Annotated in this window: 202 protein-coding genes, 5 tRNA genes and 3 rRNA genes (2 of these 210 only partly in view); 122 read left to right on the forward strand and 88 right to left on the reverse strand. The window is 55.6% G+C overall.

Annotated features, from left to right (window positions below; all coding sequences use genetic code 11):
• Positions 1-516, forward strand: the 3' portion of a protein-coding gene (locus AB2B48_RS19980; RefSeq protein WP_368299966.1) for an AraC family transcriptional regulator. Its footprint begins 333 nt before the window's first position; the window shows 516 of its 849 coding nt (coding positions 334-849); its start codon lies beyond the left edge, outside the window; it ends in the stop codon at positions 514-516.
• A 36-nt stretch (positions 517-552) separates the two neighbouring features.
• The gene (locus tag AB2B48_RS19985) at positions 553-1143 is read left to right on the forward strand and encodes a LysE family translocator (RefSeq protein WP_368299967.1); all 591 of its coding nucleotides are present in this window, start codon (positions 553-555) and stop codon (positions 1141-1143) included.
• Here AB2B48_RS19985 and AB2B48_RS19990 read toward each other — a convergent pair.
• From AB2B48_RS19990 to aspA, 5 genes are all read right to left on the reverse strand, one after another.
• Positions 1140-1715 (reverse strand): transcriptional regulator, encoded by a 576-nt coding sequence (locus tag AB2B48_RS19990; RefSeq protein ID WP_185669286.1) that lies wholly within the window; start codon positions 1713-1715, stop codon positions 1140-1142. The two genes, AB2B48_RS19985 and AB2B48_RS19990, sit on opposite strands and share 4 nt — an antisense overlap.
• Positions 1716-1761: 46 nt before the next feature.
• A complete protein-coding gene (locus AB2B48_RS19995; protein WP_368299969.1) occupies positions 1762-3456 on the reverse strand; it encodes a protein-disulfide reductase DsbD in 1695 nt (564 codons plus the stop codon).
• Positions 3432-3755: a divalent cation tolerance protein CutA gene (gene cutA / locus AB2B48_RS20000; protein WP_185669288.1), complete on the reverse strand. Its 324-nt coding sequence runs from the start codon at positions 3753-3755 to the stop codon at positions 3432-3434. Before cutA ends, AB2B48_RS19995 begins: the two co-directional genes overlap by 25 nt.
• 113 nt (positions 3756-3868) lie before the next feature.
• Complete coding sequence (locus AB2B48_RS20005) at positions 3869-5170, reverse strand: anaerobic C4-dicarboxylate transporter (protein WP_368299970.1); 1302 nt, start codon at positions 5168-5170, stop codon at positions 3869-3871.
• A gap of 111 nt (positions 5171-5281) precedes the next feature.
• Positions 5282-6718, reverse strand: a complete 1437-nt coding sequence (aspA, locus tag AB2B48_RS20010; RefSeq protein WP_185669290.1) for an aspartate ammonia-lyase — start codon at positions 6716-6718, stop codon at positions 5282-5284.
• A gap of 337 nt (positions 6719-7055) precedes the next feature.
• Here aspA and AB2B48_RS20015 point away from each other — a divergent pair, with 337 nt between their 5' ends.
• Positions 7056-7532: an FxsA family protein gene (locus AB2B48_RS20015; RefSeq protein WP_185669291.1), complete on the forward strand. Its 477-nt coding sequence runs from the start codon at positions 7056-7058 to the stop codon at positions 7530-7532.
• Positions 7533-7671: 139 nt separating this feature from the next.
• On the opposite strand, the gene yjeH is transcribed toward AB2B48_RS20015, so the two are convergent.
• Positions 7672-8907 carry an L-methionine/branched-chain amino acid transporter gene (yjeH, locus tag AB2B48_RS20020; RefSeq protein WP_220439657.1) on the reverse strand — a complete coding sequence of 412 codons (1236 nt, stop codon included), beginning with the start codon at positions 8905-8907 and terminating at the stop codon, positions 7672-7674.
• Between the two features lie 254 nt (positions 8908-9161).
• Here yjeH and AB2B48_RS20025 point away from each other — a divergent pair, with 254 nt between their 5' ends.
• Complete coding sequence (locus AB2B48_RS20025; RefSeq protein ID WP_003855929.1) at positions 9162-9455, forward strand: co-chaperone GroES; 294 nt, start codon at positions 9162-9164, stop codon at positions 9453-9455.
• Between the two features lie 33 nt (positions 9456-9488).
• Positions 9489-11135: a chaperonin GroEL gene (gene groL / locus AB2B48_RS20030; protein WP_185669293.1), complete on the forward strand. Its 1647-nt coding sequence runs from the start codon at positions 9489-9491 to the stop codon at positions 11133-11135.
• Between the two features lie 1033 nt (positions 11136-12168).
• Here groL and AB2B48_RS20035 read toward each other — a convergent pair.
• On the reverse strand, positions 12169-12414 hold the full coding sequence (locus AB2B48_RS20035; protein ID WP_368299972.1) for a hypothetical protein: 246 nt from the start codon (positions 12412-12414) through the stop codon (positions 12169-12171).
• A 388-nt stretch (positions 12415-12802) separates the two neighbouring features.
• Here AB2B48_RS20035 and AB2B48_RS20040 point away from each other — a divergent pair, with 388 nt between their 5' ends.
• Positions 12803-13156: a DUF4156 domain-containing protein gene (locus tag AB2B48_RS20040; RefSeq protein ID WP_368299974.1), complete on the forward strand. Its 354-nt coding sequence runs from the start codon at positions 12803-12805 to the stop codon at positions 13154-13156.
• Between the two features lie 43 nt (positions 13157-13199).
• Here the strand turns inward: AB2B48_RS20040 and yjeJ are convergent, their stop codons facing one another.
• The gene (yjeJ, locus tag AB2B48_RS20045; protein WP_368299975.1) at positions 13200-14063 is read right to left on the reverse strand and encodes a YjeJ family protein; all 864 of its coding nucleotides are present in this window, start codon (positions 14061-14063) and stop codon (positions 13200-13202) included.
• A 150-nt stretch (positions 14064-14213) separates the two neighbouring features.
• Positions 14214-15242, reverse strand: a complete 1029-nt coding sequence (gene epmB / locus AB2B48_RS20050) for an EF-P beta-lysylation protein EpmB (protein ID WP_368299977.1) — start codon at positions 15240-15242, stop codon at positions 14214-14216.
• Positions 15243-15282: 40 nt separating this feature from the next.
• On the opposite strand from epmB, the gene efp reads away from it, so the two are divergent.
• The 3 genes from efp (at position 15283) to sugE (ending at position 16636) form a co-directional block, all read left to right on the forward strand.
• Positions 15283-15849, forward strand: coding sequence for an elongation factor P (efp, locus tag AB2B48_RS20055; protein WP_185669299.1), 567 nt, complete (start codon positions 15283-15285; stop codon positions 15847-15849).
• Positions 15850-16031: 182 nt separating this feature from the next.
• Complete coding sequence (gene ecnB, locus AB2B48_RS20060; protein WP_185669300.1) at positions 16032-16178, forward strand: lipoprotein toxin entericidin B; 147 nt, start codon at positions 16032-16034, stop codon at positions 16176-16178.
• A 140-nt stretch (positions 16179-16318) separates the two neighbouring features.
• Positions 16319-16636, forward strand: a complete 318-nt coding sequence (sugE, locus tag AB2B48_RS20065; protein ID WP_185669301.1) for a quaternary ammonium compound efflux SMR transporter SugE — start codon at positions 16319-16321, stop codon at positions 16634-16636.
• A gap of 70 nt (positions 16637-16706) precedes the next feature.
• On the opposite strand, the gene frdD is transcribed toward sugE, so the two are convergent.
• Genes frdD through frdA form a run of 4 tightly spaced genes read right to left on the reverse strand, consistent with a single transcriptional unit; the run spans position 16707 to position 20000 of the window.
• A complete protein-coding gene (gene frdD, locus AB2B48_RS20070) occupies positions 16707-17066 on the reverse strand; it encodes a fumarate reductase subunit FrdD (RefSeq protein ID WP_035894225.1) in 360 nt (119 codons plus the stop codon).
• 10 nt (positions 17067-17076) lie between these two features.
• Positions 17077-17472 (reverse strand): fumarate reductase subunit FrdC, encoded by a 396-nt coding sequence (gene frdC, locus AB2B48_RS20075; RefSeq protein WP_185669325.1) that lies wholly within the window; start codon positions 17470-17472, stop codon positions 17077-17079.
• Between the two features lie 10 nt (positions 17473-17482).
• Positions 17483-18217 carry a succinate dehydrogenase/fumarate reductase iron-sulfur subunit gene (locus tag AB2B48_RS20080; RefSeq protein WP_115074771.1) on the reverse strand — a complete coding sequence of 245 codons (735 nt, stop codon included), beginning with the start codon at positions 18215-18217 and terminating at the stop codon, positions 17483-17485.
• Positions 18210-20000: a fumarate reductase (quinol) flavoprotein subunit gene (gene frdA / locus AB2B48_RS20085; protein ID WP_220439652.1), complete on the reverse strand. Its 1791-nt coding sequence runs from the start codon at positions 19998-20000 to the stop codon at positions 18210-18212. The genes AB2B48_RS20080 and frdA overlap by 8 nt, the downstream gene beginning before the upstream one ends.
• Positions 20001-20310: 310 nt before the next feature.
• Here frdA and epmA point away from each other — a divergent pair, with 310 nt between their 5' ends.
• Together epmA and yjeM are read left to right on the forward strand one after the other, a co-directional pair.
• Positions 20311-21288: an elongation factor P--(R)-beta-lysine ligase gene (epmA, locus tag AB2B48_RS20090; protein WP_185669303.1), complete on the forward strand. Its 978-nt coding sequence runs from the start codon at positions 20311-20313 to the stop codon at positions 21286-21288.
• A gap of 214 nt (positions 21289-21502) precedes the next feature.
• Positions 21503-23005 (forward strand): glutamate/gamma-aminobutyrate family transporter YjeM, encoded by a 1503-nt coding sequence (yjeM, locus tag AB2B48_RS20095; RefSeq protein WP_368299981.1) that lies wholly within the window; start codon positions 21503-21505, stop codon positions 23003-23005.
• An 84-nt stretch (positions 23006-23089) separates the two neighbouring features.
• Here the strand turns inward: yjeM and mscM are convergent, their stop codons facing one another.
• The 3 genes from mscM to rsgA form a co-directional block, all read right to left on the reverse strand.
• Positions 23090-26407, reverse strand: coding sequence for a miniconductance mechanosensitive channel MscM (mscM, locus tag AB2B48_RS20100; RefSeq protein ID WP_368299983.1), 3318 nt, complete (start codon positions 26405-26407; stop codon positions 23090-23092).
• Between the two features lie 20 nt (positions 26408-26427).
• Complete coding sequence (gene asd / locus AB2B48_RS20105) at positions 26428-27468, reverse strand: archaetidylserine decarboxylase (protein ID WP_368299984.1); 1041 nt, start codon at positions 27466-27468, stop codon at positions 26428-26430.
• 120 nt (positions 27469-27588) lie between these two features.
• Positions 27589-28644: a small ribosomal subunit biogenesis GTPase RsgA gene (gene rsgA / locus AB2B48_RS20110; protein WP_185669306.1), complete on the reverse strand. Its 1056-nt coding sequence runs from the start codon at positions 28642-28644 to the stop codon at positions 27589-27591.
• Between the two features lie 107 nt (positions 28645-28751).
• Between rsgA and orn the strand changes: the two genes are divergently transcribed.
• The 4 genes from orn to AB2B48_RS20130 all read left to right on the forward strand — a co-directional run bounded on the left by orn (position 28752) and on the right by AB2B48_RS20130 (position 29893).
• Positions 28752-29297 (forward strand): oligoribonuclease, encoded by a 546-nt coding sequence (gene orn, locus AB2B48_RS20115; RefSeq protein WP_185669307.1) that lies wholly within the window; start codon positions 28752-28754, stop codon positions 29295-29297.
• 180 nt (positions 29298-29477) lie between these two features.
• Positions 29478-29553 (forward strand) — tRNA-Gly (locus AB2B48_RS20120).
• A gap of 155 nt (positions 29554-29708) precedes the next feature.
• A tRNA-Gly gene (locus tag AB2B48_RS20125) sits at positions 29709-29784 on the forward strand.
• 33 nt (positions 29785-29817) lie between these two features.
• A tRNA-Gly gene (locus AB2B48_RS20130) sits at positions 29818-29893 on the forward strand.
• Between the two features lie 269 nt (positions 29894-30162).
• On the opposite strand, the gene queG is transcribed toward AB2B48_RS20130, so the two are convergent.
• On the reverse strand, positions 30163-31302 hold the full coding sequence (gene queG, locus AB2B48_RS20135; protein ID WP_368299985.1) for a tRNA epoxyqueuosine(34) reductase QueG: 1140 nt from the start codon (positions 31300-31302) through the stop codon (positions 30163-30165).
• On the opposite strand from queG, the gene nnr reads away from it, so the two are divergent.
• The 15 genes from nnr (at position 31301) to AB2B48_RS20210 (ending at position 49196) form a co-directional block, all read left to right on the forward strand.
• On the forward strand, positions 31301-32827 hold the full coding sequence (nnr, locus tag AB2B48_RS20140; RefSeq protein WP_368299986.1) for a bifunctional ADP-dependent NAD(P)H-hydrate dehydratase/NAD(P)H-hydrate epimerase: 1527 nt from the start codon (positions 31301-31303) through the stop codon (positions 32825-32827). The genes queG and nnr overlap by 2 nt on opposite strands.
• The gene (gene tsaE, locus AB2B48_RS20145) at positions 32820-33281 is read left to right on the forward strand and encodes a tRNA (adenosine(37)-N6)-threonylcarbamoyltransferase complex ATPase subunit type 1 TsaE (RefSeq protein ID WP_123651147.1); all 462 of its coding nucleotides are present in this window, start codon (positions 32820-32822) and stop codon (positions 33279-33281) included. The genes nnr and tsaE overlap by 8 nt, the downstream gene beginning before the upstream one ends.
• 16 nt (positions 33282-33297) lie before the next feature.
• On the forward strand, positions 33298-34683 hold the full coding sequence (gene amiB / locus AB2B48_RS20150) for an N-acetylmuramoyl-L-alanine amidase AmiB (RefSeq protein WP_368299988.1): 1386 nt from the start codon (positions 33298-33300) through the stop codon (positions 34681-34683).
• Positions 34684-34692: 9 nt separating this feature from the next.
• Positions 34693-36561, forward strand: coding sequence for a DNA mismatch repair endonuclease MutL (gene mutL, locus AB2B48_RS20155; RefSeq protein ID WP_368299989.1), 1869 nt, complete (start codon positions 34693-34695; stop codon positions 36559-36561).
• A complete protein-coding gene (gene miaA / locus AB2B48_RS20160) occupies positions 36554-37504 on the forward strand; it encodes a tRNA (adenosine(37)-N6)-dimethylallyltransferase MiaA (RefSeq protein ID WP_185669312.1) in 951 nt (316 codons plus the stop codon). Before mutL ends, miaA begins: the two co-directional genes overlap by 8 nt.
• A gap of 134 nt (positions 37505-37638) precedes the next feature.
• Positions 37639-37944 (forward strand): RNA chaperone Hfq, encoded by a 306-nt coding sequence (gene hfq / locus AB2B48_RS20165; RefSeq protein WP_185669313.1) that lies wholly within the window; start codon positions 37639-37641, stop codon positions 37942-37944.
• Between the two features lie 75 nt (positions 37945-38019).
• Positions 38020-39300, forward strand: coding sequence for a ribosome rescue GTPase HflX (gene hflX, locus AB2B48_RS20170; RefSeq protein WP_035893324.1), 1281 nt, complete (start codon positions 38020-38022; stop codon positions 39298-39300).
• A 155-nt stretch (positions 39301-39455) separates the two neighbouring features.
• Positions 39456-40718: an FtsH protease activity modulator HflK gene (gene hflK / locus AB2B48_RS20175; RefSeq protein WP_035893322.1), complete on the forward strand. Its 1263-nt coding sequence runs from the start codon at positions 39456-39458 to the stop codon at positions 40716-40718.
• A 2-nt stretch (positions 40719-40720) separates the two neighbouring features.
• Positions 40721-41725 carry a protease modulator HflC gene (gene hflC / locus AB2B48_RS20180; RefSeq protein ID WP_123651143.1) on the forward strand — a complete coding sequence of 335 codons (1005 nt, stop codon included), beginning with the start codon at positions 40721-40723 and terminating at the stop codon, positions 41723-41725.
• A gap of 70 nt (positions 41726-41795) precedes the next feature.
• A complete protein-coding gene (locus tag AB2B48_RS20185; RefSeq protein ID WP_185669315.1) occupies positions 41796-41993 on the forward strand; it encodes a DUF2065 domain-containing protein in 198 nt (65 codons plus the stop codon).
• Between the two features lie 102 nt (positions 41994-42095).
• Positions 42096-43394, forward strand: coding sequence for an adenylosuccinate synthase (gene purA / locus AB2B48_RS20190; RefSeq protein WP_185669316.1), 1299 nt, complete (start codon positions 42096-42098; stop codon positions 43392-43394).
• Positions 43395-43621: 227 nt separating this feature from the next.
• Positions 43622-44047 carry a nitric oxide-sensing transcriptional repressor NsrR gene (gene nsrR, locus AB2B48_RS20195; protein WP_035893314.1) on the forward strand — a complete coding sequence of 142 codons (426 nt, stop codon included), beginning with the start codon at positions 43622-43624 and terminating at the stop codon, positions 44045-44047.
• 38 nt (positions 44048-44085) lie between these two features.
• On the forward strand, positions 44086-46545 hold the full coding sequence (gene rnr / locus AB2B48_RS20200; RefSeq protein WP_185669317.1) for a ribonuclease R: 2460 nt from the start codon (positions 44086-44088) through the stop codon (positions 46543-46545).
• Positions 46546-46666: 121 nt separating this feature from the next.
• Positions 46667-47398: a 23S rRNA (guanosine(2251)-2'-O)-methyltransferase RlmB gene (gene rlmB, locus AB2B48_RS20205; protein ID WP_035893302.1), complete on the forward strand. Its 732-nt coding sequence runs from the start codon at positions 46667-46669 to the stop codon at positions 47396-47398.
• A gap of 175 nt (positions 47399-47573) precedes the next feature.
• On the forward strand, positions 47574-49196 hold the full coding sequence (locus AB2B48_RS20210; protein ID WP_368299991.1) for an isovaleryl-CoA dehydrogenase: 1623 nt from the start codon (positions 47574-47576) through the stop codon (positions 49194-49196).
• A 61-nt stretch (positions 49197-49257) separates the two neighbouring features.
• Here the strand turns inward: AB2B48_RS20210 and yjfN are convergent, their stop codons facing one another.
• The gene (gene yjfN, locus AB2B48_RS20215) at positions 49258-49545 is read right to left on the reverse strand and encodes a DUF1471 family protease activator YjfN (RefSeq protein ID WP_305067772.1); all 288 of its coding nucleotides are present in this window, start codon (positions 49543-49545) and stop codon (positions 49258-49260) included.
• A gap of 116 nt (positions 49546-49661) precedes the next feature.
• Complete coding sequence (gene bsmA / locus AB2B48_RS20220; protein WP_220439642.1) at positions 49662-49970, reverse strand: biofilm peroxide resistance protein BsmA; 309 nt, start codon at positions 49968-49970, stop codon at positions 49662-49664.
• 206 nt (positions 49971-50176) lie between these two features.
• Here bsmA and yjfP point away from each other — a divergent pair, with 206 nt between their 5' ends.
• A complete protein-coding gene (gene yjfP, locus AB2B48_RS20225; protein WP_368299992.1) occupies positions 50177-50914 on the forward strand; it encodes an esterase in 738 nt (245 codons plus the stop codon).
• Here the strand turns inward: yjfP and ulaR are convergent.
• The gene (gene ulaR / locus AB2B48_RS20230) at positions 50911-51666 is read right to left on the reverse strand and encodes an HTH-type transcriptional regulator UlaR (protein ID WP_185669322.1); all 756 of its coding nucleotides are present in this window, start codon (positions 51664-51666) and stop codon (positions 50911-50913) included. The genes yjfP and ulaR overlap by 4 nt on opposite strands.
• Positions 51667-51828: 162 nt before the next feature.
• Positions 51829-52893, reverse strand: a complete 1065-nt coding sequence (ulaG, locus tag AB2B48_RS20235) for an L-ascorbate 6-phosphate lactonase (protein WP_368299993.1) — start codon at positions 52891-52893, stop codon at positions 51829-51831.
• A gap of 362 nt (positions 52894-53255) precedes the next feature.
• On the opposite strand from ulaG, the gene ulaA reads away from it, so the two are divergent.
• Genes ulaA through AB2B48_RS20265 form a run of 6 tightly spaced genes read left to right on the forward strand, consistent with a single transcriptional unit; the run spans position 53256 to position 57666 of the window.
• Entirely contained in the window at positions 53256-54656 is a 1401-nt protein-coding gene (gene ulaA / locus AB2B48_RS20240; RefSeq protein ID WP_368299994.1) for a PTS ascorbate transporter subunit IIC, read from the forward strand.
• 12 nt (positions 54657-54668) lie between these two features.
• Complete coding sequence (gene ulaB / locus AB2B48_RS20245) at positions 54669-54974, forward strand: PTS ascorbate transporter subunit IIB (RefSeq protein ID WP_185669107.1); 306 nt, start codon at positions 54669-54671, stop codon at positions 54972-54974.
• A 9-nt stretch (positions 54975-54983) separates the two neighbouring features.
• On the forward strand, positions 54984-55454 hold the full coding sequence (gene ulaC, locus AB2B48_RS20250) for a PTS ascorbate transporter subunit IIA (protein WP_185669108.1): 471 nt from the start codon (positions 54984-54986) through the stop codon (positions 55452-55454).
• A 13-nt stretch (positions 55455-55467) separates the two neighbouring features.
• Positions 55468-56118 carry a 3-keto-L-gulonate-6-phosphate decarboxylase UlaD gene (gene ulaD / locus AB2B48_RS20255; RefSeq protein ID WP_333012827.1) on the forward strand — a complete coding sequence of 217 codons (651 nt, stop codon included), beginning with the start codon at positions 55468-55470 and terminating at the stop codon, positions 56116-56118.
• A 10-nt stretch (positions 56119-56128) separates the two neighbouring features.
• Positions 56129-56983 (forward strand): L-ribulose-5-phosphate 3-epimerase, encoded by an 855-nt coding sequence (locus tag AB2B48_RS20260; RefSeq protein ID WP_368299995.1) that lies wholly within the window; start codon positions 56129-56131, stop codon positions 56981-56983.
• Positions 56983-57666, forward strand: a complete 684-nt coding sequence (locus AB2B48_RS20265) for an L-ribulose-5-phosphate 4-epimerase (RefSeq protein WP_368299996.1) — start codon at positions 56983-56985, stop codon at positions 57664-57666. Before AB2B48_RS20260 ends, AB2B48_RS20265 begins: the two co-directional genes overlap by 1 nt.
• A gap of 125 nt (positions 57667-57791) precedes the next feature.
• Here AB2B48_RS20265 and AB2B48_RS20270 read toward each other — a convergent pair whose 3' ends face one another.
• Complete coding sequence (locus AB2B48_RS20270; RefSeq protein WP_185669112.1) at positions 57792-58067, reverse strand: DUF1471 domain-containing protein; 276 nt, start codon at positions 58065-58067, stop codon at positions 57792-57794.
• 340 nt (positions 58068-58407) lie between these two features.
• Here AB2B48_RS20270 and rpsF point away from each other — a divergent pair, with 340 nt between their 5' ends.
• The 5 genes from rpsF to AB2B48_RS20295 all read left to right on the forward strand — a co-directional run bounded on the left by rpsF (position 58408) and on the right by AB2B48_RS20295 (position 60919).
• Positions 58408-58803 carry a 30S ribosomal protein S6 gene (rpsF, locus tag AB2B48_RS20275; RefSeq protein WP_035893279.1) on the forward strand — a complete coding sequence of 132 codons (396 nt, stop codon included), beginning with the start codon at positions 58408-58410 and terminating at the stop codon, positions 58801-58803.
• 6 nt (positions 58804-58809) lie between these two features.
• Entirely contained in the window at positions 58810-59124 is a 315-nt protein-coding gene (gene priB, locus AB2B48_RS20280) for a primosomal replication protein N (protein WP_062776065.1), read from the forward strand.
• A 4-nt stretch (positions 59125-59128) separates the two neighbouring features.
• Entirely contained in the window at positions 59129-59356 is a 228-nt protein-coding gene (gene rpsR, locus AB2B48_RS20285; protein ID WP_002210155.1) for a 30S ribosomal protein S18, read from the forward strand.
• A 39-nt stretch (positions 59357-59395) separates the two neighbouring features.
• On the forward strand, positions 59396-59845 hold the full coding sequence (gene rplI, locus AB2B48_RS20290) for a 50S ribosomal protein L9 (protein ID WP_035893274.1): 450 nt from the start codon (positions 59396-59398) through the stop codon (positions 59843-59845).
• 147 nt (positions 59846-59992) lie between these two features.
• Positions 59993-60919 carry a DMT family transporter gene (locus AB2B48_RS20295; RefSeq protein WP_368299998.1) on the forward strand — a complete coding sequence of 309 codons (927 nt, stop codon included), beginning with the start codon at positions 59993-59995 and terminating at the stop codon, positions 60917-60919.
• 52 nt (positions 60920-60971) lie between these two features.
• On the opposite strand, the gene AB2B48_RS20300 is transcribed toward AB2B48_RS20295, so the two are convergent.
• Entirely contained in the window at positions 60972-61613 is a 642-nt protein-coding gene (locus AB2B48_RS20300) for a LysM-like peptidoglycan-binding domain-containing protein (RefSeq protein ID WP_185669114.1), read from the reverse strand.
• 210 nt (positions 61614-61823) lie between these two features.
• Between AB2B48_RS20300 and fklB the strand changes: the two genes are divergently transcribed.
• The 3 genes from fklB (at position 61824) to nudI (ending at position 64742) form a co-directional block, all read left to right on the forward strand.
• Positions 61824-62444, forward strand: a complete 621-nt coding sequence (gene fklB, locus AB2B48_RS20305) for an FKBP-type peptidyl-prolyl cis-trans isomerase (protein WP_220439636.1) — start codon at positions 61824-61826, stop codon at positions 62442-62444.
• A gap of 301 nt (positions 62445-62745) precedes the next feature.
• Complete coding sequence (cycA, locus tag AB2B48_RS20310; protein ID WP_185669115.1) at positions 62746-64152, forward strand: D-serine/D-alanine/glycine transporter; 1407 nt, start codon at positions 62746-62748, stop codon at positions 64150-64152.
• Positions 64153-64316: 164 nt separating this feature from the next.
• Entirely contained in the window at positions 64317-64742 is a 426-nt protein-coding gene (gene nudI / locus AB2B48_RS20315) for a nucleoside triphosphatase NudI (RefSeq protein ID WP_368300001.1), read from the forward strand.
• 38 nt (positions 64743-64780) lie between these two features.
• On the opposite strand, the gene ytfE is transcribed toward nudI, so the two are convergent.
• On the reverse strand, positions 64781-65443 hold the full coding sequence (gene ytfE, locus AB2B48_RS20320) for an iron-sulfur cluster repair protein YtfE (RefSeq protein WP_368300002.1): 663 nt from the start codon (positions 65441-65443) through the stop codon (positions 64781-64783).
• Positions 65444-65673: 230 nt separating this feature from the next.
• On the opposite strand from ytfE, the gene AB2B48_RS20325 reads away from it, so the two are divergent.
• Positions 65674-67323 carry a methyl-accepting chemotaxis protein gene (locus AB2B48_RS20325; protein ID WP_368300003.1) on the forward strand — a complete coding sequence of 550 codons (1650 nt, stop codon included), beginning with the start codon at positions 65674-65676 and terminating at the stop codon, positions 67321-67323.
• 3 nt (positions 67324-67326) lie between these two features.
• Here AB2B48_RS20325 and AB2B48_RS20330 read toward each other — a convergent pair whose 3' ends face one another.
• From AB2B48_RS20330 to AB2B48_RS20340, 3 genes are all read right to left on the reverse strand, one after another.
• Positions 67327-68292: a DMT family transporter gene (locus tag AB2B48_RS20330; protein WP_368301988.1), complete on the reverse strand. Its 966-nt coding sequence runs from the start codon at positions 68290-68292 to the stop codon at positions 67327-67329.
• Between the two features lie 76 nt (positions 68293-68368).
• On the reverse strand, positions 68369-69193 hold the full coding sequence (locus tag AB2B48_RS20335) for an AraC family transcriptional regulator (protein WP_368300004.1): 825 nt from the start codon (positions 69191-69193) through the stop codon (positions 68369-68371).
• Between the two features lie 81 nt (positions 69194-69274).
• Complete coding sequence (locus AB2B48_RS20340) at positions 69275-70123, reverse strand: SDR family oxidoreductase (protein WP_220439633.1); 849 nt, start codon at positions 70121-70123, stop codon at positions 69275-69277.
• Positions 70124-70207: 84 nt separating this feature from the next.
• On the opposite strand from AB2B48_RS20340, the gene AB2B48_RS20345 reads away from it, so the two are divergent.
• Entirely contained in the window at positions 70208-70594 is a 387-nt protein-coding gene (locus AB2B48_RS20345; RefSeq protein WP_220439632.1) for a winged helix-turn-helix transcriptional regulator, read from the forward strand.
• Positions 70595-70662: 68 nt separating this feature from the next.
• Here AB2B48_RS20345 and AB2B48_RS20350 read toward each other — a convergent pair whose 3' ends face one another.
• Complete coding sequence (locus AB2B48_RS20350; RefSeq protein WP_368300005.1) at positions 70663-72606, reverse strand: bifunctional 2',3'-cyclic-nucleotide 2'-phosphodiesterase/3'-nucleotidase; 1944 nt, start codon at positions 72604-72606, stop codon at positions 70663-70665.
• A 212-nt stretch (positions 72607-72818) separates the two neighbouring features.
• On the opposite strand from AB2B48_RS20350, the gene cysQ reads away from it, so the two are divergent.
• A complete protein-coding gene (gene cysQ / locus AB2B48_RS20355) occupies positions 72819-73565 on the forward strand; it encodes a 3'(2'),5'-bisphosphate nucleotidase CysQ (RefSeq protein WP_185669123.1) in 747 nt (248 codons plus the stop codon).
• Here cysQ and AB2B48_RS20360 read toward each other — a convergent pair.
• Positions 73562-74116 carry a YtfJ family protein gene (locus AB2B48_RS20360; protein WP_368300007.1) on the reverse strand — a complete coding sequence of 185 codons (555 nt, stop codon included), beginning with the start codon at positions 74114-74116 and terminating at the stop codon, positions 73562-73564. The genes cysQ and AB2B48_RS20360 overlap by 4 nt on opposite strands.
• A gap of 321 nt (positions 74117-74437) precedes the next feature.
• Here AB2B48_RS20360 and AB2B48_RS20365 point away from each other — a divergent pair, with 321 nt between their 5' ends.
• The gene (locus AB2B48_RS20365; RefSeq protein ID WP_368300008.1) at positions 74438-74644 is read left to right on the forward strand and encodes a DUF1107 domain-containing protein; all 207 of its coding nucleotides are present in this window, start codon (positions 74438-74440) and stop codon (positions 74642-74644) included.
• Between the two features lie 70 nt (positions 74645-74714).
• On the opposite strand, the gene AB2B48_RS20370 is transcribed toward AB2B48_RS20365, so the two are convergent.
• From AB2B48_RS20370 to AB2B48_RS20395, 6 genes are all read right to left on the reverse strand, one after another.
• On the reverse strand, positions 74715-76058 hold the full coding sequence (locus AB2B48_RS20370) for a hemolysin family protein (protein ID WP_185669125.1): 1344 nt from the start codon (positions 76056-76058) through the stop codon (positions 74715-74717).
• 275 nt (positions 76059-76333) lie between these two features.
• Positions 76334-77878 (reverse strand): MFS transporter, encoded by a 1545-nt coding sequence (locus AB2B48_RS20375; protein ID WP_220439629.1) that lies wholly within the window; start codon positions 77876-77878, stop codon positions 76334-76336.
• 91 nt (positions 77879-77969) lie between these two features.
• Complete coding sequence (locus AB2B48_RS20380) at positions 77970-78989, reverse strand: Gfo/Idh/MocA family protein (protein ID WP_368300010.1); 1020 nt, start codon at positions 78987-78989, stop codon at positions 77970-77972.
• Positions 78990-79001: 12 nt separating this feature from the next.
• On the reverse strand, positions 79002-80069 hold the full coding sequence (locus AB2B48_RS20385) for a Gfo/Idh/MocA family protein (protein WP_368300011.1): 1068 nt from the start codon (positions 80067-80069) through the stop codon (positions 79002-79004).
• 2 nt (positions 80070-80071) lie between these two features.
• Positions 80072-81250 carry a Gfo/Idh/MocA family protein gene (locus AB2B48_RS20390; protein ID WP_368300012.1) on the reverse strand — a complete coding sequence of 393 codons (1179 nt, stop codon included), beginning with the start codon at positions 81248-81250 and terminating at the stop codon, positions 80072-80074.
• Positions 81251-81269: 19 nt separating this feature from the next.
• A complete protein-coding gene (locus AB2B48_RS20395) occupies positions 81270-82424 on the reverse strand; it encodes a Gfo/Idh/MocA family protein (RefSeq protein ID WP_185669130.1) in 1155 nt (384 codons plus the stop codon).
• Positions 82425-82615: 191 nt separating this feature from the next.
• On the opposite strand from AB2B48_RS20395, the gene AB2B48_RS20400 reads away from it, so the two are divergent.
• On the forward strand, positions 82616-83674 hold the full coding sequence (locus AB2B48_RS20400; protein WP_368300013.1) for a LacI family DNA-binding transcriptional regulator: 1059 nt from the start codon (positions 82616-82618) through the stop codon (positions 83672-83674).
• Here AB2B48_RS20400 and msrA read toward each other — a convergent pair.
• Positions 83671-84315 (reverse strand): peptide-methionine (S)-S-oxide reductase MsrA, encoded by a 645-nt coding sequence (msrA, locus tag AB2B48_RS20405; RefSeq protein ID WP_368300015.1) that lies wholly within the window; start codon positions 84313-84315, stop codon positions 83671-83673. The genes AB2B48_RS20400 and msrA overlap by 4 nt on opposite strands.
• A gap of 269 nt (positions 84316-84584) precedes the next feature.
• Here msrA and tamA point away from each other — a divergent pair, with 269 nt between their 5' ends.
• The 3 genes from tamA to AB2B48_RS20420 are packed head-to-tail and all read left to right on the forward strand — an operon-like array spanning position 84585 to position 90438.
• A complete protein-coding gene (tamA, locus tag AB2B48_RS20410) occupies positions 84585-86318 on the forward strand; it encodes an autotransporter assembly complex protein TamA (RefSeq protein ID WP_368300016.1) in 1734 nt (577 codons plus the stop codon).
• On the forward strand, positions 86315-90091 hold the full coding sequence (tamB, locus tag AB2B48_RS20415; RefSeq protein WP_368300017.1) for an autotransporter assembly complex protein TamB: 3777 nt from the start codon (positions 86315-86317) through the stop codon (positions 90089-90091). Before tamA ends, tamB begins: the two co-directional genes overlap by 4 nt.
• 2 nt (positions 90092-90093) lie before the next feature.
• Positions 90094-90438: a gamma-glutamylcyclotransferase family protein gene (locus AB2B48_RS20420; RefSeq protein WP_035896263.1), complete on the forward strand. Its 345-nt coding sequence runs from the start codon at positions 90094-90096 to the stop codon at positions 90436-90438.
• A 111-nt stretch (positions 90439-90549) separates the two neighbouring features.
• On the opposite strand, the gene ppa is transcribed toward AB2B48_RS20420, so the two are convergent.
• Positions 90550-91077, reverse strand: a complete 528-nt coding sequence (ppa, locus tag AB2B48_RS20425) for an inorganic diphosphatase (RefSeq protein ID WP_005134479.1) — start codon at positions 91075-91077, stop codon at positions 90550-90552.
• Between the two features lie 402 nt (positions 91078-91479).
• Between ppa and ytfQ the strand changes: the two genes are divergently transcribed.
• The 5 genes from ytfQ (at position 91480) to AB2B48_RS20450 (ending at position 97718) form a co-directional block, all read left to right on the forward strand.
• A complete protein-coding gene (ytfQ, locus tag AB2B48_RS20430; RefSeq protein WP_123651118.1) occupies positions 91480-92436 on the forward strand; it encodes a galactofuranose ABC transporter, galactofuranose-binding protein YtfQ in 957 nt (318 codons plus the stop codon).
• 106 nt (positions 92437-92542) lie between these two features.
• Positions 92543-94045, forward strand: a complete 1503-nt coding sequence (gene ytfR / locus AB2B48_RS20435; protein WP_368300019.1) for a galactofuranose ABC transporter, ATP-binding protein YtfR — start codon at positions 92543-92545, stop codon at positions 94043-94045.
• Between the two features lie 10 nt (positions 94046-94055).
• On the forward strand, positions 94056-95081 hold the full coding sequence (ytfT, locus tag AB2B48_RS20440) for a galactofuranose ABC transporter, ATP-binding protein YtfT (RefSeq protein ID WP_220439619.1): 1026 nt from the start codon (positions 94056-94058) through the stop codon (positions 95079-95081).
• A complete protein-coding gene (yjfF, locus tag AB2B48_RS20445; protein ID WP_368300021.1) occupies positions 95068-96069 on the forward strand; it encodes a galactofuranose ABC transporter, permease protein YjfF in 1002 nt (333 codons plus the stop codon). Before ytfT ends, yjfF begins: the two co-directional genes overlap by 14 nt.
• Positions 96070-96155: 86 nt before the next feature.
• Entirely contained in the window at positions 96156-97718 is a 1563-nt protein-coding gene (locus tag AB2B48_RS20450; protein ID WP_368301989.1) for a methyl-accepting chemotaxis protein, read from the forward strand.
• A 112-nt stretch (positions 97719-97830) separates the two neighbouring features.
• Here the strand turns inward: AB2B48_RS20450 and fbp are convergent, their stop codons facing one another.
• The gene (gene fbp, locus AB2B48_RS20455) at positions 97831-98829 is read right to left on the reverse strand and encodes a class 1 fructose-bisphosphatase (RefSeq protein WP_185669138.1); all 999 of its coding nucleotides are present in this window, start codon (positions 98827-98829) and stop codon (positions 97831-97833) included.
• A gap of 176 nt (positions 98830-99005) precedes the next feature.
• Here fbp and mpl point away from each other — a divergent pair, with 176 nt between their 5' ends.
• The 4 genes from mpl to AB2B48_RS20475 all read left to right on the forward strand — a co-directional run bounded on the left by mpl (position 99006) and on the right by AB2B48_RS20475 (position 102026).
• Positions 99006-100376 (forward strand): UDP-N-acetylmuramate:L-alanyl-gamma-D-glutamyl-meso-diaminopimelate ligase, encoded by a 1371-nt coding sequence (mpl, locus tag AB2B48_RS20460; protein ID WP_368300023.1) that lies wholly within the window; start codon positions 99006-99008, stop codon positions 100374-100376.
• 190 nt (positions 100377-100566) lie between these two features.
• The gene (locus AB2B48_RS20465) at positions 100567-101088 is read left to right on the forward strand and encodes a GNAT family N-acetyltransferase (RefSeq protein WP_368300024.1); all 522 of its coding nucleotides are present in this window, start codon (positions 100567-100569) and stop codon (positions 101086-101088) included.
• Between the two features lie 194 nt (positions 101089-101282).
• On the forward strand, positions 101283-101618 hold the full coding sequence (locus AB2B48_RS20470; RefSeq protein WP_368300025.1) for a hypothetical protein: 336 nt from the start codon (positions 101283-101285) through the stop codon (positions 101616-101618).
• A gap of 72 nt (positions 101619-101690) precedes the next feature.
• Positions 101691-102026 carry a hypothetical protein gene (locus tag AB2B48_RS20475; RefSeq protein WP_368300026.1) on the forward strand — a complete coding sequence of 112 codons (336 nt, stop codon included), beginning with the start codon at positions 101691-101693 and terminating at the stop codon, positions 102024-102026.
• A gap of 54 nt (positions 102027-102080) precedes the next feature.
• On the opposite strand, the gene AB2B48_RS20480 is transcribed toward AB2B48_RS20475, so the two are convergent.
• Positions 102081-102503 (reverse strand): DUF2628 domain-containing protein, encoded by a 423-nt coding sequence (locus AB2B48_RS20480; protein WP_368300027.1) that lies wholly within the window; start codon positions 102501-102503, stop codon positions 102081-102083.
• Between the two features lie 179 nt (positions 102504-102682).
• Positions 102683-103234, reverse strand: coding sequence for a ribosome biogenesis factor YjgA (yjgA, locus tag AB2B48_RS20485; RefSeq protein ID WP_185669140.1), 552 nt, complete (start codon positions 103232-103234; stop codon positions 102683-102685).
• A gap of 106 nt (positions 103235-103340) precedes the next feature.
• Here yjgA and pmbA point away from each other — a divergent pair, with 106 nt between their 5' ends.
• The 13 genes from pmbA to AB2B48_RS20550 all read left to right on the forward strand — a co-directional run bounded on the left by pmbA (position 103341) and on the right by AB2B48_RS20550 (position 114860).
• The gene (gene pmbA / locus AB2B48_RS20490; protein WP_368300029.1) at positions 103341-104681 is read left to right on the forward strand and encodes a metalloprotease PmbA; all 1341 of its coding nucleotides are present in this window, start codon (positions 103341-103343) and stop codon (positions 104679-104681) included.
• A gap of 60 nt (positions 104682-104741) precedes the next feature.
• Positions 104742-105128, forward strand: coding sequence for a cytochrome b562 (cybC, locus tag AB2B48_RS20495; RefSeq protein ID WP_333499736.1), 387 nt, complete (start codon positions 104742-104744; stop codon positions 105126-105128).
• A gap of 105 nt (positions 105129-105233) precedes the next feature.
• On the forward strand, positions 105234-105752 hold the full coding sequence (locus AB2B48_RS20500; protein WP_368300031.1) for a DUF2726 domain-containing protein: 519 nt from the start codon (positions 105234-105236) through the stop codon (positions 105750-105752).
• 372 nt (positions 105753-106124) lie between these two features.
• Positions 106125-106463, forward strand: a complete 339-nt coding sequence (locus AB2B48_RS20505; RefSeq protein ID WP_368300033.1) for a glycine dehydrogenase — start codon at positions 106125-106127, stop codon at positions 106461-106463.
• A 10-nt stretch (positions 106464-106473) separates the two neighbouring features.
• Positions 106474-106836, forward strand: coding sequence for an SFCGS family glycine-rich protein (locus AB2B48_RS20510; RefSeq protein ID WP_004206501.1), 363 nt, complete (start codon positions 106474-106476; stop codon positions 106834-106836).
• Between the two features lie 2 nt (positions 106837-106838).
• Complete coding sequence (locus AB2B48_RS20515; RefSeq protein WP_035892752.1) at positions 106839-107138, forward strand: DUF4312 family protein; 300 nt, start codon at positions 106839-106841, stop codon at positions 107136-107138.
• 21 nt (positions 107139-107159) lie between these two features.
• A complete protein-coding gene (locus AB2B48_RS20520; RefSeq protein ID WP_185669144.1) occupies positions 107160-107936 on the forward strand; it encodes a DUF4311 domain-containing protein in 777 nt (258 codons plus the stop codon).
• 12 nt (positions 107937-107948) lie between these two features.
• Positions 107949-108593 carry a DUF4310 family protein gene (locus AB2B48_RS20525; protein WP_035892755.1) on the forward strand — a complete coding sequence of 215 codons (645 nt, stop codon included), beginning with the start codon at positions 107949-107951 and terminating at the stop codon, positions 108591-108593.
• Positions 108594-108635: 42 nt separating this feature from the next.
• Positions 108636-109769: an amidohydrolase/deacetylase family metallohydrolase gene (locus AB2B48_RS20530; protein WP_368300035.1), complete on the forward strand. Its 1134-nt coding sequence runs from the start codon at positions 108636-108638 to the stop codon at positions 109767-109769.
• Positions 109753-110871 (forward strand): DgaE family pyridoxal phosphate-dependent ammonia lyase, encoded by a 1119-nt coding sequence (locus AB2B48_RS20535; RefSeq protein WP_333012842.1) that lies wholly within the window; start codon positions 109753-109755, stop codon positions 110869-110871. The genes AB2B48_RS20530 and AB2B48_RS20535 overlap by 17 nt, the downstream gene beginning before the upstream one ends.
• Positions 110868-111608 (forward strand): 2-dehydro-3-deoxy-phosphogluconate aldolase, encoded by a 741-nt coding sequence (locus tag AB2B48_RS20540; protein ID WP_368300036.1) that lies wholly within the window; start codon positions 110868-110870, stop codon positions 111606-111608. The genes AB2B48_RS20535 and AB2B48_RS20540 overlap by 4 nt, the downstream gene beginning before the upstream one ends.
• Positions 111609-111775: 167 nt before the next feature.
• A complete protein-coding gene (locus AB2B48_RS20545) occupies positions 111776-112927 on the forward strand; it encodes a lactonase family protein (protein ID WP_220439613.1) in 1152 nt (383 codons plus the stop codon).
• A 22-nt stretch (positions 112928-112949) separates the two neighbouring features.
• Positions 112950-114860 carry a BglG family transcription antiterminator gene (locus AB2B48_RS20550; protein WP_368300039.1) on the forward strand — a complete coding sequence of 637 codons (1911 nt, stop codon included), beginning with the start codon at positions 112950-112952 and terminating at the stop codon, positions 114858-114860.
• A 17-nt stretch (positions 114861-114877) separates the two neighbouring features.
• Here the strand turns inward: AB2B48_RS20550 and nrdG are convergent, their stop codons facing one another.
• The 5 genes from nrdG to treR form a co-directional block, all read right to left on the reverse strand.
• Positions 114878-115342 carry an anaerobic ribonucleoside-triphosphate reductase-activating protein gene (nrdG, locus tag AB2B48_RS20555; protein WP_333499728.1) on the reverse strand — a complete coding sequence of 155 codons (465 nt, stop codon included), beginning with the start codon at positions 115340-115342 and terminating at the stop codon, positions 114878-114880.
• A gap of 108 nt (positions 115343-115450) precedes the next feature.
• Positions 115451-117589, reverse strand: coding sequence for an anaerobic ribonucleoside-triphosphate reductase (gene nrdD, locus AB2B48_RS20560; protein WP_333499727.1), 2139 nt, complete (start codon positions 117587-117589; stop codon positions 115451-115453).
• Between the two features lie 394 nt (positions 117590-117983).
• On the reverse strand, positions 117984-119627 hold the full coding sequence (treC, locus tag AB2B48_RS20565) for an alpha,alpha-phosphotrehalase (protein WP_368300041.1): 1644 nt from the start codon (positions 119625-119627) through the stop codon (positions 117984-117986).
• 54 nt (positions 119628-119681) lie between these two features.
• Positions 119682-121103, reverse strand: coding sequence for a PTS trehalose transporter subunit IIBC (gene treB / locus AB2B48_RS20570; RefSeq protein WP_185669153.1), 1422 nt, complete (start codon positions 121101-121103; stop codon positions 119682-119684).
• Positions 121104-121296: 193 nt separating this feature from the next.
• The gene (treR, locus tag AB2B48_RS20575) at positions 121297-122244 is read right to left on the reverse strand and encodes a trehalose operon repressor TreR (RefSeq protein ID WP_368300043.1); all 948 of its coding nucleotides are present in this window, start codon (positions 122242-122244) and stop codon (positions 121297-121299) included.
• A 355-nt stretch (positions 122245-122599) separates the two neighbouring features.
• Between treR and mgtA the strand changes: the two genes are divergently transcribed.
• Positions 122600-125308 carry a magnesium-translocating P-type ATPase gene (gene mgtA / locus AB2B48_RS20580; protein ID WP_220439610.1) on the forward strand — a complete coding sequence of 903 codons (2709 nt, stop codon included), beginning with the start codon at positions 122600-122602 and terminating at the stop codon, positions 125306-125308.
• Between the two features lie 73 nt (positions 125309-125381).
• Here mgtA and AB2B48_RS20585 read toward each other — a convergent pair whose 3' ends face one another.
• From AB2B48_RS20585 to AB2B48_RS20610, 6 genes are all read right to left on the reverse strand, one after another.
• On the reverse strand, positions 125382-125921 hold the full coding sequence (locus tag AB2B48_RS20585; RefSeq protein ID WP_185669156.1) for a DUF5384 family protein: 540 nt from the start codon (positions 125919-125921) through the stop codon (positions 125382-125384).
• Between the two features lie 15 nt (positions 125922-125936).
• The gene (locus AB2B48_RS20590) at positions 125937-126452 is read right to left on the reverse strand and encodes a glycine zipper 2TM domain-containing protein (RefSeq protein ID WP_368300044.1); all 516 of its coding nucleotides are present in this window, start codon (positions 126450-126452) and stop codon (positions 125937-125939) included.
• Positions 126453-126727: 275 nt separating this feature from the next.
• Positions 126728-127114: a 2-iminobutanoate/2-iminopropanoate deaminase gene (gene ridA / locus AB2B48_RS20595; RefSeq protein WP_000047541.1), complete on the reverse strand. Its 387-nt coding sequence runs from the start codon at positions 127112-127114 to the stop codon at positions 126728-126730.
• A gap of 73 nt (positions 127115-127187) precedes the next feature.
• Positions 127188-127649 carry an aspartate carbamoyltransferase regulatory subunit gene (pyrI, locus tag AB2B48_RS20600; RefSeq protein WP_123651198.1) on the reverse strand — a complete coding sequence of 154 codons (462 nt, stop codon included), beginning with the start codon at positions 127647-127649 and terminating at the stop codon, positions 127188-127190.
• 13 nt (positions 127650-127662) lie between these two features.
• A complete protein-coding gene (gene pyrB, locus AB2B48_RS20605) occupies positions 127663-128598 on the reverse strand; it encodes an aspartate carbamoyltransferase (protein WP_185669163.1) in 936 nt (311 codons plus the stop codon).
• 36 nt (positions 128599-128634) lie between these two features.
• Entirely contained in the window at positions 128635-128739 is a 105-nt protein-coding gene (locus AB2B48_RS20610) for a pyrBI operon leader peptide (RefSeq protein ID WP_072351778.1), read from the reverse strand.
• Positions 128740-129002: 263 nt separating this feature from the next.
• On the opposite strand from AB2B48_RS20610, the gene AB2B48_RS20615 reads away from it, so the two are divergent.
• Positions 129003-129455 carry a YhcH/YjgK/YiaL family protein gene (locus tag AB2B48_RS20615; RefSeq protein WP_185669164.1) on the forward strand — a complete coding sequence of 151 codons (453 nt, stop codon included), beginning with the start codon at positions 129003-129005 and terminating at the stop codon, positions 129453-129455.
• 85 nt (positions 129456-129540) lie between these two features.
• Here AB2B48_RS20615 and argF read toward each other — a convergent pair whose 3' ends face one another.
• Complete coding sequence (gene argF / locus AB2B48_RS20620) at positions 129541-130545, reverse strand: ornithine carbamoyltransferase (RefSeq protein WP_368300045.1); 1005 nt, start codon at positions 130543-130545, stop codon at positions 129541-129543.
• A 160-nt stretch (positions 130546-130705) separates the two neighbouring features.
• Between argF and rraB the strand changes: the two genes are divergently transcribed.
• Positions 130706-131128 (forward strand): ribonuclease E inhibitor RraB, encoded by a 423-nt coding sequence (rraB, locus tag AB2B48_RS20625; RefSeq protein WP_035892780.1) that lies wholly within the window; start codon positions 130706-130708, stop codon positions 131126-131128.
• Between the two features lie 52 nt (positions 131129-131180).
• Positions 131181-131939 (forward strand): tRNA isopentenyl-2-thiomethyl-A-37 hydroxylase MiaE, encoded by a 759-nt coding sequence (gene miaE, locus AB2B48_RS20630; protein WP_368300047.1) that lies wholly within the window; start codon positions 131181-131183, stop codon positions 131937-131939.
• Here the strand turns inward: miaE and AB2B48_RS20635 are convergent.
• The 6 genes from AB2B48_RS20635 to pepA all read right to left on the reverse strand — a co-directional run bounded on the left by AB2B48_RS20635 (position 131936) and on the right by pepA (position 140274).
• On the reverse strand, positions 131936-132958 hold the full coding sequence (locus tag AB2B48_RS20635) for an alpha/beta hydrolase fold domain-containing protein (RefSeq protein WP_368300049.1): 1023 nt from the start codon (positions 132956-132958) through the stop codon (positions 131936-131938). The two genes, miaE and AB2B48_RS20635, sit on opposite strands and share 4 nt — an antisense overlap.
• A gap of 167 nt (positions 132959-133125) precedes the next feature.
• Positions 133126-134289 carry a YjgN family protein gene (locus tag AB2B48_RS20640; RefSeq protein ID WP_368300050.1) on the reverse strand — a complete coding sequence of 388 codons (1164 nt, stop codon included), beginning with the start codon at positions 134287-134289 and terminating at the stop codon, positions 133126-133128.
• A 372-nt stretch (positions 134290-134661) separates the two neighbouring features.
• Entirely contained in the window at positions 134662-135165 is a 504-nt protein-coding gene (locus tag AB2B48_RS20645; protein WP_333012851.1) for a GNAT family N-acetyltransferase, read from the reverse strand.
• A 185-nt stretch (positions 135166-135350) separates the two neighbouring features.
• Positions 135351-138206: a valine--tRNA ligase gene (locus AB2B48_RS20650; RefSeq protein WP_220439604.1), complete on the reverse strand. Its 2856-nt coding sequence runs from the start codon at positions 138204-138206 to the stop codon at positions 135351-135353.
• Positions 138206-138649, reverse strand: a complete 444-nt coding sequence (gene holC / locus AB2B48_RS20655) for a DNA polymerase III subunit chi (RefSeq protein WP_035892786.1) — start codon at positions 138647-138649, stop codon at positions 138206-138208. The genes AB2B48_RS20650 and holC overlap by 1 nt, the downstream gene beginning before the upstream one ends.
• Before the next feature lie 113 nt (positions 138650-138762).
• Positions 138763-140274, reverse strand: coding sequence for a leucyl aminopeptidase (pepA, locus tag AB2B48_RS20660; RefSeq protein ID WP_035892787.1), 1512 nt, complete (start codon positions 140272-140274; stop codon positions 138763-138765).
• 267 nt (positions 140275-140541) lie between these two features.
• Between pepA and lptF the strand changes: the two genes are divergently transcribed.
• A complete protein-coding gene (lptF, locus tag AB2B48_RS20665) occupies positions 140542-141642 on the forward strand; it encodes an LPS export ABC transporter permease LptF (protein ID WP_368300052.1) in 1101 nt (366 codons plus the stop codon).
• Entirely contained in the window at positions 141642-142724 is a 1083-nt protein-coding gene (gene lptG, locus AB2B48_RS20670) for an LPS export ABC transporter permease LptG (RefSeq protein WP_368300053.1), read from the forward strand. Before lptF ends, lptG begins: the two co-directional genes overlap by 1 nt.
• A 140-nt stretch (positions 142725-142864) precedes the next feature.
• Here lptG and AB2B48_RS20675 read toward each other — a convergent pair whose 3' ends face one another.
• A complete protein-coding gene (locus tag AB2B48_RS20675; RefSeq protein WP_368300054.1) occupies positions 142865-144364 on the reverse strand; it encodes a helicase HerA-like C-terminal domain-containing protein in 1500 nt (499 codons plus the stop codon).
• A gap of 134 nt (positions 144365-144498) precedes the next feature.
• Here AB2B48_RS20675 and AB2B48_RS20680 point away from each other — a divergent pair, with 134 nt between their 5' ends.
• On the forward strand, positions 144499-146136 hold the full coding sequence (locus AB2B48_RS20680) for a dihydroxyacetone kinase subunit DhaK (RefSeq protein ID WP_368300055.1): 1638 nt from the start codon (positions 144499-144501) through the stop codon (positions 146134-146136).
• A gap of 43 nt (positions 146137-146179) precedes the next feature.
• On the opposite strand, the gene AB2B48_RS20685 is transcribed toward AB2B48_RS20680, so the two are convergent.
• From AB2B48_RS20685 to AB2B48_RS20695, 3 genes are all read right to left on the reverse strand, one after another.
• Entirely contained in the window at positions 146180-147199 is a 1020-nt protein-coding gene (locus tag AB2B48_RS20685) for an NADPH-dependent aldehyde reductase Ahr (protein WP_368300057.1), read from the reverse strand.
• 74 nt (positions 147200-147273) lie between these two features.
• Positions 147274-147855: a class I SAM-dependent methyltransferase gene (locus AB2B48_RS20690; RefSeq protein WP_368300058.1), complete on the reverse strand. Its 582-nt coding sequence runs from the start codon at positions 147853-147855 to the stop codon at positions 147274-147276.
• Complete coding sequence (locus AB2B48_RS20695; RefSeq protein WP_368300059.1) at positions 147855-148868, reverse strand: HNH endonuclease domain-containing protein; 1014 nt, start codon at positions 148866-148868, stop codon at positions 147855-147857. Before AB2B48_RS20695 ends, AB2B48_RS20690 begins: the two co-directional genes overlap by 1 nt.
• Positions 148869-149143: 275 nt before the next feature.
• Between AB2B48_RS20695 and AB2B48_RS20700 the strand changes: the two genes are divergently transcribed.
• The 20 genes from AB2B48_RS20700 (at position 149144) to dpdD (ending at position 177445) form a co-directional block, all read left to right on the forward strand.
• Positions 149144-149228 (forward strand) — tRNA-Leu (locus AB2B48_RS20700).
• Between the two features lie 151 nt (positions 149229-149379).
• Complete coding sequence (locus tag AB2B48_RS20705) at positions 149380-150642, forward strand: tyrosine-type recombinase/integrase (protein ID WP_368300060.1); 1263 nt, start codon at positions 149380-149382, stop codon at positions 150640-150642.
• Between the two features lie 134 nt (positions 150643-150776).
• On the forward strand, positions 150777-151679 hold the full coding sequence (locus AB2B48_RS20710; RefSeq protein WP_042312662.1) for a hypothetical protein: 903 nt from the start codon (positions 150777-150779) through the stop codon (positions 151677-151679).
• Between the two features lie 2 nt (positions 151680-151681).
• The gene (locus AB2B48_RS20715) at positions 151682-152146 is read left to right on the forward strand and encodes a hypothetical protein (protein WP_368300061.1); all 465 of its coding nucleotides are present in this window, start codon (positions 151682-151684) and stop codon (positions 152144-152146) included.
• The gene (locus tag AB2B48_RS20720; protein ID WP_368300062.1) at positions 152143-154176 is read left to right on the forward strand and encodes a hypothetical protein; all 2034 of its coding nucleotides are present in this window, start codon (positions 152143-152145) and stop codon (positions 154174-154176) included. Before AB2B48_RS20715 ends, AB2B48_RS20720 begins: the two co-directional genes overlap by 4 nt.
• Positions 154177-154356: 180 nt before the next feature.
• Positions 154357-154674 (forward strand): hypothetical protein, encoded by a 318-nt coding sequence (locus AB2B48_RS20725; protein ID WP_368300063.1) that lies wholly within the window; start codon positions 154357-154359, stop codon positions 154672-154674.
• A gap of 92 nt (positions 154675-154766) precedes the next feature.
• Positions 154767-155006: a type II toxin-antitoxin system CcdA family antitoxin gene (locus tag AB2B48_RS20730; RefSeq protein ID WP_368300064.1), complete on the forward strand. Its 240-nt coding sequence runs from the start codon at positions 154767-154769 to the stop codon at positions 155004-155006.
• A 2-nt stretch (positions 155007-155008) separates the two neighbouring features.
• Positions 155009-155317 carry a CcdB family protein gene (locus AB2B48_RS20735; protein WP_368300066.1) on the forward strand — a complete coding sequence of 103 codons (309 nt, stop codon included), beginning with the start codon at positions 155009-155011 and terminating at the stop codon, positions 155315-155317.
• Positions 155318-155857: 540 nt separating this feature from the next.
• Entirely contained in the window at positions 155858-156091 is a 234-nt protein-coding gene (locus tag AB2B48_RS20740; protein WP_368300067.1) for a hypothetical protein, read from the forward strand.
• Positions 156092-156191: 100 nt separating this feature from the next.
• Complete coding sequence (locus AB2B48_RS20745; protein ID WP_368300068.1) at positions 156192-157148, forward strand: hypothetical protein; 957 nt, start codon at positions 156192-156194, stop codon at positions 157146-157148.
• A gap of 73 nt (positions 157149-157221) precedes the next feature.
• On the forward strand, positions 157222-158472 hold the full coding sequence (gene dpdA / locus AB2B48_RS20750; protein ID WP_368300069.1) for a tRNA-guanine transglycosylase DpdA: 1251 nt from the start codon (positions 157222-157224) through the stop codon (positions 158470-158472).
• Positions 158469-159596, forward strand: coding sequence for a DGQHR domain-containing protein DpdB (dbpB, locus tag AB2B48_RS20755; protein ID WP_368300070.1), 1128 nt, complete (start codon positions 158469-158471; stop codon positions 159594-159596). Before dpdA ends, dbpB begins: the two co-directional genes overlap by 4 nt.
• 333 nt (positions 159597-159929) lie before the next feature.
• Positions 159930-162980 carry a protein DpdE gene (gene dpdE / locus AB2B48_RS20760; RefSeq protein WP_368300071.1) on the forward strand — a complete coding sequence of 1017 codons (3051 nt, stop codon included), beginning with the start codon at positions 159930-159932 and terminating at the stop codon, positions 162978-162980.
• A gap of 12 nt (positions 162981-162992) precedes the next feature.
• On the forward strand, positions 162993-165443 hold the full coding sequence (gene dpdF / locus AB2B48_RS20765) for a protein DpdF (protein ID WP_368300072.1): 2451 nt from the start codon (positions 162993-162995) through the stop codon (positions 165441-165443).
• The gene (gene dpdG / locus AB2B48_RS20770; RefSeq protein ID WP_368300073.1) at positions 165443-166342 is read left to right on the forward strand and encodes a protein DpdG; all 900 of its coding nucleotides are present in this window, start codon (positions 165443-165445) and stop codon (positions 166340-166342) included. Before dpdF ends, dpdG begins: the two co-directional genes overlap by 1 nt.
• 2 nt (positions 166343-166344) lie before the next feature.
• Positions 166345-169497: a protein DpdH gene (dpdH, locus tag AB2B48_RS20775; RefSeq protein WP_368301990.1), complete on the forward strand. Its 3153-nt coding sequence runs from the start codon at positions 166345-166347 to the stop codon at positions 169495-169497.
• Positions 169481-170218 carry a protein DpdI gene (dpdI, locus tag AB2B48_RS20780; RefSeq protein WP_368300074.1) on the forward strand — a complete coding sequence of 246 codons (738 nt, stop codon included), beginning with the start codon at positions 169481-169483 and terminating at the stop codon, positions 170216-170218. The genes dpdH and dpdI overlap by 17 nt, the downstream gene beginning before the upstream one ends.
• Complete coding sequence (gene dpdJ, locus AB2B48_RS20785) at positions 170218-174732, forward strand: protein DpdJ (protein ID WP_368300076.1); 4515 nt, start codon at positions 170218-170220, stop codon at positions 174730-174732. The genes dpdI and dpdJ overlap by 1 nt, the downstream gene beginning before the upstream one ends.
• A complete protein-coding gene (gene dpdK, locus AB2B48_RS20790) occupies positions 174729-175274 on the forward strand; it encodes a phospholipase D-like domain-containing protein DpdK (protein WP_368300077.1) in 546 nt (181 codons plus the stop codon). Before dpdJ ends, dpdK begins: the two co-directional genes overlap by 4 nt.
• A complete protein-coding gene (gene dpdD / locus AB2B48_RS20795; RefSeq protein ID WP_368300078.1) occupies positions 175274-177445 on the forward strand; it encodes a protein DpdD in 2172 nt (723 codons plus the stop codon). Before dpdK ends, dpdD begins: the two co-directional genes overlap by 1 nt.
• Positions 177446-177480: 35 nt before the next feature.
• Here the strand turns inward: dpdD and queD are convergent, their stop codons facing one another.
• Positions 177481-177843: a 6-carboxytetrahydropterin synthase QueD gene (queD, locus tag AB2B48_RS20800; protein ID WP_368300079.1), complete on the reverse strand. Its 363-nt coding sequence runs from the start codon at positions 177841-177843 to the stop codon at positions 177481-177483.
• 619 nt (positions 177844-178462) lie between these two features.
• On the opposite strand from queD, the gene AB2B48_RS20805 reads away from it, so the two are divergent.
• The 4 genes from AB2B48_RS20805 (at position 178463) to rrf (ending at position 183500) form a co-directional block, all read left to right on the forward strand.
• Positions 178463-180002, forward strand: a 16S ribosomal RNA gene (locus tag AB2B48_RS20805).
• Between the two features lie 85 nt (positions 180003-180087).
• A tRNA-Glu gene (locus AB2B48_RS20810) sits at positions 180088-180163 on the forward strand.
• A 219-nt stretch (positions 180164-180382) separates the two neighbouring features.
• Positions 180383-183290, forward strand: a 23S ribosomal RNA gene (locus AB2B48_RS20815).
• Positions 183291-183384: 94 nt separating this feature from the next.
• Positions 183385-183500, forward strand: a 5S ribosomal RNA gene (gene rrf, locus AB2B48_RS20820).
• Together the 16S, 23S and 5S rRNA genes with 1 tRNA gene alongside form the textbook arrangement of a ribosomal RNA operon.
• Before the next feature lie 108 nt (positions 183501-183608).
• Here the strand turns inward: rrf and AB2B48_RS20825 are convergent.
• The 4 genes from AB2B48_RS20825 to trpS all read right to left on the reverse strand — a co-directional run bounded on the left by AB2B48_RS20825 (position 183609) and on the right by trpS (position 189795).
• Positions 183609-184733 (reverse strand): ABC transporter permease, encoded by a 1125-nt coding sequence (locus AB2B48_RS20825; protein ID WP_185668303.1) that lies wholly within the window; start codon positions 184731-184733, stop codon positions 183609-183611.
• Positions 184733-187462, reverse strand: coding sequence for a ribosome-associated ATPase/putative transporter RbbA (gene rbbA / locus AB2B48_RS20830; protein ID WP_368300080.1), 2730 nt, complete (start codon positions 187460-187462; stop codon positions 184733-184735). Before rbbA ends, AB2B48_RS20825 begins: the two co-directional genes overlap by 1 nt.
• The gene (locus AB2B48_RS20835; protein WP_368300081.1) at positions 187459-188526 is read right to left on the reverse strand and encodes an HlyD family secretion protein; all 1068 of its coding nucleotides are present in this window, start codon (positions 188524-188526) and stop codon (positions 187459-187461) included. The genes rbbA and AB2B48_RS20835 overlap by 4 nt, the downstream gene beginning before the upstream one ends.
• 261 nt (positions 188527-188787) lie before the next feature.
• Entirely contained in the window at positions 188788-189795 is a 1008-nt protein-coding gene (gene trpS / locus AB2B48_RS20840; protein WP_220440204.1) for a tryptophan--tRNA ligase, read from the reverse strand.
• 651 nt (positions 189796-190446) lie between these two features.
• Here trpS and AB2B48_RS20845 point away from each other — a divergent pair.
• The 7 genes from AB2B48_RS20845 (at position 190447) to AB2B48_RS20875 (ending at position 198945) form a co-directional block, all read left to right on the forward strand.
• Entirely contained in the window at positions 190447-190785 is a 339-nt protein-coding gene (locus AB2B48_RS20845) for a YebF family protein (RefSeq protein ID WP_185668191.1), read from the forward strand.
• 95 nt (positions 190786-190880) lie between these two features.
• Positions 190881-191348 carry a MarR family transcriptional regulator gene (locus tag AB2B48_RS20850; RefSeq protein WP_185668192.1) on the forward strand — a complete coding sequence of 156 codons (468 nt, stop codon included), beginning with the start codon at positions 190881-190883 and terminating at the stop codon, positions 191346-191348.
• A 5-nt stretch (positions 191349-191353) separates the two neighbouring features.
• Complete coding sequence (locus AB2B48_RS20855) at positions 191354-192421, forward strand: HlyD family secretion protein (RefSeq protein WP_368300084.1); 1068 nt, start codon at positions 191354-191356, stop codon at positions 192419-192421.
• Positions 192411-193472, forward strand: coding sequence for a DUF2955 domain-containing protein (locus tag AB2B48_RS20860; RefSeq protein ID WP_185668194.1), 1062 nt, complete (start codon positions 192411-192413; stop codon positions 193470-193472). The genes AB2B48_RS20855 and AB2B48_RS20860 overlap by 11 nt, the downstream gene beginning before the upstream one ends.
• A gap of 79 nt (positions 193473-193551) precedes the next feature.
• Positions 193552-195222 carry a hypothetical protein gene (locus AB2B48_RS20865; protein WP_368300085.1) on the forward strand — a complete coding sequence of 557 codons (1671 nt, stop codon included), beginning with the start codon at positions 193552-193554 and terminating at the stop codon, positions 195220-195222.
• A gap of 238 nt (positions 195223-195460) precedes the next feature.
• A complete protein-coding gene (locus tag AB2B48_RS20870; RefSeq protein WP_368300086.1) occupies positions 195461-197872 on the forward strand; it encodes a hypothetical protein in 2412 nt (803 codons plus the stop codon).
• Positions 197869-198945: a glycoside hydrolase family 88/105 protein gene (locus tag AB2B48_RS20875; RefSeq protein ID WP_368300088.1), complete on the forward strand. Its 1077-nt coding sequence runs from the start codon at positions 197869-197871 to the stop codon at positions 198943-198945. Before AB2B48_RS20870 ends, AB2B48_RS20875 begins: the two co-directional genes overlap by 4 nt.
• A gap of 160 nt (positions 198946-199105) precedes the next feature.
• On the opposite strand, the gene AB2B48_RS20880 is transcribed toward AB2B48_RS20875, so the two are convergent.
• From AB2B48_RS20880 to AB2B48_RS20900, 5 genes are all read right to left on the reverse strand, one after another.
• A complete protein-coding gene (locus tag AB2B48_RS20880) occupies positions 199106-199351 on the reverse strand; it encodes a DUF3343 domain-containing protein (RefSeq protein WP_185668198.1) in 246 nt (81 codons plus the stop codon).
• A complete protein-coding gene (gene yjiL / locus AB2B48_RS20885) occupies positions 199348-200109 on the reverse strand; it encodes a putative 2-hydroxyacyl-CoA dehydratase activator YjiL (protein ID WP_185668199.1) in 762 nt (253 codons plus the stop codon). The genes AB2B48_RS20880 and yjiL overlap by 4 nt, the downstream gene beginning before the upstream one ends.
• Before the next feature lie 8 nt (positions 200110-200117).
• Positions 200118-201269 (reverse strand): double-cubane-cluster-containing anaerobic reductase, encoded by a 1152-nt coding sequence (locus tag AB2B48_RS20890; RefSeq protein ID WP_368300089.1) that lies wholly within the window; start codon positions 201267-201269, stop codon positions 200118-200120.
• A 77-nt stretch (positions 201270-201346) separates the two neighbouring features.
• On the reverse strand, positions 201347-201817 hold the full coding sequence (locus tag AB2B48_RS20895; protein WP_368300091.1) for a GNAT family N-acetyltransferase: 471 nt from the start codon (positions 201815-201817) through the stop codon (positions 201347-201349).
• On the reverse strand, positions 201814-202056 hold the full coding sequence (locus tag AB2B48_RS20900; protein WP_185668202.1) for a DUF2164 domain-containing protein: 243 nt from the start codon (positions 202054-202056) through the stop codon (positions 201814-201816). The genes AB2B48_RS20895 and AB2B48_RS20900 overlap by 4 nt, the downstream gene beginning before the upstream one ends.
• 207 nt (positions 202057-202263) lie before the next feature.
• Between AB2B48_RS20900 and AB2B48_RS20905 the strand changes: the two genes are divergently transcribed.
• Positions 202264-203208 (forward strand): TauD/TfdA dioxygenase family protein, encoded by a 945-nt coding sequence (locus AB2B48_RS20905; RefSeq protein WP_368300093.1) that lies wholly within the window; start codon positions 202264-202266, stop codon positions 203206-203208.
• Between the two features lie 2 nt (positions 203209-203210).
• Here AB2B48_RS20905 and AB2B48_RS20910 read toward each other — a convergent pair whose 3' ends face one another.
• Positions 203211-204647, reverse strand: coding sequence for a PLP-dependent aminotransferase family protein (locus tag AB2B48_RS20910; RefSeq protein WP_368300095.1), 1437 nt, complete (start codon positions 204645-204647; stop codon positions 203211-203213).
• A 178-nt stretch (positions 204648-204825) separates the two neighbouring features.
• Between AB2B48_RS20910 and AB2B48_RS20915 the strand changes: the two genes are divergently transcribed.
• Complete coding sequence (locus AB2B48_RS20915; RefSeq protein WP_368300096.1) at positions 204826-204990, forward strand: DUF1127 domain-containing protein; 165 nt, start codon at positions 204826-204828, stop codon at positions 204988-204990.
• A 40-nt stretch (positions 204991-205030) separates the two neighbouring features.
• Here the strand turns inward: AB2B48_RS20915 and AB2B48_RS20920 are convergent, their stop codons facing one another.
• Both AB2B48_RS20920 and AB2B48_RS20925 read right to left on the reverse strand, forming a co-directional pair.
• Complete coding sequence (locus AB2B48_RS20920) at positions 205031-205675, reverse strand: LysE family translocator (protein WP_368300097.1); 645 nt, start codon at positions 205673-205675, stop codon at positions 205031-205033.
• A gap of 47 nt (positions 205676-205722) precedes the next feature.
• Complete coding sequence (locus tag AB2B48_RS20925; RefSeq protein ID WP_368300098.1) at positions 205723-206466, reverse strand: helix-turn-helix transcriptional regulator; 744 nt, start codon at positions 206464-206466, stop codon at positions 205723-205725.
• 222 nt (positions 206467-206688) lie between these two features.
• Here AB2B48_RS20925 and AB2B48_RS20930 point away from each other — a divergent pair, with 222 nt between their 5' ends.
• The gene (locus AB2B48_RS20930; protein WP_368300099.1) at positions 206689-209229 is read left to right on the forward strand and encodes a penicillin G acylase; all 2541 of its coding nucleotides are present in this window, start codon (positions 206689-206691) and stop codon (positions 209227-209229) included.
• Between the two features lie 141 nt (positions 209230-209370).
• On the opposite strand, the gene AB2B48_RS20935 is transcribed toward AB2B48_RS20930, so the two are convergent.
• The 4 genes from AB2B48_RS20935 to btsT form a co-directional block, all read right to left on the reverse strand.
• Positions 209371-209916 carry a YfaZ family outer membrane protein gene (locus tag AB2B48_RS20935; RefSeq protein WP_333496099.1) on the reverse strand — a complete coding sequence of 182 codons (546 nt, stop codon included), beginning with the start codon at positions 209914-209916 and terminating at the stop codon, positions 209371-209373.
• Between the two features lie 444 nt (positions 209917-210360).
• On the reverse strand, positions 210361-211314 hold the full coding sequence (gene yjiA / locus AB2B48_RS20940) for a GTPase (RefSeq protein ID WP_368300100.1): 954 nt from the start codon (positions 211312-211314) through the stop codon (positions 210361-210363).
• A 10-nt stretch (positions 211315-211324) separates the two neighbouring features.
• Positions 211325-211528 (reverse strand): YbdD/YjiX family protein, encoded by a 204-nt coding sequence (locus tag AB2B48_RS20945; RefSeq protein ID WP_185668211.1) that lies wholly within the window; start codon positions 211526-211528, stop codon positions 211325-211327.
• Between the two features lie 108 nt (positions 211529-211636).
• Complete coding sequence (gene btsT / locus AB2B48_RS20950) at positions 211637-213787, reverse strand: pyruvate/proton symporter BtsT (RefSeq protein WP_333013053.1); 2151 nt, start codon at positions 213785-213787, stop codon at positions 211637-211639.
• A gap of 427 nt (positions 213788-214214) precedes the next feature.
• On the opposite strand from btsT, the gene AB2B48_RS20955 reads away from it, so the two are divergent.
• Genes AB2B48_RS20955 through AB2B48_RS20965 form a run of 3 tightly spaced genes read left to right on the forward strand, consistent with a single transcriptional unit; the run spans position 214215 to position 218776 of the window.
• Complete coding sequence (locus AB2B48_RS20955; protein WP_368300101.1) at positions 214215-215504, forward strand: ABC transporter substrate-binding protein; 1290 nt, start codon at positions 214215-214217, stop codon at positions 215502-215504.
• 11 nt (positions 215505-215515) lie between these two features.
• The gene (locus AB2B48_RS20960; RefSeq protein ID WP_333500520.1) at positions 215516-216592 is read left to right on the forward strand and encodes a glycoside hydrolase family 88/105 protein; all 1077 of its coding nucleotides are present in this window, start codon (positions 215516-215518) and stop codon (positions 216590-216592) included.
• Positions 216593-216613: 21 nt separating this feature from the next.
• Entirely contained in the window at positions 216614-218776 is a 2163-nt protein-coding gene (locus tag AB2B48_RS20965; protein ID WP_368300103.1) for a glycosyl hydrolase family 28 protein, read from the forward strand.
• Positions 218777-218781: 5 nt separating this feature from the next.
• Here AB2B48_RS20965 and AB2B48_RS20970 read toward each other — a convergent pair whose 3' ends face one another.
• On the reverse strand, positions 218782-219690 hold the full coding sequence (locus AB2B48_RS20970; protein ID WP_368300105.1) for an FCD domain-containing protein: 909 nt from the start codon (positions 219688-219690) through the stop codon (positions 218782-218784).
• Between the two features lie 138 nt (positions 219691-219828).
• Between AB2B48_RS20970 and AB2B48_RS20975 the strand changes: the two genes are divergently transcribed.
• The 3 genes from AB2B48_RS20975 (at position 219829) to tsr (ending at position 223860) form a co-directional block, all read left to right on the forward strand.
• Entirely contained in the window at positions 219829-220872 is a 1044-nt protein-coding gene (locus AB2B48_RS20975) for a zinc-binding alcohol dehydrogenase family protein (protein WP_368300106.1), read from the forward strand.
• A gap of 91 nt (positions 220873-220963) precedes the next feature.
• Complete coding sequence (locus tag AB2B48_RS20980; RefSeq protein WP_368300107.1) at positions 220964-221974, forward strand: Ldh family oxidoreductase; 1011 nt, start codon at positions 220964-220966, stop codon at positions 221972-221974.
• Between the two features lie 218 nt (positions 221975-222192).
• Positions 222193-223860 (forward strand): methyl-accepting chemotaxis protein, encoded by a 1668-nt coding sequence (gene tsr / locus AB2B48_RS20985; protein ID WP_185668218.1) that lies wholly within the window; start codon positions 222193-222195, stop codon positions 223858-223860.
• A gap of 105 nt (positions 223861-223965) precedes the next feature.
• On the opposite strand, the gene AB2B48_RS20990 is transcribed toward tsr, so the two are convergent.
• From AB2B48_RS20990 to AB2B48_RS21025, 8 genes are all read right to left on the reverse strand, one after another.
• Positions 223966-224442 (reverse strand): FidL-like protein, encoded by a 477-nt coding sequence (locus AB2B48_RS20990; RefSeq protein WP_317983851.1) that lies wholly within the window; start codon positions 224440-224442, stop codon positions 223966-223968.
• Positions 224439-225188, reverse strand: a complete 750-nt coding sequence (locus AB2B48_RS20995) for a winged helix-turn-helix domain-containing protein (protein WP_185668221.1) — start codon at positions 225186-225188, stop codon at positions 224439-224441. Before AB2B48_RS20995 ends, AB2B48_RS20990 begins: the two co-directional genes overlap by 4 nt.
• 106 nt (positions 225189-225294) lie before the next feature.
• On the reverse strand, positions 225295-226263 hold the full coding sequence (locus AB2B48_RS21000; protein ID WP_368300109.1) for a spore coat U domain-containing protein: 969 nt from the start codon (positions 226261-226263) through the stop codon (positions 225295-225297).
• Positions 226254-228467 (reverse strand): fimbria/pilus outer membrane usher protein, encoded by a 2214-nt coding sequence (locus tag AB2B48_RS21005; protein ID WP_368300110.1) that lies wholly within the window; start codon positions 228465-228467, stop codon positions 226254-226256. Before AB2B48_RS21005 ends, AB2B48_RS21000 begins: the two co-directional genes overlap by 10 nt.
• Positions 228451-229206 (reverse strand): molecular chaperone, encoded by a 756-nt coding sequence (locus AB2B48_RS21010; RefSeq protein WP_368300111.1) that lies wholly within the window; start codon positions 229204-229206, stop codon positions 228451-228453. The genes AB2B48_RS21005 and AB2B48_RS21010 overlap by 17 nt, the downstream gene beginning before the upstream one ends.
• A gap of 2 nt (positions 229207-229208) precedes the next feature.
• Entirely contained in the window at positions 229209-229703 is a 495-nt protein-coding gene (locus AB2B48_RS21015) for a spore coat U domain-containing protein (RefSeq protein ID WP_220440308.1), read from the reverse strand.
• Between the two features lie 229 nt (positions 229704-229932).
• A complete protein-coding gene (locus tag AB2B48_RS21020) occupies positions 229933-230469 on the reverse strand; it encodes a helix-turn-helix transcriptional regulator (protein ID WP_185668226.1) in 537 nt (178 codons plus the stop codon).
• A gap of 2 nt (positions 230470-230471) precedes the next feature.
• Positions 230472-230686 carry the 3' end of an EAL domain-containing protein gene (locus AB2B48_RS21025; RefSeq protein WP_368300113.1) on the reverse strand. It continues 421 nt past the right edge of the window, so only the last 215 of its 636 coding nucleotides appear in the window; the start codon falls outside the window, past its right edge — the gene reads right to left on this strand; its stop codon occupies positions 230472-230474.

A 230686-nucleotide genomic window follows, 5' to 3' on the forward strand; every position in this document is an offset into this window, starting at 1 on the left:
CACTTTAACCAAACGCTCACCCGCGAACCGCAACTGGTGCGGGCGATTGGCGAGACGTTCAGCACTCTGCATACCGATGAGATGCGTATTGTGCAGCAGAGCAGCATGGACGGTCTGCTGGCGCAGCTGACCGCGCACTGCCAGTGGCGCAAGCGGTTGCCGTCGGCCATTCAAAGCTCGGCGATTGCTCATCGGGCGCGGGACTATCTGCATGCGCATATGGGCGACAATATTGGGCTCTCTGATTTAGCGCGGGAGACGGGCACCGACCGTTTTACCCTCACGCGCAGCTTTAAGCGCGAGTTCAACCTGGCACCGCACGCGTGGTTGATCCAGCTGCGGCTGGCGAAAGCGCGCCAGCTGCTGTCGCTGGGCGAGCAGCCGGTGGACGTGGCGGCGACGCTCGGCTTTGCCGACCAGAGCCATCTCGGGCGCTGGTTCCAGCGGGCGTACCGTATCTCGCCAGCGCATTACCGTCGGTTGTGCACAAACCTTCCAGACGTTTCCAATAAATAACGGCACAGTCGGGACTCCAATAATAAGGAGTCACCTGTGAATATCATGCCGTTCCTGCTGTTTGCCTTCGTTGCGTCGATAACGCCGGGGCCGACTAATATCCTTGTTCTTACCAACAGCCAGCACTATGGCGTGCGGGCGACCATTCCGGCGCTGGTCAGCGGCTGCGTGGCAGCGAGCGCGATTGTGCTGGTCTCCGGCGCGGGCGCGGGGGAGCTGTTGCGCCAGTATCCGCTGGTGCGGCAGGTGATGAGCTGGGCAGGCGTGCTGTGGCTGACGTGGATGAGCTGGCAGCTGTTCTGCGCCCCGGCGGCGAATATCGCCGGGAAAGAGAGGCAGCGCTTTACTGCCAAAGCGGCGGCGCTGTTGCAGGTGATAAACCCGAAAACCTGGATGATGGCGCTGGCGGTGGTCAGCCTGTTTGCTCCGGCGGGCGAGCATGCGCTGCGTGAAGTGGCGTTGATGGCGCTATGGTTTTTACTGATCTCGGTGGCGTGTCTGATGTGTTGGGCGTGGCTGGGGAAAGCGGTGAATCGAGTGTTCCGCACCACCGTGGCGATGGTGCGGTTTCAGCGGCTGATGGCGCTGTGCCTGCTGGTTTCCGCATGGGCGGGGATGCTGGCTTAGGTCAGTGCGCCGTTCTGGCGGCACTGGGCAAAGCGCAGGATGTCTTCGGCAAGACGGTGCGCGGTGTCCACGTCGGCCTGGCTACGGCTGACCAGCATGCGGCTCAGACAGCCTTCCAGCACCAGTTGCATCTGTTTGGCGACCATTGCCGGGTCGTCCACTTCCAGTTGGGTCAGCAGCTCATGGCTGTACGCATAGGCGGCCTGCTTTTGCTGCTCGGCGAGCTGGTGAATCGGGTGGTCTGCCTCCGGGTAGAAGGTGCAGGCGGCGATAAACAGGCAGCCGGGGTAGCGATTTTTCGTCACGCACTCGGTCAGCGCGGTGTAGCGGGCCAGCAGTTTTTGCTCGGGGGTCAGCTCTTCGTTAAGCATCAACTGGCGACGCCAGGTCTCCACCTGCTGGCTCAGGTAGCGCAGCGCGTCATACAGCAGCGCTTCGCTGTCCGGCCAGAAACGGCGCAGTTCGTCCAGCGGGCGGTCTACGCGTTCGGCAACCATCTCCAGCGTGGTGCTCGCAATCCCTTCTTGCTCAAGGAGCTGTAGGGCTTCTCCCAGTACGTCTTCGCGTTGCACGGTGTTTCTCCTCCGTTCCTGACAGTTTCCCGTCTAAAAGTGTTGTCTACGGTTGGCGATCGCGCAAATGTGCGCGGAACGCGGCGGCATCCTTGAAGCCGGTCACCCGTAGTGCGGGCTGCTCGTTGCCGTTCTCGTCAAAGAAGAGAATGGTCGGCAGGCCCAGAACCTGTAAATGTTTTAGCAGCGCCACGTCCTCGGCGCTGTTGGCGGTCACGTCCGCCTGTAGCAGTACGGTATTTTGCAGCGCCTGCTGTACCTGTGGGTCGCTAAAGGTGTATTTCTCAAACTCTTTGCAGGCCACGCACCAGTCGGCGTACAGGTCGAGCATCACCGGCTTGCCCTGAGCGCTGGCGAGTGCCGCGTTCAGCGTTTCAACGTTACTGATGCGGGTAAAGTTGAGGTGCGATTGGCTCTGCGCCACGGTGGCGCCAAAGGCCCAATCCTGAAGCGGACGCACGCTGATCAGCGCGGCGGCGAGCAGGAGTATTTGCCCAATGCGCTGCCACGGTTTTTGCAAACCCAGGCTGGTGATAAACGCCCAGCCGAAGAACGCCACGCCGAGCATCGACCACAGCCGCAGCCCCCAGACGTCGCCAATAATACGTTCCAGCAGGAACACCGGCAGAGCGAGGATCACAAAGCCAAACGCGGTTTTGACGTGCGCCATCCACGGCCCGCTTTTCGGTAGCAGGCGGTTGCCGAATACCGTCACCAGAATCAGCGGCAGCCCCATGCCCAGCGCGTAAAGGTACAGCGTACCGCCGCCGAGCCACAGGTTACCGCTTTGGGCGATGTACAGCAGAATGGCGCTGAGTGGCGCGGTGGTACATGGCGAGCAGATAAGCCCGGCAATCGCGCCCATCGCAAATACGCCGCCCATCGAGCCGCCCTGCTGGCGGTTGCTCATCAGGGTGAGGCGGGTTTGCAGCGATGACGGCAGTTGCAGCGAGAAGGCACCAAACATCGACAGCGCCAGCAGGATAAACACCGCCGACAGGCCAATCAGCACGTACGGATGTTGCAGGGCTGCCTGGAACTGCATTCCGGCGGCGGCGACCACCAGGCCGAGCGCGGTGTAGGTAAGCGCCATGCCCTGCACGTAGATAAAGGCCAGCAGCAGCGCACGGGCGGTGGAGAGGCGCTGTTTGCCGCCGAGGACGATGCCGGAGATCAGCGGGTACATCGGCAGCACGCACGGGGTGAAGGCGATGCCGATGCCGATTAATAGAGCCCAGAGGGCGGAGAACGGTAAGTCCGCGCTGGGGTTGTCCCTCACCCCGGCCCTCTCCCCGGTGGGGAGAGGGGGAAGGGCAGAGACTGCGCTCAATGGTACGGTTTTGGTCTCTGGCGGGTAGCAGAAGCCCGCGTCGGCGCAGCCCTGGTAGGTGACGGTGAGCGTCGCACCTGCGTTGGCCTGGGTCAGCGTCACCGGCACGGTCAGGCTGTGGCGATAGATTTCGCTTTTGCCGTAGAACTCGTCGCTATGCCACTCGCCGTTGGGCAACTGGAGTGGAGCGATGCTGGCGTTAGCCGGGGTCACCTGCACCTGCTTGCGGTAGAGGTAGTAGCCGTCTTTCACCTGCCAGGTGAGGTTCACATCGTGCTGGTTTTGCTGAAAATCGAAGGCGAAGGCCTGATCGGCAGGAACAAAATTGGTGCGGCCGGGCGCGTCGAACAGCCCGGCAAAGGCCGAGGTGCTGCACAGCAGCAGAATCAGCGTAAGGAAGCGTTGAGCCATGAGAGGTAATCAGTATCTGCGTGAGTAACGGGTAAAACCAGAAGTTCGGGCGTTTGATACGGGTGGTGAGCCTTCAGACAGTCGAGCAGCGCCTGCTGGTGGGCGTGGTCGGTTTTCAGCAGCATCTGCACTTCATACTCCTGTTCGAGTTTCCCCTCCCAGTAGTAGAGCGATGTTGCGCCGGGAAGTAGCGTGGCGCAGGCCGCCAGCTTTTCCGCCAGCACTTTCGCCGCCAGGTCCTGGGCGGTAGCTTCATCAGGAGCAGTACAGAGAACCACAACAGCGTCGGGAATACTCATTGCATACCTCGTATCGATGAAAAGAGGCACTATAGCACGGTGGGAAAAAGGGGTTGAGTGAATCGGGCCGCAGAGCGGCCCGACTTTAACGATTTTTACATGGCGTCACAGGGCTAGAGCATCAGCCCGCCGAAGATGAAACCGAGGATCACGCACAGGGCGATGGCAATCACGCCCGGCACCAGGAACGCATGGTTAAACACGTATTTGCCGATACGGGTAGAGCCGGTGTCATCCATTTCTACCGCTGCCAGCAGCGTAGGGTAGGTTGGCAGCACGAACAGCGCGGAAACCGCAGCGAAGGACGCAATGGCCGTCAACGGGGTGACGCCGAGCATCAGCGCCGCAGGCATCAGTGCTTTAGTGGTCGCCGCCTGGGAGTAGAGCAGGGTAGCAGCAAAGAACAGCACCACCGCCAGCAGCCACGGGTAGTTGTTCAGCAGGTCGCCCGCGATGGCCTGAATGTCGGCAATATGGGCTTTGACGAAAGTATCACCCAGCCATGCAACGCCCAGTACGCACACGCAGGCGCTCATGCCGGACTTAAAGGTGCTGGCGTTGAGGATCTCGCCGGTATCGACTTTACAGGTGATGCAAATCAGCGTGGCGATGGTCAGCATGAACACCACAATCGCTTCGTTGCGCGGCAGTACCGGGTTCTGAATCAGCCCGACGGTGTCGCTGATGGCGGTGGCGTAGAACATCACGGCCACGATACCAATCAGGAACAGCAGCACGGAACGCTTCGCATGGGGTTTCAGCTCAAACACTTTGCTGCCGCGCAGGCGCACTTCGCCTTTTGCCAGACGTTCCTGATACACCGGGTCGTCCTTCAGCTCGCAGCCGAGGAAGTTACAGACGATGGAGGTCAGCAGTACGGCAATCAGCGTGACCGGAATGCAGATGGAGAGCAGCGTCAGGTAGCTCACGCCCATCGGTTCCAGAATGCCCGCGAAGAACACCACCGCGGCGGAAATCGGCGAGGCGGTAATCGCAATCTGCGAGGCGACCACGGCTATAGAGAGCGGACGAGAAGGGCGAATACCCTGCTCTTTAGCCACTTCGGTAATCACCGGCAGCGTGGAGAACGCGGTGTGCCCGGTGCCCGCCAGAATGGTCATAAACCAGGTGACTAGCGGCGCTAAAAAGGTGATGTATTTGGGGTGACGGCGCAGCAGTCGTTCGGCCAGGCTGACGAGGTAATCCATCCCGCCTGCCACCTGCATTGCGGCAATCGCGGCGATAACTGCCATGATGATTTCAATAACGTCAAAGGGGATGACGCCGGGTTTGATCTGAAAAATCAGCGTTAACACCAGCACGCCTAAACCGCCAGCGAAGCCGATGCCGATACCGCCAAGTCTTGCCCCCAGATAAATGGCAAGAAGCACAATGACCAGTTCTGCTCCAAACATATTAGCCTTCCTTGTATTGCTAGATTGATATGTAATTGTTGTGTTTTGGTAAACTATAGATACAAAAAAGGCATGTCACGATGACATGCCTTTGTGCGTTATTCGGGAAGCTTACTGTTCGCTTTCATCGGTATAGCGCTTCGCTTTATAGGCCGGATGCATCAGGTTCTGCGGGGAGAAGATATCGTCCAGCTCCGCTTCCGTCAGCAGACCGCGTTCCAGCACCACTTCACGTACGCTCTTACCGGTTTCGGCACAAATTTTACCGACGATGTCGCCGTTGTGGTGGCCGATGAACGGGTTGAGGTAGGTGACGATACCGATGGAGTTATAGACGTAGCTTTCGCACACTTCTTTGTTCGCGGTGATGCCGTCGATGCATTTTTCCAGCAGGTTGTAGCAGGCGTTGGTCAGGATGTGGATAGACTCAAACAGCGCCTGGCCAATCACCGGCTCCATCACGTTCAGCTGCAGCTGACCGGCTTCAGAAGCCATGGTGACGGTGGTGTCGTTGCCGATAACCTTGAAGCATACCTGGTTCACCACTTCTGGCACCACCGGGTTCACTTTGGCTGGCATGATGGATGAGCCCGCCTGCAGTTCCGGCAGGTTGATTTCGTTCAGGCCAGCGCGTGGGCCGGAGGAGAGCAGGCGAAGGTCGTTACAGATCTTCGACATTTTCACCGCCAGGCGTTTCAGCGAGCTGTGTACCATGACGTAGGCGCCGCAGTCGGAGGTCGCTTCAATCAGGTCTTCCGCCGGGACAACCGCCAGATTACTGACTTCCGCCAGCTTCTGTACCGCCAGCTGTTGGTAGCCGTCCGGGGTATTCAGGCGAGTACCGATAGCGGTCGCGCCGAGGTTCACTTCCAACAGCAGTTCTGCGGTGCGCAGCAGGTTTTTGGTCTCTTCGGTCAGCAGCACGTTGAACGCGTGGAATTCCTGGCCCAGGGTCATTGGTACCGCATCCTGCAGCTGGGTTCGACCCATCTTCAGGACGTCCTGGAATTCCGCTGCTTTACGCTGGAAGCCTTCGCCCAGCTGATTAATCGCGTCAATCAGCTTCAGAATAGAGGTGTACACCGCGATGCGGAAGCCGGTTGGGTAGGCATCGTTGGTGGACTGGCATTTGTTGACGTGGTCGTTCGGGTTCAGGTACTGGTATTCCCCTTTCTGGTGGCCCATCAGCTCCAGGCCGATGTTCGCCAGTACCTCGTTGGTGTTCATGTTAACGGAGGTGCCTGCACCACCCTGGTAAACGTCTACCGGGAACTGGTCCATGCATTTGCCGTTATTCAGAACTTCATCACAGGCAGCAATAATGGCATTTGCCACGCCTTTAGGGATCGTCTGAAGCTCTTTGTTCGCCAGGGCCGCTGCTTTTTTCACCATCACCATCCCACGAACAAATTCCGGGATGTCGCTGATTTTGCTATTGCTGATGTAAAAGTTTTCAATCGCTCTCAGAGTATGAACGCCGTAGTAAGCGTCAGCCGGAACTTCCCTGGTACCCAACAGATCTTCTTCGATACGAATGTTGTTTAGCATGTGAACCTTCTATTTGCGAGCTGCCAATGATTTCACCAAATACGCATAATCTGAATGGTTATGCGTTTTATGACCGCAGATTATTTCCTTAATCGGCCCAGTGTCTATGATCATATGCTGATAATAGCGGATTGCAGTAATCTGGATCACTTATTATCAGACGGAACGGATAAGAATTATTGATTTGTGAAATGAGTCACCGCTTGACCATTGTTGACAAAAATATGGATGCGCGCTGATTGAAATGCGGCGAATCACCACCATTTAAAAGTAGTGCAGCGGGCCGTGAATCGCTGCAAACGCGCGAACCGCGTGATTTTTCGAACAGGAGATGCCAGTGCGCTGGATACCGTTAATTGCCATTTTTCTCTATGTTTACATTGAGATATCGATTTTTATCCAGGTCGCCCATGTGTTTGGCGTCCTGCTGACGTTAGTACTGGTTATTTTTACCTCCGTCATCGGCATGTCGCTGGTGCGCAATCAGGGCTTCAAAAACCTGATGCTGATGCAGGAAAAAATGCAGGCGGGCGAAAGCCCGGCGGCCGAGATGATCAAAAGCGTTTCGCTGATCCTCGCCGGTTTGCTGCTGCTGTTGCCAGGGTTCTTCACCGACTTCTTGGGTCTGGTGCTGTTGCTGCCGCCGGTGCAGAAACACCTCACCGTGAAACTGATGCCGTATCTGCACTTTAATCGGATGCCGGGCGGCGGTTTTGCGGGCGGTACCACCAGCGGGCAGACTTTTGACGGTGAGTATCAGCGTAAGGACGAACGTCCTGACCAGTTGGATCATAAAGACGATAATCGCCCATAAGCCGTGGCGATGATAAAAAGCCGGAGCGCGTTGTGCCTCCGGCTTTTTTTATGGCGTTGGTGCGGTCCCGGCGTCGCTGCGCTCGGCCGGGCTACAATTTGACACGTAGCCCGGCCGAGCAAAGCGACGCCGGGAATGCTCAGACCTTTCTTTTCGGCAGCAACACCCACAGCGCCGCCAGCATCACGATCGCGTACAGGCTCTTCCATCCCACCATCGACAGCAGCAGCACGCACAGCGCCACGCCCACGACGGATAATGCGCGGTAGCGCCCGCTTAACAACCGACACCCTGCCAGCATGCACAGCAGATAAATCATAATAAAAATGCCGTTGGCGTAGACGATCAGCGCATCGAGGTTGATGTTCAGCCAGTAGCTGGCAAGCGTGCTCACCATGCAGCTGCCAATCACCACGCTCAGCGCATTACGCGGTACCAGCCCCGGTGAGAGGCGCGCCAGATAGCTATCCGGTTTAGACTGAGCCTGCGACCACACCAGCCGGGCGAAGCTCTGGATGTAGATATTGAGGCTAGCGAAGCAGGCGAGGAAACCGACGACGCTCGCCACCCACAGCGCCTTCACGCCGAACAGTTGTACCACGATGGTCGGCAGCGAAGCCGCGGCAGTATTGGCAGCACCGTAGGCGTGGAAGTGCAGCACCAGTACGGTACAGGCCCAGTAGACCACGCCTGCCAGCAGCAGGCCGATAATCAGCGCGCGCGGGAAGTCGCGCTCCGGGTTGCGGAACTCCGAAGCCATATGGGCAAATGCCTCCAGGCCGACGAAGCACCAGAACATCACCGACAGCGCGGCGAAAAGCTGTGAACTGTCGATATCAGGCAGGGCCGGGAAAGGGATCGCTTTTACTGAGATATCGCCGTAGACCCAAATAGCGGCCAGCAGGGCAACAATTAAAATGGCGACCAGCGTCTGCAAATTAGCGCTGGAACTGGCGCCGCGTGAGCCCAGCCACCAGACGATCGCCAGCGTGGCGACCTCCGCCATCAGCAACTGCCAACCGTGCCAGCCGAACAGCGCCTGGGTAAAGCCGGAGGCAATATGCAGCGCGGCGGGCAGGCCAACCGGGATAACCGAGAGAAACAGCCAGCCGGTAACGCGAGCGAGGCGAGGGCCAAAGGCCATTTCGACGAAGTGCGCTACGCCGCCTGCGCTAGGGAAGTGTCGGCCGAGGAGGGCAAAGACGATAGCGACAGGAAAGACCAGCACGATTAACGCGGGCCAGGCCCACAGGCTGTTGTCACCGGCAACCAGCGCGCCCAGCGCCGGAACGGCAAAGACCCCGGTGCCGAGCAGCGACGTCGATAGTAATCCTACTCCCTGAGCTAACCCGAGCTCCTGTTTAAGTCCCGCCATGTCCCTCGTCCACACTTTTACAAAAAGAGCAAAATGTTACCACATCCCCTCTCCCGGCAGCCCCGCGTCATTGTGCTGTTCTACGCTGGCAATACAGCGATTTATCGCGATTGCGCAGCCGGATGAAATTTTTTTTAGGGTGCCCCCTTGAAGGGCAAAATAACCATCCCCATCTCTCAGGCACTAGCCGGAAAACCGCTTACGGCCCGGCATCACCCATAACTGATAATGACTTTCTCAAAGGAGAGCTATCAATGAGTATTCGTCCGTTACATGATCGTGTGATCGTCAAACGCAAAGAAGTTGAAACCAAATCTGCTGGCGGCATCGTTCTGACCGGTTCTGCGGCAGCAAAATCAACTCGTGGCGAAATCATCGCTGTCGGTAAGGGCCGCATCCTGGAAAACGGGACCGTGCAGCCGCTGGACGTTAAAGTTGGTGACATCGTGATTTTCAACGATGGCTACGGCGTGAAATCTGAGAAGATCGACAATGAAGAAGTGTTGATCATGTCTGAAAGCGACATCCTGGCAATTGTTGAAGCGTAAGCAACGCGCGAACGAATTTGAGGAATAGAAGAAATGGCAGCTAAAGACGTAAAATTTGGTAACGACGCTCGTGTAAAAATGCTGCGCGGCGTTAACGTACTGGCAGACGCAGTTAAAGTTACCCTGGGCCCTAAAGGCCGTAACGTTGTTCTGGACAAATCCTTCGGCGCACCAACCATCACCAAAGATGGTGTTTCTGTAGCACGTGAAATCGAACTGGAAGACAAGTTCGAAAACATGGGTGCTCAGATGGTGAAAGAAGTTGCCTCTAAAGCGAACGACGCTGCAGGCGACGGTACCACCACCGCGACCGTACTGGCTCAGGCTATCATCGCAGAAGGCCTGAAAGCCGTTGCTGCGGGCATGAACCCAATGGACCTGAAACGTGGTATCGACAAAGCTGTCGTTGCTGCGGTTGAAGAGCTGAAAGCACTGTCCGTTCCTTGCTCCGACTCTAAAGCGATTGCTCAGGTTGGTACCATCTCCGCTAACTCCGACGAAACCGTAGGTAAACTGATCGCTGAAGCGATGGATAAAGTCGGTAAAGAAGGCGTGATCACCGTTGAAGACGGTACCGGTCTGGAAGACGAACTGGACGTAGTTGAAGGTATGCAGTTCGACCGTGGCTACCTGTCCCCATACTTCATCAACAAACCAGAGACTGGTGCTGTTGAGCTGGAAAGCCCGTTCATCCTGCTGGCTGACAAAAAAGTATCCAACATCCGCGAAATGCTGCCAGTTCTGGAAGCCGTTGCGAAAGCCGGCAAACCACTGGTTATCATCGCTGAAGACGTTGAAGGCGAAGCGCTGGCTACCCTGGTGGTTAACACCATGCGCGGTATCGTGAAAGTTGCTGCTGTTAAAGCACCTGGCTTCGGCGACCGTCGTAAAGCGATGCTGCAGGATATCGCAACCCTGACCGGCGGTACCGTTATCTCTGAAGAGATCGGTATGGAGCTGGAAAAAGCCACCCTGGAAGACCTGGGTCAGGCTAAACGCGTTGTGATCAACAAAGACACCACCACCATCATCGATGGCGTGGGTGAAGAAGCTGCGATCCAGGGCCGCGTTGCTCAGATCCGCAAACAGATTGAAGAAGCAACTTCTGACTACGACCGTGAAAAACTGCAGGAACGCGTAGCGAAACTGGCTGGCGGCGTTGCGGTAATCAAAGTCGGTGCGGCTACCGAAGTTGAAATGAAAGAGAAAAAAGCACGCGTTGACGATGCCCTGCACGCGACCCGTGCTGCGGTAGAAGAAGGCGTGGTTGCTGGTGGTGGTGTAGCGCTGGTTCGCGTAGCCGCTAAACTGGCTGGCCTGGCTGCTCAGAACGAAGATCAGAACGTCGGTATCAAAGTTGCGCTGCGCGCAATGGAAGCGCCACTGCGTCAGATCGTTTCCAACGCCGGTGAAGAGCCATCTGTTGTTGCGAACAACGTGAAAGCGGGCGAAGGTAACTACGGTTACAACGCCGCAACTGAAGAATACGGCAACATGATCGACTTCGGTATCCTGGACCCAACTAAAGTGACCCGTTCTGCTCTGCAGTACGCGGCATCCGTTGCGGGCCTGATGATCACCACTGAGTGCATGGTGACCGACCTGCCAAAAGGCGATGCTCCTGATTTAGGCGCAGCTGGCGGCATGGGTGGCATGGGCGGTATGGGCGGCATGATGTAATGCGACGAAGGTCGTATTACTCTGCGTAGTTAACAGAATAAATAGCATTTTAGCTAACGGTTAACTTACGTACCCATGGTGAGCGGGGCTAGTCCCCGCTCCCAAAACTGAGTCGTGCAGCATAAGGTAGTACCTCTTCGAAAATTAAACACCTTCTTGATCCCTAAGCCGTCGCTAGCAGGTTACTTTATTTACTCTTAATGTTATTCGTCCCATTCATCATAGATATGTGTATGTGCAAATTTATATATACAATATCCCACGAAAAATATTATTATAGAAAGTAAGTCCCATAGATATTTATTTTCACTTTCTGAAAAAAATAAAAACCAGGCAGTCAGTGCGGTACCTAAAGTGCCTAATCCCTTTCCTATTTCTCTAATAAAACGAGAAATTATGATGAGTGGTGTTTTTTTTATATTCATAAGTTATGAAAAACTCGTACTGGTAAATTAACAGTAATCATCCTGTTAATTATATATGACATTCGATGCCAACTCCTATTGATGATATTCATCTAAAGAAAACCTGTCATCATTGAATAATGAAAATGTAATCTATGGAATATTAATTCTATAGAACTTATTTTATTCCCATAATAAATATTGACATTGTAATTAATGTTGCTCATTCTGGCTTTATAGGCCCCCAAAGAAATATTCACATATTTTATCGAATTCATCCTGGTTTTTATCTCCGATTTTGCACACGGTATTAAATGGTTTTAAAATATCTTCTATAAGAAAATACAGAAGATCCAAATCTCCTAAGTTTTTCAATTTATTATGCAGTATAGGATCTATACCTTCCAAATGTCGGGATGTGTATATCGCTCTAGAAGTTTCAGCTCCAATTGATAGTAGCAATCCAGAAAAGGTTCCTGCGAAAAAAGCAGATGCGCCTCTGGAAGCTATAGCTTCACCTAATTTTATGCCGGTTAATTCAGTGAATGTTATCTTGCCTAAGAAAGAACCTGATATATTCGTTGAAAGAATAGTGATTTTTTCTAGATTAACTCTTGAAATAAAATTATCTAGTGACGTGATAATGAGTTGTTAAATAATATCTTTGTTGAATATCCCTTTTTTATCAGATGGGCCAGTCTGAATTTATCATCCAGGTTTTCCCTGCGATGTTCAGTATCAATAAAGTCGTATCCTAGATAACAGAAACTAACAGGGAATGAAATAATACCTTTCGCCACTGCTCCCCAGAATCCAGAACCATCGATATTTATAGCAGTCAGCATATCTCTGGCAATCACTTTAGCATTGTCCATAATAACGCTCCTTTACATTAAACGGTGTAGCGCTGTATCTTTCATCGGTGAGCCGTATGCTCCGCGTCGGGGTTTTGTCGATGTGCTAGCATGCTAGCATCCCTCAGATGCTCGGTATGGGATGCAGAATTGGCCTCATCAACGGTTGCGCCAGTTGCCTTCTCTGTTTTTTATGCTAAGTATCTCGCTGCATCTGACCAGACTAAAACCATATCGAGGTTAAAGACGATATCCTCAGGCGATTATCGGAATACATTTAGATGGCAGGGATCAAGGAGTTGTCATGTCCGTTGCAAAAACGCATGGGGAATTCTCTTTTGGTCATCTTTTTAGTATAAGGTTTACACACGGACGACTTGCGTCCAGCTCATTGATTATGGGGAATAACATGCAGGTAAAATATTTGGCAGGGATCGTTGGTGCGGCGCTGCTGCTGGCCGGCTGTAGCTCAACCACGGAACTGACCTCTGGCGGCCAGAACGTGCGCTTTGTAGAAGAGAGGCCGAGCGCGGAGTGCCAGTTGCTGGGTACGGCGACCGGGGCGCAGGGTAACTGGCTGTCTGGGCAGCAGGGCGCGGAAGGCGGCTCTATGCGCGGTGCGGCAAATGCGCTGCGTAACCATGCCGCTGAAATGGGCGGAAACGTGATTTATGGCGTGAGCAGCCCAACGCAAGGCATGCTCTCCAGCTTCGTACCGACCGACAGCGAAATGAACGGCCAGGTCTATAAGTGCCCGAACTGATTCACGCGTAGCGCCCCCGCTAGTATTCCGGGGGCGTAGTGCTTCAGGCTTTCTCTGCGTTTTTTTCTACGCTTTGCTGTAGCTGATACAGCGCCTGCATATAGGCATCTGCCGTGAAGGTTTTACGTTTGTCAGAAGAGAGCGCTCTGACAAAAACCTGGCACGGTAAGCCCGCGAGTTTCTGCAGCCTTGGGCTGCAATCTAACAGTCGACGGGTGACAGCCTCGACGTCTTTGGTGCCCGGCTTGCTGCGCGTTTTGATCGCCGTCCCGCTAAACTGCGTGTTCCCTTCGCTATCGGTATAACGATAGACAACCGCCAGATGGTGAACGAACAGGTTTCGTTTCCAGGCTGGATGGTCGTAGGAGTCATACTCCAGATTGCCGCCTGCCTTGTAGTCCACGTCGTACAGCGGCAGGAAATCCAGCATGGAAGAGATACGCAGCGACAGCTCGTTCATCCCCGCGTTATTGATGGCATGAACCATTACGGTCACCAGCAGCTCGATTTGCAGCAGATCAACAACCAGCTCGACCTTTTTACCGGAGTGCAGCGTCAGGGTGAACGTCTGGCTTTCATTGTCATCGTTGGTGAGCGAGATGGCGTTGACGCGCAGATTGACGTCAGCATGCTCCAGCGCTTCACGCTGAAGCGCCGGGATATTCTGATGCATTTTCTGCGCGGCTTTATCGCGCGCTTTTTCGTAGCGACTGCGCTCGTCTACGCTGAGCAGAGGAAGCTGCGCGAGGCGGTATTCGAGGGCGATAAACAGGTCTTTCAGGGCGATAGCGGGCAGGAAAAAGAGCGACTCTTTATTACGCGGCTCTTTAATTTTCAGGGCCAGCGCAATGAAATTATTTTCCTGACGAATGACGCCTGCGTTAATGCCTTTGATGGAAATAGACAAACGGTTCTCCTTAACCATTTTTTAGTTAAATGTATTTATTTAACTTATTGATTTGGTTTATTTTTAATGGCGATATGAATCGTTAAAATAACACAGACCGTTATGATGTCCAAAAAAACAGGCAGACCGAAGTCTGCCACTTTATTTCGTTTATCGCTGACGTAGCTGGAGATCCAGCGGCGTTTTACTTGGCTCGCCGCCAATTTCTCGCGCCAGTTTCGGCACCATATAACCGGAGATAAGCGTGAGCAGCTCGCGCATAATTTCGCGCGCTTCGTCATCGCTGACGAGGAAGTGGGCCGCGCCCTGAACTTTATCCAGCACGTGCAGGTAATATGGCATCACGCCAGCATCAAACAGCGCATTGCTGAGATTGGCCAGGGTTTGTGCATTATCGTTCACGCCGCGCAGCAGCACGCTCTGGTTGAGCAGCGTTACGCCCACGCGGCGCAGTTGCCCCATGGCATGGCGGAAGGTATCGTCAATCTCGTTGGCGTGGTTGATATGGTTAACCAGCAGGATCTGCAGCGATGAATTCGCAAAGCGGCTAACCAGCGTGTCGGTAATGCGAGCCGGAATGACGATCGGCAAGCGGCTATGAATACGCAGGCGCTTGATGTGCGGGATGGCTTCCAGTTGGGTGAGTAGCCAGTCCAGTTCGTGATCTTTTGCCATCAGCGGATCGCCGCCGGAGAAAATGATTTCGTCGAGTTCCGGATGCGCACTGACATAGTCCAGCGCAGCCTGCCAGTTTCGCTTATTACCCTGGTTCTCGGCGTACGGGAAGTGACGACGGAAGCAATAACGGCAATTTACCGCGCAGCCGCCTTTTACCAGTAATAACGCACGGTTATGGTACTTATGCAGCAGGCCAGGCACCACGCTGTGCTGTTCTTCCAGCGGATCGGTGGAAAAACCAGGGGCGGCGATAAACTCTTCCTGCGAGGTAAGTACCTGACGTAAAAGCGGATCGTTCGGGTTGCCTTTCTCCATGCGCGCCACAAATGCGCGCGGAACGCGCAGGGCAAACAGGCGCTTAGCCTCACGGCCAGCGAGCAGATTTTCATCAGCGTCTATATTCAGAAGACGTAATAGTTCATCCGGATCGGTGAGAACATCGGCAAGTTGCATCAACCAATCTTCTCTGGATGGGGTATTTAGGGTTACAATATGCGCCATTTTGTGGCTTAGCTACCATTTAACAATTTCAGAGGGCCTTATGGCGACTTACTATAGCAACGATTTTCGTGCTGGTCTTAAAATCATGATGGACGGCGAACCGTACGCGGTTGAAGCCAGTGAATTCGTTAAGCCGGGTAAAGGTCAGGCATTCGCACGCGTTAAGCTGCGCCGCCTGCTGACCGGTACTCGCGTAGAGAAAACCTTCAAGTCTACCGACTCCGCTGAAGGCGCAGACGTTGCCGACATGAACCTCACCTTCCTGTACACCGACGGTGAATTCTGGCACTTCATGAACAACGAAACCTTCGAGCAGCTGGCTGCCGATGAGAAAGCGGTTGGCGAAAACGCGAAATGGCTGCTGGATCAGGCTGAGTGCATCGTGACCCTGTGGAACGGCCAGCCTATCTCTGTGACCCCGCCGAACTTCGTTGAACTGGAAATCATTGAAACTGACCCAGGTCTGAAAGGCGATACCGCAGGTACTGGCGGTAAACCAGCTACCCTGTCCACTGGCGCAGTGGTTAAAGTTCCACTGTTCGTCCAGATTGGCGAAGTGATCAAAGTGGATACCCGCTCCGGCGAATACGTATCTCGCGTGAAGTAATTCATGCTTTGATCGCCCGGCGCAGCAGTGATGCTGCGCCAGCCTTTTCCCCGTTCGATCCAATCTTCTGTCTTTCCCGCTTCGTCTTCTTCCGAAAAAAAACGCTGACATCCAACATCCTGAGTGAAGTTGTCTATGCTTATGAAGCAAGATAACGATAACTGGCTCTTAAGGATGACATTATGGTGAAAAAAGCGATCGCAGCATTTTTTACGGTTCTGGTTCTCTCCTCTGTGCTCACGGCCTGTAACACCACGCGAGGACTTGGCGAGGATATTTCCGACGGTGGTAGCGCTATTTCTGGGGCCGCAACCAAGGCGCAGCAATAAATCGAATCTGACGGTACGACGCACGGTTGTACCGTCGTTTTTCAACGCCTATAATCCCCCCGTTATACTTTCCAACACCTTGCGGGACGACCCGTAAGCGTATCTCAACCGGGGACGGCCCCATCGTTATGGAGCCTGAAATGTCCTGGTTAATTCTCTTTATTGCTGGCCTGCTCGAAGTCGTCTGGGCCGTTGGCCTGAAATACACCCACGGGTTTAGCCGCCTGGTGCCGAGCGTGATTACCATTGTGGCGATGATTGCCAGCATGGCGCTGCTGTCGTGGGCGATGAAAAGCCTGCCGGTGGGGACGGCCTATGCGGTATGGACGGGGATTGGCGCGGTTGGCGCGGCGATTACCGGCATTCTGCTGCTGGGTGAGTCGGCAAGCCCGATGCGCATCGCCAGCCTGGCGCTGATTGTGATGGGGATTATTGGCTTAAAGATGAGCGCGCATTAATGGCCTCGGCCGGGCTACGTGTGATGTCGTAGCCCGGCCAGGCGTAGCGCCGCCGGGAAGCGGCACGGCGTTAAATAAACAGCACGCCGACCAGCGTCACCACCGTCAGAATCGCTGCCAGACCGTAGAACACCCATTTCCCGTTCGGGACGTGGATCTTCAGATCATGCATCGCATGGTGAATACGGTGCAGACCACACCACAGCGGCAGAACGATCATCAGGAAGATAAACGCGCGGCCAATCAGGCTGTGGGCAAAGCCCAGCACGCGTTCGTAGCTGAAAGCATCGGCCGGTGCCAGGCCTAACGGCAGCAGCACGCCAACCAGCAGCACGATGACTGGTGCAATAATCGCGCCCCACATGCCGCCTGCGCCAAACAGACCCCAGAATACCGGTTCATCGGAACGTTTTGGGTTCGGGTTAATCATACCAGTCTCCTTACCAGAACAGCGCGACAAACAGAATCACCACGCTGACTAGCGCGGTAACCACCCAAAGCCCTTTGATAATCGGCTCTGGCCCCATTTTTTCGCTTTTAACGATGATGTTGGCAGCCTTCGGCGCCAGCTCAAACCAGGTTTTGGTATGCAGCAGCGCGGCGGCCAGGGTAATCAGGTTCAGCACCACCACCACCGGGTTTTGCAGGAAACCAACGTATCCCGCCCAGCTTTCTGCACCGTGCTTCAGCGCAAACAGGCCGTAAATCAGCACGATGCTGAACCATACCGTTGGCACCGCCGTCCCTTCACGCAGCATATAGAAGCGATAAAACGGCAGCTTTCTCCACCAGGTGGACGGCATTGGCCGTACATAGGGTTTGCGTTTAGTCGTCATCATGCACTCCTTAGCGTGGTTTCAGGGTAGCGATAAGAAAGTCTTTCGAGCTTTCCACTTTGCCCTGCTGAATGGCGGCTGCCGGGTCGACGTGTTTCGGACACACTTCGGAGCAGTAGCCCACAAACGTACAGGTCCAGACGCCGTTCTGGCCGTTCAGCTGCGCCATGCGCTCTTTCTTACCGTGGTCGCGGCTGTCTTCGTTGTAGCGATGCGCCAGGGTAATCGCCGCCGGGCCGATGAACTCTGGGTTCAGGCCAAACTGCGGGCAGGCGGCATAGCACAGGCCGCAGTTGATGCAGCCGGAGAACTGGTGGTACTTCGCCATCTGCGCCGGGGTTTGGGTGTTTGGCCCTTGATCCGGCGTGCGCGGGTTGCCGATGATATACGGCTTAATCGCTTCCAGGCTCTCGATAAAGTGGGTCATATCGACCACCAGATCGCGCTCGATAGGGAAGTTTGCCAGCGCCTCAACCTTGATGCCTTTGGTGTATTCGCGCAGGAAGGTTTTACAGGCAAGCTTCGGCACCTTGTTGACCATCATGCCGCAGGAGCCGCAGATAGCCATACGGCAGGACCAGCGGTAGCTCAGGTCCGGCGCGAGGTTATCTTTGATATAGCCCAGGGCATCCAGCAGTGAAGTCTGCTCATCGTAAGGCACCTCATAGAAGGCGCTGTGCGGTGCGCTGTCCACTTCCGGGTTGTAGCGCACAATCTCAATTTTTAAATTCTGCATCTCAGCCATTCGCCGTCTCCTTCTTCTCGGCCGCTTCGGCTTCGGCGCCATAGACGCGTTTTGCCGGTGGCAGGGTCGTTATCTTCACATCGCTGTAGTCGAGGCGCGTAGTGCCATCGGCATCGCGGAAGGCGAGGGTATGCTTGAGGAAGTTGACGTCGTCACGTTCGGTACAGCCTTCGTCCAGACGCTGGTGTGCGCCGCGAGACTCTTTACGCGCCATGGCGGAGTGCGCCATACATTCAGCCACGTTCAGACCGTGGCCCAGCTCGATGGTATAGAGCAGGTCGGTGTTGAAGACGCTGGAGGTATCGGTAATGCGGACGCGCTTGAAGCGCTCCTGCAGTTCCGCCAGCTTATCGATGGTTTTCTGCATCAGTTCCGGCGTACGGTAAATACCGCAGCCTTCTTCCATCGACAGGCCCATCTCGTCGCGGATCTTCGACCAGCTTTCGCTGCCTTCCTGATTTACCAGCGCTTTCAGGCGGTTTTCGATGTCGCTGACCTGCGCGTCCAGCGCGCTGCCGTTGGCTTCACCGGCGGTTGCCGCACGGGCCATCGCCTGCTCACCGGCCATGCGGCCAAAGACCACCAGTTCTGCCAGCGAGTTGGAGCCCAGACGGTTGGCGCCGTGCAGGCCGACGGAAGAACATTCGCCGACGGCAAACAGCCCTTTAATGCGGGTTTCACACTGCTGGTCGGTTTCGATACCGCCCATGGTGTAGTGCGCGGTTGGGCGAACTGGAATAGGCTCTTTCACCGGGTCGACGCCAACGTAGGCTTTTGCCAGTTCGCAGATGAACGGCAGACGCTCCAGCAGTTTTTTCTCGCCAAGGTGACGCAGGTCGAGGTAGACCACGTCGCCGCGCGGCGTTGGTACGGTGTTGCCTTTGCGCCATTCGTGCCAGAAGGCCTGGGAGACTTTGTCGCGTGGACCCAGCTCCATGTATTTGTTTTTCGGCTCACCCAGCGGGGTTTCCGGGCCCATGCCGTAATCCTGCAGGTAGCGATAGCCGTTTTTATTGACCAGAATACCGCCTTCGCCGCGGCAGCCTTCGGTCATCAGGATGCCCGAGCCCGGTAGGCCGGTCGGGTGATACTGGACAAACTCCATGTCGCGCAGCGGAACGCCGTGGCCCAGCGCCATGCCCATGCCGTCACCGGTGACGATGCCGCCGTTGGTGTTGTAGCGATAGACGCGGCCTGCGCCGCCGGTGGCCATCACCACCGCGTTGGCGCGAATTTGCACCATCGTGCCTTCCATCATGTTCATCGCCACCAGGCCGCGAGCCTGACCATCATCGACCAGAATGTCGAGGACGAAGTGCTCATCAAAGCGTTGGATTTGCGGGAACTGAAGGGAGGTCTGGAACAGGGTATGCAGCATGTGGAAGCCGGTCTTATCGGCGGCAAACCAGGTGCGTTCAATCTTCATTCCGCCGAAGCGGCGAACGTTGACGCTGCCGTCAGGACGACGACTCCACGGGCAGCCCCACTGTTCGAGTTGGGTCATTTCGGTTGGGCAATGATGGACGAAGTAATCGACGACATCCTGCTCGCAAAGCCAGTCGCCACCGGCGACGGTGTCGTGAAAATGGTATTCGAAGCTATCATGGTCCTGTGCGACGGCGGCGGAGCCACCTTCAGCGGCCACCGTGTGGCTGCGCATAGGATAAACTTTTGAGATCAACGCGATTTTGGCTTTTGGGTTGGCCTGAGCGGCTGCGATAGCAGCACGTAACCCGGCCCCGCCTGCGCCAATAATGGCTAGATCGGCTTGAAAGGTTTGCACGACATTCCTCCAGATTTTTGTTATTTCACAACAGGCTGCGTGGGGGGATATCACGTGGCCTGCGCAAAAACGTTTCCACTGCTCCTTTATGGGTAAAGCAGTATACCCGTAGGGTTGTGGGGGAAATTTGATGTGTTCGATTTTTTTGTCGTTATGTGCGGCTATTTATCACTGTAGCTGATGAATTACGTTGCGGAATTAATTAGGGAAATGTTGCTCTCGGCCATAGGGGAAATTATTGGGCAATATTTGTGTCGTGTATCACTTGCGGGTAGACTTCGTGCCCTTGTCTGAAATCGGAGAAAAAAACATGAGCGAGACGGCAACCTGGCAGCCGAGCGCATCCATCCCTAACCTGTTAAAGCGTGCGGCACTGATGGCGGAAATTCGCCGTTTCTTCGCCGACCGTGGAGTACTGGAGGTGGAGACGCCTTGTATGAGCCAGGCAACGGTAACTGACATTCATCTGGTGCCGTTTGAGACTCGCTTTGTTGGCCCAGGCCATTCCCAGGGAATGAACCTGTATCTGATGACCAGCCCGGAATACCACATGAAGCGCCTGCTGGCGGCGGGGTGTGGCCCGGTGTTCCAGCTTTGCCGTAGCTTCCGCAACGAAGAGATGGGTCGCCACCATAACCCGGAATTCACCATGCTGGAGTGGTATCGTCCGCACTTTGATATGTATCGCCTGATCAACGAAGTGGACGATCTGCTGCAGCAGGTGCTGGAAACCCAGCCTGCGGAGAGCCTCTCCTATCAGCAGGCATTCCAGCGCCATCTGGAGATTGACCCGCTGTCTGCCGACAAAACGCAGCTGCGCGAAGTGGCGGCGAAGCTCGACCTGAGCAACGTGGCGGATACCGAAGAAGACCGCGACACGCTGCTGCAGCTGTTGTTTGCCTTCGGCGTAGAGCCGCACATTGGTAAAGACCGCCCAACCTTCGTTTATCACTTCCCGGCAAGCCAGGCATCGTTGGCGCAGATTAGCGCTGAAGACCACCGCGTGGCCGAACGCTTTGAGGTTTACTTCAAAGGTATTGAGCTGGCGAATGGTTTCCACGAGCTGACCGATGCTCGTGAACAGCAGCAGCGCTTTGAGCAGGATAACCGTAAGCGCGCGGCGCGCGGCCTGCCGCAGCAGCCTATCGATCAAAACCTGCTGGACGCGCTGGCCGCCGGCCTGCCGGACTGTTCCGGTGTGGCGCTGGGCGTTGACCGCCTGATCATGCTGGCGCTGGGGACGGAAACGTTGGCTGAGGTGCTGGCCTTTAGCGTCGATCGCGCATAACCCGCTCTCCTGAAAGATAAAATGGCGCTTTTTGCGCCATTCTTAGTGATATATTTTCAAATTCCCTCTTAAGGTCACAAGATTAGTCTGGTTATTTGCTATCATCCAGCCAGCAATTTCTCGCGTCGATTTTCCGTTGCCTTGCTTTCGCAAGCATGCAGCGCGGTGCCCTGTCGATGTGTAAAAAAAATGATCCAAAATAAGGGATGGTCACATGACCCAATCAATTAAAAAGATGAGCCTGATAGGACTCATCCTTATGATATTTACGTCAGTCTTTGGCTTTGCTAATAGCCCCTCCGCCTTTTATCTGATGGGTTATAGCGCAATTACCTGGTATATATTTTCCGCGCTTTTATTCTTTATCCCCTTCGCCTTAATGATGGCGGAAATGGGCTCGGCCTATCGTAAAGAAGAGGGCGGGATCTATTCCTGGATGAATAACAGCGTTGGCCCACGCTATGCGTTTATTGGCACCTTTATGTGGTTCTCATCCTACGTTGTCTGGATGGTCAGTACCTCTGCCAAGGTGTGGGTGCCGTTCTCTACCTTCGTGTTCGGCGCAGACATGACGCAGCACTGGAGCGTGGCGGGGCTGCAATCGACGCAGGTTGTTGGTCTGCTGGCGGTGCTCTGGATGGTGCTGGTGACGACGGTAGCATCGAAAGGTATTAATAAGATTGCCCGCATTACTGCCGTTGGCGGTATTTCCGTAATGTGTCTGAATTTAGTTTTATTGTTAGTGAGTATTGCCATTTTGTTATTAAATGGCGGCCACTTCGCCCAGCCACTTAATTTCATAGCCTCGCCTAACCCCGGTTATCAATCCGGTCTGGCGGTATTATCGTTTGTGGTATTCGCTATTTTTGCTTACGGCGGTATTGAAGCCGTTGGTGGTCTGGTGGATAAAACCGAGAAACCGGAAAAGAACTTCGCTAAAGGAATTGTTTTTGCGGCGATTGTTATTTCTATCGGTTATTCGCTGGCGATCTTCCTGTGGGGGGTGAGCACCAACTGGCAGCAGATTCTGAGCGACCGTTCGGTGAACCTCGGCAACATTACCTACGTGCTGATGACTAGCCTGGGCTCAACGCTTGGTAACGCCATGCACCTGTCGCCGGACGTGGCGGCAACCGTGGGCGTGTGGTTTGCGCGCATCACCGGTCTGTCGATGTTCCTCGCCTACACCGGGGCATTCTTCACCCTGAGTTACTCGCCGCTGAAGGCGATTATTCAGGGTACGCCAAAAGCGCTGTGGCCAGCGTCGATGACCCGCCTGAACGCCAACGGTATGCCGTCCACCGCCATGTGGATGCAGTGCCTGCTGGTAAGCGCGTTTATTCTGCTGGTATCGTTTGGTGGTGATACCGCGTCGGCGTTCTATAACAAACTGACGCTGATGGCGAACGTGTCGATGACCCTGCCGTACCTGTTCCTGGCGCTGGCCTTCCCGTTCTTTAAGGCCAAAATGGATCTCGAACGTCCGTTTGTGATTTTCAAAAACAAAGGCTCAACCCTGCTGGCAACCAGCGTGGTGGTGCTGATCGTGACCTTCGCGAACATCTTCACCATTATTCAGCCGGTGATTGAAGCAGGGGACTGGAGTAGCGCGCTGTGGATGGTCGGTGGGCCAATCTTCTTCTCGCTGCTGGCGATGGCGATTTATGAGAACTATCATCGCCGTATTAACCGTCAGCCGGTTCTGGTGGCAGAGTAAATCAGTGGTAGCCCGGCCGAACGTAGTGACGCCGGGATTTCCCCGGAGTCGGTGCTTACGCACCTCATCCGGGCTACCCATGTATTACAGACTTCCTGGCTGACGTTTGCCTGCGGAGGTCAGCGTTCTTCCCGTTTTCCGGCCATCCAGGGTCTCCAGACGCATCTGGAACGGTGGGAACGGCATATCGATACCGTGCTGGCGGAACCCGGCCAGAATCAGCTGGTGCAGCTCGTGACGCAGCGGCATACGGTGACCCATCTCGGCGGCGTAGATGCGCAGTTCGAAAATCTGAATCCCCTGCTGTAAATCCACAAGAAACGCTTCCGGTGCCGGGTTATCAATCACCAGCGAACAGCGGTGCGCTGCGGTCAGCAGGATTTGCGCTACCTCTTCACTGTTGGCGTCCGACGGCGCGGGAATGCTTAACACCACGCGCGTAACCGAATCCGACAGCGACCAGTTGATGAACTGCTCGGTGATAAACGCCTTGTTCGGCACGATAATCTCTTTGCGGTCCCAGTCGCTGATGGTGGTGGCGCGGGTGTTGATTTTGGTCACGCTGCCGGTCAGGTCTCGAATGGTGACCGTATCGCCGATACGGATCGGCTTCTCAAACAGAATAATCAGGCCGGAGATGAAGTTGGCGAAAATCTCCTGCAAACCAAAGCCGAGACCGACACCGAGCGCGGCGACCAGCCACTGTAGCTTCGACCATTCAATACCAATCATCGAGAACCCAACCAGCCCGCCTATCAACAGCAGTAGATATTTGGTGATGGTGGTAATGGCATAGCCGGTGCCCGGCGTTAAATCCAGGTGTTGCAGAATGGCCAGTTCCAGCAGCGCGGGAAGGTTACGTACCAGTTGGGTGGTGATGATCAGCACCAGAATCGCGATCAACACGGCACCGAGGGTAATCGGCTCGATGCTTTCAACGCCCTGTACCGTTGAGGTGACGTCCCACAGCGAAATGTTTTCGAGGAAGCCAAACGCCGAGTGGATTTCCGACCACAGGATAATCACCGACACCAGCGCAATCAGCATCAGAATCGAGCGTACCAGGCGCAGCGACTGCTCGCTGATGGTATCGAGGTTGACTTCGCTCACCTCCTGCTCGGCCGACCCTTCCAGACTGGTGGCGTGCGCTTCTTCTTCGCCGCGGGCGCGGTGCGCCAGCATTTCCGCACGTTTATGCTTGGCGCGGTCAAAGGCCAGACGACGGCGCTGAATCAGCATCCAGCGGCGGATGACGTGGTAAATCACCAGCAGCAGGAACCAGATAGCGACTGAGGTTTCCAGACGCGCCAGCAGCGCCTGCGAGGTGGCAAGGTAGCCCACCGCTGCGGTGAAAATCGCCAGCAGAGGCGCGCCAATCATCAGGTTCCACAGCAGCAGGTTAACCCGGTTTTCACCACTGCCGCTTTTATCGAGATACAGCGGGATCCCGGCGCGTTTCAGGCTCAACGTTACCATCGCCAGCGCGCCGCAGATCAGGATAAAGCAGAGCCTGCCAAGCGACGCGGAGAACTCACGATCGTTGAGATTATCAAACATGATCAGCGCCATAATCAGCGGCACGATAAGCCCGATGCTCATCAGGTAGTAGCGCATGGCGCGGGCCACGCGGTGCTGCGGCCAACCAAAGTGGACGATAAACAGGCCGTTGGTGCGGGCAAACGCCGCGCAGATCATCACCACCCATAGCAGCGGTACGGTGGCGGTGACACCATCGCCGACGGCCACCGCGAGCGGGAAGGGCCATGCCTCCTGCAAACCATAGCCAAGCGTTGCCCATAGCACCGGCAGCGGCGAGGCCACCAGAATCGACCAGAAGACCGTGCGCATGGTCAGCCAGAAGTGGTCCTGGGTAACTTTGCCCACACGGGCGCTGGAACGTTCCAGAAAACGGGTGAAGTGCTTGCGTGAGCTGATGCTGAAGCCAACCAGCAGCAGGGCGCCAAACAGCGGGAACAGCGTCTGGCGGCTGGTGAGCATCATCATGCTGGCTTTGCCGAGCTGGCTAAAGGTATCGAGCGAGATCAGGCGGCGCAGGTCCTGCGCGATTTCAATCGGCCAACTGAAATCGATAGGCCGCACGTCGGAAGTCCAGAACAGATAGCGATGGGTCGCTTCGTTGACCTCTTTCAGCGCGTCTTCCAACTGGCTGTTGGAGACTTTCAGCTTGGTCAGTTCGAGGATTAGCGTGTCGCCGCCCTGTAGCAGGGAGTTGAGTAATTCGCGCTGGGTGCGCAGCTGGGCTTCAAGAATACGGTTCTCTTCGCTGGTCAACGGCTGGCCGTCGGCTTGACGAATCTGGCGCAGCTGCGGCTGCTTGTTCAGCAAGTCTTCATAGCGCAAGCGATGCACGCGCAGCTGGGCCATTTCGGTATCAAGCTGCTGAGGTTTTGGCATTTCTGGCAGACGGGCGACCTGAGCACGTAGCGCTTCACCCAGCAGGTTAGACGAGCCCAGCCACTGCGACTGCTCGCGCAGCGTGTTCAGGGCCTGACGCACCTGCAGCGTTTGATTGGCAGCCTGACGCTGCTGTGAAGCCACCAGATCCATACGCTGGGCCTGCTGGTTCAGCGCCTGAGAAAGCTCGCGGTTAATTTTGAACTGGTCGACAATACCTGTCGGCAGGTTTTCGCTGTTTTCCGCCAGCAGTTCGGTGCTTTCCAGCGCCCGTTCGGCTTCGCGCTGACGCTGGCTGTTAAGCTGGTTACGCAGGGCTTGCAGATAGGCATCTAACTGCTCACTTTGCTTCTGTGCCAGCTCCGAGCGCATTCGCGCCAGTTCCTGGCGGTTATTGGCGGAGAGTTGCGCCAGCTCGAGTTCATCGACCAGCGCTTTTAGCTTGCTGGAATCAGCCTGCAGGTTGAGGTTTTGTGCCTGTGCCAGCGGCGTATTAGCGGCCTGCGTCCCGATGCGACGCTCTATGTCGTTAAGCTGGCGGCGCGCGTCGGTCTGCTGCTGGGGAAGCTGGTTCAGAGAGTCGGCGATATCGCGGGCGCGCTCCTGTTCCTGTTGGGCAAGGCGGCTTTTTTCCAGCAGTTGGCTGCTGACCTGCAAAATCTCCTGATTCAGCGCATCGGTACTCATGCCGTCCGGCACCTGGCGCGGATCGTCACGCAGGTTGTTGAGCTGATTACGTAGCGTCTGGGAGAGTTTGGGGAAGTTGTCGATAACCTGCTGGTACTGCGCGGCGCGCTCAAGAGAGCTTTTCTGCTCCTCGAGCGCGGTCAGGGCATTTTGTAACGCTTCGACGGTTTCAGGCTGGGCAGGCTTTGCCGCCTTTGCCTGTTCCAGTTCCTGGGCGATTTGTCGAGCGTTGGGGGCCGTCGCTGCGTACGCCCCCTGGCTGAGGCACCAGGCCATCAGTAAAGTGATAATCAGGCGCACGTCAGACCCTTATTGTGTGATTAACTTTTTTCTTGCGCGTTGTCTGCCTTCGGGGCGACATCCTGCTCTGTAACCGGTTCAACCGTAGGTTCAGTAACGGGTTCAACAACCGGCTCGACTACTGCTTCGGCCGCAGGGGCAACAACGGGCTCAACGACAGGTTCAACAACCGGTGCGGCCTCAGCTTCAACCACCGCTTCGGTGGAGATAGCCAGCGGCTCGCCAAGCTTAGTGACGGACATATTTTTCAGCTGTTCCATCAGCGTGACTTTACCCGGCGCAAACAGGTTGATAACCGTCGAGCCCAGCTTGAAGCGGCCCATCTCCTGGCCTTTCAGCAGCGCCACAGAACCTTCCTGATCGCCCGCTGGGTAGGTCCAGCGTTTAATCACGCCTTCACGCGGTGGCGTTACGGTACCTGCCCAGACGGTTTCGATGCTACCCACGATAGTCGCACCGACCAGAATCTGTGCCATTGGGCCAAATTCAGTATCGAACAGGCAGATAACGCGTTCGTTACGCGCGAACAGGTTCGGGACGTTTTGCGCGGTCAGGTGGTTCACAGAGAAGAGATCGCCCGGCACGTAAATCATTTCACGCAGGATACCGTTGCACGGCATATGCACGCGGTGGTAGTCGCGCGGCGACAGGTAGGTGGTCGCGAAGCTGCCGTTGCGGAACAGGTCAGCCATGATGTAGTTACCCGCGAGCAGCGCTTCCAGCGAGTAGTTATGGCCTTTAGCCTGCAGAATTTTGTCGTCTTCAATCGCGCCAAGCTGGCTAATCACGCCGTCGGCTGGCAACACCAGCACGCTTGGGTCGGTGTTCACCGGGCGGGCATCTTCACGCAGCGGACGAACGAAGAAATCGTTGAAAGTACGGTAGCTGGCGGTATCCGGCTTCTGCGCTTCTTTCATATCGACCTTGTAGAACTTCACGAACAGATCGATAACCAGTTTAGTCAGCCATCCCGCTCGTTTGCTCGCACCCCAGCCTGCGAGACGCGTAAGCCACAGTTTAGGCAGAATGTATTGCAGTGAAAGTTTAAACGAGTTTAACAAGGTAGCCTCCAGGCCATTATGTGTCGATCCTGATCCGACGACGGGCGTCGGATCTTAAAAAGAAAAGCGGCCGATTCTAGCGACTGTTGACGAAAATGTCAGTCGGCAAAATCATAGTTCTCAATTATCTATGTCTGAAAAGTTTTTACGCGTTTTTACCTGCGCCATGGTTTCCAGAATGCGGTGATAATTTTCGAAACGGGTCTCGGCAATCTTCCCTTCCTCTACGGCTGCGCGGATAGCACAGCCTGGGTCAGTATCATGTTTACAGTCGCGATACTTACAGTGTCCAAGGTAGTCGTGGAATTCGACAAAACCATTGGTAATTTGTTCCGGCTCAAGGTGCCACAGACCAAATTCACGCACCCCCGGTGAGTCGATCACATCGCCGCCGTGCGGGAAGTGGTACAGACGCGCAGCGGTGGTGGTGTGCTGGCCGAGACCAGAGACATCGGAAACGTCGTTGGTCAGAATACGGTCGTCGTTAAGCCCCAGCAGGGCGTTCAACAGGCTGGATTTACCCACGCCAGACTGCCCGGCAAAGATGCTGATGCGGTTGGTCAGCGCGGCTTCCAGCGGCTTTAAGCCGTCCTGGGTGTGGCTGGAAGCCATCAGAACGGTGTAGCCAATGTTGCGGTAGATATCCATCTGCTCGTTGACGAACGCCATGCCTTCATCGTCCAGCAGGTCGATTTTGTTCAGTACCAGCAGCGGCTCAACGCTCAATGTTTCGCAGGCGACGAGATAACGGTCGATAATATTCAGCGACAGCTCGGGCAAAATGGCAGAAACAATGACTATCTGATCGATGTTGGCGGCAATGGGCTTCACGCCGTCGTAAAAGTCAGGGCGTGTCAGTACCGAGGTGCGCTCGTGCACCGCTTCAACGATACCTTTAACGTTCACCCCTTCGGCAGCGGTTTTACCCGGACGCCATACGACGCGGTCGCCGGTGACCAGTGAACGGATGGTGCGGCGGATGTTGCAGCGGTGGGTTTCACCGTCGGCGGATTCCACGTCGGCATGCATGCCAAAGCGGCTGATGACGACCCCTTCGGCGGCTTCGCCAAACAGGTTGTCGTCGTAATCTGGTTTCTCCGCGGCTGTTGTGAGGCGGCGCTGGTGGTTCGCCTTAACGCGGCGCTGCTGACCTTTGGAGAGTTTATTTTTACTCAATCGTGCTGACTCCTGGTCGCCCATATCGGGCAAAACCTCTATGATACACGCTAATTAATACTAGTTAACCCGCAGCGGCAGGTTAGACAAGAAGGGTGGAAAATAGCATGAGTGCAGATGAAAACAACCTCATTTGGATCGATCTGGAGATGACAGGTCTGGATCCCGAGCGCGATCGCATTATTGAAATCGCCACGCTGGTGACCGATGCACAGCTGAATATTCTGGCGGAAGGGCCGACCATTGCCGTTCACCAATCTGACGCCCAGCTGGCGCTGATGGATGACTGGAACGTGCGTACCCACACCGGCAGCGGCCTGGTGGAACGCGTGAAGGCAAGCACCATGGGCGACCGTGAAGCGGAGCTGGCGACGCTGGAATTCTTAAAGCAATGGGTGCCTGAAGGCAAATCACCAATTTGCGGCAACAGTATCGGTCAGGATCGTCGCTTCCTGTTTAAATACATGCCGGAGCTGGAATCCTACTTCCACTATCGCTATCTGGATGTCAGCACCCTGAAAGAGCTGGCGCGTCGCTGGAAGCCGGAAATTCTGCCGGGCTTTAAAAAGCAGGGCACTCACCAGGCGATGGACGATATTCGTGAGTCGGTGGCGGAACTGGCCTACTACCGCGAACATTTTATTCAGCTTTAACGTGCTAAAGGGATGAATTGGCGCTAAAATAGTCAACTTGCCGATTTATCCAGCACTTGAACGATTTTTTTAAAAAAACGCTTCAAGGGGGGTTGCAGGGGGAAAGAATTCTCGTATAATGCGCCTCCCGTAACGAAGCAGAAATGCGAATTACGACAGCAACAAAAATTGCCAGATTTTGCGGGAATAGCTCAGTTGGTAGAGCACGACCTTGCCAAGGTCGGGGTCGCGAGTTCGAGTCTCGTTTCCCGCTCCAAAAATTTGAAAGCAGTAGCAGTAGACACACCCAATCGCAGGATTTCAAGTTGCAACAAGGCGGCAACTGAACGAATCCTTGGGAGCTTACTTAAGTAAGTGACTAAGGTGAGTGAAGGCAGCCAACGCAGTAGCAGCTTGAAAGACGAAGATTAAGCGGGAATAGCTCAGTTGGTAGAGCACGACCTTGCCAAGGTCGGGGTCGCGAGTTCGAGTCTCGTTTCCCGCTCCAAAATTTGAAAGTAGTCGCAGTAGACACACCCAAGCGGGAATAGCTCAGTTGGTAGAGCACGACCTTGCCAAGGTCGGGGTCGCGAGTTCGAGTCTCGTTTCCCGCTCCAAATTTTCTTCCAAAACAAAAATACTTCCACAATGCGTTAAGCCATTGAGGTTGTTTTTTTCGTTTCTGAAACACTCTTGTAAACAGAGTTATCCACAGGCTGTTATCACGTTCTTCGCACGCTAATGTTTTCTGGATTTTTACAGTTTTTATTAACTTATTGAATTATAACGAGATATATCATTTCAAAATGTTAGCGAGATCGCTTGACGAACTTTGGCGTGTTGAAACGCAATGTCTTTTTATTTTTACTCACAGGCTGTGAATATATCACGCATCGCGCGGTAGCCCTTTTTCCACCACTCTCACCAGACGCTGTTTCTTCGGCAGCTGCACCTCAACCACGTTCTCATTTCGACGCGTGATTTGCTGCGCTACCGCCCATTCAATGTGTTCATCGAGTAGTGGGTGCTCACCTCGGCGGCTCTCCAGCGCGTTTAACGTAGCATCACTCCACGGGGCGTTACCCAGCGCAACGGCGATATTGCGCAGCCAGCGTAGGTGGCCAATACGACGAATGGCCGAACCTTCCGTCACCTTCAGAAAATGTGCTTCGTTCCAGGCAAACAGTTCAATTAGCTCGGGCGCATGCAGCGCTTTACGTGGGCTGAAATCATCTTCGTCAGTCAGCTGTGAGAAGCGGTTCCACGGGCAGATGAGCTGGCAGTCGTCACAACCGTAAATACGATTGCCCAATAGTGGACGAAATTCTTCCGGGATGGCGCCTTCGAGCTCGATGGTCAGATAGGAGATACAGCGGCGAGCATCGACGGTGTAGGGCTCGACGATTGCGCCGGTGGGGCAGATGGTCATGCAGGCCACGCAGCGCCCGCACTCTTCGGCCACCGGTTGATCGATGGGCAGAGGAATATCAACCAGCAGCTCGCCGAGGAAAAAGAACGATCCGGCGTCGCGGTTGAGGATAAGCGAGTGCTTGCCCGTCCAGCCAATTCCGGCTTTTTCCGCTAGCGGACGCTCAAGAATAGGCGCAGAGTCGACAAACGGTCTAAAATTCAGCGAGACGCACTGTTCCTGAATCATTTCACCGAGCTTTTTAAGGCGGTTACGCAACAGCTTATGATAATCACGCCCCAGGGCATAACGGCTGACGTAACCTAGATCGGGATTTTTCAGCGTGCTGGCAAAGGCCGCATTGGCGGGAAGATAGTTCATGCGAACGCTAATCACCCGGAGCGTACCGGGCTGTAGTTCGTGCGGACGCGCGCGCATCATACCGTGGCGCGCCATCCATTCCATCTCGCCGTGATATTGTTTATCCAGCCATGCCTGCAGTTTGGGCTCGGAGGCGCTGAGATCGGTATCGGTGATGCCGACTTGCTGAAAACCCAGTTCGGTGCCCCATTGTTTGATTTGTTGCGCTAATTGATTGAGATCGAGGGGCTGTGACATGACGGACCATACATTGACGAGTAACCCCCACAGTATACCACACTCCATTTGGCCTGCGGATGACCTGCGTCGCGCTGAAAAAACGGCGGCACAGAGCCTCGGCCTCTCCCTTTACACCTTAATGCAGCGCGCGGGCGAAGCGGCGTTTAACCTCGCGCGTGGCGCGTATCCCGCTAGCCGCCGCTGGATTGTCCTCTGTGGTCATGGCAATAACGGCGGTGATGGCTACGAGGTCGCGCGTCTGGCGCAGGCTGCCGGTATTCAGGTGACGCTGTTGGCGATAGCCAGCGATAAGTCGCTGCCGGAAGAGGCACACGCGGCTCGTGAGGCGTGGCGTGCGGTGGGCGGCGAGATTTACCCAGCGGATGCCGATTGGCCGCAGGATGCCGATCTGATTATTGACGGCCTGCTCGGCACCGGACTACAAAGCGCGCCGCGCGAGAACGTCGCGAACCTGATTGAGCGGGCTAACGCCTTCCCGGCACCGATTATCGCGCTGGATATTCCCTCCGGGCTGAACGCCCAAACCGGCACGACGCCCGGCGCGGTTATCCAGGCCGCTCACACCATCACCTTTATCGCCCTGAAGCCAGGTCTGTTGACCGGCAAGGCGCGCGACGTTGTCGGGCATCTCCACCACGATGCGCTGGGTCTCGACGCCTGGCTGGCAACCCAGCACACCAACATTCATCGGTTTGATGCTTCGCAGCTAGGGCAGTGGTTCACGCCGCGTCGTCCTACCTCACACAAAGGCGATCACGGCCGCCTGGTGGTGATTGGCGGCGACCACGGTACCGCCGGGGCGATTCGCATGACCGGTGAGGCGGCACTACGAGCCGGCGCGGGGCTGGTGCGGGTGCTGACTCGCGCTGAAAATGTCGCGCCGATTATTACCGCCCGGCCTGAACTGATGGTGCACGAGCTGACGTCGCAGGTGCTCGATGAAGCGCTGGAGTGGGCGGATGTGGTGGTGATTGGCCCCGGTCTGGGGCAGGCCGAATGGGGCAAGCAGGCGCTGCGGAAAATCGACAATTTCCGTAAACCCACCCTCTGGGATGCCGATGCGCTGAACCTGCTGGCAATCAATCCGGATAAACGTCACAATCGCGTGATCACGCCGCACCCCGGCGAAGCCGCACGGCTGCTCAGCTGTCGGGTGGCCGACATCGAGAACGATCGCTTACTTTCCGCGCAGCGTCTGGTAAAACGGTACGGCGGCGCGGTGGTGCTGAAAGGCGCCGGTACGGTCGTGGCAGATGAGCAGGGCGCGATCGGAATTATTGATGCGGGAAATGCCGGTATGGCCAGCGGCGGAATGGGCGATGTGCTTTCGGGCATCATCGGCGCATTGCTGGGGCAGGCATTATCGCCGTATGATGCAGCGTGCGCAGGGTGTATCGCCCACGGTGCCGCCGCCGATGAACTGGCGGCGCACTATGGTACCCGCGGTATGCTCGCGACAGACCTCTTTTCCACGCTACGGCGTGTTGTTAACCCGGATGTGATTGACGTAAACCATGACTAATCGAGTGATTCCTTTATCTGACGAGCAGGCAACCCTGGACCTTGGCAACCGAGTGGCGAAAGCCTGCGTCGGCGCAACCGTCATCTATCTGTACGGCGATCTGGGTGCTGGGAAAACCACCTTTAGCCGTGGATTCCTGCAGGCGTTAGGTCATAACGGCAACGTCAAAAGCCCCACCTATACCTTGGTTGAGCCATATCAGCTCGCCGACCTGATGGTTTATCACTTTGATCTGTACCGCCTTGCCGATCCCGAGGAGCTCGAATTTATGGGGATCCGCGATTACTTTGCTAACGATGCCATCTGCCTGGTGGAATGGCCGCAACAGGGCGCAGGTGTTCTGCCCGAGCCGGATATCGAAATACACTTAGATTACCAGGCGCAAGGGCGTGAGGCGCGCATCAGCGCAGTCTCCTCATTAGGTGAGTCTCTGCTGGCGCGGTTTGCCGGTTAATTTAAGGGATCCCAGGATGATTTTTCGCGCAAAAGGGTGGTTGATAGCCGCGCTGATGCTGGTCGGTGTACCGGCAATGGCGGCGAGTTTATCCGATATTCAGGTGGCGAACAGTGAAACGCAGGCGCGGATCACGTTCAGCTTTATGGGCGATCCAGAGTACAACTTTAGCCAGGACGACAAACGTAGCGTCGTGCTGGATATCAAACAAACTGGCGTGATTCAGGGGCTGCCGTTGCGCTTTAGCGGCAACAACCTGGTCAAAGCCATTCGTTCGGGTACGCCGAAAGACGATCAGACTTTACGACTGGTGGTCGATCTTACCGAGAACGGCAAAACCCGAGCGGTGAAGCAGCAGAACGGGGCGAACTACGTCGTGGTGTTCACCATTAACGCCGACGTTCCACCGCCGCCGCCTCCACCGCCAGTTGTAGCGAAGCGAGTGGAAACCCCAGTTGTGACGCCTGCGCCGGTACAGCCAGGGCGTAACCCGTTCAGCGGCAGCCGTAACGGCGGTAGCACTACGAACAGCGGTAACGATAGCGGCAGCTTCAGCGGCGAACGCCAGCCGGCGATTGCCAGCACCGTGACGCCAACTCCGCGTCCGTCTTCCCGTGCGCGCAGCGTCTCGGGGGATAAAGTGATTATTGCCATTGATGCTGGTCACGGCGGCCAGGATCCTGGCGCGATTGGCCCCGGCGGTACGCGTGAGAAAAACGTCACCATCGCCATTGCGCGTAAGCTGCGTGGGTTGTTGAACGATGACCCGATGTTTAAGGGCGTGCTGACCCGTGACGGCGACTACTTTATTTCGGTGATGGGCCGTTCCGACGTGGCGCGTAAGCAAAATGCCTCTTTCCTGGTGTCGATTCACGCCGATGCTGCGCCGAACCGCGATGCGACCGGTGCTTCCGTGTGGGTGCTCTCTAACCGTCGCGCGAACAGCGAAATGGCGGGCTGGCTCGAACAGCATGAGAAGCAGTCCGAACTGCTGGGCGGCGCGGGTGACGTGCTGGCCAACAGCCAGGCTGACCCATACCTGAGCCAGGCGGTGCTGGATCTGCAGTTCGGCCATTCGCAGCGGGTAGGGTATGATGTCGCGACCAACGTGATTAGCCAGCTCCAGCGAGTGGGTAATCTGCATAAACGTCGTCCTGAACATGCCAGCCTTGGCGTGCTGCGTTCGCCGGATATTCCGTCCATTCTGGTCGAAACCGGCTTTATCAGTAACAGCAGCGAAGAGCGCTTGCTGGGCAGCGACGACTATCAGCAGAAGATCGCGGAAGCCATTTATAACGGTTTACGTAACTATTTCACGGCGCATCCGATACAATCCGGCCCTCGTGACGAACAGTCGCAGACCGCCAGCGCCGCGTCATCATCCAGGACGCTCGTTAACTAAGGAGTTTTCATGCCGATACAGGTTTTACCGCCGCAGCTTGCGAACCAGATTGCCGCGGGTGAAGTGGTTGAGCGGCCTGCATCGGTAGTGAAAGAGCTGGTGGAGAACAGTCTCGATGCGGGGGCGACCCGCATCGATATTGATATTGAACGCGGCGGCGCCAAGCTTATCCGTATTCGCGATAACGGATGTGGCATCAAGAAAGACGAGCTGGCACTCTCGCTGGCACGTCACGCCACCAGTAAAATTGCCTCGCTTGACGACCTTGAGGCAATTATCAGCTTAGGTTTTCGCGGTGAGGCGTTGGCGAGTATCAGCTCGGTTTCACGTCTGACCATCACCTCACGGACCGCAGAGCAGCAGGAAGCCTGGCAGGCCTACGCGGAGGGGCGCGATCAGGACGTGACGGTAAAACCGGCGGCGCACCCGGTAGGGACAACGCTGGAAGTGCTGGACCTGTTCTACAACACCCCGGCGCGGCGCAAGTTTATGCGCACCGAGAAAACCGAATTCAACCATATCGATGAGATTATTCGCCGCATTGCGCTGGCGCGCTTCGATGTGAGCATTAACCTGACCCACAATGGTAAAGTGGTTCGCCAGTATCGCGCGGTGGCCGAAGGCGCACCGAAAGAGCGTCGGCTGGGGGCGATTTGCGGCGTGCCGTTCCTTGAGCATGCGCTGGCCATTGAGTGGCAGCACGGCGACCTGGCGCTGCGCGGCTGGGTGGCAGACCCGAAACACACCACGCCTGCGCTGGCTGAAATTCAGTACTGCTACGTGAATGGCCGCATGATGCGCGATAGGCTCATCAGCCATGCGATTCGTCAGGCGTGTGAAGATAAACTCGGCGCTGACCAGCAGCCGGCGTTTGTTCTTTATCTCGAGATTGACCCGCATCAGGTCGACGTGAACGTTCACCCGGCGAAGCACGAAGTGCGTTTTCATCAGTCCCGCCTGGTGCATGACTTTATCTATCAAGGGGTGCTCAGCGTGCTGCAACAGCAGTTGGATGCGCCTTTGCCGTTGGCGGAAGATGACGAGCCCGCACCGCGCGTCCTGCCTGAGAACCGCGTTGCCGCTGGGCGCAACCAGTTTGCCGAACCGGCGGTGGCTCGCGAGCCTGATATGCCGCGCTACCAAACGCCAACCGGCGGCAGCAGTGCCGGGCGGAGCAGCGGTGGTGGCACCAATGGCAGTTGGCCAAATGCCCAGCCAGGATACCAGAAACAGCAGGGGGCGCTCTATCGCCAGTTGCTGAATACCCCAGAGAAGACGCCGGAACCGGTGAAAGCACCGGCGGCGGATAATCTTACCGGGCATAGCCAGAGCTTCGGGCGCGTGCTGGCGATCGTCGCCGATACCTGCGCGTTGCTTGAGCGCGGCGGTAAGTTAAGCCTGCTGGCGTTGCCGGTTGCGGAACGCTGGCTGCGCCAGGCGCAGCTGACGCCGGGTGAGGCAACTATCTGCGCGCAGCCGCTGCTGATCCCGCTGCGTCTGAAGGTGACCGACGACGAGCGGAAAACGCTGGAGCGGGCGCAGGAAACGCTGAACCAGCTCGGCATTGAAATACTGCTCGAAGGGCAGCACGCCACGATCCGCGCCGTGCCTTTACCCTTACGACAACAAAATTTACAAATCTTGATTCCTGAACTGATAGGCTACCTGGTGGAGCAGAGTATGGTTGATGCCGGGAACGTTGCGCAGTGGCTGGCCCGTAATCTGGCAAGCGATCACGCGCAGTGGAACATGGCACAGGCCATTGCGATGCTGGCTGACGTTGAACGTCTTTGCCCGCATCTGGTCAAAGCTCCGCCGGGTGGTCTGTTACAACCCGTTGATTTAGATTCTGCGATGAACGCCCTGAGACATGAGTGACGTAACCGAGGCGAGCCTGCCTAAGGCAATTTTTTTGATGGGGCCAACCGCTTCGGGCAAGACGGCGCTGGCTATTGAATTACGTAAAGTTTTGCCAGTAGAGTTGATTAGTGTTGATTCCGCCCTCATCTATCGGGGAATGGATATCGGCACCGCTAAGCCGAGTGCGGAAGAGCTAGAAGCCGCGCCGCATCGACTGTTAGATATTCTCGATCCGTCGCAGGCATACTCTGCGGCGGACTTCCGCCGCGATGCGCTTGCGCAGATGGCGGAGATCACCGCCGCAGGGAAAATTCCGCTGCTGGTCGGTGGCACGATGTTGTATTTCAAGGCGTTGCTTGAAGGTTTATCACCGCTGCCCTCAGCCGACCCGGACGTTCGGGCGCGGATTGAGCAGCAGGCGGCAGAGCAGGGGTGGATGGCGCTGCATCAGCAGCTACGGGAAATCGACCCCGTTGCCGCCGAGCGTATTCATCCGAATGATCCGCAAAGACTTTCCCGGGCACTGGAAGTTTTTTTCATTTCGGGTAAAACTTTAACGGAGCTGACACAAACGTCAGGAGACGCTCTGCCCTATAAGGTGCATCAGTTCGCCATCGCCCCGGCGAGCCGTGAACTGCTCCATCAGCGCATTGAGCAGCGTTTTCATCAGATGTTAGCTTCAGGTTTTGAAGCAGAAGTGCGGGCGCTATTTGCCCGTGGAGATTTGCATACGGATATGCCTTCCATTCGTTGTGTGGGATATCGCCAGATGTGGTCGTACCTCGAAGGCGAGATTTCATATGATGAAATGGTTTATAGAGGAGTTTGTGCCACGAGACAACTAGCGAAGCGCCAGGTGACGTGGTTACGCGGTTGGGAAGGGGTTCACTGGTTAGATAGTGAGCAGCCAGAGCAGGCGTTTAACCAACTATTACAGGTAGTGGGTGCTAGTGTAGACTGAATGTGTACAATTGAGTCGTATCGTGCGCAATTTTCAGAATCGTAAGGTTCATACGCAACATCGCTCAAGTTGCCGCAACGCGGCTTGAAAGACGACGTGTATAAGTACAAATAAGCATATAAGGAAAAGAGAGAATGGCTAAGGGGCAATCTTTACAAGATCCGTTCCTGAACGCACTGCGTCGGGAACGTGTTCCAGTTTCTATTTATTTGGTGAATGGTATTAAGCTGCAAGGGCAAATTGAGTCTTTCGATCAGTTCGTGATCCTGTTGAAAAACACGGTCAGCCAGATGGTCTATAAGCACGCAATTTCTACCGTAGTTCCGTCTCGTCCAGTTTCCCATCACAGCAACAATGCTGGCGGCGGCACTGGCAGCAACTACCACCACGGTAGCAACGCGCAGGGTTCTGCGCCGCAAGACAGCGACGAAACCGAATAAGGTTGATGGCTGTTTATCCATGTCGGGGAGCCGGATTATTCGGGTTCCCCGCTGGTATTTCAGGAGATATAACGCTTGTTTGACCGTTATGACGCCGGTGAGCAGGCGGTGCTGGTACACATCTATTTTACGCAAGACAAAGATATGGAAGACCTCCAGGAGTTTGAATCTCTGGTCTCTTCCGCCGGTGTCGAAGCAATGCAGGTGATTACTGGTAGCCGTAAAGCGCCGCACCCAAAATATTTTGTTGGTGAAGGTAAGGCTGTCGAGATTGCGGAAGCCGTCAAAGCGACAGGTGCTTCCGTTGTGCTGTTCGATCATGCACTTAGCCCAGCACAGGAGCGTAACCTTGAAGCCCTGTGTCAATGCCGGGTTATCGACCGTACCGGTCTGATCTTAGATATTTTCGCCCAACGTGCGCGTACCCATGAAGGTAAGCTGCAGGTTGAGCTGGCGCAGTTGCGCCATCTGGCCACGCGTCTGGTGCGCGGCTGGACGCACCTTGAAAGACAAAAAGGCGGTATCGGTTTACGCGGCCCGGGTGAAACCCAGCTCGAAACCGACCGTCGTTTACTGCGTAACCGTATTATGCAGATCCTCTCGCGTATTGAGCGAGTAGAGAAACAGCGTGAGCAGGGGCGTCGTGCCCGCGTGAAGGCCGACGTGCCAACGGTATCGCTGGTGGGTTATACCAACGCCGGCAAATCGACGCTGTTTAACCATATTACGCAGGCGGAGGTTTACGCCGCCGACCAGCTGTTTGCGACCCTTGATCCAACGCTGCGTCGTATTGACGTGGCAGATGTGGGCGAAACCGTGCTGGCGGATACCGTAGGCTTTATTCGTCACCTGCCGCACGATCTGGTGGCGGCCTTTAAAGCCACCTTGCAGGAAACCCGCGAAGCGACGCTGTTGCTTCACGTGATTGACGCAGCGGACGTTCGGGTACAGGAAAACATCGACGCGGTGAACACGGTTCTCGAAGAGATCGACGCGCACGAGATCCCAACCCTGCTGGTGATGAACAAAATCGATATGCTGGACGATTTCGAGCCGCGTATCGATCGTGATGAAGAGAACAAACCTATCCGGGTGTGGCTGTCTGCACAAACCGGGGTAGGCATACCACTCCTTTTTCAGGCGTTAACCGAACGGTTAGCCGGCGAAGTTGCGCAGCACACGCTGCGTTTACCTCCGCAGGCCGGGCGTTTGCGTAGCCGCTTTTACCAGCTTCAGGCAATTGAAAAAGAGTGGATGGAGGAGGACGGCTGCGTCAATTTGCAGGTTCGTATGCCAATTGTCGACTGGCGTCGCCTCTGTAAACAAGAACCAACACTGGCAGACTACGTCGTCTGACCGTGCAGCTTGCCTGAACATTAGCCCTTTGGGCACCCAGCGGTTCAGATCGCCTCAACGCGACCGTCACCACCAGGAAGGCGATGACGGTTAACCGCGAAAAGATCTGAACTGGGAAAAGGTATATCACCGCATAACAAATATGGAGCATAAACATGGCGTGGAATCAGCCCGGTAATAACGGACAAGACCGCGACCCGTGGGGAAGCAGCAATAATCAAGGCGGCAACTCCGGGGGGAATGGAAATAAAGGCGGTCGCGATCAGGGTCCGCCGGATTTGGATGATATCTTCCGTAAGCTGAGCAAAAAGCTCGGTGGATTTGGGGGCGGTAAAGGGGGTTCCGGTAACGGAAGCTCAACCCAGGGGCCGCGTAGCCCTATGGGCGGACGTATTGTCGGTATCGCTGCCGCAGCCGTTGTCGTCATCTGGGCGGCCAGCGGGTTCTATACCATTAAAGAAGCCGAGCGTGGCGTAGTGACGCGCTTTGGTAAGTTCAGCCATCTGGTTGAGCCGGGTCTGAACTGGAAGCCGACCTTCGTTGATGAAGTCACTCCAGTGAACGTTGAAGCGGTTCGCGAACTGGCCGCATCCGGCGTGATGCTGACCTCCGACGAAAACGTCGTGCGCGTTGAAATGAACGTGCAGTACCGCGTAACCGACCCGCAGAAATACCTGTTCAGCGTGACCAGCGCTGACGACAGTCTGCGTCAGGCTACCGACAGCGCCCTGCGTGGTGTTATCGGTAAGTACACCATGGACCGTATTCTGACCGAAGGTCGTACCGTTATTCGTAGCGATACCCAGCGCGAGCTGGAAGAGACCATCCGTCCGTACAACATGGGTATCACCCTGCTGGACGTCAACTTCCAGGCCGCTCGTCCGCCGGAAGAGGTGAAAGCCGCGTTCGATGATGCGATTGCCGCACGTGAGAACGAGCAGCAGTACATCCGTGAAGCGGAAGCGTACACCAACGAAGTGCAGCCACGTGCGAACGGTCAGGCGCAGCGTATTCTGGAAGAAGCGCGTGCGTATAAGACTCAGACCGTACTGGAAGCTCAGGGTGAAGTGGCGCGCTTTGCGAAAATCCTGCCGGAATATAAAGCCGCACCGCAGATTACCCGCGAGCGTCTCTATATCGAGACCATGGAAAAAGTGCTGAGCCATACCCGTAAAGTGCTGGTTAGCGACAACAAGAATGGCAACCTGATGGTACTGCCGCTGGATCAAATGCTGAAAGGCGGCAACGCCCCGGCAGCAAAGAGCGATAGCAGTGGTGCGAACAACCTGTTGCGCCTGCCGCCTGCGTCCTCTTCCAGCAGCAGCGCAAGCAACACGTCGTCTGCCAGTCAGGGCAATATCATGGACCAACGCCGCGCTAACGCGCAGCGTAACGACTACCAGCGTCAGGGGGAATAACGATGCGTAAGTCAGTTATTGCGATTATCATCATCGTGCTGGTAGTGCTTTACACCTCTATCTTCGTGGTTAAAGAAGGCGAGCGTGGGATTAAGTTCCAGTTCAGCAGCGTCGTGCGTGACGGCGACAAGAAACCGCTGATTTATGAGCCAGGCCTGCACTTCAAGGTTCCGTTCATTCAGTCGGTGAAAATGCTCGATGCCCGTATCCAGACCATGGATAACCAGGCCGACCGTTTCGTGACCAAAGAGAAAAAAGACCTGATCGTCGACTCTTACATCAAGTGGCGTATCAGCGACTTTAGCCGTTACTTCCTGGCAACCGGCGGCGGTGACGTCTCCCAGGCCGAAGTGCTGCTGAAACGTAAGTTCTCTGACCGTCTGCGTTCTGAGATTGGTCGTCTGGACGTGAAAGACATCGTTACCGACTCCCGTGGTCGTCTGACGCTGGAAGTTCGCGACGCCCTGAACTCCGGTTCTTCCGGTGCTGAAGACGAAGTGGCTACGCCCGCTGCGGATAACGCGATTGCCGAAGCCGCAGAGCGCGTAGAGCAGCAGGCAAACATCAAAGGGCCAACCATTAACCCGAACAGTATGGCGGCGTTAGGGATTGAAGTGGTCGATGTGCGTATTAAGCAGATCAACCTGCCTGCAGAGGTTTCTGAAGCTATCTACAACCGTATGCGCGCCGAGCGTGAAGCCGTAGCCCGCCGTCACCGTTCACAGGGTCAGGAAGAGGCAGAAAAACTGCGCGCTACCGCTGACTATGAAGTGACGAAGACGCTGGCAGAAGCAGAACGTCAGGGTCGTATCATGCGTGGTGAAGGTGATGCAGAAGCCGCTAAGCTGTTTGCCGATGCCTTCAGCCAGGATCCAGACTTCTATGCCTTCATCCGTAGTCTGCGTGCATACGAAGCGAGCTTCGATAGCAACCAGGACGTGATGGTACTGAGCCCGGATAGCGACTTCTTCCGTTACATGAAGAACCCAGGCACCACGACGCGTTAATCGCGCGACAGCCTGAACAAAACCACCGCCTCCTTCGGGAGTCGGTGGTTTTCTTTTATAAGGATGATCAATGAATTCCACAATCTGGCTGGCGCTTGCGCTGGTGTTAGTGTTTGAAGGTCTGGGGCCGATGCTTTATCCGAAGGCCTGGCGCAAGATGATTTCTACGATGACTCAATTACCGGATACGATGTTACGTCGATTTGGCGGCGGTCTTGTGGTCGCTGGAGTCGTGATCTACTACATGTTGACGAAAACGATTGGCTGATTAAAAAGAGAACACTAAAGCACGATTTTATGGGTAAAAAGTGCTGTATATCTGAAAAAGCGATGGTAGAATCCATTTTTAAGCAATCGGTGATTTTGAAAAATGGGTAACAACGTCGTCGTACTGGGCACCCAATGGGGTGACGAAGGTAAAGGGAAGATCGTCGATCTTCTTACTGAGCGTGCAAAATATGTTGTTCGCTATCAGGGTGGTCACAACGCGGGCCATACTCTCGTAATCAACGGTGAAAAAACCGTCCTCCATCTTATTCCATCAGGTATTCTCCGTGAGAATGTAACCAGCATCATCGGTAACGGTGTTGTGCTGTCTCCGGCTGCGCTGATGAAAGAGATGAAAGGCCTGGAAGACCGTGGTATCCCGGTTCGCGAACGTCTGCTGCTTTCCGAAGCATGCCCGTTAATCCTCGACTATCACGTCGCGCTGGATAACGCTCGCGAAAAAGCGCGCGGTGCGAAAGCTATCGGTACTACCGGTCGTGGTATCGGTCCTGCTTACGAAGATAAAGTGGCTCGTCGCGGTCTGCGCGTGGGTGACCTCTTCGATAAAGCAACCTTCGCCGACAAACTGAAAGAAGTGATGGAATATCACAACTTCCAGCTGGTGAACTTCTATAAAGCTGACGCGGTTGACTACCAGAAAGTGCTGGACGATGTGATGGCAGTTGCTGACATCCTGACCAGCATGGTTGTTGATGTTTCTGATCTGCTGGATCAGGCTCGTCAGCGCGGTGACTTCGTCATGTTCGAAGGCGCGCAGGGTACGCTGCTGGATATCGACCACGGTACCTATCCGTACGTAACCTCTTCCAACACCACCGCAGGTGGCGTAGCAACCGGTTCTGGCCTTGGCCCGCGCTATGTTGACTACGTACTGGGCATCATCAAAGCGTACTCCACTCGCGTGGGTGCTGGTCCATTCCCGACCGAACTGTTTGATGAAACCGGTGAGTTCCTGTGCAAGCAGGGTAACGAATACGGCGCCACTACCGGCCGTCGTCGTCGTACCGGCTGGCTGGACTCCGTTGCCGTGCGTCGCGCTGTACAGATCAACTCCCTGTCTGGCTTCTGCCTGACCAAGCTGGACGTTCTGGACGGCCTGAAAGAAGTGAAAATCTGCGTGGGCTACCGCATGCCGGATGGTCGCGAAGTGACCACCACTCCGCTGGCAGCTGATGATTGGGAAGGTATCGAGCCAATCTATGAAACCATGCCGGGCTGGTCTGAAACCACCTTCGGCGTGAAGGAACGTAGCGGCCTGCCACAGGCAGCGCTGGACTACATCAAGCGTATTGAAGAACTGACCGGCGTGCCGATCGATATTATTTCGACTGGTCCAGACCGTACCGAAACCATGATCCTGCGCGACCCGTTCGACGCATAATTCTGGTTCGTCGTGCAGCGCCCGATGGCGCTGCGCTTATCAGGCCTACTACTCGGTAGGCCGGATAAGACGCAAAGCGTCACCATCCGGCTTAATCGTGCGTTAAACCCTCGCTTTTTCCTTCCCGAACTGAAATAAATTAGCGGCTCAGTCGCTGGCTGGTTTATCATCAATATAATTAATATCAACAGGCTCACCCTGTTTTTCCCCTTTTTCCTGAGGTTGATGTGCAGTTAACAAGTTTTACCGATTATGGACTACGTGCGCTGATCTATATGGCGTCGCTGCCGGAAGGCAACATGACCAGCATCTCGGAGGTAACCGAGGTCTACGGCGTGTCGCGTAACCATATGGTTAAAATAATCAACCAGCTCAGTCGCGCCGGATACGTGATGGCCGTGCGGGGAAAAAATGGCGGGATCCGTCTGGGTAAACCAGCCAAGGATATCCGCGTCGGAGACGTGGTGCGTGAACTCGAACCGTTATCGCTGGTGAACTGCAGCAGCGAATTTTGCCATATTACGCCAGCCTGTCGTTTGAAACAGGCACTTGCTCAAGCCGTGCAATGTTTTCTCAAGGAGTTGGATAACTACACACTGGCTGATTTGGTTGAAAAGAATCAACCGCTATATAAATTATTGCTGGTGGAATAACGACTCCCGCCAGCAGCGATGATGACGGAGGAACCGACATGTCAAAAGATCCTTTCCTGGAACGCGAAGCAGAAAAATATTCGAATCCTATCCCGAGCCGGGAATTTATCCTCGAACACTTAACAAAACGCGAAAAACCGGCCAACCGTGAAGAACTGGCCGTCGAACTTAATATTGAAGGCGAAGAGCAGATTGAAGCGCTGCGCCGCCGCCTGCGCGCCATGGAGCGCGATGGGCAGTTAGTCTTTACCCGCCGCCAGTGCTATGCGCTGCCGGAACGTCTCGACCTGCTGAAAGGCATGGTTATCGGTCACCGCGATGGCTTCGGCTTCCTGCGCGTTGAAGGCCGTAAAGACGACCTGTATCTGTCGAGCGAACAGATGAAAATGTGCATGCACGGCGATGAAGTGCTGGCACAGCCGCTGGGCGCGGATCGTAAAGGCCGCCGCGAAGCGCGTATCGTTCGCGTACTGGTGCCGCGCAATGCGCAGATCGTCGGCCGCTACTTTACCGACGCTGGCGTGGGCTTTGTGGTCCCGGACGACAGCCGCCTGAGCTTTGATATCCTCATCCCGCCTGAGTCGGTGATGGGTGCGCGCATGGGCTTTGTGGTGGTGGTCGAACTGACCCAGCGCCCAACCCGCCGCACCAAAGCGATTGGTAAAATCGTTGAAGTGCTGGGCGACAACATGGGGACCGGCATGGCCGTTGAGATGGCGCTGCGCACCCATGAAATTCCCTACGTCTGGCCGCCAGCGGTGGAAGCACAGGTTGCCGGGCTGAAAGAGCAGGTGCCTGAAGAGGCGAAAGTGGGTCGTGTAGACCTGCGCGACCTGCCGCTGGTCACTATCGACGGCGAAGACGCTCGTGACTTCGATGATGCGGTCTACTGCGAGAAAAAACGCGGTGGCGGCTGGCGCCTGTGGGTTGCCATTGCTGACGTCAGCTACTACGTGCGCCCACCGACGCCGCTGGACGGCGAAGCGCGCAACCGTGGTACGTCGGTCTACTTCCCAACGCAGGTTGTGCCGATGCTGCCGGAAGTGCTCTCCAACGGCCTGTGCTCGCTGAACCCTCAGGTTGACCGCCTGTGTATGGTCTGCGAAATGACCATTTCGTCGAAGGGCCGTTTAACCGGCTTCAAATTCTACGAAGCGGTGATGAGCTCCCACGCGCGTCTGACCTACACCAAGGTCTGGCATATGCTGCAGGGCGACCAGGAGCTGCGTGAACAGTACGCACCGCTGGTGAAACACATTGAAGAGCTGCATAACCTCTACAAGGTGCTGGATCAGGCTCGCGCCGAGCGCGGCGGGATCTCGTTTGAGAGCGAAGAGGCGAAGTTCATCTTCAACGCCGAACGCCGCATTGAGCGTATCGAACAGACCCAGCGTAATGACGCGCACAAACTGATTGAAGAGTGCATGATCATGGCGAACATCTCGGCGGCGCGTTTCGTCGAGAAAGCTCAGGAGCCTGCGCTGTTCCGTATTCACGACAAGCCAACGACCGAAGCGATTACCGCGTTCCGTTCGGTGTTGTCTGAACTTGGCCTCGAACTGCCTGGCGGCAACAAACCGGAGCCGCGCGACTACGCCGAGCTGCTGGAATCTGTCGCCGACCGTCCTGATGCCGAGATGCTGCAAACCATGCTGCTGCGTTCAATGAAGCAGGCTATCTATGACCCGGAAAACCGCGGTCACTTTGGCCTGGCGCTGCAGTCCTATGCGCACTTCACCTCGCCGATTCGTCGTTATCCTGACCTGTCGCTGCACCGTGCCATCAAGTATCTGCTGGCGAAAGAGCAGGGTCATAAGGGCAACAGCACCGACACCGGCGGCTACCATTATTCGATGGAAGAGATGCTGCAACTGGGTCAGCACTGTTCGATGACCGAACGCCGTGCTGACGAAGCGACCCGTGATGTCTCTGACTGGCTGAAGTGTGACTTCATGCAGGATCAGGTGGGTAACGTCTTTAACGGCGTGATCGCGAGCGTGACCGGCTTTGGCTTCTTCGTGCGTCTGGACGAACTGTTCATCGATGGTCTGGTCCACGTCTCCTCGCTGGACAACGACTACTATCGCTTTGACCAGGTCGGCCAGCGTCTGATTGGTGAATCCGGCGGCCAGACCTATCGTCTGGGCGATCGCGTGGAAGTGCGCGTGGAAGCGGTCAACATGGACGAGCGTAAAATCGACTTCTCGCTGATCTCCAGCGAGCGCGGCCCGCGTAACGTCGGTAAAACCGAGCGCGAGAAAGCGAAGAAAGGCAGCGGCGGCAAGCCGAGCGCCAGCCGTCGTCGTCAGGCGGGCAAGCGCACTAACTTCGAACCGGACAGCGCCTTCCGCGGCGAGAAGAAAGGTAAAGCGAAAGCTAAACCGGCTTCAACCGAGAAAGGGGCGGCGAAGAAGGCCAAAAAGCCTTCCACCAAGACGCAAAAAATCGCCGCAGCGACCAAAGCTAAGCGTGCCGCGAAGAAGAAAGCGGCGGAATAACCCCATTCCCCTCACCCCGACCCTCTCCCCTTAGGGGCGAGGGAGAACTGTGCCCTCTCCCTTCCAGGGAGAGGGCTAGGGTGAGGGTAATCACAACGTAGAATTAACAACGAGTATATTCATGAGTGAAATGATTTACGGCATCCACGCAGTGCAGGCACTGCTGGAGCGCGCGCCTGAACGTTTTCAGGAAGTTTTTATTCTGAAAGGCCGCGACGATAAGCGCCTGATGCCGCTGATCCATGCGCTCGAAGCGCAGGGCGTGGTGATTCAGCTGGCGAACCGTCAGTTCCTGGATGAGAAAAGCGAAGGTGCCGTGCACCAGGGCATTATCGCGCGCGTGAAGCCGGGCCGTCAGTATCAGGAAAACGATCTGCCGGATCTGATCGCTTCGCTCGACAGCCCGTTCCTGCTGATCCTCGATGGTGTCACCGACCCGCATAACCTCGGCGCCTGCCTGCGTAGCGCCGACGCTGCTGGCGTGCACGCGGTTATCGTCCCGAAAGACCGTTCGGCGCAGCTGAATGCGACGGCGAAAAAAGTAGCTTGTGGCGCTGCCGAAAGCGTACCGCTTATCCGCGTAACCAACCTGGCGCGTACCATGCGTATGCTGCAGGAAGAGAGCGTCTGGATTGTGGGCACCGCCGGTGAAGCGACCCACACCCTGTATCAGAGCAAAATGACCGGCGCGATGGCGCTGGTGATGGGCGCAGAAGGTGAAGGTATGCGCCGTCTGACCCGCGAACACTGCGATGAGCTGATCAGCATTCCTATGGCGGGTACCGTATCGTCGCTGAACGTCTCCGTGGCAACCGGCATCTGCCTGTTTGAAGCGGTGCGCCAGCGTAGCTAATACACCGTTCCCGGGGTCGGCGTAAACGCCTCGCCCGGGCTACCATTCGGTAGCCCGTCCAGGCTAAGCGCCGCCGGGTTCTGCATTCAGGCCACCCTTTCGGGTGGCTTTTTTATTGTGCATCTTCCCTGACCGTCCATACTTAACAGGTTGCCCATTGACGGAGGGAGACACAATGAACTGGCAAACACACACCGTTTTTAATCAACCTATCCCCTTAAATAACAGTAACCTGTTCTTATCTGACGTTGCGCTGCGTGATGCGGTTGCCCGCTATGATGCCGGCTGGGACAGCGAGCTACTGGCGAGCATCGGCCAACAGCTCGGCACCGCCGAGTCGCTGGAGCTTGGCAGACTCGCCAACGCCCATCCTCCTGAACTATTACGCTACGATCCCCAGGGGCAGCGGCTTGACGACGTTCGCTTTCATCCCGCCTGGCATCTGCTGATGCAGGGGCTTTGCGCTAACCGGGTGCATAACCTTCCCTGGGAGGAAGAGGCCCGCAGCGGAGCGTTTGTCGCCCGCGCCGCGCGCTTTATGCTGCATGCGCAGGTGGAAGCCGGCACGCTATGCCCCATCACCATGACCTTTGCCGCTACGCCGCTGTTGCTAAAAACGCTGCCGCCGCTTTTTGCCGACTGGCGCTCGGCGCTGCTTAGCGATCGCTATGACCCGCACCAGCTGCCCGGCGCGCAGAAGCGCGGGCTTCTGATCGGCATGGGGATGACCGAAAAGCAGGGCGGTTCGGACGTGCTGAGCAACAGCACGCGGGCTGAACGACTGGAGGACGGCAGTTATCAGCTTACCGGGCATAAATGGTTCTATTCGGTGCCGCAGAGCGACGCGCATCTGGTGTTGGCGCAGGCCAGCGGTGGGTTAACCTGCTTCTTTGTGCCGCGCCTGCTGCCCGACGGCACCCGCAATGCCATTCGCCTTGAGCGGCTGAAAGACAAGCTCGGCAACCGCGCCAACGCCAGCAGCGAAGTGGAGTTCCAGCAGGCCCTCGGCTGGCCGCTAGGCGAAGAGGGCGACGGTATCCGGCAAATCCTCAGAATGGGCGGGCTAACGCGCTTTGATTGCGCGCTGGGCAGCCATAGCCTGATGCGTCGCGCGCTGTCGGTGGCGCTGTACCACGCCTTCCAGCGTCAGGCGTTTGGCCATAACCTGATCGACCTGCCGCTGATGCGCCAGGTGCTGGGGAAAATGGCGCTCCAGCTGGAAGGGCAGACCGCGTTTATGTTTCGTCTCGCCAGCGCCTGGGGCCAGAATCATCAGCCGCAGGAGGCGCTGTGGGCGCGTCTTTTCACCCCTGCGGCCAAGTTTGCTATCTGCAAGGCCGGCATTCCATTCGTGGCGGAGGCGATGGAAGTGCTGGGCGGGATTGGCTACTGCGAAGAGAGTGAGTTGCCGCGCCTGTACCGGGAGATGCCGGTGAACAGCATCTGGGAAGGCTCGGGCAATATCATGTGTCTTGATGTGCTGCGGGTGCTGGTGAAGCAGCCTGACGCAATGGCGCTGCTGGTGGTCGAATGCAATGAGGTGAAGGGCCAGGATCGTCATTTCGACCGGCACTGGCGACAGCTGCAGCAGCGGCTGCGTAAGCCTTCTGAATCTCAGGGACGTGAAATTACGCATCAGCTGTACCTGCTGGGGGTTGGTGCGCAGATGCTGCGTCATGCGTCGCCACCGATGGCTCAGGCCTGGTGTAGGATGATGTTGGATCCGCGAGGCGGTGCGTTGCTAAGCGAAGCGGTGATTAATGACCTGCTGTGTCGGGCGACGGGCGGAGGACGATAGGCAAGAGAAGCGGGTGGAAGAGGCGCGACAAGCGTAACGCTTCTTCCACTAGTGACGAGTGTTAGGCATAGATAATCGCCTGTGCACGCCAGTTATCCTGCTGGGGCTCTTCATACATCTGCACAATACGATACCAGGAAGCGCCTTGTTCATCCGCCTTACGAGCGATGACCTGTTCGACATCTTCCAGGCTTCCGGTGACGTTATTCACCGAAATCAGCCCAATTTCATTTAGCCCCGTTACGCAGTCTGCGCTGGCGAACTCTGCAGATTGCGCCGCCGCGGCATGGCTGCCGCCTGACAAAAGCAGGGTAGATAAGGTAAGTGTTTGTTTCATCGTCAGCTCCATTTCACATAACCCAGTGGGGGCAGTCCATAGCAGACGCATATCCTGTATCCAGACAGAGGCGCCATTGTGCATCAGGGAAACGTGAAACGGTGCAAACCTACGTAAAGCTCGTAAAACTACTTACGGTAGAGGATGGCCTGCGCGTACCACTGGCCCGGCACTACGGTGTCATCCATCATGACGATCACGTAGTAATCTGCCTTTTGCGCGGTGACTTTCTCTTTGATAGACGCTTCAACATCCATCGGAGAGCCAAACACCAACGCGCTAACCGTACCCATGCGCTGCAAACCTTCCGTCTGGTTGCGACGAATCTCCTGCGGGTGATCGGTGACCGGTGGAGGCGCTTCAGGGGTGCCTTCCAGAATGGTACAACCGCTCAACAAGAGCGCCAGCAACAGTGGGATAAACCGTCGTTTAGCCATTTCCCGTTTCCTGATAGTCATAGTGTAGTGGGGAAAGCATTTCGCTTTAGGCGAATGTTCCTGATTTGTTAACCATAGCGCTATTTTCGAATGAAAATATCACGATTTCGTAACCGGGTTCTCAATGTTATAAATCAGGGGTATTGTCGTCATCATACTGCATCAATTTTCGTATGCCATATCAGCATAGCTAAAGGAGATAACTCATGATTGAACTGGAAATGCGCACCCTGGCAGGACAGCAAATTTTGCATGCTTACCCAAAGGGATGTAGTGAAAAGGCGCTTCCCAGCATAGTGTTTTATCACGGTTTCACCTCGTCGAACGTTGTTTATAGCTATTTTGCCGTAGCGCTGGCGCAGGCGGGCTTTCGGGTGGTGATGCCCAACGCCGCCGAGCATGGGGAACGCTTCAACGGTGATGGCGCCGAGCGGTTACAGCATTTCTGGCAGATTCTGGTGCAGAACTTTACCGAGTTCCCGACGCTGCGTGATGCGCTGTTGGCAAGCGGGCTGGTGAGCGACGGGCGGTTAGCGGTGGCAGGAGCCTCGATGGGCGGTATGACCGCGCTGGGGCTGATGGCGCAGCATCCGGGGGTGAAATGTGTGGCAAGCCTGATGGGCTCGGGCTATTTCTCCTCGCTCTCCCAAACGTTATTCCCGCCGTCTGCGGCAAACGCTATTGAGAAGGCACGCCTGCTGGCTCCGCTGGCGAAATGGGATATCGGGCACCAGCTGGCGCGTCTGGCGGACAGGCCTTTGCTGTTATGGCATGGAGAAGAGGATGATGTAGTGCCAGCGGGGGAGACGTTCCGGCTTCAGCAGGCGCTGCGTGAAGCTGAACTGGATGAACACCTCACCTGCGTCTGGCAGGCGGGCGTTCGCCACCGTATTACGCCTGAAGCGCTGGACAGTACGGTGGCCTTTTTCCGCCAGCATCTTTAAACGCGGATGACCTTCACGCCCTGATCCTCAAGCTTCTTGAGGATCTCCGCGTCAGCCTGCTTGCCGGTGATCAGCATATCGATCTCATCGGCGCGACTGAACAGCATGCCCGCTCGTTCGCCAACCTTGCTGCTATCGACCAGTACGACAAGCTTGCCCACCACGTTCAGCATTTTCTGTTCTGCCATGGCGGTGAGCATGTCGGTTTTGTATAACCCTTCCGCCGTCAGCCCTTTGCCGCTGGTAAACATCCAGTGTCCGGCGTACAGGCTGTTTTCGCTGCCCTGTGGGCTGAGCGTGATGGCGTGGCTGCGGTTGTACTGCCCGCCCATAATGATCACGCTGTCGTGCTCTTGATCGATAAGGTAATTTGCCAGCGGCAGGTAGTTGGTGATGATCTGCACCGGTTTACCGCAGATCTCCTGGCCGACCAGGAAAGCGGTCGAGCCGCAGTTGATCACCACGCTTTCACCGGGCATCACCAGCTGCGACGCCGCTTTCGCGATGCGCACTTTCTCGTCGTGATTTTGTGCCTGATGAATGTTCATCGGTGACCAGCGCGGGCGCTGCTGGTTTACGGCCTCGGCGCCGTTGCGCACTTTTTTCAGCTTGCCGCTTTCATCAAGCTTGTTGATGTCCCTGCGGGCCGTGGCGGGTGAGATCCCCAGACGGGAAATCACCTGCTCTACTGTTATAAAACCCGCTTGCGCCAGCAGGTCCAGTAGAATCTGATGTCTTTGCGCTTCCGTCATGAGCTAATCCGAAAAAAAATGATGATTAAAGATGATATTTGAAAAATAGCCAAAATACTAAAAGTATATGCGGGGGAGAGTGTTCCCCGGCGTCGCTGCGCTCGGCCGGGCTACCTGGGAATTCGTAGTCCGGCCGAGCGCAGCGACGCCGGGAATGTGCAATTATAAGAACGATTTAAACGGCAGATCCGGCTCAATGGTAAAGCAATCGTCGAAGCCACGCGGATAGTGATATTCGAAATTATCTTTATCCAGCGGCCAGGTAAACTTGCCGCCAACCTGCCAGATAAACGGCTTAAATCCGTATTTCAGACGGTCTTTTTTCATCTCCCACAGCACGCGAATTTCCTGCGGATCGGCCTGGAAGTTTGACCAGATATCGTGGTGGAAAGGGATCACCACTTTGGTGTTCAGCGCTTCGGCCATACGCAGCATATCGGCGCTGGTCATTTTGTCGGTGATCCCGCGCGGGTTCTCGCCGTAGGAGCCCAGCGCGACGTCGATATGGTGCTCGTTGCCGTGCTTGGCGTAGTAGTTGGAGTAGTGGGAGTCGCCGCTGTGATACAGGGTGCCGCCCGGCGTTTTGAACAGGTAGTTTACGGCACGCGCGTCCATACCGTCCGGCAGCACGCCAGCGGCTTTTTGATCGGCAGGTAGCGTAATCAGCGCGGTACGGTCAAAGGCATCAAGCGCATGAATTTCAATATCCTTTATCTTCACCACGTCGCCCGGTTTCACCACGATGCAGCGCTCTTTTGGCACGCCCCAGCCCACCCACAGATCGACGCAGGTTTGTGGCCCGATAAATGGCACATCGTCCGCGCAGTTCTGCATGACGGCGGCCGCCACGTTCACATCGATATGATCGTTATGATCGTGGGTCGCCAACACGGCGTCGATCTGACGAATGGCAAACGGATCCAGCACAAACGGCGTGGTGCGCAGATTCGGCTGTAATTTTTTTACCCCCGCCATGCGCTGCATCTGATGACCCTGCTTCATCAGCGGGTTGCCGTGGCTCTGTTTCCCCGTACCACACCAGAAATCGACGCAGACGTTGGTGCCGCCCTGTGATTTCAGCCAGATACCGGTGCAGCCCAGCCACCACATCGCAAAAGTGCCCGGCGCGACCTGCTCCTGCTCGATCTCTTCATTCAGCCAGCTACCCCACTCTGGGAAGGTGCTCAGAATCCAGGATTCTCGCGAGATGGTCTCAACTTTACTCATCGTGTTTTCCTCTTAAATCGTCATAAGTAATCATATTGTGATTTGTTATGATTGATGTTGTCACCGTTTTTTCATTATTGCAATGATGTTTTTTGACGTGTGAGAGGACGATCTCAATGGCTGGTAACCATAAATCAATAATTGTTAACCTATATTCTATTTCCAATTAATTGATTTAATTGAATTAATTTGGTGTTTTCTGAATGGTTATTAATTCCATTCTTTAAATGTGCTTATTATTGCGGTGCGCGTCACATTTAATCAAATTGCATCTTTTTGTGATTATTTTTGATTATTAGAGTGTGTCACACCACCGCTGAGCAGGGTTGCTGGTTCAGCCACTTCATTTATCGGAGAGCGTTATGGAGATCCTCTACAACATCTTTACCGTCTTTTTTAATCAGGTGATGACCAACGCCCCGCTGCTGCTGGGTATCGTGACCTGTCTCGGCTATATCCTGCTGCGTAAAAGCGTCAGCGTGATTATCAAAGGCACCATCAAAACGATTATCGGTTTTATGCTGCTGCAGGCGGGGTCCGGCATCCTGACCAGCACCTTCAAACCGGTGGTAGCAAAGATGTCCGAGGTCTACGGCATCAACGGTGCCATCTCTGATACCTACGCTTCAATGATGGCAACCATCGAACGAATGGGCGATGCCTATAGCTGGGTGGGATATGCGGTGCTGTTAGCGTTGGCGCTGAACATCTGCTACGTACTGCTGCGGCGTATTACGGGGATCCGCACCATCATGCTCACCGGGCACATCATGTTCCAGCAGGCCGGCCTGATTGCGGTGTTCTTCTATATCTGCGGCTACTCGATGTGGACCACCATTATCTGCACCGCGGTGCTGGTGTCGCTCTACTGGGGCATTACCTCCAACATGATGTACAAGCCGACCCAGAAAGTGACGGACAACTGCGGCTTCTCCATCGGTCACCAGCAGCAGTTTGCTTCATGGATTGCCTACAAGGTGGCGCCGTTCCTCGGTAAAAAAGAGGAGAGCGTGGAGGATCTGAAGCTGCCGGGCTGGCTCAATATCTTCCATGACAACATTGTCTCCACCGCCATCGTGATGACGGTCTTCTTCGGCGCGATTCTGCTGTCGTTCGGTCTGGACGTGGTGCAGGCGATGGCCGGGAAAACCCACTGGACTATCTACATTCTGCAAACCGGCTTCTCGTTTGCGGTGGCGATTTTCATCATCACCCAGGGCGTACGTATGTTCGTCGCCGAGTTGTCCGAAGCCTTTAACGGTATCTCTCAGCGTCTGATCCCCGGTGCCGTACTGGCGATTGACTGCGCCGCCATTTATAGCTTCGCGCCAAACGCCGTCGTATGGGGCTTTATGTGGGGCACCATCGGCCAGCTGATTGCCGTGGGCATTCTTGTCGGCTGCGGCTCTTCCATCCTGATTATTCCTGGCTTTATCCCGATGTTCTTCTCCAACGCCACCATCGGCGTCTTTGCCAACCACTTCGGCGGCTGGCGCGCGGCGCTCAAGATTTGTCTGGTGATGGGGATGATCGAAATCTTCGGCTGCGTATGGGCGGTGAAACTGACCGGCATGAGCGCCTGGATGGGGATGGCCGACTGGTCAATTCTGGCACCGCCGATGATGCAGGGCTTTGCCTCCATCGGGCTGATTTTCATGGCCGTCATTATCGTGATTGCCCTGGCTTATATGTTCTTCGCTGGCCGCACCCTGCGTGCCGAAGAAGATGCGGAAAAACAAATGGCAGAAGTTTCTGCTCACTAAGGAGTGTTGATTATGACCGTACGTATCCTGGCTGTATGTGGTTGTGGGCAAGGCAGCTCCATGATTATGAAGATGAAAGTCGACCAGTTCCTCAAAGAGCAGGGCGTTGATCACACGGTAAACAGCTGTGCGGTAGGCGAGTACAAAAGCGAGCTGAGCGGGGCCGACATCATTATCGCCTCCACCCACGTGGCGAGCGAAATCACCGTCTCCGGCAACAAATACGTGGTGGGCGTACGCAATATGCTCTCGGCGGCCGATTTTGGTCCGAAGCTGATGGAAGTCATCAGCGCGCATTTCCCGAAAGACGTGAAGTAAGGACAACCTATGAAGCTACGTGATTCATTGGCGGAGAATAAATCCATCCGCCTGCAGGCGGAAGCCAATAGCTGGCAGGAGGCGGTCAAAGTGGGCGTGGATCTGCTGGTGGAGGCTGGTGTGGTAGAGCCGCGCTACTTCCAGGCGATTCTGGATGGCGTTGAGCGCTTCGGCCCGTACTTCGTTATTGCCCCAGGTCTGGCGATGCCGCATGGCCGCCCTGAAGAAGGGGTGAAGAAAAACGGTTTTGCATTAGTCACCCTGAAAACCCCGATGGTGTTTAACCACGAAGACAACGACCCGGTCGATATTCTCATCACCCTGGCGGCGGTCGATGCTCGCACCCATCAGGAAGAGGGCATCATGCAGATCGTCAATCTGTTTGAAGATGAAGCCAATTTCGACCGTTTACGCGCCTGCCGCACCGAGCAGGAAGTGCTGGATTTAATCGATAGCGCCACTCTGGCGGCGACAGCTTAAGAAGGAATTGAATATGTCATTACCGATGTTGCAGGTTGCGCTGGATAACCAGACGCTGTCCCACGCCTACGAAACCACCCGCCTGATTGCGGAAGAGGTTGATATCATTGAAGTCGGCACCATTCTTTGCGTTGGCGAAGGGGTGCGCGCGGTGCGCGACCTTAAGGCGCTGTACCCGCATAAAATCGTGCTGGCCGATGCCAAAATTGCCGACGCGGGCAAAATCCTCTCCCGTATGTGTTTTGAAGCTAATGCTGACTGGGTCACCGTGATCTGCTGTGCGGATATCAACACCGCCAAGGGCGCGCTGGACGTGGCAAAAGAGTTTAACGGCGACGTGCAGATTGAACTGACCGGCTACTGGACCTGGGAGCAGGCCAGAGAGTGGCGTGATGCGGGCATTCAGCAGGTAGTCTATCACCGCAGTCGCGACGCGCAGGCAGCGGGCGTGGCGTGGGGCGAGGCGGATATCAGCGCCATCAAACGTCTGGCAGAGATGGGCTTTAAAGTGACCGTCACCGGGGGGCTGGCGCTAGAAGACCTGCCGCTGTTCGCGGGTATTCCTATTCACGTCTTTATTGCCGGTCGTAGCATTCGTGACGCGGCGTCTCCAGTAGAAGCTGCGCGTCAGTTCAAGCGTTCTATTGCGCAGCTTTGGGGCTAAGGAGCGGCCTATGTTGTCGAAACAGACACCGCTTGGCATCTATGAAAAAGCGCTCCCTGCCGGGGAGTGCTGGCTGGAGCGCCTGCGTCTGGCAAAAGCGCTGGGCTTTGATTTCGTTGAAATGTCGGTGGATGAAACCGACGAGCGCCTGTCGCGCCTCGACTGGAGCCGCGAGCAGCGCCTGGCATTGGTAAGCGCAATTGCGGAAACTGGCGTGCGGGTGCCGTCGATGTGCCTGAGCGCCCATCGTCGCTTCCCACTGGGCTGTGAAGATGATGACGTTCGCAACCAGGGGCTGGAGATTATGCGTAAAGCTATCCGCTTCGCGCAGGATATCGGTATCCGGGTGATTCAACTGGCGGGATACGACGTCTATTACCAACAGGCGAATGACGAAACGCGTCGGCGTTTTCGCGACGGCCTGAAGGAGAGCGTTGAAATGGCCAGCCGCGCGCAGGTCACGCTGGCGATGGAGATCATGGATTACCCACTGATGAACTCCATCAGTAAGGCGCTCGGTTATGCGCACTACCTGAATAACCCGTGGTTCCAGCTTTACCCGGACATCGGCAACCTGTCGGCGTGGGATAACGACGTGCAGATGGAACTGCAGGCCGGGATAGGGCATATCGTCGCCGTGCACGTGAAAGACACCAAACCCGGCGTCTTTAAAAACGTTCCCTTTGGTGAAGGCGTTGTCGATTTTGAACGTTGTTTTGAAACGCTGCGCGAGAGCGGCTACTGCGGCCCGTATCTGATTGAGATGTGGAGTGAAACCTCGGACGACCCGGCGGGTGAAGTGGCAAAAGCGCGCGATTGGGTGAAGGCCAAAATGGCCCGCGCCGGGCTGGTGGAGGCGGCATAATGCAAAAGCTAAAACAGCAGGTGTTTGATGCCAATATGGATTTGCCGCGCTATGGTCTGGTGACCTTTACCTGGGGCAACGTCAGCGCTATCGACCGTGAACGCGGCCGGGTGGTGATTAAGCCCAGCGGGGTGGCGTATGAGACCATGACCGTGGATGACATGGTCGTTGTGGATATGGACGGCAACGTGGTTGAAGGGCACTATCGCCCTTCTTCCGACACCGCAACGCACCTGGCCATGTATCGCCGCTACCCGTCTCTTGGCGGCGTAGTGCATACCCATTCTACGCATGCGACCGCGTGGGCGCAGGCCGGGCTGGCCATTCCTGCACTCGGCACGACCCATGCGGACTATTTCTTTGGCGATATTCCCTGTACTCGGGCGTTAACCGAAGCCGAAGTGCAGGGCGAATATGAGCTGAACACCGGCAAGGTGATCATCGAGACGCTGGGTGACGTTGAGCCATTACATACGCCGGGAATGGTGGTGTATCAGCATGGCCCGTTTGCCTGGGGGAAAGACGCGCACGACGCGGTGCATAACGCGGTGGTGATGGAAGAGGTGGCAAGAATGGCGTGGATTGCGCGCGGTATCAACCCGGCGCTTAGCCCGATCGACCGCTACCTGATGAACAAACACTTTATGCGTAAGCATGGCCCGAACGCGTATTACGGGCAGTGATCGTTAACCTAAAAATTGTGCTCCGGGATTTGTACGCCTTCGGGATGTTACTGGTCTGATTCCGGGGCCTTTTTACGGCAGGCGTTCTTCGCCCTCAGTGCGGGGGCGAAGAACGAAGCACGGGATTAGCGATACAGCGCAGCGCTCGCGTGGATCAAACCGTTGCTTCCGGGCTCATGTATCAGGATGGGCTGAAAATATTTCGCCCCCTGAGCATCGCTCTCCTGACTGAGCGCCTGGTCGGCCTCTTGCTCAGTGGCGATATTATGGTTGATATAGATAACCCCCAGGCTCTGAACATCGTCCATGTTACGTGCCTGATGGCCATCGATCTTAATGGCAGCCTGTGCGCTGGCGCTTGCCAGTAACACAGCCATTGCGGCAATGACGATAGATTTCATACTCGACTCCTTACTGACAGTCCTGGCGCTAACGCGGGGGCTCTCCTCTTGCTGTGGTTGACTACTGACTTAATTGTAATCGGTCTTTGGCAGGTGTATGGCGACCTTTTCTGATGCTGTTGTTCAAAAAATTGCCGCATTCGGGGCTGTTTAATTTTAAATCACTGACTTAGGTCGACTTTGCGTTTTGTGTGAATTTTTTGCGCAATCAGCTTGAGTTTCCCGGGGCTGGCAAGTATTATTACGCGTCATTTTTCAGCCGACCTTTAACACGTTCCTTGCCTCCATGGGCCTCGGCTGACCCAGACAGGAGGCTGAATAATCCGTAAGGAGCAATTCGATGCGTCATTACGAAATCGTTTTTATGGTCCATCCTGACCAGAGCGAACAGGTTCCGGGTATGATCGAGCGCTACACTGGTGCAATCACTGCAGCAGAAGGCACGATCCACCGTCTGGAAGACTGGGGCCGCCGTCAGCTGGCTTACCCGATCAACAAACTGCACAAAGCTCACTACGTTCTGCTGAACGTTGAAGCGCCGCAGGAAGTGATCGATGAGCTGGAAACTAACTTCCGCTTCAACGATGCCGTTATCCGCAGCATGGTTATGCGTACTAAGCACGCTGTTACCGAAGCGTCTCCGATGGTTAAAGCGAAAGACGAGCGTCGTGAACGTCGCGATGATTTCGCAAACGAAACCTCAGATGATGCTGAAGCTGGGGATTCTGAAGAGTAATTTCTGATGACCAATCGTCTGGTGTTATCCGGCACAGTGTGCAGAACACCGCTTCGCAAGGTCAGCCCATCAGGAATTCCTCATTGCCAGTTCGTGCTTGAGCATCGTTCTGTGCAGGAGGAAGCCGGTTTTCACCGGCAGGCGTGGTGCCAAATGCCCGTTATTATTAGCGGACACGAAAACCAGGCCATTACTCACAGTATAACGGTCGGTAGTGCAGTCACCGTTCAGGGTTTTATCTGTTGCCACAAAGCAAAGAATGGCCTGAGCAAAATGGTTCTGCATGCCGAGCAGATTGAATTGATAGATTCTGGAGACTAGCCATATGGCACGTTATTTCCGTCGTCGCAAGTTCTGCCGTTTCACCGCGGAAGGCGTTGTTGAGATCGATTACAAAGACATCGCAACGTTGAAAAACTACATTACCGAAAGCGGTAAAATTGTCCCGAGCCGTATCACCGGTACTCGTGCAAAATACCAGCGTCAGCTGGCTCGCTGCATCAAGCGTGCTCGCTACCTGTCCCTGCTGCCGTATACCGATCGTCATCAGTAATCGGCCGCCGTCTATTAACGACTTTAAGAGGATAAGGTAATGCAAGTTATTCTGCTTGATAAAGTAGCAAACCTGGGCACCCTGGGTGATCAAGTTAACGTTAAAGCGGGCTACGCTCGTAACTTCCTGGTACCACAGGGCAAAGCTGTTCCTGCTACCAAGAAAAACGTTGAATTCTTCGAAGCACGTCGTGCAGAACTGGAAGCCAAACTGGCTGACGTTCTGGGCGCTGCAGAAGCTCGTGCTGCACAGATCGTAGCACTGGAATCAGTAACCATCGCGTCTAAAGCAGGCGACGAAGGTAAACTGTTCGGTTCCATCGGTACTCGCGACATCGCTGATGCAGTTACTGCAGCTGGCGTTAAAGTTGCGAAGAGCGAAGTTCGTCTGCCGAACGGCGTTCTGCGTACTGTTGGCGAGCACGAAGTGGACTTCCAGGTTCACAGCGAAGTATTCGCTAAAGTTATCATCAACGTTGTTGCTGCTTAATCAGCAACCCACGTTTTGGTAACAACAAACCGCCGGCCTTGTGCCGGCGTTTTGCTTTTTAGACCTCCCCACTTTTCGACTGGCTATCTTTCATCCTTTTCGCGATAATCAAAAAATTAAAACAATATTTTAATTTTTGGTGAAAGAATGGAAACTCTGCGCCAGCATTCTCTGTTTTCCCGTAAAAACATCGTCTATCTCTGTGCCGCATTCTGCTGTCTGCTATGGGGAAGCGCCTACCCGGCGATTAAGAGCGGGTATGAGCTGTTTCAGATCGCCGCCGATGATATCCCGACTAAAATCGTCTTTGCCGGCTACCGTTTCCTGTTTGCCGGGCTGATACTGCTTCTGCTGGCGATGGCGCAGCGCAAGCCGGTGGCGCGCCTGAGCGCACGGCAGTTCGGTCAGCTGACCCTGCTAGGGCTGACGCAGACTTCACTCCAGTACATCTTCTTCTACATTGGCCTTGCCTTCACCACCGGGGTGAAAGGGTCAATCATGAACGCTACCGGCACCTTCTTTAGCGTGCTGCTGGCGCACTTTATCTACCAGAACGACCGACTGAGCTATAACAAGACGCTGGGCTGTATTCTCGGCTTTGCCGGGGTGATGGCGGTGAACTTCAATAGCGGGCTGCTGGACTTCAACTTTAGCCTGGGCGATGGCTCGGTGGTGCTGGCGGCGTTTATCCTGTCGGCAGCATCGCTGTACGGAAAACGCATCTCCCAAACGGTCGACCCGACGGTGATGACCGGCTACCAGCTGGCGTTGGGCGGTCTGGCGCTGGTGGTCGGCGGCTATCTGAGCGGCGGCACGCTGACCTTCCACGGTTTCTCATCGGTGGCGATTCTTGGCTATCTGACGCTGCTCTCGTCGGTCGCCTTTGCGCTGTGGAGCATTCTGCTCAAGTACAATCGCGTGGGAATGATTGCGCCGTTTAACTTCCTGATCCCGGTATCGGGCTCGGTGCTGTCGGCGATTTTCCTCGGGGAAAATATTCTCGAGTGGAAATACGCGCTGGCGCTGGTGCTGGTCTGTTCGGGGATTTGGTGGGTCAATAAAGTTAAAAAGTAGCCCGGCCGGGCGAAGCGACGCCGGGGAGACTCGGCGTCGCGATCAAGATGTGTTAACGCGCGCGAATAAAGCTGCCGTCCGGCTGGCGGGTAAACAGCACCTGACCGTTGTCGGACTCAATGGTTAACCCGGTTACCACGCCGTTGGCGTTCTTACGAATCTGTACCTTCTGACCATTCTTTAAATTGCTAAGCGGTTTACCCGTACCTTCGACCTGCGCCATGGCATATACGTCCGTTGGCGGCAGATTGTTGTCACGGAACAGCTGTGCCAGCGTTTTCCCGGCCTCTACCTGATAGGTATGCCATTCGTTGCTGCTGCGGCTCTCCTGATACGGCTGAGTGCGCGACGGCGCAGCCTGCTGTTCGCTCGGCTGCTCTTCCTGCACCGGTTCCGGCGCGACAGGGGCAACCTGATCGAGATCGTTAGATGGTGTCACCAACTGGGCGTGAAGCGGCTGGGCGTCTGGCTGCGGCGTTTGCGACTGCGACTGGAAATCCAGCTGAGCGGAACGCGTGACCTGCGCCGGTGGGCTGTCGTCAGCGGAAGGCAGCAGGAAGCCGACAATAATAGCCAGTGCAGCAACAATCACGCCGCGACGGTGGGCAGGCGGCAGCGGGTCCAGGATGCGAAGATCGTCCGGCGCGTGCCAGATTTTCACCAGCAAAGGTTTTATTTCAAATCTCCCGGGCATGGCTCTCCTCCTGCTCCGTGTCGATGCTATCCAGTATAGATGGCTAACTGCCTGATGAACGTGGCAAAGCGCATTTTCATCATATCCTATAGGGCATCTGAATGGTTTCTTTTTCCCGGGAATTTGTCATCTTTCCTGACACAAAGTTTTACCCTGTGCGGCGTGGCTGCTATGCTGCCCGCTACTTTATACCCGAAGAAAGGAAAGACGATGGCCACCCCGACTTTTGACACTATTGAAGCACAGGCAAGCTACGGTATCGGCCTGCAGGTAGGGCAGCAGCTGAGCGAGTCCGGTTTGCAGGGTTTACTGCCGGAAGCACTGGTTGCCGGTATCGCTGATGCGCTGGAAGGCAAACAGCCTGCCGTGCCGGTAGACGTTGTTCATCGTGCGCTGCGTGAAATCCACGAACGTGCTGATGCCGTGCGTCGTGAACGTTTTGCGGCGATGGCCGAAGACGGCGTGAAATATCTGGAAGAAAACCGTGAGAAAGAAGGCGTCAACAGCACCGAATCCGGCCTGCAGTTCCGCGTTCTGACCCAGGGCGAAGGCGCAATCCCAGCGCGTACCGATCACGTTCGCGTGCACTACACCGGTAAGCTGATTGACGGCACCGTATTCGACAGCTCCGTCGCGCGCGGCGAGCCAGCTGAATTCCCGGTTAACGGCGTTATCGCTGGCTGGATTGAAGCGCTGACCCTGATGCCGGTTGGCTCTAAGTGGGAACTGACTATCCCTCATAACCTGGCCTACGGCGAGCGCGGCGCAGGTGCTTCCATCCCTCCGTTCAGCACCCTGGTCTTCGAAGTCGAGTTACTGGAAATCCTGTAATCCTCGCACTTATCCTCTCTCCGTCCGGGGAGGGGATACAAACTCCTGAAGTTAGATATATGTTGGGATTTAATCTTGCAAATACAGCAATTGCGTGTATTTTTGTGAGCTGTTTCCCATAGGTGAGGTGATATAACACTCACTTTAAACATAAAATTAACATTATATTTAAATCATAGTATTCATCCCTCCGATTCTTACCTAATATCGAGACATCCTATAGATAGGATCGTCTTGCATGACGACATAAGGGCCAGTAGAGCCCGCACAACACAGACAGAAACAACAGGAAGAAAATCACATGGTTGATCAGATCAAAGTCGCTGCTGCCGCTGAGCAGGAGCCGGCTGAACAATCGCTACGGCGAAACCTCACAAACCGACATATTCAGCTTATTGCCATCGGCGGCGCCATTGGTACCGGGCTGTTTATGGGATCGGGCAAAACTATCAGTCTCGCTGGGCCATCGATCATCTTCGTTTATATGATCATCGGTTTTATGCTTTTCTTCGTGATGCGTGCGATGGGCGAGCTGCTGCTCTCCAACCTTGAGTACAAATCGTTCAGCGACTTTGCCGCTGACCTGCTTGGCCCATGGGCTGGGTATTTTACCGGCTGGACCTACTGGTTCTGCTGGGTGGTGACCGGGATGGCGGACGTCGTCGCCATCACCGCCTACGCGCAGTTCTGGTTCCCCGGACTCTCTGACTGGGTGGCCTCGCTGGCGGTGGTAGTCCTGCTGCTGAGCCTGAACCTCGCCACCGTGAAGATGTTCGGTGAGATGGAATTCTGGTTTGCGATGATCAAAATCGTCGCCATCGTGGCGCTGATTATCGTCGGCCTGGTGATGGTGCTGATGCACTTCAAATCACCGACCGGCGTAGAAGCGTCGTTCGCTCACCTGTGGAACGACGGTGGCTGGTTCCCGAAAGGCATCAGCGGCTTCTTTGCGGGCTTCCAGATAGCCGTCTTCGCCTTCGTGGGGATTGAACTGGTCGGTACCACCGCGGCAGAAACCAAAGATCCTGAGAAATCTCTGCCACGCGCGATTAACTCCATTCCAATCCGTATCATCATGTTCTACGTGTTTGCGCTGATTGTAATTATGTCCGTGACCCCGTGGAGCTCGGTTGTACCAAACAAGAGCCCGTTCGTTGAGCTGTTCATGCTGGTCGGCCTGCCGGCGGCGGCGAGCATCATCAACTTCGTGGTGCTGACCTCTGCGACCTCTTCCGCCAACAGCGGCGTGTTCTCTACCAGCCGTATGCTGTTCGGCCTGGCGCAGGACGGCGTGGCACCAAGCCTGTTCGCCAAGCTCTCTAAGCGTGCGGTACCGGCAAAAGGGCTGACCTTCTCCTGTATCTGCCTGCTGGGCGGCGTGGTGATGCTGATGGTGAACCCAAGCGTGATTGCGGCCTTCACCATGATCACTACCGTGTCGGCGATTCTGTTTATGTTCGTCTGGACGATTATCCTGTGCTCTTACCTGGTATACCGTAAGCAGCGTCCACACCTGCATGAAAAATCCATCTACAAAATGCCGCTGGGCAAAGTGATGTGCTGGGTCTGCATGGCGTTCTTCGCCTTCGTTCTGGTACTGCTGACCCTGGAAGCGGACACCCGTGAAGCGCTGATGGTGACGCCAATCTGGTTCATCGTGCTGGGGCTGGGTTGGATGTTCCTGCGTAAGAACAAGCTGGCTAAGTAAGCGAATTTCGCCCCTCACCCTCTCCCCAAAGGGGAGAGGGTGAGGGGGAAGCAACACAAAGCGCCCATCGTGGCGCTTTCTTTGTTTTTGAGCCCCGCCTCGTAGTCCCCCTTTTCTTAACGTGCTACTTTCCCCGCCACAAACGAAAAGCGTATGGAGATGAAATGCGTCAGAGAACGATTGTCTGCCCGGTGATTCAAAACGAGGGCGAATACCTGCTGTGCAAAATGGCCGATGACCGTGGCGTTTTCCCCGGGCAGTGGGCGATTTCCGGCGGTGGTATGGAGCCAGGCGAAACCATGGAAGACGCGCTGAGACGCGAGATTGGTGAAGAGCTGGGAGAGGCGCTGGAGATTACTGAGGTGAAGCCGTGGACCTTCCGTGATGACGTGCGGGTAAAAACCTACGCCGATGGAACGACCGAGCAGATCTACATGATTTATCTCATCTTCGACTGCGTGAGCGCCAACCGGGATATTACTTTCAACGAGGAGTTTCAGGCGGTCGCGTGGGTGAAACCCGAAGCGCTGGCCAGTATGGACCTTAACGTGGCGACGCGGGAAACCTTCCGCCAGAAAGGGCTGCTGTAATAGAAAACGCCTCCCGCAAGGGGAGGCGCGTAGTCATCTTATTCGCCTTTGAGCGCGCGTGGGAACAGCACGTTATTCTCGAGGCTGATGTGCTCCATCAGGTCATCGATCATCTCGTTGATGCCGTTGTACATCGCTTTCCAGGTGGTGCAGGCTTCCGGTGGAATAGTGACGTTCTGGGTGGTGTGCTTGATCACTTCCAGCAGTTCACCTGCCTCGTCATGCTCGCTTTCCATCACGCTGATTGGCCCCATCGCCTGGCTGCCCATGCCTTGTTTGATCATCGGGAACAGAATCTGCTCCTCTTTCATCATGTGGCTGGAAAGCTCCTGATGCAGCATGGTCAGGTATTTCGCCAGGCCTTTTGGCACGTTCGGTTTGTCGGCGTGCACACGTTCGACTTTGGTGGCTTGCAGAATCAGCTCTGGCAGCTGTTCGCGGTGACGGTCGTGGTAACGCACGATGATGTGGTCGATGATTTCGGCCAGCGGTGCTACGCGCCAATCGTTTTCCACCGGCTGCTCGGCCAGTTTCGCCAGCTCAGCTTCAATCACGGCAACGTCGAGCTCTTTGCGGTCCGCCGCACGGGCCAGCGTCTGCTTACCGCCGCAGCAGTAATCCATATCGTATTTACGGAACAGCGCGGATGCGCGTGGGATGGAGAGCGCCAGCTCGCCTAATGGTTGGTCGCGAAAGGCCATTGCAGTTACCTCGTCATCAATAATATAAGATGCATTTTAAATGCATCTTTAAGTCGAAGATATACCCCTTTGTAGGGAGTGGAAATAAGTGATAGCTGTCACAAAAAATTATTACGCTTTAACGTGCTGAATCTTATTAAGAATGGTTCTGGTAAGACCTGAATCGATTAAACAAGCGCGTGGCGCTGCCGATAGTGAGACTTCAGACCACCTGCACTTAAAGGCAAAAGATGTTTAAAAGAATAAAAGTGATTACCGTCCTGATTGTCGTACTGGTCGCGCTGGGCGCGATGCAGCTGATTTCGGCGGGCGTGTTTGTACGCGCGCTGAATAACGACAAGCAGAATTTTACCGTCTCACAGCTCTCCAGCCAGAACGTGGCGGAGTTTACCGATGCATGGATTAGCCTCAACCAGGCGCGCGTGACCCTTAACCGCGGCATGCTGCGTCTGCAGGGTACCATGGCGAGCAGCGTTAACGGCGGCGAACTGAAAACGCTGGTGGATACGGCCAACAATTTGCTGGCCGATGCGAAACGTCATTACGACACCTATTACGCTTTACCGGAAACACCGGGCATGGACGGCCACCTGTCAGACAGCCTTGAGAAACAGTACGGCATCTACTCCGCAACGCTCGCCCGCATGAATGAACTGCTGGCGGAAGGTAAGCTGGAAGAGATGTTCAAGCAAAACGCTGAGCAAAAACAGCAGGCGATGCAGGCGGTGTATCAGGACTGGCGTGCGGCGCAGGCAACGCTGACCAGCGCCGGGGTGAAACAAAATGAGAGCGACTACGTGCGGATTTTGTGGAGCCTTGGGGTCATGCTGGCAGTGGCGCTGGCGGTTATTGTGGTGAGCTGGGTGGCGATGCAGCGCGTGCTGCTCAAGCCGCTGCATAAAGTGATGGATCACATTCGTCACATTGCCGAAGGCGACCTGACCAACGATATTAATACCGAAGGCAGCAACGAAATGGCGCTGCTGGCGCGTAACGTCAACGACATGCAGCAGTCGCTGGCGAAGACCGTCGGCGTAGTGCGTGAAGGCGCTGACACCATTTACACCGGCGCAGGTGAAATCTCTGCTGGCAGTAACGATCTCTCTTCCCGTACCGAACAGCAGGCGGCCTCGCTGGAACAGACCGCTGCCAGCATGGAACAACTGACCGCGACGGTGAAGCAGAACGCCGATAACGCGCGTCAGGCCACCCAGCTGGCGCAGAACGCGTCTGAAACCGCGCAGAAGGGCGGTAACGTCGTCGACGGCGTGGTGCGTACGATGGACGAGATTGCCGCCAGCTCCAGCAAAATTGCCCAGATCACCAACGTCATTGATGGCATTGCCTTCCAGACCAACATTCTGGCGCTGAACGCGGCGGTAGAAGCGGCGCGAGCTGGAGAGCAGGGTCGCGGCTTTGCCGTGGTTGCCGGTGAAGTGCGTACGCTGGCGCAGCGCAGCGCGCAGGCCGCGAAAGAGATTAAAGGGCTGATTGATGACTCGGGCAACCGCGTCAGCGCCGGCTCTGCGCTGGTGCACGAAGCGGGTGAAACGATGGCGGAGATCGTCAACGCCGTCACTCGCGTCAGCGACATCATGGGTGAAATCGCTTCCGCCTCTGATGAGCAAAGCCGCGGTATTGACCAGGTCGGCCAGGCCGTTGCTGAGATGGACCGCGTTACTCAGCAGAACGCCTCGCTGGTGGAAGAGTCCGCCAGCGCCGCATCAGCGCTGGAAGAGCAGGCGGCGCGCCTGAATGAGACGGTGGCGGTCTTTAAAATCTCCCGCCAGCAGTCGATGCAGAAAGCGCCGATGAAAAAAGCCCTCGTGCCAACGGCGAAAGCTGCGCCGCTCAACGAAGCGAACTGGGAAACCTTCTAAGCCTCAGACCTCAGAGACCGGCACCACCGCCGGTTTCTGCGGTTTTGACCGCACCGCAATCACCACGCCTATCACCAGCAGCGCAATCCCGCTCAACGTTAGCATCGGTGGCATTTCCTGGCGCAGCAGGAAGGTGTACAGCAGCCCCGCCAGCGTTTCAAAGACAATCAACGGCCCAAGGATCACCGTCGGCAGCCGTTGGCTCGCCACGTTCCAGCACAGCGCTCCCACCCACGAACAGAGCACGGCAATCGCAATCATCAACCCAATAAACACCGTTGGCCGTGGGCCGAAAGGCAGCGCAAACTCCGGCGTCTGGGCGTTCAGCCACAGGCAGGCCGCGACATAACCGACGACGGAAACCGGCAGCGTCACCAGCGCCTGTGCGGTGGCCCACATCAGCGGCGGCTGGTGCGGATTCTCCCGCAGCCAGCGGGCGTTACGCAGGGCATACCACGCCCAGCACACCACCGACACGCTCGCCAGCACAATCCCGGAGCCGTAGCGCCAGCCGCTGAAATCCGGCAGCCCCTGACGCAGCTCGGCGATATTCACGCACAGCAGGCCGATGCCAATCAGCACCAGCGCGGGCATCAGCCGCATCCACGACAGCTTACCGTCGCGCTGACTATAGAGCAGGTTGGCGAAAATCGGGATCACCACCGGCAAGGTAGCAATGATCATTGTTGAAACCGGCGCCCCGGTGCGCTGAATGGCGCTGGCAAGACAGACGTAATAGATAAGGTTACCGACCATCGTCAGCCCCAGCGCCGTCCACCAGTCCTGGCGCGTAAGCTGACGCAGACGCGCCCGGCCGAGCCATGCCAGCGGCAGGGCAATCAGCCCCAGCGCCAGATAGCGCCCCATTGACTGCAATACCGCCGGGTAATCCGGCACGATTAACGGCCCGACAAAAATAAGCCCCCACATCAAACCCGCTAACAGGGCATACAGCACACCGCTAATCATCATGATTTCCACTTCTGTTGAACATGCTGAAAAGTGTAGGAGGGGAAAGCAGCGCCGTATTGTATGAGATTGCTGATTAGCGACGGGCAACCTGTTTTTGGTAGCGCACCGGCGTAATGCCGTAGCGCTGGGTAAAGGCGCGGGTGAGGTGCGACTGATCGGTCAGCCCGGTTGCGGCGGCAACCTCAGCGGCGGGCATGCCGTGGGTCAGAAACTCTTTGGCGCGCCATAAACGTACGGCCATCAGCATCTGGTGCGGCGTGACGTGGAAATGGGCTTTGAACTGGCGTTGGAAGTGCCATGGGCTCAGCGCCGCGACGTTCGCCAGCTCGTCGAGAGTAATCGGGTGCATGTAGTTGTCGTAGAGATAGTCGCGCACGTGGGCAAAGCGGTGCGCCCCTTCAGCCAGCACCGGCGCATGACAGGCCAGCGGCTGGAAGGTGTCGATCATATCCAGCAGCAGCCCTTTTTGCGCGAGCGGGTCGTCGGTATGCCAGAGGGCGTGGATCTGACGGCCAATCAACAGCGAGCGCTGCGGGTCGTGGCGGGTGACATCATCAAACCACCAGTGGCGAACGCCGGTGACCTCTTCAAGCAGATCGGGCTGGAGGTAAATCATCCGGTAGCGCCAGCCGTCGGCGGTTTCTGCCTCGCCGGTGTGCAGTTCGTCCGGGTTCATGGTGACGACCGAGTGAATTGGCGCAACGTGCTGGGTACCGCGATAGCGAAAGCGCTCGGCACCGGCTTCAATCACGCCAATGCCAAAGGCTTCGTGGGTGTGGGGTTCAAAGGCGTAGCGGGAGATATGGGCATGATAAAGCTCAACGCCCGGCACCTGCGCCAGATGGCGAAAGCGGGCGCTGTCTTTCTCATCGCTGAACTGTTCTGGTACGCCTTGCACGTGATGTTTCCCCCTGGACCATTCTTTTATTATCAGAGATGGCCCGCGGGGGCGCTACCACATTTAACCGATTTTTAACGATTACAGGATGCCTTTGACGCTCTGTGCAAGCGGTGTGGTGGGGCGACCAATCAGTTTGCTCAGGGTATGGCTGTCGTCGAACAGGCCGCCTTTGGAGGCCCCAACGTCAGAGTCCGCCAGCATGTCAGCCAAACCCGCAGGCAGGCCCACGCTTTTGAGCGCGGCGGCGAAATCGGCCTGGCTCAGGTTCTGATACACCACTTTTTTACCGCTCTGTTTTGCCAGTTCGGCGGCCAGTTCACTCAGCGTCCAGCCGTGGTCCCCTGCCAGTTCGTATACCTTCCCGGCGTGACCTTCTTCAGCGATAACACGCGCGGCGGCAGCGGCGTAGTCTTCACGGGTGGCCGAGGCGATTTTTCCTTCACCGGCTGCGCCAATAAACACGCCGTGCTCCAGCGCAGGGGGTGCGCTCGCCAGATAGTTTTCGGTGTACCAGCCGTTACGCAGCAGCGCGTAAGGAATGCCGGAGTCGGCCAGCATTTTCTCGGTTTCGACGTGTTCAACGTGCAGGCCCAGCGGCGATTTATCGGCGTGCAGCAGGCTGGTGTAGGCGATGAACTTCACGCCCGCCGCTTTGGCGGCGTTGATGATATTGCGGTGCTGCGGCGCGCGCTGGCCGACTTCGCTGGAGGAGATAATCAGCAGCTTATCCACGCCCTGAAGGGCTTTGGTCAGCGCCGCTTCGTCGCCGTAATCGGCCTGACGAACGACGATACCTTTCTGGCTCAGCGCTTCGGCCTTCGCCGGGTTGCGGACGACGGCAACCAGTTGGCTGGCGGCAGTGGTGTTGAGCAGGTTAGCAATGACGTGCTGGCCAAGCTGGCCGGTGGCTCCGGTAATGGCGATCATGGGTCTTCTCCTTCGTGTTCGTATGGTGTTGTGGTAAGCTATCACCATAACTAACTTTTAGTAAGTACGTACAAAAAGGTAAGTATGAAAGAAATAAATCCAACGCTGACGCAAAAGTTGCGTAACGGCAATCTGTTTGCCGAAAGCTGCCCATCACGGGACGTGCTCAAACACGTGACCAGCCGTTGGGGCGTGCTGATTCTGGTGGCGCTGCGCGAAGGCACGCATCGCTTTAGCGACCTGCGTCGCAAGATGGGGGGAGTGAGCGAAAAAATGCTCGCCCAGTCGCTGCAGGCGCTCGAGCAGGACGGTTTTATCAACCGTATCTCCTACCCGGTGGTGCCGCCGCACGTTGAGTATAGCCTGACGCCGCTGGGTGAAGAGGTGAGTGAGAAGGTGGCGGCACTGGCGGATTGGATTGAGGTGAATTTGCCGGTGGTGATGGCGCAGCAGATCCCGGCGTCGGCGTAAACGCCTCGGCCGGGCTACATGCCATCGTAGCCCGGCCGAGCGCAGCGACGCCGGGAAGTGCGCAGGACTTACTTACTCAAATCCAACTGATAAATCGCAAACCCAATCTCATCCGTCGCTACCTGCTTCATCGGATACTGCGCTTTCTCTTTGATAAACGCCGCCGCTTTTTCTGACGGAGAGGTTTCAAAGCGGATATCCAGTTTGGTGTCGCTGTGAATCGGGGCCAGGCGCCAGTTGTTGTCCGCCGCCGGGTGAATTTCCCCGTGGTTCTTCGACTGTTCGCTAATCCACGCCGCCAGCACCGAACGGTTTTCATCCGGTGAAGCGAAAGCGATATGGCTGTCGCCGGTGCCGGCGAACTTGCCGCCGTAGGCGCGGTAGTTGTTGGTCGCGACGAGGAACGTGGCGTTCGGGTCAATCGGCTTGCCGTTAAAGGTCAGGTTCTTGATGCGCTCGGATGTCGGGTTGATGCTCTGGCATTCGCCGTCGTAGCGTGCCGGTTGGGTCACATCAACCTGATAATCGACACCGTCGATTACGTCGAAGTTGTAGGTACGGAAACCGTCCCAGTTAATCAACGACTGCGGCTTGCTGTTGTGCGGGTCAATCTGGTTGAACTGCCCGGCGGAGCACTCCAGCCACTCTTTCACCTCTTTGCCGCTGGCTTTCACCACCACCAGAGTGTTCGGGTAGAGGTAGAGGTCGGCGGCATTACGGAAGGTAAGCTGGCCTTTTTCCACTTCGACGTAGCTTGCCGGATCGTTCTTACGTCCACCGACTTTGAACGGCGCGGCAGCAGAGAGCACCGGCAGTTTTGCCAGATCTGGGTCGCCCTGAATAAAGTGCTCAACGTAGGCTTTTTGCGCCATGTTCACCACCTGCACGGTCGGGTCGTCCTGCACCAGCGACAGGTAGCTGTACATATTGTCGGAAGACTTGCCGATAGGCTTGCTGACAAACTCGCGGGTGGCATCGTGATCGGCCTTCAGCGCATCAACCAACTTGTGGTCTTCTGCCGCCAGCGATTTCTTCGCTGCCGCATCGTAAATCGGGCGTGCCTGCGCCTGTGCGGAGGTCACCTGCCATTTGCCGCTGTCGTTGTTCAGCACCAGGTCAACCACGCCCAGATGGTCGCCCCACATTCCCGGCATTACCGCAGGAATGCCGTTAAGCGTGCCTTTGGCAATATCCGCCCCTTTGATGCTGGCGAAGTCTTTGCTCGGGAACACCGCGTGCGCGTGGCCAAACATAATGGCATCGACGCCCGGCACCTGGCTTAGGTAATAGACGGAGTTCTCCGCCATCGCCTGATACGGGTCAGCGGAGAGGCCGGAGTGGGCAATCACCACCACCACGTCTGCGCCGTTGGCGCGCATCTCGGGCACGTATTGACGCGCGGTTTCGGTGATGTCGTTCACCGTCACTTTGCCGCTCAGGTTGGCTTTATCCCAGGTCATGATCTGCGGCGGCACAAAGCCGATATAGCCAATCTTCAGCGTCTGCTTGTGACCGTCTTTATCGACCACCTCAGTTTCTTTAATCAGATATGGTGTAAAAAGCGGCTTTTTGGTCTTAACGTCGATGATATTGGCGTTAACGTACGGGAATTTAGCCCCTGCCAGCGCTTTATGCAGGTAATCCAGACCGTAGTTGAATTCGTGGTTGCCGAGGTTACCGACGCTGTAATCGAGCAGGTTCATGGCTTTATAAACCGGGTGAACATCGCCCTGTTTCAGCCCTTTGGCCGCCATGTAATCGCCCATCGGGCTGCCCTGGATAACGTCACCGTTATCGACCAGTACGCTGTTTTTTACTTCATCGCGAGCCGCGTTAATCAGGCTCGCGGTGCGCACCAGTCCGAATTTTTCGGTGGCGGTATCTTTGTAGTAATCAAAATCCATCATATTGCTGTGCAAATCAGTGGTTTCCATAATGCGGAGATCCACCGTTGCGGCATTTACGCTGGCAGCAATCAACGTCGCCAGAAGCGTTGCGCTAAACTTGATCATCAGAGGCATCCTTTTTTTAGATCTGAGACACAGATTTAAATGTATTTGTATTCTGTTACTTACGAGGATGTGAATCATGCCAGAAATGCGTGACAGGAAATCGGCAGCGGTTCACAGATATCCGGGACGATGATGGGAATAGCAGAATTAACGGCGATGCGATATAAATAAAACAATAAGTTAACGCCACTGTAATCTCAACGAGGTGGAGAATGTTAGAACAAGTCTGTCAGCTTGCGCGTGACGCAGGCGATGCCATTATGCAGGTGTACGACGGGAAGCTGCCGTTGGACGTCACCAGCAAGCAGGATGATTCGCCGGTTACGGCCGCCGATATCGCCGCGCACCATGTGATTATCAAAGGGCTCAAGGCGCTGACGCCGGATGTGCCCATTCTCTCAGAAGAGGACCCGCCGGGCTGGGACGTACGCCAGCACTGGCAACGTTACTGGCTGGTGGATCCGCTCGACGGCACCAAAGAGTTCATCAAGCGCAACGGCGAGTTCACGGTCAATATCGCGCTGATTGAAAACGGCAAGGCGGTGCTGGGCGTGGTGTTCGCGCCGGTACTCAAGGTGATGTACAGCGCGGAAAACGGCAAGGCGTGGAAAGAAGAGTGCGGCGTGCGTAAGCCGATTCAGGTGCGCGACGCGAACCCGCCGAAGGTCGTGGTGAGCCGTTCTCACTATGCCAACGATGACGAGCTGAAAGAGTATCTGCAGCAGTTGGGCGAGCACGATACCGCATCTATCGGCTCATCGCTGAAGTTCTGCCTGGTGGCGGAAGGCGAAGCGCAGCTTTACCCGCGCTTCGGGCCAACCAACATCTGGGATACCGCCGCAGGGCACGCGGTGGCCGCTGCAGCCGGTGCTCACGTCAACGACTGGCAGGGGAAAACGCTGGATTACACCCCGCGTGAATCGTTCCTGAACCCCGGCTTCCGGGTCTCTATTTTTTAATTGAGTAGCTTATGCAGCAGGGCAACCACCTGCTGCACTTCTGCTTGCGTCAGCGCCCCATCTTTGGCCCACTGAACCCGCCCCTCTTTGTCCAGCACCACAATGGCAGAACTGCCTTCATCCAGTTGCCAGGCTTTGCGCACCACTCCATCGCTGTCGACGATAAACTGTGACCACGGATAGAGCTTTTTATTGCTCTCAATACTGCTGCGCACGAACATCGACGAGCCAGGGATCGCATCGTCCGTATTCACAATTGTGGTGGCCTGGTAACGGTCGTGCGGTAAATTCGCCGCTTTAATCGCCTCGACGAGTGTCGCATTTTTCTCTTTTGCCGATGAACGCCCGGCAATATGTTGCACCACTCTCACTTTTCCAGGCAGCTGCGCGCTATTCCAGTTTTTATAACTAAACTTATCGTTATCGAGAATTAGTTCGCCGCGATCCGCCACGCCAACCGGCGAAACACGTTGTCCATTTGTAAAGTTATGCGCGGCAGCCATTAACGGCATTAACAGGCATGAAACCGCCAGCAGGGTACGTAGGGTCATGGTTTTTCCTTTTTATATGCAGGTGATCCGACCACTTGGCCGATAGTTTTAATCATATGTGCGATCTATGGTTTTTTCCCGCAAAGGCGGTGCCAGTTTGTGGAGGAACGCACACAATCTCACGAAATCGAAGGCTTATACTGTGTTCGTCGTATAGCTGAAAAGAAAGTTCTGAATTATTGTAATAAAAAGGTAAATAAGGTCCTCTAAGATAGAGGACCTCTGTTGTTATGGACTATAGTTAACAAGTACTTCACTTTGCGCCCCGGAGCGTTGAGCCAAATGTGGACAACAAGGGCGTAGTACTTGCAGGAGATTAGAATGAAAATTTTCCAACGCTACAACCCGTTTCAGGTAGCCAAATACGTTAAGACCCTGTTCCGTGGACGGTTGTACATCAAGGACGTTGGCGCTTTTGAATTTGATAAGGGCAAAATTCTTATCCCAAAAGTCAGAGACATTCAGCACCTTTCTGTAATGTCTGAAGTTAACCGCCACGTGTTACGCCTACAGACTGAAATGGCGTAATCAGAACACGATGCGGCAGAATTAAAAACGGCTCCCAATGGGAGCCGTTGATGTTTCTGGCACTCGCGTTTTACGCGGTGCGCTGTTCGCTTTCGATGATATCGGCCTGTTTCGGCACCAGCACCGTCGGCTTGTTATCAATGCGCGTCACCAGCAGCTGGTCGATGCGGTAGTTATCAATATCCACCACCTCGAACTTGTAGCCGGAGAACTTCACCGCGTCGGTGCGTTTCGGGATTTTACGCAGCATAAACATCATAAAGCCGCCGATGGTTTCGTAGTTGTCCGACTGCGGGAAATCGTCGATATCCAGCACGCGCATCACGTCATCGATTGGCGTACCGCCGTCAATCAGCCAGGAGTTTTCGTCACGGGCGACGATCTGCTCTTCCAGCCCTTGACCGACCAGGTCGCCCATCAGCGTGGTCATCACGTCGTTAAGGGTGATGATCCCCACGACCAGCGCGTATTCGTTCATGATAACCGCGAAGTCTTCCCCGGCGGTTTTAAAGCTTTCCAGCGCTTCAGAGAGAGTGAGGGTGTCCGGCACGATCAGCGTGTTGCGGATCTGCACGCCGCTGTTCAGCGCCATGCTCTGGTTAGCCAGCACGCGGTTCAGCAGGTCTTTAGAGTCGACGTAGCCAATGATGTGGTCAATGTCTTCGTTACACACCAGGAACTTGGAGTGCGGGTGTTCGGCGACTTTGTTTTTCAGACTCTGTTCGTCTTCGTGCAGATCGAACCAGATAACGTTTTCGCGCGGGGTCATCGACGACGGCACGGTACGGGATTCCAGCTCGAACACGTTTTCAATCAGCTCGTGCTCCTGCTTACGCAGCACACCAGCCAGCGCACCGGCTTCCACCACCGCATAGATATCGTCGGAAGTAATGTCATCTTTACGCACCATCGGCAGTTTGAAGATGCGGAAGATGATGTTGGCCATGCCGTTGAAGAACCACACCAGCGGCCGGAAGACCGCCAGGCAGAAGCGCATCGGGTTGATGATACGCAGAGCCACGGCTTCAGGCGCAATCATACCGATGCGTTTCGGGGTTAAATCCGCGAACAGGATAAACATCCCGGTCACCAGCGAGAAGGAGAGAATAAAGCTCAACTGCTCGGAGAGTTCCGCTGACATATATTGGGAGAACAAGGAGTTGAACGCGGGGGAGAAAGCTGCGTCGCCGACGATACCGCCGAGAATGGCAACGGCGTTAAGGCCGATTTGCACCACGGTAAAGAACATACCGGGGTTTTCCTGCATTTTTATAACACGTAGGGCATTGGTATTGCCTTCATCAGAAAGCAGTTTCAGTTTGATCTTGCGTGATGCCGCAAGTGAGATCTCAGAGATTGAGAAGAACGCACTTACAGCGATCAGACAGAGTATGATTAATATACTGTTTAACATATCTTATCCAGCCCGTCGGGCCAGATCCTCGGAAGGGGAAGTTTATAAATCTGTGTGGAATACACATTGAAAACCGCCCCGTAGGTGATGGGGCGACAATTTCAGCGGTTAGTATAGCGTAAAGCACTGTAAAGCCGCCAGAGGTCACATTTTTTGTGATTGAGGTTGGGGGACTTGAACGGTAGGCCGGATAAAGCGTTGACGCCGCCATCCGGCGATATACGCGGGTTTTGCCGGATGGCGCTTTGCTTATCCGGCCTACCGTGTGACTGAGATTATCCGCTGGTCGCGAGCGATTTACCTTTCTCGTGCCCTTGCTGCTTTGCGTCCCACACCTCGTTATAGCCATACCCCGTCAGCGCCATAATCACCTCGCGCGTCTCCTGGTCGCAGTCCTCCGCATTTCCCCCTAGCTTCCGTCGCGCCACCTCTTTGATCAGCAGGCTGTGCGTCTTTTGCGTCAGCTTAAAGCGGTAAGTCATGTAGAAGCTGATGGCCAGCATCCCGGCGGTGGCGAACACCATCAGGCCGATGATGGCGTGCAGGGCGCTGGCCGGCTGTGCGCCGCCGCCTTTCACGAAGCCGCTCTCTTCCAGCACGATGCCAATCAGCATAATCGCCAGCGCCACGGTGCTTTTACGCGTTAGTACCATCACGCCTGCGAAGATCCCTTCACGGCGCTGGCGGGTGACAATTTCATCGACGTCAGGAATAAAGCTATAGATGTTCCAGGGAATGTAATATAGCCCGGCCTTCGCCAGCCCCAGCAGCACAAAAACGGCGGAAAACAGCAGCGTCGGTACCTGCAAATTACCGATATAAACGATAAACAGAAACGCCAGCACCACCATGATGCTGCCGTACGAGAGCCTCAGCGCTGCCGAAGGCGTGAGGTTAAATTTATTCATCAGCATCATAAAGCCGAACGTGCCGGGAATCGAAACAAAAGCGGCAATGCTTAATAGCCCGGAAACCATTTCGGTATCGTGATGCAAGGCGTAAACCACGTAATAGGTGAATACCGAACCAAAAATATCCATCGCGGTAAATGAGCAGATGTAAATGATAATATGCTGGCGAAATATTCTGATTTTGAATGAGGAAATAAGATCGATAACCAGATACTTTAAATGGTTTAAAAGACCACTGCTGCGGTGATTATCCGGCTGAAATTCATACTCTTCGCGAACATCTTTCGCTTCCCAGGTACAAGCCCAGGTGGTAAATACGGCGATGCAATAAATGGTCGCAAAAACAATCCCGGTTAACGTGTAGGTGAATGAATTATCTTTTCCGGTGTACTGCATAATAATACCCGGTACGGATACCGCCAGGAAACCGCCAAGGGCAGAGCACATCATGCGCACGCCAGAGAGACGCGTACGCTCGCTGAAGCGGTTGGTCATTTCGGCGGACAGGGTTTCCCACGGCACCAGAACCATCGCGGAAAGCAGTTCAATAGAGAGGTAGGTACCCAGGTAGTACCAGTAGTTCATGTCGGTAATCCACACCAGCGCGTAGAGAAACATCAGCGGGGAGCTTATCAACAGGAAGAAGCGGCGACGGCCAAATCTGCGGCCAAGCCAGGTATTACCAAAGTTATCCGTGATATAGCCCATTACCGGACTTAAAATCGCATCAATAATACGAGCAATGGCAAATATTGACCCGGCTTCTAAAACGCTCAGGCCACAATAGGTGGTGTAAAAGAATAAAAGCCAGGTTCCTATAACGGCAAATGCGCCGCCGCCAAATAAATCTGTTACGCCGTAGCCGATAGCGGTGCCATAGCCAACGCGGCGTTCGGTTGGTTTAACCATAATATTATTATTCCTGTACTGGTAGGGTGTCAGTGCAGAGTTACCCCTGCACCTTATATTATTGACAGCAGGAAAAATCGGATGACGATCGCTAGTTTATATTCACCCATTTCCTCAATAGTGACGAGTGGTAAATAGCATTAACCATCTGTAATGATTTGGCCGCCTCAGCAATATCGCAGAAGTCTGCAGAGGCGGGATCGTTTAATGCCTGATAAAAGTGGAGAATGGCCAGTCGGTGGCCGATTCCCCAGTAGCTTTTGCCGATGCCATCGGGCGCGGCATCGCTGGCAAGCTGCGTACGTTTGTCGTCGCTGAACTGCCACAACACGTTGTCCGTCAGGCGCAGCATTCCCCGTTCAAACTCCAGTTCCAGCAGCAGCGGCGAGTCGCTGATATGACTGTTGCTGGCGTAAAACAGCCCGCGTGCGCCGTTGTGAAAGCGCAGGGTGACCATCGCGCTATCTTCCGTTTCAATCTCGTCGGCAAGCCAGGCACTGTCGACGACCCCCTTCAGGCTCTTGACCCCCTCGCCGAACCACTGCATCAGATCCAGCGTGTGAATCGCTTGATTAATCAACAAGCTGCCGCCTTCGGTGGCAAAGCTACCGCGCCACGGGCTGGCGGCATAGTAATCCCCGGAGCGCGACCAGGTGAGCACCGCCTTGATGGCGCGCAGACTGCCCAGCGTATCGTCTGCGATGCAGCGCTGAATGGCTAAGCTGGTGGGGTTCAGTCGATTCTGGTAGCAGACACCGACGCGACGCTGGTGGCGCGTCGCTGCTGCCTGAATCTCGTTGACCTCCAGCGGGTTCATCACCACCGGTTTCTCGCAGAAAACCTGTTTCCCTGCCGCCAGCGCGGCAAGGATCATCGGTTTATGCAGGTAGTGCGGCGTGCAGATATGCACCACGTCAATGGCGTCATCCAGCAGCATCTCGCGATAGTCCTGATAAAAATGACAGCCATAGTCGGCCGCAAGCTCGCTTCCTTTGGCGCTATCAATATCAACAATCGCGCGCAGGACAACGCCCGGCACATGGCGCAGCGCGTCTACGTGGCAGGTATGGATGGCGCCGCAGCCGATAATGGCCGCATGACGTGTTTTCATTTCGGCCTCCCGTTATTCCACCGCGTTCGCCAGCATCTGCGCCTTCACGCACAATTCCGCCGCTTTAAAGGTATGTGCCTGGGTCATGGCGTTTTCGGTGCGGTTCAGGCAGTCCCGAATCAGCTCGCCGAAATAAGGGAAACCTACTTTGCCCGCCACCGGATAGCGGAACTCGCCCTCTTTGTTGACCAGATAAACCACGTCCTGCTCGCCGTGAGTGATATCGACGTACTTACGGATTTCGATATAGCCCTCGGTGCCGAGCAGCGTTAAGCGGCCGTCTCCCCAGCTGGAAAGGCCATCTGGTGTGAACCAGTCGCAGCGGAAGTAGCCGGTGGCGCCGTTGTCGCCCGCCAGCATGGCATCGCCGAAATCTTCAAACTGCGGATACTGTGGATGGTTCACGTTGCGAACCTGGCTTGCCACGATGCGCGCATCGCTGTTGCCGGTATAAAACAGGAACTGCTCAATCTGGTGACTACCGATGTCACAAAGAATGCCGCCGAAGAATTCTTTTTCGTAGAACCAGTCCGGGCGACCGGTGCCTTCGCGGTGTGGGCCGACGCCCAGCGTCTGCATCACGCGGCCAATCGCGCCCTCGGCCACCAGTTGCCCGGCAAAGACCGCGCTTTCTACGTGCAGGCGCTCGCTGTAGTACACCGCGTATTTGCGCCCGGTGTCCGCCACTTTGCGCTTCGCGGCTTCAAGCTGCGCCAGCGTGGTCAGCGGGGCTTTATCGGTGAAGTAGTCTTTCCCGGCGTCCATCACTTTCAGCCCCAGCGCGCAGCGCTCGGACGGAATCGCCGCCCCGGCAACGAGCTGGACGCTGCTGTCGTTTAAAATCGTTTCCAGCGTCGGCGCTACCTGCGCCTGCGGGTACTGCTGCACAAACTTGTCGACCTTCGCCGGGTCCGGATCATAAACCCATTTCAGCGTCGCACCGGCTTCAATCAGACCGTTACACATCCCGTAGATATGGCCGTGGTCTAACGCCGCCGCCGCAATAATAAACTCGCCCTCGCCAACAACCGGCTGTGGTTTGCCCACCGGGGCGTAGTTCATACCGTCTTTGATGCTCATGTTTATGCTCCTTTGTCCAAATCTTTACCCAACGGGATTGCGCCCACTTCGCTGAAGTTCTCGACCGATGCCGCCTTCTCGTAGAAGTGCGGGGCGAGGGAAACCAGGCCACCGGTTTTATACCAGGGCTCATCCGGGCTGACGGGCAGCGTCACGACGCGCCCGGTAATGGAAGATTGATAGATGGCGGTAATCAGCTCGAGCGAGCGTTTACCCTGTACGCCGTCAATCAGCGGCTCACCGTGCTGTTCCACCGCGTTCAGCAGGTCGTTAATCTGCCCGGTGTGCAGCGTGTATTTGAGCTTTGGCGTATTGCGAAAGAGTGAGTCCAGCCGTGCTTCCAGCTCGTCGTTATGCTGCTCCTGCGGGAAACCGTTATCGGCGGAGACGCTGGCCCACACGTCCCACGGGGCGGAGATGCGCGCTTTATCGCCCTGAATCACGATTTTCTGGTCTTCACCGTGATGCACCACCGAGGCGGTCAGTTGCGTCAGCGCGCCGCTGCTGTAGCGGAAGATAGCGGCGGAAAGGTCTTCCACTTCGGCGTTATCGTGGGCAACGTTGGTCATCATCGCCACCACTTCCGTTGGGAAGCCCAACATCCACTGGATGGCGTCGATATGGTGCACCGCATGGTTCAGGGTGCAGCCGCCGCCCTCTTTTTCCCAGGTGCCACGCCACCACAGGTCGTAGTAGCAGTGACCGCGCCACCAGAATGAGTCCACCTGTGCGTGGCAGATTTTCCCCAGCTCGCCGGAGTCCACCACCTGCTTTAAGCGCCAGAAGGCGTCGGTGAAGCGGTTCTGGGCGATGATCGAGAGGATTTTGCCGCTGGCGCGCTGGGCGGCGATCATCGCGTCGCACTCTTCCAGCGACGCCGCCATTGGCTTCTCGCACAGTACGTGTTTACCGGCGTTTAGGGCATCGATGCTGATTTCCGCATGCACGTACGGCGGGGTGCAGACATCGACAATATCGACCTCAAGGCCAGACTCCAGCAGCGCCTGATGGCTGCTGAACACCGTAGCGTCCGTCAGCTCGTAGCGCGCTTTCTTCTCCTGCGCTTTTTCCGGGTAGATATCGACCAGCGCGACTATCTGACAGCGGTCGGCAAATTCCTGATATCCCTGAATATGGTTGTGGGAGATGTTCCCGGTTCCCACTATCGCAATGCGTAACATATGTCTCTCCTGAGGCGGATTACCAGGTGCCGGAGGCATCCAGCGTTTTACTTTCGACCTGTTTTTCAACGGAGGTCGCAATGCGCTCGTCCAGTAGCTTTTTGAACAGCGCCTCGTCAAACGGCAGATTGACCCAGTCGTCGGTCCAGGTGGAAAGGTGCATAGCATTAGAGAGCGTCAGGCCGCGAATCCCATCGGTGCCGGGGGCAATCAGCGGTTTGCCGTGCAGCACGGCATCGCAGAAGTTGGCGGTGACCACGTGGTGCTCGCTGCTTTCCGGCGGAGTAGGGATGATGACCTCCCAGCACTCCGGCTCGCCAAAGCCGTTCTGCCAGCGGGCGTTGAATTCCGGTTCGGACTCGCGCAGACGCCAGAAGCGCAGGCGACCTTCTTCCACCACCACTTTGCCGCGATCGCCGGTGATTTCCAGACGGTTGGTGCCCGGCGCTTCTGCGGTGGTGGTAATAAAGACCCCGGTTGCGCCGTTGGCGTACTCGGCATAGGCGGTGACATCGTTTTCCACTTCAATATCGCGGTGTTTGCCGAACTGGCAGAACGCGCGCATGCGCACCGGCATACCGACCAGCCACTGCCAGAGGTCGAGTTGATGCGGGTCTTGATTCAGCAGCACGCCGCCGCCTTCACCTTTCCAGGTGGCGCGCCAGCCGCCGGAGTTGTAGTAACTCTGGGAGCGATACCAGTTGGTAATTATCCAGTTAGAGCGGCGCAGTTCGCCCAGCTCGCCGCTGTCGATCAGATCTTTCACTTTCTGATACAGCGGGTTAGGGCGCTGGTTGAACATCATGCCAAACACCACGTTGCAGCCGCGGGCGTATTCGTTCATTTCGCGCACCTGGGCGGTGTAGACTCCGGCCGGTTTCTCGCAAAGGGTATGGATACCGTGGCGCATGGCCATCATCGACAGGCCAGGATGGTCGTAGTGCGGGGTGGAGACGATAACCGCGTCGATCAGCCCGCTTTTCAGCATGGTTTCGGCATCGTCGAATAGCGTAATGCCGTCGCCAACAAGCTGGCGAATAGCCGGATGCTTGCTGAGATCGTTATCGCACACTGCCGTCAGGCAGGCCTCTTTCACCGTACCTGCCATCAGGTAACGGGCGTGAAGGGTACCAATGTTACCCACGCCGATAATGCCAAAACGCACCTTATCCATGTTGCACCTTAACCGTGATAGGAATGACTGAAGTCTGAAAATAGGGAAGGCGGGGAAAGTGGACAAACGGAATTTGTGAGAATGCTCGCAGGCCGGACAGGAATCTGCGCGGGAAACTGAAAATGGGTTTTAAAATCAGCAAACTGCATCTGCAAAAATTTGCAAAATATGATTGCGAGCGAGGTCACACAATGCCAGGCAAGCTAAAAATGGATGAAATTGCTGCCCAAACTGGTTACTCCATCAGCACCGTTTCCCGGGTGCTGAGCGGCAAATCCTATACCAGCGAAAAGGCGCGGGAGGCGATAGTGAAATGTGCCCGCCAGTTGGGCGTGCTGGACTCGCTGGCCAATGGAAGGCTGCTGATTAATGGTATTGCCGTGTTTGCGCCAGAGCGCACATTCCAGGGACGGGGCGATAGCTTTTATCTGGAAGTCACCAAAGGGATTGCTGAAGCCAGTGCGCCTCATGATGTCTGGATCAGCCACTGTGCGCTGGAAGAACAGCATGCAGACGTGACATTATTCCTCGAAAAAGCCAGCCAGAAGAGCATCAATGCCGTGGTCATCATCGGTACGGATGACCCCACGATTCTCAAACTGGCCAGCACGCTGAATAAGCCCTGTGTGCTGATTAACTCGATTGACCGGGAAATGGCGCTGGATTGCGTCTCGCCTGACCACCGGGCTATCGGCTTTACCGCGATGCGCTATCTCTTTGAACAAGGGCATCGGCGCGTGCTGACGATGACCTGCCTGCGCAGGGAGACGCTCTATGCTCGGCTGGATGGGATTAAAGAGGCCTATCGCTATCACCACGTGCCTTTCAACCCCCAGCACGACCTGCTGGTCACCGAGTGGTTCACGGCGGAAGAAGCGGAGCGGGCGCTGGATACGTGGCTGACGACGCACGATCGCACCCTGTGGCCGGATGTTATTTTCCCCAATAGTACAAGCATGACCGATGGGGCAATGAAGGCGTTGCAGCGTCATGGGCTGCGCGTGCCCGAGGATATCTCTCTTATCACCACCGATTTTACGTGGAATCTGGAAAATAGCCTGATCACGCCGGTGACCGGTATTCGCGTTCCGTGCCGCGATCTCGGCATTGAGGCTGTGCATCTGCTGCAAACCCGGCTTAACCGGCCGCAGGCACCGGTTTATAACCTTTTACTGCAGGGGAAAGTCATGGACTACGGGACAGTGGCGAACGCCACGCGCCATGCGGCGCGCGTGGCATTAGACGGTTAACCCTGTAGCTGTGGCGGCAGGCACACGCCAATACCTCCGATGCCGCAGTAGCCGTGCGGATTTTTGTACAGGTACTGCTGATGCTCATCCTCGGCATAGTAGAACGGCTTCGCGTTGGCGATTTCGGTGGTGATGGTGCGTGCATCGCCCGAGAGGCGCATCGCCTCCTGGAACTGTTTGAGGCTGGCATGCGCCTCCTGTTCTTGCTCCGGCGTGACCGGGTAAATTGCCGAACGGTACTGCGTACCCTGATCGTTGCCCTGTCTCATCCCCTGCGCCGGGTCATGGTTCTCCCAGAACACTTTCAGCAGGTCGCCATAACTGACGACCGTCGGGTCATACACCACGCGTACGGCTTCGGCGTGCCCGGTCTGGCCGCTGCACACTTCGCGGTAGGTTGGATTTGGCGTATAGCCGCCGGTGTAACCCGCTGCGGTGCTGTAAACCCCAGGGATCTTCCAGTACAGACGTTCGACGCCCCAGAAGCAGCCCATGGCGAATAAGGCGACCTCCATCCCCTCCGGAACGTGCGTCATTGAGTGTTCTGTCACAACATTGAGCGTGGCGACCGGCATCGGCGTATTTCTTCCGGGTAATGCATCCGATTGAGATACAAGGTGTTTTTTATCAGCTAGACTCATGGGATAGGCCTCCGGTGTACGGTAATTTCCGTTAAGGTTGTAACCGAGCGTGTCTTTTAACACAATAAACACGCCGAATACGTCTAGATTTAAACATAAGAATAATTTGGGGTACTGTCTTTATTTCAACCCGACAAAGAGTGGGTTTTTTGCGCTGACGTTGAATACCGTGCGCCCTCAGAGCGCAGTCATGGTGAAAACGCAGTTGTGGCCGCGGAGCGGGCTTTCGTTTCCCGTTGGGGTGGGAACAAGGATATTCAGGAGAAAATGTGCGACAAATCCGCCAGTTATGTTTGGTGAGCTTGCTGCTGACCAGCGGTGTTGCCAGTGCAGCAAACGTCCGTCTGCAGGTTGAAGGGCTCACAGGCGAGCTACAAAAAAACGTGCGTGCGCAGCTTTCGACGATCGACAGCGATGAAGTCACCGCCGATCGTCGTTTTCGCGCGCGCGTCGATGATGCTATTCGTGAAGGGCTGAAGGCCCTCGGCTACTATGAGCCGACCATCGATTTCGAACTCAAGCCGCCGCCGGCCAAAGGCCGCCAGGTGCTGCTGGCGAAAGTTACGCCCGGTGAACCGGTGCTCATTGGCGGCACCGACGTTATCCTGCGCGGCGGCGCGCGGACCGACAGCGATTATCTGGCGCTGCTGAAAACCCGGCCGAAAATTGGATCCGTTCTGGATCACGGCGATTATGACCACTTTAAAAGCTCGCTAACCAGCGTGGCGCTTCGCAAAGGTTACTTTGATAGCGAATTTAAAAAGAGCCAGCTCGGCGTGTCGCTTGAGCGTCATCAGGCGTTCTGGGATATCGACTACGATAGCGGTGAACGCTATCGCTTTGGTGACGTCACCTTTGAAGGCTCGCAGATCCGCGAAGAGTATTTGCAGCATCTGGTGCCATTTAAAAAAGGCGATTATTACCAGTCCAGCGATCTCGCTGAACTGAACCGCCGTCTCTCTGCTACCGGTTGGTTTAACTCGGTGGTGGTGGCCCCTGAATTTGATAAATCCCGGGAAACGAAGGTGCTACCGCTGCATGGCGTTGTCTCGCCGCGCAGCGAAAACACCGTTGAACTGGGTGGCGGCTACTCCACCGACGTGGGGCCGCGGGTGAAAGCCTCGTGGCGAAAACCGTGGGTTAACTCCTACGGCCACAGCCTGACGACCAGCGTCAGCGTCTCCGCGCCAGAACAGCAGTTGGATTTCAGCTACAAAATGCCGCTGCTGAAGAACCCGCTGGAGCAGTATTACCTGGTGCAGGGCGGTTTCAAAAGTACCGACCTTAACGACACCAAAGCGGACTCCACCACGCTTGCCGTCTCGCGCTTCTGGGATCTGTCGAGCGGCTGGCAGCGCGCTATCAACCTGCGCTGGAGCCTCGACCACTTTACCCAGGCCGATGTCACCAACACCACCATGCTGTTCTACCCTGGGGTCTCCATCAGCCGTACCCGCTCGCGCGGCGGCCTGATGCCAACCTGGGGTGACTCACAGCGTTACTCCATCGACTACTCCAATACCGCCTGGGGTTCGGATGTCGACTTCTCGGTGATTCAGGCACAAAACGTCTGGATCCGTACGCTCTATGACCGCCATCGCTTCGTGATGCGCGGCAATCTGGGCTGGATTGAAACCGGCGACTTCGACCGCGTACCGCCGGACCTGCGCTTCTTCGCCGGTGGCGATCGCAGTATTCGCGGCTATAAGTACAAATCGATCGCCCCGCGTGACGATAACGGCAAGCTGATCGGTGCCTCCAAACTGGCTACCGGCTCGCTGGAGTATCAGTACAACGTGACCGGGAAGTGGTGGGGCGCGGTGTTTGTTGACGGCGGTGAAGCGGTCAGCGATATCCGTCAGAGCGACTGGAAAAAAGGCGCGGGCGTCGGCGTACGCTGGCAGTCGCCGGTTGGGCCTATCAAGCTCGATTTCGCCGTTCCGGTGGGCGACAAAGATGAACATGGATTGCAGTTTTATATCGGACTGGGGCCTGAACTATGACGTTATGGAAGAAGATAAGCCTCGGTGTGCTGATTTTTCTCGTACTGCTGGTGGGGATCGTTGGGTTCCTGGTCGGCACGACGACAGGGTTACATCTGCTGCTTAACGCGGCAAACCGCTGGGTACCGGGGCTGGAAATTGGCAAAGTGACCGGCGGCTGGCGCGATCTGACGTTGAAAAATGTCCGCTACACCCAGCCGGGCGTGGCGGTAGATGCCGGAGAATTCCATCTGGCGGTGGATCTCAACTGCCTGTGGCATAGCAGCGTGTGCGTGAACGATATTGCGCTCAGCAACATTAACGTGGCTATCGACAGCAGTAAAATGCCGCCCGCCGCGCCGGTGAAAGAGGAGGACAGCGGCCCGCTGAACCTCTCCACGCCGTACCCGATTACCCTCAAGCGGTTCGCGCTTAACAGCGTCAATATCAAGATTGATGACACTACGGTGTCGGTGATGGACTTTACCAGCGGACTGACATGGCAGGATAAAAACCTGACCCTAACGCCAACCACGCTGCAAGGGCTGCTGATCGCCCTGCCGAAGGTCGCTGACGTGGCGCAAAAAGAGGTGGTTGAACCGAAGATCGACAACCCGCAGCCGCAGGAAAAACCGCTCGGCGAGACCATGACCGAGCTGTTCTCCAAACCGGTGCTGCCGGAGATGGCCGATGTTCATCTGCCGCTGAACCTGAACATTGAGTCCTTTAGCGGCGAGCAGCTGCGCATTACCGGCGACACTGACCTGACGGTCTACAAAATGCTGCTGAAGGTGAGCAGCATCGACGGCAATATGAAACTCGATGCGCTGGACGTTGACTCCAGTCAGGGCACAGTAAACGCCAGCGGGACCGCGCAGTTGATCAACGACTGGCCGGTAGACATCACGCTCAACAGTACGCTGAACATCGACCCGCTGAAGGGCGAGAAAGTGAAGCTGAAAGTGGGCGGCGAGGTGCGTAAACAGCTGGAGCTGGGCGTTAATCTGTCAGGCCCGGTGGATATGAGCCTCCGCGCCCAGACGCAGCTGGCGGAAGCCGGGCTGCCGTTCAACCTTGAGATCAACAGCAAACAGCTTTACTGGCCGTTTACCGGTGAGAAGCAGTATCAGGCCGACGATCTGAAGCTGAAGCTCGGCGGCAAGATGACCGACTATACGCTCTCATTCCGCACTGCGGTGAAAGGGCAGGGTGTGCCGCCAGCGGATATCACGATCGACGCGAAAGGTAACGAGCGGCAGGTGAGTCTCGATAAGCTCACCGTGGCGGCGCTGGAGGGAAAAACCGAACTGACCGCGCTGCTTGACTGGCAGCAGGCGATCAGCTGGCGCGGCGAACTGGCGCTCCGTGGCATCAATACCGCGAAGGTGGCGCCGGATTGGCCATCGAAGCTGGATGGCCTGATTAAAACTAACGGCAGTCTCTACGGCGGCACCTGGCAGATGAACGTCCCGGAGGTGAAAATCACCGGCAACGTGAAACAGAACAAGGTGAACGTCGATGGCTCACTGCGCGGCAACAGCTACATGCAGTGGACCATTCCTGGCCTGCACGTGGCGCTGGGCAACAACACTGCCGACGTGAAGGGCGAGCTGGGGGTGAAAGACCTCAACCTGGATGCCAACATTGATGCGCCGAAGCTCGACAACATGCTGCCGGGCCTTGGCGGCACGGCGAAAGGGCTGGTGAAAATTCGCGGCACGGTGGATGCCCCGCAGCTGCTGGCGGATATCACCGCGCGCGGCCTGCGCTGGCAGGAGCTGTCGATTGCTCAGGTGCGCGTGGATGGCGACGTTAATTCCACCGACCAGATTGCCGGTAACCTTGACGTGCGCGTAGAGCGCATCGTCCAGCCGGGGGTAAATATCGGCCTGGTGCATCTGGCAGCCAAAGGCAACGAGAAGCAGCACGCGTTGCAACTGCAGATTCAGGGTGAACCGGTCTCCGGCCAATTAGCGCTATCGGGCAGCTTCGACCGCAAAGAAGAGCGCTGGAAGGGGGCGCTCAGCAATACGCGCTTCCAGACTCCGGTTGGCCCGTGGTCCATCAACCGCGATATCGCGCTGGACTACCGCAATCTCGAACAGAAAATCAGTATCGGGCCGCACTGCTGGGTGAACCCGAACGCCGAGCTGTGCGTGCCGCAGACGATTGATGCCGGGGCTGCAGGCCATGCGATAGTGAACCTCAACCGCTTCGACTTAGCGATGCTCAAACCGTTTATGCCGGAAGCAACGCAGGCGAGTGGCGTGTTCAGCGGCAACGCCGATGTCACCTGGGACACCACCAAAGAGGGGCTGCCGCAGGGCAAAGTGACGCTCTCCGGGCGCAACGTGAAGGTCACGCAAATCGTCAACGATGCGCCGCTGCCGGTGGCTTTCGATACGCTGAATCTGAATGCCGACCTGCACAACAACCGCGCCGAGCTGGGCTGGCTTATCCGCCTGACCAACAACGGCCAACTGGACGGGCAGGTACAGGTCACCGACCCGCAAGGGCGGCGTAACCTGGGCGGTAACGTCAATATCCGTAACTTCTCGTTGGCGATGATTAACCCGATTTTCTCCCGTGGCGAAAAGGCGGACGGTAAGCTCAACGCGAACCTGCGTTTGGGGGGCAACGTGCAAAGCCCGCTGCTCTATGGGCAGATGCAGTTGAACGGTATCGACGTGGATGGCAACTTTATGCCGTTCGACATGCAGCCAAGTCAGATAACCATGAACTTCAACGGCGCGAGCTCAACGCTGCAGGGCGATATCCGTACCCAGCAGGGGCAAATTAGCCTGGACGGCGACGCGGACTGGCGGCAGATAGACAACTGGCGCGCGCGTATTGCCGCGAAAGGTAGCCGGGTTCGTATTACCGTGCCGCCGATGGTGCGCCTGGATGTGTCGCCGGACGTTGAATTTAAAGCCACGCCAAGCCTGTTCACGCTGGATGGTAACGTCGATATTCCATGGGCGCGTATTGTGGTGAAAGACGTGCCGGAAAGCGCCGTCGGTGTCTCCCGCGATGAAGTGATGCTCAATAGCAACCTTCAGCCGGAGAAAACGCAGTCCGCGTCGATCCCTATCAACAGCAACTTGAATATCCATGTTGGCAACAACGTCCGTCTGGATGCATTCGGCCTGAAGGCGCGCCTGACCGGTGACCTGAAGGTGGCGCAGGATAAACAGGGGCTGGGGCTGAACGGGCAGATCAATATTCCGGAAGGGCGCTTCCACGCTTACGGCCAGGATTTGATCGTGCGTAAAGGCGAACTGCTGTTCTCCGGCCCGCCGGATCAGCCGCTGCTGAATATCGAAGCCATTCGTAATCCAGACTCTACCGAAAATGATGTGATCGCCGGTGTTCGCGTCACTGGCTCAGCCGATCAGCCTAAGGCGGAAGTCTTCTCCGACCCGGCGATGTCGCAGCAGGAAGCGCTCTCCTACCTCGTGCGTGGGCAGGGGCTGGACAGCGGTCAGAGTGACAGTGCGGCCATGACATCTATGCTTATTGGTATGGGGGTTGCACAAAGTGGTCAGGTTGTGGGTAAAATCGGCGAGACGTTTGGCGTAAGTAATCTGGCTCTGGATACGCAAGGGGTGGGTGATTCCTCCCAGGTGGTGGTCAGTGGTTACGTATTGCCGGGTCTGCAGGTGAAATATGGCGTGGGGATCTTTGACTCTTTAGCGACGCTCACGTTACGCTATCGCCTGATGCCTAAGCTGTATCTGGAAGCGGTGTCTGGCGTAGACCAGGCGCTCGATTTGCTCTATCAGTTTGAGTTTTAGCAATGCGAATATTTGTGTACGGCAGTTTACGGCGCAAACAAGGTAACAGCCACTGGATGACCAACGCCCAGTGGCTGGGCGATCACAGCGTTTTCGATTATCAACTGTACAGCCTGGGCCACTATCCAGGCGCGGTGCCAGGTGAAGGCACGGTACACGGTGAGGTTTATCGGATCGACGCATCGACGCTGGCCGAACTGGATGCGCTGCGCACCAAAGCAGGTGAATATGCACGTCATCTCATCCAGACGCCATACGGCAGTGCCTGGATGTATGTCTATCAGCGTCCGGTTGACGGACTGAAGCTGATAGAAAGTGGAAACTGGTTGGACAAAGACCAGTATTGAATATGACAACGCCACCCCAGGGTGGCGTTGTTTTTTTGTCTTGCTGGTATCGGGTTCTGCACAAACAAAAACACCGCCCGAAGGCGGTGTTTTTGTCACGCTCGAAAAATATTATTTCTTCGCGCGCTCGAAGGAAGCAACGATTTCAGCTTTAGCGGCTTCAGCGTTGTCCCAACCGTCAACTTTAACCCATTTGCCCGCTTCGAGGTCTTTGTAGTGCTCGAAGAAGTGGGTGATCTGCGCTTTCAGCAGGTCTGGCAGGTCGTTCACATCTTTGATGTGATCGTATTCTTTGCTCAGCTTGGTGTGCGGTACCGCAACCAGCTTCGCATCTTCACCGGATTCGTCGGTCATTTTCAGCACGCCAACTGGACGGCAGCGAATGACGGAACCTGGTTCCAGTGGGTATGGCGTTGGGACCAGAACGTCTACCGGGTCACCGTCCAGAGACAGGGTGTGGTTGATGTAACCGTAGTTGCACGGATAGAACATCGCGGTGGACATGAAACGGTCAACGAACAGCGCGCCGCTCTCTTTGTCGACTTCGTATTTGATAGGATCTGCGTTAGCCGGGATTTCGATGACTACGTAGATATCTTCCGGCAGATCTTTACCCGCAGGGACGTTGAGTAAGCTCATGTCTGTTTCCTTTAGAATGTATGGCAAACTAGTGCCCGGTATTATAGCCAACTCGTCGGGAAAGTCTTGACCTGTTTTACGCCTCTCCCCCTGGAACCCGGCCTTTTCAGTGCCTTCTTACGGCAGAAAAATCCATAAACGTAGCCGCATCATGAATAAAATCATGAAACCGTTTACAACACGGTAAAAAATGGCCGCGTCGTGGTCAAAAAAAACACAAAAACGATAGCCATCAATGGGTGCGCGACACCTACTCCTTCCTGAACTCTGATGTTCGTTGCTAATTAACAAATAATTTACTTTTTTGAATTGTGATGTAACGCATTCCGTTACATATCCCATTGTCTATAGTTTTCCCGCAGATGAATATTTGACCAACAATAACCCTACGAGGATAACTCTATGTGGAAGCGCTTACTTCTTGTCACAGCAGTTTCCGCAGCCATGTCGTCTATGGTCATGGCTGCTCCTTTAACGGTGGGATTTTCGCAGGTCGGATCTGAATCCGGCTGGCGCGCGGCGGAGACCAACGTCGCGAAGCAGGAAGCGGAGAAACGCGGTATCACCCTGAAGATCGCCGACGGGCAGCAAAAACAGGAAAACCAGATTAAAGCGGTTCGCTCGTTTATCGCCCAGGGCGTCGACGCCATCTTTATCGCCCCGGTGGTCGCCACCGGCTGGGAACCGGTGCTGAAGGAAGCCAAAGAGGCCAAAATCCCGGTCTTCCTGCTCGACCGCTCCATTGATGTCAAAGACAAATCCCTCTACATGACCACGGTTACGGCCAACAACGTGCTGGAAGGCCAGCTGATTGGCGAGTGGCTGATTAAGACCGTCGACGGCAAGCCGTGTAACGTCGTCGAGCTGCAGGGCACCGTCGGCGCGAGCGTGGCGATTGACCGTAAGAAAGGCTTCGCCGATGCGATTTCGAAAGCCTCAAACATCAAGATTATCCGCTCTCAGTCCGGTGACTTTACCCGTAGTAAGGGTAAAGAGGTGATGGAGAGCTTTATCAAGGCGGAGAACAACGGCAAGAACATCTGCATGGTTTACGCCCATAACGACGACATGGTGATCGGCGCTATTCAGGCCATCAAAGAGGCCGGGCTGAAGCCGGGCAAAGATATCCTGACCGGCTCTATTGACGGCGTGCCGGATATCTACAAAGCGATGATTGCCGGTGAAGCCAACGCCAGCGTCGAGTTGACCCCGAATATGGCTGGCCCGGCGTTTGATGCGCTGGAGAAATTCAAGAAAGACGGCACCATGCCGGAAAAAGTGACGCTGACCAAGTCCACGCTGTATCTGCCGGATACGGCGAAAGAGGAGTTAGAGAAGAAGAAAAATATGGGCTATTAAGCGGGTTGTACCCTCACCCCAACCCTCTCCCTGAAAGGGAGAGGGCGCTGAGCGGTGCGGGCTGCAAGTCAGGCACAATGTATTGGGTGAGGGGGGAGAGCGTACCATGACCACTGAAACCAACCCGGAAATCCTCCGCACCGAGGGGCTCTGCCAGTACTTCCCCGGCGTCAAAGCGCTGGATAACGTCAACTTCAGCCTGCGGCGTGGTGAAATTATGGCGCTGCTCGGTGAAAACGGTGCGGGGAAATCGACGCTTATCAAGGCGCTGACCGGCGTCTACCACGCCAACAGCGGCAGCATCTGGCTGGAAGGCCAGCAAATTAACCCGAAAAATACCGCCCATGCCCAACAGCTGGGGATTGGCACCGTCTACCAGGAAGTGAACCTGCTGCCGAACATGTCGGTGGCGGACAACCTGTTTATTGGCCGTGAACCCAAACGCTTTGGCTTTATCCAGCGCAAAGAGATGGAAAAGCGCGCCACCGCGCTGATGGCCTCCTACGGCTTCTCCCTCGATGTGCGTGAGCCGCTAAACCGCTTTTCCGTGGCGATGCAGCAGATTGTCGCCATCTGCCGGGCCATCGATCTCTCGGCAAAAGTGCTGATCCTCGATGAACCGACCGCCAGTCTCGATACCAAAGAAGTGGAGATGCTTTTCACCCTGATGCGCCAGCTCCGCGATCGCGGCGTCAGCCTGATCTTCGTCACCCACTTCCTCGATCAGGTCTATATGGTCAGCGATCGGATCACCGTGCTGCGCAACGGATCGTTCGTTGGCTGCCGGGAAACCCGCGAGCTGCCACAGATTGAACTGGTCAAAATGATGCTTGGCCGCGAGCTGGAGCATCAGGCGCTACAGCGCGCCGGGCGCACGCTGCTCAGCGACAAGCCGATCGCCTCGTTTGAGGGCTACGGCAAAAAAGGCACCATCGCGCCGTTCGATCTGCACGTTCGTCCAGGCGAGATCGTCGGCCTGGCGGGGCTGCTGGGATCGGGGCGTACCGAAACCGCCGAGGTGATCTTCGGCATCCATCCGGCTGACAGCGGGCAGGCAACGATCAAAGGCAAACCGCAAACCCTGCGCTCGCCGCATCAGGCCTCCTGTCTGGGCATCGGCTTCTGTCCGGAGGATCGTAAAACCGACGGTATTATTGCCGCCGCTTCGGTGCGGGAAAATATTATCCTCGCCCTGCAGGCCCAGCGCGGCTGGCTGCGGCCGATTCCGCGCAAAGAGCAGAACGACATTGCTGAACGCTTTATCCGCCAGCTGGCAATTCGCACCCCTAGCGCCGAGCAGCCGGTAGAGTTTCTCTCCGGCGGCAACCAGCAGAAGGTGCTGCTCTCCCGCTGGCTGCTGACGCGTCCCCAGTTCCTGATCCTCGACGAACCGACCCGTGGGATCGACGTGGGCGCCCACGCAGAGATTATTCGCCTGATCGAAACCCTCTGCGCCGATGGCCTGGCGTTGCTGGTGATTTCGTCTGAGCTGGAAGAACTGGTGGGCTACGCCGACCGGGTGATCATCATGCGCGATCGCCAACAGGTAGCGGAGATCCCGCTCGATAAGCTTTCCGTTCCCGCCATCATGAACGCTATTGCGGCCTAAGGAGTACACCGTGATGCCTCGATCCGTTCCTCAACCCGGCCAGCCCGCGCGACGTTTTCGCTGGCCGCCGGGCATGCCGCAGATTGCGGCGCTGATTCTGGTGCTGCTGGTGGATAGCCTTGTCGCGCCGCACTTTTTCCAGATAACGCTGCAGGATGGCCGCCTGTTCGGCAGCCCGATTGATATCCTCAACCGTGCCGCCCCCGTGGCGCTGCTGGCGATTGGTATGACGCTGGTGATTGCCACCGGCGGCATCGATCTTTCCGTGGGCGCGGTGATGGCGATTGCCGGGGCCACCGCCGCCTCAATGACCGTGGCCGGGCACAGCCTGCCGGTGGTGCTGCTGGCGGCGCTGGGCTCTGGCGTGCTGGCGGGGCTATGGAACGGCATCCTGGTCGCTATCCTCAAAATTCAGCCCTTTGTGGCAACGCTCATCCTGATGGTGGCCGGGCGCGGCGTGGCGCAGCTGATCACCTCCGGGCAGATCGTCACCTTCGACTCGCCGTCGCTGGCGTGGATCGGCAGCGGCAAGTTTCTGCTGTTCCCAACGCCGGTGATTATCGCGCTGGTGACGCTGGTCCTCTTCTGGCTGCTGGCGCGTAAAACGGCCCTCGGCATGTTTATTGAAGCGGTGGGGATCAACATCCGCGCGGCGAAAAACGCCGGGGTAAACACCCGCATCGTGGTGATGCTGGCTTACGTGCTGAGCGGTGTCTGCGCCGCCATTGCCGGCACCATTGTGGCGGCGGACATTCGCGGAGCCGATGCCAACAACGCCGGGCTGTGGCTGGAGCTGGATGCCATTCTGGCGGTGGTGATTGGCGGCGGCTCGCTGATGGGCGGGCGCTTTAACCTGCTGCTGTCGGTGGTCGGCGCGCTGATTATTCAGGGCATGAACACCGGCATTTTACTCTCCGGTTTCCCGCCCGAGCTTAACCAGGTGGTGAAGGCGGTGGTGGTGATGTGCGTGCTGATCGTCCAGTCGCCGCGCTTTATTCAGATGCTGAAGAGGGTTCGCCGCGATGATAAAACGTAATTTACCGCTGATGATCACCCTGGGCGTGTTCATCCTCGGCTATCTCTACTGCCTGACCCAGTTTCCCGGTTTTGCGTCTACGCGGGTGATTTGCAACATTCTGACCGACAACGCCTTTCTGGGCATTGTGGCGGTAGGGATGACCTTTGTGATCCTCTCCGGCGGTATCGATCTCTCCGTCGGCTCGGTGATCGCCTTTACCGGCGTGTTCTTAGCCAAGGCCATTGGCGTATGGGGGCTGTCGCCGCTGGTAGCCTTCCCGCTGGTGCTGGTGATGGGCTGCGCCTTCGGGGCGTTTATGGGCTGGCTGATTGATGCGCTGAAGATCCCGGCGTTTATCATCACTCTTGCCGGAATGTTCTTTTTGCGCGGCGTCAGCTATCTGATCTCCGAAGAGTCGATTCCTATCGATCATCCGCTCTATGACACCCTCTCCGGGCTGGCGTGGACGATTCCCGGCGGCGGTCGCCTGAGCGCGATGGGGCTGCTGATGCTGCTGGTGGTGATTCTGGGGATCTTCCTGGCTCACCGTACCCGCTTTGGCAATCAGGTGTACGCCATCGGCGGTAGCGCTACCTCGGCGAACCTGATGGGGATTCCGACCCGCAGTACTATCGTGCGCATCTATATGTTGTCGACCGGGCTGGCGACGCTTGCCGGTATCGTCTTCTCCATCTATACCCAGGCAGGCTACGCGCTGGCGGGTGTCGGGGTAGAACTGGATGCCATTGCCTCGGTGGTGATTGGCGGAACGCTGCTGAGCGGCGGGGTGGGTACGGTGCTCGGCACGCTGTTCGGCGTCGGCATTCAGGGGCTGATTCAGACCTATATCAACTTCGACGGCACGCTCAGCTCATGGTGGACGAAGATAGCGATCGGCATTTTGCTGTTTATTTTCATCGCGCTGCAGCGTGCGCTGACGGTGCTGTGGGAGAACCGCCAGAACGCGGCGGTGACCCGCGTGAACGTGGCAGTAACAAAGGACTAACACACTGAAACACTAATGTTTTTCCGGTAGTGGCCGATACTGACTTTTTACGCCAAACAGTACCCCTGCTACCGGACAACACTATGATGCTAAAAACGCTCTCTATCCGTACCGGCTTGCTGTCCCTGCTCGCCGTGATGACCCTGCTGCTGGTTTTAGTCAGCGGTATCGGCATTTATGCCCTCACCAAAAGCTCCACCTCTCTACAACGCATTGACCATCTGCAAAGCGACCAAATGACCCCGCTGAACGAAGGTTATACGTTGATATTGCGTGCGCGTAACGAAGCCAGTCAGGCGGTCCGGCTGATGGAAATCGGTATGCTTGATGATGCCACCGCGGCGGTAAAAGTGCTCAACGGTGAAGTTGCCCAGGGGCAGAAGATCATTGCCGATGTGGGCCAGTCCTCGATGGATGATGCCGACGGCGCGCAGCTGCTGGCGAACGTCATGAAAAGCTTCGAAGCCTACAACACGCAAGGGATCGTGCCGATGCTGGCGGCGCTGAATCAGCAAAACGTCGACGGCTATTACGATCTGCTGGAAAAGACCATGATCCCGGTCTCTCGCCAGTTTGACGATGCGATCCACGCGTTCCAGGACTGGGGCGAGTCTCGCGGCCAGATTGAAGTCGCCGCGGTGCACAGCACCAAAAACCGTGTGCTGGTACTGATGGTTATCGCCATTCTGCTGACCGCAGGCGTGATGGCGCTGGGCTGGCTGCAGCTGCGTCATCTGCTGCTTAAACCGCTGGCGGCGGCGATTGGTCAACTGGAGCAGGTGGCGGCAGGAGATTTAACCGATTCGCCGCTGAAGGCGAGCAGTGCGGAGATTAAGCGTCTGAACGTGGCGATTGCCGGTATGCGCGAGTCGATGATGAACTCGGTGATGCGCGTGCGGGATGCCAGTTCGCAGATTGATGTTGGCAGCCGTGAGCTGACGGCGGGCAACAACCATCTGGCGCAGCGCACCGAGTCGACGGCGACGTCGCTTGAGCAAACGGCGGCCAGCATGGAAGAGATCACTGCCACCGTGAAGCAGAACGCCGATAACGCCGACCAGGCGCACAAGCTGGCGCAGGAAGTGTCCGATACTGCCGACCGTGGTAGCGAAATGGTCTGCTACGTGATTGAAAAAATGCAGGATATTTCCGGCAGCGCCAACCGTATCGCCGATATCCTCAGCGTGATTGACGGGATTGCCTTCCAGACCAACATTCTGGCGCTGAACGCCTCGGTAGAAGCGGCGCGCGCGGGTGAGCAGGGGCGCGGATTCGCGGTGGTAGCAGGTGAAGTGCGTAACCTGGCAAGCCGCAGCGCGGATGCCGCCAAAGAGATTCGTCAGCTGATCTCTGCCTCACAAACCCACGTCAGCGAAGGCAGTGACCTGGCGCAGCAGGCGGGGGAAACTATGGATGAGATTGCCAGTGAAGTGATGCGCATGACCAAACTGATGCGCGAGATTGCCAGCGCGTCGCAGGAGCAGAGTCGCGGCATTGAGCAGGTGAATATTGCGGTAAGCCAGATGGATGAAACGGCGCAGCAGAACGCGGCGCTGGTACAGCAGTCGTCGGCGGCAACCCGTTCGCTGGAGGAGCAGTCGCAGGCGCTGGTGGCGGCGATGTCGTCGTTCCGGTTGCAGGTGTCGTAGCGAGGTTGCCCCCTCACCCTAACCCTCTCCCCACGGGGGAGAGGGAACCGTCCGGTTTTCTCCCTCGCCCCTGTGGGGAGAGGGCCGGGGTGAGGGGGCATCCTCAATAAGATTACGCGTCCGGGAACTCGCGAATCAAACGCTCAACGTCTTCCACCATATGGTCGTTACCCACGAAGAACGAACGACGCTGGTGCAGGGTTTCCGGCACGATATCCAGAATACGCTCTTTCCCATCGCTGGCCTTGCCGCCGGCCTGTTCCGCGAGGAACGCCATTGGGTTGCACTCATACAGCAGACGCAGTTTCCCATCCGGGTGGCTGGCGGTGCTTGGGTACAGGTAGATCCCGCCTTTCAGCAGGTTGCGGTGGAAATCGGCAACCAGAGAACCGATGTAGCGTGAGGTGTACGGGCGCTGCGTGGACTTATCTTCTTCCTGGCAGAACTTGATGTACTTCTTCACCCCGTTCGGGAACTTGATGTAGTTACCTTCGTTGATGGAGTAGGTGCTACCGCGCTGAGGGAAGCGCATACGCTCCTGACACAGGCAGAACACGCCCAGTGACGGGTCATAGGTAAAGGCGTGCACGCCACAGCCGGTGGTGTACACCAACATGGTGGAGGAGCCGTAAACCACATAGCCCGCGGCGACCTGGCGGTTGCCCGGCTGCAGGAAATCTTCTTCGGTGACCGGCGTACCCACTGGGGTTACGCGACGATAGATAGAGAAGATGGTACCGACAGAGACGTTAACGTCGATATTAGATGAGCCATCCAGCGGGTCCATCAGGACCACATACTTCGCGTGTTCGCAGCCGTCGAATACGACAATTTCGTCTTCTTCTTCGGAGGCGATACCAGCGACGATGTCACGGGCGCGCAGCGCGGCTTTCAGCTTCTCGTTTGCGAACAAATCGAGCTTTTGTTGTACTTCTCCCTGTACGTTTTCTGCGCCGCTGGCACCCAGGATATCGACCAGACCGGCCTTATTGATATCGCGGTGGATGATCTTGGCACCTAGCTTTATTGCCGACAGCAAAGCAGTGAGCTCACCGGTAGCATGAGAGAACTCGTGCTGCTTTTCGACAATAAATTCACCTAACGTTTTCATAACACTTTCCCTGACAGTGGATGTTGAGTAAAACGACTGCAACAATATTAACAAAGAATAAAAAAAATTCGCACTGGTGAATCGCGCCAGCAAACTACGGAATATCCTTAAATGCGTTTCTCTGCTGGCAAACATATGGGTAAAATGCGGAGCAGATAAAAAAAGGATAGTGACGTATGCGCATTCATATTTTGGGTATTTGTGGCACCTTCATGGGCGGTCTGGCGATGCTGGCTCGCTCGCTGGGTCATGAAGTCACGGGTTCGGATGCCAATGTGTATCCCCCGATGAGCACGCTGCTTGAAAAGCAAGGCATTGATTTAATTCAGGGTTATGACGCAAGTCAGCTCGACCCGCAGCCGGATCTGGTGATCATCGGCAACGCCATGACGCGCGGTAACCCGTGCGTAGAAGCGGTGCTGGAAAAGAACATTCCGTATATGTCCGGCCCGCAGTGGCTGCACGACTTCGTGCTGCGCGATCGCTGGGTTGTGGCGGTTGCCGGTACCCACGGCAAAACCACCACTGCCGGTATGGCGACCTGGATCCTTGAAGAGTGCGGCTACCAGCCGGGCTTCGTGATCGGCGGCGTACCGGGGAACTTCGAGGTTTCCGCGCGTCTGGGCGACAGCCCGTTCTTCGTGATTGAAGCCGATGAATACGACTGCGCCTTCTTCGATAAGCGCTCCAAATTCGTGCATTACTGCCCGCGTACGCTGATCCTCAACAACCTTGAATTCGATCATGCGGATATCTTCGACGACCTGAAAGCTATCCAGAAACAGTTCCACCATCTGGTGCGCATCGTTCCGGGCCAGGGCCGTATCATCCTGCCGGAAAACGACGCCAACCTGAAACAGGTGATGACAATGGGCTGCTGGAGCGAGCAGGAGCTGGTGGGCGAGCAGGGCCACTGGCAGGCGAAAAAACTCAATACCGACGCCTCCGAGTGGGAAGTACTGCTCGACGGTGAAAAAGTCGGTGAAGTGAAGTGGGGCCTGGTCGGCGAACACAACATGCATAACGGCCTGATGGCGATTGCCGCCGCGCGTCATGTTGGTGTGACGCCAGCCGATGCCGCCAACGCGCTGGGCAGCTTTATCAACGCCCGTCGTCGTCTGGAGCTTCGTGGTGAAGCCAACGGCGTTTGCGTTTATGACGACTTCGCGCACCACCCAACGGCTATCCTCGCGACGCTGCAAGCGCTGCGCGGCAAAGTGGGCGGTACCGCGAAAATCATCGCCGTGCTGGAACCGCGCTCGAACACCATGAAAATGGGCGTCTGCAAAGACGACCTGGCGCCGTCTCTGGGCCGCGCGGATGAAGTGTTCCTGCTGCAGCCGCAGCACATTCCGTGGCAGGTCGCGGAAGTGGCAGAAGCCTGCGTGCAGCCTGCGCACTGGAGCGCTGACGTAGACGCGCTGGCCGATATGATTGTGAAGAGCGCCGAGCCTGGCGACCATATTCTGGTGATGAGTAACGGCGGCTTCGGCGGCATTCATCAGAAACTGCTCGACGGGCTGGCGAAGAAAGCGCAGCAGGAGTAATTCGCTGATGTTGCGCTGAGCGGGTTGCCCCCTCACCCTAACCCTCTCCCCAAAGGGGAGAGGGGACCGCCCGGTTTTCTCCCTTACCATACGAGCAGAAGGCACGGACGGTTTTCTCCCTCGCCCCTTTGGGGAGAGGGCCGGGGTGAGGGGGGCTCGCTCGATATAGCCCTTTCCCCGGAAACCAAAAATGCTCACCGCCAAAAAAATCACCACCACCGACTCCGTCCTTTTCCCCTCACTAGACACCCTTTACACTCACGCCTTCCCCTGGCACGAACAGCGCGAACTCCCCGCTAAACAACGCGCACTTAACTCCCCGCACTACGCGCTGGAAGCGTGGTTCGATGGTGAACAGTTTATTGGCATGAGTGGATGCTGGGCGTTCGACGGCTACGTCTATATTGAACATCTGGCGGTCGACAGCAGCCTACGTTCCCAGGGTTACGGCAAACGTCTGCTGGGGCAGATCCTCGAGCGTGCGCCGAAAACCATTCTGGAAATCGACCCGCTGACCACCGAGATAGCCCACAAGCGTCTGCGTTTCTATGAAAGCATGGGATTCTTCGCCAACCCGTGGCCGCACGCGCACCCGACCTACCATGCCGGCATCGCCGATCACGAACTGATCGTGCTGAGCTACCCGCAACCGATTGACGAAGGGCAGTACCAGCGCTTCAACTATGATTTGTGCCAGATTGTGATGGCATGAAAAAGCGTACAGCCCGATAAACGTAGCGCTATCGGGCTGCTTTGTGACAGAGTCAGCACCGTATAAAAACAATCCTTTCATCACACATTACTGATAATTTTAACGACGCCATATTTTTCATCGTGGTTTTATCTTTACAAAATAAGCAATGCCGTGCAGCATCGTATTGTTTTTCAATATCAAGGAGATGTTGGGTGGATATATCACTGAGGCGAATGTTGAAGAAGATAAATAAAGCCGAAGTCGTCAGCGCCTCTTTCTGGTCCGTCATTTTTAGTATTCTATTTTCGCTTCTGCTCTATCTTTTAATATTTATTGGCGAAAAGTATGATTTGAACGATGGGCCTATAAGCGTTGTCGGCTATATTATTGCATATTCTATTCCTGTCTTATTGATTTTTGGCAGCGTGGTGAGTTTTATTTGTATGGTTTTACCCTCTTACCGATTAGAATCATTTCTTATATTTATATTATCAGTGCTGGTAGTTGTTGGTCACATTATTGCATTTATTATGTTGCTAACCTGGTAACTCATAGCATCATCAATGACTTTCTCACCGGTAATTATTGCGCATAATCATCTTTATATAAAGGAAATTAAAGTGGATATGTCACCATGGCGAATATCTAAAGAGAAAAGTAAATCAGTAATGGTCAGTATTGCCATGTGGTCATGCATTACCAGCATTCTTTTTTTATTACTAATGATTCTCTTGATTTTCATTGGTAGTAAATATGGCTGGAATGACAGTACGCTCGAAACCATTGCTATCATTCATTTTCCAATCATATCATTATCGCTGATGGTGGGGTTATGTATGAGTTTTGCTGGCGTCATATCCCCCTATTGTAGATTGAAATCATTCTTTGTACTGGTTTTATCATTGTTGTCAATGATGGCTGATATCTTTATTTTCTTTCTGGCGTGTAACCTTTGAATGTCAAATGGCAGGGGGGAATGTCCCCGCCCTGCCATACCAAGAACTGTCTGGTTAAGACAGTTCATATGCACTGGCTTTGGTCATTCCCTGGAGAGGGTTCCAGCTATCAATTTCTTTCACAGTCTGAAGATAATATGCAGCATTAACTGACATACCACAGAAAATGGCATATGAAATATTTATTACTCTGTAGAGATATGATAGATTTACATCCAGAATATATTCTAAAAGCATGATGATGGTGGTGAGGATTATAGATGAAAATAATAGTACTAACCCTTTCTTCCATAACCCAAGAATACAGAAATAGATAAAGCCAAAGAAAAAACCGTAGAAGTTAAAGTTAAAACGACCGCGCTTTGACCATCGAAGAGTTTTTAGTTCCTCTCTATAGGATGTCGAACCAGGTAAGCCATAATTATTAAAGAAATCGAAACGATCGCTCCATTTTTGACTAAGTTTATCACTTGCCATAATTAATCCTTTAATTGTTAGTGTTCCCTCGAAATATTAACACCAGGAAAATTAAGTCGTCAATTAATATGGGGTGATTGAAAATATGGGGCGATATACATTCATTGTGGGAATATAAAATAATATGCGTTCAACTGATAAAAATACCTCTTTCAGAGAAAGAGGTATTTTACTGACGCTTAGTCCTGGTGTTCGGACAGCTCGCGCAGATACTGGAAGATCTGGCGGGAAGATTTTGGCGGCTTGTTGCCGGCTTTTTCTTTCCTGGCGTTACGCACCAGCGAACGCAGTTGCTGACGGTCGGCGTCAGGCCACAGGTTCATCACTTCTTCGATGGCTTCATCGCTACCGTCAACCATACGGTCACGCAGCTGTTCCAGTTTATGGAACACAACAACCTGTTGGTTGTGGCGGTTTTTCAGCTTATCCAGCGCCTGACGGAAAGGTTCTACGTCACGCTGACGCAGCATTTTACCAATCAGCTGCAGCTGGCGGCGGCGGCCTTCCATCTTAATACGCTGCGCCAGTTCAATGGCGGCGCGCAGGTCGGCGTCCAGCGGGATTTTATCCAGCGCGTTCTTACCGAGCTCAACCAGTTCTACCCCAAGCTTCTTCAGCTCTTCGGCATCACGTTTAATTTCACTCTTGCTGACCCAGATAATTTCATCATCTTCGTCTTCGATATCATCACCGGGGACGTCGTCGAGCCAGTCTTCGGGCTGCTTTGTCATTTCAGGCTCCTTAAAAAAGAGGCTAATACTAACAGCTTGAGCGCATACTGAGAAAGGGTTCTCTGTTAGACTTCATTTAACTTTACCTCAGATTATGGCTTAGACGATGAAAGTGATCACACAAGTTGCACAACAACGTATTGCGCTGGAAAAAGCGGTCTCTATGGCGCTGGAACTGGCAGCCACTCAATCAGACGGCGCGGAAGTGGCGGTCAGTAAAACCACCGGCATCGGCGTAAGCACCCGTTATGGTGAAGTCGAAAACGTCGAATTTAATAGCGACGGGGCGCTGGGGATTACCGTCTATCACCAGAACCGTAAAGGCAGCGCATCGTCCACCGACCTGAGCCCGGATGCTATCGCTCGTACCGTGCAGGCGGCGCTGGATATCGCGCGCTACACCTCGCCGGACCTGTGTGCTGGCGTGGCAGACAAAGAACTGCTGGCCTTTGAAGCCCCGGATCTTGACCTGTTCCACCCGGCGGAAGTCTCCCCGGATGAAGCCATCGAAATGGCGGCTCGCGCAGAGCAGGCTTCGCTGAAGGCTGATAAACGCATTACCAACACCGAAGGCGGCAGCTTTAACAGCCACTACGGCATTAAAGTCTTCGGCAACAGCCACGGCATGCTGCAAAGCTACTGCTCGACCCGTCACTCCCTGTCCAGCTGCGTGATTGCCGAAGTGAACGGCGACATGGAGCGTGACTACGCCTATACCATCGGCCGCGCGCTGAGCGACCTGCAGTCCCCTGAATGGGTCGGTGAAGAGTGCGCGCGTCGCACCCTGTCTCGCCTGGAGCCGCGCAAGCTCTCCACCATGAAGGCGCCGGTGATTTTCGCCAACGAAGTGGCAACCGGGCTGTTTGGCCACCTGGTGGGCGCGATTGCTGGCGGCTCGGTTTACCGTAAATCGACCTTCCTGCTGGACTCCCTCGGCAAGCAAATTCTGCCGGAATGGCTGACCATTGAAGAGCATCCGCATCTGCTGAAAGGGCTGGCGTCGACGCCGTTTGACGGCGAAGGCGTGCGCACTGAGCGTCGCGACATCATCAAAGACGGCGTGCTGACCCAGTGGCTGCTGACCAACTACTCCGCGCGTAAGCTGGGCCTGAAGAGCACCGGCCACGCGGGCGGCATCCACAACTGGCGCATTGCCGGTCGTGGCCTGAGTTTTGAAAAGTTGCTTAAAGAGATGGGCACGGGTCTTGTCGTGACTGAACTGATGGGGCAGGGTGTTAGCGGCATCACCGGCGACTACTCTCGCGGTGCATCCGGCTTCTGGGTTGAGAACGGCGAAATTCAGTATCCGGTGAGTGAAATCACCATCGCTGGCAACCTGAAAGACATGTGGCGCAATATGGTCACTATCGCCGACGATATTGAGACACGCAGTAACATTCAATGTGGTTCCGTACTGTTACCGGAGATGAAAATCGCCGGACAGTAATCACGTATTGGGCGCATCCTGCTGCGCCCGTTCGCTTAAATAATAAAAAGGAAGTGAGCAATGCGTAAAAAACTGGTTGCGATGCTGGCGGTCTCCGCGCTGGCGCTGGGTTCGGCTTCTGCCTTTGCTGACCTGGGCGAAGATATGGACACCCTGGCGGAAAATCTGCAGGTCGTGCAGAAGACCACCGATGCGGGTGAGCTGAAAGCGGCGCTGACGAAGATGCGTACCGCAGCAGAAGATGCTAAAAAAGAGACCCCGCCGAAGCTGGAAGGCAAAGCGGCTGACAGCGCAGAAATGAAAGACTATCACCATGGGATGGATACGCTGATTGGTCAGATTGACGGTGCGCTGAAGCTGGCGAACGAGGGCAAAGTGAAAGAAGCCCAGGCCGCCGCGGAAGATTTCAAAACCACCCGCAACGAGAACCACAAGAAGTTCCGCTAATTATTATCAAGGCGGTGATTTTTACCGCCTTTTCCATTATTCTTTTCCCATGATGACTTTTAATAATTAATTATTTGTTTGGTGAATCGATGGGGCTTTTATTTAATGGAATATATATTATTTTTATTTATAATTGTACTGATTGTTGTTTTGCTAGTTAATAAAAAGCCGGCAAAAAAATATCAGATAAAGTTTAATAAACCTGAAAGTCAACTCGATATTGTGGCTCGGAGCGACTTCCATAAAAATAAATTAATGAATAAAGATGAGTATGGTTTGTTTGCTCGACTAGAACCGATGCTTAAGAGCAACCATCCTGGCTACCGCCTTTTTGCACAGGTTAGCATGGGGGAATTTGTCGGTTCAACTGACAGGAGTGCATATGGCTGCGTTAATAGTAAACGTGTCGATTTCGTTATTATCTCGCCCTATGGCGAACCAGTCGTTGTGGTAGAATATCAGGGGAGTGGCCATTATCAGAACGATTCCATTCAGCGGGATGCTGTAAAAAAGGAAGTATGTCGTAAAGCCGGGATTGTTTATGTTGAAATCATGCCGAAATATAGCAGTCGTGACCTCGACAATGTATTGCTTCATATTCCTGCTCGTAACACCTCTATTTAATTACCACCCTGCATCAATTTTGATATAGGGCGAAATATTTTCACCCTATATCTTAGCGCAGCGGGCTTACTGCCTGATTGCTACTGTCTTACCCGATAAGTACCTGCCCTTTTAGTCCGATACAAATTCCGAAAAACTTCACCGATATCACACTTTTCACCTTCGTTTTGCCATTCGCCTTTCCAATGACCTTGTCCCTTAGACGTGACATTCATCACGCGAATATATCGAAATCGTTACTTTCGTGGCGAATATGTGAATCCGATCACTCAAGCCGTCTACCTTTCCACTTCGAAGTGGAAAACAACTCGCTACAAACTCCCATCCCCCGGCGTTAGGTTTATCCCCAGAGACATTAGCGGGGTAACACGAGTGAATAACGGAGCGGTAATACACGACGCAGGGGAGCTGGCGCTACAGACCGAACGGCTGGCCGACAAGATGTTGCAGCAGGTGTTCGCACTGTTACGCCGCCGCGATATCACCCCTAACGACGTGCAGGAGCAAATGCTGACCTCCCACGTGCGGGCCATGGCCCACCGGTCCATCAGCGGCGAGCCGCTGCCGGAAGTGGATGAAAGCCTGTTTGAAGAGATTTCTGACGATTCAATGATGCTTGCCCGCGAAGTGGTCGCGGAGTTCGGCAACCTGCCTGATGAAGAGGCCTGGCTGCTCTCCGTTCACTTCGAAGTAGCAAAAGACAACCTGTAAGGAGCAACAAATGGAACAGATCACCGTAGTAATTGGCGACCGCCTGGGTAAAGGACAAAAAGTTGCCGCTGGCGCGGAAAAAGCCGGTGCTCGTGCAGTTGTGGTACCGGGCGTAGCCGCCGACATGAAGCTGGGCGACATGATGAAGGCCGAAAACGCGACCTTCGGTATCTCCTTCTGCGGCAGTGGCGGTGCGGGTGCTATCACCGCGCAGACCAAATATGGCTACAAAGCGAAATACGGCATGCGTTCAGTGGAAGAGGGCGTCACCGCCATTAACGAAGGCTGCAACGTGCTGGGCTTCGGCTTTATGGACAAAGAAGAGCTGGGTGAACGCCTGGTAGAGGCCTGGAAGAAGAAGTACGGCGCTTGAGTATGAAAGAGCAATTCACCACCACGGTGAGGGTCACGGGCAAAGGCGAGAGCAAAACACGGGCGTTCGCCGATGCCCTGAACCACGTGCAGGCAGCGGTGATGAAAACATCATCGCGCATCTTACTGCGTATTGAGCCACAGGATGTGCAGGTTGTTCATGCGCGCGAAGCGGTACGAAAAGAGGCGTTCTTATTCTTCTTTTTACGCCGTGAACGACGAGCGTACAGCGTGGAGCTGGACGTGACCGTCAACGTGACCGCCATCGATATCGATAAAGTGGATTTCGTCACGCAAACCTGATTTTCACCAAAGGGTCATACTATGTTCCTGATAATTTTAATAAAATCGCTCATTATCGGCGGTCTGGTTGGCGTCGGCGTGGGCGCCGGAGCGGCACGCATGTTTCACGCGCCCACCACGCAGGGGATGGGGGCGTTTCGTACGTTGGGCGAGCTGAACTCCTGCGAAGGCGATCCGGCTTCCCACTTCTCCTTTGGCCTCGGCTTCTTCTTTAACGCCTGGGCTTCTTCCGTCGCAGCAGGTTCCTTCACCCAGGACGTTGACCACCGCATTATCCCGAACTGGGGCGCGGCGGCACTGATGGTGAAAAATCGCAACGTCGGCGAGACGCTGCATAACCCACGCAAAATGGCGATTGCCTGCGGCATTATCGGCATGATCGTGGTGGCCTTCCTCAACCTGACGGCCTCTTCCGTACCGCAGGCGCTGCAGGTCACCGCCGTTAAGGTACTGGTTCCGGCAGCCAACCTGCTGGTGAACACCGTCATGCCGGTTATTTTCTGGCTGGCAGCGATTGATGCCGGTAAGAAATCAGGCTTCTGGGCCACCATCTTTGGCGGCGCAGCGCAGCTGATTATGGGTAACGCCGTACCGGGCCTGGTGCTGGGTATTCTGATTGGTAAGGGTGTTGAAGAGAGCGGCTGGCATCGCGTCACCAAAGTGATGATGGGTGCGATTATTGCACTGTTCGTCCTGAGTGCCTTCTTCCGCGGCTTCGACATGAAGATGATTGAATCCTTCCACCTGACCGTACCGAACTGGCTGGATCTGATCCACAGCTCAATCAGCGGCAAATAACGGGAGCCTGACATGGAACAAAATAAAGGTTTTTGGTATGCCGACTGGTCGTTCCCGATCTTCGTTGGCCTGCTCTCCTCCGGCGTGTTCGCCGGGACGCATATGTACTACCTCTACGGCATCGGCGCTTTCAACGAAGTGGCCTTCGTGGCGATGCTGAAAGCCGGGATTGATACCGGGGCTTACGGTGCCGTTGCCGCGTTCGGCGCGAGCTTCCTGTTCGCCCGTATCATCGAAGGTTCGCTGGTGGGCATTCTGGACATCGGTGGCGCGATCCAAACCGGCGTGGGCCTTGGGGTTCCAGCGCTGCTGCTGGGCGCGGGCATCATGTTCCCGGTGACCAACTTTATCGCCTCCCTGATTACCGGGCTGGTGATTGGTCTGGCGATTGGCTACATCATCATCCTGGCGCGTAAGTTCACCATCAACCAGAGCGACTCCACCTACGGGGCCGACGTCATGATGGGCGCAGGTAACGCCTCCGGCCGCTTCCTTGGCCCGTTGATTATCCTCAGCGCCATGACCGCCTCGATTCCTATCGGCGTGGGCTCGCTGATTGGCGCGCTGATTTTCTATGTCTGGCAGAAGCCGATTACCGGCGGCGCTATTCTCGGCGCGATGCTGCTGGGTTCCATCTTCCCGGTAGCGATTAGTTAAACCCTGCGGGCGCTCTGGCGCCCGTCTTAACAGGAGAGAGATATGTTTGATTTACTCCTGCGCCGTGCGCGCCTCGTCGACGATACCCTGACTGATATCGCCATCAAGGACGGTTCAATCGCGGCGCTGGGCGAGATTAGCGCGCCTGCCCTGAAAACCATTGAGCTGGACGGCAAATACTACGCCAGCGCCGGTTGGATTGACTCCCACGTCCATTGCTACCCGAACTCACCGATTTATCACGATGAACCGGACAGCGTCGGTATCGCCACCGGTGTCACCACCGTGATTGATGCTGGCAGCACCGGGGCCGATGACGTGGACGATTTCTACCAGTTGACCCGCAAAGCGGCGACCGACGTCTATGCGCTGCTCAACATCTCCCGTGTGGGGCTGATTGCCCAGAACGAACTGGCCAATATGGCCAATATCGATGCGGAAGCGGTGAAACAGGCGGTGGCGCGCCACCCGGACTTTATCGTCGGCCTGAAAGCGCGCATGAGCAGCAGCGTGGTCGGCGAAAACGGCATTACCCCGCTGGAGCGTGGCAAAGCCATCCAGAAAGAAAACGGCGACCTGCCGCTGATGGTGCACATTGGCAACAACCCGCCAAACCTCGATGAAATTGCCGAACTGCTGAGTTCCGGCGACATCATCACCCACTGCTACAACGGCAAACCGAACCGCATCCTGACGCCGGAAGGCGAACTGCGCGGCTCTATCGTGCGCGCCTTAAAGCGCGGCGTGCGTCTCGACGTCGGCCACGGCACCGCCAGCTTCAGCTTTGAAGTGGCCCGCCGGGCGATTGCGATGGGGATTCTGCCACACACTATCAGCTCCGATATTTACTGCCGTAACCGCATCGACGGCCCGGTACGCTCGCTGGCGCTGGTGATGTCGAAGTTCCTCGCCATCGGTATGTCGCTGCCGCAGGTTATTGACTGCGTCACCGCCCATGCCGCCGACGGCCTGCGCCTGACCCGTAAAGGGCAACTGGCGGTGGGGTATGACGCGGACCTGACGCTGTTTACCGTTGCCCAGACCCCAACGGTGCTGGTGGATGCGGAAAAAGAGAGCCTTCAGGCTGACAAGATTTTGCTGCCGCTTGCCGCGATTCGCGCGGGCAAGGGCTATCTGACCGAACAAGGGAGTGCGGAAAATGCCTTCGATTTTTGAGAAATACGATTTAAAACAGGTGATTAACACCTCCGGCCGTATGACGATTCTCGGCGTCTCTACGCCGCGCCCGGAAGTGGTGGAAGCCGCGATGGCGGGCATGAACCAGTACTTCGAAATGAAAGATCTGGTGAATAAAACCGGCGCCTACATTGCGAAGCTGCTGGACGTAGAAGGGGCGACCGTCGTCTCCTGCGCCTCCGCCGGGATTGCGCAGTCGGTGGCGGCGGTGCTGGTAAAAGACAGCGACTGGCTGCTGGAAAACCTGCACGTTACCCCGATTGAAAACAACGAAATCGTGCTGCCGAAAGGCCACAACGTCAACTTCGGCGCACCGGTCGGCACCATGGTGGCGCTGGGCGGCGGCAAGCTGGTGGAAGCGGGCTACGCCAACGAATGCTCTGCCGACCAGCTGGCGGCAGCTATCACCCCGCGTACTGCGGCCATTCTGTACATTAAATCTCACCACTGCGTGCAGAAAAGCATGCTCAACGTGGCGCAGGCCGCGGCGGTCGCGCGCAGCCACAATCTGCCGCTGATTGTTGATGCGGCGGCGGAAGAAGATTTACAGGCCTACTACCGTGCGGGCGCGGATCTGGTTATCTACAGCGGCGCAAAAGCGATTGAAGGGCCGACCAGCGGGCTGGTTATCGGTAAAACCCAGTACGTGGAGTGGGTCAAACGTCAGTCGAACGGCATTGGTCGTGCGATGAAAGTGGGCAAAGAGGGCATTCTTGGCCTGACCTGCGCCATCGAACATTACCTGACGGCGACCAAAGAGAGCGGCGAAGAGATGGTGGCGAAAATGACCCCATTCATCGACGCGCTGAATACGCTCAACGGCGTGACCGCCCGCGTGGTGTGGGACAGCGCGGGCCGCGATATTGCGCGCGCCGAGATTAAATTTGATGAAGCCGTGACCGGCGTCCACACCGGCGACCTGGTGGCGGCGCTGAAGCAGGGCGAATACGCCATTTACTTCCGCGGCTACAAGGCCAACGAAGGCATTATCGAAGCCGATGTCCGCAGCGTGGATGCGCAGCAGCTGGAGATTGTCTCCCGCCGTATTGCTGAAGTCTTAAACCAGGAGAAAAAAGCATGAAACTGACCCCAAACTTTTACCGTGACCGCGTCTGCCTGAACGTTCTGGCAGGCAGCAAGCAGAACGCCAGCGAGATTTACGAAGCGGCGGAAGGTCATGTGCTGGTGGGCGTGCTCTCCAAAAACTATCCGGACATCGCCAGCGCGGTGGCCGATATGCGTGAATACGCAAAGCTGATTGATAACGCACTGTCTGTCGGCCTGGGCGCGGGCGACCCGAACCAGTCGGCGATGGTCAGCGAAATTTCCCGCCAGGTGCAGCCGCAGCACGTTAACCAGGTCTTCACCGGCGTTGGCACCAGCCGCGCGCTGTTGGGGCAGAACGAGACCGTGGTCAACGGCCTGGTATCGCCAACTGGCACCGTCGGTATGGTGAAAATCTCCACCGGCCCGCTCTCCAGCAACGCGCCGGACGGCATTGTGCCGCTGGAGACTGCCATTGCCCTGCTGAAAGATATGGGCGGAAGCTCGATTAAATACTTCCCGATGGGCGGCCTGAAGCATCGCGATGAGTTTGTGGCGGTGGCAGAAGCCTGCGCGCGCCATGATTTCTGGCTGGAACCGACCGGCGGCATTGACCTCGACAACTACGGTGAAATCCTGAAAATTGCGCTGGATGCTGGCGTTAGCAAAATTATCCCCCATATCTATAGCTCGATTATTGATAAGGCGAGCGGGAATACGCGTCCGGCGGATGTGCGTCAGCTGCTGGAGATCACGAAACAGCTTGTTAAGTAGTACGATTGTCCCCCTCACCCCGGCCCTCTCCCCATAGGGGAGAGGGAGAAAACCTACCGTGCCTTTTGCGCCGTACGTGCGTAAACGTACCGAACGGTTCCCTCGCCCCTCTGGGGAGAGGGTTAGGGTGAGGGGGAAAACCCCCACCGAACCATCAAGGAGTCACCATGCCAACCGCTCGTCACCTGCTTGTTGCTTCACTCTCTCTGCTTGCCGCCAGCGCCGTCGCGCAAACCCAGTACGCCTGGGTGGGAACCTACAACCCTAACGGCGAAGGTCTGTATCGCTTTACCGTCGATGGCAAAACCGGCGATCTGCGCGATAAAGCGCTCGTCAGTTCGCTGCCGAACGTCGCGCAGCTGACCGTCAGCCAGGATGGCAAAACCCTGTACGCCGCCAGCGAAGTAGAAAAAGGCGTGGTGCAAGCGTGGCGCATTGCCGCGAGCGGCGAGCTGAGCGAGCTGAATCAGGTGGCTTCCGGCGGCGCGGGCCCGGTCTATCTCTCGCTGACGCCAGATGGCCGCCACCTGCTGGTGGCGAACTACGTGAGCGGCTCGATTGCCGTCCTGCCGGTGAAAGAAGACGGCAGCCTGGGTGAGGCGGTGGATGCGCATCAGGATCAAGGCCCTGCGGGCGCAGCACGGCCGGCTGCGGCGGTTGAAGGCAGCTTTGCCGTCAGCGATCATAACGGCCCGCATGCCCATATGATCTCGGCCGATCCCAGCGGGAAGTTTGTCTTTTCGACCGATCTGGGGCTGGACAGGATCTATCAGTACCGTATGGACAGCGCCAGCGGCAAGCTGACGCCGAACGACCCGCCGTTTATCGCCGCATCGTCCGCCGGGGCGGGGCCGCGACATTTTGTCTTCACGCCTGCCGGGAATGGACTATGGTTGATTAACGAAGAAGCTTCCACGCTGACGTTTTATCACCTCGATAAACAGAGCGGACTGCTGCGCGAAGGGAAAACGGTCTCTGCCTTACCGAAAGAGTATAAAGGCACCAGCTTTGCCGCCGGTCTGGTATTAAGCCAGGACGGCAAACAGCTGTACGTCGCTAACCGCTTACACAACAGTATCGCCCACTTTACCGTGATGGCCGATGGCACCCTGAAACATCAGGATGACATCTGGACGCGTGGCGACTATCCGCGAACGTTAACGCTGGATAAGCAAGGGCACTGGCTCTATGTGATGAATCAGCGTAGCGACAATATCACCCGCTTTAGCGTAGCGCCGAAGGACGGAAAACTGACGTTCTCCCCGGACTACACCCCGGTTGGCAGCCCATCCCAGATGGTGATTTCTGCCACCCCTTAAGCCGTAACAGGAAGGAACCGACATGAGATTTCCCAATCAACGTTTAGCGCAACTCTTTACTCTGCTGCAAAACGAAACGCTGCCGCAGGACGAACTGGCGCAGCGCTTGTCGGTTTCGACCCGCACCGTACGCGCCGATATCACCGCGTTAAATGAGCTGTTGATGAATTACGGCGCGCAGTTTGTGTTAACTCGCGGCAGCGGTTATCAGTTAAAGATTGACGATCCTTCTCGCTATCAGACGCTGGAAGAGACCGCACCTAAGCCGCAGCATATTCCCCGCACCGCCCAGGATCGCATTCACTTCCTGCTGGTGCGTTTTCTGACGTCGGCGTTCTCCATCAAGCTTGAGGATCTCGCCGACGAGTGGTTTGTCAGCCGTGCGACGCTGCAGGGCGATATGGTAGAGGTACGCGAGCGCTTTCAGCGCTATCAGCTGACGCTGGAGACCCGCCCGCGCCACGGTATGAAGCTGTTTGGCAGCGAGGTGTCGATTCGCGCCTGTCTGACCGACCTGCTGTGGGAGCTAAGCCAGCAGGGGCCGCTGAACCCGATGATCCGCCAGGAGGCGTTTGATGATAGCGTGCCAGCCATGCTGGAAGCCGTGTTGGAGGAGACGCTGGTGCGCCATCATGTCCGTCTCACCGACGTAGGGGAGCGCTTTATTTGTCTGTACGGTGCGGTCGTTGCGCGCCGTGTCAGCGACGGTTACCCGCTGCCCGATTTCAGCGCCGAAGAGGTCGCGCAAAACGTGCGCGATGTCGCCCATGACGTGGCCAGCGCGCTGCAAAAGCTCACCGGGAAACCGTTCTCTCAGGCCGAAGAAGCCTGGCTGTGCGTGCATCTTGCCGCCCGCCAGGTACAGGACGTCGACCCGGAAACCATCAGCGCCGACGACGATGAAGCGCTGGTGAACTACATCCTGCGCTATATCAATCAGCAGTATAACTACAACCTGCTGGAGGACGCGCAGCTCCACGCGGACCTGCTGACCCACATTAAGACCATGATCACCCGCGTGCGCTACCAGATTATGATCCCCAACCCGCTGCTCGATAACATCAAGCAGCACTACCCGATGGCGTGGGATATGACGCTGGCCGCGGTTTCGAGCTGGGGGAAATATACGCCGTACACCATCAGCGAAAACGAAATCGGTTTTCTGGTGCTGCACATCGGCGTGGGGTTAGAGCGCCACTACAATATCGGCTACCAGCGCCAGCCGAAGGTGCTGCTGGTGTGCGATGCCGGTAACGCCATGGTGCGGGTGATTGAAGCCATTTTGCAGCGTAAATATCCGCAGGTGGAGATTGCCGCTACGCTGTCCCAGCGCGAGTACGAACAGCTGGAAAGCGTGAGCGAAGATTTTGTCATTTCCACGGTGCGTATCAGCGAAAAAGAGAAGCCGGTCGTCACCATTTCACCGTTCCCCACCGATTACCAGTTGGACCAGATTGGTAAGCTGGTGCTGGTCGACCGCACACGCCCGTGGATGCTGAACAAGTTCTTCGACGCCGCTCATTTTCGGGTTATCGATGGCCCGATGGACCAGCAGACGCTGTTTGCCGAACTCTGCCAGCAGCTTGAGCAGGAAGGGTTTGTCGACGAGGCATTCCACGCTTCGGTGGTGGAGCGTGAAGCGATTGTCAGCACCATGCTCGGCGATGGCATCGCGCTGCCGCACGCCCTGGGGCTGCTGGCGCAAAAAACCGTGGTCTACACCGTCATTGCCCCGCATGGCATCGCCTGGGGCGACGAAACCGCCCACATCATCTTCCTGCTGGCGATCAGCAAAAGCGAGTATGAAGAGGCGATGGCTATCTACGATATTTTCGTCACTTTCCTGCGCGAACGCGCCATGGCGCGCCTGTCGGCGACCCGCAGCTTTGATGAGTTTAAGGCGGTGGCGATGGAGTGCGTCAGCCGGTTTTGAGCGGCTGACGTAGGGGATTAACGCAGGTGGTGCACCACCTGATTACTGCTGCCGCGCCAGATAAGCGCCGGGTCTTTTAAGTCCTGCACAAATTTGCCGTCGACCAGCACGTTGATCAGATTCACGACTTCCCTCTGCGCAGCGTTCAGTTCGTCAATCTTGTAGCCGGTCCAGACCCAGATATCTTTGCCGGGGCATTCGGCGTGAATGCGCTGAACCAGTTTGAGAATTTCCGGTACGTTTTGCGGGTGCAGCGGGTCGCCGCCGGAGAGGGAAATTCCCTGGCGTTTGACGCGGGTGTCGTTCAGGTCGGCGATGATGCGGTCGGCCATCTCGGCGGTAAACGGCTGGCCGGAGTTCACGCGCCAGGTGCTCTTGTTGTAGCAGCCGGGGCATTCGTGAACGCAGCCGGAAACAAACAGCGTGCAGCGTGTACCCGGCCCGTTAACGATGTCGACGGGATAGTATTGATGGTAATTCATGTTCGCGTTCCAGATTTTCGGCCGGTATACGGTCGTGCAGCGTGCGGTAAAACGGTTCCCTCTCCCCTGAGGGGAGAGGGTTAGGGTGAGGGGACAAACCGCTCGAACTTAACCGAGCTGCCCGTTACCCAGGTGCTTAACGCGGCGTTTCACTTCTTCCTGCTTACCGGCGTTGAACGGACGGGCGTCCGGGCTGCCGAGGTAGCCGCACACGCGGCGAGTCACGGAGACGCGCGCGGCGTCGTGGTTACCGCATTTCGGGCAGGTGAAGCCTTTGCTGGTGCACTCGAACTCACCGGTAAAACCGCACTCGTAGCACTCGTCGATTGGCGTGTTGGTGCCGTAATACGGCACGTGCTGATAGCTGTAATCCCACACGTCTTCCAGCGCCTTCAGGTTGTGCTGAATGTTCGGGTACTCGCCGTAGCAAATGAAGCCGCCGTTGGCGATTGGCGGGTAGGCCGCTTCAAAATCAATCTTGTCGTACGGGTTCACCTTCTTCTCCACGTCGAGGTGGAAGCTGTTGGTGTAGTAGCCTTTATCGGTCACGCCCTCAACGAGGCCGAACTCGGCGGTGTCCAGACGGCAGAAGCGGTCGCACAGGTTTTCACTTGGCGTGCTGTACAGGCTGAAGCCGTAGCCGGTTTCGTCTTTCCACTGGTCAACGGCGTCGCGCAGACGCTGAACAATCGCCACGCCTTTCTCACGCAGCATTTCGCTGTCGTACATATGCTGGTTGCCGAACAGCGCGTTGATGGTCTCGTGGATACCGATGTAGCCCAGAGAAATAGACGCACGACCGTTTTTGAAGATTTCGGAAACGTCGTCGTCCGCTTTCAGACGCACGCCGCAGGCCCCTTCCATATACAGGATTGGCGCCACGCGGGCTTTCACACCTTCCAGACGGGCGATACGGGTCATCAGCGCTTTACGCGCCAGCACCAGACGTTCGTCCAGCAGTGACCAGAACGCGGCTTCGTCGCCTTTCGCTTCCAGCGCGATGCGCGGCAGGTTGAGGCTGATTACGCCGAGGTTGTTACGGCCATCGTGAACCTGTTCGCCGTCCTCGTTTTCCCACACGCCGAGGAAGCTGCGGCAGCCCATTGGGGTTTTAAACGAACCGGTGACTTTCACTACCTGATCGTAGTTGAGGATGTCCGGGTACATGCGCTTGCTCGCGCACTCCAGCGCCAGCTGTTTGATGTCGTAGTTGGCATCGCCCGGCTTGTGGTTCAGACCATCGCGAATGGCGAAGACCAGTTTCGGGAACACTGCGGTTTTGCGGTTTTTGCCGAGGCCCGCGATACGATTGCGCAGAATGGACTGCTGAATCAGGCGGGATTCCCAGCTGGTGCCGAGCCCGAAGCCAAAGGTGACGAACGGAGTCTGGCCGTTGGCGGTATGCAGCGTGTTCACTTCATACTCCAGCGACTGGAAGGCGTCGTAGCACTCTTTCTCGGTACGAGAACGGGCATACTCTTCCGCGTTCGGGATCTGCCACTCTTCAGCGGTTTGGCGATGTTTGTTGAAGCTGGCAGTGACAAACGGTGCCAGCACTTCATCGATACGGTTGATGGTGGTGCCGCCGTAAATGTGGCTAGCCACCTGTGCGATGATCTGCGCGGTCACTGCAGTCGCGGTAGAGATGGATTTTGGCGGCTCGATCTCCGCGTTGCCCATCTTAAAGCCCTGAGTCAGCATGCCTTTCAGGTCAATCAGCATACAGTTGAACATCGGGAAGAACGGCGAGTAGTCGAGGTCGTGGTAGTGGATAACACCGCGCTCGTGCGCCATCACCACGTCGTGCGGCAGCAGGTGCTGGCGAGCGTAGTGCTTAGCGACGATACCGGCCAGCAGGTCGCGCTGGGTTGGGATCACTTTACTGTCTTTGTTGGCGTTCTCGTTCAGCAGCGCCGAGTTGGTCTGCTCAACCAGGCCGCGAATTTCCTGGTTCAGACGACCGCGTTTTTCGCGCTGGCTGTCGCGGTCGTGGCGATATTCAATATAGGCACGCGCGAGCTGCTTGTACGGCCCGGACATCAGCTGGTTCTCAACGGCGGTCTGAATCACGTTGATATCAACCTGCGCCTGACCCTGCATTTGTTGGCTAACGATTGCTGCGACGGTGGCGCAATAGTCTGCGTCATCGACTCCCGCTGCTTTAGCTGCACGCAGAATTGCTTCTTTGATGCGCTCTGATTTGAACGGCACTTTACAGCCATCTCGTTTCATCACATGCGGTGTCATGATCACTCCAATTTTATAAGTACGTTATAAGAACAGGTTATCCACAGAGGCGGGAAAACGACGATTGGCGTAATCACTCCATTAACCAATACTTTCCCTCGTGTGCGGCCCAGGTTATCCACATACCGACTATCTTTTTGGTGATTATCATTGTTGCAATGATAGTCGATAAATACCATATGTTGGGCCGGGACGCATTTTAAGTTCTATATGTAGTGATTTGCATCAAAGATGTTTGCGCTTTTATTGATTCAGAACAAAGTAAAAATGCAAGAGTACAGATGGCAAGCGTTGAGGGTAATGTAAATTTTGCTGCTCAATAAGCGTCCAAAAAAGGACCGAAAAACAGCGTGATGCGAAGAAGCCCGGCAGCAGGGCGCTACCGGGGCGGGGGTTAACGTTGAAGCCACCAGATAGCTTCAAACGGACGCAGCGTCATGCCAGCAGGGGTGTCGTAGTTGCTCATCAGCACCTCGCCATCGGTGGAGCCAGCCGGTGGCTCCCAGGCCTGCGGCTCGCCGCTGAGGTTGGCGGCGACCAACAGCGTTTGTCCCTGCCACTGACGTCGGTAGCACCACAGCGACGGGTGCTCAGGCAGCAGATCCTGGTAGTCGCCCCACGTCAGCACCGGTTCGGATTTACGCAGCGCAATCAGCTGTTGGTAGGCGTAAAACACCGAATCCGGCTCTGCCAGCGCGCGTTCGGCGTTGATCTCAGCATAGTTATGGCTGACGCCAATCCACGGTTTGCCTTCGGTAAACCCAGCGTTAGGGCTGGCATCCCACTGCATTGGCGTGCGGCTGTTGTCGCGGGATTTGCTGGCAAGAATCGCCAGTAGCTCGTCGGCATCTCGCCCCTGCGCCAGCAGCTCGTTATACATGTTGTGGCTCTCCACGTCGCGGTACTGCTCTATCGACGTGAAGTGCGGGTTGGTCATGCCAATCTCTTCGCCCTGATAGATGTACGGCGTGCCCTGCATCCCATGCAGCACCATTGCCAGCATCTTCGCTGCGGTGACGCGGTGTTCACCTTCGTCGCCAAAGCGCGAAACAATGCGTGGCTGGTCGTGGTTACACCAGAACAGCGCGTTCCACGCCCGGTTGTGCATTCCCTGCTGCCAATGGTTAAACAGTGATTTCAGCGCCACGAAGTCCGGGCGCGCCAGCGTCCACTTCTCGCCGCCAGGGTAGTCCACCTTCAGGTGGTGGAAGTTAAAGGTCATCGACAGCTCTTTGCCGTCGAGAGAGGCGTACTGCTGGCAGTTTTCAAGCGTGGTCGAGGACATCTCGCCGACGGTCATCAGGCCGTGCGGCGTAAAGACATCGCGGCTGAACTCCTGCAGGAACTCGTGGGCGCGCGGGCCATCGGTATAGAAACGGCGGCCGTCGCCCTGATGGTCATCCGGGAAGCTCTGGTCTTTGGAAATGACGTTGATAACGTCGAGGCGCAGACCATCAACGCCGCGATCGGCCCAGAACTCACAAACCTTTTTCAGCTCGGCGCGTACCGTCTCGTTTTCCCAGTTGAGATCCGCCTGTTCGGTAGCGTACAGATGCAGATAGTACTGGCCGCTGGCCGCGTCCCACTGCCAGGCGTTGCCGCCAAACTTCGAGCGCCAGTTATTCGGCGGGGTGTCCGGCGTGCCGTCGCGCCAGATATAGAACTGGCGATAGGGGCTCTCTTTGTTCAGCGACGCTTTAAACCACGCGTGGTGAGTGGAGGTGTGGTTCAACACCATGTCGAGCACAATGCGAATGCCGCGCTGATGCGCCTCGGCAACCAGCTTGTCAAAATCGTCGATCGTGCCGTAAGAGGGGTCGATCTCGGTGTAATTGGCAATGTCGTAGCCGTTATCAACCTGCGGTGAAACGTAGAACGGCGTTATCCAGATGGCATCAACGCCGAGCTTTTGCAGATAGTCGAGACGTGAGGTGACGCCGCGCAGATCTCCCGTTCCGCTGCCGGTCGTGTCCTGGAAGCTTTTCGGGTAGATCTGGTAAATCACGCCGTTTTGCCACCAGTGAGGTAGTGTATTCATTCGGTTGTCCTCTAATAAGAATCAGGGGCGCAAGTGCGCCCCGAAGAAGGTGTGTTACATGACGGGCAGCGTGCCCTGACGCTCTTTGCGTTTGTAGACCATCACCGTCAGGAGAATCGGTACCACGATGGTGATAATCATCGCGATGCTGTAGACGCCCCAGAAGGTTGGCTTAATCGACAGGATGCCCGGCAGGCCGCCGACGCCGATACCGTTCGCCAGCACGCCATACAGGCCGCACAGCAGGCCCGCGATGCCGGAACCGATCATCGCGCAGAGCATTGGGAAGCGGTACTTCAGGTTGATCCCGTACATGGCTGGTTCGGTCACGCCGAGGTAGGCGGAGATAGCCGCCGGAACGGAGATTTCACGCTCTTTGGCCTTACGGCTGCAAATGATGATGCCGACGACGGCAGAGGCCTGCGCGATGTTCGACAGGGCAATCATCGGCCACACCGGGGTGCCGCCCATGCTCTGAATCATCTGCATATCAATAGCCAGCGTGGTCTGGTGCACACCGGTAATCACCAGCGGCGCATACAGGAAGCCGAACAGCGCGGCGCCAATCGGTGCGAAGCTGCCGGTCAGCAGGTGACGCACGGCGAAGGCCACACCGTCGCCAATCAGGCGACCGAATGGCCCGATAATCGCGTGAGCGAGGAATACCGCCAGAATCAGCGAGCATACCGGCACGATGACCAGGTAGAGGTAGTCCGGCACGATGCGCTTAAGGCGCGTCTCAATGAAGCCAAGGGTCAGACCCGCCAGCAGCGCTGGGATAACCTGCGCCTGGTAGCCGACTTTGGCGATGGTAAACAGGCCGAAGTTCCACACTTCAGGCACCTGCTGACCTAACAGGTAGGCGTTCATCAGCTGCGGGGAAACCAGCGTGACGCCGAGCACGATGCCGAGGATCGGCGTGCCGCCCATTTTCTTCACCGCAGACCAGCAGATACCAACCGGCAGATAGAAGAAGATCGCCTCACCAATCAACCACAGGAAATCATAGATGGTTTGCAGCGACGGGTGCATCTGCGCCAGCGTCTGGCCGTTGCTCATCGGCAGGTCGCCGATCACATTACGGAAGCCTAAGATCAAACCCCCACTGATAAGCGCTGGCAGCAGCGGGAAGAAGATCTCAGCGAAGTGAGAAATCATCTGCTCGTGCCATTTCATATTCTGGCGAGCTGCCGTTTTGGCCTGCTCTTTATCTGCACCGGTCTGGCCGGTGGTGGCAAGCAGCGCCTGGTAGTAGTCGCCCACTTCCGTGCCGATAACCACCTGGAACTGCCCGGCGTTGGTGAAACAGCCTTTGACCATCGGCAACTCTTCGATAGCTTTCGGGGAGGCCTTAGCCGGATCGTTAAGCACAAAGCGCAGGCGCGTGATGCAGTGGCTGACGGTGGCGATGTTCTCGCGCCCGCCAACCAGCTCGATAAGTTTATCGATGTTCTTTTGGTCTATTTTTTTGCTCATGATAGGGCCTTAAAACAGAGGTGAGATCTCCCCGATACCGCCACTTCAGAGGCTTTTTGTCGCGAGCCATCTGACGGACACAGGATCGAACCGTTATTAATACGCTGAATATTAGCCTAACGGGTTTGCGGTTTCGGGAAAATGGGAACGTTCCCGAAACGTTGCGGCGATCACATTAAAGCTGTTGTTAAGCTTAGGACAGAATGGCGGGGATCACGATCTGATGCGGTTCGCTCTTACCACTGATCTGGGCGATAAGCTGCTCTGCGGCGCGGTGTCCGGCCTCGGCGTAGCCGGGATCGACGGTGATAATTTCCGGGTGCAGGAACTTGGTCAGCGGCGTGTTACCGACGCTCGCTAACTGCACGTTGTCGATGCGCTGCTCCTGAAGATACTTGCTCACGCCGAGGGCGAGGGTGTCTGTCGCACAGATAAGCGCGGTGGTCTCCGGGGTGATAACCTGGCTTGCGAAGTCGTAACCCTGCTTCATCGCCAGGCCCGGTAGGGCGGCAACTGGTGTGAGCTTGTGGCGCTTGCAGAATGCTTGGTAGGCATCGTGGCGGCGCTGCCCGGTGGTGACGTCGGCAGGAGGAACGCCGAGGAAACTAATATGGCGATGGCCCAGTTCGAACAGGCGCTGCATCAGTTGCGTTATCGCCCCGGTGTCGTCATAGCAGACGGAGGCAAAACCGTTGGCATCACGAGCCATCAACACCAACGTCGAGTGCCAGTCGCCCAGAACCGCTTCGGTTACACCGGTAAAGCCAAACAGGATCACGCCGTCGATATTGCGGCGTTTAAGCATCGCCAGATGCTCGACCACTTTCTCCGGTGAGAACTGACTTTCCATCATGATGGGGTCATAGCCCTGCTCGTAGAAGGCGGGCAGCATGGTCTGTACCGCCAGATTTTCCGACAGCGAGTCCAGACGGGTGACGATAATCGCCACCACCTTATCGCTCTGTCCACGCATGGCGCGCGCGGAGCGGGAAGGGGAGAAGCCGTGCTGCACCATCACCGCTTCGACGCGTTCACGGGTGCGGTCGCTGACGCCGCTTTCATTATTCAGCACGCGGGAGACGGTTGATTTCCCGACACCGCTCAGGCGAGCGATATCTTTAATAGTCAGCCGATTTTCCATAATAGTTGCCCCGCGTGAATATTTTATGCCGTCTACCTGATGGTTGACGTACCGTTGAATTGCCTGACGTTATTATATCGCTCTAATTGTCACAAACCTTATGAATTTCTGCGTATAATCCGCGGCGTTTTCTATTATCAATCTTACCGGAGGCTGTATGGATCCCGATCCCACCCGTCTCTCCAACTGGAGAGTAACTTTCCGGTAAGCCAGCTTTTCGCTGCCTTGCCGATGATGTGAGGCAGTGACACGTCTTAATGTCCCTGCAATAAAAATGAAGTGCCTTTACGGTACAGATTCACTGTGCCCACAGGCCTGTCTGCGGTTGCCCCCGGCGACTGCGGAGGACTTTTGTATGCTGAAAAATTTAACCCGGCAGCTGTTCGCGCAGCTTGGCCGCCATTTGCCGCGCCGTCTGGTACAGCGCGATCCGATGCCTTCTCAGCAGAGCGTTGCTCATACGCCTATTCCGCCATCGCTCAGCGAACAGTGCCTGAAAATGGCGCACCTCAGTGAACAGGCGCTGTGGGAAACCTTTAACACCCATCCGGAAGGGCTGAACGCCGCGGAAGTCGAGCAGGCGCGTGTCGCGCACGGCGAAAACAAGCTGCCAGCGCAGCAGCCGCAGCCGTGGTGGGTGCATCTGTGGCTCTGCTACCGTAACCCGTTCAACATCCTGCTGACCGTGCTGGCCGCCGTCTCTTACGCGACGGAAGATCTGTTCGCGGCAGTGGTCATCGTGTTGATGGTGGGCATTTCCACGCTGCTGAATTTTGTCCAGGAAGCCCGCTCGACCAAAGCGGCAGACACCCTGAAAGCGATGGTGAGCAACACCGCGACGGTGCTGCGTGTTATCAATGACAAGGGCGAGAGCAGCTGGGTGGAACTGCCTATCGACCAGCTGGTGCCGGGCGATATCATCAAACTGGCGGCGGGGGATATGATCCCGGCCGACCTGCGCGTGATTCAGGCGCGCGATCTGTTCGTGGCGCAGGCATCGCTGACCGGCGAATCCTTGCCGGTTGAGAAAGTGGCGCATACCCGCGAGCCGGATCAGACCAACCCGCTCGAGTGCGACACCCTGTGCTTTATGGGCACCAACGTGGTGAGCGGCACCGCGCAGGCAATGGTGATTGCTACCGGGGCCAACACCTGGTTTGGGCAACTGGCCGGTCGCGTGAGCGAGCAGGAAAGCGAGCCGAATGCGTTCCAGAAAGGCATCAGCCGCGTCAGCATGCTGCTGATCCGCTTTATGCTGGTGATGGCGCCGATTGTGTTGGTAATCAACGGCTATACCAAAGGCGACTGGTGGGAAGCGGCGCTGTTTGCGCTTTCCGTCGCGGTGGGCCTGACCCCAGAAATGCTGCCGATGATCGTCACTTCGACGCTGGCGCGCGGGGCGGTGAAGCTGTCAAAACAGAAAGTTATCGTTAAACACCTCGACGCGATTCAGAACTTTGGCGCGATGGACATCCTCTGCACCGACAAAACCGGTACGCTGACCCAGGATAAAATCGTGCTGGAGAACCATACCGATATCTCCGGCAAGGTGAGCGAGCGCGTGCTGCAAACCGCGTGGCTTAACAGCCACTACCAGACCGGGTTGAAAAACCTGCTGGATACCGCGGTGCTGGAAGGGGTGGATGAAGTGGCGGCCCGCGAGCTGTCGACCGCCTGGCAGAAAGTGGATGAGATCCCGTTTGATTTCGAACGTCGCCGCATGTCGGTGGTGGTCAGCGAAAAGCCGGATGTGCATAAGCTGATTTGCAAAGGGGCGCTGCAGGAGATCCTCAACGTCTGTACGCAGGTCTACCATAACGGTGAAATCGTGCCGCTGGACGAGACCATGCTGCGCCGCATCAAACGCGTGACCGATACCCTGAACCGTCAAGGGCTGCGCGTGGTGGCGGTGGCGAGCAAGTTCCTGCCAGCGCGTGAAGGCGACTATCAGCGCATTGATGAGTCCGATCTGATCCTCGAAGGCTATATCGCCTTCCTCGATCCACCGAAAGAGACCACCGCACCGGCGCTGAAAGCGCTGAAAGCGAGCGGCATCACCGTGAAAATCCTCACCGGCGACAGCGAGCTGGTGGCGGCGAAAGTGTGCCACGAAGTGGGGCTGGATGCGGGTGACGTGATTGTCGGCAGCGAGATTGAGCACCTGAGCGATGACGAGCTGGCGAAGCTTGCCCAGCGTACCACGCTGTTTGCTCGCCTGACGCCGATGCATAAAGAGCGCATCGTGACGCTGCTGAAACGCGAAGGGCATGTGGTGGGCTTTATGGGCGACGGCATCAACGATGCGCCAGCGCTGCGTGCGGCGGATATCGGTATTTCCGTGGACGGCGCGGTGGATATCGCCCGTGAAGCGGCAGATATCATCCTGCTGGAAAAGAGCCTGATGGTGCTGGAAGAGGGGGTGATCGAAGGTCGCCGTACCTTCTCGAACATGCTGAAGTATATCAAGATGACCGCCAGTTCCAACTTCGGTAACGTCTTCAGCGTGCTGGTGGCTAGCGCCTTCCTGCCGTTCCTGCCAATGCTGCCGTTACACTTACTGATTCAGAACCTGCTGTACGATGTATCCCAGGTGGCGCTGCCGTTCGATAACGTCGATGACGAACAGATTCGTAAACCGCAGCGCTGGAACCCGGCCGATCTGGGCCGCTTTATGGTGTTCTTCGGGCCAATCAGCTCCATCTTTGACATTCTGACCTTCTGCCTGATGTGGTGGGTGTTTAAAGCCAACACGCCAGAAATGCAGACTCTGTTCCAGTCCGGCTGGTTCATTGAAGGGCTGCTGTCGCAGACGCTGATTGTGCATATGATTCGTACTCGCCGCATTCCGTTCGTGCAGAGCCGTGCCGCGTGGCCGCTGTTCGCCATGACGCTGCTGGTGATGGCGATTGGTATCGCACTGCCGTTCTCACCGCTGGCAAGCTATCTGCAGCTGGAAGCATTGCCGCTGAGCTACTTCCCATGGCTGGTAGCGATTCTGGTGGGTTATATGACGTTCACGCAGATGGTGAAAGGGTTCTTCACCCGTCGTTATGGCTGGCAGTAATTGACGATAGGGTAACTAAAATAAAGTCCTGACCTTTTGGGCAGGACTTTATTTTCTTATTGCTGCGAAGTCATTAATTAAACCAGCTGTCTGATTTATTCTCTTCCGCTTTGCCTTTGCTTTTCATCAGGTCACGTCCACCCTCAGAAATATTTCTGTTTGCATCGGCTTCTGATTGCACCACGTCTGTTTGTGCCGCCTTATGCTTGAGTTCCTGATCGATATATTCGTTCTCTCTTTTTACCCGAGCCTCTTCTTTTGCCAGCGCTAATTTTTGTTTCTGGATCTCTAAACTTCGCAATTCATCTTCATAGCCTTGATCGCGAGATTTATCTTTAGCCGCCTCAGCATCTTTTTTATCCTGCCGGGCCTGGCGTTCAGCGGCGGCAGCGGCCGCTTTTTTATTGGCCGCCGCCGTTGCGTTAGCGCGCCGCTGTTTCTCTTTCTGGGCGGCTTTCTCACGCTCAGCAACCCAGTCATCATGCTGCTTTTTTTCTTCGGCTTGACCCTGCTGCTCGGCTTGTGCAACAGCAGAAAGTTGATCCTGGAGTGAAGAGGCGAGCGCTGAGCTACTGAGCATCATCAGCAGGGCATATAGCCACGTTTTCTTCATAACGCCTCCTGACGTTTAGCGTTTATCAGGGCAGGTTGCGTTTGGCTGAATTCGGGTCTCGTTGTAGTTGGTGGAGATAACCACCGCAAGGCCGTTCGTAAACTGACAGGCTTTGCCAACCTGGGTGGAGGTGTAAACTTTGGTGCCTTCTTTGTACGTTAAGGATACGCCTTCGACTAACGTTTTATCGCTCACCATAGAGCCTGCCGCCGCGCCGGCCGCGCCGCCTGCGACTGCGCCCGCAGTCGTGTTGAGATTACTACGTGACCCCACGTTATGACCAACGACCCCGCCCGCGATGGCCCCTAACACGGCACCAGCACCCTGTGCGGCGCGTTTATTCGCTGTGTTATCAACGGCCACTTTGGCTGGCAGAACGGAGATAATATTGACGGTCTTTGTCTCTTGTTTGGAATTCAGCTGGTTGGTTTGATAAACATCAGCCGCATGCTCATCGGCGTTGGACTGACAGCCCGCCAGGGTAAATGCAGAAAGAATAATAACGGGGAAGAATGTTTTTTTGAAATTCATAACTAATCCTTGTTAGTACTAATAATAAGAACAAGGAAGTTTAGGGTTAATTTTGTAGAAAAGTAAGTTCGTAGCCTATTTATAGGATTATATAAATATATTCTGGTGTCTTTGGTTTTATATCTAAACATCATTAAGATATATGTTTATCGATGAATCACTTTTTGTAGAGAGGTGAGGGGAAAAAGATGGGAGGGCAACAATAAATCGATCGTTGAAAGTCCGATTGTATGTCCTTTCAACGATCGTCGGGCTATTGCTGTGATGACAGCAAATTAGCGACGCACGGCAATCGCTTCGATCTCAATCTTCACGTCTTTCGGCAGACGGGCCACTTCTACGCAGGAACGCGCTGGGAAGGTGGCGTTGTGCTCGGTGAAGAAGGCTTCGTAAGTGGCGTTAACGGTCGCGAAATCGTTAAGGTCTTTAACGAATACGGTAGTTTTCACGATATCGCCCACTTTCAGGCCAGCGGCCTCAACGATAGCTTTCACGTTTTCCAGCGACTGACGCGCCTGAGCAGATACGTCTTCCGGTACGCTGCCGGTTTTTGGGTCTACCGGGATCTGACCGGAAGTGATGATCATGCTGCCCAGGTCAACGCCCTGAACGTATGGGCCGATAGCTGCTGGTGCATTTTCCGTCGCAATAGTTTTGCTCATGATATCTCCAGATGAACTGCAGTATTAAGGTGTTAGCCATTATAGAGAGGCAACATTTCAATACCAACCGCAATTAGTTGGCCAGCACCACATAATGAGAAAACTCTTTTTCACAGTATTTGCATTTGAGCGCAACGTCATCGGCACGTTTTTTCACTGCAAAGCTAGAGGAAACCGGTTCGGCATGGCTAATACAGTTGCTGTTCGGGCACACCAGCACGCTCTCGATGCGCTCCGGCAGGCTCGGGCGAGATTTGCCCACCACTTCATAGTTGTCGATGCGGTTAACGGTCGCCTCTGGCGCGTACAGCGACAGTTGGTTGACCTGCTCATCGGTCAGGAAGGTGTTTTCGATTTTAATCAGGTCTTTACGCCCCATCTCGCCGGACGGCAGGTTCAGGCCGATGGTGATGCGCTGGTCGGTTTCGGTCAGCTTGAACAAGGTCAGCAGCTTAAAGCCAACCTGGGCCGGGATATGGTCAATTACGGTGCCGCGTTTGATGGCTTCTACTTGTAATTTGTTATCGTGTGTCATCGTCGTTTCCCCCTTACAGAGCCAGTTCGCTATTCAGTACCAGTGCCAGTAACGCCTGGCGGGCGAAGATGCCGTTGCCGGCCTGCTGGAAGTACCAGGCGTGCGGCGTTTTATCGACATCGGTGGTGATCTCATCAATGCGCGGCAGCGGGTGCAGCACCTTCATGTTATCGCGTGCGCCGACCAGATCCGCCGCGCGCAGGATGAACTGTGCCTTGACGTTGGCGTATTCGGACGGGTCGAGGCGCTCTTTCTGTACGCGGGTCATGTAGAGAATATCGACTTCCGCCATCACCTCGTCGATGGAGCTATGCAGGCTCCAGACGATATCTTTCTCGTCCAGCATATCGAGGATGTACTGCGGCATCGCCAGCGCGTCCGGAGCGATAAAGTAGAAGCGGTTGCCGTTAAACTTCGCCAGCGCCTGGGTCAGCGAGTGGACGGTGCGGCCGTACTTCAGGTCGCCGACCATGGCGATGTTCAGGTTCTCCAGGCGGCCCTGGGTTTCCTGAATGGTGAACAGATCCAGCAGCGTCTGGGTTGGGTGCTGGTTCGCGCCATCGCCGGCATTCAGTACCGGAATGTTGCCGGAGAACTCGGTGGCCAGACGCGCCGCGCCTTCCTGCGGGTGGCGCATGACGATGGCGTCGACGTAGGTGCTGATAACAGAGATGGTGTCGGCCAGGGTTTCGCCTTTCTTACCGAGCGAGGTGTTGGCACTGTCGGAGAAACCGACCACGCTGGCCCCCAGACGGTGCATGGAGGTTTCAAAAGAGAGACGGGTGCGCGTCGAGGCCTCGAAGAAACAGCTGGCGATAACTTTGTGCTTCAGCAGCTCCGGCTGTGGGTTCGCTTTCAGGCTGGCGGCGGTCGCCAAAACCAGTTCAAGGTCTTCGCGGCTGAGATCGTTTATGGAAATGATGTGTTTTTGATACAGCGGATTAGCCATGGTTATCTCCTGACGACGGCGCAAAAAAAAAGCCCCTTAAATAAGGGGCTTTACGAATACGGATGCTACGGAAAGGAAAAACGGCAGGCCAGCGTCTGTTTTCAGACGCGGTAAGACGCGATGTCGTACACACTGAACCATAATTCCTCCCGGCAAAACGGGTGGCATTATACGCAGCTTTATCTGGCAATCAAGCGCCTGATTCACATTTTAATCAACGAAAACGATTCTCATGTAATAAAAATTCATTTTTAATGCGTAAAAATTCAATTTTTATGCAGGGCAGAAAAAGTGTGCGCTAAACCAGCAGGATGGCAGAGTCATGATAAAAAGTACTGGTATGGTATCGCGAATTTACGTATAACAACTGAAAATTGAAACATTGTTTTATTTGTGGAGTCATCATGATTATTGGCAACATCCATCACCTTCAGTCCTGGCTGCCGGAAGAGCTGCGTCAGGCTATTATCCACCTTATGGCGAACGTTACCGATGCTACCCCGGAAGGGAAATATGACATCGACGGCAACCGCCTGTTCTATATGATCTCTGAGAACATGACCGAACCGTTTGCCGATCGTCGTGCCGAGTATCATGCACGTTATCTGGATATCCAGGTGGTACTGAAAGGCCAGGAAGGAATGGCGTTCAGCACCCAGCCTGCGGGTGAGCCAGACACCGATTGGCTGGCGGACAAAGATATCGCGTTTCTGCCGGAAGGCGTGCAGGAAAAGATGGTGGTGATGAGCGAAGGTGACTTCGTGGTCTTCTACCCAGGTGAAGTCCACAAGCCGCTGTGCGCGGTGGGGCAGCCTGCGAAAGTGCGTAAAGCGGTTGTGAAACTTCTGGTCGAATGATGAACCGTAGCCCGGACGAGGTGCGATAGTACCGACTCCGGGGTTTTCCCGGCGTCGCTGCGCTCGGCCGGGCTACTGGTTGAGTTTATTTGCTTAGCGTTGCGACCATCACCGCTTTGATGGTGTGCATCCGGTTTTCCGCCTGATCGAACACGATGCTGGCCGGAGATTCAAACACCTCATCGGTCACTTCCATCCCGCCGTGCATGCCGTACTCAGCGGCCATTTTCTTACCTACGGTCGTCTGGTCATCATGGAACGCAGGCAGGCAGTGCAGGAATTTCACCTGCGGATTGCCGGTCAGCTTCATCATGGCGCTATTCACCTGATAGCCGCGCAGCAGCGCAATACGCTCTGCCCACTTCTCTTTGGCTTCGCCCATCGATACCCACACGTCGGTGTAGATAAAGTCCGCGTCCTTAACGCCTGCGGCAATATCTTCCGTCAGGGTAACGTTACCGCCGTTCTTCTGCGCCAGCGCTTTGCACTCTGCGACCAGGCTCGCTTCTGGCCAGCATTCCTGTGGTGCCACCAGACGCAGATCGAGACCGGTTAATGCCGCGGCTTCCAGCATTGAGTTACCCATGTTGTTACGCGCATCGCCAGCATAAACCAGCGTCATTTCGTTGAACGCTTTGCCCGGCAGGTGTTCCTGCATGGTCAGCAGATCCGCCAACAGCTGGGTTGGGTGGAACTCATCGGTCAGGCCGTTCCATACCGGCACGCCGGAGTACTCGGCCAGCGTTTCCACCACTTCCTGGCCGTAGCCACGGTACTGGATGCCGTCGTACATACGGCCCAGCACGCGAGCGGTGTCTTTAATCGATTCTTTGTGGCCAATCTGGCTGCCGCTGGATCCAAGATAGGTGACGCGAGCGCCCTGATCGTATGCGGCAACTTCGAAAGAGCATCGTGTACGGGTTGAGTCTTTTTCGAAGATGAGCGCGATGTTTTTACCGGTCAGGTTCGGCGACTCCGTGCCGCTTTTTTTATCCGCTTTTAGTTTTGCTGCGAGCTGCAGCAGGGTGGTGATTTCTGCAGGGGTAAAATCGAGTAATTTTAAGAAGTTCTTTTTATACAGAGTAGACATAATTCCCTCACCTGGCTCAAGCCACTTATTGAATTAAAATTCACTTTATATGGATGAATATTCATTTGCAACCCCAATAACAAATCTTTATCGGAAAGGTGGAGGCAATGGCAACGGTATGTGACAATAAGAGTATCAGCCACATTATGAGGAACGAGCCATGGCAAACCCTGAACATCTGGAAGAACAGCGCGAAGAGACCCGTCTGATCATTGAAGAACTGCTGGAAGACGGCAGCGATCCTGATGCGCTGTACACCATAGAACATCACCTTTCCGCAGACGATTTCGAAAGTCTGGAGAAAGCGGCGGTAGAAGCGTTCAAGCTGGGCTACGAAGTGACGGAACCGGAAGAGCTGGAAGTGGAAGAAGGCGACACCGTGATCTGCTGCGATATCCTGAGCGAAAGCGCGCTGAACGCAGAGCTTATCGACGCGCAGGTTGAGCAACTGATGAACCTGGCTGAGAAATTTGAAGTGGAATACGACGGTTGGGGAACCTACTACGAAGACCCGAACGGCGAAGAGGGTGATGACGACGACGAAGATTTCGTTGACGAAGAAGACGACGGCGTACGTCACTAAGTCATCACATTACCTACGGCAGCGCCCGCTGCCGTAGGACAAGGATTTCGGTATGGATTACCCGCAAATACTCTCCCCGGTTCTCAACTTCCTGCACTGTAAAACGCCTCAGGCGTGGCTCGATAAAGCCCGCGATCCGGCCAATCTTCCTCTGTTGCTGACCGACCATCTAGTCTGTGAGCTAAAAGCGGCGCAAACCGCGATGCTGCTGGTGCGTAAATATGTGGCGGATAAAGAGGGCGCGCAGGCGCTGCTCGACTGGCTGAAACCTTATGAAGCCTTTACCTTTCGCGACGGCGTTGAGCCAGACTTTACCGCGCTGCATAAACAGATGGGTAAAAGCGCGATGCCGCAGACCGACGACCCATGGGGACGGCAGCTTATCGACAGCATGGTGCTGCTGATAAAAGAGGAGCTGCACCACTTCACACAGGTGCGTGAGGCGATGCTGAAGCGCAATATCCCATACGTGAAAATCACCGCCAGTCGCTACGCTAAAGGGATGCTCAAAGCGGTGCGCACGCATGAACCCCTTACCCTGATTGATAAGCTGATTTGTGGGGCGTACATCGAAGCCCGTTCCTGCGAACGCTTTGCCGCGCTGGCGCCGTATCTGGATGACGACCTGCAGGCGTTTTACCTGTCGCTGCTGCGTTCAGAAGCGCGGCATTATCAAGACTACCTGACGTTGGCGCAGCAAATCGCTGATGGCGATATCAGCGAACGGGTGCGTTTCTTCGGTGAAGTGGAAGCGTCGCTTATCACCGCTCCGGATGAAGAGTTCCGCTTCCACAGCGGCGTGCCGGTTTAAAGGTTCGCGTTCTTGTCTTTAGCCTGCGTACTATGCTTAATCGGCTCGCCGAGCGTGGCCTTAAACCAGCTTACAACACGGTCGATGACCGGTTGCTGATACCAGTGATCATCGCCGTGCTCGGCCCCTTCCAGCAGTACATAATCGGCTTTATTGCCTTCTTCTTTTAGCGCCTTATACAGCTGCGCACTTTGCTGTGGCGATACCAGCGTATCGGTGCTGCCATGCATAATCAGGAACGGCGGTTTTTTACCGTTTACGTGGCCCATTGGGCTGGCGGCCAGCGCTTTTTGCTTATCGCTGCCAATTGCCGCGCCCGGCCAGTCGCGGAAGGCGCTGCCGTGAACCAGCAGGGCTTCAGTTACCGCTGGAGATTCATGAACTTTCTGAATTGCGGCGGGGAACCCTTCGCCGATATTGAGCAGGTTAGAAATACCGTACAGCGTGGCGGCGGCCTGCACGTCGGAGGATTGGTTGAGGAAATCGCCCTGCTCGAAAGCTTTATCGCCGTTGGTTAATGCCATCATCTGCGCCATATAGCCACCGGCGGAATCACCGAGTACGCCGATACGCTGAGGGTCGATACCGTACTCTTTGGCGTGCTCGCGCAGGTAGCGAATGGCCGCTTTGCCATCGATGACTGGGGCTGGGAAAGTGTCAGGCACGGTACGATACTCTGCGGCTGCCACCACAAAACCGGCTTGTGCTAGGGCCATGCGCATCTCGATAAACTTATCCCAGGCTGCGCTGGTAAAGCCGCCGCCGGGGAAATAGACGATGGCAGGCTTCAGGTCAGTGTTGCGCGGCACCAGCAGTGACATATGCAGTGGGCGGACGGCAACGGTGCTTTTTATCTGGCTGTAAACAATACCGTTGAGAGTATCGATACGGCCACGGGTATTCTCTACGTGGATGACCTGAGCGCCGTTGGTATTTCCTGGCAGGCTGGTTGCAGCCATTGCCGTGGCAATGCTGCCAAGCATCAGGCTACTGGTAACAATAAAAGCCAATTTTTTCATGATGTTCTATCCTGAGCAAAGCCTGCCTGGCGGCAGGCTAATAGGTGCAATAAAGCGGTGCTCAGGCAGTGTATTACCAGGAATTCACGCTGAATAATGCACTTTTTGCATCAAATTCATCAGGTTTTTAGATGAAATAAATTCGATGAATGTGGTCTATAGCGGTTTTAGAAAAACGGTAGCGTAGGTGCCGCACCGCGCGAGATCCGCGCGAAGATCCCGGTATCCAGAGGACGCTCATCGTTGGTTAACTCCAGCGCATCAAGATGCCCGGAAAGGGTTGTACGGTTTACCTGGTAGCGTATAAAACGTATTTTCAGCCACGGATAGGCCAGGCCCAGCGTTATCAGGGAACCAAACGTCAAAAGCAGTAAATTGACAACCATCCCGAAAAAGGTAAGCGATGAGTGAAAACGGATGTCGTCACCGAGTATGAGATTATTAAACGCATAGTTACGTAATGCGGAGAAAGCATAAGCAGAAGAAATTAATATACCTGCGATATAGAGGAGATATACTAAGGCAAAAAGCCCGCCAAGACTATCCAGTGAGCCTGATAATATAAGATTGAATGAGGTCATCATAATTTTAACAATGACGATAATGAATGGGACGATAATAGCCATGGCAATCAGTGATATAATAATGCATTTTGAAAGGCTTAGGCTTATATCAAATTTATGAATGCCAAAGTTAGCGTTTCTGGCAAAGAGTTCAATCCAGTTACGATAAACGACGCCGTTAATGATGGCGATGACAAGCAGGCCTAGGATGAGTCCGCAGGCAAGGCGAATCATTATTGCATTGAGACTTGACGGTTGTCCTATGATGGCTCCCCAGCCGCTAAAAACAATCACCAGCAGTATCAATGCTAGAACCGGTATGCCCATCGTAACCCACCATGCACGCAGCATTGAGCAATGAAAGCCAAAACGAATGTTGTTTAGCGTTGTCATCGCCGCGTGATAGCTAAGGCTTTTTACCGCCATAAACGGGAAGAACAGCATGAAGAGCCCAGGCGCGAACATCAGGTCTTCGGATTGGGTAATACTGTATTCAATAAAACAGAGAATGCCTATGACAATGGAAAGAACGAACCAGCTGAGAAATATAGCACTACCTTTGGCGTGATAGTGAAACCTGGCACCGTTGAGTTCCATGTATTCATAAATATAGCGTCGGCTACGGACAAATGCCCAGGGTAAAAATATCCCACACGTTATAATTGATAAAATGGTATTAACAAAGCAAATCATAAAAAATGAAGTGCTTTTGCCGTGGAAATGAAAGGCGTGTGTTGCTCTATTCTCATCAATGAGAGGGTGAGACATGTAACATCCTTGCTGTTATCTAATATTAAATAAATAGAGCGCTATTTATACATGAAAGGGTAAAGAATAAGAACCTGAAGATCTATTATTCAGAATAACGACCAGAACTTGCATCGGAAAAAAAGTGACATTAGATATATGAATTATAGTCACGGCATGAATTCGGTTTGCGTATGATTTACGGCAAAAGCTATCTATGTCATGTCGAGATTATTTCTGATTCGAGAAAAGAAAGAAAAGCGAAAATCGCTTGCGACCTGGCGCAGCGTTTCTGAAACCAGATAGGGCACTGCCGCCAGCCAATGCGGCTGGCGTGATTCGTCTCGCCATCTCACCTGAGATGCAGTAAATCGGATGCTTCTCCAGGTGTGTTTAAAGGGGCTTCAACATCCGCACTTCGCAATCGACATGCCCGGTGCAGCCCAGTGGCTCGGCGATATGTTCGAATCCCAGATGTTCATAGAGGCGAATAGCTTCTGTCAGAAACGCCGTGGTCTCAAGGTAGCACTGCTTAAAACCCTGCTCGCGGGCGTGCTCAAGCGCCATCAGCGCCAGCTTTTTCGCCAGCCCCTGACCGCGTACGCTCGGCAGGAAATACATCTTTTGCAGCTCGCAAATTTCCGGCTCGCTACAGCCTAACGGCGCGACGCCGCCGCCACCTACCACCTGACCATTCTGCTCAACGACCCAGTAGGCCGCACCCGGCTGGCTGTAAACCTGAAACAGCTCGTCCAGATTGGGGTCGGCCACCGTGTAGCCCTTATCGGCGGTCAGGCCGTGTTCGGCAGAGACCTGGCGGATAACGTTGGCAATGGCGGCGTTGTCGTCAGCCGTAAGGCGACGCAGCGTTGCAGAGACAGGGGTAATGACACTCATAGCGAACTCATGACGTAAACGTGGAACATATGCAGTTAATAACACTGCGGGGAGGGGGAGTGCAAGCGAGGATAATTCAGGAGGTTGGAACCGTACCGTGGATAACCCGGAGTCGGCGCTAATGCACCTCGTCCGGGCTACTTGACCGTTTGCCGGATCGCCCGGCAAACGTACAGGCACGATTTTTACAGCGCGGCGATGACCGCCTGCTGCTCAATCAGCTTCGCTTTCGCTTCCGCGTAACCGTCCAGCTTCTCACGTTCTTTAGCAATCACCGCTTCCGGTGCGCGAGCAACGAAACCTTCGTTGGAGAGCTTGCCTTCGATACGGGCAATCTCACCTTCGATTTTCGCTACTTCTTTTGCCAGACGCGCCAGCTCATCTTCTTTGTTGATGAGGCCAGCCATCGGGATCAGCAGCTCGGCGCCGTCGATGATTTTGGTCACGGAAACTGGACCTTTGTCATCGGCTGGCAGCACGGTGATGCTTTCCAGACGGGCCAGGTTCAGCAGGAAGCTACGGTTGTCGTTCACGCGACGCATTGCGTCAGCGCTGCAACCACGCAGCAACAGCTCCAGCGGTTTGCCTGGGGCAATGTTCATTTCCGCGCGGATGTTACGTACGGCAACGATCGCCTGCTTCAGCCACTCGGTATCGGCCAGCGCGGCTTCATCAACCTGCGCGGCGTTATATTCCGGGAACGGCTGCAGCATGATGGTGTCTGCGGTGTTGCCACAAATCACTTTCACGCGCTGCCAGATGGTTTCGGTGATGAATGGAATAATCGGGTGCGCCAGGCGCAGCAGACCTTCCAGCACGGTGACCAGCGTATTGCGGGTGCCGCGCAGTTCAGACTCGGAACCACCGGTCATTACCGGCTTAGTCAGCTCCAGATACCAGTCACAGAACTGGTTCCAGGTGAACTCGTACAGGATGCCCGCAGCGATGTCGAAGCGGAAGTTATCCAGCGCTTCGCGGTACGCTTTCACGGTCTGGTTGAATTCAGCCAGGATCCAGCGGTCTGCCAGAGACAGGGTCATTTCGCCGCCGTTGAAGCCGCAATCCTGATCTTCGGTGTTCATCAGCACGAAGCGGCTGGCGTTCCACAGCTTGTTACAGAAGTTACGGTAACCTTCCAGACGCTTCATATCCCAGTTGATGTCGCGGCCGGTAGAGGCCAGCGCCGCCAGGGTGAAGCGCAGGGCGTCGGTGCCGTGCGGCTCGATGCCGTCCGGGAACTGTTTCTCGGTACGTTTAGCAATTTTCTCAGCCAGCTGCGGCTGCATCATGTTGCCGGTACGTTTTTCCAGCAGGTCTGCCAGGGAGATACCGTCGACCATATCCAGCGGGTCGATAACGTTACCTTTGGACTTGGACATCTTCTGGCCTTCATCGTCACGAATCAGACCGGTCATGTAGACGGTCTTGAACGGAACCTGCGGCTTACCGTTTTCATCTTTGATGAAGTGCATGGTCATCATGATCATGCGGGCAATCCAGAAGAAGATGATGTCGAAGCCGGAAACCATCACGCTGGTTGGGTGGAACTGACGCAGCGCGTCGGTGTTTTCCGGCCAGCCCAAGGTAGAGAAGGTCCACAGTGCGGAGGAGAACCAGGTATCCAGAACGTCTTCGTCCTGACGCAGCGCAACGTCGGCGCCGAGGTTATTTTCCTGACGCACTTCGTCTTCGGTGCGGCCAACGTAGACGTTACCGTCGTTGTCATACCATGCCGGGATACGGTGACCCCACCACAGCTGACGGGAGATACACCAGTCCTGAATATCACGCATCCAGGAGAAGTACATGTTTTCGTACTGCTTCGGTACGAACTGAATGTCGCCGTTCTCAACCGCTTCAACCGCCGGTTTCGCCAGCACGTCGGCACGGACGTACCACTGGTCGGTCAGCATTGGCTCGATAACCACGCCGCCACGGTCGCCGTAAGGAACGGTCAGATCGTGAGGTTTGATCTCTTCCAGCAGGCCCATCGCATCGATGGCAGCCACGATCGCTTTACGCGCGGCAAAGCGTTCCAGCTTCTGGAATTCAGCCGGGATAGCGTTGGAGTAAACGTCAGACTCTTCGCCTTTGGTGTCGTACACTTCTGCGGTTTCGCGGATGTCGCCATCAAAGGTCAGAATGTTGATCATTGGCAGCGCGTGGCGACGACCGACTTCATAGTCGTTAAAGTCGTGCGCCGGGGTGATTTTCACGCAGCCGGTACCTTTTTCCATATCGGCGTGTTCGTCGCCCACGATAGGAATACGGCGGTCAACCAGCGGCAGAACAACGAACTTGCCGATCAGATCTTTATAGCGTGGATCTTCCGGGTTCACGGCCACACCGGTATCGCCCAGAATGGTTTCCGGACGGGTAGTCGCTACGACCAGGTAATCTTTACCGTCTGCGGTTTTCGCGCCGTCGGCCAGCGGATAGCGGATGTGCCACATGGAGCCTTTAGACTCGCGGTTTTCCACTTCCAGGTCAGAGATGGCGGTGCGCAGTTTCGGGTCCCAGTTTACCAGGCGTTTGCCACGGTAAATCAGGTCTTCTTTGTACAGGCGGACAAAGACTTCTTTCACGGCATTGGAAAGGCCTTCGTCCATGGTGAAGCGCTCGCGCTCCCAGTCAACAGAGTTGCCGAGACGGCGCATCTGACGGGTAATGGTGCCGCCGGATTCCGCTTTCCACTGCCAGATTTTGTCGATGAAGGCATCGCGACCGTAGTCGTGACGAGTTTTACCTTCTTCAGCGGCAATCTTACGCTCAACCACCATCTGGGTAGCGATACCCGCGTGGTCGGTACCCGCCTGCCACAGGGTGTTTTTGCCCTGCATGCGCTGGTAGCGAATCATGGTGTCCATGATGGTTTGCTGGAAAGCATGACCCATATGCAAACTGCCGGTGACGTTCGGCGGCGGGATCATGATGCAGAAGGACTCTTTGCTTTCGTCGCCGTTAGGCTTGAAATAGCCCTGCTGTTCCCAGTGCTCGTAAAGCGGCTGTTCGATATCTTGCGGGTTATATGTCTTTTCCATTATTTCCAGGTTGCCGTATTCAGGTTAAAACCAGCCACGCGGTAGGCTTTGTAGCGATCGCGTGCGAGTTGTTTCAGAGTTTCTTCGTAAGGGACGAAGTCTACCACTTCTGTGAAAGCGGTGGCAAAATCTGCAAAGTTTACCCGCAGACTTATCAGTATATCCCGTGGGCTGCTGTTGCGCTTGGCAGGCCAGGCTATCTCCACCGGCGCACCGCCTCTTGGGCCTTCGCCCGCCAGATTATGCGGCACAAAACTGTCCGGAGGACGGCTCCACAGGGCTTCATCCAGGCGAATGGCCTGCTGCTCGTCTTCGCAGGCGATCAGCACGCGCTTGCCAGCGCGCCAACGTTCTGCGGCAATTTCACACACCAGTTGCTCGACGGCGCTGAGGTCGTCGACGGTGGTGTCATTGTCCAGAAGATAGAACGTCGCATTCTTCATATATGGGGCTTCTTGTGATGGTTTTAAATCGCCCCCTGACGTCCTTCCCGTACGTGGAGAAGGGCGGTCCCCTCTCCCCAGTGGGGAGAGGGTTAGGGTGAGGGGGTTGTGCCTTACTCTTCGCCGTTAAAACCAGCGCGGTTCAGCAGGAACTGCGACAGCAGCGCCACCGGACGACCGGTTGCGCCTTTGGCTTTACCGGAACGCCATGCGGTGCCGGCGATGTCCAGGTGCGCCCAGTTGTACTTACGGGTAAAGCGCGCCAGGAAGCAGCCCGCGGTGATAGCACCACCAGGACGGCCGCCGATGTTCGCCATATCCGCGAAGTTAGACTCCAGCTGTTCCTGATACTCATCGCCCAGCGGCAGACGCCACGCGCGGTCTCCAGCCTGCTCGGACGCGCCGATAAGCTCGTGCGCCAGCGGGTTGTGGTTCGACATCAGGCCGGTGATGTGATGGCCCAGGGCAATCACGCAGGCACCGGTCAGCGTTGCCACGTCGATAACCGCTTCTGGCTCGAAGCGTTCAACGTAGGTCAGAACGTCGCACAGCACCAGACGGCCTTCGGCATCGGTGTTCAGCACTTCAACGGTCTGGCCGGACATGGTGGTCAGCACGTCGCCCGGGCGATACGCGCGTCCACCAGGCATGTTTTCGCAGCCCGCCAGCACGCCGATCACGTTGATCGGCAATTGCAGTTCCGCAACCATCCGCATCACGCCGTACACCGCCGCAGCGCCGCACATGTCGTACTTCATCTCGTCCATGCCTTCGGCAGGCTTGATGGAGATACCGCCGGAGTCGAAGGTCAGGCCTTTACCCACCAGCACGATTGGGCGAACGTCTTCGGAAGCCACGCCTTTATACTCAATGACCGACATCAGGGATTCGTTCTGCGAACCGTTGCCGACCGCGAGGTAGGAGTGCATGCCCAGCTCTTTCATCTGCTGTTCGCCGATGACGCGGGTGATGACGTTTTTGCTATAGCTGTCGGCAAGCTGACGTGCCTGAGAGGCCAGGTAAGCCGCGTTACAGATGTTTGGCGGCATGTTGCCGAGGTCTTTCGCCGCTTTGATACCGGCAGCAATGGCCAGACCGTGTTGGATAGCACGTTCACCGCTGGTCAGTTCACGGCGGGTTGGCACGTTGAAGACCATTTTACGCAGCGGGCGACGCGGCTCGCTTTTGTTGGTTTTGAGCTGGTCGAAGCTGTACAGCGTCTCTTTTGCCGTCTCAACCGCCTGGCGTACTTTCCAGTAATTATTGCGGCCTTTGACGTGCAGTTCGGTCAGGAAGCAGACGGCTTCCATTGAACCGGTATCATTCAGGGTGTTGATGGTTTTCTGAATGACCTGCTTGTACTGGCGCTCATCGAGCTCGCGCTCTTTACCGCAGCCAATCAGCAGAATGCGTTCTGACAGCACGTTTGGTACGTGGTGCAGCAATAAGGTCTGCCCCGGTTTGCCTTCCAGTTCGCCGCGACGCAGCAGCGCACTGATATAGCCGTCGCTGATTTTATCGAGCTGTTCGGCGATGGGAGAAAGGCGGCGTGGTTCGAATACGCCCACGACGATACAGGCACTCCGCTGCTTCTCCGGGCTACCACTTTTTACACTGAACTCCATGCACTACGCTCCTGAATCTTAAAGACAACGGCGGTGGCTACGGATAGAATTGCAAGCTTACGTAACTCATTTCCGCTGTTGCGGTGACTTCGTGTTAATCTTAACGTTATTACGGTCCTGGCACGTCAGAACAAGTCCTGAAACGTGAAGCCGCTGAGTCATTTAATCTTAGCGATGTTTTCGACGACTCAAGAGAATAAATGACGTTTAAGCCATGAAACAAGCTATTTTCCTGCAATAAGACGGGTTTTTACGGGCGTATTTATAGTGATAATCATACGATATCTGGTGCGGGAGACGCTAAAAAGCCAGCTTGCCATCCTCTTCATCCTGCTTTTGATCTTTTTCTGTCAGAAACTGGTGAGGATCCTCGGCGCGGCGGTCGATGGTGATATCCCGACAAACCTCGTGCTCTCATTGCTCGGGCTCGGCGTGCCTGAAATGGCGCAGCTTATCCTACCGCTGAGTCTGTTCCTCGGTCTTCTGATGACCCTGGGTAAACTGTATACCGAAAGTGAAATCACGGTGATGCACGCCTGCGGCCTGAGTAAAGCCGTGCTGGTGAAAGCGGCGATGGTCCTCGCGCTGTTTACCGGTATTGTTGCCGCCGTCAACGTGATGTGGGCGGGGCCGTGGTCGTCTCGCCATCAGGATGAAGTGCTCGCCGAAGCCAAAGCGAACCCCGGCATGGCGGCGCTGGCGCAGGGCCAGTTCCAGCAGTCTACCGATGGTAACGCGGTGTTATTTATTGAAGGCGTGAATGGCGCAAGCTTCCATGACGTCTTCCTGGCGCAGCTCCGGCCGAAAGGCACCGCGCGCCCTTCTGTGGTGGTGGCCGACACCGGCCAGCTCTCGCAGCGCAAAGACGGTTCTCAGGTGGTGACCTTAAATCAGGGTACGCGCTTTGAAGGCACCGCGATGCTGCGTGATTTCCGCATTACCGATTTTAAAAACTATCAGGCCATTATTGGCCACCAGGCCGTAGCCGCCGACCCGACCGATACCGAACAGATGAACATGAGCACGCTGTGGAATACGGATACCGACCGTGCCCGCGCGGAGTTGCACTGGCGTTTCACGCTGGTGCTGACGGTCTTTATCATGGCGCTGATGGTGGTGCCGCTCAGCGTGGTGAATCCGCGTCAGGGCCGTGTACTCTCTATGCTGCCAGCCATGCTGCTGTATCTGGTGTTCTTCCTGCTGCAGACTTCGCTGAAGTCGAATGCGGGCAAAGGCAAAATCGACCCGGCAATATGGATGTGGACGGTCAACCTGGCGTACATCGCGCTGGCCGTGGTGCTGAACCTCTGGGATACCGTCCCTATGCGCCGCGTTCGCGCCCGTTTTACGCATAAAGGAGCGGTATAATGCAGCCATTTGGTGTACTTGACCGCTATATCGGTAAAACCATTTTCACCACCATCATGATGACGCTGTTCATGCTGGTGTCGCTGTCCGGCATTATTAAGTTCGTTGACCAGCTGAAGAAAGCCGGACAGGGGAGCTATGACGCGCTGGGCGCGGGCATTTATACCCTTCTCAGCGTCCCGAAAGACGTGCAGATCTTCTTCCCGATGGCGGCGCTGCTCGGCGCGCTGCTTGGCCTGGGGATGCTGGCTCAGCGCAGTGAACTGGTGGTGATGCAGGCTTCCGGCTTTACCCGTCTGCAGGTGGCGCTGTCGGTGATGAAAACCGCGATCCCGCTGGTGCTGTTGACCATGGCAATGGGCGAGTGGGTAGCACCGCAGGGTGAGCAGATGGCGCGTAACTACCGCGCTCAGCAGATGTACGGCGGTTCGTTACTCTCTACCCAGCAGGGCATGTGGGCGAAAGACGGCCACAACTTTGTCTACATCGAGCGCGTGAAGGGCACCGATGAGCTGGGTGGTGTGAGCATCTACTCCTTCAACAACGAGCGTCGCCTGCAGTCCGTACGCTATGCGGCCAGCGCGAAGTTCGATCAGGAGCAGAAAGAGTGGCGCCTGTCGCAGGTGGATGAATCTAACCTGACCGACCCGAAACAGATTACCGGTTCACAAACGGTGAGCGGTACCTGGAAAACCACACTAACGCCGGATAAGCTCGGCGTGGTAGCGCTGGACCCGGATGCGCTCTCTATCAGCGGCCTGCACAATTACGTGAAGTATCTACAGGCCAGTGGCCAGGATCCCGGTCGCTATCAGCTCAATATGTGGAGCAAAATCTTCCAGCCGCTCTCCGTGGCGGTAATGATGCTGATGGCGCTGTCGTTTATCTTTGGCCCGCTGCGCAGCGTGCCGATGGGAGTGCGCGTGGTGACAGGGATTAGCTTCGGCTTTGTGTTCTACGTCCTCGACCAGATCTTCGGCCCGCTGACGCTGGTCTACGGTATCCCGCCGATTATCGGGGCGCTGCTGCCAAGCGCCAGCTTCTTCCTGATAAGCCTCTGGCTAATGATGCGAAAAGCCTAACCCCTCCTGTAGCCCGGCCGAGCGATAGCGACGCCGGGTTTTTTATGCCTGCAATTTGATGGAATACGTTTTCAACGGTGGAGCTAGTCCCGGGGTCGCTGCCGCTCGCCCGGGCTACGAGTTATAGGCCGGATACGGCGTTAACGCCGCCGCCCGCCCAGCAGACTACCCAGCATCCCTCGCACAATCTGGTTCGTCACCTGACGCACGGCGCTTTTCGCTGCCGTTTGCACCAGACCATCGTGCTTGCCGCCGCGCGGCCCGGTGGTGCCGAAAATAATATCTTTCAGCCCGCCAAGGATGCCGTCATCAGCGCTTTGCTGGCCTTTTGCCGGCGGCGCATCTGCCTGACCGGCGCTGTTCTGTACCCCTTTTTGCAGCATCTCGAACGCCGACTCGCGGTCAATCTCATCTTCGTACTTACCGTACAACGGTGAGTTATTAATAAGACCGTTGCGTTCATCGTCAGTCACCGGCCCCATGCGTGAACACGGCGCGATAACCATCGCTCGCTCAACGATGGACGGGCTGCCTTTTGCATCGAGGAACGAAATCAGCGCCTCGCCGGTTCCCAGTTCCTGAATCGCCTGCTCGGTATTAAACGCTGGGTTAGCGCGCATGGTTTGCGCCGCCGTTTTCACCGCTTTCTGATCCTTCGGCGTAAAGGCGCGCAGCGCGTGCTGCACGCGGTTACCTAGCTGGCCCAGCACCGCATCGGGAATATCCGACGGGTTCTGCGACACAAAGTAGACGCCCACGCCCTTAGAACGAATCAGGCGGATCACCTGCTCGATTTTATCCAGCAGCACCTGCGGGGCATCGCTAAACAGCAGGTGTGCTTCATCGAAGAAGAAAACCAGCTTCGGCTTTTCAAGGTCGCCCGCTTCCGGCAACTGCTCGTACAATTCGGAGAGCATCCACAGCAGGCTGGCAGCATAAAGCTTCGGCATCTGGTAGAGCTTCTCTGCGCTGAGGATATTAATGACGCCTTTACCGTTGCTGTCGGTGCGCATCCAGTCTTTGATATCGAGCATCGGCTCGCCGAAGAAGTGCTCGGCACCCTGCTGCTCCAGCGTCAGCAGCCCGCGTTGGATGGCGCCGACGGAAGCGGTGCTGATATTGCCGTACTGGTTCTGGAATGATTTGGCGTTATCGCCGATGTACTGCGTGATGGCCCGCAGGTCTTTGAAATCCAGCAACAGCAGGCCCTGATCGTCGGCGATGCGGAAGATAATATTCAGCACTCCGGACTGCACCTCATTGAGATTCAGCAGGCGAGCCAGCAGCAGCGGGCCGAGGTCAGAGACCGTGGCGCGAACCGGGTGGCCTTTCTCGCCGAAGATATCCCACACCACCACCGGGTTAGCATGCGGCTCCCAGTCGGTGACACCGATATTGTTCAGGCGCGTCATTAGCTTCTCAGAGGCCTGGCCTTCCTCTGCTACGCCGGTCAGGTCGCCTTTCACATCCGCCATAAAGACCGGCACGCCAATCTCCGAGAACGACTCGGCCATCTTTTGCAGGGTAACGGTTTTCCCGGTACCGGTGGCGCCGGTAATCAGCCCGTGACGGTTGGCCATATTGGGCAGCAGTTCAAGCTGCTTGTCCTGGGTGCGTGCGATAAGCAAAGGTGCGCTCATGGGTAATCCTCCATTTATTCTGCGTCGAGTATAGGCAAAACAACGACATCTCGCGGCAGTAAATTGTCCGTTTTGCGGCGCGTTATCCAGCGCCGACTATGCTTTGCATACGGTTTACTTTTTTTTGGAATGCTATGTCCAGATTCTTCTTTAACGAGCGTAAACACCTTGTGGATGATGCGCTTGAAGGCTTAGTGTTGTCCGCACATCACGCAAACCTGGTGCGATTGGATATCGACCCGGCAATTCGTATCGTCGCCCGCAGCGATTGGGATAAAAGCCGGGTGGCGATAATCTCCGGCGGCGGCTCCGGCCACGAACCGGCGCATGCGGGGTTTGTCGGCAGAGGCATGCTCACCGCTGCCGTATGTGGCGATCTCTTTGCTTCGCCGAGCGTTGATGCGGTGCTAAACGCCATCGTGGCGGTTACGGGCGATCGCGGCTGCCTGCTGATTGTCAAAAACTATACCGGCGACCGCCTCAACTTCGGCCTCGCCGCCGAGAAGGCCAAGCGCTACGGCCTGAAGGTTGAGATGGTGATTGTCGCCGACGACGTTGCGCTGCCGGATAACAAACAGCCGCGCGGTATTGCGGGCACGGCGCTGGTGCATAAAGTGGCGGGCTATGCGGCGGAGCAGGGGAAATCGCTCAGCGAAGTGCACGAGATAGCCCAGCAGGCGAGCCGCGGCGTGTTCAGCCTGGGGCTGGCGATGGAAACCTGCAATTTACCCGGCGGTGAGACCGAAGATCGCATTAAGCCCGGTCAGGTGGAGTTGGGGCTTGGCATCCACGGTGAGCCCGGCGCTTCGACGGTGAGCAGCCATAACAGCCAACACCTGATTGGCACGTTGGTCGAGACCCTGAAAGCCTCTGCGGGTGACAACCGCGTGGCGGTGTTGATCAACAACCTGGGCGGCGTGTCGGAGCTTGAGATGGCGCTGCTCGCCAAAGAACTCGCGCACTCCGCGCTGCGCGAACAGATAGCCTACCTGATTGGCCCGGCGACGCTGGTCAGTTCGCTGGATATGAAGGGCTTCTCACTCTCGCTGATCGTTCTTAATCAGGCCATTGAAGAGGCGCTGCTGGCCGACGTTGAGACCAGCGGTTGGGTAAAAGCCGTGGCCTTTGCGCCGCTGAGAATCCTGACGCATGCCAAAGTTCACGACGCGCTGGAGGTACAGCCGTCGGAGAACCCGCAGGTGCATGCGCTGGTGGCACAAGCTACCCAGACGCTGTTGGGTCTCGAGAGCCGCCTGAACGCGCTGGATGCCAAAGTAGGCGACGGTGATACCGGCTCGACCTTTGCGCTGGGCGCGCAGGATGTCGCTACGTTGCTCCAGCAGAACGCCCTGCCGCTAAACAACCCAGCGCAGCTTCTACAGCTGATTGGCGAACGTCTGGCAACCGTGATGGGCGGCTCTAGCGGCGTGCTGATGTCGCTGTTCTTCACCGCAGCCGGGCAGACGCTGGCGCAGGGCGAACCGCTAGCCAATGCGCTACTGGCCGGGTTAAAGCAGATGAAGTTCTACGGCGGTGCCGAGCCTGGCGACCGTACGTTAATCGATGCCCTGCAACCGGCGCTGGAAGCACTGCGTGATAAAGGGCTGGCAGAAGCGATTGTGGCAGCACAGCAGGGTGCTGACAGCACGGCGACGATGCAAAAAGCGAAAGCGGGGCGCGCGTCGTACGTGAACAGCGAGAACCTGAACGGCGTGCCGGACCCAGGTGCCGTGGCCGTAGCGGAAGTCTTTGCGGCCTTCGCAAAAGCTTAACGGCGAAGAGAAGAACCGGCGGCAGAACGCCGCCGGAGTCACATCAGAAATCAGCTTTCAGCACCACGCGGTAACGGGCTTTACCGTCACGCACGTGCTGGATGGCATCGTTGATTTTCGACATCGGGAACAGCTCGGTAATTGGCGCGACTTTGCTGCGACCGGCAAACTTCATCAGCTTGCGCAGTTCGAACGGGTTACCCGTCGCCGAACCGGAGACGCTGCGGTCGCCGCCAATCAGGGTAAACGCCGGTACCGGCAGCGGCGTCAGCACCGCGCCGACGGTGTGGAAGTTGCCGCCCGAGGCCAGTGCTTCGAAGTACGGCTGCCAGTTCAGGTCGACGTTGACGGTGTTGATGATCAGGTCAAACTGACCCGCCAGCTCTTTGAGCGCTTCTGGCGAACGGCTGTTAACCACATGGTCTGCGCCCATCGCCCGCACTTCCTGCTCTTTCGACGGATTAGAGCTGAACGCTGTAACTTCAGCACCCATCGCGCGCAGCAGCTTAATGGCGATATGCCCCAGACCACCAATCCCAATCACCCCTACGCGGCTGGTAGCGGTAACGTGATGCATCAGCAGCGGTTTAAAGACGGTGATCCCGCCGCACAGCATCGGGCCTGCGGTTTCGATATCAATGTTGTCCGGCAGCGGAATAACCCATTGCCAGTCGGCGCGCAGCTTATCGGCAAAGCCGCCGTGGTTGAGGATGGTCGGGACTGAGCCTTCGGTACAGTTAATCTGGTTGCCATCGATACAGGCATCGCAGTGGCCGCAGCTTCGCGCCGTCCAGCCAATGCCCACGCGCTGACCAATCTTCAGCCCCTTACTCTGCGCCGCGCTGCCCAGCGCCACCACGTGACCAATCACCTCGTGGCCGGCAACCAGCGGATATTGAGAGAACCCCCATTCGTTGTCGATCATCGACAGGTCCGAGTGGCAGATCCCGCAGTAATCCACTTTCACCTCAACGTCTTCCGGCAGCAGGTCCCCGGCATCGTACTCCCAGACTTCCAGTTCTGCCCCGGCATTTTTCGCGGCGTAGCTTTTTATTATGGACATCGTGTATCTCTCAGTGTGGTGTTGAACTGAGAGTGTAGAGCATGTGGGGGCGAGGCGCTTGGCGGAAGGGGGGATTAAGAAGGCTTCTGTAACAGTGCGTTTAACCACATCTCGCTGCGATCGGGACGCTTGTCTTCCGTTATCCAGTGACCGACAAGCGTGATGCCCGCAAGCCCTGCCAGCAGAGTATTCAGCCCTTGTTCATTGAGATCGGTAAAGCGGCGGCCATCTTTGACCCGCTCGCCGTCACCGTACTTAAAGGAGACATACCAGATGCCGCCGGGCTTAAGCGCTCGCGCCAGTTTTGCCATAGCATCCGGCAACTCGGCGGCGCTGACGTGCAGCAGCGAAGCGCAGCACCAGATGCCGTCATAACGATTAACGGTATCGACGTCGCTAAAGGTCATTTGCTTAACCGACAGCCCGGTATGCTGGCTGGCAAGCTTTGCCATTTCCGCCGTCGCATCGAACGCCTCAACCCGATAGCCCTGCTGTAAAAACGCTTTGCTGTCTCGCCCGGAGCCGCATCCGGCATCTAGAATCCGGCCGCCTTTTGGAATGCGCTCCAGAAAAGGCGTATAAAGCGAACGCATATCGACATTGACCGTTGAGTTAAAAAAATCGTCGGCGTGGTGCTGGTAGTATTCAAGCGTCATCAGAAAGTATCCGTTCCCTGTGCGACAGGTTCCCATTGGTGAAAAAGGACTTGTAGCGCATCGTTCCAACTAGTGGCCAGGAATTTTTCGCGCTGCGCCGTCGCCGTTCCGGTTTGCCGGATCAATGTTTCGCGTAGTGGCAGGTGACTATTGATAAAGTACTCGTTTCTATCGTGCAGGCGCTGAAGCAACTTGCGGGACGGTAGGCGCGCAAACTTTCCTTTTTCGCCCCGGTTGCACTCCTTACATGCCAGCACCAGATTCCAGACGCCATTCACGTTACGCACCTGCTCACGCGCGCTCCACGGGATAAAGTGGTCGACGTCAGCAAACTGTTCATCGCCCGGTTGTAGGCTGATGGGCGCATAGCAGTAGAAGCAGCGCCCTTTCTGGTAGCCGTTGAGGCTATCGCGACAGCTCGAGATGGCCACGCGGCGATCGCTACTGCGGCTAAACAGCATCTGATCGTTATTGTCGTACTCCACATTGATAAGCTGGCTGGAGATATTCATCGCCCACGCCTGCTCGACCAGGCTCCAGCGCGCGTTGGTTTCAAAGCTGAGGTTTTGATACTGCAAGCGCTGACCGAGACGGTAAAAATTCTCCGTCAGGCGGATGCCTTTGTGGGTTTTGCGCTCATCGATAAAAAAGCGTTTCTCAATCTCGCCCTGATTCACGTTGTGGAAGGCATCAATCACATTGTTGAACCCCTGACGCACAGTAATCGCGGTTAATACATCACGGGTGATTTCCCCCGCATTGAACTGCGAACAGGCGCTAATAAACTGGCTGCTGCGCGAGGTTATCTGCTTAGGCGCATGTTGCAGATGGCGACAGAGATGATCGCTGAACGGCACCGCCAGATCGTCCAGCAAGATCAGATCGCTACCTTCAGGTTTGAGATCGTACAGCGCATGCGCTAGCGCGAACTTATAGGATGCGACGTTTTTGCCAAAGAGAATAATCCCGCGCCAGTAGTTCTCCAGCGTGGGTTCAACCTGATAGAAGCGCATAGCGATGCCCTGAGCACAATGGCTGTTGTTACGAGATTCAGTAACGCGATCTCATATCAAACGAGGGCAAATGTAAACCGACCCGGTCACGTTGCATTTTTTTGCGAGGCGGATTCCAGGAAAAAACGCTGACTGGGGGCAGAGTTAGTGGTGGTTGAGGGTTTTGTGGGGGAGGCGACGTTTTTTTAGACACTTGGCGGGGGAGTAGGTGACTGATGCTTGCATGGTGGCGCGTGACAGGTATAATCCACAACGTTTTCCGCATACCTTTCCGTGCCGGAGTGGCGAAATCGGTAGACGCAGTTGATTCAAAATCAACCGTAGAAATACGTGCCGGTTCGAGTCCGGCCTTCGGCACCATTAGTACTTCCCAGACCATCCAGGAAAGTCCAATTATCCCTTAAAAATCAATATATGCAGCGATTTTTACGTCCTGAGTCGTCCGAGGTTGTCCGTTGAAATTCGGATGTCATTGGGGGCATCTTAACTTCGATTAGAAATGTGCCCCCAAATGAAGCTCAACGCCAGGCAGGTCGAGACCGCAAAGCCAAAAGACAAAACTTACAAAATGGCTGATGGCGGCGGTTTGTATATCGAGGTTTCGGCTAAGGGTTCTAAATACTGGCGCATGAAATACCGACGCCCCTCAGACAAAAAAGAGGATCGCCTCGCTTTTGGTGTGTGGCCCACAGTGACGCTCGCGCAGGCAAGAGCAAAGCGCGACGAAGCTAAAAAGCTGTTAGTACAGGGCATTGACCCAAAAGCCGAACAGAGAGAAGCTCAGGCTGAGAATTCGGGGGCATATACTTTCGAAACCATTGCCCGTGAATGGCATGCCAGTAACAAGCGCTGGAGTGAAGACCATCGATCACGCGTTCTTCGCTATCTTGAGCTTTATATCTTCCCTCATATCGGTTCGTCTGATATTCGCCTGCTCAAAACCAGCCACCTGTTAGCCCCGATTAAAAAAGTTGATGCCAGTGGTAAACACGACGTCGCTCAGTGCCTACAACAGCGCGTCACGGCCATTATGCGTTATGCCGTGCAGAACGATTACATCGACTCTAATCCCGCCAGTGATATGGCCGGTGCGCTATCGACAACCAAAGCCCGACATTACCCCGCTTTACCCTCAAGCCGATTCCCTGAGTTTCTTGCTCGTCTTGCTGCATATCGTGGCCGGGTAATGACACGGATCGCGGTCGAGCTTTCCTTGCTGACTTTTGTGCGTTCAAGTGAATTACGTTTCGCGCGTTGGGATGAATTCGACTTCGATAAATCTCTTTGGCGTATACCGGCAAAACGAGAAGAAATTAAAGGTGTCCGTTACTCCTACCGTGGCATGAAGATGAAAGAGGAGCATATCGTTCCACTGAGTCGGCAGGCGATGATTTTGTTAGAGAAGCTTAAGCAGATTAGTGGTGATAAAGAGCTGCTTTTTCCGGGGGATCATGACGCAACTAAGGTTATGAGTGAAAACACGGTAAACAGTGCTTTACGTGCAATGGGTTATGACACGAAAACTGAGGTCTGCGGGCATGGATTTAGGACGATGGCGCGTGGTGCGTTGGGTGAGTCAGGGTTATGGAGCGATGACGCTATAGAACGCCAGCTAGGCCATTCGGAGCGCAATAATGTGCGTGCGGCTTATATCCATACTTCTGAGCATTTGGATGAGCGTCGATTGATGGTGCAGTGCTGGGCTGATTATCTTGATACCAATAAATTGATGCCTGTTACACCTTTTGATTTTGCAAAGTTAAAAAAGCATTAAGTTTTACATATGTTGGAACAAAATATAATGTGCCCTAACGTGATGATTTGAGAGTGTTTTATTGATTTGTTTTTTGTATTGTGCTAATGATATTTTCAAATTAAGTCTTTAATTCAATTCAGATTGGCGATTTTATGGAAATATCAAGAAATAAAGTATGGGAAGCTAAAGAGTGGGAAGGCCATGTAAATGATCTTTTACGACTTAAGGTTGGAGAGGAAAATTACATTCCAATACCTGATTATCATAATGGTGATGCAGGCATTGAGGGATATTGCACTCAGGGTTTTGCATTTCAGTCTTATTGTCCTGATGAAGCATGTACAGTTGATAAGTTGTATGAAAAACAAAGGGATAAAATGACGGCCGATATTGGGAAGTTTATCTTAGATAAAAAAGGATATTTAAAAAATATTTTACATAATACCAAAATAAGACGCTGGATTTTAGTTGTTCCTAGACATCAGTCAAAACATTTAAATGTACATGCTACAAAAAAAGAAAGTGAGGTTCTGACTGCTAATTTACCCTATGTCGATAATGAAGATTTTAAAATATTAATTTGGGATCGTGATAATTTTAAAAAAGAAGAAAACGAGTTGATCTCTAGTGGCTTACGACTTTTAAAATTAGACCTGCCAGTGGTTGAAATGTCTGATATCGATGACTTAAAGGATAATAGCAGTGAGTTTGTCGATAATATCTCTCGTAAGCTTAGAAAGATTAGGGATGATGATAAACAAGTTCAAGTCGCATCAACCATGCTATTAAAAAATATTGTAATGTATAAAAATGCCATGACCGATCTTAAGGACAACTATCCTACGTTACATGAGAAAATAACAAATGGGATTCTTGATCGTGAGCAGGATTTATCACTGGCTTTTTTTGATAATGAAACGCTTACTCCTAATCAACAAATAGAAATTTTAAATAATAAGCTTAAAGAATCTAGCCGACTTCATCAAGATAATCTAAAATGTATTTCTACTGGAGTTGTTGGTGATTGGATAATGCGTTGCAATTTGGATTTCTAACTATGGATATTTTAAAAGAAAACCCTAGTAAAATGACTTTTAATTCCTCAGGGTCTCCAGTTGAACCGGAATTAAGACCTATTTGGCGAATATCGTTACTCGCCATTATTTTAAATAAATTATGTCGTGGCTCCTCTGCAAGTTTAAAAAAAATTCAGGTTATATATTCTTTAATAGCATCGAATGACAAAAGAACTCGCTATCTTTCTGAAGGAGGTAATGCGGATATTAACATCCGTTTTGACCCGCTTTTAGATAAGGCTATATCGCTTGGATTAGCAGAAGGATTATTTTCTCTAGATTCAGCAAAGAGTGTTGTACTGACTCAAAAAGGGCTGTTGTTATCTAACATGATTTATAAAGATGCAACATTGTTTGTTTATGAGAAGGAATTCATTGAACACTATAATAAATCCGAGTTTTCAGATAAAAATATCGATCAAATATTATATAAGGGAATAATATGAGCAAGCTTAAAATTGAACGCTTGATAATTAGAACGAAAACAAATGATGGTGTATACGGAGCAGATCTCACATTTGATTATGGTTTAAACATCATTAGTGCTGAAAACTCTTCAGGTAAGTCAACGTGTATACAGTCTATAATCTTCGCTTTAGGTTTGGAAGGGATTTTAGGTCCATCAAGGAGCAATCCATTAAAATCTGCGTTAACAACTAAATTGAGAGATTATCATGATAATGAAATACCAGTAAGCGAATCGAAAATCTATCTCCAAATTTCTAATGAAAGTGAAAAGACTATAACTATTTTAAGAAAAAGCGATAGTGAAGCTTCCAAGATAGTTACAGTATATGAAGATAAATTTGACGAAATAAATGACCAGAAATTTACTGATTATTTTTTGAAAGATCCTGGCTCTGCTCAGCGTGAGAAAGGGTTTCATTATTTTTTATGCAATTATCTTAATGTTAAGTTACCTCAAGTTATCAAGTATGATGGGACGAAGTGCCCATTATATATTGAATCAATATTTACTGTGAATTATGTTGAACAGACAAGAGGGTGGGGAGGTATATTAAATATCACTCCTACTTACCTTGGCATAAAGGATTTGTCGCAAAATATCCTTGAGTATACTCTTGATCTAGATGTTCGTGAAATTAGAAGGAAGAGAGAAGTTTGTTTGGATGACAAGAAAAATCAAGAAACAAAATGGTTTAATACTCTTACTGATTTAGAGTCTAATGCGAAGGCTTATGGATTCTTTGTTTCATCAAGAATACCGGAGAAAATTACTACAAAATCAGAAGTGTATCAAGATAGCGATCTTTACACACTAGACGAAAAAAATCATGATATACCATTGCCTCAGCATATACTCACGCATGAAGCTGAATTAGAAACTGTCAGAGAAACATTAAAATACGGATATAGCTTTAATGATGAATCATTGGATGCGGTTCTAGATAACCTAAAAGCAAATTTGGTCAATCATGAAAATGCTCTTTCATTACTGATATCCGATATTGAAGCAAATAAAACATACATTAATTCAATTAATAAAAGTTTGAATGATACTAAGGAAAGCTTGAGAAAATATAGGGATATCGAAAAACTGCAATTGTTAGGTTCCCAAGAAAAAATTTCTTTTGTTGAAGGTAATTGCCCAACATGCGGTCAACTTATAGAAGATACGCTATTGCCAGCTACATTAGATGGGAAAGTATTAACTATTGAAGATAATGTAAAATACCTAGAAAAAACTTTAGCTGTGTTTGAAAGTCTAGCTAAAAGTGAAAAGTTGAAGTTTGAACGAAAAGAAGTGGCTTTAAATTTTGCTAATGCTAAAGTCAGAGATTTACGTTCTCAAATTAAAGATATTCAGCGCAGTATATCAGCGCCGGTAGATGCAGAACTCCGGGAGTTGATAAGAAAAGAAGTGAAGCTAGAAAAGGATATTGACAGTTTACATGCTCTTTCTAGTTTTGAGCTAAATAAAAAAGACACCCTTCGTGCGGTTCTTTCAGATTGGAGAGAATGTAATAACAAATTGGCAGCACTTCCTTATGATGGTTTTACATATAATGACAAAGCCAAGATAAGACTCTTGAGAGATTCGTTTAAGTCAAACTTGCATGATTTTGGGTACAAAAGTACACCAATAGATGATTTTGATTTGTCATTTAATACTTATAAACCTACCGTTGACAGCATAGATATTGGCTCAGAAGCATCTGCTAGTGATAACATTAGGGTAATTTGGTCATATTTGTATTCACTGCTGATGCTGGATGTTAATTCAAATGGCATATCGACCAATCATTTGGGGTTGCTAATTATGGATGAACCAAGACAACAGGAAACTAAAGATGTTAGCTTCAAAATATTTATTAAGAAAGCTTCAGGTTCTTACCTACATAAAAAACAAATAATAATGGGGACTAGTGAGAAATATGATGACTTGATGGCCATGCTAAATGGTCTGAATGTCAATTTATTACACTTTGACAATAACATTATTCGTAAGCAGTGAGCATATAGTAAATCATGAGTATTTACTGCTATTGCATATTACTAGGGTGATAAATTAGGGGGGCTTACAGTTTTATGTGAGCTCCCCATATTCTTTCATTATCATAGTGATTATTATCATCCTAATGGTGGTTCATTTGAAGATGATAACCCGCCTGGCATGTACAGAGGCTAAATCTCTTTGGCTGCATTAATTTTAGTCGCTTACGTAAATATATTGGTAATTAATATTTGCGCGCAATGCTATCCCCGCCACGCCTGCCCGCTTCTGGGAGCGCTTTTAATGCAGGTGCATGAAGGGCTTCAGGCCGCGCCAGTGCTGGTGCGGCGGGGTGTGGAAAATTCAGGATTTTGCATGCAAAACCATGCAGCATATGCATGCATGGCTATTTTTATTAAAAAGACGGGTATTTTCGGGGCATTTTATGCGGATTTTTTGCGGGTCTGCGCGGCCTGTCGGCTGACCTGCTCCCCGTTGATTAATACACCGCGATGTTAGTAATGTCTTCAGTCGCCTCTCATTGCCACTTGCTTAAATCTTCCCCATACTAGATACATGTGTTCACTACACGTGTAATTTCAGGAGGCTCTATGCCGGGTATGAGTGTACGCCATAAAAAAACGGTCAGCGTCACGCTGGAACCGGTACTGCTTCAGCAAGCCCGTGATGCAGGTATTAATCTGTCTGCGGTGCTTACTGCTGCATTGAAAGAAGAACTCAGTGCTACAGGCGTTGAGCGCTGGAAAGCTGAAAACAGAGCGGGTTTACAGGAGCTCAATCGCATCACCGATGAGCACGGCTTATTGTCGGATGATTACAGGACGTTCTAACCATGCAATATGTGGTGTATCGCAATAAAGGCAACAGTCAGGCTTATCCCTATTTACTGGACGTGCAGAGCGATATTATTGAAGAGTTGCATACCCGTATGGTTATCCCGCTGTTTCCAGTGAGTCGGTTGGTTAATAGCCCCGTTAAGCGGCTAACGCCCACGCTGCAGGTGGAAGGTCATGACTATCTGGTGATGACCCACGAAATGGCGAGTATCAGGCTTTCACAGTTAGGTGATGAAGTGATGGATGCCCGGCCATATCGACAAACTATCAAGAACGCTCTCGATTTTATCTTTGATGGATTCTGAGTCGCTTGCGCATGTGGGCGCGTTCTTGACGTGCCAGAGCCTGTAGAAGAAGATAACGAATCGCTTTTATCTGGCTGAAACTCCAGAGAATTACAGTGAGCATACATAGCGATTACTTAACTACATTATCTCATTAATTTCAGTTGCTTATGTCGAGAATCGCGGTGCGGCCTTCGCACCAACCACTTAATTTAAAATTAAGCCAGCAAGTAAATATAAAGATATTCTCTCTCTTTTACTGTACATTGCAGTAAATTCTATTACAAAAATAGTATTAAATATTAATAACTATCATGCAGTTATCAGTATGTAGTCGCAACGTTATTACTGATATATATCGGGTATGATAGGCGATTGTTCCAATCTGCCTACCGCGCTCCTTTTTATTACCGTCATCAAACACGCCTAAACCAAAAATAAAATAACATCATCACGTCCTTTGATCGCGCACTAAGAATACTTCCTCCTCCCTCCCAACCCTTGCAAATCCTCCACAGATTACTTATACCTATACCCACATCCACTGATGAGGGAAGCGTCATGTTGTCATTTGATACTCAGGCCGCACTAGAACTGATCACGCACTCTGCCGGTGGTTTTAGCCATGACACCCTTGCCAGAGCGTTGATTTCCGGTAAAAAAGCGCAACCCTCTCAACATCTTCTGGCGGACTGCCGTGATTTTTGTGAATCCCTGGAATCGCAGGGGATTATTCAGCGCTGTTCGCGGTGCCGAGAAGTTCAGGATGTTTATTACGAATATCACGCGCATTAAACAGAATACTGGCGCGGGATAGACACATTTTTAATTTCTGAGGCTTGCAACCCGATCTCTCATGATGTAGCTTTGTGCGGGGATTTCTGAGGATAGCGCTGTGAGCCAAATTAATCTGATTACAACCTGTACGAATGGTAAGCATAGTAACGGCTATCCAACGTTGAACCTCGCAACGTGGTCAACTCGTCTTTCCAGCACTCAAGGGTTAATTCAGGCATGGAGTCAGGCCGTCAATTCGGCTATTTCCTCCGGGCCAACGCTACCGGTTGAAAAGCTGTATAAAGGCGGTCACTGGGCGACGGCAATGTCCATTTGTCATGCTCATCCCGTTGATTTATGGGTTCTTTCCGCTGGCCTTGGGTTGCTAAAGCGTGGTGATGAGGTCGTGCCTTATCAGGCAACCTTCGCTGTGGGTCATCATGATTCTATTCCCTTATTCCCTGAGTCATATAAAGGAAAGCTATTTCATCAGACATGGTGGTCAGAATTAGCGCTGCGCTCTCCATTTCGTGAGACACACCCGACGTCGTTGGCAACGCTGATGAAAAGCAGGCCGACTGAGTATTTTATTCTTTGTGGCTCACCCGATTATATTAATGCAATTAGCCCCGATGCTGTTGAGGGCCTGAGCTATTTACACGATGCCGAAAAACAACTTCTGGTTATATCGTCGTCCAGTGTCAAATCGCCATTAAATCATTATCAGCTGGAAAGTAGTAAGCCCATAGCGGAATGGCTAAATAGCAACATGCTCATGCTGAATATCAAAATTGCTGAATACGCTATCGCGCAGTTTATGCAAGAAGAGCATGGGCATCTGGGATTATTGGCTGAAAAGCTGAATCAGCAGTTTGCCTCTCTACCGGCTGCCCGTAAAAAGCAGGGGATTCGTAGAACGCCTGAAGAGGTAGAAACCTGGGTTTTACAGCATCTTCGCGAGACGCCTGATGCGAGTGCGTCGGGAGCGCTGCGGGCGTTTCGCGATGGCGGCAACAGTTTTGAAGAGAAGCGTTTTCGGGCCCTGTTCCACGCCGTTCAGGCGCTTAATCAGTAATGTCCCCCTGGTAATATTATGGTAAGATCCCGCGTTTTTTGAGACCACATTGAGGCGTCACAGGAGAGCAGGGTTGTCGAAGCTAAAATATTTTTTCCCCGATAGTCAGGACTTTATCGATCCTAGTTTCGACTTCGTTCGCGAAACGCGTAATGAGCATCGCGTTCGTCAGCGTGACGACCACTATCCGCATGAAGTGTTTCCGCATCCCTACGATGGCATGCTGGTATCAAAAGCGGTGGTCGACGGTCTGGGCGGCGGCGAGAGCAAATACACTCGCGCGCAGCGCCTGCGCTATTTCCGCAATGGAATGAAGCACTTCTTTCGTCTGCCGGAGAATATGCAGACGATGGGTGACTGCGGCGCATTTACCTATGTAAACCAGGAAGTGCCGCCGTATCGTGTGGAAGAAGTTATCGAGTTTTATGAGACTTCCCGCTTTAACTTCGGCGTTTCGCTCGACCATATCGTTTTCGGCTATGAGAAACCGGGCGAGACCTTCAGCGGTGACCTGCTGGCAGAGTGCCGTCGCCGTCAGGATATCACCCTGACGCTGGCGCAGGAGTTCTTAGTTAAGTCGCAGAAAAGTTGCTTTACGCCTTTCGGTGTGGCGCACGGTTGGAGCAAAACGTCCTATCGGCAGTCGGTAGAAGCTCTGCTGGCGATGGGCTACAAAAATATCACCATGGGGGGTATGGTGCCGCTGAAAACGGCGCAGATCCTCGAAACGCTGGAAGAAATTAAACCGCTGCTGAAGCGCGATACCCAGGTACACCTGTTGGGGATTGCCCGCCCGGAAAGCTTTGTTGATTTTATCCGTCTTGGCGTGACCAGTATCGACTCCACCACGCCGCTTCAGCAGGCGTTTAAAGATCGTAAAAACAACTACCATACGCCAGATGGCCCGGCCTATACCGCGGTGCGTGTCCCGCAGTTTGATGCTAACCCGAGCCTGAGCCGTAAAATCAAATCCGGGGTGATTGACCAGGATGTGGCGCGTCATCTTGAGAAAGACGCCATGCAGGCGCTGTTTGAATACGATAAAGGGACGCTGTCGCTCTCCCGCACGCTGGACGCCGTTTTAGCCTACGAGCGCCTCCACGCGGGCGAAAAAGAAGCGGAGAAAATTCGTCCTGACTATGAGCGCACGTTGGGCGATCGTCCGTGGAAACAGTGCCAGTGTAATATCTGCAAGGCGATTGGTATTAACGTCATTATTTTCCGCGGCGCCGAGCGCAATCGCCGCCGTGGATTCCATAATATTCAAGTGCTGTATAGTCGTTTACAGCGCACATTGTCATTACGCTCAGAGGAACTGTCATGAGTGAATATCGTGTTCCTGCCCTGCGTATCCGACAGGGAGAGGAGAGGCAACTCTATAGCCTCGCGATAGATGGTAAACAGATCAGTAAAATCGCGGCAATCTCTCGTATTCGTCGTGGTGAAGAACATCTGGTTGGCTATCAGCGTCCGGAAGTTCGCAGCCATATTCGCGAGATCCAGCGTTATATCGAGAGCGCTAACCCGATGATCCCTAACCCGGTGATTATTGCTTTTGATAAGCGCGTGCGCTTTGAACCGCTGCAGGGGCAGAGCGACATGGGTCATCTGGTGATCCCGTTCTCAGAAGATAAAGATTTTGAAAAACCAGGGTTTATCGTGGATGGCCAGCAGCGTACTGCGGCCCTGCGCGATGCAGAGATCGCGTCGTTCATGATGCCTGTCTCGGCGTTTATTGCTAACGATGCGGAAGAGCAGCGCGAGCAGTTTATGCTGGTGAACTCCACCAAGCCGCTGCCGAAGACGCTGCTTTATGAGTTGGCGCCGCACACCCACGGCCGCCTGCCGTCCGATCTTCAGTTACGCAAGTTCCCATCGTTGCTGACCCAGCGTCTCAACTTCGGTGAAGGCCCGCTGTCCGGGCGCATTAAAACCGCGACCAATCCGGACGGGGTGATTGCCGACAACTCAATGATCAAAATGATCGATGCAAGCCTGCGTGAAGGGGCGTTGTACCGTTTCCGCGATCCTGCTACCGGGTTGGGTGATGAGACGAAGATGGTCAGGCTGCTGAACAACTTCTGGTCCGCCGTGGAAATCGTCTTTACCGACGACTGGGACAAAAAACCGCGCTACTCACGCCTGCTTCACGGTGTCGGTATCCTCTCCCTTGGCAGCCTGATGGACGAAATTGATCAGGTGCATCAGGACTATCGTGGGGAGTCTGATTGGGTTGATATTCCACCAATCACCCGCTTTGTTACCGAGCTGAACCGGATCAAACCGCTCTGCGCCTGGAGCAGCGGAACCTGGAACCTGGGCTCTGATATCGATGGGCAGCCGATCGTCCGCAAGTGGAATGAAGTGCAGAATTTATCAAAAGACATATCGCTGGTTACGGATTACCTGGTAACCAATTATATAAAAGCAGCCAACGCTGATATTTAATCTATAAGTTAAATCTAAAGCTGTCTGTTGTAAAAAAGCCCCTGTATGTTAATAAGGGGCTTTTTTATTTTTAATGAAATAATTTCACAATGTAACCAACGGATGGCTTGCAAAATCTAACGAAAATTCATCATTGGTATTTGATTTAATTTGTTGATATTTCTGACTATAAATAATGTGACAAAGATCACCTACTAATTCGTGTAGTGGACTGACCACGTCTCTGCTATGGATTTGCTTCATCGCGTTGTTCGCCGTATATTCTTATTAGGTTTATTCGCACTATGATTTTTCCGCGAATTAATATCCACTTCCTGACAGCAAAAAATCACAATGACTACACATACTGGTACGTTTTCCGAAGGTGACCTGGTAACATCGTCATTATTTAGCGGGATCGCTAAAATTGTGCACATTCTCTCACCTGAGCGTGCGGAGATTGCCTGGTTCTACTCTCCTTTAGAAGAGGAGGTTAACCGTCAGGAGGTGGATATCCGCGCGCTGACGGCCGCGACGCTCTATGAAGAAAGCACCGTTTATTTTCGCTCTCCTGATAGCGGCATCTGGTGCCGAGGCCGCTATGGCGGGCCCCGCCCGGGCAATAAGCACCTGCTAATTATTCGTACGGGAGATAATGCCGTCGTTGATGTAGCGGAGATGTACTACCCCAACTATGGGCAGGGGCAGGCGATGAACCCGGCGCATTTTCTGGCGGCCCGCTCAAATGACGCTCCCTATTTCTATCCGCTCAGAGAGCGGTTTATTAGCGCCTGGATTAACCAACGGGCGGCCTGCCGTTCAATGTCTTCTCTTATCAGCAGTCGCGTCGAGATAGAACCGCATCAGATAGCGGTTGTCCGGCGGATTTTGCAGGATCCGAATCCTAAATACCTGCTGGCCGATGAGGTTGGATTGGGTAAAACCATCGAAGCCGGGTTTGTGATCCGCGAGCATGTTCTGGAGTGCAAACTCGATGCTCGGGTGCTGGTCGTGGTGCCAGGATCCTTGCACGGGCAGTGGATGCAGGAGTTGATCGACCGCTTTGCGCTGCAGGATGTGATGCGCGGCGGACGCCATCATCAGATTCGTCTATGCCAGCCGGATGAGATTGACGATCCTGAACTGCTCGACTGGCGCCCAACGCTGGTGGTGATTGACGAAGCGCACCAGTTAGCCGCGCTTGCCTGGTCCCACGATGCTGGCGACCGCGCGCAATATCAGGCGATGGCGGCCTTGTGCCATCAGGCGCACATCGCGCTGATTCTGTCCGGGACACCGATGCACGGTAACGAGCGTAACTTCCTGGCGATGCTGCACTGTATCAGCCCGCAGGCATGGCAACTCAACCAGCAGGGCATCGAGAAATTTATGCAGCGCGTGTCCGAGCGTGAGCGATTAGGCGGGATCTACAGCGCCCTGACGCCAGACACCCCGAACATGATGCTGGAAGAAAGCCTGAATGAATTGAGCGATTTGTTCGCGGACGATACCCATCTACAGGCGTTGATCGACGCGCTACGCCCGCACGTAGACTTCTTTGCGCCTGACGAAAGCGAAGAACGCACGGAAAGCATCCTGGCGCTACGCTACTGGATTGGGGAGCACTACCGCCTGTTTCACCGCCTGCTGCGCAACCGTCGTGAAGATCCTTCGCTCATCTGCCTGTTCCCGGGGCTGGACGGTCTGGAAAAAGTCACCTGGCCGGTCAGCGCCGAGCAGGTCACGCTGGATGAAATCCTTGAAGCCTACCGTGAGGCATCTCTGCGCAACCCGGAACGTTATCAGCACCTGAATGCGGATACGTTGCCTGACTGGGTGGATGCGCTGTTCCTCAGCCCGCTGACGCTATCTCGTCGCGCCAAAGCGTGCCAGACCATTGGTGCCGGTAGCGATGAGGAATTCCGTTTCCTCGAACAAATTATTGAGGCGGCTCAGCAGGAGCAACGTGCAAAAGATACGGCGTTAATGACGTCACTAACCCGCTGGTTTGAAACCAATCCAGAGGGGAAGGCGGTGATCTTCTGCAGTGAAAACGCGGAGGCCGCGCACCTGGCCACCAAGCTGGCAATTCAGGCACCCTGGCAGGTCGTCCGTCATACGCCTGAAGTGCGCCTGCAAACGGAATTGCTGGATGATACCTGGCAGGTGCTGATTTGCGATAAACGGGGTGAAGATGGGCTCAACCTGCACGGCAAGCGTCGCCTGGCCATTCACTACAGCGTAAGCCGTGACTTCAACCGGTTTGAGCAGCGACTGGGACGCTTTAACCGTTACTGCGGCAACCAGCATGTTAAGGCGGTGAAAAGTCTGGTGCTATTGCCGGAGCGTGATGGGCTGACCGCTGACTGGCTGGCGCTGCTGGATGAGGGGACCGGCCTATTCAAACGCAGCGTTGCCAGCCTGCAGTTTGTCCTGACGGAACAACTCGATGCCGTCTGGCGAGACTACGCCAGCCAGGGGCCTGCGGTATTCCGTGAGAAAATCGCACATCTGGCTGGTGAAGACGGCTTTGTTAATCAGGAACGTAAGCGGGTATTGGCGCAGGAGAACCTGCTGTCGATGGAGCACGAGGTGATTGCGGCCCGTGAGTTCTCCGAGCAGCTGGCGGATAAAGAAGAAGATGCTGACGCCCAGGCTGCCGATATGCTGCGGTGGATACGCAATGCGCTGGGCTTCAAGCGTGAGAAATATGAAGAGGGCGGTTTCCGCCTGTGCTTTGAACGCGGGCCGAACCAGCGTCAGACGCTGGTTGATGTGAAAACCTTTGTCGACAATTGCCTGATGGGGCTCGATTTTTCGGAAGGATATCCGCCATCGACAGCGATGATGAGCCTGTCGCGCACGGAGGCAAGCAGCCACAAGCTGGTGTATCCATTACGCTATGGTCAGCCCTTCGTGGAAACGGTCTGGCAGCTCATGCAGGCCGATCCGCGTGGTGCCACAATGGCGCTGCTGCGGGTGCTGACTTCGCTTCCTCTGAAGCAGCCGCGCACCTATTTCCATTTCCAGTGGTTAACCGAAGCACAGCACGACGGTGATGATTCTCTGACGGCGCAGCGCAGCGGCGATGAGCGCTTCAGCCCGGTGGTGAATCAATTCTGGCTGGATGACAGCGGGAATCGCGCGGAACCCCAGATTGTCGTTTCCCTGCTGGATAAGCCGTACGATGAGGACGGCAACGTGCTGTTCCAGGATATCAACCTGCGTGAAGAGGTGTGGACGCAAATGCCGGACTGGTTTGATCCGTTTAACTGGAAGGCCACCGTCCTTGCCGTGAAAGAGCAGGCCTACCAGCAACTGCAGCAATCTTACGGCGATCAATCCGTGCGCCATCAGCTGCTGGCCATGAAAGCGATAGTGCTTTGTACCCGGGACATGTTGTAAACGGACGCGTAAATGGATACTCAGTGGCTACAACTCCGTGCGGTGCTGAACGGCGAGCACGATGAAAAAGACGAGATTAGCGGGCAATTTTTTACCCGCCTCCTGCTCTGTCTGGACGACGATCGAGCTGGAGAGAGCGACCGCCTGCATGCGTTCTATGATGCTTTGCAGTGCGCTCGGGTGCACGGTCTGGTGCCGTTAATGCTCCCGTATCGGCACCTGACGGATAATGCCGCACTGAGCCGTTTTGGCCTGTGCCGGCATCGGGATTATCCCGGCGAACTCCTGCTGGATCGTGGTGCTGAAGCGCTGGATGCGAATTTGCTCGCGGTATGGAAGGGAGAAAAGCGCCGTTTTCTTGAGTCTCCTCCCCTGGATACGATTCTCCCCGCCGTACTCAATGACCCGCGTTACACGCACTACACCTCCGTCGGACAGCAGCAGGCGGTGCGTACGGTACTGACCAGCCCGCAGGATAAGACGCTGTTGGTGAATCTGCCTACCGGGGCGGGGAAAACCTTTGTTATTCATGCCCAGATGCTGACATCACCCCGCCGGCACCTGACGCTGGTGATTGTCCCCACCGTGGCGTTGGCGATTGAACAAGCGCTGCGGGCGAAAGAGGTGATGCAGCGGGCAGGTCAGGATCATGGCGGGAGTTATGTCTGGCATAGCGGGCTTGGCCCCGAAGCGCGCAGTGAAATGAAGGCGCGACTGGCCGCGGGCGAGCAGCGGGTGCTGTTTTGCTCCCCGGAAGCGGCAACCGGCGGGCTGCTGCTGCAGCTCTTTTCGCTGGCTCAGCGCGGCCTGCTTGGCGCGGTGATGGTGGACGAAGCGCACCTGATCGATCAGTGGGGGGCGGAATTCCGCCCAGAGTTCCAGCTGCTGGCGCCGCTGGTGAAATCGCTGATGGCGACCTCACCGGATCCCATCAAAGTGGTTCTGCTGTCCGCAACCTTCAGCCAAAGTACGCAGGATACGTTAAAAGCGCTGTTTGCGAGTTCACGTGCGGATGCCGTGATTGATATTAACGGTAGCTTTTTGCGCCCGGAGCCCGCCTGGTTTGTCAGTGAAGCCGCAGACTATGACGATTATCTCGTTCAGGTGGAAGCGGCCATCGCTCGTCTGCCGGCGCCGATGATTATTTACACCACTGAAGTGGAACAGGCGAAGTTCTGGCATCAGTACCTGCGTGGACGTGGCTACCGCCGCTGCGGTTTGTTCCATGGTGCCACCCCAATGCACGAACGCGAAGGGCTGATTCATGCCTGGCGTGACGATGCGCTGGATATCATGATCGCCACGTCGGCTTTCGGCGTAGGGATGGATAAAAGCAATGTTCGCACGGTGCTGCACGTGGCGGTGCCGGAAAACCTCGATCGCCTCTATCAGGAAAGCGGTCGTGGCGGGCGTGACGGCAACGCTTCGGTTGCCCAGATTATTTTCTATCATCAGCAGCTGCGGGTAGCGCGCACCTTAAACCGCACCAAATTGATTGGCGCCGGTAAGGGCTTCTTGCGCTGGTCGAAAATGCACCAACTGCGTGAGCAGCATCGTCCTGGTTTCTTTACCGTGCCGTTACGGGCTAAGCACCAGGATATCCGTATGGATTCACAGGGTAACGTCGACTGGAACCTGCGTACCCTGCTGCTGATGCAGCGAGCTGGGTTTATTGATATCGCCTATCCCGCGCCGGACTTGAGCACCATCAGCGTGGACGAGCGTGATGATGAGAAGGTGCAGGCCTGGTTCGACAACTATTTCAGCCGCATTCAGGTTTCCGTTCGCCGTGACGGGCATCTCGATGAAACGCAGTGGCAAGCCGGTATTCAGGCGCATCGCGCACATGAACTCGCCATGCGCCAGCGCGGCTTTAGCGTGCTGAGCGAATGGTTAAACAATCTGTCTAACCCGCTGTGTCAGCAGCTAGCTGAATTTTATACCCTTGACGGCTACGTGCCCGAGCAGGCGTGTGGCGGGTGCCCAGCCTGCCGTGAGCAGGGGCGGCCGCCGTTTACCCCTACGCTTGGGCGAGTCGCTCATGTTATCGACAATGCGCCGTATGCGGCAGTTGGCAACGATCGGCGCGTGCGCTACCAGACCACCCTGACCAACCGACTGCTGCTGCGCCAGTGGACAGACTGGATCGCGCGCCTGCTGGCCGGTCATCAGGTTCAGGCGATCCGGGCAAGTCAGAGTACGTTGAGCCTGCTGAGCGCGGTGCTGCCCGCCGGGTTACCGTTCTGGTGCTCGCTGGCAGCTGATGAAGAGAACAACCGTTGGCATGAACTGGTGCTGGTTCTCCCTGGGGAAGCCCTGCCTGAGCTGGATATTTTTGCCAGCATCAACCGAATTATCGTCGCCCCTGAACAGCTGCAGGAGCCGGGCTATCGTGGCCGCCGCTGGTGGGAAGTCGATCAGGGCGCCGTGACGTTAGAACAATTTCAAAGGAGCATTTTCTAGTGGCAATCACAAACAACGCCGCCCCAGGAAGCCAGATTCGTCTGCTGTGTATGATCGATCGTGTACTGAACAGACGAATGGGAGAGCCGATTTCAAAGACGGCATTGGTCGACCTGCTCAGGCCAGAGATGCTGCCTGGGTCTACCGGGGCGAGTAAAAGGCTGCCGGCTGAAATTTCGTTCTGGGCTAAAGAGGGGCTGTGGAAGGTTGAAGAAGCCGGCCTTAGCCAGCAGTCGCCGCTGTGCAGCGAACGCGATCTGCCGAGCCGCGTGCTGCGCACCCTGATCAACACTGAAGAGACGATGCCGCTGCTGACGGGAACCCGCGGTCAGCCGTTTTTAATGAGCGTGACCTCGGTGCTGGCGCAGGATAAATATACCCTGCGCGGCAATGAACCGCTGACCAAAGAGGCCGTGCCAACGGCGGTCGGGCCGATGATTAACGATAAAATGGCTGGCGTGGGGCGACGTAATCTTAACAGCAGTAACGAAGCGGAACCGTTTCTTGATTACGCCTACTTCCTCGGTTTTACCGAGCCGTATCTGGATGGCTGGGTGATGGACCCTACGCGTGCGATTGAAGGGGTGCTGGATAACCTGCAGCTGGCTCCGGGCACGCCAATTCAACAGTTCCTCGATCGGCTGGCGGAACATTTACCGATGCTGGACCGAGGAAAATACCGTGAGCTCGTTGAGCCGCTGATTATCGCCGAAAACTGGCAGCCGCTGGAGGGGCGTATCATCAGCGCATCGCTGAGTCAGGCGTTACTGCGCCTTGAACTGACCATGCAGTTAACATTCAACACCCTATCTGATGATCCTGATGACTGGATACTGCAGGACACGGACGGCTCTCAGCGCCGTATCAGTACCGTTAGCCTCGGGGAGGCACGAAAATGAAGATGATGGAATACTGGCCCTCCTCGCAAAATATTATCGACTGTATCCGCACCGAAGCAGAAGAGCTGGCGGAACATACGCTGCTGGCCGTGCATCAGCCGGTTCGCCTGCTGCGCATGGATAAAGACGGCAACAGGCAAGGATACGGTAAGGAAGAGGATCTGCTACACCATTTCCTCGCCACTCCGCGTCCTATCCCTATTGTGGGCAAGGCCGGCGTCGGCAAGTCGCATATCATTCGCTGGCTCGATGCCAAGCTGCGCCTGCGCCCGGAATATAAAAATAACCAGTGGCATATCGTGCGTATTCCCAAAAGCGCCAGCCTGCGCGAAGTGCTGACGCTGATGCTCAAAGGGCTGGAAGGGCAGATTTTTGATGAAGCCCGGGAAGACATCAATAAAGTGTCGGAAAAGCGCACGCCTCGCGAGATTGCCGAGTGGCTGCTGATGCTGATGGGCCAGGAGTTGCGTAACCTCCATGAGCGCAACAAGCTGGATATGGAAGCGCTCAAAAAACGGATGCAGGGCTGTTCGCCTGAGCAGCAGCATATGATGAAGCCGGAAGCGGTTCGCCTGCAAAAAATCCACGTGCATGCTGAAGATAAAGCGCTGGCGACGCTGATCAACGACGCCTATTTCAAACAGTTTTTGCTCAAAGACGAGCACTGCCTGTTCCGTCTGGCCAGCCGTCTGACTAATGGTGCAAACAGCAACGATCTGGACGAAGGGGAGCAGCAACTTCAGGCCAGCGATCTGGACTTCAGCTTTAACATCAATGACCTCAGCTTACCGGCGCGTCAGTACATCCAGAAAAGCCGCCTCAACACCCATGAGGATGGGCGTAAAGATGCATCGGAGATCCTGAATCTGGTACTGGGAAAAGCGACGCAGGCGCTGTTCAACCAACTCTTCAACTTCCGGGGACGCAGTTTTTCCGATCTGTTCACCCAAATCCGTGAAGCGCTGCATGAAAAACAGATGACGCTGATGGTGCTGGTTGAGGATATGTCGCTGATCACGGCCATTGAAGATGTGCTGATCGACAGCCTGGAGAGGGAAGGTATCCGTGACGGTAAAGCGGTGCTCTGCCCGGTGTGCTCCGCGATTGCGGTAACCGATGGTTATCAGGGCTATGCTCGCCGTCGTCAGGGGATGCTGGACCGCGCGAAAGGCGAGTGGGTGATTGAAGAAGTGGGGGGCGGTCGCGAAGAGACCCGGCAGCGCATCGTCGATTTTTGCGGTCGCTATATCAACGCCGCCCGTTTTGGCAGCGAAGCCTTACTGCAGCGTTGGGAAAGTACCGAGGACAAATCGCACTGGCCGCCAGACTGGGAAGCAACCGCTGATGGCGATGAAATGGTTGAAGTTTTTGGCCGCAGTAGCCAGGGGTTCTCGCTATTCCCCTTCAATGCTCGCGCGATCCACGCGCTAGCGGAAAGCTTCTGCCGCGACGATCGTAATGAATTGAAATTCAACCCTCGGCAGATCATCAACCAGTTGTTGCTGCGGGTGCTGCAGCATTGTCGTCGTGATGCCGAAAAGGGGCATTTCCCGCCGGCACGTCTGGCCGATATTGCCGCTCCGGCGGGGCTGCGTAGCTGGCTGTTCCGTCAGGGGTTGGCGGACGTTGAACGCGCGGAGTCCGTGGTCGCACTGTGGGGATACCCGGCGAGTTCCGGGCCAACCTTGAGCAGCGCGCTGCCGCCTGATGTTGCCCGTACTTTTGACCTCGCCGATCTGGCTCAGGTGTTGGAAAACACCAAGAGTGAGCCCGTGGGGGAAGCGCCGTCTGAACCGCCAGCCGTTCATAAACAAGAAGTTAAAGAAGACGTTCAGAAAAAGAAAGTCGTCGCCGAGAAGCCGATCCCTGCGCCACAAGCGGTGCCTGAGGATAAAGACACGCTGGCGATCAGAGAACTGGATGCCGCCGTGGGCGACTGGATGCTCAAAGGGGTCACGCTGGATAGCGATTCCGCGCGCTTTATCCGCGCAGCCTTAGCCTATTTCTTTGAGAAACGGGCCGTTTTCTCCTGGGCGGGGACAAGCACACGACCAACGCTTTATGTCAGCAACACAGGGTTTGTGAATATCGAACTGCCTGAAGCGCAGGGTAACCGTGGCGTACACGTAGTGAAATTTATTCCACAATCGGAATACGAAAAGCGTTCCGTGATCCTGACGGATGCCGCAATGGCGCTGGCCCGTTTTGGCTACTACCGGGAAACAAAGGGGAAAACCGAAGACTGGAGCTATCCGCAGGGGAAAGAGGACTATCTGGTTATCCAGAGCTTCTGCGACCGCTGGGTTAGCTATGCGCTGGCGGAGTTGGTCAAGCATAAGCGCAACGATCTGCCGATGCTGCTGGGTGAACACCTTAAGCTGGCTCGCTCGCTGGGCATGAAAACCAGCGGTGGGGTGACCGAGATGCTGGGGCGACTGCTGCAAAAAAGCGCCGCGCTGAAAAAACAGTTCCGCACCGGCCTGACGCCATCGATTATCGAACTCCGTAAAGATGCGCTCGCGCGCTGGGATGAAGCTCAGGCCAACTGGCTGTCACTGGTGGCGCCAAACGATCATGCGCTGGAAGGCGATGTGTTGCATACCGCCCTGCAAAAGGCGATGAAAGCGAAACCGGACGGCAGCCTGGCGTCGGTCGTGAAAAAATCACTGTCTGAAATTCGTTCGGAGGTGGGCGTGGCCGAGCTCTTCGCGGACTGCGAAAACGCGGAAGATTTTGCTGACCTCATCAGCGGTATGACCCAGCAAGTGAAGTCGCTGGCGGACAGCGGTGACTATCCCGCCGATATGACGCCTGACAGCCTCACCCTGATGGATGCCCTTACCGGGCTCACCGAAGGCGGCGTATGGCTGACCATTACTAAATTGCGAGGCGTTACGCAATCTGAAGATACGCAGCGTCAATGGCAGTTACTTTGTGAGCTGGACGGTGCTTTAATTACCCGACTAATGATCGCGATGCAGTACTGGCAACTGATGTATAAACGGGTATCCAGCGCGATCGCCGCCTACAACAATAGCCACGGCGGGCACCGGATTAACGAATGTCGGGCTCAGATTGACACCACGCTGCAGGAACTCGATCTGGTTCTGGAGAAGTTGCAGCAGGCCGCAGGGAAACATGATGACAACGCTTAAGACACAGCTTGCCGGGTTACGGGAGCAGTACCAGTTAAAAGAGCAACTGCAATCCATGCAGGATGTCTACGAACAGTACCGGACGATCCGCGATAGGTTGCTGGATGTCGCCGAGCCGCTGCAAAAAGCCTGCGCTCAGCTGAAGGTGCTGAAAACACTGCCAGAACTGCAGGAGCAGCTTGATTTCCAGGAGAACGCTGCGACATTTTTCGGCATTCGAGCCGAACTGCAGGCCTTGACCGCAAGCTTCAAAGAGAGCGGAGAGCGCATCGAACAGAACGGTCTGGGCGAACTGCTGGTTCGCCTGTCGGGTGTGCATGACCGTATTAGCGAGAAAGTCGGTCAGGCCTGGACGGCGTTTGTGGCAGAACTGGAAGCGCGCGCGGTGCTCGCGCCCGTCTTTCTTGAGCAGCAGAAAACGCTTGGCAACACCATGGCGTACACCAACTACCGTAACGCCCTTGATAACTTTAATCGCCAGAAGACCAGCGCGCCGGATAGTCTGGCGGTAGTCAAAAAGCTGCAGGGGTACTGCGACGAGATGGTTGAGCTGAAAAAGGGGATGGAATTCAACGCTCCTGATGATGTTCTGCGATTCTTCGATGCTCTCGATAAACAACATCAGGCCTCACTGGCGCTGCTGACGCCAGAGGTGTTGTCCTGGCTAAAAGAAAAAGCGCTGCTCCAGTCCTTCAACGTTACCCGTAAGAGAATGATTTGATGGTGGAAGTCGAACTATCTCTGCTGCATCGCGTGCTGGATGCGCTGGAAGAGCAGGAAAATGCGCTGCTGGTATGGGGTGATACCGGCGGGTTTTTTAATCTCGAGGAGTTGCTGGAGATTATTGCTCGGATAGCGCCTGATGCCGATCCTGAAGAGGTGCTGGAGGGGTTGCTTGATACCGGCATGCTGATTCAGGCCCCCCATATTAGCGGTCGGCCGGTCTGGCGTACCCGCATGGGGGAAACGGTACATCTTCTGCGTAACCTACGTCAGTGGATGCCTAATAAGTCGCTGGAAGAGAGTAAAACGCTGGTCTCTGACTATCGTTTCATTCGCCGCCCGCGCAGCTATCCGCAGCGCGTTGCTGAACCGGAAGCATTAATTGCCGACTGGAAGACGCGGTTGAAACTGAGCCCGCGTATGTGCGAGATCATGCGGCAGGCGCTGGCATCCGCGAAGCCGTTTCGGCTGGCGAAGTTCCAGGCGCGCTCAACCGAGCGCATCATCCAGCACTGGCGCATGCATCAGGGCAACAGCAAAACCGCCAGCGCGACCATCGTCTGTGCCGGTACAGGGAGTGGTAAAACCCTGTCGTTCTACCTTCCTGCGCTTACCAGCCTTGCGGATGAGATCTGCCGTAATCCTGCGCGCAAAGTGCGTATTCTGGCGATCTACCCGCGCACAGAGTTGCTTAAAGATCAGTTCGCTGAGACGTTTGCCCAGTGCCGTAAGCTGGATGGATACATGCAGGCCAATGCGGGGCGCAAAATCCGTATTGCCGCATTCTTTGGCGATACGCCGGTAAAGGCGGAGTGGAGCAGAAAAGACGTCAAAGGTAAATCAGGTCTGCCCTTCGGGCTGATGAAATGCCAGCAGCCCCATCCGCAAGACTCGCAGCAACAATGCGGTGGCGCACTGGAATGGCGACGCGATGATATCTTCTCTAATCATGAAGTGCTGACCTGTACCCAGTGTCAGCATCAGTTGGATGACAGCGAGCTTCTGCTCACCCGTAGTACCCAACAGGCCAAAGGCAACGGGCCAGATATTCTGTTTACCACCACGGAAATGCTCAACCTGCAGATGAACTCCGGCTGGAGCAACCATCTGTTTGGCGTGGGGGAAGGTCAGGGGCCGACGCTGGTCCTGCTGGATGAAGTTCATACCTACAGCGGGACGACCGGAGCGCAAACGGCGCTGTTGTTGCGCCGTTGGATGCAGCGTACGGACTGCCTGCCGCACTTTGTGGGGCTATCCGCTACCCTGGCGGATGCTCAGCATTTCTTTGCGAATCTGGTGGGGGCGCCTGAAGAAGAGGTGGCCCTTATCGAACCTGAACCGGAAGACATGATCGAAGAGGGGGCCGAGTACCTGCTGGCACTACGCGGCGATCCGGTATCTGAGACGGCGTTACTGTCTACCACCATTCAGGCCACGATGCTGATGTCCCGCATGCTGGACCGCGATGCGGATAAATCCAGAGGCACGTGGGGCACGAAAACCTTTATTTTTACCGATACCCTCGACGGTAATAACCGCCTCTATCACGACCTTAGCGATGCGGAAGGCTGGGAAACGACGATCCCTCCACGTATCGATCACGCCCCGTTGGCGTCGCTGCGTAACCCGTACGATTCCGGGAGCGATGAACGCTCAAAGACCGAACTGGGGCAGAACTGGAAAGCGGCGATGGATATCGGCCACGACCTCTCTCAGAACAAGGTGATTTCACGCACGTCGAGCCAGGACGCCGGGGTCAATGCGCAGGCGGATGTCGTGGTGGCCACTTCATCGCTGGAAGTGGGGTATAACGATCCTCTGGTCGGTGCCGTTTTGCAGCATAAGGCGCCGAACGATGTAGCCTCTTATCTGCAGCGTAAAGGGCGTGCCGGTCGCCCACGCGGAATGCGCCCGTGGATGCTGGTGGTGCTTTCTGAATTTGGCCGCGACCGGGTCGCATTCCAGCGCTACGAAGGGTTGATGAGCCCCGAGATTAAACGCCAGGGGCTGCCGCTGGGTAACCAGCATGTCCAGAAAATGCAGGCGGCGATGGCGACGCTCGACTGGATTAGCAAGACCGGGTTATTCAAGGATGTCTGCGGCATGCTCAGGAAACCAGAGCGCGATTCGCAGAAATTTAAACGTTATTACACCCCGCTGATGACCCTGATTGAAGAGGTGCTTAAGGGGGGCAGAAAGCAGAATGAACTGATTCGCTATCTGCAGGATGCGTTGCAGCTGCCCGAAAATGCCATTCAGGGCATTCTCTGGAGCCCGCCGCGTTCGATTATGCTGGAGTTTCTCCCGACCATTTTACGCAACCTGAAGTCACATTGGGCGGTGAATGGCGTTGAGTGGGCGGCCCTGCGCGCACCACAGGCAGATGGTGACGGCGAGCAGCATAAAACGACCTCTCCCGCGCCGGAATTTATTCCACAAAATCTGTTTAGCGAACTGAATCTGCCGGAACTGGATATTCGTCTGATGCGCGGCCGCGATAATGTTGAACAGTGGGAAACGCTCTCTTTCTGGCAAGGCATGCGAGAGTTCGCCCCGGGACGACTGTCAAAACGGTATGCCATTAGATCAAACAGCAGCACCGACTGGCTGGTGCCTGAAGCCTACGTGCCGGTGGCGACCGATGGCCGCCAGTATGTTGATTTCCCGATAGCGGAGGCATTTGGCGACAGCTATCAGGAAGAGTGTACGGTGGAGCACCAGGGGGAGATGATTACGGTCATTAAGCCTGCGAAGGTGCTGACGACGCGTGCGGATATCCGCAAACTGACGGATAAAAGTAACGCCCAGTTGCAATGGGCGTTGAGCTTAATCAACCCGCATGTCGCCCATCCGGATGGGGTACCTAAAGGCGCCTGGAAAGGCACGCTCTCCGACGTTACCTTTTTCAACCATCAGCATATGACTCCGCTGGAGTTGGTGCGTTTTTCCACGGCATCGCAGGCATCGATACGCTTCCAGAATCGCGATCGGGCCCACGTTGAATTTAGCTGGGTGAAAGAGGGGGAAAAAGTTGGGGTCGGCAGTCGGCAGTGGGTCGACGCCATGCGCCTGCGTTTTCGTCTCCCGAATGAAAATGTCCTGAGCTTGCTACAGCAGGACGATATTCTGCGTGGCCTGCGGCCGGTTTATTTCCAGCATAAAGTCAGACAGCTTCCGGAATTTGAGTTCGACAGCTTTAAAGCTGATTGGGTGATTGAATGCTTTATGACGCTGCTGGCCGAAACGCTGGCGACGGGAAGCAGCACCTCCGTTGTCTCTGCGCTGCGGGTTATGGGGACCGCGCAAGGGATGGACCGTCTCGTCGATATTCCCGCGAGTCTGTTCCAGCCTGATGCCAACAACGCCAACGGTAGCGATCAGGCGCTGCAGCTTAACCTACGTGAACTGCTGATTCGTCCGGAGATCCAGCAGTCGCTGCTCGATTGTGCCGACGCGCTATGGAAGCCGGTAGCCGAACTTGAGGGTTTTGTTGACTGGGCGCGGCAGGTGCTGGCGGATACTCTGGCCGCTGGTGTCCAACAGACGTTGAGCACGCACCTTCCGGACGTCGATGAACGCGCGGTGGTGACCGATTCCCTCTGGTCGAAAGATCCTCGAACCGGGGAAGAAATACTGGAAATCTGGCTCTGTGAAATTGAGTCAGGCGGCAGTGGGATCCTGATCCGGCTGCAGCAAAAGTGGGCGGAAGATCCCGTCACCTTCCTGAATGTATTGGTGCGAAATCTCTCTGCCAGCGACTATGAACAGATCGACTATGACCTGCGCATGGTGCTGGCGCTGCTGCAAACCGATGAGACGTTACGCCAGGCAGTTAGGGACGTGCGCGAGGCCAGTAATATGGACGCGCGTCGAGAGGCGAATAAAAACCTGCATCTGCAGCTTTCACGCCGTGGTTTCCGTCTGTCCCATAGCTTCACGACGGTACTGTATTCGCGTCTGCTGCGGGCTGGCAGCGGGGATGACACTGATGACCAGCTTCACCAACTGCTGACGGAGTGGACTTCGCTTGAGGCACAGTCCGGCGTTGAGTTTACGCTGAATACGATGGCGCACGCGCTGGCCGTTAAGGCCCGAGGGGCGGATTCAGAAGCGGCGGTTATCTTTGGCTTACAGTGCCGGAATCAGAATCTACTCTGGCCGCGTGGGTACACGATTCGTCAGGCCGAACTTGGTTTCTATAATATGTTCTGCTCGCGTGCCGTGGTGACTGAACGCCTGCTGGCGGGGGCACTGTTCAGCGAGCGCATTGAAAAGCTGTCTCTCGATCGGCCCGACTGGTTAGCATTGTTACATGTCGCGCTGCGTAAACACGGGCGTGCAGAGCTGATTCTGCCTCGCGAGCAGCTAAGCCTGCTCCATCAAGTGATAACGACGGTGCAGATTGAAGCCGTCGATCATCTGGGCCTTTTGCTGTATCCGCGCTTGGGTGAGGTTCGACGTGAGCAGGATCAGTTGATATTACGTATTGAACTCGCGGAGATGGTGCAATGACAACGAAAGCCAACCAGCGCCAGATTTTCCTCCACGGCGCGACCGGGCAGCGAGTCCTTAGAGAGGTGCTGAGCGCGCAGCTGGTGGGATTGATTCTGCAGCCAGAACCTATCTGGCTGGTATCTCCCTGGGTAAGCAATTTTATGCTACTGGATAATCGCGCCGGAAGCTGGGACAGCATTGAGCCGGCCTGGGGAGGACGCGAGGTCGACTTTATAGAGTTGCTGGCCAGCGCCATCAACAACGGGGCGCAACTGTCGTTGGTGACGCGCGATTTACCGCAAAACCGCAGCTTTATGAAAGGGCTGGAAAATCGGCTCAATAGCCATGCGGATTACCGTCTGGAACTACGCGATCAACTGCATACCAAAGGGTTGTTAACGTCGCATTTCTTCCTGAAGGGCTCCATGAATTTTACGTGGAGCGGCGTCAATCGAAACGAAGAGTATGTCGAACTGAGCTGCGATCCGCATATGATCGGCGAGGCGATAACGGCATTCGAAAGTCAGTACCATTTTAGTGGATCACAGGAAGCGTTCTGATGCAGGCAGATTGGCTGGAAAAATTTTATGCTGACGATACACATCTGGACTTTGGCAAGGCGATGCGCGGGGAGTACAACACGCCGCAAATCAACACGCTAATCCAAAAGGCTAACGCGCAGCAGATGCCCTGCATCATTCCTTCCGCTCGCCATGGGCGGACGGTATTTTATGGCCTGGCGCAAAACGGGCGCAGTCTTGACGAATTGCGGCGGGTACTGACGGCAGCGTTGGGCTCTGCGGATACGAGTGCGGATATCAAAACGCTGTATCACTCAGACGAGTCATGGGAACAACTGCTGCTTGAGCGATCTCCGGATGGGATCCTGTCTTTCCATTTTTTACAGGTTGCTGCGACAACGACAGAAGAGACCGCGAAGTTGCGCGGTGAACGGGTGAAAAGAGTGTATGCCATGCTGGAAACAGTTATGGAACTCTACCGCCAACGGCCGGTGCTGAATACGCTGATTAGCCGACAGACAGGGCGTATCCTGCGTGACTTTTACACCGCCTGTCATGCCCATGACGGAAAAGCTGCTGAGCTCTACTTACAGGAACTGCGGGGAAATCAGGCGCTGTCGCCGCTGAACCTGCTGTTTCTCGAACTCCAGGGGATGGCCGCCTCGGCGAAATGGGAAGCGATACTGACCTTCCCTCGCCTGGACGTGCTGCTTCAGGGGCGAGTACCTGAACGTATTCAGCGCCTGCTTTTGCGTTCGACCGGGCATTACATGATGAATGCCATTCAGAAAGCGAACTTCCCGGCGGATTTAAGGGATGGCGCCCGCCGACTGGCGCTCGACATGCTGCCGCTGTACAAAACAAAGCCGGGGTTTGCCCATCACGACAACTTCCTCACGGACTGGCAGCTTTGGGCGATGGGGGCGGCACTGCTGGGCATTAATGGGTGGCAAACGGCTAGCCCTGTCCTGCAGCAGGGGTGGCTTCAGCAGGTTGAGCATTGGGTCAATGGTGCCAGCGCGCTGCCAGCCGTTGTGCAGGATGCCGAACAGAAACTGATTCAGGCCCCGGTCGTGACGTTGTTGAGCGTTGACGATGCGATAGCTTTATTAGCCGAAGCCTTCATGGCGGACGTGGAGCGCGAGAGCGAAATTTTCGCTCAGATGAGCGCTATGCCAGAGGTCACGCAACAGGCGTTACGGGCAACGCCGAAGTACTGGGACGCCTGGCTGGGGCTAAAGAAACGCTGCGAACCACAGGACTATGGCTGGCACCACTGGCTGCTTGACGTTCAGCAGGCGACGGACAGCCAGCAGTATGAATCATTACGTCAGCAGTTGACGATACAGTATATGGACTGGCTCCCTGCGACCTTTGATGAGCAGCAGTGGATGCAACTGCTGGGCCAACAACCGACTGGCATGCTGGGTCAGGCGCTGCGTGACGGTTTACCTAACGTGCTGCAATGGCTTAATGAGTATGGCGTCAGCGTTTCCTCTTCTTTATGGTCAGAATGGCTGACGCTGCTTGCGCTGGAAGGTGTTAGTTCCGTTGAGGATGTCCGACTTGGCGGTATGATCCTTGATACGCTGCTTTCCGGTAGCTTCAGTCACAAGGAGTATCTTGACGCGCTTGAGGCTATCGAGGAACTGTGCAGGAAGAATGAATCATCACGTACAGTGGAGTACGCGCTTGATATTGCTGAGATTCTGTATGACCGGGTGAGTGGCGATGATGCTCGCCGGTTACGCTACTGGGTGGGCGTTCAGGAGATGCTGGTGCGTCGTTGGGAGAGGCTGGACAACAGCATGCAGCTCTTGGCTCGCATGGTGGAACGGCTCTACCTGGGTAATGATGCCGGCAACACTTTCCCGGCGGAAATCACGCCAGCGGGCGTAGCCTCTCCGTTACATCGCGATCTCAGCGGGAAAAAACTGGTGATTTATAGCCTGACGGAAACCGCCGCCCGACGCGGTAGAGAGGCGTTGATGAAACTGTATCCGGGGCTGTCTATTGAACTTAATGATGATCATGTGGCCACGGATGCGCTGATCAATGCTGCGAGAACAGCGGACTACTTTATCTTCGCCAGCGGTAGCTCAAAGCATCAGGCGTTTTATACGGTGACTAGCTGCCGCAAAGCGATTATCTATCCGACCGGTAAAGGTGCCTCGAGTATGGTTGCCGCTTTTATTCGCGAGCTAGGCTAACTTAGTAAGGAATAGTGCGGACTATTCCTTATCTATTATTCACCGCGGTACACGCACCCAGCCGTGCAGGTCTCTTTTACCGTTACTGCACTGAGGAGAGGCAACTGCGGTTTAATCTGCTTCCAGATCCATTCAGCCAGGATCTCGCTGGTGGGATTCTCAAGTCCGGGAATGTCGTTGAGATAGTAGTGGTCCAGCCTATCCAGCGTAGGTTTGAAGATCGCCTTTAACTCTGCGAAGTCGATAATCCACCCCGTGTGCTTATCCACTTCTCCGGTGATCTCAAGGCGAACGACAAAGGAATGCCCGTGTAAGCGTCCGCACTTATGCCCGTCAGGCACATTAGGCAGGCGATGGGCAGCTTCAAAGGTGAAGTCTTTATACAGCGTCGTTTTCATGGTTACCTCATTTTTTGTTATAATGTAACAAATCAGATTGCGGATAGAAAGTATGGTAATCACCCCCTCTATATATAGAAGGGAGTGCTGATAGAGCGCAGCATGTCGATTCCGCCCTCCATTATGCAGAAACCTACCGCAAACAGCTGCCACTTTTACTTTTCTGTGGCGCTGTCACGCCTGAACGATGCGATGAATTACCACTGATTGTGGATAACTCTGTTGGTAAATGGGTATAAAGCGGGGTTCTGCTGGGGATTGCAGCAGTCAGTCATTTTTCTGCAATTTAAGGGTTGCGGCCCTGAAGAAACTCCCTATAATGCGGCCCCACTGAGACGGAACAACGGCAAACAAGCCGCCGGGTCAGCAAGGTTCTCCTGAGAATCTCGGCAGAGAAAAGCGAAATTAAACGCTTGACTCTGAAAGAGGAAAGCGTAATATACGCCACCTCGCAACAGTGAGCGAAAGCCGTGTTGCACTGCTCTTTAACAATTTATCAGACAATCTGTGTGGGCACTCGAAGATACGGATTCTTAACGTCGCAAGACGATAAATGAATACCAAGTCTCTGAGTGAACACGTAATTCATTACGAAGTTTAATTCACGAGCATCAAACTTAAATTGAAGAGTTTGATCATGGCTCAGATTGAACGCTGGCGGCAGGCCTAACACATGCAAGTCGAACGGTAGCACAGAGAGCTTGCTCTCGGGTGACGAGTGGCGGACGGGTGAGTAATGTCTGGGAAACTGCCCGATGGAGGGGGATAACTACTGGAAACGGTAGCTAATACCGCATAACGTCGCAAGACCAAAGTGGGGGACCTTCGGGCCTCACACCATCGGATGTGCCCAGATGGGATTAGCTAGTTGGTGGGGTAATGGCTCACCAAGGCGACGATCCCTAGCTGGTCTGAGAGGATGACCAGCCACACTGGAACTGAGACACGGTCCAGACTCCTACGGGAGGCAGCAGTGGGGAATATTGCACAATGGGCGCAAGCCTGATGCAGCCATGCCGCGTGTATGAAGAAGGCCTTCGGGTTGTAAAGTACTTTCAGCGAGGAGGAAGGCATTGTGGTTAATAACCGCAGTGATTGACGTTACTCGCAGAAGAAGCACCGGCTAACTCCGTGCCAGCAGCCGCGGTAATACGGAGGGTGCAAGCGTTAATCGGAATTACTGGGCGTAAAGCGCACGCAGGCGGTCTGTCAAGTCGGATGTGAAATCCCCGGGCTCAACCTGGGAACTGCATTCGAAACTGGCAGGCTAGAGTCTTGTAGAGGGGGGTAGAATTCCAGGTGTAGCGGTGAAATGCGTAGAGATCTGGAGGAATACCGGTGGCGAAGGCGGCCCCCTGGACAAAGACTGACGCTCAGGTGCGAAAGCGTGGGGAGCAAACAGGATTAGATACCCTGGTAGTCCACGCCGTAAACGATGTCTATTTGAAGGTTGTTCCCTTGAGGAGTGGCTTTCGGAGCTAACGCGTTAAATAGACCGCCTGGGGAGTACGGCCGCAAGGTTAAAACTCAAATGAATTGACGGGGGCCCGCACAAGCGGTGGAGCATGTGGTTTAATTCGATGCAACGCGAAGAACCTTACCTACTCTTGACATCCAGAGAACTTAGCAGAGATGCTTTGGTGCCTTCGGGAACTCTGAGACAGGTGCTGCATGGCTGTCGTCAGCTCGTGTTGTGAAATGTTGGGTTAAGTCCCGCAACGAGCGCAACCCTTATCCTTTGTTGCCAGCGGTTCGGCCGGGAACTCAAAGGAGACTGCCAGTGATAAACTGGAGGAAGGTGGGGATGACGTCAAGTCATCATGGCCCTTACGAGTAGGGCTACACACGTGCTACAATGGCATATACAAAGAGAAGCGACCTCGCGAGAGCAAGCGGACCTCATAAAGTATGTCGTAGTCCGGATTGGAGTCTGCAACTCGACTCCATGAAGTCGGAATCGCTAGTAATCGTAGATCAGAATGCTACGGTGAATACGTTCCCGGGCCTTGTACACACCGCCCGTCACACCATGGGAGTGGGTTGCAAAAGAAGTAGGTAGCTTAACCTTCGGGAGGGCGCTTACCACTTTGTGATTCATGACTGGGGTGAAGTCGTAACAAGGTAACCGTAGGGGAACCTGCGGTTGGATCACCTCCTTACCTTAAAGAAACGTTCTTTGAAGTGCTCACACAGATTGTCTGATGAAAAGTAAATAGCAAGGCGTCTTGCGATTGAGACTTCAGTGTCCCCTTCGTCTAGAGGCCCAGGACACCGCCCTTTCACGGCGGTAACAGGGGTTCGAATCCCCTAGGGGACGCCACTTGCTGGTTTGTGAGTGAAAGTCGCCGACCCCAATATCTCAAAACTTACCTTCGGGTGACGTTTGAGATATTTGCTCTTTAAAAATCTGGATCAAGCTGAAAATTGAAACAGCACACTGAACTCTGTTCTCCGTAATAAGAACAGACTGAGGTGTGTTTGAGTCTCTCAAATTTTTGCAGCGCGATGATGAATCGAAAGAAACATCTTCGGGTTGTGAGGTTAAGCGACTAAGCGTACACGGTGGATGCCCTGGCAGTCAGAGGCGATGAAGGACGTGCTAATCTGCGATAAGCGTCGGTAAGGTGATATGAACCGTTATAACCGACGATTTCCGAATGGGGAAACCCAGTGTGATTCGTCACACTATCATTACGTGAATACATAGCGTAATGAAGCGAACCGGGGGAACTGAAACATCTAAGTACCCCGAGGAAAAGAAATCAACCGAGATTCCCCCAGTAGCGGCGAGCGAACGGGGAGCAGCCCAGAGCCTGAATCAGCATGTGTGATAGTGGAACGGTATGGAAAGGCCGGCGATACAGGGTGATAGCCCCGTACACAAAATTGCATGTGTTGTGAGCTCGATGAGTAGGGCGGGACACGTGGTATCCTGTCTGAATATGGGGGGACCATCCTCCAAGGCTAAATACTCCTGACTGACCGATAGTGAACCAGTACCGTGAGGGAAAGGCGAAAAGAACCCCGGCGAGGGGAGTGAAAAAGAACCTGAAACCGTGTACGTACAAGCAGTGGGAGCATCCTTCGGGGTGTGACTGCGTACCTTTTGTATAATGGGTCAGCGACTTATATTCTGTAGCAAGGTTAACCGAATAGGGGAGCCGCAGGGAAACCGAGTCTTAACTGGGCGTTAAGTTGCAGGGTATAGACCCGAAACCCGGTGATCTAGCCATGGGCAGGTTGAAGGTTGGGTAACACTAACTGGAGGACCGAACCGACTAATGTTGAAAAATTAGCGGATGACTTGTGGCTGGGGGTGAAAGGCCAATCAAACCGGGAGATAGCTGGTTCTCCCCGAAAGCTATTTAGGTAGCGCCTCGTGAATTCATCTTCGGGGGTAGAGCACTGTTTCGGCTAGGGGGTCATCCCGACTTACCAACCCGATGCAAACTACGAATACCGAAGAATGTTATCACGGGAGACACACGGCGGGTGCTAACGTCCGTCGTGAAGAGGGAAACAACCCAGACCGCCAGCTAAGGTCCCAAAGTCACAGTTAAGTGGGAAACGATGTGGGAAGGCTCAGACAGCCAGGATGTTGGCTTAGAAGCAGCCATCATTTAAAGAAAGCGTAATAGCTCACTGGTCGAGTCGGCCTGCGCGGAAGATGTAACGGGGCTAAACTGTGCACCGAAGCTGCGGCAGCGACACTATGTGTTGTTGGGTAGGGGAGCGTTCTGTAAGCCTGCGAAGGTGTCCTGTGAGGGATGCTGGAGGTATCAGAAGTGCGAATGCTGACATAAGTAACGATAATGCGGGTGAAAAACCCGCACGCCGGAAGACCAAGGGTTCCTGTCCAACGTTAATCGGGGCAGGGTGAGTCGACCCCTAAGGCGAGGCCGAAAGGCGTAGTCGATGGGAAACAGGTTAATATTCCTGTACTTGGTGTTACTGCGAAGGGGGGACGGAGAAGGCTATGTTAGCCGGGCGACGGTTGTCCCGGTTTAAGCATGTAGGCGGGCGTTTTAGGTAAATCCGGAACGCTATTAACGCTGAGGTGTGATGACGAGGCACTACGGTGCTGAAGTAACAAATGCCCTGCTTCCAGGAAAAGCCTCTAAGCATCAGGTAACATCAAATCGTACCCCAAACCGACACAGGTGGTCAGGTAGAGAATACCAAGGCGCTTGAGAGAACTCGGGTGAAGGAACTAGGCAAAATGGTGCCGTAACTTCGGGAGAAGGCACGCTGATATGTAGGTGAAGTGATTTACTCATGGAGCTGAAATCAGTCGAAGATACCAGCTGGCTGCAACTGTTTATTAAAAACACAGCACTGTGCAAACACGAAAGTGGACGTATACGGTGTGACGCCTGCCCGGTGCCGGAAGGTTAATTGATGGGGTTAGCGGCAACGCGAAGCTCTTGATCGAAGCCCCGGTAAACGGCGGCCGTAACTATAACGGTCCTAAGGTAGCGAAATTCCTTGTCGGGTAAGTTCCGACCTGCACGAATGGCGTAATGATGGCCAGGCTGTCTCCACCCGAGACTCAGTGAAATTGAACTCGCTGTGAAGATGCAGTGTACCCGCGGCAAGACGGAAAGACCCCGTGAACCTTTACTATAGCTTGACACTGAACACTGGTCCTTGATGTGTAGGATAGGTGGGAGGCTTTGAAGCGCGGACGCCAGTTCGTGTGGAGCCAACCTTGAAATACCACCCTTTAATGGCTGGTGTTCTAACGTAGACCCGTAATCCGGGTTGCGGACAGTGTCTGGTGGGTAGTTTGACTGGGGCGGTCTCCTCCTAAAGAGTAACGGAGGAGCACGAAGGTTAGCTAATCCTGGTCGGACATCAGGAGGTTAGTGCAAAGGCATAAGCTAGCTTGACTGCGAGAGTGACGGCTCGAGCAGGTGCGAAAGCAGGTCTTAGTGATCCGGTGGTTCTGTATGGAAGGGCCATCGCTCAACGGATAAAAGGTACTCCGGGGATAACAGGCTGATACCGCCCAAGAGTTCATATCGACGGCGGTGTTTGGCACCTCGATGTCGGCTCATCACATCCTGGGGCTGAAGTAGGTCCCAAGGGTATGGCTGTTCGCCATTTAAAGTGGTACGCGAGCTGGGTTTAGAACGTCGTGAGACAGTTCGGTCCCTATCTGCCGTGGGCGCTGGAGAATTGAGGGGGGCTGCTCCTAGTACGAGAGGACCGGAGTGGACGCATCACTGGTGTTCGGGTTGTCATGCCAATGGCATTGCCCGGTAGCTAAATGCGGAAAAGATAAGTGCTGAAAGCATCTAAGCACGAAACTTGCCCCAAGATGAGTTCTCCCTGACTCCTTGAGAGTCCTGAAGGAACGTTGAAGACGACGACGTTGATAGGCTGGGTGTGTAAGCGTAGCGATACGTTGAGCTAACCAGTACTAATGAACCGTGAGGCTTAACCTTACAACGCCGAAGATGTTTTGGCGAAGAGACATCGATTTCAGCTTGATTACAGATTACATCAGAACGCGAAAAGCGGTCTGATAAACAGAATTTGCCTGGCGGCTGTAGCGCGGTGGTCCCACCTGACCCCATGCCGAACTCAGAAGTGAAACGCCGTAGCGCCGATGGTAGTGTGGGGTCTCCCCATGCGAGAGTAGGGAACTGCCAGGCATCAATTAGTGAAGAAGCCCATCCTGACGGATGGGCTTTTTTGCGTGTGCGGGAAATGAAAATACGGTGAACATCCCGGGGTCACTGCGTTCGCCCGGGCTACAAATCTTACGCCATCTCCCCAATCGTCTTACGAAAGCGCACCAGCGCAATACCAAAGAACGCCCCGCCAATGGCCAGCAGCGTCAAAAACTGCGGCCAGACGATAGCAAAATCGGCACCGCGATAAAGAATAGCCTGCGCCAGGCTCACGAAATGCGTCGTGGGCATGGTAAGCATAATGTCCTGCACCAGCTGCGGCATACTCTCTCTCGGCGTTGAACCGCCGGACAGCATCTGCAACGGCAGCAGCACAAGGATCATCAACAGCCCCAGCTGCGGCATCGACCGGGCAATCGTGCCCATAAAAATGCCGATCGACGTTGTCGCAAACAGGCTCAGCGCGACCCCCAGCATAAATAGCGGGATTGACCCCTCTATCGGCACCTGCAGGATCCCCTGCACCATCAACATCAGCGACAGCCCCGACACCACCAGAACCACCAGTCCCATCGACCAGATCTTAGCGAGCATAATCTCAAACGGCGTTACCGGCATCACCAGCAGGTGCTCAACCGTACCGTGCTCACGCTCGCGGATCAACGCCGATCCGGTGAGCACGATCGCCAGCATCGTAATGTTGTTGATGATTGCCATCACCGCGCCAAAACGCGCCTGCTCGAGGTTCGGGTTAAAGCGCATCCTCACTGCCAGCTCTACCGGCAACGCACTGTTATCCCGATACCGCGCCACAAAACTGTTCACCTCGCCGGTCACGATATTCTGGATATAGCTATTACCGGTAAACGCCTGGCTCATACGGGTGGCATCGACGTTAACCTGCAAATCCGGCTGCCTTCCTGCCAGCACATCCCGTTGAAAATTAGGTGGAATATTGATGGCGAAGGTATAGCGCCCGGCATCCAGCCCCGCGTCCATCTCGTCGGCGGTAATCAGCTCTGGCTCAAGGAACCACGGCCGATAGAAGCCGTTGATAATCCGCGATGAGAGCTGCGATTTATCCATATCGGCGATGGCAATCGGCGCCAGATGCAGAGAGCCTGGCATCACCGTTGCCGAAGAGTAGACCGAAACGGTGAAGGCAAACACAATCAGCGTCAGCATCGCCTTATCGCCCAGCAGGCTGCGCAGTTCCTTCACGCCGAGGTTATAAATATTGCGTAATCCGCGCATCATCCCTCCTGTTTTTTCAGCAGCCACACGCTTAATCCCAGCACCAGCGGTACGGCAATCAAGAGCGGAATAAACGATGCCCACAGGTCACCTAGCCCCAGCGCTTTTGAGAAGGTACCGCGTGCGATGGTCAGGAAGTGGCTGGTCGGGTAGATCTGGCCAATCCAGCGCCCGGGCCCTTCAAGCGACGCGACCGGATCGATCATCCCGGAGAACTGGGTGGCGGGAATTAGCGTAATGATCGCCGTCCCGAAGATCGCCGCGATCTGGCTCTTCATAAAGGTGGAGATCAACAGCCCCAGCCCGGTAGCGATGGTGACGTACAACAGCGCCGCCAGCGTCAGCGTCAGGAAGCTCCCTTTGTGCTGCACGCCAAAAACGAATACCGACAGCGCGCAGAGCAGCAGAAAGTTGAACATCCCGAGCACGATGTAAGGCATCTGCTTACCGAGTAAAAACTCGGTGCGGGTGGTGGGTGTGACGTACAGGTTGATGATCGAACCCAGCTCTTTCTCCCGCACCACGCTCAGCGCGCTGAGCATCGCCGGGATCATCATCAGCAGCAGCGGGATCACCGCCGGAACGATCGCTGGCAGGCTCTTCACATCCGGGTTATAGCGATAACGTGTTTCAATAGAAATCAACGATGTATCCCGGCTGGCGGAAGGCTGCCGCCCAGCCATCTCCTGTAACCACGAAAGGTGCATCGCCTGCACGTAGCCGCGCACCGTTTCCGCGCGGTTTGGCATCGCGCCATCGACCCACACGCCTATCTGCACCGGCGTGCCGCGGGCAATATCGCGGCCAAAGTTTGGCGGAATTTCGATGGCGACCGCCAGCTCACCGTCGCGCATTCGGCGGTCCAGTTCGTCGTAGCTATGCAGCGGCGGCTGCTCGATAAAATAGCGCGAACCGGCAATGTTCTGCGACCAGCCCTGGCTGCTGACGGTTTGATCGCGGTCGAGCACCGCAAAGCGCAGATCCTCCACGTCCATACTGATCCCATAGCCCATGATAAACATCAGGATCACCGTTCCCAGCAGCGCCAGCGTCGATCGCACCGGATCGCGGCGCAGCTCCAGCGCTTCGCGGCGGCTATAGCTGAACAGACGGCGCAGGCTAAAGGCCTGACGCGGTGGTTCGCTCTCGGTTTTCACGGGCGCTTCCGCCATCTCTGCAACAGGAATCGGGTCGGAGGCCTCCTGCAGGTAAGCGATAAAGGCCTCTTCCAGCGTGGCCGCGCCACGCCGTTCGACCAGCGCTTGCGGCGTATCGCTGGCCAGCACTTTGCCCGCGTGCATCAGCGAAATACGGTCGCAGCGCTCCGCCTCGTTCATAAAGTGGGTGGAGATAAAGATGGTGACCTTATCCTGGCGTGCCAGGTCGACCATCAACTGCCAGAACATATCGCGAGCCACCGGGTCTACGCCGGAGGTCGGTTCGTCGAGGATCAGCATCTCAGGGCGATGGATAACCGCCACCGCCAGCGACAGACGCTGGCGAATGCCGAGCGGCAGCGCGGTGGGCAGGGCGTTTTCCACCTCGGTGAGCATAAATCGCTGGCTCATTTCGGCAACCCGTGCGGGAATTTCGTCATCCGGGATATGGAACAGCTTCGCGTGTAGTTCCAGGTTCTGCCGTACGCTCAGCTCGCTGTAGAGCGAGAAGGCCTGCGACATATAGCCCACCCGGCGGCGGGTCTCGATATCTTTTGGATCGACCGGCTGACCAAACAGCCAGGCTTCCCCTTCGCTGGCAGGCAGCAGCCCGGTCAGCATCTTCATGGTAGTGGATTTACCGCAGCCGTTGGAGCCGAGAAAGCCGAAAATCTCGCCGCGGGCGATACGGAAGTTCACGTGATCTACCGCAACAAAGTTGCCAAAGCGCATAGTCAGCCCGCGCGCTTCAATAGCAATTTCCTCTTCAGAGGTATCGCGCGGCGGGATGATAACCTGCTGGTGCGCGTTGCGTTGCGCTTCTGGCAGCAGGGCGATAAACGCCTGCTCCAGCGTCTGGCTATGGGTGTGGTGACGCAGTTCTTCCGCGCTGCCGGTAGCCAGTACCTCCCCGGCGTTCATCGCCACCAGCCAGTCGAAGCGCTCGGCCTCTTCCATATAGGCAGTGGCGACCAGCACGCTCATCTCCGGCTGGCGCTCGCGGATGCTGTCGATAAGCTCCCAGAACTGCGCGCGCGAGAGCGGGTCCACGCCGGTGGTCGGTTCATCGAGGATCAGTAACTCTGGGTCGTGAATCAGCGCGCAGCACAGGCCGAGCTTCTGCTTCATCCCACCGGAGAGTTTCCCCGCCGGGCGGTCGCGGAACGGCGCCAGCCCGGTACTTTGCAGCAGCTCGTCAATGCGCGCTTCACGCTCGCTTTTATCATGACCAAACAGCCGCGCAAAGAAGTCGACGTTCTCGTAGACCGACAGGGTGTGATAGAGGTTTTTGCCCAGTCCCTGCGGCATCCAGGCGATTTTCGGGCAGACGTCGCGGCGGTGCCGGGCATCGCGCATATCGCCGCCGAGCACCATCACGTTACCTTGCTCAATTACCCGCGCGCCGGCAATCAGCGACAACAGGCTCGATTTCCCCACGCCGTCCGGGCCAATCAGCCCCACCATCCGTCGTGAGGGGAGGGTCAGCGTGATATCGCGCAGCGCGACGGTGGCACCGAAATGCTGGCCGACGTGCTCCAGCCGGGCGACGGCGGGGTGGATATCCTGTTTCATTGCGGCAACCTCACCATCAGCGTGGCAGGCCACGGCTGCTGGTTATCCAGGCGTACATAGGCCATCCCCGGCAGGCCGGTTTTCACATACTCAAGGTGTTCGGCCAGCAGTTCCGGCGGAATGCGCGCTTTGACGCGGAACATCAGCTTAAGCCGTTCATCGCTGGTTTCGACGGTTTTCGGCGTGAATTGGGCAACGCTTGCCACAAAACTGATATTGGCAGGGATCACCAGATCCGGCGCGGCATCCAGAATGATACGTACCTCGCTGCCAATGGCTAACAGCCCGGCCTGCTCGGTCGGCAGGAAGAAGGTCATGTAGACGTCGGCGAGGTCGACCATATTCAGCACGCGTCCACCGGCAGCCAGCACTTCACCCGGTTCGGCCACGCGGTACTGAATGCGTCCATCGCGCGGGGCTTTCAGTTCGCTATCGTCGATATCGGCCATGATGCGGCGTTCGGTGGCCTGCGCGGCTTCGACGCGGGTTTGCGCCTGAATGATGCTGGTGCGGGCGGCTTCTATCGCCGCACGGGCAGCAGAGACCTGCGCACGCGCGGACTCGAGTGCAGCCCTGCCGCTTTCGGCGGCGGCACGGTCATCGTCAAGTTGCTGGGCGGAAACGGCACCGCGCTGCGACAGCGTGCTGGAACGGGCGTGACGTTTGGAGGTGGAGTCCAGTTCCGCCTGACGCTGTTTGACGATGGCTTCGCTGGCGCGCATTTCACTCTGACGCTGATCCAGCAAGGCTTTAGCGGCGGCCACGGCGCTCTGCGCTTCTTTAATCTGCGCGGCGGCTTCCAGACGCTGCTCGTTCAGCACCCGCGTGTCCATGCGGGCCAGTACTTCACCCTGACGGACAAACTGCCCCTCTTTGACGACGATCGATTCGATACGCCCGGCGGTTTTGGTGGCGATATCCACTTCCGTGGCTTCAATTCTGCCGTTACTGCTGGCGAACCCTGCCGGTAGCCCCGGCGGACGAAGCATCCACCATGCGATGGCGGCAATGACCACCGCGATACCGACGATATACCAGGCCCAATGCTGCTTGAATTTGTCCATACGCTACCCGCTCTGTTCCCTGTTGCTGAGTGCGCGCGTTTCGTCTTGAACGAAAGGAAAGGATGCTGTGAAGAGTGCTACTCATGTGGTCATCGTCAGCAATCCTGGCCGTAAATGAAACACGCATAAATATAGCTACTGTCAATATCATACTAACACCGACATTAGTGATGTCCATGTTGTTAACATGGGTTTACGAAAGCATTAACACAATTAATCAAAGTGGATGAGGGCTCGGCAACGCCTGAGCCCTCATGGTGTTCAGAACAGCACCGGCAGCCCAAGCCCGCGTTTGACCGCATGTAGCGTCTTCTGAGTCACCTCATGCGCCCGTTCGCTGCCTTGACGCAGCAGCTCCAGCAGCATGCCTTTATCCTGAATCACGGTCGCACGGCGTTCACGGATAGGGGCCAGCAGTTCCTGTAAGCACGCTTCCAGCACGTTTTTGCACTGCCGGTCGCCCAGTCCGCCCCGCTGGTAGTGCGCCTTCATCTCTGCGACGAGCGCTTTATCGGGATGGAATGCATCGAGGTAGGTGAAGACTACGTTGCCGTCGACTTGCCCGGGATCGGCTACGCGCAGGTGGTTGGGGTCGGTGTACATGGCGCTCACCGCTTGATGGATTTCTGACTCGCTGGCGCTAAGGGTCAGCGTATTGCCGAGCGATTTCGACATCTTCGCGCCGCCATCAATGCCCGGCAGTCGGCTCACGTCACTCAGCAGCGCTTTGCAGTGGCGCAGCACCGGCTCGGTGGTCAGGCTATTCATTTTGTGCACGATCTCGTTGGTTTGTTCGATCATTGGCAGCTGATCGTCGCCCACCGGCACGAGATCGGCATGAAAGGCGGTGATATCAGCGGCCTGGCTAATCGGATAAGCCATAAAGCCGACCGGCAGTGAGCGGGAGAAACCTTTCTGCGCAATCTCGTTTTTCACCGTCGGGTTACGCTCCACGCGGGCCACGGTGACGATATTCATATACAGCGCAGTCAACTCCGCCAGCGCGGGTAGGGCGGATTGCAGGCAAATGGTGGTGCGACTCGGGTCAATGCCCACCGCCAGATAGTCGGCCATCACTTCCAGGATATTGTGGCTGATTTTTTGCGGGTTGCTGCCGTTGTCGGTCAGTCCCTGTAGGTCGGCAATCAGAATAAACTGCTGATGTTCATGCTGTAATTGCACACGCTGGCGCAGCGAACCGACGTAGTGGCCGAGATGTAGTTGGCCGGTAGGGCGGTCGCCGGTCAGGATAGTATGGGTGGTGTTCATCAGTCGTTCCTTATGAGGTAAATACCCGTCATACTTCAAGTTGCAGGTGCGTTGGCTGCGCTCGTTCACCCGAATCACTTACTAGAGTAAGCTCATCGGGATTCACTCCCTTGCCGCCTTCCTGTAACTCGAATTATTTAGGGTAAAAAGCCGAAAGACGAGACTGAGAAACAACAAAGCCGCCTTTCGGCGGCTTTGAAAAAAGATAACGTAACCCGAGCCGCCTGTTATGAAGGCAGCCACCAACGGTTGGAGCGAGTAACGGTCACGTTTGTGTTCATCTTTTTATCCTGCCACCAAACTGCCTGCGCTGTCTACCCTTTCACCATAAAACGATTTTATTTCTGGAAATGGGTCTCCATAAATATATAAAAATAGGCGTTTTGTATTATTAGACTTCGTTATTTTGATGGTGTAAAAATAAATAGGGAGAGTAATTAAGATGATGGTGTAAAACAATTAAAGGAGATTAACAATAATCAGTATGCATATATTATGGTAACTCATCTTTTTTACTGAGTTATTTATTCGATATTTACGCAACAATACCAACGGGTGGGTTTACATACCCCCTGATGTTTCTAGAATACCCCGATGTGATAATACGTTAACTCAACCTAACCTACCTTCAGCATGAAAAAGACATTATTAGTGACTGCACTATTTTGTGGCCTGCTGACTGCAGGCGTTTCGACGATATGCGTTGTTCATGAAACCTTCCACGATACGACATCGGCCTGTCGTCCGGATTTCTCCCGTAAAGCACTGCTGCGGGTGAAAGAGGACTATTTACGCGGCCGCTTCCCGCACTGGTATCAGGAAAAAAGTCAGCTCGGTACGATGACCCCCGAACTTCGTTTCGGCGAGGTGACCATTGAAGATGAAGAGTACCATGTCCCTTTCACCGCGCGGGGGCCCATCACCTCGCTGGCGCGCATCGGCCTTGTTAACTGCGTGTCCATGGACGTGGAGTACATCGCCGCCAGGTAGGCCCGTTTTACAATCCATGCGGTATAGCCTCTCCGTTCCTTGATACTTATCATGGTAAGTATTATCGTAGTGGTACGAAACGATCGGAGAGTGTGATGACTGAAGAAGAGCTGTTTGCCCGCCGCCCAATGGGCATGCGTATGGCGATGGTGGTACGCCAGTGGCGTTCAATCATCGATCACGCGATTACCGATACCGGCCTGACGCAGTCTAGCTGGACGGTGCTGATGCAGCTTCATCAGCTGGGTGACAACGTTTCGGTCAGTGAGCTTGCGGAGACGCAGGGCATTGAACTGCCGCCGCTGATGCGCACGCTCACGTTACTGGAACAGCAGGGCTACCTGCAGCGCACCGTCTCACCGTACGACAAACGCATCCGCCTGCTGACGCTCACCGACGAAGGTCGGGCCGTGCTCCAGACGCTCAACCAGGTGATTGAAGCCTTCCAGACTCGCGTCGCTAACGGCATTCCCGCCGCCGACATCGCGAAGTTTAGCGACACCCTGAATCAAATAGCCTGCAATCTGCGGAATATCCGCGAAGAAAATAATAAAACCGACTAAACACCATGATGACGCCAGAACAGAAGTTTGCCCGCTGGGTAAGGGTCAGTATTGCCTCTTTCCTGCTGATGTTTCTCTATTTTATCGTTGCCGATATCTGGATCCCGCTGACGCCGGACTCCACGGTGATGCGCGTCGTGACGCCTATCTCTTCGCGCGTCTCCGGCTACGTTTCACAGGTCTACGTGCACAACAACAGCACGGTGAAAAAGGGCGACCTGCTGTATGAACTGGACCCAACCCCGTTCCAGAATAAGGTCGATTCCGCCGCGTTAGCGCTGGCGCAGGCCAGGCTGAGCAATCAGCAGCTTGATGCCCAGATTGCCGCCGCCGAAGCGAACCTCAAGACCGCGCAGCTCACAGCCCGTAACGACCGCGTGACCTACGATCGCTACCAGAGCCTGAGCCGCATGCAGAACGTCTCGCAGTCAGATCTCGATAAAGTTCGCACCACCTGGCAGACCAGCGAGCAGTCGGTTAGCGCGCTGCACGCCTCTATCCATAACCTGCAAATTCAGCGCGGCGAGCGTGACGATAGCCACAACGTCACGCTCCAGCAGTACCAGACGGCGCTGCGGGAAGCGCAGCTCAACCTCGACTGGACCAAAATCCGCGCCGAAGCGGACGGTACCGTTAGTAACCTCCAGCTCAGCCCCGGCCTGTATGCCGCAGCGGGCAGCGCGGTGATGGCGGTGGTGAATCAGAAAACCGATATCGTGGCCGACTTCCGCGAAAAGAGCCTGCGTCATACCAAACAGGGGACCGATGCCGCGGTGGTGTTTGATGCGCTACCGGGTCAGGTGTTTGCCGCGAAGGTCACCAGCAGCGATGCGGGGATCCTCGCCGGGCAGGAAGCGGTGAACGGCGAACTGTCGCAGCCGGAGCAGTCCACCCGCTGGGTGCGTGACGCGCAGCGTATGCGCATTCACGTAGCACTTAACGAACCGCTGGATAAAACCCTGCCAACCGGCGCGCGCGCCACGGTGCAGTTGTATAACAGCGAGGGCGGCTTTGCCCGCTTCTTCTCAGGGCTGCAAATCCACCTGATTAGCTGGTTGCACTATGTCTATTAAAACCCTCGCGCAGGTCTTTACCCCTCACGGCAACATCGTCTACACGGCGAATGATTTCCGTCAGACCTTGCGCATTGCCTTTGCCGGTATGGTGGCGCTGAGTATCTCGACGTTTTACGATACTCACTACGGCGTGTTCTTCGTCGTTTACCCGCTGCTGTTAATGTCTTTAGTACCGGTATTTAACCGCCACGTCGCCAAGCAGTTTATCTTCAGTGCGTCGTTGAACTGCCTCGAAATGGTACTGATCATCGGCTATCTCAGCCAATGGCCGGTTATCATGACGGCGGTAGTGTTTGCGCTGTACGTGGTGCGTTTTCGTTTTATGAGCCAGGGGCCGCTGTTCCTGTTTGGCTCGATGGGCGTGGTCTGCCAGAGCGTGATGCTCAACTTTATGAGCTACCCTTCCGCCAACTGGCACACGCTGCTGTTTTCCAATATTGAGGCCAGCGTGATGGCGGTGGCATTGAGCGCGCTGATGCATTACCTGATCCCGGATGCCGAACCGCGTAAGCCGCCGCCGTTGATTGAAAAAGACGCGGCGCGCGTGCGCCACGAATCGCTGCTCTCGGGCACGGTGGCGACGATTATTTTTATCGTCTTCCAGGTGAGCGACCTGAGCGACTCGCTCTCGGCGCTGATGGCCGGGATCCTGATCCTCTTCCCGATGCACTATCGCGGCGCGGTGATCAGCTCCATCTGGCGCGTGGCGGGCGTGGTGCTGGCCTGCCTGTACATTCTGGTGATACAGCTGATCCTCTACGACCACAGCAGCCATATGCTGTTGATGATGCCGCTTATCGGCTTAGGGCTGGCGTTCAGCGCACGGCTGCACGTGATGGAGAAAGTGGGGGCGGGCGTCGGTTTCGCCAGTATCACCACCATCGGCATTATGTTTGGTCAGAATCTACAGCCGGACGGTGATCTGGTGTTCAGCGATCTGTATCGCGCCACCTCGGTGACCATCTCGCTGCTGGCGACCCTGACGATGGTGTTTATCCTGCACCGCCTGCTCAACTGTTTCGCCCCAACGCGCTTTATTGTGAAGTAGCGCACTTCAGGACGCTGATTCTTCTCCCCCATTTGTGCTAACAATAGCCGCTCGCCGCGGTGGCGTGAGGGAGAAGACGATGTGGAAAACGCGTGCGCTGGAACTGAATAATCAAGAGTTCTGGAACTGGGAAAAAGCCTGCGAGCTGGTGCAGTGGGCCGCTCGCCATGATTTTAATACCGTGATTGTCGGCCAGGTCGACCTGTTCGACAAGCTGGTCTCGCCGAAGGGCTACACGCCGCACCAGTACAACGATCGCCTCTCCAGCCAGCAGCGCGCCCGCTGCGTCTACCTCAACCGTCTTGCCGATTATTGCCACAAACAGGGACTGCGTTTTTACCTCCAGGCCAAAGAACTCAGTTTCCCCGCCGACCTGCTGGCGGCGCATCCGCAGCTGATTGATAAAGACGGCAGCATTCGCTTTGATGTGGAATTCTGGTGTCAGTATCTGGCGGATAAACTCACGCTGCTGTGCCAGCAAATCCCCGCCATGAGCGGGCTGCTGGTGGCGCTCTCTAATACCGACGGTCTGCTGCCGGTCTCTCGCCCCAACTGGGAGTTGACCGGGCAGGACGACCCTTCGCCGCACATCGACCCGCGCAGCCTGTCGCGCTATACCCAGTGTTTTAGCGCCATGGCGCGGGCGATGATGCGCGAGAACAAACATCTGGTGCTGCGCGCCTTCCCGGCGGGCAACCACGACATCGCCAACGTGATGGAGGCGATTCGCACCCTGCCGGAATGCGTGTCGGTGTCGATTAAACTCACGCCGGAGCGCTTCTGGCCGACCTTCCCTAATAACCCTGCACTGCTCGACGTGGAAAATCGCGACGTCTGGGTGGAGCTGGATCTGGTGGGTGAAGAGGTGGGTTGGGGCGTATTTCCGTTCCCGCGCATCGACGAGCTACAAGGGCGCTTGCTGTGGTGCCGGGGCAATACCAGCATTAACGGCGCGGTGTGCAAAACCAGCTGGGAAGGGGTTGATAACCACTGGGTGATCGGCACGCTGAGCGAGTGCAACCTGGTGGCCTGTAGCCAGATCCTCTCGCGGGAAAATGAACATCTGACCCGCGCGGCACTGCTGACCCACTGGCTGGATGAATGCTACGGCTGGCGGCCCGACGAGGCGACGTTTGAGGAATTTCAGTCGCTGATGGCGCAGGCCGGGCAGGTGCTGTATCAGGCCATCTACGTGCGCGATCACGTCTTCCATCGCCACAGCCAGGTACCGGCAAGCTACGGCCAGGCGGTCTGGAGCCTCTACGGCCAGCTTAACCGCAACCACTGGCTGCCGGGCTCTGAGCGCGACATCTTCTTCAGCGCCAGCGACGTTGAGACCTCCGGGCGCAACCTGTCGCTGATTGCCGAAGAGAAAGACGGTGCCTGGCAGGCGGCGGTGACGCTGCGCGAACAGGCGCTGGCCTTTGCCGACCGCGCGGCGTTCCCGTATTCACTGCAAAAACGCTGGCTGGAGGAGTGGCAGGGCTTCGACCTCTACTGCCTGCTGTTCCGCCACGCCCAGAAAGCCTTTTTCACCCTCCACTTTGCGCGACTGGTGGAAAACAGCTGGAGCATGCGCGAGATTTGCCAGGTCAATATCCAGGAGCTGTACCGCTGCGCGGCGGAAATGGACAGATTCTGCGCCCAGCACACCGACGCGTCGCCGGGGCTGCACGTGATGTTCGACCCGACCCGCGTGCGCATGCTGGCCGACAGCCTGAGCCACGAGCTAACGCAGTTGAAAGGGTGAAATGTGATGGCGATCACTCCTCCTTCGCGCTCCACTGCCGGGAAACGTGAAATTCCCCGTTTCATTGCAGGTGACTGACTCTCCTCATGTGATATTCATCACGTTTTATCCCCGCGCCCGGTCAGGATTGTGAATGACCGGGCAGTTCCGCAAAACCCCGCCCTTATCCGCGTAGCCTGCGGCAAACCGTTTCCAGAGAATAACGAGCAATTACTTAGCGGTTATTGAGGAAAGCATAATGAGGCTGGTTGCGGGCGAAGCGCTGACGCGTTTTACGGTGTCACTGCCGCACAATGAGCGGTTTGCGGAGTTTTTCACGGGCGAAGCGGTCGATGAGCCGATGGACTATCGGTTCGCCAACGGTAAAGGCCCGGCGGAGGACGCATTCTGTCGGCGCATCTTCCGCCGCGATTTTGCACAGCGCGCCGTGTCGCCAGACAAGGCGTTACCGGCAAGCGAAGTTACCTGGACCGGAAACAGCGATACCGTGACCTTTTCGGGCGTGCAGCCCGTCGCCACCTACAGCCAGCGCTGGCTGCGCGTCACCCTGCATGCGCCCCAGACCGGTCACTATCCTTTCGAGATTGCCACCTGCGGCGGCGTGCGTATCTGGAGCGGCGACGAGCAGGCCGTCTGCTTCACGCCGTTTACCCGCAATACGCTGCAAACGCAGGCCGTGGAGATTCCTCTGCTGCAGGGGGAGAACGCGCTGCTTATTCACCTCGACGAGCTGTTTGAACGCGACACCATTTTTGCCTTCCGCATGATCTATCTTGGCGAGCGTCCGCTGGAGGCAGGGCTGCCGACGATGGATACAGCGTATGTGGAAGCGCTGGCGCAGTTTATGGGCTCGCTGCCCGCAACCATCACCGTACGCGACCAGCGTCTGGCGCTGACCTGCCCGGCGAATATGACCCTGACGCTGCGCGGTGCGGTGCACAGCCTCGGCAACGACTGTATTCCAACGATCCCGCTGGATTTTGGCTTGGTCGCCACCGGTAACGGTGAGCTCACGCTCCCGCTTCCCGCCTCTATTGGCATGGGCCACTACCGCCTGACGCTGACCGCCTCGCTGGGGGATGTCACCATGAGCCGCGCGCTTAGCGTCACCGTGCTGCCCCAGGAGGCGCTGCCCGGTGGTGAAGGTGTGCTGGAGACCCGCAAACGCGTGGCCCTGAGCTACATCGCCGAACACGGTGTGCCGCGCACCGGGCGTTTGCTCGCCATGCTGCATGTGGGCGATACCGGCTCGCTAGCGCAGAACCTGCTGATTCGCACCCTACAGCGCATCAGCGCCCGTCAGGACTGTTCGGATTTCTCGATGGTGCCGCTGCTGTGGATCTGGCATGACTTCCACGGCGAACACTTCCCGGCGGTGCTGTGGAAGCGCGTACGCTCCGCCATTGTCGGCTATCGCTACTGGTACGACGAACTGGGCAACGACGTGATGTGGTACTGGAGCGAAAACCATGCGCTCTGCTTCCACACCGCGCAGTACCTCGCCGGGCAGCTTTTCCCGGAGGAACGTTTTATTGCCTCTGGCCGCACGGGCCGCGAGCAGCAGGCGGTGGCCGCCCAGCGCCTGAACGCCTGGTTTGATGCCGTCGAGCAGCAGGGCTTTGTCGAGTGGAACTCTGCGCCGTACTACCCGGTGGACTACATCGGCCTGTTCGCGCTCTACCAACTGGCCGACGATGCCGCGCTGCGCCAGCGCGCTCAGCGTTTAATCGACCGCCTGATGCAGACCAGCGCGCTGCATTACCAGTCCGGCATTGCTGCGGGCACCATGGGCCGGGTGTATGAAAAAGAGCTGCTGGCGGGCCAGATGACCGAGCTTTCCGCTTTTGGTCACGTGGCCTGGGGCGGCGGGCACGTCAACCGCAAGTGCGCCTCGCTGCCGTTTTTCTGCCTGAGTGACTACGTGCCGCCGTTGGAGTCGGCACGCTATGCGCGCTTAACCCACGGCATGCTCAGCGCCCACTACCAGTGCGGCGGCGGCAACATTGTGGCGTGGAAGCAGCCAGCAGTCAGCCTTTCCAGCTGCGTGGATCATCACAGCGGCGAGCGCGGGCATCAGCAGCACCTGGTGGATGTGCAGTTTGCCGCACGTCCCGAGGCCCGGCTGTGGGTAAACCATCCGGGCGATGTGGCGCCGGGCAGCGAAGCGCGTCCCTCCTTCTGGGCGGGTAACGGCGTGCTGCCGCGCGTGATGCAGGTAGAGAATCAGACCATGCTGCTGTGGCAACTGGACGCGCGTGATGCGCTGGGCTGGACGCATCTGCATCTTCACGCCGAAGCTTTTGATGAAGTTCGCCCGCTGGCGCAGGGCTTTGCCATGCGGGCGGGTAACGCCTTTGCCGCCGTACTGTGCTCGCAGCCGCTCACCGTCAACGGTGATGAAGTGCGGGCCGAAGGCCGCCGCGTGGCGTGGTGGCTGGAGGTGGGTGAGGGTGATTTTAGCGCCTTCTGCCAGCGCGTTCAGGCGCTGCGCATTGAACATCAAGGCGATGTCGCGCGGGTGATAGATAGCCAGCACACGCAGATGCAGCTCGACGGGCAGGGTAACTGCCAGCACCACGGTAAGGCCGCCGCGTTCCCGACGCTGGTGGGCAATGAAATTCAGGTCACGGTGTCAGGAGACGCGCAATGAACAACGCAGCATTAAACGGCCTGCTGGAGCAGGTGGTTCAGGGTTTCTGCCGCCTGAAAAATATGGGTGAAGTAGGTACCCGCGGCGGCGAAGGCTTTGCCATCCACTTCGAAGAGTGGGAATGGGAAGTCGGCGTCGGCCTGTACGGCTTCTGGCAGTATGCGCGCCAGCAAAATGATGCCCGCCTCCAGCAGTCGATCCTCACCTGGTATGAAGATCAGCTGACGAAAGGGCTGCCGGAAATTCAGATCAACACCACTGCGCCGATGATCACGCTCGCGCTGGTGGCCGGGCACACCGGGCGTCAGGATCTGCTGAAGGTGGTGAACGACTGGGCCGATGCGCTGTTGCGTACTCTGCCGAAAACCGAAGAGGGCGGCTTCCAGCACGTGGTGAAAGAACAGCCGAACACCGGGCATCTGTGGGACGACACGTTGTTTATGACCTGCTTGTTTCTCGGCACGGCGGGCGTGGTGCTCAAGCGCAAAGATCTTATCGACGAAGCCGCGTACCAGTTCCTGCTGCACACCCGCTACCTGTGCGAACCGGCGAGCGGCCTGTGGTATCACGGCTGGACGTTCGTTGGCAAACACCATTTTTCGGCAGCGTTCTGGGGGCGCGGCAATGCGTGGATCACCGTGGCGATCCCGGAATTTATCGCCCTGCTCGGCGACAGCCTGGATGCCAGCGTGAAGCGCTACCTCTCGGTGGTGGTGGCGCGTCAGGTGAACACGCTCTGCGAGCTACAGGCCGACAACGGCATGTGGCACACGCTGCTCGACGATCCGTTATCGCCGCAGGAATCTTCCGCTACGGCGGGGATCGCCTACGGCATGCTGCGTGGCGTGCGGATGGGGATCCTCGACGAGAAGGTGTCCGATAATGCGATGCGCGCCTGGCATGCGCTGCGCGACAGGATCGACGATGGGATCTTACTGGAAGCGTCGAAAGGGACGATGGTCGGGCCGGATCTGCAATATTACTGCGATATCGCCATGGCTCCGGTGCCGTATGCGCAGGCGCTGATGATGCTGTTATTACTGGAGTTACAGCAGGAGAAATGGTGCTGCTAATTGCCTGGCACAATGTATCCCCTCTCCCCTGCGGGGAGAGGGCTAGGGTGAGGGGGCTGGTTGGATGCCTAAATTCTGTCAGCTACCGTGAATTAACCCCCTCCCTTAAAAAGTCCTGTAGGCCGGGTAAGGCGTAGCCGCCACCCGGCAAAACACCAAACTACCCCGGGAACGTATGCAACAACACAAACCCTTCGCCGCAGCGATAAATACTCTCCGTTGCGCCGGGCATCACCCAGCGTAACTCGCTGCCTTCCTCGCAATGCAGATAAATACACAGCCCGCAGCCGCCGCGAAGCTGGCGCGGAATATCCGCCACCCGGAAGGATATCTCTTCGGCCTGGAGCGCTTTGCGGGTTTGCACCACGCCCAGCGTCGAGTGGAACAAAAACAGATACTCCGTCATTTTCTCATCCGTTGCCCAATCATCGCCGCGCCAATCGCCCCGGCAAACTGCGCGTCGGGATGCGTGTGCACCGGCATGTTCACGTGCTCTGAAAGCCTCCGCCCAAACGCCGCGCAGTGGCTAACGCCGCCGGTAAACAGCAGCGGCCCTTGCGCCGACAGTCGGCTAATAAAGTTGGCGCTACGTCGCGCCATCGCGTTAACCACCCCCGCCAGAATCGCCTCCGGCGGTACGCCCGCGGAGCGCAGGCTAATCACTTCGGATTCGGCAAACACCGTGCACATACTGGTAATGGCGTGCGGCTCAACCCCTTCCGTCAGCGCATCCAACTGCTCGACGCTGGCCCCCAACGTGCGGGAAATTACCTCCAGAAAGCGCCCGGTACCCGCCGCGCATTTGTCGTTCATCAGGAAATCGGTGAGGTTGCCGTCCTCATCCAACTGGATCACCTTGCTGTCCTGACCGCCGATATCAATCACCGTACGGGTTTCCGGCAGCAGCAGCCGCGCGCCGCGCCCGTGACAGGAGATTTCCGTCACCTGCTTGTCGGCAAAATCAACCAACTGGCGGCCGTAGCCGGTAAGCGTCAAAAATGGCCGCACTTCGAGCCCGGCGCGCAGCGTCTCCCACGCCTCAACGATGGCGTCAGCGGGGCGAAACGGCGTAGGGGTGAGGAAACGACGGCGGATAACGCCGTCTTCCAGCAGGATACCTTTGGTGGCGGTCGACCCTGAATCAATGCCTATTGATAACGTCACGCGCGCTCCTACAGCATTTCAATAAAGGCCGCTACGCGGGTGCTGAGCTGGCCGATATCGGCGGTGGAGTAATCGGTCTCAATGGCGATATAGGGAATATTATGTTGCTGGCGCACGTGGCGTTTAATCGCCATCGATTCAACGGCATAGGTATGGCAGGCTTGCAAAATCACGTCCACCACACCGTCGGCCTGATACTCGTCCACCATCTGGCTGAGCAACGTTAAACGCTGGTCGTTCGGCGAGATGCACGAGCAGCCGATGGCGAGGTATTTATCGGTCAGCGCGTCGTACACGTCGCCGTCCTCGTCGACGCAGTGCTCGGTGGCCTTCGCGCCGGTGCAGTTTTCATAGCCCACCACCCAGCCGCCGTTGTCCTCAATGGCTTTGACCACTTTCTCCGCCGCACCGCCGATCGGGCAGCCGGTGATCAGAATGCGCGGGCGCGCGTCCAGCCGCTTGCCGCTTTCCCACTCCTGACGCACGCGCTCGGCCATGCCGTTCAGCTCATCAATCAGCGCCTCTTTATCGAAGCGGAAGGTTGCGCCATACACCACTTTCAGAATGTCGCTGCCGCTTAATGCCGGTGGATTGAGCTGCCCGACGCGGTAGAAGTTGGCCAGCGCCCGGCGCTCGCGGTTCTTGAGGGCGATCGCCTCGCGCAGCGATGCTTCGGAAATTTGCGTGCCAAAACGAGCTTCAACCGCCTGCTGAAGACGCAGGATTTCCGCCTTCCACAGCGCGCGGGAAGCCGCGTCGGCGGCGCTGTTCGGCAACTGCATGACGTGCACTGGCTTAAACTCGGCCATGTACTCGTACATCTTCTTTTTGCCGTCGCAGGTGGTTTCACCGACCACCAGATCGGAGAAATAAAAGTAGGGGCATTTGTCAGTTTTGCCAAAGCCGTAGCTGCTTTTGATAAGCGGGCACAGATTGCGTGGGAGGTCTTTCTCCGCTTCTTCGATGGTTTCATCCGACGTAGAGCAGAGCGACACAACGACCGCGCCCGCCGCCATCGGGATCTCCTGTGGCATAAAGGTGCAGTAGGTGCCGACCAGCGGCGTGCCTTGCTCTTTGAGATCCATGACGGTAAGAAAGCCTTTCTGCCGGGCTTCGGAGAACTGATCGAAAATGGCGGGTAGATCGGTGATAAGCGACATGATTTTCCTTCCCCGTAACACGGGAGACGATAAAATAAGTCGCCATTATACCCCTATTTAAAATAGGGTTTTGTTGATCATACCCCCAGCTCTCGGCTGTAGACCCGCGAAGATTCTCCCCACGGATGGTAGCCTAACCCGTTAAATATGAACCCTGAGTTCTCGTAAAACCCGTCGATGTCGGTGCACAGATGCAGCTGGCTAAACCCCAGCGTGTGGGCGTGCCGCGCGATATGCTCAATCAACCGCCGCGCCAACCCCTGCTGACGGTATTCCGGCTCAATATAGAGCGCACACAGCCACGGATACAGCTCGCCGCGGCTAATAAAATCGTTGGTAATCAACCCCGCGCAGCCGATGATCCGCTCGCCATCCTGCAGCCAGTACCACTGCGGCAGCGGGTTTTTCGCCCCCGGCGTGCGGCGCAGCGCGTCGTCGTAAACCATCATCGACGCTTCCGATGCCCACTGTTGCTGGAAATAGGCGATAACCGCCTCCATCTGCTCGGGATGGTCGCGTAAAGAACGAATAACGTACTGTGAACTCATAGAATTTTCTTCAGATCCATCTCTTCCTGAATGCGCTCGCTCCACGCAAAGTGGGTGCGAATCGCTTCATCAATCCCGGCGTTATAAAAGGCTGGCCCCAGTTTCTCGATAATAAAATCGATAAAGAACTCTGCGTCGAACTGCTCCAGCTCGAGGTCGAACTGTTTAGCGCAGTAATCCGTTAGCTGATCGCGCAGCTTCTCGCGCTCGGCGGGGGTGAGGTTGATTTCCGTGCTCATAAAGACTCCTGTGTCATTCCCGGCGGCGCTGCGCTTGGCCGGGCTACAAGTTGGTAGCCCGGGCGAGGCGTTTACGCCGACCCCGGGGCGGCTCGATGCCGAATAATGCAATCCCAAGTGGCAGCTATCAATATCACAAAGTCGACTTTGTGACCCGGTGGAATATTTCTATATTCGGGTTTCTGACGATTTTAAAGGGGCGCAATCATGACTGCTGTGAACACTGCTGATACCGATTTTCCTTTACTGAACGTACGCCGCGTAGCGGGCAACATCGGCGCGGAGATCCGCGACATTCGCCTCTCTGCAAGTCTTGATGCCGACACCTTCGCCCAGCTCGACGCGGCGCTGGTCAAATACAAAGTGCTGTTCTTCCGCCAGCAAGATCACCTGACCGATGCCGAACATCAGGCTTTCGGCGCGCGCTTCGGCAAGATTGTTCCCCACCCTACGGTACCGTCCCCGGAAGGCACCAAACTGTTTGAGCTCGACGCCTCCAAAGGCGGCGGCCGCGCCGACTCGTGGCACACCGACGTCACCTTCGTTGACGCCTTCCCGAAAATCTCCATCCTGCGCGGCGTCACCATCCCGGAATACGGCGGCGACACCGTGTGGGCCAATACTGCCCGCGCCTACGAGCAACTGCCGGAGACGCTTAAGCGCTTCGTCGACACCCTGCACGCGGTGCACAGCAACGATTATGACTACGGTGCCGAGCGCGTCGTCGTCGAAACGCACCGCCTGGCGCATCACCAGAAAGTGTTCGTCTCATCCCTGTGGGAAGCCGAGCACCCGGTGGTGCACGTCCACCCGGTCAGCGGTGAACGCGCGCTGCTGCTGGGGCATTTTGTCAAACGGCTGGTGGGTTTTAGCTCGCGGGAATCCGCGCAGCTGTTCGAACTGCTGCAAAACCGCATCACCCGCCTCGACAACACCGTGCGCTGGCAGTGGCAGCAGGACGATGTGGTGATTTGGGACAACCGCAGCACCCAGCACTACGCGGTCAACGACTACGGCACCCAGCCGCGCGTGGTGCGTCGGGTGACGGTGGAAGGGGAGATTGCGGTAGGGGTGGATGGCAGTAAAAGCCGCACGGTTTCACGGCCGCAGGATGCGGCGAATGGGGAAGGTGCGGTTAGCGCTGTCTCCTGACATCAACGATGGGCGGTGGTTTCATCCCACTCCATCGCCACCTTCACCGCCATCCCCAACTGCACCATCACCTCCCGATGTTTCTCAATCGGCGGCAGCGCGCAGTTGATCCTCAAGCAGTTCCGGTATTTCCCCGACGCGGAAAACAGCGATCCCGGCGCCACCTGGATCTTCATCCGGCATAGCTGCTGGGCGACGCAGACCATATCCACCTGCTCGGGCAGCTCCACCCACAGCATAAAACCGCCGGTTGGGCGGGTGACGCAGATCCCGCAGGGGAAGAACTCGCGCAGCCAGCAGGTGTAGATCTCCATGTTGCGCTGGTAGATCTGCCGCATCCGCCGCACGTGGCGGTGGTAGTGGCCTTCGCGGATAAAGTTAGAGGCGGCAAGCTGGGTCGAGGGCACGTTGGTGCCGCTGGCGGCGTATTTCATCTGCAGCAGCTTGTCGTAATAGCGGCCCGGCGCTATCCAGCCAATGCGCAGGCCGGGGGCGATGGTTTTGGTAAATGAGCTACACAGCATCACCCGGCCGTCGATATCCCATGAGTGGATGGTGCGCGGGCGTGGGTACTCGGTCGCCAGTTCGCCGTAAATATCATCTTCAAAAATCACAATGTCGTAGCGCTGGGCAAGGCTCAGCACCGCGCGCTTGCGGGCGTCGGGCATGATAAAACCCTGCGGGTTGTTGCAGTTGGGGACGAGGATCACCCCTTTGATCGGCCACTGATCCAGCGCCATCTCCAGCGCTTCGATGCTGATCCCGGTATTAGGATCGGTCGGGATCTCAATGGCCTTCAGCCCCAAACCGCGCAGTAGCTGCATGGTGCCGTAATAGGTGGGCGATTCAACGGCAATAATGTCGCCGGGCTGGCACACCGACAGCAGCGCCAGCGACAGTGCACTGTGGCAGCCGCTGGTGATGATCAGATCGTCAGCGGTCACCACCGAACCGCCATCGAGCATCAGGCGGGCGATCTGCTCGCGCAGTTCACGGCGACCGGCCAGTTCGTCGTAGCTCAGCACATCAACGATGTTGTGCTGCACCACCCGGCTCATCTCGCGCCAGAGCGGCTTCAGGCTGGGCTGGGTGACGTCCGGCGAGCCGCCGCCGAAAGGGATAATCGATTTATCGCCGCGGGCTTCCAGCATATCCAGTACCTGATCCCACTGGGTGATCTCCACCGGGCGCTGTACCGGGCGCGACATCGGCGGTACCGGCGGCTGGGCTTTTTGTGGGGCGACGAAGTAACCGGAACGCGGCTGCGGGGTAATCAGCTGGCGCTGCTCCAGCGTCTGGTACGCCTGCTGTACGGTGCTGATGCTGACGCCGTGCTCCTGACTCAGGCTGCGCACGGAAGGCAGCTTCTCGCCATGACGATACAGCCCTTGTTCAATCCGCTCGGCCAGCAGGTTGGCCAGATGTTGGTAACGCGTCATCGCTGTATCCTCAGTTTTCGCCATACAGATGAAAAAACCAGTACAGTCAGGCGAGAAAAACCGCACGCAGATACCGTTTTAGCGAATCTGTATGTTAAAGAAAAGTGTTTTTTGAATCTGTATTGCAAGGCCTGAAATCCGTGAAGATAAAGCCTCTGACAAGGCGAGGAGGTGGAGTATGGAATTTCACGAGAACAGGGCGAAACAGCCATTTATTGGTTTTGTGCAGGTAGGGCGTTTTATTAAAAAATGGTGGATACAGCAGCAAACGCGCCGCATATTGCAGAAAATGAGCGACGAACAGCTCAAAGATATTGGGCTGCGACGTGATGAGCTGCGTTAAAATACGGGCGGCGTGTTAAGACACGTCGCCCGCCATCGTTTTAGCTGGCGACAAATTGCCACAGGATCCAGCCGCCAAAACCGATCAGTATGCCACCGGCGGCCCGTTCAATTTTCCAGACTAGATTACCCACACGGCGCTGAACCTGAGGCAGCGCGATCAGCACGATCAACAGCAGATCCCATAGCAGCACAACGCTGGTCATCCAGACTCCGCAAATCGCCTGTTGCGCCACTGTCACGTTCGGGCCCAGCAGCGCCGTCATCAGCGCCAGATAAAACAGCGCATTCTTTGGATTGAGTAGCGAAGAAGCTAAGCCTAATAGCAGCTGTTTCGTGAGCGACGGTCGTGCTGAGAGTGAGGCGTGCTGCCACTCCGGCTTCCCGGCGCGACTTTTCAGTAGCTGGCTGCCGACCCAGAGCAGATAGCCCGCACCCAACAGTTCAATAAGGGTGAAAAGCAGCGGTGCCTGGCGCAGCAACCCCGAGCCAATCACCACCAGTAAAATATACAGCCCGTTCCCCGCCGCAATACCGAAGCACAGCCCCATACTGCCGCGCAGCCGATAACGGATGGCGTAGCCAATCAGCAAAAAGAAGTCCGGCCCCGGGCTGAGCAGCGCCATAAAGTGCGCCAGCGCCAGTGCGGGAAATGCCGGAGGAAATAACGATGTGACCTGTTCCATAGCGACCTCAATGAAAAACGTGAGGTCAGCGTATGCTGGTGAACGCGTTAATTATTGTCAGATATTGACTGACCCAACGCGTATTGTCGCGGCGTGGCGGCCGTGTAGCTGACGAAGGTTTTGTGGAAATGACTCTGGTCGGCGAAGCCGGTCTGGTAGGCCACGTCGGCAATCTCGTCCCCGGCCCGCAGGTGTGCTTTCGCTAACTCCACCCGGGAATTGTTGAGAAAGCTGCCGGGCGTCAGGCCCGTATCCTGCTTGAACGTTCGGATTAAGGTCTCTTTGCGCAGCGAGAAGCGCGCGGCGAACTCATCAAGGGAGGGCGGAGAGACGGGGTCAGCCAGCAGCGCCTGCTGTAATTGTTGGCTGGTGGCGCGCAGCGTTTCCCCGGCGTGAGCGCTCAGGGAAAGCGCGGATAATAGCGCGGCTAGCGTGTCAGCGGACATCTGCTCGACAACGTTGAGATACAGACGGAACAGCGCGTCATTGCGGATAACCTGTCGGGCCAATGGCAGTGGCGTGTCGATATAGAGCATATGGTAGCTGCGCGGCTTTCCCTGTATTGGGTTGCAGCTGTGCGGTGCGTTAGCAGGGATAACGATAAGGTCGCCGGGTGACAAAAGATACTCCTGCTCGTCACAGACGCAGCGCGTTCCACCTTCCACAATCGCCCCGATTGAAAGCTGCGGGTGGCTGTGACGCTTATAGGCCTGCGTGCTCTGCCAGGTGCTGCGCCGCTCCAGTCCGGGCTGTCGGGTGAAGGTCTGATGAATATCGCGTGGTGTGGTCATTCGTTCGTCCCGGCGGTTTTTTCTTTTTATACCACATCAGGGGAAAGTGGGCAGAAATGCGTGAAAATTAAACGATTCGCTTTAGATCACATTAACCAATTTAATGTATCAAATAACTGATATCAGACTCACAGTTCACGCTGAAATCATTCGCAACGTATAGATAAATGCTGCTCCACAGCTAGTATCAATTCGCTAATCATACACCTGCAAGAGGATACAATGAAAAATACAAATCGTATGATCGTGAACTGTGTTGCTGCTTCCCTGATGTGTTCCTGGAACCTTTCCGCGCTGGCGGCAGGCACCCAGACTGAGGTCAAGATTGTTCGCGATGAATACGGCATGCCGCATATTTACGCCGATGATACCTATCGACTGTTTTACGGCTATGGCTACGTGGTGGCGCAGGATCGTCTGTTCCAGATGGAGATGGCGCGTCGCAGTACTCAGGGCACGGTCTCTGAAGTGCTCGGCAAGTCGTTTGTGCGCTTTGATAAGGACATTCGCCAGAACTACTGGCCGGACTCGATTCGGGCGCAAATCGCGGCGCTCTCGCTGGAGGATAAGTCTATCCTGCAAGGCTATGCCGACGGTATGAACGCCTGGATTGATAAGGTGAATGCCAATCCCGGCAACCTGCTGCCCAAGCAGTTTTCCACCTTCGGTTTTGCCCCACAGCACTGGCAGCCTTTTGATGTAGCGATGGTTTTTGTCGGCACCATGGCGAACCGTTTCTCTGACAGCACCAGCGAAATTGATAACCTGGCGCTGTTGACGGCGCTCAAAGATAAGTACGGTAAACAGCAGGGGATGGCGGTCTTTAACCAGTTGAAATGGCTGGTGAACCCTTCCGCGCCCACCACTATTTCCCCTAAGGAGAGCCACTACCCGCTCACCTTCGACCTTAAGAACGCACAAACGGCAGCGCTCCTGCCGCGCTACGATCGCCCGGCACCGATGCTCGACCGGCCAGCAAAAGGTGCCGACGGTGCGCTGCTGGCGCTGACGGCGGGGCAAAACCGCGAAACTATCGCCGCGCAGTTTGCGCAGAGCGGGGCCAACGGGCTGGCGGGCTACCCAACGACCAGCAACATGTGGGTGATTGGCAAAAGCAAAGCGCAGGATGCGAAGGCCATTATGGTCAACGGCCCGCAGTTTGGTTGGTACGCGCCGGCCTATACCTACGGCATTGGCCTACATGGCGCGGGCTATGACGTCACCGGGAATACGCCGTTCGCCTACCCTGGCCTGGTGTTTGGTCATAACGGCACGATTTCATGGGGTTCTACCGCTGGTTTCGGCGATGATGTCGACATTTTTGCCGAAAAACTGTCGAAGGATAAACCGGGCTATTACCAGCATAACGGGCAGTGGGTGAAAATGCTGAGCCGCGAAGAGACCATTAAGGTCAAAGACGGCCAGCCGGAGACCTTTACCGTCTGGCGTACCCTGCACGGCAACGTGATTCAAACCGATCCCGCGACCGAAACGGCCTACGCCAAAGCGCGCGCGTGGGACGGCAAAGAGGTGGCATCGCTGCTGGCGTGGACCCACCAGATGAAGGCCAAAAACTGGCAGGAGTGGACGCAGCAGGCGGCAAAACAGGCGCTGACTATCAACTGGTACTACGCCGACGTTAACGGCAATATCGGCTATGTGCATACCGGCGCGTATCCTGATCGCCAGCCGGGTCACGACCCGCGTCTGCCGGTGCCCGGCACCGGGAAATGGGACTGGAAAGGGCTGCTCTCCTTCGATTTGAACCCGAAAGTGTATAACCCGCAGTCGGGCTATATCGCCAACTGGAACAACTCGCCGCAAAAAGATTACCCGGCGTCCGATCTGTTTGCCTTCCTGTGGGGCGGTGCGGACCGCGTGACCGAGATTGACCGCATTCTCGATAAGCAGCCGCGCTTTACCGCTGACCAGGCCTGGGACGTGATCCGCAAAACCAGCCGTCAGGACCTGAACCTGCGGTTGTTCCTGCCTGCGCTGAAAGAGGCGACGGCGCACCTGCCGGTGAGCGACCCGCGTCGTCAACTGGTGGATAAACTGGTGGGCTGGGATGGCACCAATCTGCTGAGTGAAGGTGGTAAAACCTATCAGCAGCCGGGGTCGGCGATTCTTAACGCCTGGCTGACCAGTATGCTCAAGCGTACGGTTGTCGCGGCAGTGCCGAAGCCGTTTGGCGATTGGTACAGCGCCAGCGGCTATGAGACGACGCAGGATGGGCCAACCGGCTCGCTGAACATCAGCGTGGGGGCGAAGATCCTCTATGAAGCGCTGCAGGGCGAGAAGTCGCCGATTCCGCAGGCGGTCGATCTGTTTGGCGGAAAACCGCAGCAAGAGGTGGTGCTGGCGGCACTGGACGATGCCTGGCAGACGCTCTCCAAACGCTACGGTAATGACCTGAACGGCTGGAAAACCCCGGCGATGGCGCTGACCTTCCGGGCCAATAACTTCTTCGGCGTGCCGCAGGCGGCAGCGGAGGAAGCGCGTCATCAGGCGGAGTACCAGAACCGTGGTACGGAAAACGACATGATTGTGTTCTCACCGTCGGCCAGCAAAAGCCCGGTGCTTGCCTGGGATGTGGTCGCGCCGGGTCAAAGCGGGTTTATTGCCCCGGACGGTAAGGCGGATAAACACTATGACGATCAGCTGAAGATGTATGAAACCTTTGGGCGAAAATCGCTGTGGTTAACGCCGCAGGAAGTGGATGCGCATAAGGAATCGCAGGAAGTTCTGCAGGTAAAACGGTAACCTAACGTAGCCCGGCCAAGCGAAGCGCCGCCGGAGATTTCCCGGAGTCGGCGTTGCCTCGTCCGGGGCTACGTAATCTCATAAAAAAACCTGCCATCTGGCAGGCTTTTTTTGTCTGTATAGCGCGCGTTTTCCGTTTTATTAGAAAGTCACGCCGCCGCCCACGTAGGCGCCATCAATCAGCGTGTGCCCTGGGCGACCGTCTTTACCGTCAACGCTCACGTGGCGGTAGCCCACTTTCAGCGTTACCGGTTTGATAGGGGTCCAGCTCACGCCGCCGTTGGCTTCAACGTAGTTTTTCACGCTGTTGTTCAGCCCTTCTGGTGCGACATAGCCTTCACCAAACACGTTAATGCTGTCGGTCAGCGCCACGTTCACGCCGCCACCGATAGGGAAGGCCACGCCGTTATCGCCTTTTTTCGGCCCGAGGTAGATGGCTTTCGCGCCAGCATTCAGCATGACCGGACCCACTTCAAAGTTATAACCTGCACCCACGCCGCCGGTCTGCGTACCGTCATCGGTATTTTTCAGCCAGTTGCTTTCTGCGTACAGGCCAGAAGATGATTTGCCCATTTCCAGATTAAGGTTGGTGAAGTTCTTACCTTGCTCAATGCTGCCGCCCATTGCCAGCGCGGAACCGGATACAGCAGTCAGAGCGGAAAGGAGCAGGATATTAAGCTTTTTCATGGTTTATTCCTCGTCATAAAATTAATCTGAGGACACCTTAACAAGTGGGTTTTACTTCTGCAAATGTGACTCATGTCGATTTTTAATGCTGGAATTGTAATCACCACGGTCTTTTTTTGTTGCTTGAATGTTTGTTTTTACCAGCGTCAATGATTAGCGTTTTAATGTTTAGCGCCCGTTTAGTTTTTGGCTAAACGTATCTTGAACAGAGCGGGGGATATTGGTTGGTAGTGAATTAATTGTCTTTCTAATAATTTCCAAAAACGCTCCAGTTGTCATGAATAAAAATGAGAATTTACATTTCTACGCATTTAATTACCCTCTCCTGGCGGAGGGAGAGCGTGATTGAAGCTGTTGTTGTATCCCGGTCAAGCGAAGCGCCGCCGGGAATTGCACCGAGCCGCTCCCGGCGGCGCTTCGCTTGGCCGGGCTACGGGGGACGGGTTATTTTTTCAGGCTGGCGAATGCTGCGCGGATTTCTTCTTCCGGCAACTGAATACCAATAAACACCAGCGTGCTGTGCGGCGCTTCGTCGCCCCACGGTCTGTCCCAATCGGCGCTATACAGGCGCTGCACGCCCTGGAACAGCAGGCGATTCGGTTCGCCGTCAATCCACAGCATCCCTTTGTAGCGCAGCAGCTTGTCGGCGAAGTCCAGCAGCAGGTTCTCCATCACGCGGGAGACGTCGCTGATATCCACCGGGTAGTCCAGCTCGACCACGATAGACGACACGTCGTTTTGCTGGTCGGCCATAAAGTGGAAGCGCGGCTTCGAGGTGACGTTCTCTTCCAGCATAAAACCGTTGGTGTTGAACAGCAGGCCCAGGTCGATATCGCCGTGGGTGACGGTGTAAATCGGCGCGCGGGCGTTGATGCGGGTCAGGCGTTCACGCAGTTTTTCAGCCTCGCCCGCGACGTCGGTTTTGGTCAGCAGAATGCGGTCGGCGTAGCCTACCTGCGACTGGGCGATGGTGAACTGGTTCATCTGCTCGTTGGCGTGGACCGCGTCAACCAGCGCAATCACGCCATCCAGCAGGTAGCGCTCGCACAGCACCTCGTGGGAGAAAAAGGTTTGAATAATGGGGCCGGGGTCGGCCATGCCGGTGCATTCAATCACCAGACGGTCGAAGCTGATGTTGCCTTTATCGAGGTTATCGAGCAGATCTAACAGCGCGTCTTCCAGCTCGTTAGAGCGGGTGCAGCAGATGCAGCCGTTGGTCAGGGTTTTGATCTGGGTGGCGCGGTCGCCAATCAGTTGGTCGTCGACGGAGACTTCGCCGAACTCGTTTTCTATCACGGCAATTTTAAAGCCGTGCTGTTCGTTGAGGATGTGGCGCAGCAGGGTGGTTTTGCCCGCGCCGAGGAAACCGGTAAGTAGGGTTACTGCAATCGGTGCCATGATGTCTCCTTTAACAGCAGCGTATGCCGCCTTTTCCATCGCCGCCGTAGCGTGCCTGCTGGCGTTCGCGGAAGAACTCTTCGTAGGTCATGTACGGTTTATCCGGATGGTTGGTCTGCATATGTTCGACGTAGTTGTCGTAATCCGGAATGCCAATCAGCATTTTTGCCGCCTGACCGAGATATTTTTTAGCTTGCCCTAAGTTACCAAACATAGACCATCCTGATAAGACAAAGCCCGACGAGGTTATCTCTATCGGGCTGGGGAACTCGTTTTCCCTCACCCCGACCCTCTCCCGGAAGGAGAGGGAGGGCTCGGTGGATTAGTGGTGTGAAGAGGTCTTCACGCCGCCTTCCGGTACCGGCACGTATGGGGTCTCTTTGTCGGTACGTTTATCGCTATTGCGCACCTGCATCCAGGTTTTGAAACCGTAGAAGATGATGCTGTACACCACCACCAGGAACAGAATACTCAGGCCTGCGTTGGTGTAGTTGTTGATAACGATGTGGTTCATGTTGGCAATCTGCTGGGCGGTCAGTTCACCACCGGCAGCAATCTTCTCTTTGTACTGGTTCGCCATGAAGAAGAAGCCTTCCATCTGCGGGTTGGTACTGAACAGTTTCAGGCCCAGCGCCCAGGTGGTGCAGATAAGCAGCCAGACCGCCGGGATGGTGGTCACCCAGATGTATTTGGTGCGCTTCATCTTAATCAGGATAACGGTACCCAGTACCAGCGCCACGGCGGCCAGCATCTGGTTAGAGATACCGAACAGCGGCCACAGGCTCTTCACGCCGCCCAGTGGGTCAACCACGCCTTGATACAGCAGGTAACCCCACAGGCCTACGCAGCCCGCAGTGGCGACCACGCCAGCGACCAGAGAGTCGGTTTTCTTCAGGAACGGTACGAAGTTACCGAGCAAATCCTGCAGCATAAAGCGGCCCGCACGGGTACCAGCATCCAGCGCGGTGAGGATGAACAGCGCTTCGAACAGAATACCGAAGTGGTACCAGAAGCCCATATCGGCCATCGGCAGCACTTTGTGGAACACGTGAGCAATACCGACGGCCAGGGTTGGTGCGCCGCCTGCGCGGTTCAGTACCGACGGTTCGCCGATATCTTTCGCCGTTTGCAGGATCTGCTCAGGGGTGATGACGAAGCCCCAGGAGCTGACGGTCGCCGCCGCGTGAACGGTCACATCTTTCAGCTGTGCCGCAATCAGCGCCGCGTTCTCGCCGCCCATCTCATGCAGGTTTGGCATGGTGATGCCAAGGCCTGCCGGAGGGGTGTTCATCGCGAAGTAGAGGCCCGGTTCGATGATGGAGGCTGCAACCAGCGCCATAATCGCTACGAAGGACTCCATCAGCATGGCGCCATAACCAATCAGACGCGCATCGTTTTCGTTCGCCAGCAGCTTCGGCGTGGTGCCGGAGGAGATCAGCGCGTGGAAGCCAGAAACCGCGCCACAGGCGATGGTGATAAACAGGAACGGGAACAGCGCGCCTTTCCACAGTGGGCCGGTGCCGTCGATGTACTGGGTCACGGCTGGCATTTTCAGATCCGGGTTGAGGATCACGATGCCGAGCGCCAGGCCAACGATAACGCCGATTTTCAGGAAGGTGGCGAGGTAGTCGCGCGGTGCCAGAATCAGCCATACCGGCAGCAGGGCAGAGATAAAGGCGTAACCAATCAGCGCGAAGGTGATGGTGGTGTCTTTAAAGGTCAGCGCCGGGCCCCAGTATGGGTCGTGGGCAATCACGCCGCCGAAGTAGATAGAGGCAACCAGCAGCACGATACCAATCACCGACACTTCGCCTACGCGGCCCGGACGGATAAAGCGCATGTAGATACCCATAAACAGCGCAATCGGCACGGTCGAGCAGACGGTGAACACGCCCCACGGGCTTTCTGCCAGGGCTTTCACCACGATCAGCGCCAGCACCGCCAGGATGATGATCATAATCAGGAAGCAGCCGAACAGGGCAATGGAGCCCGGCACGCGGCCCATCTCTTCTTTGACCATTTCACCCAGCGACGAACCGTTACGGCGCGTGGAGATAAACAGCACCATAAAGTCCTGCACCGCACCCGCCAGCACCACGCCCGCCAGCAGCCAGAGGGTACCCGGCAGGTAGCCCATCTGCGCGGCCAGTACCGGCCCTACCAGCGGGCCCGCACCGGCGATAGCGGCGAAGTGGTGGCCGAACAGCACGTAGCGGTTGGTCGGCACGTAGTTCAGGCCATCGTTGTTGATGACCGCCGGCGTTGCACGCGTAGGGTCGAGCTTCATCACCTTCTGGGCGATGTAGAGACTGTAGTAGCGATACGCCACCAGATACACAGAAACCGACGCGACGACGATCCACAGGGCACTAACGTGCTCACCGCGGCGCAGTGCGACGACCGAGAGGCAAAATGCACCGATGATTCCGAGAATCACCCAGGGTATGTGCTTGAATAGCTTTTTCGTATCCATAGTAAAACCTGGTTCTAATAGGATGAATAATCAGCCGAAGCTGCCGTTGTTTTGAGTTTGGGTTTGAGGAGGTATTGATCGTTATGCTGATGACAAGCTTGCCAGAGATACGCGCGCGTAAAGTTGGGTAAATCGGTGAGCGGTTGAAAGCGATGGCTAAGCGGTTATGTGAGGGGGTAAGCGGTTGGCTACATGCTGAACGGTAGCTAAATATGTGATTGAGATCTCAAGTTTTTTCCTCAGCGTCGTTTCCCTACGACGGACTTCGTATGATTAAAAACCAATTAAAAACACTATTGTCACTTATTGATCACAACTCCGGGTCCTGGTCTGCTCCACATCGTCCGTTTTTTCCGACTATTTGACTCATCTTCGGACGGTGAGCCACGTCGCTCATCGGCCTGTATCCTTAAAAAGGACGAAAACAATGAAAAATATGCGGCTAAAAGTGATGTGTTGCGTGCTGGGGGCGGGAATGTTGTGGCCGATGATGGGTCAGTCCGCCACCGAGTTACGCATGTCGTGGTGGGGCGGTAACCAGCGGCACCAGGCCACGACGGAAGCGATTAAAGCCTTCGAAGCACAAAACCCTGACGTCAAAATCAATACCGAACCCAGCGGCTGGGATGGCTACTTATCTCGCCTGAGCACGCAACTGGCGGGTAATACCGAGCCGGACGTGATGCAAATAAACTGGAACTGGCTGGTGATGTTTTCCAAAAACGGTGACGGTTTTTATGACATTAACCGCCAGGCATCGCTTATCGACCTGACGCAGTTCTCGAGCCAGGGCAAACAGCTGGTGACGGTGAACGGCAAACTCAACGGTGTACCGGTGGCCATGACCGGGCGCTCGATGTACTACAACCCCGACCTGTGGAAAAAAGCGGGCGTGGCGTATCCACAAACCTGGGAGCAGATGATTGCGGCGGGCCCGGTGTTTAAAAGCAAACTGGGGGACGATTACTACCCGTTTATTCTCGCTAATCACGACACCACCATCATGACGTTCCTGAACTCGTATATGGTGCAGAAATACAATATTTCGATGATTAACCCGCAGACCAAAGCCTTTAACTACAGCCGTGAACAGTGGCTGGACTATTTCGGGCTGTATAAAAAGCTGGTGGATAATCACGTTATCCCGTCCATGAAATATCTGTCGTCGTTCGGCAAGGCCAACGCCTGGGAAATTAAACCGTGGCTGGAGGGCAAAATTGGCGGCGTACACACCTGGAGCACCGATGGCACCTTTGCGGGAGGCCTGCGCGCGCCCGCGCATCTGGAAGTGGGCCCTTACCCTATGCTGCCCGGTGCCACCGACGCGGGGATCTTCTTCAAGCCAGCAATGATGTTCTCCATCGGCAAAAACAGCCGTCATCCCGAGCTGGCGGCCAAGCTTATCAATTTCCTGCTGAACGACCCGCAGGGCATCAAGGCGATGGGGCTACAGCGCGGCGTCCCGCTGAGCGCTGAAGCGGTGAAAGTGCTGCAACAGGACGGCGTGCTGGATAGCAGCCAGATTCAGGTTCAGGGGCTGGCGCAGGTCGATAAGTTAATGGGCAAAATCGAACCGTCGCCATGGTTTGAAAACCCGCAACTGCTGGCCTACTTCCTCGACGCGGTGCAGCGTTTTGATTACGGGCAGCTCACGGTTGAACAGCTGGCCGATGAATTCCCGCAACGCGCGCAGCGTGTGCTGAAAAAAATCATGTAAATGAGGTGGTTATGTCGCAATTATTGAAAGAGTCCATTCTAAGCAAACTGGATACGCTGTTTAATGAGCTGATTGTGGTACGCACCAACGATGCCGAGCTTAAAAAACAGAAGGTTATCGCCTCCGACTTGTCGATTGAAAACTGGGACTGGTCGCAGGGCGTTGGGATTTACGGCATCTGGCGGCTGTACCACATCACCCGCGAGCCGCGCTACCTGGCCTACCTCAACGGCTGGTTCTCGCGACGCATGGCGGAAGGTCTGCCGGAAAAGAACATCAACCGCATGGCGCCGATGCTGACGGCCACCTGTATGGCGATGGAATCAGGCGAAACGGCCTGGCAGGCAGACATTGCCGAGTATGCCGACTGGATTGATACGCGCCTGCTGCGCACCCAGGAAAATGGCTTTACCCACTGTACCAGCGACCACCTGAACGAAGAGCAGCTGTGGGTGGATACGCTGTTTATGAGCGGCTTATTCCATGCAAAAGCGTCGCTGCTGCTGGATAAGCCGCGCTATATGGACGATGTGGCGTACCAGTTTTTACTGCACATCAAGTACCTGATCGACCGCCGTAGCGGGTTGTGGATGCACGGCTGGAGCTTTATCGACCGCAACAACTACGGTGCGGCGCTGTGGGGGCGTGGCAACGGCTGGGCCGCTGCGGGCAGCGTGGATTTTCTGGAGATGGTGACGGAAGAGACGGCGAATACCCGTTTTATCCGCGAAGCGTTTGTTCGACAGATGCTGGCGGCGGTGCACTATCAGCACAGCAACGGCATGTGGTCGACGCTTATCGATCACCCCGAAAGCTACGAGGAAGCATCGGGCACCGCTGGGCTGACCTATGCCTTGCTGAAAGGCGCGCGGCTTGGCCTGCTGGATAACCGTTGCCGCGATGCGGGCTGGGCGGGTGTGCAGGCGTTGATGGCACGAATTAATGAACACGGTGAAGTGGCGGATGTGTCAGCCGGAACGTCAGTCGGGCGCGATTTGCAGCATTATCTGGATATTCGCGTACGTCAGCGCGCCTACGGGCAGTCGCTGGCGATGCTGGCGTTAGGGGAAGCGCTCGCCCATTTATAATCTGAACTTAAGGACAAGGTGATGACCATAAACCCCAGCGTAGTGCTGAGCGTGGAGGAAGAGAGAAAGATTCTGGCGCGGATCCGCGATCCGCAGTTTCCCGCCAGAGAGATAAACGTACGCGATTGTGGTGCGGTCGGTGACGGGACGACGCTGGATACCGATGCCCTTCAGCGGGCGATTTTCCAACTGCACGCGCTGGGCGGCGGCCGCGTGGTGGTGCCCGCTGGGCGCTACCTTACCGGCTCGCTGGAGCTGTTGAGCAACATTGATCTGCATCTGGAAAGCCGCCAAAGCGTGCTGCTGTTCACCACCGACACCACCGAAGCGCACTATCCGCTGGCCTATGGTCACTGGGAGTGCTCGCCCCTGTGGAATTACCGGGCGCTGATCTACGCGCGTCATGCGCAGAACATCGCGCTGACCGGCAGCGGTACTCTGGACGGGCAGGCCAGCGAAAGCGTGTGGTGGCACTGGACCCATCAGATTGAACACGCCTGGTCGACTCACGCGCAAAATTTGCAGCGCCCCGCGAGCCTGCGGCTACGCGAAATGAACCTCAACGGGGTGCCGGTGGCGGAGCGCCGTTTTGGCGACGGCCACTATTTACGCCCGATGTTTATCCAGACGCTGCACTGCCAGAACGTGCTGCTGGCGGGAGTCACGCTACGCAACTCGCCGATGTGGCAGGTCAACCCGGTTATGTGCCGCAACGTGACGGTGCGCGGCATGACGCTACGCTCGCACGGCCACAACAACGACGGTGTGGATCCGGAAAGCTGCTGCGATGTGCTGATTGAAGACAATCTGTTTGATTCCGGTGATGACTGCATTGCCATTAAATCCGGGCGCGATCGTGACGGGCGTGAAGCCAATATTCCCTGCGAAAATATCATCATCCGTAATAACCGTTTCGCCGATGGCCACGGCGGCATCGCGCTGGGCAGTGAAATGAGCGGCGGCATCCGCAACGTTTTTGCCGCGGGCAACGAATTCGACAGCCCGGCGTTAACCTATCCCCTGCGCCTGAAGGCCAACGCGCTGCGCGGCGGGGTGATTGAAAACGTCTGGCTGCGTCACTCTAAGGTGAAGCGGGTGCGCGATGCCGTGGTCCACGCCACCATGAACTATGCCGAAGGGGTCTACGGGAGCCATTTACCGCGCTTTCGCAATATCGTGATTGAAGATCTGGAAGCGAGCGGCGGAGAGTACGGCCTGTTTATTGAAGGGTTGCCGCAGTCGCCGATTGAGGGGCTGGTGCTGAAAGATATCCGCCTTCACGACGTCGAGAACCCGCTGCATGCCGCCCACTGGGGACGCGGCGTTAAAATGGAAAACGTGGTGATCAACGGGCTCGATTATCCGCGCCCGGTGCAGCTTTTTGTCCGCGGATTGCCGCAGGTCGGGGATTATCTGCGCGCGGTGGCGACGCTACCGGGGAACGATGACGCGGTGCTGCGCTACGACTGGTGGCTGGGTAAAACGGCGGACGGGCCAATGACGCCGCTCGGTGAAGGGGACATTCTGTCGCTAACGCCGACCATGAGCGGGCGTTTTGTTCGCTGCCAGGTACACCATGGGCAGATGAGCCTGCTCGGCAAGCCCTGGTTGATTGGGCCGGAGGGCTGCATTCAATTGGCAAGCGGCGAGTCGGTCAACGCGGGCATTCTGCGGGCGCGGGGCATTCTCGATAACGACAGCGGCGCGGAGTGCATCACCCGGTTTGAGCTGGCACAAATGGTGATCCGGCTATGGGGGCTGCAGTATCAGCCATCCTGCGGCCTGGTGATTGACGATCTGGCGGCGGATTCCGTCTGGTATCCGGGCATCGAAGCGCTGATTCAGCGCGGCATGATGGCGCTTGATAAAGGGAAATTTAACCCGGATAAACCGATTCGCCGCGAAGAGGCCGCCACGGTTGCCATGATGAGCTGCGGGGTGTCGTATCGCAACGCCTCAACGATGCTGCAATCGACCTTCACCGATGGCCGCCTTCTGCGGGATATTTACCTCACTAACGCCCAGCGCGCCGTGGCTTTTGGTTTTCTGCGCTGTAACCACGAAGGGCGCTTTCACCCTCGGCGCTATCTGCGCCGCCATGAAGCGCTGGAAATGCTGCTGGCGATGAGCCACTTTATCGGCGATCAGGACCGGCCTCAGCGGCAGGTGCAGACGCTGCCGTAACGGGATTAACGGCGAGCGGTTTGATCGATCGAACGGATCATCGACTGCTTCGCCGTCATTAAATGGTTACGTAACGCCAGAGTGGCGTCGAGATCGTTCCGGCAGATCAGGGCGATCAGGATCATCATATGTTCGTCGATGGCGATAATATTGCGCTGTTTCAGATCGCTTTCATCCCATTGATAGTGGAAGTGGAAAATAACCGAGATAATTTCTAATGACTGATTGAAAAATATATTATCGGCTGCGGAGAGCAGCAGTGAATGAAAATCACGATCGAGCTGCGAGAATGTTTTGACATTATCGCCAATATTGTCGCGCAGCTGGCGATGATATTCCAGAAGGGTTTTTGCCCGTAGCCAGTGTGGGTCATTATCGGGCAGGCTTAAAAAACGCTGTAAAGCATGTAACTCTAACATTTCACGTAATTCAAATAGCTGCTCGGCGTAAGCGCGATCGAACTCTTTCATTCGCCACAGACCACGTTTTTCGCTCACGATAAGATTATAGCGGCCAAACTTCAGTAAATATTCCCGCGCGGCAACCGGACTCACTCCCGCCATTTTGGCCAACTGAATTTCACTCATCACTTCCCCGGCCTTTAACTGCCGCTGGTTGATCATGGAGAAAAACGCCTGCTCAAAAATCTGCGTCTGCTCCTCAAGCGGTGCCTGGGTGCACTCAAAGCCATCCAGAGCATCAGGCTTGCGTATCACGATGTAATCATTATTGATTTTTTCCAGTACACCGCGCACCTGTAGATGCGAAAGAATGTGGCGAACGGTAGTGCGGCTGATGTTGTACATGTCGCCCAGTGAGGACTGCGCCGGTAGCGGCGACGGAATATGGCCCTGGGCGATGCCATCAATAATTTGGTTGACGACGCTGCGGCGTAAATTTTGCGAACGGCTCATGGTTATCTCCCCCTGTGGTTTATTAAAGACGAATTTAAAACATATTTCTGCGCTGATATTCACAAGAATTTATTCCGCTGATGCTGAAACGCTCTGAAATCCACAATAACAACCATAACGAAAACAGGAGACGTCGTAATGGCAATGATGAAAACATGGGTTTGTCAGCAACCGGGTGAATTAACGTGGCAATCAAGAGATATTCCAAAACCACAACAACATGAGGTCTTAATAAAGGTAAAAACGGTTGGTATCTGCGGAACAGATATTCATGCGTGGCGAGGGAAACAACCTTTTTTCAGCTACCCTCGCGTATTAGGGCATGAAATTTGCGGGACGATCGTCGCGCTCGGCAGCCAGACTGACCATTGGCACGTTGGTCAGCAGATCGCGGTGATCCCCTATGTCTCCTGCCATGAATGCTCTGCGTGCCGGAGCGGGCGAGAGAACTGCTGTGAAAATATTGCGGTGATTGGCGTCCATCGTGATGGCGGGTTCAGCGAATATTTATGCGTGCCTGAGCAAAACATCCTGCTGGCGGAAGGCATTGCGCCCGAAGCGGTTGCGCTGATTGAGCCGTTTGCCATCAGCGCACATGCGGTTCGCCGCGCGGCCGTGAAGCCCGGTGACGCGGTCCTGGTGGTGGGCGCGGGGCCAATTGGGCTGGGGACGGCAGCCATTGCGGCGGCGGAAGGCGCGCAGGTGGTGATGGTGGATACTAGCCCGGAGCGCCGCGCGCACGTGGCGCACCAGCTGGCGTTACCGGCTCTCGATCCGCTGGCCGATGACTTCCTCACTCAGTTGCGCGATAGCTTTGGCGATGACCTTGCACAGACGGTGATTGATGCCACCGGCAGCGCGCAGTCGATGAATCGCGCGGTGGAGTTGATTCGCCACGGTGGCAGCATTGTGTTTGTCGGCCTGTTTAAAGGCGACCTGCAGTTCTCTGATCCGGAGTTCCATAAAAAAGAGACCACGCTGCTGGGCAGCCGAAACGCCACAAAAGCGGACTTTGCGCGGGTGGGGGAGCTGATGCAGCGTGGGCTGCTGCGCGCCGACATGCTGCTGACTCACCGGTTGCACTTTGATGAGTTGGGTAGCACCTATGAACGAGATGTCATCAATAATCCACGGCTGATTAAAGGCGTGATAGAGTTTAGCGAGAACATTGCTGGCGCTTAATAAAATAAATGTGATGTAAATCAATATGTTAACTAAGTAAAACCTGCGCCTCCGTCTACGCTAAAGCCTGTCCGACAATATGGAGAAAAACATGACAACGGTAAACATCGCGCTTAAGGAAGCCTATCAACTGGCCTTCGACGTCCTCAGCTCAAACGGATTTTCAGCCGCACACGCCGACGCTATCGCCCGCAACGTCACTGCGGGTGAACGCGACGGCTGTGCCTCACACGGCCTGTGGCGCCTGCTGGGGATCGTAGAAACTCTGCGCAAAGGCAAGGTGTCGCCGGATGCGGAACCGACGATTGTCGATCAGGCGCCCGCTATCGTTAAAGCGGATGCTAACGGGGCGTATTCGCTGTGTGCCTATGAAAAGGCGCTGCCGTTGCTGATTGAAAAAGCTCGCCACTGTGGGATTGCGGCGCTGGCGATCAACCGTTGCGTGCACTTCTCGGCGCTGTTTGCCGACGTGGAACCGCTGACCGACGTGGGGCTGGTGGGTTACGCCTGTACGCCAAGCCATGCGTGGGTGGCCCCGGCGGGTGGCACCCAACCGCTGTTCGGCACCAACCCGATTGCGTTCGGCTGGCCGCGCGGTGCGAAGCCGCCGTTTATTTTTGATATGGCGACCAGCGCCGCGGCGCGCGGTGAAATTCAGCTGCACCAACGGGCGGGTAAGCCAATTCCAGAAGGCTGGGGGATTGATAGCGACGGCCAGCCAACCACCGACCCGCAGGCGGTGCTGGACGGGGCGATGCTGACCTTCGGCGGCCATAAAGGCTCGGCGCTGGCGGCGATGGTGGAGCTGTTCGCCGGCCCGCTGATTGGCGATATGACCAGCGCCGAATCGCTGGCGTGGGATAACGGCGCGGGCGGCCTGCCGTACGGCGGCGAGCTGATTCTGGCGTTTGATCCGCAGCGTTTCCTGGGAGCAGAAGCCGGGGCGCATCTGGCGCGCGCTGAGACGTTGTTTAGCGGCATGCAGGCGCAGGGCGCGAGACTGCCTGGCGAGCGGCGCTATCTGGCGCGCGAGCAAAGTGAGCTACATGGGCTGGATGTTTCTCGTGGCCTGTACGACGAGATTTGTGCGCTGCGCGGGTAACGAGCATCCCCGGCGGCGCTCCGCTTGGCCGGGCTACGCGATCCGTCAATCTGCACTCATCGGTTCCCTCTCCCCTATGGGGAGAGGGCTAGGGTGAGGGGAACAGGCACGCTCGGTGATGCAAAATCGCGCCGCTACCCGTATTAATAGTCACAATTTCTATAAAGTTTTGTCTTTTCCCGCCGAAAACTCGTTATTCGTCCGGAGGAAAGAGAAACATGTTAAAACGTATAAAGATCGTCACCAGCCTCGTGCTGGTTTTGGTGTTGTTTGGCCTGTTACAGCTGGCGTCAGGGGGACTGTTCTTTAACTCTTTGAAGCATGACAAAGAGAACTTCACCATTCTGCAAACTGTGCGTCAGCAGCAGTCCGGGCTGAACGGGAGCTGGGTTGCTCTGCTGCAAACCCGCAATACTCTCAACCGTGCAGGGATCCGTTACATGATGGATCAGAACAATATCGGCAGCGGCGCTACCGTTGCCGAGTTGATGCAGATTGCCACCAAATCACTGTCAGATGCGGAAAAACGCTGGACCGAGTACGAAGCGATGCCGCGTGACCCGCGTCAGAGCGAAGCGGCGGCGCTGGAAATCAAACGTAACTACGATATCTACCACGGCGCGCTGTCCGAACTTATCCAACTGCTGGGCGCAGGCAAAATCAACGACTTCTTCGACCAACCGACTCAGGGTTATCAGGACGGCTTTGAGAAGGCGTACGTCAACTATCTGCAACAGAACGACAGCCTGTACGACCTGGCGGTCAACGACAGCAATGCCTCCTACACGCAGGCCATGTGGATCCTGTTTAGCGTGATGATCGCCGTACTGGCCGTGATCATCTCCGTCTGGCTGGGCGTGCGCAAGACGCTTATCGAACCACTGAATCGTTTAATCGACAGCATTCGCCACATTGCGGGCGGTGACCTGGTCAAACGCATCGACGTGGAAAGCGACAACGAAATGGGCGAGCTGGCACACTCTCTGCGCCATATGCAGGGTGAACTGGCGCGCACCGTGGGTGAAGTTCGTCAGGGGGCTCACGCGATTTACAGCGGCGCGAGTGAAATTGCGATGGGCAACAACGACCTCTCTTCACGTACCGAGCAGCAGGCGGCTTCTCTGGAAGAGACGGCGGCGAGTATGGAAGAGCTGACGGCGACCGTGAAGCAGAACGCCGAAAACGCCCGTCAGGCGAGCCATCTGGCGCTGAGCGCATCGGAAACCGCGCAGAAGGGCGGTAAAGTCGTGGATAACGTGGTGCAGACCATGCGTGATATCACCGCCAGTTCGCAGAAAATTGCCGACATTATCAGCGTGATTGACGGTATTGCCTTCCAGACCAACATTCTGGCACTGAACGCCGCGGTGGAAGCCGCACGTGCCGGTGAACAGGGGCGTGGTTTTGCAGTGGTCGCCGGTGAAGTTCGCAACCTGGCGCAGCGCAGCGCCCAGGCGGCACGGGAAATTAAGAGTCTGATTGAAGACTCGGTAAACCGTGTCGACCTCGGTTCCACGCTGGTAGAAAGCGCGGGCGAAACCATGGATGAAATCGTGAATGCGGTGACCCGCGTAACCGATATCATGGGCGAAATTGCTTCCGCATCTGACGAGCAGAGCCGGGGTATCGACCAGGTTGGCCTGGCGGTATCGGAAATGGACCGTGTCACCCAACAGAACGCCTCGCTGGTGGAAGAGTCTGCAGCAGCCGCCGCCGCGCTGGAAGAGCAGGCTAGCCGACTGACGCAGGCGGTGGCCGTGTTCCGCATCCAGCAGGGCCAGGCAAGCACCGCGCGCGAACCGGTCAGCGTAGCCGCTGCGCCAGCGCCGGGTACGCTGCGTAAAGCGGCGGCAACCGACACCGGGGAAAACTGGGAAACCTTCTGATATGACATGCGCCCCTGTCAGGGCGCATGAGCTCAGTATCAGGCGCATGGCGCAGCGTGATTCATACGCCATGCCGTGCGCCACTTCTTGCGCTATAGCCCGTGATCAGCCAGCGCAAACCAAAATTGGCGAATAAAAGTTACTGATAATCATCGCATTATCCGGCGTTTTGCGAATGCTCAACAGCCGTTTCTGACCAGGGGTAATACCCAGCGCATATTTTTCAAATACCCCTGCGGGCACGTTATCGTGACCAAACTTCTCGACCTGTTTGATGCGTAGCTCGTAAAACGTTTCATGCACGTAGTGCCAGTCAAAGCTCTCCTGGCGAGACACTTTAGTATGTTGCCCATCGTTAAGCACCTCGCCGTTCATATTGAAATAGCCGGTACCGTCAGGCGCAAAGTGCATCACCACCATTCCTTCAAATGAGAAGCGGTTGTCCTGATGGCTGTCCTTATAGGTCAGGCTGCCCTGACAGGTCATGGAGAGGCGCGTGGTGTTGTGTATCCAGAGCGAGGTGCCGAGGATAATCAGCAGGTTAACAAGAAGGACGACAATCAGCCGTTTATGCTTTTTCACTTTTGCCACTCGTAGTAATAGAGCGTCTGGCAGGCGCTGGCTTTGCCAAGAAACTGAGAGCATTGCGAGAGTACCAGTCGGCCGTCATCACCGTACAGCAGGGGATCCTGAATGTGCGCGTAGAACACCGAATGGTTCAGGCAGGAGAATGCTCCGTCGTTTTTAATCTGTTTTATCAGTGTTTTAGCCCGCTCCCGGAAGACATCTGCCAGCGGAGCGAGGGTGTAGACCGGGCAGGTGTCGATATGATCCAGTAAATAGATCTCAGCCTGCTGCTGCTGGTTTTTCCAGGCGATTGCTGTGCCGCAGAGCGTGAGCACGATAACCGTGACCAGTGCGTAGAGGGCGGTAAAATTTCTGGCGCGGGAGATTTTTTCGGGTTTAGCCACCGTAGGGACACGTGGGGCAGAAAGCGGCACGATGGAGGTCTCTGCGCTGAACATAAACCCGACTTTTGGCACGGTGACAATAAACGGGCTGTCAGGCACCAGCGTGGCGAAAATTTTCCGCAGAATGCTGATGTACTGATTCAGTGAGTTACTGGAGCCGCGCAGGCCTCGCTCATCCCACACCTGTTCAAAGAACGTTTCTCGCTCGACCACCATGCCGTGATGGGCAATCAGCAGGTTGAGGATATGTTGCGCCGTGCAGGTGAGCACCTGACTGTCCGAGTCGGGATCGTTTTGTAGTGTCAGTGAACCGTCCTCGTTGTCATAAACAAGCACGTTCGCGAGCAGATATTTCATGTTTTTCAGCGATCCGGATCGGGGAAGCAAGGTGGTTTTCGCGTGTAGATGACCATGTTAACTCGAGTTGTTATCGGTAACATTGATCCGGCGCGCCCAAATCTGATTAATAAGTAAGCGTAATCACCACGTCGTCACTAAACAAGCCGGTACCGGTGAGCGTCTGCGGAGGTACGGTGCCGTAAACGGTGAAGTTCTGTACATTTCCGTCTTCGTGCGTGACCTCCAGCGTATTGCTGCCGATCTGTTCTCCCCAGGGAGTGGTTGCCGCCGCATCCTGCCACAGCGCGTATTGCAGACACTGATGCTTATCGTTACACAGCTGTCGCTGGCTTCCAGAGGCGTTTTCACCGGTGCTGATGCCCAAGGAGTAATGCGTCCCCACCGGGCAACGAGAACGAATGGTGGCGGTTGAAGCGACCCGCGACATCAGCGATGTGCTGTTGACCGTACCAAAATCCAGCGGCGTGACGCTCTGGATAAAACAACTGTCGGATAGCGTAGCGCTGGCGCTGGAGGAGTTGTCGATGGCTTCCCCTTCGTTCTCACCATCCTGACAGTCGTGCAGGGATGCCGTGGACGTCGCGCTATTCCAGGTCAGCCTTAGCCCCATGGTGTAGTTAAAGTAGCTGCGTACCGGCAGGTTACTCTGCCCGGCCGGTATGGAGGCCAGAAGGGGAAATGTCCCGCCAACAACCTGGTTTCCCCCCGCGGTGAGTGAGGTTTGCAGCGCGCGTCCCGATGCTTGTGAGGTCAGTTCCTGGCTGGTATCGAGGGTGTTATAGAGGCGAAACAGCATGGTGTACTGCTTACCCTCTTCATCGCCGTTTGAGGTCATTTTAAACGGTGAGGTATCCAGGCTGCTCAGGCAGACTTTGAAGTAACGGGTCTCGCCGTAGTCGGCGTAGCAGCTGAATTTTACGCTCGCGTGCGTCGAACTGCCGCTGCCGGTGACCAGCGTACCAAAGGCAGAGGTTTCCCCCTGGGTTATCCAGCAGTTTGAGGCGTGAGCCGGACGGCACAGGAGGCCCGCGCACAGCAGCAGGAGCAGAACGAGGGGGATTTTTAATGACACGGCAAGACTCCCAGATTGATGGTCGTTTCGCCCCTGGAAGCTGGCAGACTGACTTCGCAGCGTCCTGAGCGGCTCTGTATTGCAAGCGTGCCGGGCATCGGCGGGTTTTCCAGCCAGATAAAGCCATCGCGGCCAACGATAGATTGGCTATCGCCAAAGGTGATAAGGCTGCCGATAGGCAACGGTCTGTTCTGCCGATCGATAAGCTGTGCGCTGACTAAGCGTGAACGGTGTACCTGGAAATCAACTTTGACGGCTTCACTCCGCCCTGGAGTGGCGTGCATTTCCGTGAGCGGTGTGACCACCTCTGGCGGCAAATTCAGCGGGTCGAGTGAAACTTTGCTGTTCTGGTAGCGGGGCAGATCCGTCAGCAGCAGAAAGCCGTTAGCATCGGTTGTACCCGCGGGGCGGTTTTCCACCGCAATCGGAACGCCGCTAATGCCGTCGGTAGTGACCAGCGCAATGCCCTGGCGGTTGTAGCGCAGCGCGTAGGGGTGCGAGTCCAGCAGAATGAAAGATCCTTCTCCGCTGAGATAGTGGCTGTTGCTTTGGTTGTCGCGGTCTATCCCCGTATGCCATTCGCCGTACTGGCTCAGATACCCCAGATCGGCATGCTGTTGCCGGGTATTGCCGCTATTCTGGCTGAGCTGCCATGACCAACCGCCGAGCTGATAATCCGGCTGATGGCGATAGTCTGCGCGCGTGGATTGGTTGCCCATCTGCAGCGACACCGTGTCGTTACGGCCAAGCGGAACGGACAGCATCAGCTGAACGGTCTTATCACCCGTGTTGAGCGCATGGGTAAACGCGAAGGTGGTTGAGATGCGGTTGCTGAACGATTTTGACCAACTGGCATTAAGGTAGCGGGCGCTGTCCTGGCGTACCCATCCCGCGCCGAGGGTTCCCCAGCCCGATAGCGCCTGGCTGACCCACAGGTTGTCGGTGCGTCTGACCGGCAGGCTGCCGGAGAGCCGTGCGATATCCGTCCAGGCATCGCTGCTGCGGCTGGTACTGGCGGCGACGCCCAAACCCTGCCCGTTCCACTGATAGCCAAATCCCCACTTCACGCCATCCCCCGCCGGGCTTTGGCTACCGGCGATATGGCTGCTGGCGATACCCAAAAGTGGTGAAACCAGCCAGTCGCCCGATACGCCGAGGTTATGCGCATCCCGGTGCTGCTCGGTGTGGGTGCTGAGGGTCAGGCTGTTGTTGAGGCCATAGCGCCAGCCGGCATCCAGCATCGGCGAGGCGGCGTAGTCGTTGGAGCGCTCGGCATAGCGCTGTCGCAGCCAGCCTATATCCAGCGAGCCGCTGCTGACGCCCTGCGCCAGCATATTGGGGGCGCCGTATAAATCGAGCGTCACTTCACGGCGCTGACCGTTGATATCGGTGATCACCACTTGCGCCTGACCGCTGCCGGAGAACGTTGGAAGGGTGTTGAGCACGTAGTTGCCCGGGGTGACCTGCTGGTGGCTCTGTTGAAGCCCGTCGATATATAAATCGACCGTTGACGGTAACACCACGCTGTCGCTGTAGGCCGTGCGGGGGGCGGTATTGAGCTGCGGGTCGAGCTGAAAATTCCGCGCCAGATGCAGGCCGCCAAAACGCACCTGGCGGCTCCAGTTCACGCCCGTCGTCACGTTATCCCCCAGTGAAATGCTGGTGAGCGAGGCGGGGAAATCCAGCTGCCAGGTGGTCATCAGACGCGTGTTGGCCTCTGGCGTGGCGTTATCTCCGCGCTGAAAACGGCTATTCATGCTGTTGCTAAGCTGACCCGGCAACCAGCCGGAGGTTTGCAGCTGGCTTTGTAAGCTCGTCTGTTTGAGCGTTGGCGTTTCGCTGGAGTAGAGCGAGTAATCCAGCGTGAGATTGCCCATTTCATCGGCCTGAGGCAGGGCATCGGACGCAGGGTGAGGTGCAGTTTCCAGATGCTGCACGCTGGCCAGTTTCCCTTCAGGCAGCGTAAGAGCGAGCTGTTGCTGAAGGCCGTCATAGCTGGCCTGAATACCCTGTACCGTCGCAAGGTTAACCCACGGAGCGGATGCTTCTGGCATGGCGATACCCAGCCGCGCCGCATCTTCCACGTTGATCCATAGCTCGCTGTTGTCGACGCGAACGGGCCATAGCCCGTCATGAAGAGAACGGTTAACGGTGATGGAGAGATACTGCGTTGTTTCAGCGGGCGGCTCAGCGTGAAGCGGCATGGCTATTAACCACAGCAGCAGGATACACGCTGAGCTGACTGGCTTGGGTGTGTTCATTCAGATAAGCGCGTAAGGAGAAGAGTAAATCGCGGTGAGGGCGTTTAAACGGCAGCGCAAATTGCTTCCCCGCAAGCACATAGCCAGCCAGACCTGAGAGCGAATCGACCACCTGCCCATTACGAGCAATAGCCTGAACGTCGCTCAAGCGGATATGTGTACTACCGTGGTTCTGGCACCAGACTTCCCCATTTTCCTGTTGGCAGGAGAGCTGCGTGGTTTCATCTTTTTGCGCCACATCTTCAGGTGCGATAAACAGCGGAATGGAGTAGCGCAGCAGGAAATGGACGCCATTCTGGCCGTCGGTGCCGAGATGGGCACGGGGCAGTTCATCAACCAGCAGCCGGAAGCTCTGCTCTTGTGAATGGGGAGCAGGGTTGAGCACCACAATGCGTACCAGCTGGCGCTGGCCGGGCGCCAGAGACGTTACCGCCGGGCTGCTGACAACCTCGTTCGTCTGCGTCAGGACATCTTTACCCGAGGATTGCGTCCAGTCATAAACGCGGATCTGCGCGTGAATGGGCTGGTCTCCGGTATTGGTGAGGTACAGCGCACCGGCGCGCTGGGCGGTTGAAAGATTCAGCATCACCGGTGCGACCTGCAGGGTGGCGCAGTGCGCGTAGTGGGTAAACGCGAACAAAATGGCCAGCCAGCAAAGGGCAAAGAGAGAGAAACGACGCATGCTTAGTACACCAGATTCAGGGTGACGTCATCGCTGTACAAACCGGCTTTGGCATTGGTTAAAGCACCTGCTTCGATAACACCAACGATGGTTTCCGATTGAGTCTGCCCGGTACCGGTCCCTTCAATCCCACCGCTGGCGTTGACCGGCGTTTTCTTGCTTTCATCGGCATACAGCTTATAGGCAATGTTCTGTGCCCCGAGGCTGCTGTCTTCTGGCTTGAGCCAAAACGTGCCGTCACTTTCGCTATCGCTGCTGGCCGCTGAGAGGTTAAACGGCGTACCGTTGGTACACAGCACGTTAAGCTGAGTGGTGGTATTAATTTCACGGGATTCGTCAGAGCCGTGGCTGGCGAAGTTCAGATCGTTGGTCTGAAGCGTGCAGGACTTCAGCACTTCCAGCGAAACGTGCATGGTTGCTGTGGCAGAACTGTCCGCCAGGGCAGAGTGGGACATCAAGTAAAACAGGCTGAAAATGACGATAGGCATCCTTTTCATAGGTAATCTCCGGTAGATAAATTGACGCAGTCGTGGATTAAACGTGTTCCTGGACGGTATTTGCGCAAATAGTAGATTTGGCTACCTCCTAAAGGATACTTTTATTCGCCAAATCTCAGCCTATTCCTAACAATGTAATTAAAATGTTCACTCCGCGTTTCTGGACTATTTCTATCAGGCAGCGCGGAGGTAATATTTAAGAGGCAATGCTTATGATTTCTTTTGGTTATTAGTGATAAAGTGAACTGTTATTTACAGTGCGAATCTTTCGGTGTAATTCCGCCAGCGTATTGCAGTGAAACTTCGCCATGGCATTGCGACGATGGGTATAAATAGTCTTCGGTGACTTATGCAGCATATCGGCAATGGTCTTTGGTGAAAAACCCAATATTATCAATAAACAAACATGGATCTCTGACTGCGTTAGCGGTGATTCTTTGCGTAGGGTCCGGCGGAACTCAGGCTTATTAAGCTGCTGGCCCAGTGCTCTGAGCGAGAGTTTATCGCTGAAAACGCAGGCGCGTTCCGGCGGCAGAAATTGCTGTACTTCCTGTACCCGGTTATGCTCAGTAATGACCAGCCACTTTGCTTCTTTATCGTCGTGGAGAATTATTTCGCGTAATTGAAATACGCTCTCATCGTTATCTTTATTCAGCCATTGAATAGCAGGGTTTGGGCACACCATATAGGGAAGCGCGTGCTTTAGCCCCAACCATAGGAAATAGTTTGTGCTCAGGATAGCGACCTGATAAGGCGGATAGATCATGGCTATTTATTCCACAAAAAGCCCTGACCATAATTAGCGTGTGAATCACGGGCTAATTGGAAGTCAGCAAGCGTTTCAATACCTTCCACGAGAACCTCATCGGCAATCTTTTTGCACAGATGAGCAAGCTTGAGAAAGGCATCTTTGCATTCACGACCGGTCCAGAACGCATGCTTATCAATTTTTGCGCCAGAGAAACGGTAATCCTGTTCTACGA

This window comes from Kluyvera sichuanensis (genome assembly GCF_040930405.1).
GTDB lineage: Bacteria > Pseudomonadota > Gammaproteobacteria > Enterobacterales > Enterobacteriaceae > Kluyvera > Kluyvera sichuanensis.

Coding starts and splice junctions, on each gene's coding strand:
- rraB (WP_035892780.1), top strand. CDS start 130,706: ATGGCAAACCCTGAACATCTGGAAGAACAGCGCGAAGAGACCCGTCTG.
- AB2B48_RS20590 (WP_368300044.1), bottom strand. CDS start 126,452: ATGAATTTCAAAAAAACATTCTTCCCCGTTATTATTCTTTCTGCATTT.
- AB2B48_RS20880 (WP_185668198.1), bottom strand. CDS start 199,351: ATGACGGAGTATCTGTTTTTGTTCCACTCGACGCTGGGCGTGGTGCAA.
- pyrI (WP_123651198.1), bottom strand. CDS start 127,649: ATGACACACGATAACAAATTACAAGTAGAAGCCATCAAACGCGGCACC.
- AB2B48_RS20895 (WP_368300091.1), bottom strand. CDS start 201,817: ATGAGTTCACAGTACGTTATTCGTTCTTTACGCGACCATCCCGAGCAG.
- AB2B48_RS20345 (WP_220439632.1), top strand. CDS start 70,208: ATGAAAGAAATAAATCCAACGCTGACGCAAAAGTTGCGTAACGGCAAT.
- AB2B48_RS20525 (WP_035892755.1), top strand. CDS start 107,949: ATGGAACAAAATAAAGGTTTTTGGTATGCCGACTGGTCGTTCCCGATC.
- AB2B48_RS20530 (WP_368300035.1), top strand. CDS start 108,636: ATGTTTGATTTACTCCTGCGCCGTGCGCGCCTCGTCGACGATACCCTG.
- ecnB (WP_185669300.1), top strand. CDS start 16,032: ATGGTGAAAAAAGCGATCGCAGCATTTTTTACGGTTCTGGTTCTCTCC.
- frdD (WP_035894225.1), bottom strand. CDS start 17,066: ATGATTAACCCGAACCCAAAACGTTCCGATGAACCGGTATTCTGGGGT.
- AB2B48_RS20420 (WP_035896263.1), top strand. CDS start 90,094: ATGCGAATATTTGTGTACGGCAGTTTACGGCGCAAACAAGGTAACAGC.
- ridA (WP_000047541.1), bottom strand. CDS start 127,114: ATGAGCAAAACTATTGCGACGGAAAATGCACCAGCAGCTATCGGCCCA.
- AB2B48_RS20645 (WP_333012851.1), bottom strand. CDS start 135,165: ATGAGTGTCATTACCCCTGTCTCTGCAACGCTGCGTCGCCTTACGGCT.
- AB2B48_RS20860 (WP_185668194.1), top strand. CDS start 192,411: ATGTCTATTAAAACCCTCGCGCAGGTCTTTACCCCTCACGGCAACATC.
- lptG (WP_368300053.1), top strand. CDS start 141,642: ATGCAGCCATTTGGTGTACTTGACCGCTATATCGGTAAAACCATTTTC.
- treB (WP_185669153.1), bottom strand. CDS start 121,103: ATGAGCAAAAAAATAGACCAAAAGAACATCGATAAACTTATCGAGCTG.
- AB2B48_RS21010 (WP_368300111.1), bottom strand. CDS start 229,206: ATGCGTCGTTTCTCTCTCTTTGCCCTTTGCTGGCTGGCCATTTTGTTC.
- AB2B48_RS20375 (WP_220439629.1), bottom strand. CDS start 77,878: ATGGTTAAACCAACCGAACGCCGCGTTGGCTATGGCACCGCTATCGGC.
- AB2B48_RS20865 (WP_368300085.1), top strand. CDS start 193,552: ATGTGGAAAACGCGTGCGCTGGAACTGAATAATCAAGAGTTCTGGAAC.
- AB2B48_RS20295 (WP_368299998.1), top strand. CDS start 59,993: ATGGAAACTCTGCGCCAGCATTCTCTGTTTTCCCGTAAAAACATCGTC.
- ytfQ (WP_123651118.1), top strand. CDS start 91,480: ATGTGGAAGCGCTTACTTCTTGTCACAGCAGTTTCCGCAGCCATGTCG.
- AB2B48_RS20925 (WP_368300098.1), bottom strand. CDS start 206,466: ATGACCACACCACGCGATATTCATCAGACCTTCACCCGACAGCCCGGA.
- fbp (WP_185669138.1), bottom strand. CDS start 98,829: ATGAAAACGTTAGGTGAATTTATTGTCGAAAAGCAGCACGAGTTCTCT.
- AB2B48_RS20260 (WP_368299995.1), top strand. CDS start 56,129: ATGTTGTCGAAACAGACACCGCTTGGCATCTATGAAAAAGCGCTCCCT.
- AB2B48_RS20715 (WP_368300061.1), top strand. CDS start 151,682: ATGGATATTTTAAAAGAAAACCCTAGTAAAATGACTTTTAATTCCTCA.
- AB2B48_RS20740 (WP_368300067.1), top strand. CDS start 155,858: ATGTTGTCATTTGATACTCAGGCCGCACTAGAACTGATCACGCACTCT.
- AB2B48_RS20650 (WP_220439604.1), bottom strand. CDS start 138,206: ATGGAAAAGACATATAACCCGCAAGATATCGAACAGCCGCTTTACGAG.
- mutL (WP_368299989.1), top strand. CDS start 34,693: ATGCCGATACAGGTTTTACCGCCGCAGCTTGCGAACCAGATTGCCGCG.
- fklB (WP_220439636.1), top strand. CDS start 61,824: ATGGCCACCCCGACTTTTGACACTATTGAAGCACAGGCAAGCTACGGT.
- epmB (WP_368299977.1), bottom strand. CDS start 15,242: ATGGCGCATATTGTAACCCTAAATACCCCATCCAGAGAAGATTGGTTG.
- AB2B48_RS20640 (WP_368300050.1), bottom strand. CDS start 134,289: ATGTCTCACCCTCTCATTGATGAGAATAGAGCAACACACGCCTTTCAT.
- AB2B48_RS20870 (WP_368300086.1), top strand. CDS start 195,461: ATGAGGCTGGTTGCGGGCGAAGCGCTGACGCGTTTTACGGTGTCACTG.
- mgtA (WP_220439610.1), top strand. CDS start 122,600: ATGCTGAAAAATTTAACCCGGCAGCTGTTCGCGCAGCTTGGCCGCCAT.
- queG (WP_368299985.1), bottom strand. CDS start 31,302: ATGTCACAGCCCCTCGATCTCAATCAATTAGCGCAACAAATCAAACAA.
- hfq (WP_185669313.1), top strand. CDS start 37,639: ATGGCTAAGGGGCAATCTTTACAAGATCCGTTCCTGAACGCACTGCGT.
- AB2B48_RS20920 (WP_368300097.1), bottom strand. CDS start 205,675: ATGGAACAGGTCACATCGTTATTTCCTCCGGCATTTCCCGCACTGGCG.
- AB2B48_RS20975 (WP_368300106.1), top strand. CDS start 219,829: ATGGCAATGATGAAAACATGGGTTTGTCAGCAACCGGGTGAATTAACG.
- AB2B48_RS20450 (WP_368301989.1), top strand. CDS start 96,156: ATGCTAAAAACGCTCTCTATCCGTACCGGCTTGCTGTCCCTGCTCGCC.
- efp (WP_185669299.1), top strand. CDS start 15,283: ATGGCGACTTACTATAGCAACGATTTTCGTGCTGGTCTTAAAATCATG.
- AB2B48_RS20365 (WP_368300008.1), top strand. CDS start 74,438: ATGAAAATTTTCCAACGCTACAACCCGTTTCAGGTAGCCAAATACGTT.
- AB2B48_RS20535 (WP_333012842.1), top strand. CDS start 109,753: ATGCCTTCGATTTTTGAGAAATACGATTTAAAACAGGTGATTAACACC.
- AB2B48_RS20040 (WP_368299974.1), top strand. CDS start 12,803: ATGCAGGTAAAATATTTGGCAGGGATCGTTGGTGCGGCGCTGCTGCTG.
- AB2B48_RS20540 (WP_368300036.1), top strand. CDS start 110,868: ATGAAACTGACCCCAAACTTTTACCGTGACCGCGTCTGCCTGAACGTT.
- yjiA (WP_368300100.1), bottom strand. CDS start 211,314: ATGGCACCGATTGCAGTAACCCTACTTACCGGTTTCCTCGGCGCGGGC.
- rpsF (WP_035893279.1), top strand. CDS start 58,408: ATGCGTCATTACGAAATCGTTTTTATGGTCCATCCTGACCAGAGCGAA.
- AB2B48_RS20720 (WP_368300062.1), top strand. CDS start 152,143: ATGAGCAAGCTTAAAATTGAACGCTTGATAATTAGAACGAAAACAAAT.
- AB2B48_RS20685 (WP_368300057.1), bottom strand. CDS start 147,199: ATGTCCATAATAAAAAGCTACGCCGCGAAAAATGCCGGGGCAGAACTG.
- treC (WP_368300041.1), bottom strand. CDS start 119,627: ATGAATACACTACCTCACTGGTGGCAAAACGGCGTGATTTACCAGATC.
- AB2B48_RS20005 (WP_368299970.1), bottom strand. CDS start 5,170: ATGTTTGGAGCAGAACTGGTCATTGTGCTTCTTGCCATTTATCTGGGG.
- holC (WP_035892786.1), bottom strand. CDS start 138,649: ATGAAGAATGCGACGTTCTATCTTCTGGACAATGACACCACCGTCGAC.
- cybC (WP_333499736.1), top strand. CDS start 104,742: ATGCGTAAAAAACTGGTTGCGATGCTGGCGGTCTCCGCGCTGGCGCTG.
- rbbA (WP_368300080.1), bottom strand. CDS start 187,462: ATGAAACAGGATATCCACCCCGCCGTCGCCCGGCTGGAGCACGTCGGC.
- AB2B48_RS20370 (WP_185669125.1), bottom strand. CDS start 76,058: ATGTTAAACAGTATATTAATCATACTCTGTCTGATCGCTGTAAGTGCG.
- queD (WP_368300079.1), bottom strand. CDS start 177,843: ATGAAAACGACGCTGTATAAAGACTTCACCTTTGAAGCTGCCCATCGC.
- AB2B48_RS20910 (WP_368300095.1), bottom strand. CDS start 204,647: ATGACGCGTTACCAACATCTGGCCAACCTGCTGGCCGAGCGGATTGAA.
- argF (WP_368300045.1), bottom strand. CDS start 130,545: ATGTCTACTCTGTATAAAAAGAACTTCTTAAAATTACTCGATTTTACC.
- ulaG (WP_368299993.1), bottom strand. CDS start 52,893: ATGAGTAAAGTTGAGACCATCTCGCGAGAATCCTGGATTCTGAGCACC.
- ulaB (WP_185669107.1), top strand. CDS start 54,669: ATGACCGTACGTATCCTGGCTGTATGTGGTTGTGGGCAAGGCAGCTCC.
- AB2B48_RS20960 (WP_333500520.1), top strand. CDS start 215,516: ATGTCGCAATTATTGAAAGAGTCCATTCTAAGCAAACTGGATACGCTG.
- AB2B48_RS20360 (WP_368300007.1), bottom strand. CDS start 74,116: ATGACCCTACGTACCCTGCTGGCGGTTTCATGCCTGTTAATGCCGTTA.
- yjeH (WP_220439657.1), bottom strand. CDS start 8,907: ATGGCGGGACTTAAACAGGAGCTCGGGTTAGCTCAGGGAGTAGGATTA.
- sugE (WP_185669301.1), top strand. CDS start 16,319: ATGTCCTGGTTAATTCTCTTTATTGCTGGCCTGCTCGAAGTCGTCTGG.
- hflC (WP_123651143.1), top strand. CDS start 40,721: ATGCGTAAGTCAGTTATTGCGATTATCATCATCGTGCTGGTAGTGCTT.
- hflK (WP_035893322.1), top strand. CDS start 39,456: ATGGCGTGGAATCAGCCCGGTAATAACGGACAAGACCGCGACCCGTGG.
- groL (WP_185669293.1), top strand. CDS start 9,489: ATGGCAGCTAAAGACGTAAAATTTGGTAACGACGCTCGTGTAAAAATG.
- AB2B48_RS20900 (WP_185668202.1), bottom strand. CDS start 202,056: ATGAGCACGGAAATCAACCTCACCCCCGCCGAGCGCGAGAAGCTGCGC.
- yjfP (WP_368299992.1), top strand. CDS start 50,177: ATGATTGAACTGGAAATGCGCACCCTGGCAGGACAGCAAATTTTGCAT.
- mpl (WP_368300023.1), top strand. CDS start 99,006: ATGCGCATTCATATTTTGGGTATTTGTGGCACCTTCATGGGCGGTCTG.
- orn (WP_185669307.1), top strand. CDS start 28,752: ATGAGTGCAGATGAAAACAACCTCATTTGGATCGATCTGGAGATGACA.
- AB2B48_RS20480 (WP_368300027.1), bottom strand. CDS start 102,503: ATGGCAAGTGATAAACTTAGTCAAAAATGGAGCGATCGTTTCGATTTC.
- AB2B48_RS20905 (WP_368300093.1), top strand. CDS start 202,264: ATGACTGCTGTGAACACTGCTGATACCGATTTTCCTTTACTGAACGTA.
- AB2B48_RS20350 (WP_368300005.1), bottom strand. CDS start 72,606: ATGATCAAGTTTAGCGCAACGCTTCTGGCGACGTTGATTGCTGCCAGC.
- AB2B48_RS20915 (WP_368300096.1), top strand. CDS start 204,826: ATGGAATTTCACGAGAACAGGGCGAAACAGCCATTTATTGGTTTTGTG.
- AB2B48_RS20550 (WP_368300039.1), top strand. CDS start 112,950: ATGAGATTTCCCAATCAACGTTTAGCGCAACTCTTTACTCTGCTGCAA.
- AB2B48_RS20265 (WP_368299996.1), top strand. CDS start 56,983: ATGCAAAAGCTAAAACAGCAGGTGTTTGATGCCAATATGGATTTGCCG.
- treR (WP_368300043.1), bottom strand. CDS start 122,244: ATGGAAAATCGGCTGACTATTAAAGATATCGCTCGCCTGAGCGGTGTC.
- pmbA (WP_368300029.1), top strand. CDS start 103,341: ATGAAAGTGATCACACAAGTTGCACAACAACGTATTGCGCTGGAAAAA.
- AB2B48_RS21015 (WP_220440308.1), bottom strand. CDS start 229,703: ATGAAAAGGATGCCTATCGTCATTTTCAGCCTGTTTTACTTGATGTCC.
- rpsR (WP_002210155.1), top strand. CDS start 59,129: ATGGCACGTTATTTCCGTCGTCGCAAGTTCTGCCGTTTCACCGCGGAA.
- miaE (WP_368300047.1), top strand. CDS start 131,181: ATGGATTACCCGCAAATACTCTCCCCGGTTCTCAACTTCCTGCACTGT.
- AB2B48_RS20080 (WP_115074771.1), bottom strand. CDS start 18,217: ATGGCTGAGATGCAGAATTTAAAAATTGAGATTGTGCGCTACAACCCG.
- AB2B48_RS19995 (WP_368299969.1), bottom strand. CDS start 3,456: ATGGCTCAACGCTTCCTTACGCTGATTCTGCTGCTGTGCAGCACCTCG.
- AB2B48_RS20300 (WP_185669114.1), bottom strand. CDS start 61,613: ATGCCCGGGAGATTTGAAATAAAACCTTTGCTGGTGAAAATCTGGCAC.
- dpdF (WP_368300072.1), top strand. CDS start 162,993: ATGGATACTCAGTGGCTACAACTCCGTGCGGTGCTGAACGGCGAGCAC.
- ulaR (WP_185669322.1), bottom strand. CDS start 51,666: ATGACGGAAGCGCAAAGACATCAGATTCTACTGGACCTGCTGGCGCAA.
- purA (WP_185669316.1), top strand. CDS start 42,096: ATGGGTAACAACGTCGTCGTACTGGGCACCCAATGGGGTGACGAAGGT.
- AB2B48_RS20690 (WP_368300058.1), bottom strand. CDS start 147,855: ATGACGCTTGAATACTACCAGCACCACGCCGACGATTTTTTTAACTCA.
- ppa (WP_005134479.1), bottom strand. CDS start 91,077: ATGAGCTTACTCAACGTCCCTGCGGGTAAAGATCTGCCGGAAGATATC.
- AB2B48_RS20850 (WP_185668192.1), top strand. CDS start 190,881: ATGACTGAAGAAGAGCTGTTTGCCCGCCGCCCAATGGGCATGCGTATG.
- bsmA (WP_220439642.1), bottom strand. CDS start 49,970: ATGGCTAAACGACGGTTTATCCCACTGTTGCTGGCGCTCTTGTTGAGC.
- pepA (WP_035892787.1), bottom strand. CDS start 140,274: ATGGAGTTCAGTGTAAAAAGTGGTAGCCCGGAGAAGCAGCGGAGTGCC.
- AB2B48_RS20875 (WP_368300088.1), top strand. CDS start 197,869: ATGAACAACGCAGCATTAAACGGCCTGCTGGAGCAGGTGGTTCAGGGT.
- cysQ (WP_185669123.1), top strand. CDS start 72,819: ATGTTAGAACAAGTCTGTCAGCTTGCGCGTGACGCAGGCGATGCCATT.
- ytfR (WP_368300019.1), top strand. CDS start 92,543: ATGACCACTGAAACCAACCCGGAAATCCTCCGCACCGAGGGGCTCTGC.
- AB2B48_RS21020 (WP_185668226.1), bottom strand. CDS start 230,469: ATGATCTATCCGCCTTATCAGGTCGCTATCCTGAGCACAAACTATTTC.
- AB2B48_RS20610 (WP_072351778.1), bottom strand. CDS start 128,739: ATGGTTCAGTGTGTACGACATCGCGTCTTACCGCGTCTGAAAACAGAC.
- AB2B48_RS20945 (WP_185668211.1), bottom strand. CDS start 211,528: ATGTTTGGTAACTTAGGGCAAGCTAAAAAATATCTCGGTCAGGCGGCA.
- AB2B48_RS20270 (WP_185669112.1), bottom strand. CDS start 58,067: ATGAAATCTATCGTCATTGCCGCAATGGCTGTGTTACTGGCAAGCGCC.
- AB2B48_RS20395 (WP_185669130.1), bottom strand. CDS start 82,424: ATGGATAAGGTGCGTTTTGGCATTATCGGCGTGGGTAACATTGGTACC.
- AB2B48_RS20970 (WP_368300105.1), bottom strand. CDS start 219,690: ATGAGCCGTTCGCAAAATTTACGCCGCAGCGTCGTCAACCAAATTATT.
- tsr (WP_185668218.1), top strand. CDS start 222,193: ATGTTAAAACGTATAAAGATCGTCACCAGCCTCGTGCTGGTTTTGGTG.
- dpdK (WP_368300077.1), top strand. CDS start 174,729: ATGACAACGAAAGCCAACCAGCGCCAGATTTTCCTCCACGGCGCGACC.
- tamB (WP_368300017.1), top strand. CDS start 86,315: ATGACGTTATGGAAGAAGATAAGCCTCGGTGTGCTGATTTTTCTCGTA.
- AB2B48_RS20390 (WP_368300012.1), bottom strand. CDS start 81,250: ATGTTACGCATTGCGATAGTGGGAACCGGGAACATCTCCCACAACCAT.
- rplI (WP_035893274.1), top strand. CDS start 59,396: ATGCAAGTTATTCTGCTTGATAAAGTAGCAAACCTGGGCACCCTGGGT.
- dpdD (WP_368300078.1), top strand. CDS start 175,274: ATGCAGGCAGATTGGCTGGAAAAATTTTATGCTGACGATACACATCTG.
- nrdD (WP_333499727.1), bottom strand. CDS start 117,589: ATGACACCGCATGTGATGAAACGAGATGGCTGTAAAGTGCCGTTCAAA.
- AB2B48_RS20680 (WP_368300055.1), top strand. CDS start 144,499: ATGTCCAGATTCTTCTTTAACGAGCGTAAACACCTTGTGGATGATGCG.
- AB2B48_RS20965 (WP_368300103.1), top strand. CDS start 216,614: ATGACCATAAACCCCAGCGTAGTGCTGAGCGTGGAGGAAGAGAGAAAG.
- tsaE (WP_123651147.1), top strand. CDS start 32,820: ATGACTAATCGAGTGATTCCTTTATCTGACGAGCAGGCAACCCTGGAC.
- AB2B48_RS20520 (WP_185669144.1), top strand. CDS start 107,160: ATGTTCCTGATAATTTTAATAAAATCGCTCATTATCGGCGGTCTGGTT.
- AB2B48_RS20025 (WP_003855929.1), top strand. CDS start 9,162: ATGAGTATTCGTCCGTTACATGATCGTGTGATCGTCAAACGCAAAGAA.
- AB2B48_RS20955 (WP_368300101.1), top strand. CDS start 214,215: ATGAAAAATATGCGGCTAAAAGTGATGTGTTGCGTGCTGGGGGCGGGA.
- AB2B48_RS20635 (WP_368300049.1), bottom strand. CDS start 132,958: ATGAAAAAATTGGCTTTTATTGTTACCAGTAGCCTGATGCTTGGCAGC.
- AB2B48_RS20330 (WP_368301988.1), bottom strand. CDS start 68,292: ATGATTAGCGGTGTGCTGTATGCCCTGTTAGCGGGTTTGATGTGGGGG.
- AB2B48_RS20340 (WP_220439633.1), bottom strand. CDS start 70,123: ATGATCGCCATTACCGGAGCCACCGGCCAGCTTGGCCAGCACGTCATT.
- AB2B48_RS20385 (WP_368300011.1), bottom strand. CDS start 80,069: ATGAGCATCAAAGACGGTATGAACTACGCCCCGGTGGGCAAACCACAG.
- AB2B48_RS20935 (WP_333496099.1), bottom strand. CDS start 209,916: ATGAAAAAGCTTAATATCCTGCTCCTTTCCGCTCTGACTGCTGTATCC.
- ulaC (WP_185669108.1), top strand. CDS start 54,984: ATGAAGCTACGTGATTCATTGGCGGAGAATAAATCCATCCGCCTGCAG.
- dpdE (WP_368300071.1), top strand. CDS start 159,930: ATGACTACACATACTGGTACGTTTTCCGAAGGTGACCTGGTAACATCG.
- AB2B48_RS20035 (WP_368299972.1), bottom strand. CDS start 12,414: ATGGACAATGCTAAAGTGATTGCCAGAGATATGCTGACTGCTATAAAT.
- AB2B48_RS21005 (WP_368300110.1), bottom strand. CDS start 228,467: ATGCCGCTTCACGCTGAGCCGCCCGCTGAAACAACGCAGTATCTCTCC.
- AB2B48_RS20380 (WP_368300010.1), bottom strand. CDS start 78,989: ATGAAAACACGTCATGCGGCCATTATCGGCTGCGGCGCCATCCATACC.
- AB2B48_RS20400 (WP_368300013.1), top strand. CDS start 82,616: ATGCCAGGCAAGCTAAAAATGGATGAAATTGCTGCCCAAACTGGTTAC.
- AB2B48_RS20835 (WP_368300081.1), bottom strand. CDS start 188,526: ATGGACAAATTCAAGCAGCATTGGGCCTGGTATATCGTCGGTATCGCG.
- ulaA (WP_368299994.1), top strand. CDS start 53,256: ATGGAGATCCTCTACAACATCTTTACCGTCTTTTTTAATCAGGTGATG.
- nrdG (WP_333499728.1), bottom strand. CDS start 115,342: ATGAATTACCATCAATACTATCCCGTCGACATCGTTAACGGGCCGGGT.
- priB (WP_062776065.1), top strand. CDS start 58,810: ATGACCAATCGTCTGGTGTTATCCGGCACAGTGTGCAGAACACCGCTT.
- cycA (WP_185669115.1), top strand. CDS start 62,746: ATGGTTGATCAGATCAAAGTCGCTGCTGCCGCTGAGCAGGAGCCGGCT.
- AB2B48_RS20735 (WP_368300066.1), top strand. CDS start 155,009: ATGCAATATGTGGTGTATCGCAATAAAGGCAACAGTCAGGCTTATCCC.
- nudI (WP_368300001.1), top strand. CDS start 64,317: ATGCGTCAGAGAACGATTGTCTGCCCGGTGATTCAAAACGAGGGCGAA.
- ulaD (WP_333012827.1), top strand. CDS start 55,468: ATGTCATTACCGATGTTGCAGGTTGCGCTGGATAACCAGACGCTGTCC.
- amiB (WP_368299988.1), top strand. CDS start 33,298: ATGATTTTTCGCGCAAAAGGGTGGTTGATAGCCGCGCTGATGCTGGTC.
- AB2B48_RS20465 (WP_368300024.1), top strand. CDS start 100,567: ATGCTCACCGCCAAAAAAATCACCACCACCGACTCCGTCCTTTTCCCC.
- yjfN (WP_305067772.1), bottom strand. CDS start 49,545: ATGGAGCTGACGATGAAACAAACACTTACCTTATCTACCCTGCTTTTG.
- yjfF (WP_368300021.1), top strand. CDS start 95,068: ATGATAAAACGTAATTTACCGCTGATGATCACCCTGGGCGTGTTCATC.
- yjgA (WP_185669140.1), bottom strand. CDS start 103,234: ATGACAAAGCAGCCCGAAGACTGGCTCGACGACGTCCCCGGTGATGAT.
- AB2B48_RS20890 (WP_368300089.1), bottom strand. CDS start 201,269: ATGTCGCTTATCACCGATCTACCCGCCATTTTCGATCAGTTCTCCGAA.
- AB2B48_RS20855 (WP_368300084.1), top strand. CDS start 191,354: ATGATGACGCCAGAACAGAAGTTTGCCCGCTGGGTAAGGGTCAGTATT.
- msrA (WP_368300015.1), bottom strand. CDS start 84,315: ATGAGTCTAGCTGATAAAAAACACCTTGTATCTCAATCGGATGCATTA.
- AB2B48_RS20995 (WP_185668221.1), bottom strand. CDS start 225,188: ATGAAATATCTGCTCGCGAACGTGCTTGTTTATGACAACGAGGACGGT.
- AB2B48_RS20510 (WP_004206501.1), top strand. CDS start 106,474: ATGGAACAGATCACCGTAGTAATTGGCGACCGCCTGGGTAAAGGACAA.
- AB2B48_RS20930 (WP_368300099.1), top strand. CDS start 206,689: ATGAAAAATACAAATCGTATGATCGTGAACTGTGTTGCTGCTTCCCTG.
- AB2B48_RS20585 (WP_185669156.1), bottom strand. CDS start 125,921: ATGAAGAAAACGTGGCTATATGCCCTGCTGATGATGCTCAGTAGCTCA.
- frdC (WP_185669325.1), bottom strand. CDS start 17,472: ATGACGACTAAACGCAAACCCTATGTACGGCCAATGCCGTCCACCTGG.
- pyrB (WP_185669163.1), bottom strand. CDS start 128,598: ATGGCTAATCCGCTGTATCAAAAACACATCATTTCCATAAACGATCTC.
- btsT (WP_333013053.1), bottom strand. CDS start 213,787: ATGGATACGAAAAAGCTATTCAAGCACATACCCTGGGTGATTCTCGGA.
- AB2B48_RS20545 (WP_220439613.1), top strand. CDS start 111,776: ATGCCAACCGCTCGTCACCTGCTTGTTGCTTCACTCTCTCTGCTTGCC.
- AB2B48_RS20675 (WP_368300054.1), bottom strand. CDS start 144,364: ATGAGCGCACCTTTGCTTATCGCACGCACCCAGGACAAGCAGCTTGAA.
- dpdH (WP_368301990.1), top strand. CDS start 166,345: ATGATGGAATACTGGCCCTCCTCGCAAAATATTATCGACTGTATCCGC.
- AB2B48_RS20980 (WP_368300107.1), top strand. CDS start 220,964: ATGACAACGGTAAACATCGCGCTTAAGGAAGCCTATCAACTGGCCTTC.
- dpdJ (WP_368300076.1), top strand. CDS start 170,218: ATGGTGGAAGTCGAACTATCTCTGCTGCATCGCGTGCTGGATGCGCTG.
- aspA (WP_185669290.1), bottom strand. CDS start 6,718: ATGCTAAACAACATTCGTATCGAAGAAGATCTGTTGGGTACCAGGGAA.
- AB2B48_RS20500 (WP_368300031.1), top strand. CDS start 105,234: ATGGAATATATATTATTTTTATTTATAATTGTACTGATTGTTGTTTTG.
- cutA (WP_185669288.1), bottom strand. CDS start 3,755: ATGAGTATTCCCGACGCTGTTGTGGTTCTCTGTACTGCTCCTGATGAA.
- trpS (WP_220440204.1), bottom strand. CDS start 189,795: ATGAACACCACCCATACTATCCTGACCGGCGACCGCCCTACCGGCCAA.
- AB2B48_RS20705 (WP_368300060.1), top strand. CDS start 149,380: ATGAAGCTCAACGCCAGGCAGGTCGAGACCGCAAAGCCAAAAGACAAA.
- dpdI (WP_368300074.1), top strand. CDS start 169,481: ATGATGACAACGCTTAAGACACAGCTTGCCGGGTTACGGGAGCAGTAC.
- AB2B48_RS20825 (WP_185668303.1), bottom strand. CDS start 184,733: ATGCGCGGATTACGCAATATTTATAACCTCGGCGTGAAGGAACTGCGC.
- AB2B48_RS20695 (WP_368300059.1), bottom strand. CDS start 148,868: ATGCGCTTCTATCAGGTTGAACCCACGCTGGAGAACTACTGGCGCGGG.
- miaA (WP_185669312.1), top strand. CDS start 36,554: ATGAGTGACGTAACCGAGGCGAGCCTGCCTAAGGCAATTTTTTTGATG.
- AB2B48_RS20210 (WP_368299991.1), top strand. CDS start 47,574: ATGAACTGGCAAACACACACCGTTTTTAATCAACCTATCCCCTTAAAT.
- AB2B48_RS20185 (WP_185669315.1), top strand. CDS start 41,796: ATGAATTCCACAATCTGGCTGGCGCTTGCGCTGGTGTTAGTGTTTGAA.
- AB2B48_RS20615 (WP_185669164.1), top strand. CDS start 129,003: ATGATTATTGGCAACATCCATCACCTTCAGTCCTGGCTGCCGGAAGAG.
- dbpB (WP_368300070.1), top strand. CDS start 158,469: ATGAGTGAATATCGTGTTCCTGCCCTGCGTATCCGACAGGGAGAGGAG.
- AB2B48_RS20710 (WP_042312662.1), top strand. CDS start 150,777: ATGGAAATATCAAGAAATAAAGTATGGGAAGCTAAAGAGTGGGAAGGC.
- rnr (WP_185669317.1), top strand. CDS start 44,086: ATGTCAAAAGATCCTTTCCTGGAACGCGAAGCAGAAAAATATTCGAAT.
- nnr (WP_368299986.1), top strand. CDS start 31,301: ATGACGGACCATACATTGACGAGTAACCCCCACAGTATACCACACTCC.
- AB2B48_RS20515 (WP_035892752.1), top strand. CDS start 106,839: ATGAAAGAGCAATTCACCACCACGGTGAGGGTCACGGGCAAAGGCGAG.
- ytfE (WP_368300002.1), bottom strand. CDS start 65,443: ATGGCCTTTCGCGACCAACCATTAGGCGAGCTGGCGCTCTCCATCCCA.
- yjeM (WP_368299981.1), top strand. CDS start 21,503: ATGACCCAATCAATTAAAAAGATGAGCCTGATAGGACTCATCCTTATG.
- epmA (WP_185669303.1), top strand. CDS start 20,311: ATGAGCGAGACGGCAACCTGGCAGCCGAGCGCATCCATCCCTAACCTG.
- rlmB (WP_035893302.1), top strand. CDS start 46,667: ATGAGTGAAATGATTTACGGCATCCACGCAGTGCAGGCACTGCTGGAG.
- AB2B48_RS20325 (WP_368300003.1), top strand. CDS start 65,674: ATGTTTAAAAGAATAAAAGTGATTACCGTCCTGATTGTCGTACTGGTC.
- AB2B48_RS20730 (WP_368300064.1), top strand. CDS start 154,767: ATGCCGGGTATGAGTGTACGCCATAAAAAAACGGTCAGCGTCACGCTG.